Raw genomic sequence first — 169,420 nt, forward strand, 5'->3', positions numbered from 1 at the left:
GTAGCTCCTTGGCCTTCCGCTTCTCAGGCTTGGCCGCCTGTTCCGGCTCGCCCTGCTCCTGCTCGGCGGCGGGCTGCTCCTTGGCCTTCGGCTTTTCAGGCTTGGCCGTCTGTTCCGGCTCGGCCTGCTCCTGCTCGGCGGCGGGCTGCTCCTTGGCCTTCGGCTTCTCAGGCTTGGCCGTCTCTTCCGGCTCGGCCTGCTGCTGCTCGGCGGCCGGTTGCTCCTCGGTCGTCGGCTTCTCAGGCTTGGCGGTCTCTTCCGGCCCAACCTCTTCGTCGGTCGCCGGCGCCTGTTCGGTCGTTGCTGCGCCTTCGGTCGGCTTCGATTTCCGGCCTGCCTGAACCTGCTTCACCTCCTCGATGTCTTTGAGCTCAGCTGGTTTGGCATCGGGATCGGCTTTCACTTCACCTTCAAAGACCGTGACCGTATTGTTTTCCAATTTGCCGGCCTGCTCGGGCGCCTCCGTCTCACTGACCTCGACGACAGTCACCTGCTGGTTCGTCTCCTTCTCGATCACATCAACGTCAATGACTTTGTTGATCACCACGTTGTTCTGGATCGTCACGTCGCCGGCCGGCTCGGCCGCCTCGACAATGCGCACAAACTCCGGCTCATCACGGATAACGACGACAGAAATGTCATCAGCAAGGAATTCGCGGGTCGGGACCACGACCCAGTAAAAATCCGGCGTGGTGTCGACGGTCACCTCGATTGAAATCAAATCGGGATCGCGGCGCGGCGGCAGCGGAGCCCAGATGATGTGCTCCCTTTCGCGCCGCCAACTCACCCATGCTGGCGCCCAACGAGTGCCGGGAACCCAGTACCAGCCGATGTCGTCGGCATAGCCCCAGCGGCCGTAATGGTAGGTCGCCCAGCCGAACGGCTCGTCGGACACCCAGAGCCAGCCATACTGCTCGGTATAGACCCAATGTCCAATTGTATACGGACGCCAATCGTCAGGTACATCAACCGGGACGAAAACGGTCGCTCCCCGGTACGAAACCCAATCACCGTGGGAAGACAGCTCATCGTAGAATGTGCTGATCGAAATGGAAACGTCGGTGGCAGCCCTCGCCTCGGACACAAGCGACAATGGCGCCACCGGGTTGGGTATCTCAACGACCGTAAGCAGACAGGCAGTTACGCCGCCCAGCATCAGCCGTACAGCGTTTTGGGCAAGGACGCGTTTCATCCCAGTTTCCTCCGAAACAGATCGCCCTTCATCCTGAAAACTCACCGGCTGTCGAATTGTTCCGGCTTGGCATCACACGATGGTACCGGGATCAGCATCAGAGTTGCTTCATGAGGTCGGCGAACCAGATCACGACCGCCGTCGGGCATGAACTTCGAGGGCATCTGCCGAAGAAGGCTGAAGGCCGCGCCTTGCTACCAGGGTCGTCTTGACTTCCCCGATCTCGTCACCAGTTATGGTTATATGAACGCCACAGAAAAGATCCGTCGCGATTTTCTTTTCCGGGTTTGCCCCATCGCGGGATCGTAACCCCCGGCTCGGCTGCCATGCGCCCCGGGCCGAGGGGCAAGCACATGAAATCGACATCGAACGTATGCAGGCCAGCACCGGCTCTGGAGCATGAGCTTTGAGCAAGATCTGTCTCTAATCGGCCGGTCCACCATGCTTGAGGCAGCCCGCTCAACTGAGAATACGAGTATTCGAAAATGCAAGATAACATGAAGGCTCGGCGCAAGCCGACCATCCGCATCTCACAATCGGACCATGCGCGTTTATCGGCGCTTGCGAGCACCGTGGCAGCACGAAATCCGAAGGCTTCCGATGAACTGCTCGCCGAACTCGAGCGAGCGCGCATCGTTTCCGATGGTTTGATCTCCGCGGGCGCCGTCCAGATGGGTTCGACGGTGACGTTCAAGCCCGATACCGGTGACGCGAAAACGGTTACGCTGGTTTTTCCTGGCGATGCGGACATCTCCGAAGGCAAGGTTTCAATCCTTACGCCGATCGGCACGGCCCTGATCGGCCTCTCGGCCGGACAGTCGATCATGTGGACCGCGCGAGATGGGCGCCGGCATGAATTGTCGGTGCTTGCCGTGAACCGGCCTGCTCGGGAAGGCGATGCAGCCGATCAGCGTGCACCAGCACCTTCGACGAAGGCGGGCGTCTAAAGCGCGTCGCGTTTGACCGGCCCCATGCGGCGCGCTTTAGGTTGTTGTTTGTTTCCGCGAAAACTGCGGGCATCAACGCGTCGAGGACCTCAAGCGCCTTCTCCACGAACACCTCGTGATATGGACAACCGGTGCTGAAGCAAACGGCCCGGCCCTACGCCGACCCGCCCTTACCAACCGGCGGTTGGAGGGATCGACTCGGGTTAGGTGGGCCTGCCGCGTGGCAAAAAAGTAAGGTTGGCTGTCGGGAGGCGCGCCACCTGTTCGTCCTCGGGACAGGAAGCAACGAAACCAGCAGGTGAAATACCCGTGAGAGAGTTTAGATCATCGAACACATCTGCGGACGGTGTGATCCAGGCCGACCTTATGATGGCGCTCATCGGTCCCGTTCTAGCCGGCGAGGCGCGCCCAAGGGCTTGTTCGACTGAGGTCTGGCAGACGCTGCGCGAAACAAATACCCCCCAAGAACCGAGGAGATTAGATATGACGAAACTCGTGACCTGCCTGTGGTTCGACCACGGCGAAGCACGCAAGGCGGCAGAATTCTATGCCGCCACCTTTCCCCACAGCCATTTGGATCGGCTGAATGCGGCCGCGTCGGACTATCCCGGCGGCAAAGAAGGCAATGAACTGACGGTCGAGTTCACGGTGCTCGGCCAGTCATTTCTAGGCCTGAACGGCGGCCCGAATTTCAAGGCGAACGAATCCGTCAGCCTAATGGTGCTGACCGAAGATCAGGAAGAGACCGACCGCTACTGGAAGGCGATCATTGGAAACGGCGGCAGCGAGAGCGCCTGCGGATGGTGCAAGGACCGGTGGGGCTTCTCCTGGCAGATCACGCCGAAGCGGCTGATGGAACTGACGACCAGTCCCGACCGCGCCAAGGCCAAGCGCGCGATGGAGGCGATGATGACGATGAAGAAAATCGATATCGCGGCGCTGGAAGCCGCAGCAGCAGGCTAACCCGATCCACGGCAACAACGCCCTGGGGAACTCAACGAATGGAGATGATCATGCCCAACACCGTTAAACTGCACCGGGTTCTCGCCACGAAACCCGAAAAGGTCTACCGCGCATTTCTGGAACCTGACGCGGTCGCGAGTTGGCTCCCGCCCTTCGGCTTTACCTGTACGGTCCATGAGCTTGAGGCGAAGGAAGGCGGCAAGCACAGAATGTCCTTTCGAAACTTCACGACCGGGCACAGCCATTCCTTCGGCGGCACCTATCTGAAACTCGTCCCCGGCGAGACGCTCGTCTACACCGATGTGTTCGATGATCCGAACCTTCCGGGCGAGATGAAAGTGACCGTCACGCTGACGGCCGTTTCAGTCGGAACGGAAATGACGGTGGTTCAGGAGAACGTGCCCGATCTGATCCCCGTGGAGGCATGCTATCTCGGTTGGCAAGAGTCGCTGCGCAAGCTTGCTAACCTCGTCGAGCCCGAAATTACGCAATAAACCGTCTGCGTGATCTCATCCGACTGCGACGACAAGGAAACCAAAAATGACCAACCAGCAGATCACCATTGCCACCACGATCGCCGCGCCAATCGAACGCGTCTGGGAGGCCTACACGACGCCCGGCGATATCACGCGGTGGAACTTCGCTTCCGACGACTGGTGCTGCCCAAGCGCGGAAGCCGATCTAAAGGTGGGCGGCGGCTACAAGGCGCGCATGGAAGCCAAGGACGGCAGTTTCGGCTTCGATTTCGAGGCGGTGTACGAAGAGGTTGAGCCGTACAAGGCGATCGCATTCGCCATGAGCGACGGGCGCAAGGCGCGTACGACCTTCGAAGCCGCAGGGAACGGTACGAAGGTGACGACCATATTCGATGCCGAGACGCAGAACTCCATCGACATGCAGCGTGACGGCTGGCAGGCGATCCTGAACAACTTCGGGCGTTATGTTGAATCCAGCGCAGGACATGAGCAAGTTCAAGGAGGTCGTTGAACTCCGCCGGAAGTAGTTTTCCAAGCCCTATCGGCTGAGACGATCGTCGAGATCAAGGCGCTCTAAACGCCCGAGGCGATGATCGAGATCGAAGCCATGGCAGCCGTGGCTGCAGACGACGGTCTATTCGCCTCGGGGACCTTCAACGACCATCCACTGCTGACCGGTCGCGCTATGCACTCAAGCGAAACCGTGTGACGTCGATGGCCGCGGCCATCAGTGTCTGCGTGTAGGTAGCCTGCGGATTGCTGAAGATCGCCTCGGTCGGCCCTTCCTCTACGATCTTGCCCTGCTTCATGACGATGATGTAGTCGGCCATGGCACGCACGACGGCGAGATCGTGGCTGATGAACAGATAGGACAGTTCATGGTCGGCCTGCAGCTTGCGCAGCAATTCGACGATCTGCTTCTGGACGGAGCGATCGAGCGCCGACGTCGGCTCGTCGAGGACGACCACCTTGGGCTTGAGGATCATCGCCCGCGCGATGGCGATGCGCTGGCGCTGGCCGCCGGAGAATTCGTGCGGGTAGCGATTGCGCGCATTCGGATCGAGCCCGACCTCACGCAAGGCCTCGACGGCGCGCAGGTCGCGTTGCCTGCCCGACAGGATCGGCTCATGCACCAGAAGCCCTTCGGTGATGACCTGGCCGACGGTCATGCGCGGCGACAGCGAACCGAATGGGTCCTGGAAGACCAGCTGCAATTCGCGCCGCAGCGGCCGCATGGCCTGGCGGTCGGCGGCGGAAATATCGCGATCGCCAAAGCGGATGAGGCCATCGCTTGGCAGGAGCCGCAGCAGGGCTCGGCCGAGCGTCGATTTCCCTGAACCGGATTCGCCGACGATGCCGATGGTTTGGTTGCGTTTGAGCCGGATCGAAATGTGATCGACTGCGCGCAGGATCAGCGGCTCTCCGGCAAGAAAGCCGCCGCCGATCTTGAAGGTCACCTCGACATTCCTGCCTTCGAGCAGGACGGGCGCATTTGGCGGTGGCGGCGCCTTGATTCCGGTCGGCTCGGCGGCCAACAGCATCTTGGTATAGGCATGCTGAGGATTGACGAAGATCGCTTCCGCCTCGCCCTCCTCGACGACTTCGCCATAGCGCATGACATAAACGCGGTCGGCAAGACGCCGGACAATGCCGAGATCGTGGGTGATGAAGACGATCGCCATGCCTAGTTTGCGCTGCAGTTCGGCGAGCAGCATGAGGATCTGCGCCTGGATGGTCAGGTCGAGCGCGGTCGTCGGTTCGTCTGCGATCAGTATGTCGGGGTCGTTGGCCAGCGCCATGGCGATCATGACCCGCTGTCGCTGGCCACCCGACAATTCGTGCGGATAGGATTTCATCCGCCGCTCGGGATCGGGAATATAGACCAGCCGCAAGAGCTTGAGCGCCTCTTCGCGTGCTTGCGCCGCGCCAAGCCCACGATGCCGGCGGATCGGTTCGATCAGCTGGTTGCCGATCGAATAGAGCGGATCGAGCGAGGTCATCGGCTCCTGGAAGATCATGCTGATCCTGCGGCCGCGGACCTGGTTGAGCTCGGACTTGCTCAGTGTCAAAAGGTTGCGGCCGCGATAGTCGACGACGCCCGTCGCCTCGCCGTTCGAGGCCAGCAGGCTCATCGCCGCCATCATCGTCTGGCTTTTGCCGGAACCGGATTCGCCGACCACGGCAACGGTTTCGCCTGCATTGACGTGGATGTTGATGCCCTTGACCGCCTCGACCACACCGTCAAGCGTGCGGAAGCGGACGCGAAGGTCCTTGACGCTGAGGATCGTTTCGGAAGCGTCCATCTCAACGATCCCTGGGGTCGAGCGCGTCGCGCAGGCCGTCGCCGACGAAATTCAGCGCGAACAGCGTCGAGACAAGGAAAAAGGCTGGGAACAAAAGCAGCCAGTTGGCGGTGCCGATGTTCTTGGAGCCGGTCGAGATCAGCACGCCCCAGCTGGTCATCGGTTCCTGCACGCCGAGCCCGAGGAAGGACAGGAAACTCTCCAGGATGATGACCTGCGGCACCAGCAGCGTCATATAGATAACCACTGGGCCAAGCAGGTTGGGAATGACGTGGCGGATCAGAATGCCGCGCTGGCCGACGCCCATCGCCTCCGCCGCCTGGACATATTCCTGCCGCCGGATCGACAGCGCCTGGCCGCGCACGATGCGCGCCATGTCGAGCCACAGCACGGCGCCGACCGCCAGGAACATCAGCACGAAGTTCCGGCCGAAGAACACCACCAGCATAATGACGAAGAAAATGAACGGCAGCGAATAGAGCACATCGACAATGCGCATCATCACCTCGTCGACCTTGCCGCCGGCAAGGCCGGCCGCAGCGCCGTAGAGCACGCCGATGACGCCCGCCACGACCCCGGCGAGCAGGCCGATGGCCAGCGAGATGCGCCCGGCCATCAGCGTCCGCGACAGGAGATCGCGGCCGGTATTGTCGGTGCCGAACAGGAAATACTGCTGCCTGATTGAAGCGCTCATTACCGCTTCAAGGCCGTCAGCCGATTTGCTCTCTATCTTGGTGTTGTCGAAGGCGTCGGAACGATCGAGGTAGCGGACATTGCGGTCGTCAATCGGCTTGTGCGATGTGACGGTGACGAAGATGCGATTGTCTTCCTGCCGCCACTGCTTGATGTCGACACGCATGCGCTTGATCGCCTCGTTGAGCGCGGTTTCTATCTTGTCGGGCTTCGGATAGGCCGACAAGCTCGGCGGCATGCGCACATAGTCGGCGTAGATGGTGGTGTATCGATGCGGCACCAAAGAGGGTCCGAACACGCTGAGTATCGCGATGAAGGCAAGATAGTACAGGCTGAACATGGCGGCGCGGTTGGCCTTGAGGCGCGCCCAGGCATCGCCCCACAGGGAACGGCCAACGACAGCCGGAGCGGTGGCTACGATGTCAGTCATAGCGCACCCTCGGATCGACGAAGGCATACATGACGTCGACGATCAGGTTGAAGACGATGGTGAACAGCGCGATGACCACCACGGTGCCCATGACCAGCGTGTAGTCACGGTTGAGCGCGGCCTCGACGAAATAGCGGCCGATGCCGGGAATGGAAAAGATCGTCTCGACGATGATCGAGCCGGTGAGCAGTGCCGCCGCCGCCGGGCCGGTGAAGGAGACGATCGGCAATATGGCACCGCGCAGCGCATGCTTGACGACCACCGACCAGTCCGACAGGCCGAGCGCACGTGCGGTGCGAATGTGGTGCGAGCGCAATGATTCGATCATCGAGCCACGCATCAGGCGGGCGACGATGGCGATTTGCGGCAAGGCGAGGGTCAGCACAGGACCGATCTTGTTGAGCAGGGCGCCATCGCCCCAGCCGCCGATCGGCAGCAGTTTCCAGGTCAGACCGAACAGAAGCTGGATAACCGGCGCAATGACGAAGGTCGGAATGGTACTGCCGGCGGTCGCCAGAGCGATCACTGAATAGTCGGCAAGCTTGTTCTGGTTGAGCGCGGCAATGGTGCCGAGGAGGCAGCCGAGCAGCAGCGCCAGGATCAGGGCCGAGGCGCCGATCTGGATCGAAACGGGCAGGCCCCTGGCAAACAATTCGCCGACGGTGAAATCCGGCATGTTGTAGCTCGGACCGAAATTGCCGCGCAGCAGATTGCCGAGATAGTGGACATATTGCAGCCAGAGCGGGTCGTTGAGGCCGAACTGCGCTTCGAGATTGGCCTTGATCTCGGGGCTCAGGCCCCGCTCCTGATTGAACGGGCCGCCAGGCGCGACGCGTATCAGGAAGAACGCCATGGTCACGATGACCAAAAGCGTCGGGATGGCGGTCAGGAGCCGCCGGAATACGTAACGCAGCATCGGTTCCCCGCTTTGCTTGCAAACCGGGACCGCCGCCCCTAACGCATAACCCCGAACCGAAGTTCGGAAAACGATCAGGCGTAAATCAAAGCGTCCTTTGCGCGTCCCAAAGGACGCGCGGCGCTGTAAAGGAGCGGCAGTCCGGCCAAGGAGATCAGTCCTTGGAGATGAAGCGGGACGGATGCACATCCATGACGTTATCCTCGAAGCCATGAAGCTTCGGAGAAACGATATCCTTGTAGCTATAGTAGAGAAGCGGGATGTTGCCGACATCATCGACGAGGATGCGCTCGGCCTCGGCGAGTTCTTTCATGCGCTCTTCAGGCTTGCCGCCGGCGGCGGCCGCCTCGTCCATGGCCTTCTCGAATTTCGGGCTGTTGTAGCCCGAATAGTTGTTGCCGCTTGCCTTGCGGGAGATGCCGAGGAAGGTTTCCGGATCCTTGTAATCCGCAATCCAGCCGGCACGCGCCACGTCGTAGTCGCCCTTCTGCTCAAGGAAGGAGTAGTGGGTCTTGGTGTCGGTGTTGAGCAGCGTGATTTCGACGCCGAGCGGCTTCAACTGCTCCTGGATGGCGACTGCAGTGTTCTTGTGGTTTTCCGACGTGTTGTAGCGGATTTCCATCTTCAGCGGTTTCTCGGGCGTATAGCCAAGCTTCTCGAGTACCTTCTTGGCCTCATCCTCGCGGTCGATCTGCGACATGTCGGCGTATTTGGCCATTGCCGGCGTATAGCCCTCAATGCCTGGAGGCACCATCGAATAGCCGGGCAGCATTGAGTTCTGCCAGACCTTTTCGGCAAGGAAATCGCGGTCGACTGCCATGGAGATGGCATTGCGCAGTTCGACGTTGTCCCACGGAGCCTTGTCGGTCTTGATCGCAAAATAGTAGGTGCCGAGGTAAGGCCCAACGCGAATCTGATCGCCAAACTTGGCCTTGAGGTCGGCGAGCTGCTCGGTCGGGAGGTCGTCATAGCTGTCGAGTTCGCCGGCCTCGAAGCGCTTTATCGCCGACGAACGATCTTCGGTCGGGATGTAGTTGACGACGTCGAGCTTGACGCTCGCAGCATCCCAGAATTTCGGATTCTTGACCAGTTTGATGTGGTCGTTGGGAACCCACTCCGCCAAGGTAAAGGCGCCGTTGGAGACCAAATTGCCCGGCTTGATCCAATCGGCGCCGAGCTTGTCAATAGACGCCTTGCTGACCGGATAGGTCGCCTGGTGGGTCAGCATTTCAAGGAAATAGGGCGTCGGCGCCTTCAGCGTCACTTCCAGAGTATTTGCGTCGATTGCCTTGACGCCCATCTCCTCCGGCTTCGCCTTCTTGGTGTTCACCTCCTCGGCATTCTTCACGGGATAGAGCATCGAGGCGTATTCGGCGCCGGTGGCCGGATCTTCCAGCCGATGGAAAGCGTAGACGAAGTCATCTGCCGTCACCGGGCTACCATCCGACCAGACACCGTCCTTGCGCAGCTTGAAGGTGTAGACGGTGCCGTCGTCCGATACCGTCCAGCTTTCGGCGGCGCCCGGAATGACGTTCGCCTTCTGGTCTTGCATGACCAGCCCCTGGAACAGGTCACGCAAAACAGCGGCTTCGTATATCGTCGAGGTCTTGTGCGGGTCGAGTGACTCCGATTCGGCAGCGGTGCCTCTGTTGTAGACGACCTCGGCGAAGGCTGGTGTGTAGAACGTGCCGGCGGCCAAAGCCATGGTTGTGGCGAACACCGTCGCCTTCAGCATGTTTTTCAGCATGAAGTTCTCCCTGTCGAGGCGGCCCTTGCGCTACGCCTCTTGAGTGTTGACGCCCCGAAACCGATTAGATGGCCCCTTTGAGCGCGCCGCCGGTTCCCTTTCCGGCAGCTGGTGGCCAAACAGTAACGTGGCGATTTTTTTGTTTCAACAGACTCGTGAGGTCACCCTAAGTAAGGCGCAGCGACAGCCACTGCGCGATCGGCAGAACAGCAGTCGAAACCATGGGTTCGGCTCCTTTTCTCCGCTTCAAGCACTCGTTTTCGGCAAGAATCTGTCGTCGATTCCACTTTGTCGAAATGTCTTAAGCCGCCTTTAAGCAACCACGGGTTACATCTTGCGAGGGCTCCGGTATGTCCCGATGGGCGAAGGACATGAACAGCATAGAAACTAAGACAATCTCTATACCACGGCGTAAAATGCGCCAGTTAAGACGCAAATTGTGCCAGTTTAGAGAGCAGTCCGGAACTTCCGCGATTGAGTTCGCGATGCTTTCGCCGATTTTCATCTTATTATTACTCGGAATGGTTGCATATGGAATCTATTTTGGTGCGAGCCATTCGGTGCAGCAAATCGCAGCGGACGCCGCCCGCACGGCAATTGCCGGGCTGAACGAAGGCGAGCGCCAGGCGCTGGTGACCAGTTTCGTCACCACCAATGCCGCGGGATATCCCTTCGTCGATTCCGACAAGCTGACTTACCAGGCCAAGGACAGCACGGCCGACGGAAACCAGTTCGTCGTGTCCATCCAATATGATGCCCGCAACTTGCCGGTCTGGAATCTGTTCCCGGCGCTGCCAATGCCTGGCACCACGATCTCACGCCAGTCGACAATCCGGGTCGGAGGCATCTGAATGTCGCAAACTTTGGCGGGCAGGATCGGCCGGGCCGCCCGCTCGATGCTTGGCGACCTGAAGGCGAACTTCGCCGTCATGACGGCGCTGTGCGCACCTTTCGCGCTGGCGCTGGCTGCTTTCGCCATCGATGAAGGTTCGATCTATGTGGAGCGCCGGGAAGCCCAGGCAATGACCGATCTGGCGGCAATCACCGCCGCCTCCAACATCAACAACATTGAGGCCGCGGTGGTGACCACGCTCGGCGACAACGGAATGCCGGGTATCGTTGTTCAGAAGGCAGGGCAGACGATCACCCCTGCCCTCGGAAAGACTATCGTGTCGGTCACCCCCGGCCGATATTCAGCAGAGTCGTCGCTCGGCGTCGACAAGCGCTTCGAGGCCGGCAATACGCCCTACAACGCCGTCCATGTCACGCTGAAAAAGGTTCCTGCCCGCTATTTCGCGAGTTCGCTTATCCCTACGCCGGTGATCGGCACCCAAGCCGTGGCCAGCATAGCGCCGCAGGCGATGTTCTCGGTCGGATCCAGGCTTCTCAGCGTCAATGGCGGCATCTTGAACTCGCTTCTCAGCGGCCTCCTGGGCGGCAACATCTCGCTCAGCGTCATGGACTACAACGCTCTGATCGCTGCCGACATCAACCTGCTTTCGTTCTTCGACGCGCTAGCCGTTCAGTTGCAACTGACAGGTGTCAGCTATTCGGAGGTGCTGGCTTCGAAGGCGACTGTGGGCCAGATAGCGACCGCCATGGCTAATGTTTCACCCGTTGGCAGCACCAGCAAGCTTGCTTTGCAGACAATCGCGTCAAGGACCACCAGAACGGTCAAGATACCGCTCAATCATCTTGTCGATCTTGGATCAATTGGCCAGTTGGGCCTCGGGCAAAAGTCGCCCGGTTTTTCGGTCGACGCCAGCGCCATGGGCATGCTGACCACCGCTGCTGCACTGGCCAACGGCTCGAAGCAGGTCGAGCTCAATCTCGGAGCCACCATTCCGGGGCTTCCCTCCACCACGCTTGCCATTGCAATCGGCGAACCTGCACAATTCTCGCCCTGGCTGACAATCGGCGAGAAAGGTGCCGTGGTGCGTACGGCGCAGACGCGGATCAAGCTGGTGGCGTCCGTCGGCGGCAGCAATGCGACTCTCGGTGGCGGCATCAGCCTGCTGGCCGTCAAACTGCCGCTGCATGTCGAGGTGGCCTCTGCCGAAGCCAAGCTGACCGACATCAGCTGCCCGACGGGGCACCCCGACAGTTTGAAAGTTACCATTGCCGCACGTCCGGGCCTTGCCTCGCTGCACCTTGGCGCCAGCGATGCCGACAACAGCCCCTCCGCCTTCGCCGATTTCAGCAATCCACAGTCGTTTCAAAATGCCGAAATCGCGCAGGTCAGCGTGAAGCTTCTGTTTCTCACCCTCAATCTGATCGGCGTGAATGGTTCTGCAGCCGTTGAGATCGCCAACAACGATCCGACGATCTTGACCTTCAACAGCACCGACATCGCAAGCAAGACGATAAAGAACGCCTCGACGAAGAACCTGACGCAATCTCTCACCACTTCGCTGGTCAACAATTTGTCGCTTTCGGTCAGTGCGCTGGGCCTCGGGCTTGATGTAACCGCCTTGCTTGGAACCGTGAAGCCGGCAGTGGTGGCGGCTCTGAACACAGTGACGGCGCCTGTCGACGACTTGGTTTACAACGTGCTTGCGGCGCTGGGCGTGCGCGTCGGCGAGGCCGATGTCCGGGTCATGGGCGCGACTTGCGGGCGCTCCGTGCTTGTTCAATGAGCTAGAGAGATCAGCCGGCTCGTCCGAGAAAGCAGCCCAAGGGCGGCAGCGACAGAATTTTTTCCTGCAAGGCGGCACCAGCGCCAAGGTCGACCGTCTCTGCGACACCGACCCCCTGCGGCAACAGCCAGCTGGCCGGCTCCTCGGCGAAATTGAAGACGCACAGCAGCTTCTCGCCGCCGCCTTCGCGAATGAAAGCAAGCACATCGCCTTCGGCATCGAGAAAGCGGATCGAACCCTGTACCAATGCGGCATGCTGCTTGCGCAAGGCCAGTGTAGCCCGGTAACTGGCCAGAACTGACTTTTCCTCGCCGTTCTGGATATCGACCGCGCGGGCGCGATGGCTTTCCGGGATTGGAAGCCACGGCCTGCCGATTGAAAAACCGGCATTGTTGGCGCCTTTCTCCCACACCATCGGCGTGCGGCAGCCATCCCTGCCCTTGAACCCCGGCCAGAAGCGGATGCCATAGGGATCGCGCAGATCCTCGAACGCCAATTCCGCCTCCTCCAGCCCGAGTTCCTCACCCTGATAGAGGCAGATCGATCCACGCAGGCATGACAGCAGCGCGACGGAGAACTTCGCCGTCCTTTCGGGATCGCCGCCGGGCCTTGTCCATCGCGTCACATGGCGAACGACATCGTGGTTGGAAAACGCCCAGCAGACCCAGCCGTCGGAGACAGCACTCTCGAATGCTTCCACGCATCCACGCACATGCGCCGCCGAGAATTGCGGGCCGAGCAGGTCGAAAGTGTAGCACATGTCGAGCTTGTCGCCGCCGCCGGTGTAGGCGGCGAGCGTCTGCAACGAGCGGGCTTCGTCGCCGACCTCGCCGACAGCGGCGCGGCCCTCATATTCGTCGAGCAGCGCCCGAAAACGTTTGAGGAAAGCCAGGTTTTCGGGCTGCGTCTTGTCAAAAAAATGCTCCTGATAGAGGTAGGGATTGGTTTCGGTGTTGGTGCCTGCGACACTTGACGCCAGGGGCGGGTTGCTGCGCAGCCAGCGGTCATGGACATAGTAGTTGACTGTATCCAGGCGAAACCCGTCGACGCCGCGCTCCAGCCAAAACCGCACCGTTTCCAGCAAGGCGTCCTGAACCTCCGGATTGTGGAAATTGAGGTCCGGCTGCGAGGCGAGAAAATTGTGCATGTAATACTGCCTGCGGGTCGCGTCCCACTCCCAGGCGGGGCCGCCGAAGACCGACAGCCAGTTGTTGGGCGCGGTGCCGTCGGGCCTCGGATCGGCCCAGACATACCAATCCGCCCTGGGGTTATCGCGGCTCGTACGGCTTTCGATGAACCATTCGTGCCGGTCGGACGAATGCGACAGGACCTGGTCGATAATGACTTTCAGGCCGAGACGGTGCGCCTCGGCGACCACCGCGTCGAAATCCTCTGATGTGCCGAACATCGGATCGATGGCTGTGTAGTCGGACACGTCGTAGCCCATATCGGCCATCGGCGACTTGAAGAAGGGCGACAGCCAGACGGCGTCGGCGCCCAGCGATGCGACATGCGCCAGCCTCGATGTGATACCACGCAGATCGCCACTGCCGTCCCCCGTCGTGTCCTGGAAGGAGCGCGGGTAGATCTGGTAGATGACGCAGCCGCGCCACCACTCGGCGTGGTCACTTGCCACTCGGGTTCTCCTTTATCTGAGCCTGCCCGGCTTCGTGTTCGATCATGAAAATCACCGTTCGCCCCGGCACCGGCCGTGAAATTCCGGCTGCGCCGCCCGGTGTTTCGATGGCTGGCTCCCAGCGAAATCCGTCGCGCTCCGGCAACGTGAACATACACGCCCGGCGATCGCCATTGATGACCGCGGCAAGGCGGCGATCATCGCCGCCGAGCATCAAGACCAGGCGGCGCCGCGCCGGATCGTGCCAGCCTGCCTCGTCGAGCGGCGTGCCGGTTTCAGTGAGCCAGACCGCGTCCGCTTTTTCTGATCCGGGCGGCGGCTCTCCAGTCAGGAAGCGCGTGTCGGAAAGCGCCGGCACGGAACGACGCATCGCGGCGAGCAAAACAGCGTATTGTTCCAGCGCCTGATCGCGCCCGGCCCAGTCGAGCCAGGTGATCTCGTTATCCTGCGCATAGGCGTTGTTGTTGCCCTTCTGGGTGCGGCCGAATTCGTCGCCGGCGGTCAGCATGATCGTGCCGCGCGAGGCAAACAGCGTGGCCAGCAGCGCACATCGGTCATCGAAACGTGCCGTAACGATCGCCCGGTCGCCGGTCTCGCCCTCGACGCCATTGTTCCAGGACAGATTGTCGTCGTGGCCATCGCGGTTCTGCTCGCCATTGGCCTCATTGTGCTTGCGCTCATAGGCAACCATGTCGGCCAGCGTCATGCCGTCATGCGCGGCGATGAAATTGACGCTGCGGCTCGTCTGCTGGCCCGGCTTGGCAAACACGTCGGACGAGCCGGCAAGCCGGGTGGCGAGCGCGCCGACCATGCCGCTATCGCCGCGCCAGAACCGGCGGATGTCGTCGCGATATCTGTCGTTCCATTCGAGGAAGGGCGGCGGAAAATTGCCAAGCTGATAGCCGTCCGGGCCGATATCCCAAGGCTCGGCGATCAGCGCCCTGTCACCAACGGCTGGGTCGTTCCGAATAGCCATGAGCAGTGGCGCAGCGGCGTCGAACGCGCCATCGACCCGCCCCAGAATGGGCGCCAGATCGAAGCGGAAACCATCGACGCCGGCATGGCAGACAAAGTGACGAAGTGTGTCAAGGACCATTTCCCGGACAACCGGATGATCACAAGCGACGGTGTTGCCGGTGCCGGTGTCGTTGATCAGACTGCCGTCCGGCCGATGCCGGTAGTAGGTGCGGCTGTCGAGGCCGCGCAGCGACAGCGTCGGTCCAAGCCTGTCGCTTTCGCCGGTGTGGTTGAAGACAAGATCGAGGATGACGCCGATGCCGGCCTCACGCAGCGCGGCAACCGTCTGCCGCAATTCCGCGAGACCGCCGGGCGCCAGGCGCGGATCGAGCGCCATGAAGGTCACGGGATTGTAGCCCCAGGCATTGCGCAGCCCGAGCGGCGGCAAATGCCGCTCGTCGATCGATGCCGTCACCGGCATCAGTTCGACCGCCCCGACGCCGAGTTTTTTCAGATGCTCGACGATAGCCGGATGGGCAAGCGCTGCAAGCGTCCCGCGCTGGGGCTTCGCGATGGCCGGATGCAGCATGGTGAAGGCGCGCACCGGCACTTCATAGATCAGGCCGCCGGGCTGGAACAGCGGCGGCAAGGCAGGCACCGGCTGCGGCAGGGTGGCGGCAATTGCCTTCGGCAGCAGCGGCGCAGTGTCCGTGCCCTCGCCCCGGCGCGCGGCGAGCCTGATGTCATAGACATAGGGCCTGTCTATTTCGACGGCATAGGGGTCGATCAGCAGCTTGTCGGGATCGAACCAAAGCCCAATCTCTGGCGCATAGTCGCCATCGGCGCGAAACCCGTATCGGGTGCCGGCGGCGAGGCCGGCAACGAAAAGCGCGTGAACGCCCTCGCCTTCCGGCTGGAGTTCGAGCCGGTCGATCTCCCGGGTTCCTTCATCGTCGAAGATCGAGACCCAGATGCGCCGAGCCGACGAGGACCATGCGGCAAAGCGAATGCCTTCGCGGGTGACGGTGGCGCCGAGCGAGGTCACGCGCACTCACAGCAACAGATCGTAAACAATTTGAGGGGTTGGCGGGTTGGCTCCCCCTTCTCCCCTTGTGGGAGAAGGTGTCGCCGAAGGCGACGGATGAGGGGTGCTCCAGCCTGGCACCTACGGCGATCCGTCCAACACCCCTCAACCGTCTCGGCGCTACGCGCCGATCCACCTTCTCCCACAAGGGGAGAAGGAAAGGCGCGCCGCGCCAGCTTCATGTAATCACGCTCGGCTTGGCGCGGCCGGTATGGCTGCGAATCCCGGCAATGTCGTCGGCTGCCGCAATCAGATCGGCAAGCGCCGCCTGCGTGTCGAGATCGTGCCTGGACTGGTCCGGCTCGTAGCGCTCGATATACACGCGCAGCGTCGCCCCCGAGGTACCGGTGCCGGAGAGACGGAAGACGACCCGGGATCCGCCTTCGAACAGCACCCTGATACCCTGGTTCCTCGCGATCGAGCCGTCGACCGGGTCGTGATAGGCGAAATCGTCGGCGCTGGCGATCTTCATGCCGCGCACGCTGGTGCCGGGCAAGGAAGCGAGCTTGGCCCGCAATTCGTCGACCAGCGCATTGGCCCGGTCGGTCTCGACCTCCTCGTAGTCATGGCGTGAGTAGTAATTGCGGCCATAGGCGGCCCAGTGCTCGGTGACGATCTGCTTGGCGCTTTCGCCGCGGGCAGCGAGGATATTGAGCCACAAAAGCACGGCCCACAGCCCGTCCTTTTCGCGGACATGGTTGGAGCCGGTTCCGGCACTTTCCTCACCGCAGATCGTTGCCATGTCGGCATCGAGCAGATTGCCGAAGAATTTCCAGCCGGTCGGCGTTTCATAGATGCCGATGCCGAGCTTTTCGGCGACGCGGTCGGCTGCACCGCTGGTCGGCATCGAGCGGGCGATGCCTTTCAGGCCGGCCTTGTAGCCCGGCGCCAGATGAGCATTGGCGGCGAGGATGGCCACCGAATCCGACGGGGTGACGAAAATGTCCTTGCCGATGATCAGGTTGCGGTCGCCGTCGCCGTCGGAAGCGGCGCCGAAATCCGGCGCGTTCGGTCGCATCATCTCGTCATAGAGGTGCTTTGCGTGGACTAGGTTCGGGTCCGGGTGGTGGCCGCCAAAATCCGGCAGGGGAACGAAGTTGCGGGCGGTGCCTTTCGACGCGCCGAGCCGGTTTTCCAGGATTTCCTTGGCATAGGGACCGGTCACGGCATGCATGGCGTCGAAGCGCATGCGGAAACCCGATTTGAACAGTGCGCGTAAGGCATCGAAATCGAACAGGCTTTCCATCAGCTCGGCATAATCGGCGACCGGGTCGACCACCTCGACCGTCATGCCGCCCGCCTCGACCGTGCCGATCGTGTCGAGATCGACCGTGCCGATGTCGGCGATCTTGAAGCTCGAAATCATCTTGGTCTTGACGAAGATCGCGTCGGTCAGCTTTTCCGGTGCCGGGCCGCCATTGCCGGCATTGTATTTGATGCCGAAATCCTCGCGCGGGCCGCCCGGATTGTGGCTGGCCGACAGGATGATGCCGCCGAAGGTATTGTATTTGCGAATGATGTTGGAAGCGGCCGGCGTCGACAGGATGCCGCCCTGCCCGACCATCACCTTGCCGAAACCGTTGGCCGCCGCCATGGCGATGGCCTTTTGGATGACCTCGCGGTTATAAAAGCGGCCGTCGCCGCCGATCACCAGGGTCTTGCCCTCAAACCCGTCCAGCGCATCGAAGATCGACTGGATGAAGTTTTCGGCATAGTGCTCCTGCTGGAACACCGGCACTTTCTTGCGCAACCCGGACGTGCCGGGCTTCTGGTCCAGGTAGGGTTTGGTGGCGACGGTGCGTATCATGCGTCAGACAGCCCTTTTTGAAAGCAGCAAGCGATAGAGTTCAAGATATTTTTGCGCGCTTTTGTCCCACGACACATCGGCCTTCATGCCTTGCCGCTGCATCGACGTCCAGATCGTGGGGTTGGCGTGCGCTTCCACCAGCCGGCGGATGGCGTGCAGCAAGGCGCCGGAATCGGCGGGCGCGAACTGGAAGCCGGTCGCCACACCTGCCGAAACGGCCGCTTCATTGGCGTCGATGATGGTGTCGGCAAGACCGCCGGTGCGGGCGACGACCGGCACGCAGCCATAGCGCAGGCCGTAAAGCTGCGTCAGTCCGCAAGGCTCGAAGCGCGACGGGATGACGATGGCGTCACAGCCGCCCTGCATGGTGTGGGAAAGCGCCTCGTCATAACCGACGACGACGCCGATGCGACCGCGATGGCGGGCGGCGGCGGCCAGCATCGCGCCTTCGAGGCCGGCGTCGCCGGACCCCAGGATCGCCAGGCGGGCACCCCTCGCAACGATCCCGTCGACGACCGCTGCCAGTATGTCCATTCCCTTCTGCCAGGTGAGCCGGCTGATGACGCAGACGATCGGACTGTCGTCGCGGTCAAGGTTGAAACGATCCTCGACGGCGGTCCGGTTGGGATGCCGCGCCTTCAATGTCTTGGCCGTGTAGTTGGAGACCAGATGCTTGTCGGTTTCAGGGTTCCATATCTCGGTATCGATGCCGTTGACGATGCCATAAAGATCGACGGACCGCATGTTGATGAGGCCATCGAGCCCCATGCCGAATTCCGGCGAGCGGATCTCCTGCGCATAGGTCGGGCTGACTGTGGTGATGGCCCAGGCGGCCTGCAGGCCAGCCTTGAGGAAACCGACGCCGCCATAATATTCGACGCCGTCGAGTGCCATGGCCGCCGCCGGCAAGCCGAGTTCGCCAAAGATGCCGGCGCCGAACTGGCCCTGGAAAGCGAGATTGTGGACGGTGATCATCGACGGAGTGCCGACCGCCTTGCCGTAGCGCGTATAGGCCAGCGTCATCGCCGATTGCCAGTCATGGGCATGGACGATGTCCGGCTGATAGCCCGAAACGGCGCCGCCGGCGATGTCACCGCCAACCTGGCTCAGGGCCGCGAAACGCCGCCAATTGTCCGGCCAGTCGGCGCCGATGGCATTGCCATAGGGGCCGCCGGGGCGATCGAACAGATGCGGCGCGTCGAGCACGAACAGGTCGAGCCCGGCGATTTGGACGGCATGGACCGAAGCCTTGCCGCCTTGCAGCAGCGGATAGTGGTGAACGGGTTTTTTCTTCTTGAAGGCATCCATGACCTGGGGATAGCCGGGAATAAGTGTTCGCATCGCCACGCCCTTGCCGGCGAGCGCGACGGGTAATGCGCCGGTCACGTCGGCAAGCCCGCCAGTCTTGATCAGAGGGAATATTTCGGGCGTGACCGACAGGACCTGCATTCACGACAATCCCAGTTTGTCGATCATGGCCTGCGTGACGAGGCAGATGCCCTTTTCGGAAACGCGGAAGCGCTTGGCGTCGAGAGCAGGATCCTCGCCGACCACGAGCCCTTCCGGTATCCTGACGCCATGATCGATCACCACGCGCTTCAATCTCGCGCTGCGGCCGACCTGGCAGTCGGGCAGCATGACGACGTCCTCGAGAGTAGAATAGGAGTTGATGCGCGCGCCGGTGAAGATCAGGCTTCGCTTCAGCGACGCGCCTGAGACGATGCAATCGCCCGAGACGAGTGACGACACCGCCGAGCCACGGCGACCATCCTCGTCATGCACAAACTTCGCCGGCGGCTTCAGCTCGGCATAGGTCCAGATCGGCCAGTCGCGGTCGTAGAGGTCGAGCTCCGGCGTGATGTCGGTGAGGTCGATATTGGCTTCCCAATAGGCGTCGACTGTCCCGACATCGCGCCAGTAGGCTTCGTTCTCTGCGGTCGAGCGCACGCAGGATTTGGCGAAGCGATGGGCGATCGCCTTCCCGTGCTCGACGACATAGGGAATGATGTCCTTGCCGAAGTCACGGCTTGAGCCCGGTTCGGCCGCGTCGCGGCGCAGTTGCTCCATCAGGAACTTGGTTTTGAATACGTAGATGCCCATCGAAGCCAGGGCAAAATCCGGCTTGTCGGGAATGCCGGGCGGATCGGCGGGTTTCTCGATGAAGGAGATGATGGTGTCCTTGTTATCGACATGCATGACGCCGAAGCCGGTCGCCTCCATGCGCGGCACTTCGAGGCAGCCGACGGTGACGTCGGCGCCGGCGTCGACATGCTGGCGAAGCATCAGCTCATAGTCCATCTTGTAGACGTGATCGCCGGCCAGGATGACCATGTATTCGGGCCCGTAGGCCTCGATGATGTCGATGTTCTGGTAGACGGCATCGGCCGTGCCCTCATACCATTGCGTTTCCGATACGCGTTGGCTGGCCGGCAGGATATCGAAGCTCTCATTACGCTCGGGCCGCAGGAAGTTCCAGCCGCGCTGCAGGTGGCGGATCAGCGAATGCGCCTTGTACTGGGTGGCGACGCCGAGGCGGCGAATACCGGAATTGAGCGCATTGGAGAGCGCAAAATCGATGATGCGCGTCTTGCCGCCGAAATAGACCGCGGGCTTGGCGCGCCGGTCGGTCAATTCCTTGAGGCGGCTGCCACGACCGCCGGCCAGAACATAGGCCATGGCATCGCGCGCCAGCGGCTGGGTCCGTTTTATCTCTGCCATTTTTATCCTCCCAAGTTACGCGCTGCGAGACATTGCTTAGTCCGGAGCAAATTCGAGCATGATCGTCGACAGCGGCGGCAACAGCATCGTCGCCGAGATGCCTCCTCCTTCCGCCCGAGCCTCGACGGCGCCGCCATTGCCCTTACCGGAACCGCCATAGTCGGTGGCGTCCGTGTTGATGATCTCGCGCCATCTTCCAGCCATTGGCAACGGCACGCGATAATCGTCACGCGGCACCGGTGTGAAATTGGAGATGACGGCGACCGGGTTTCCGCCCGGCGCGCTGCGCAGCCAGGCAAAGACAGAGTTGGCGCTGTCGTCGACGATCAGCCAGGAAAAGCCCTCCGGCTCGCAATCGCGCGCATGCAACGCCGGCCGCGAGCGGTAGAGATAGTTGAGATCGCGCACCGTCTGCCAGACGCCGCGGTGGGGCCCGAAATCGAGCAGGTTCCAGTCGAGTGCGCGCGCCTCGCTCCACTCGCGGCGCTGGGCGAATTCCTGCCCCATGAACAACAGCTTCTTGCCGGGGTAGCCCCACATGAAGGCGTAGTAGGCGCGCAGCGTCGCGAATTTCTGCCAGTCGTCGCCGGCCATCTTGCTAAGCAGCGTCCCCTTGCCGTGCACGACCTCGTCATGGGAGAGCGGCAGCACGAAATTCTCTGAGAAGGCGTAGACCAGACCGAATGTGATGTCGCCGTGGTGATGCTTGCGAAAAATCGGCTCCTTGGAGAAATACTCCAGCGTGTCGTGCATGAAGCCCATGTTCCACTTGAAGCCGAAACCCAGCCCGCCCTCATGCACCGGCTGCGAAACTTTTGGCCATGAGGTCGATTCCTCGGCGATCGTCATCACGCCGGGATGATGGCCGTAGACCTCTTTATTCATCCTCTGGAGGAAGCTGACGGCCTCGAGGTTTTCGCGCCCACCTTTTTCGTTGGGAATCCATTCGCCGGCCTTGCGCGAATAGTCGAGGTAGAGCATCGAGGCGACGGCATCGACCCGCAATCCGTCGACATGGTATTTTTCGGCCCAAAACAGTGCGTTGTTGACCAGGAACGAGACCACCTCGCGCCGGCCGAAATTGTAGATCGCGGTGTTCCAGTCGGGATGGAAGCCCTTGCGCGGGTCGGCATGCTCATAGAGCGCGGTGCCGTCAAAATTGGCCAGGCCATGCGCGTCCACCGGAAAGTGCGCCGGCACCCAGTCGACGATGACGCCGATGCCGGCGCGGTGGGCGCCGTCGACGAATCGGGCAAAACCGTCCGGATCGCCGAAGCGGGCCGACGGCGCGTAGAGGCCGGTTGTCTGGTAGCCCCAGGACGGGTCATAGGGATGTTCGGAGATCGGCATGAATTCGATATGGGTGAAGCCCGTGTCGACGACGTAGGGGATCAGGCGGCCGGCAAGCTCGTCCCATGACAGGAAACTGCCGTCGTCGTGAAGCTGCCAGGAGCCGGCGTGGACCTCATAGATCGACACCGCCTCGCGCCTGGGATCGGCGTTGCGCCAGAAATTGCGGTGCGCCTCGTCACCCCATTGGTGCGCCGGCGGAAGCGCCGTCACCGAGGCGGTGGCCGGACGCAGTTCGGACTTGAAAGCGAACGGATCGGCCTTCAGCGGGAGTCTGACGCCATCGGGTCCGATGATCTCGTATTTGTAGGGCCGGCCGGCGCCGATGTCGGGAATGAACAATTCCCAGATGCCGGTGTCGCGGCGGACGCGCATCGTATGCCTGCGGCCGTCCCATTCATTGAAGTCGCCGACCACCGAAACGCGCCTTGCATTGGGCGCCCAGACGGCGAAATGCACGCCGGACGCACCCTCGTGATCGATGAGATGCGCACCGAGCTTGTCGAACAGCCTGAGATGAGAGCCTTCGGCGATGTAATAGTCGTCCAGCGGACCGAGCACCGGACCGAACGAATAGGGATCGGTCAGCCACCAGTCACCGCTGGCATTGCGCGCGTGATAGCGCAGCGGCTGACGCTTTTTGAGCGACAGGCTGCCCTCGAAGAAGCCGCCTTCGTCGCGCCTGGAGAGTTCGCCGGCTTTCTTGCCGGTCAGCGTATAGGCAGTGACGAACTCGGCATGGGGGACGAAACAGCGGGCGACAAAGCCCTTGTCAACCTCGTGCACACCGAGAACAGCGAAAGGATCACCATGCGTGCCGGCGACAATTGCCGCGACATCACCGGCTGACGCCAGTTCATCCGGCCCGCTTGTCGCAGCGGTCGCGCGCGGCTTCCTCATCAGGCAGTGACCCTCCCCGGACCACGTTGTTCGTGGCCTCATGCAATCATATCAGACGGGCACGTTCCAGATTTCTTTCGCATATTGGCGGATCGTGCGATCGGACGAGAACCAGCCGACGCGGGCGACATTGCGGATTGCCTTGGCGTACCAGTCCGGGCTGTTGCGCCAGACGGCGTCGACATCGCGCTGGGTTGAGGCGTAGGCATCGAAATCGGCGGCGACCATGAACCAGTCGCTCTGATAGAGGCCGTTCATCAGGCCGCGATAGCGTTCCGGATCGTCAGGCGAAAAGACGCCCGACGAAACGGCAGCCACGGCCTGCGCCAGTTCGGGAGAGGATTCGATCACCGATCGCGGGTCGTAGCCGTTGCTGCGCCGCTCGGCGACCTCTTCGGTGGTCAGGCCGAAAATGAAGATGTTGTCGTCGCCGACGCACTCCTTGATCTCGACATTGGCGCCGTCGAGTGTGCCGATGGTCAGCGCACCGTTCAGCGCGAATTTCATGTTGCCGGTGCCGGAGGCTTCCATCCCGGCGGTCGATATCTGCTCCGAAAGATCGGCGGCCGGCATCATGATCTCGGCCAGGCTGACATTGTAGTTCGGCAAGAACACCACTTTGAGAAGGCTGCGAACGGCCGGGTCGCGGTTGATGACCTTGGCGACGTCGTTGGCGAGTTTGATGATCAGCTTGGCGTTGTGATAGCTGGGCGCCGCCTTGCCGCCGAAGAGCTTGACGCGTGGCATCCAGTTGCGCTCGGGATGGGAGCGGATCTGGTCGTAGAGCGCGACTGTTTCGAGGATGTTCAAGAGCTGGCGCTTGTATTCGTGGATGCGCTTGATCTGGATGTCGAACAGCGCCGAGGGATCGACCTTGATGCCGAGGCGGTCGGCGACGAGATTGGCAAGCTTGACCTTGTTTGCCCGCTTGACTGCCGCGAACTTGTCGCGGAAGGCGGCGTCGTCGGCAAAGGCATCTAGCTCCTTGATCGCGTCTATATCGTCGAGAAAGCGGTCGCCGATCGCCTCGCGGGTAAGCGCGGTGAGACCGGGATTGCACTGGATCAGCCAGCGCCGCGGCGTGATGCCGTTGGTCTTGTTGTTGATGCGGTCGGGGTAGAGCCGGTGGAGCTCGGCAAACACCGTTTCCTTCATCAGCTCGGTGTGAAGGGCAGAGACGCCGTTGATCGAGTGCGAGCCGACAAAGGCCAGATTGCCCATGCGCACCCGGCGCTCGCCGTTTTCCTGTATCAGCGAGATCTGGCTGATCTGCTCGTCAGAAAACTGGTCGGAGGCGCGCGCCTCCAGCAGCACTTCTGCGTTGATGGCGTAGACGATCTGCATATGGCGCGGCAACAGCCGCTCGAACAGCGGCACCGGCCAGCTTTCGAGCGCTTCTGGAAGCAGCGTATGATTGGTATAGCCGAAGGTGCGCTTGGTGATGCTCCAGGCCTGGTCGAAATCCATGCCGTGGACATCCATCAACAGGCGCATCAGCTCGGGCACAGCGATGGCCGGATGGGTGTCGTTCAGATGGATCGCCGCCTTGTCGGGCAGCGACTGCAGGTCGCCATACTGGCTGAGATGACGCTGAATGATGTCCTGCAACGATGCGGTGGAAAAGAAATACTCTTGCCTGAGCCGCAGCTCCTGACCGGCCTTGTGGGAATCAGCAGGGTAAAGGACGCGCGACAAGGCGTCGGCCTTGTTGCTTTCGGCGAGCGCACCGATGTGGTCGCCGGCGTTGAACTTGTCGAGCAGTATCGGATCGATCGGCATGCCGGACCAGAGCCGCAGCGTGTTGACGCGGTTGGCCCGCCAGCCAACCACCGGCGTATCGTAGGCAACCGCCAGAACATGTTCGATCGGCTTCCAGACGTGGCGCTCAAGCCTGCCGTCCTTCGAGGTGATCGATTCCACCGAGCCGCCGAAACCGACCTCGAATGAGCGTTCGCGCCGCTCGAACTCCCAGGGGTTGCCGTGATCGAGCCAGGTCTCGGGCAGCTCAACCTGCCAGCCGCCATGGATTTCCTGCCGGAACATGCCGTTGGCGTAGCGAATGCCATAGCCATGCGCGGGAATGTCGACGGTTGCCATGCTTTCCATGAAGCAGGCGGCGAGGCGGCCGAGACCGCCATTGCCAAGCGCTGCATCTGGTTCGAGGGCGGCGATGAGGTCAAGGTCGACGCCCAGAGACCGCAGCGCTTCGCGCATATTGTCCATCAGGCCGAGATTGGAGAAGGCGTCGCGCATCAGGCGGCCGATGAGGAATTCCAGTGATAGATAATAAACGCGCTTTTCCTGATGGGCGTAGGCCTCTTGCGTCGCCTGCATCCAATGATCGACGATATGGTCGCGCACGACCTTGATCGAGGCGGTGAGCCAGTCGTATTGCGTCGCGACACTGGTGCCCTTGCCGAGCCTGTATTTGAGGGCCTTCAAGACTTCGTCGGCAAGCGCCTTGGGATCGGAGTTTTCGAGAATGGGAGCTTCGGATGTCATCGCGCGCGTCATGCTGCCTCTCGTGCGGTTGCCATGATCATACCGGCTTTCACCATTCCTCCCAGCCCATGCTATCGCATATTGTTAAGCGTTCAATCGAGTTAGATTGCCGCGGGGAAGCTTACTCACGGCATAGAAACTTAAAGCGCATCGCGTTTGGGCGGCCTGTGCGACGCGCCTTAAGTTCTTGCTTATGTGCATGTCGTCATCCCAAAACCGCTGCGCACCCTCGGTTCACGCCCGAGGGCATGCTTTTGGGGACATGCATCAGGCCGCCAGTGCCGCCTCCGGCGGAAGCTTCGCTCCGGTCATGAAGGCGACGGCGTCGGACATCGTATATTGCTTGGGATCGATGACACAGAGGCGACGGCCGAGCCGATGGATATGAATGCGGTCGGCCACCTCGAAGACATGTGGCATGTTGTGCGAAATCAGCACGATCGGCAGGCCTCGCTTCTTAACATCGAGGATCAGTTCGAGCACGCGGCGGCTTTCCTTGACGCCCAACGCCGCCGTCGGCTCATCCATGATGACCATCTTCGAGCCGAAGGCGGCGGCGCGGGCCACCGCCACGCCCTGGCGTTGGCCGCCCGACAGCGTTTCCACGGCCTGGCTGATGTTCTGGATGGTCATCAGGCCAAGTTCGGTAAGTTTGTCGCGGGCGCGCTTTTCCATTGCCGGCCGGTCGAGCATGCGCAGCCAGTCGCCCAGAAAACCCGGTTTGCGGATCTCCCGACCGAGGAACATATTGTCTGCGATCGACAGCGCTGGCGACAGCGCCAGGTTCTGGTAGACGGTTTCGATGCCGGCTTCGCGCGCCTCGATGGGCGACTTGAAGAGCACCTGCTTGCCGTCCAATTCGATGATCCCCTCGTCCGGGACAACGGCGCCCGAGATCGCCTTGATCAGCGTCGACTTGCCGGCGCCGTTGTCGCCGATCACGGCCAGGATTTCTCCCGGATAGAGATCGAAGTCGCAGCTGTTCAGTGCGGTAACGCGACCATAGCGCTTGACGAGGCCGCGCGCGGTGAGGATGGGCTCCTGGGTCATGGTTACACCGAAACCTTTCTGATCCACTGGTCGATCGCCACGGCGCCGATGATCAGCACACCGGTGAGCAGCACTTTCCATTGCGGATCGGCGCCCAGCATGTTGAGCCCCATCGACACGACGCCGACGATCATCGCGCCAAACAGCGTGCCAAGAATCGAGCCGCGCCCGCCGAAGAGGGAAATACCGCCGATCACCGTCGCGGTGATCGCCTGCAAATTGTAGTCGGTGACGGCGGCGGACGGCGAGATCGAGCCGTTGCGGCCGATAGAGACCCAGGCAGCGAAAGCGGCGATCAGCCCGGCAAGCGCGTAGACCGAGATCAGCACCTTCTTGGTCTGGATGCCCGACAGCTTCGCCGCCTCCGGATCGTCGCCGACTGCGTAGACATGACGGCCCCATGCCGTGTGATTGAGCACGTACCACAAGAACAGCACCAGCACGACCATGGCAATGACACCGAACGTCAGCACCGCCGTGCCGACCTTGAAGTTCAGGCCGAACAGATGCAGCAGCGGCGCCTGGACGTCGACGTCGGCGTCACGGATCGTCTCATTGGCCGAATAGATGAAGTTCGTGGCCATGACGATGTTCCAGGTGCCGAGCGTGACGATGAAGGGCGGCAGCTTCATGTAGGCGACCAGCAGCCCGTTGAGCAGCCCGCAGGCCCCGCCGGCGGCAAGCCCGATCACCACGGCAAGCAAGGTCGGCAGACCATAGGTGACCGCGCAATTGCCCATGATCACGGCCGAAATGACCATGATCACGCCGATTGACAGGTCGATGCCGGCTGTAAGGATGACCAGCGTCTGCGCGGCTCCTAGAATACCAACGATGGCGATCTGCTGCAGGATCAGCGTCAGCGTGTAAGACGAAAAGAACCGTCCTCCGATGGTGACGCCGAAGACAGCGATTGACAGAACCAGCACGATCAGCGGCACCGCAGCCGGAGTGGAATGCAGAAAATGCTGGATGCGCTTGACGAGCGACGTGCCATGCTCGTCAAAAGCAGCAACGCTTGTCTCGCTGTTCGCGAGAGCCTTTTCGAATTCCTGAACCTGAGACATGTTTCCTCCCATGAGGCTTCAGCCACGCGCCGACGCCCGTCCAACCATTCCCGATCTGCCGTCGGTATTGTTCGCGCATGCGATTACCGCATCGTCCACCCGAAGCGGCCGGGGATCAAGCCCCGGCCGATCAGTCCTGTTGCCTGTCAGACCGGCATCAGCCCCAGCACTTGGCGAGGCCTTCCTTGGTGTCGATGGACTTCACGCCCTCTGCGGGCTTGTCGGTCACGAGGTTAACGCCCGTGTCGAAGAAATCCTTGCCTTCGGTCGGCTTGGGTTTTGTCCCGTCCTTGGCGTAAGCGGCGATCGCTTCAATGCCGAGCGCCGCCATCTGCAGCGGATATTGCTGTGAGGTCGCACCGATCACACCTTCGGCGACCGACTTCACGCCGGGGCAGCCGCCGTCAACCGATACGATCAGCACGTTGCCTTCGAGGCCAACGGCCTTGAGTGCCTGGTAGGCGCCGACCGCCGCCGGCTCGTTGATGGTGTGGATGACGTTGATTCCGGGATCCTTCTGCAGAAGGTTCTCCATGGCCTTGCGACCACCCTCTTCATTGCCGTTGGTGACATCGTGCCCGACGATGCGAGGATCATCCTCGTCGCCGATCTTGTTGGGGTCCTTTACGTCGATGCCGTAGCCCATCATGAAGCCTTGGTCGCGCAGCACGTCGACCGTCGGCTGCGAGGGCGTCAGATCGAGGAAGCCGATCTTGGCATCCTTCGCCTTGTCGCCGAGCGTCGCTGCGGCCCAGGCGCCGATCAGCTTTCCGGCCTCCAGATTGTCGGTCGCGAAGGTCGCGTCGGCAGCGTCGAGCGGATCAAGCGGCGTGTCCAGCGCGATCACGAGCAGACCGGCGTCACGTGCCTTCTTCACCGCCGGGACGATGCCCTTGGTGTCCGACGCGGTGATCAGGATGCCCTTGGCGCCGTCGGCTATGCAGCTTTCGATCGCCGCCACCTGGCTTTCGCTGTCGCCGTCGATCTTGCCGGCGTAGGCTTTAAGCTCGACGCCAAGTTCTTTAGCCTTGGCAGACGCGCCTTCTTTCATTTTGACGAAGAACGGGTTGGTGTCGGTCTTGGTGATCAGGCAGGCGCCGACATCGGCGGCGGACGCGGCCGAGGTGAACGCCATGAGGCCCAGTCCGGCCGCCGCAAAAACGGTGGATCTTAGCAGTGCTGTTTTGGTCACGATTTTCCTCCCAGTGGAACCAGTTCGGATGCCGGCCAACCGGCATCGCATGAGCATCCAGCGACTTCTCCCAGCGTGGACGCTTGCCCCAAGAGAATACCAGACTGAGGTTTCTGTCAATAATTAAATCACTCTTATTTATTATTGACAGTGTGGCGCCGGTCACTCATTCTGGCCAAAAGCATTGAGGAAAACGACGGGAGGAGAAGGGGTGGAGACCGGCATCACGAGGCACGGTTCGCCCGAGGCAGCCAAAAGCCGCATTCACCGCGGCACCAACCAGAGCGGCATGCGGGACCACAATGAGCGGCTGGTGCTGTCGCTGGTGCGTCAGCACGGCAGCCTGGCCAAGTCCGACATTGCGCGCATGACCGGACTTTCGGCCCAGACGGTTTCGGTCATCATGCGCGAGCTCGAGGAGGACAACCTTCTTGTCCGCCAGGCGCCGCTGCGCGGCAAGATCGGCCAACCTTCCATTCCGATGGCGCTCAATCCCGATGGCGCCTATTTCATCGGCCTGAAGATCGGCCGTCGCAGCGCCGAACTCGTGCTGATCGATTTTCTCGGCAATGTGCGCTCGATGCTGCAGCATTCCTACCGCTATCCGGCACCGCGCGAGACGGTCGAATTCGTCACCTCCGGCATGAAGACGATGCGCGGCGAACTCACCCCGGCGCAGGACAAGCGCATTGCCGGACTTGGCATCGCCATGCCGTTCGAATTGTGGAGCTGGGCCGATACGGCAGGTGCGCCGCGCGACGTCATGGACGAATGGCGCCACCGAGACATCCGCGCCGACATCCAGGCACAGTGCGAATTCCCGGTCTACCTGCAAAATGACGCCACCTCTGCCTGCGGCGCCGAACTGGTGTTCGGCAAAGCGGGCACGGCACGCGACTTCGTCTATTTCTATATCGGTGCCTTCGCCGGCGGCGGTATCGTGCTGAACGGTCACCTTTTCGGCGGACCGACCGGCAATGCCGGCGCGCTGGGTTCGATGCCGGTGCCTGGACCGGACGGCAAGCCGACCCAATTGATCGACGTGGCGTCGATCGCCATGCTCGAAAAGGCACTCAACGCGCGCGGCGTCGAAGCCTCACATCTGTGGACGTCACCGGAGGATTGGGGCGAAATCGGCGTCGAGCTCGACGATTGGATCGCCTGCGCCTCGCAGGCGCTCGCCTATGCCATCGTGGCGGCGTCATCGGTTATCGATTTCGAGGCGGCGGTGATCGACGGATGGATGCCGAAGGCCGTGCGGCGCCGGCTCGTCGATGCCGTTATCGATGCTATCGGCAAGATTGACGGTGAAGGCCTGAAGCTTCCGGCCGTGCGCGAGGGGACTGTCGGCATTCATGCACGTGCCTTGGGCGGTGCCAGCCTGCCGCTTTCCGAGCGCTTCCTCATCGGCTCGACCACGATTTCCAGGAGTGCCTGAGCTATGCTGATCGGAATCCCGGTGCTGCTCGGTCCGGAGCTGCTGGCGACGCTGCGTGCCATGGGTCATGGCGACGAGATCGCCCTTGTCGACGGAAACTACCCGGCGAAAGAGCAGGCACACCGGCTCATCCGTGCCGACGGTCATCATCTTGTTCCGATGCTCGACGCCATCCTCAGCGTATTGCCTGTCGACGACGCAGTGCCAGAGGCGCTGTTTCGCGCCTCGGTCAAGGGTGATCCCCTGCTTGCCGATCCCGTTCATCACGAGATGGAGGCGATCTGCGCCAAGCGTGCTCCGGGCCGCAAGGTGGTTGCGCTTGCTGGCGCCGACTTCTATCAACGGGTCAGGTCCGCGCACGCGATCGTCGCGACAAGCGAGCCGCGGCTCTACGCCAACATCATCATCCGCAAGGGTGTGATCTATCCGCCGGAGAACAGGAAACCATGATCCTCTGTTGCGGCGAAGCCCTGATCGACATGCTGCCACGCACCACGACGGAGGGCGAGCCGGCCTTTGCGCCCTATGTCGGCGGCGCGGTGTTCAACACCGCAATAGCGCTCGGCCGGCTGGGAGCGCCCGCCGGTTTCTTTTCCGGCCTGTCGACGGATCTGTTCGGCAGCCAGTTCAAGGACGCGCTGGGGGCAAGCCAAGTCAGTTCCACCTATGCGCACACATCGCCCCGGCCGACCACGCTCGCCTTCGTGCGGCTGGACAACGGCCAAGCGACCTACACGTTTTACGACGAAAACACAGCCGGACGCATGCTGACAATCGACGATCTGCCGAAACTCGGCAGCGAGATCGAAGCCATGCTGTTCGGCGCCATCAGCCTGATCTCTGAGCCGGCCGGATCAGCCTACGAGGAATTCATGCGGCGCGAGCACAGCCGCCGCGTCATGATGCTCGACCCCAACATCCGGCCGAACTTCATACCGGACAAGGCCAAGCATCTCAGGCGCATCCGCTCGATGATGGCCGTGGCCGACATTGTGAAACTGTCGGACGAGGACCTCAACTGGTTCGGCGAGGCCGGCTCGCACGAGGACGTCGTCCGCAACTGGCTGGAGCGCGGCCCGACACTGATCGTTGTTACCCATGGCAGCGAAGGTGCCGTCGGCTATACCAGGGATCACAAGGTCACGGTCGTGCCGGACAAAGTCGAGGTGGTCGATACGGTCGGCGCCGGCGACACGTTCAACGCCGGAATCCTGGCCTCGCTGCACGAGCAAGGGCTGCTGTCGAAGGAGGCGATCGCCAATCTGTCGGAAGACGCCATCCACAGGGCGCTGGCGCTTGGCGCCAAGGCTGCGGCGGTAACCGTATCGCGGGCCGGCGCCAATCCGCCCTGGCGGCATGAAGTCGCCTGATTGGAGGGCGATGCGCTGAAGACGCGCAGGACGTCAATCACTTTGTGTTTCGCCCAGCCGAGCGCGTGCGACACGAAGGCCGTGTCGTGCGCAGCAAAGCCCCGGATTTCCGGCGTCTGATGCGGACCTGTCGAACTGAGAGGTAACAGGCTGCGACATTTGAGCAATTCGTGGTTTTGTTCTTGCAGCTTTCTCGGCTGGCGCAACTCTGCTACCAGCGGCCGGTTATCAGGCTAATACCGTTTTGAGGCCGACATGCAGTTCATCGATCTAGGCGCGCAGCGCGAACGAATCCGCGACAGGCTGAAAGCCGCCATCGACCGCGTCGTCGACGAGGGTCGCTACATTCTCGGACCTGAGGTCACCGAATTCGAAAACAAGCTCGCCGCCTATGTCGGCACCAAGCATGTCGTCGCCTGCGCCAACGGCACTGACGCACTGCTGTTGCCGCTGTTTGCGGCCGGCATCGGCCCAGGTGACGCGGTGTTCGTGCCGAGCTTCACCTTCGCCGCCACGGCGGAAGTGGTGGCGCTGGCCAAGGCCAAGCCGGTTTTCGTCGATGTCGACCCCCAGACCTACAATATCGACATCGCCAGCCTCGAGGCGGCCATCGCCATGATCAAGGCGGAAGGCCGGCTGAAGCCAAAGGCGATCATTCCCGTCGACCTGTTCGGGCTCGCCGCCGACTACGAGGCGATCATGGCCATCGCCAATCGCGAAGGGCTGATGGTGATCGAAGATGCCGCGCAGGCGATCGGCGGCTCGACCGACGGCAAGATGCTGGGTTCGTTCGGAGCGGTCGGCTCGACCAGCTTCTACCCGGCAAAGCCGCTCGGCTGCTATGGTGATGGCGGCGCGATGTTCACCAACGACGATGCGCTGGCCGAACAGCTCCGCTCGTTCGCCTTCCACGGCAAGGGCGAAACCCAATATGACAATGTCCGCGTCGGCATCAATTCGCGGCTCGACACTCTGCAGGCGGCGATCCTGATCGAGAAGCTGGCCATTCTTGAAGACGAGATGGTTGCCCGGCAAGCGGTCGCCAAGCGGTATGCCGAAGGCCTCGGCGACATCGTCAAGGCGGCGCGCAACCTGGACGGCGGCCGTTCGGCCTGGGCGCAATATGCCATCGAGACGCCGAAGCGCGACGGGCTGAAGTCGCATCTCGGGGAAAAAGGCATCCCGTCGGTGATCTATTACGTGAAGCCCTTGCACAGTCAGATCGCCTACCGCGATTATCCGCGCACGCCGACAGGCCTTGCCGTTTCGGAGGAACTGCCGAAGCGTATCCTGTGCCTGCCCATGCATCCCTATCTGAGCGAGGCCGACCAGGACCGAATCATCGAGACGATCCGCAACTATATCGGCTCGAATTCGGCGCAAATCGCCGCCGCGTAGAGCCTCGCGCGCGGCCACGGTCTAGCCGGTATGCCCTCCCCCGTATTATATCAGGTTTTGGCACGCACAGTCGCGACATCGGTAAGCGCAAATCCCGCATCTATGGTCAGGATCGGCGCCCGGTAGGATTTCGCGGTGGCATAATGGAAGCAGTCGGCGAGATTGAGCGCACTATTCCGTTCAGCGTCCGGATAGCGGTGCCGTCCATAACGATCGAAGGCTTGCAGCGCGGCGGTCAACTCACGGCTCGAAATCGCCAGAACCTGGACCCCAGCCGCTTCAAGGAACTCCTGCACTCGCGCTTCAGCTTCCGCCATGGGAATGCGCTTTTTGCGAAAAAGTCCAACTGTCGCCTCCCATGCAGCCACGACCGATGTGACCGGTCGGGGCGAGCGCGCGGCATCGAGCGCCGCCGCGAGATCCTCGGCCTCAGGCTCTTCCGTCATAGTGGCGATGATTGCCGACGCATCGACGAACATCAGTAGCCACCGCTGAGGTCATCGAAAAACGCCCTGTCCGCCGCAAGGCCGGTGTCCGGATAGGCCGCGATCTTCGCGCGCAAAGGCTTCAGCCGCTCCCATAGAGGGATCGCCTCCTCGGCACGGCGCAATTCGTTCTCCAGGGCCAGCTTCACGGCAGCCGTCTTGCTCAAGCGCGTGCGCGCTGCCAGCTTTTCGGCAAGCGTGTTTACCTCTTCACTGCGAATGTTGAGCGGCACAGCGAATTCTCCCGCGTGTAGACGTACATATAACAATGCCAACACGTGATGGCAGCTGCAGTCAGCCATCGCGCAGGCCGGCCACTTTGCCGCTGGCGATGAAATGCGGATTGGCAAAATCCTCGTCATCGATCTGGTTGCGCTTGCCGTAGGTGAGCGGCTCACCGTCGAGCGTGCACGTTATCCCGCCTGCCGCGCGCAGCACCGCATCGCCGGCCGCGGTGTCCCATTCCATGGTGCGGCCGAAGCGCGGGTAGACGTCGGCCTCAGCGCTGGCGACAAGACAGAATTTCAGCGACGAGCCGACCGAGACGATCTCGGCAGCGCCGACCGTGCGGATATAGGCTTCAGTCTCGGGCGTATTGTGGGACCGGCTGGCGACGACGGTCAGTGGCGTCACACCCGTTCTGACCGAAATCGGCCGGCGGCCGATGATCTGGTAGTCACCACTGACCTCAATCGTTTCCGCCCTGCCCGGCCGGCCGGAAAAAAAGCGTCCGGTGCATGGCGCGAAGACGACACCGATCTCCGGCACGCCGTGGCGAACGAGCGCGATGTTGACGGTGAAGTCGGTCCTGCGGTTGACGAATTCCTTGGTGCCGTCGAGTGGATCCACCAGGAAGAAGGCGTCGTCGAGATCGGGCGGCACGATGCCGGCCGATGCCTCTTCCTCAGCCACGCAAGGGATATAGGGGAACGCAGCGCGCAGCCCGTCGAGAATGATCTTTTCGCTCTGGCGATCGGCTGCGGTCACCGGCGAGCTGTCTGATTTCTGGTCGACAGCGCAGCCGGCATCGAAGACGCGCATCACCTCTCGCCCGGCCGCCAAGGCAAGGCGCTCAAACACGCCGAGCATCAATTCGTTGTCAGATGCCGCCGCCGCTATCGTATTGGTTTTCGGCAATGTCGCGCTCGTTCAGCCAGAGTTCCAGGGCCTCTACCATCTCCTCGGCAGACTTGCCGAGTGTCTTGAGATGGATTTCCGGATTTTCCGGGGCTTCATACGGTGAATCGACGCCGGTGAAATTCTTGATTTCGCCATTCAACGCCCGCGCATAGAGGCCCTTCGGATCGCGTCTGGCGCATTCCTCAAAGGGTGTGTCGACAAACACCTCGACGAATTCACCGCTGGCCATCAATTCCCTGGCCATGCGCCGCTCGGCGCTGAATGGCGAAATGAAGGAAACAATGACGATCAGCCCGGCATCGGCCATCAGGCGCGCCACTTCGGCCACGCGGCGAATGTTCTCGACGCGGTCGGCGTCGGTGAAGCCAAGATCGCGATTGAGCCCGTGGCGGACATTATCGCCATCCAGGATGTAGGTGTGGCGGCCGGTGGCGAACAGCTTCTTCTCGAAAAGATTGGCGATGGTCGACTTGCCCGAGCCAGAGAGCCCGGTGAACCAGAACACTGCGGGCCGCTGGTTCTTCAGATCGGCGCGGCCGTTCTTGCCGACATCGAGCGATTGCCAGTGGATGTTTTCGGCGCGGCGCAGCGAATGCAGGATCATGCCGGCGCCGACCGTGGCGTTGGTGATGCGGTCGATCAGGATAAAGGCGCCGGTCGTGCGGTTCTCGGCGAACGTATCGAAGGCGATCGGCGCCCGCGTCGAGATGTTGCAAATGCCGACCTCGTTCATTTCGAGCGACTTGGCCGCCTCATGGGCAAAATCGTTGACGTTGACGCGGTATTTCAGGTCGGTGACAGTAGCGCTGGTCTGATCGGTCTCCGTCCGCAGGATATAGGAGCGACCCGGCAGCAGCGCGTGCTCGTCGAACCAGACAATGTTGGCGGCGAACTGGTCGGCGACCTGCGGCCGCGCCGCAGGTGACACCAGCATGTTACCGCGCGAGACCTCGACCTCGTCGTCGAGAACAAGGGTGATGGCCTGGCCCGCCACCGCCTGGCTCAGATCGCCGCCATGCGAGACGATGCGCCTGACATGAGCGGACTTGCCGGATTTGGCGACAACGACCTCATCGCCTGGTGAGACCGAGCCGGACGCAATCGTGCCGGCAAAACCGCGAAAATCGAGATTGGGGCGATTCACATACTGCACCGGAAAACGGAACGGCAGTTCGACAACGGCTTCATCGACTGACACGGTTTCCAGGTGTTCGATCAGCGTCGGGCCGGAATACCATTCTGTCTGTGCCGAGCGACTGGAGACGTTGTCGCCGTAACGGGCAGACATCGGGATGGGCACGATCGTTTCGAAGCCGAGTTTGTGCGAAAATTGCCGATAGTCCTCGACGATCCGTTCGAACACCGCCTTGTCGAAGCCGACGAGATCGATCTTGTTGACGGCGAGCACAATTTGCCGGATGCCCAGCAGCGAGGCGATGATAGAGTGGCGCCTTGTCTGGCGCAGCACGCCTTGCCGGGCGTCGATCAGAACGATGGCCAGATCAGCGGTCGACGCGCCCGTCGCCATGTTGCGCGTGTATTGTTCGTGGCCAGGCGTATCGGCAACGATGAATTTGCGTTTTGGCGTGGCGAAAAAGCGATAGGCGACGTCGATGGTGATGCCCTGCTCGCGCTCGGCCTCGAGGCCATCGACCAGCAGCGCGAAATCGACGTCGTCGCCCGTCGTCCCGTGCTTGCGCGAATCACGCTCGAGCGCAGAAAGCTGGTCCTCGAAAATCTGCTTGGTGTCCGAAAGCAGGCGCCCGATCAACGTCGACTTGCCGTCGTCGACGGAACCGCAGGTCAGGAAGCGCAGAAGCGATTTTTGTTCCTGCACCGCCAGATAGTCACGAATGCCGTCGGTGGGGGCCAGGCTCTCGGCCGTGATGTGGCGCATGCTCAGAAATACCCCTCGCGCTTCTTCTTTTCCATCGAGCCTGCTTCATCACGGTCGATCAGGCGGCCCTGCCGTTCGGAGGTGCGCGCCGTCAGCATTTCGCCGACAATGGCCTCCAGCGTGTCGGCGTCGGATTCGATCGCGCCGGTCAGCGGATAGCAGCCGAGCGTGCGGAACCGCACCAGCCGGTTCTCAACCATCTCGCCGGGACGCAGTTCCATACGGTCGTCATCCTTCAGAATGAGCATGCCGTCGCGTTCGACGACCGGTCGCTCCTTGGCGAAATAGAGCGGCACGATCGGGATGTCGTCCTGGAGAATATACTGCCAGATATCGAGTTCGGTCCAGTTCGACAACGGAAACACCCGGATCGATTCACCGGTCGCGATGCGGGTGTTGAATATCTTCCACATCTCCGGCCGCTGGTTCTTCGGATCCCAGACGTGCTGGGCGTTGCGGAAAGAGAAGATCCGCTCCTTGGCGCGCGATTTCTCCTCGTCGCGCCGCGCCCCGCCGAAGGCTGCATCGAAGCCGTATTTGTCGAGCGCCTGCCGCAGCGCCACGGTCTTCATCACATGGGTATGGGTGTTCGAGCCGTGGTCGAAGGGATTGATGTTGTCGCGCACACCATCCTCGTTGACATGGACCAGGAGATCGAAGCCGAGCTTTTGCGCCATCTGATCGCGAAAGGCGATCATCTCGCGGAATTTCCAGGTCGTGTCGACGTGGAGAAAGGGAAAGGGCGGCTTGGCCGGATAAAACGCCTTCATCGCAAGATGCATCAGCACGGAGGAATCCTTGCCGACCGAATAGAGCATGACCGGCTTGGCGAAGGCCGCCGCTACCTCGCGAAAGATATGGATGGATTCAGCCTCAAGCCGCTGAAGGTGCGTAAGCGCGATATTCATGGACTGTAAGCGTTCTCTCGTGCCAATCCAGAGCTTGCATCGATGCATCAGGCGCAATTTTCAGAGGCCCGGTTCAAGCTTCACTTCTGGACGATGTTATTTTCGTGCAGGCGTTCTAGCAGATCGCCATGGTTTATAACAATGCGGGACAGGCCGGCGCTGGAGTGGTTCGGGAATGAATTTTCCACGCAGGAACCAAAACCCGGAAATTCCTGCTCAGCGGGCGATGGGCTTGGCGGCCCAAGAAAAATACTCCTGAAGGGCCGAGATCAGCCTGTGCGGGGACAATCGCAATCCTCTTCTGGACGCAGTCCTGATGATCTTCCTGATTTCCGCGACATATCCTGGGTCAGGACGCTACCTACCTGCCGCTGATGAAAGAGCGGAGCCGTCGCCAGGAGGCGCTACGACGAAGCTCCGATCGGAACAAACAACTTGTCACCGTTGTGGTCGATCTCGATCAATTCATTCTTCTGGGCCGAACGGGCCGCAAATCCTTTGTGGAAGATAATGGCGTTCATAAAGGCAAACGTCATTGCAAGCGCCTCGGTCCGCAAGGGATAATCGACGAGTGAATGGATGAGAAGAAACGACACGGAGAGAAACGCCGCCTTTTGAAGGGGATCGCGACGAACTCTGGCAAGCGCCATAAAAAGCATCACGAAATAAAGCGCCATCAACAGAACAGCAAGAGCTCCGCCTTCGAAAGCTATTTCAAGATATTCATTGTGAGCATGATTTACATATTGCTTGAAAATCATCTCCTCCTTTTCATATATCTGGTAGGCCTTTTGAAAATTTCCAAACCCAACGCCGGTTGCCCAATTCTCTTTGATCCCCTCAATGGTGGTGCGAGCAAACTCTCCTCGCCCGAAAGCTGGATCGATCGCGTCGGCATCGATTTTCGTCCAAGCGCCTATCGTATAGACGGAAAGGCCTATGAAAACGGCAAGGATGCTGAGCCCACTCACCCTAGAACGCGCTGAAAGAAAGACTATGGACAGTACGGTGATCGCCAACCCGATCAGAACGCCGGCACGCGAACCGGCGGCCAAAAGGAGCAGCAAAAGCGTGGCCAGCCCGAGCGATCCGGACAAAAGATGTCCTCGGAACAAACCGTAATAAGCGACAAAGGGGATAGACACAAAAAGTAATGCCGCAAAATGATTCTCGTTGGCAAAAAGCCCGGCATTGATCGTGAAAGGCAACAATCCCTCTATGGCGATGTCATCCGAGAGCGAATATTGAATCGCGCCTGCCAGGCCGTTGCATATGACACCCATAAAAAAGAACGGCAGAAGTGCATGGACCTGCCCGGCGCGCAAACGCAATACGCTCAAAAAAAACGCCGCCCACGCCACCAGATACAAAAGACATTCGATCGTCCGTCCAACGCCGACACTGACGAAACGAAATCGGGTTTCTCCAACCAGCCCGGAATCTGCGAGCAACAGCTCCGGTCGCAATCCGCTGAATATCGCCGCAGGCAACGGAACAATTTGCAAGGCCACCAGCGCCACGGCCAAGGCCAGCAGCCGCAGAATAGAATGGGGGACTCTTTGGCCAGAGGTCTGTGAGAAGACCGCCGCTGCCGAGACAATTGCCGCGACCTCAATCAGCGTGTCCGTGTAAAGGCCGCTTGCAGTGCCACCGCCGATCAGCAGCGATATAAACAGGACCGATCCGAGGAGATATTTATCCCATTCCGATGGCCGGTCGCTCAAGATGAAAGTCTCTCGATGCTCAATTCGTGCATTACCAACGTGCCGACATATCGAAAGCGCCAGCTCTCGGCAATGGCGGCAGTTTCCAGCTTCAATAATTGCATGGGGCACCCAGCCGGTCCAACGGAAAACTCCAGACTGAGCGCCTGACGATTATATGTGCCCTCCGGAATATTGAACCGCGCTATTTCGCCGGCCGACCCCACGCACCTGATCGACCAGAACAACTCCTTTGGAAGCTTCAGGTTTCTTGCAGACGCAGCCAGAGAAATCTTGTAGGAGCCTGGAGGCAGTTGGATATACTGCTGAAGAGCTGTGTCCTTGACGGGCGTATTCAGGAAACGGACCGTCGCCCCCCGCTCACCTTCGACCGCGTCTTTGGATGCTGCAAACGTAACTTCCAGGCCCGACCGATCGCCGACGTGCCAATCAAAAGGCTTGCCGCTGGACACAGGCTCAAACGTGCTGTTGAAAATGTATCCGCCTAATTTCCGTTCCTGATCGGACAGGCTGAAAAGAAACAAGCGGTACGCTTGTTCATATTCTTTGTGACGAATATTGCCGTGCATCACATAGATCAATTCGCTCGAGTTTGGTGGCGCCCTTGACCCGGTCAAATCGAGCAGCAGCCGATTTGCGAAATCGAGCCCGTCGGGGGTTTTGCTCAGCGCGACCAACAGTTTGGCCCTCCAGGGCGCCGCGGCTCTGATGGCTGCCAGCACAGCCTGGTATCCGTCGGGGTTCGAGAGGATTGGCGGGAGCCCCTCGGCAATCGCGGGAAATTGATCTGGCCATCGCCGCAGCAAAATATCGATCTCGCCGACAGCCCCGGACAGATCGCCCGTTTCTATCGAGCGGCCTATCGACCTCTGCAGCGCGTGGATCTCGGTCTTCGATAAATTTCGAGCCTGGTCGAAAAATCCATAGGCTTGACCTTTTTCACCCTGTCGGTACTTGATCTCGCCGATCAGGCTGTAGAGACGTGCGTCCGCAAGGTCAAAACGAAGAGCGCTTTCGGCCTTGGCAAGCAATGCGTCGAGATCGGGAGCATTGCTTGTATCGTTCAGTTCGTGGGTAATTTCGCCTATCAAGGCATTGACGTTCAACGGATCCAGCGCGAGGGAAACGGTTGGCGTTTCGGTTTCAAGAAACCGACTTAGCCCGATCGACGAAGCCGCCAACGCTAGAACGGATGCGACGAACCAAACGCCTGAGCGCCGGAGATTTTGCATAAGCGGGCTGGTCTGCTCCGTCATCGACTTTGCCCTCAATTTTCGGGGTGCCGTAGTTATAATACTGGTAGTCCATGTATTTGTAGGCGTAGTTGTAGTCGAACTTGTTCACAGCGAACTTCGACATCGCGGCTCCGACCACATTCGCTCCGGCAGCTCGCAGGCGCTTCAACGCCGTCTTCGCCGACTTGCGCGTCACCTGATTGGTAGAGATGACCATCAATGTGCCCTCGGCAAGCCGGCTGAGAATGGGGGCATCTGAAAGGCCGACGATCGGCGGGGCATCGATTATAACAAGATCGAAGCGCTTGCCGAGATTGGTGACGATCAGTGCCATCTTCGGCGAAGAGAGCAGGTCGGCAGGGTTCGGTGGGATCGTTCCGGAGGTCAGAACGGTCACGTTGGGATATTTCGTCGCCCTGAAGATGCTTGCCAGATCCTCTTTGCGGACGGTATTCGTCAGCAGATTGCTCAGCCCGATTGTGTTGTCGAGACCAAACAGCCGATGAAGGTTGGGCTTTCGCAGATCGCCGTCGACAATGAGAACCCTCGCACCGAGCGCGGCAAAATCCTGCCCGAGCTTGAACGACGTGGTCGACTTGCCTTCCGAGGGTTCCGAACTCGTGACCAGCAGCGATCGCGGCGCCCCTTCGGCGCCGGAGAACTGCAATGACGTTCGAAGCGAACGGTAGGCTTCGGACAGTCCTGATTTCTGATCGGCGATGCTGGCTATGAGTTCCCGGTCATCGACAAGCGGCAGGATGCCGAGCATCGCCAATCCCAATTCCTTTTCGATCTGCTCAGGATTGGTGAAGGTGTTGTTCAACAACTCGATGACATAAATAATTGATGCGCTCAAAGCCATGAAAAGAAACAGAGCGATCGCAAGATTAATGGTCAATCGCGGAGAATAAGGGCCATTGGGCGGCGTGGCGAAATCAACGATTGCGGCACTTTGTGACCTGAGCTCTGAGCTGACGCCAACCTCGTTCAGCTTGGCAATAAGGCTGTCATACTGCGACCTATTGGAATCAACCTCGCGCTTCAGGATCGTGTATTTGATGTTTTTGTCGTTGAAGATGACCTGCTGCATCTCCATCTCGGCGAGCTTTGACTTGAGGTCGGCTTCCTTGTTCTGAGCTTCCTGGTATTTCTGTCGCAGCGAATCGGTTATAGTCAAAACGCCATTGTTATAAAGCCGTTGCAGTTCCTTGATCTGCGCTTGAAGCTGCTGCATCTCTGGAAAGCCAGGCTTCAATATGCCCAATTTTTGTTGATACTGGCTGGTTAAATTGGCCAGTGTGTCGCTGAGCTTCTGCAGACCTTCGCTTTCCAGGACCGGGCCAAGGCTCGCGCCGCGACCTTTGTCGATTTGTTCCACCACCCGGCCGGCATCGAGACGTTCCTGGATTGCCGTCGCGAGCGCGGTGTTCAAAGCCTCTATGTTCGATCCAATCAGCGACTTTTCGTCGCCGGTTATCGTGATGCCCGCATCCTTTGCGTAGGCGACGAGTTCCTCCTCCGACTTCTGCAGCTTTTGCTTTACCTGCAAAACCTGTTCCTGGATGAATTGCCGTGCCAGGTCTGAGGTTTCACTGGTCTGATCGAGGCGCTGGTCGATAAAACTCTGCGCAACCTGATTGGCTATATCGCCTGCATACTTCGGTTTCTGGTCGGCAAACGTAATCGACAGCAGGCTGGTGTTGGGGACCAAATTGACTGTGAGGTCACCTCGAACGCGACCGATTGCAATCGCCTCACGTTCCTCCGGGGTTGTCTCTTCAATGGAAGGCGATTTGGAAATTCCGAACGCACGATAGAAAATATTGCTAAGCGAGAAATCCGGCGTTGGAAACAGGAAATCCGGCTTTTCGCTAAGCCCTAGTTGGAACACCACGCGCTGCGCCAAAGCCCGGCTTTTCAGCTTTTCCCGGGCGGTTTCAAAGACCAGATAGTCGTCGCTGGCTTCAGAGACCACTTCGATGTCCTTGAAGACCTTGGCCGAAGGAACAAGCACTTCCAATTGCGCTGTTGCCCGATATTTTGGCGTCTGCATCATGGTAATGACGATGCCGGCGACAAGCCCGCCCGCCGCCATCATGACAATCAGCCATCGATACTGGACAACGTAAAACAACAGCCTGAGTGGATTAAAGCCCTCGTCCTGCTCCGCGTAATCGCGACCGTAGGGGCTATAGTTTTGCGCACCGTCATAATACAGGTCGGCAGACAAGGCTTGGCCATGCCCTGGACCTGCAATTTGGTGCTGTCTGTTACGATCGAGCATTACGTGACAACCTTGGGTTTGTCTCTGGGCTTTATTTTGACCGGCCGTGCTTTACAATCCCGGTACTACCGCAAGTCTCGCTGCACTTGATGCAACCCCAAGAGCGTCCTTGAGATTGTTCATAGCAATTTTCGATTTCGAGGCGAAGACGACAATCTTGTCGCCACCATAGATGCGTGGATTGCGGCTCTTGCCGGCGCGAATCTGCTCCACATCGTAATTTGCGACCAATGTGTTTGTGCCGATATTGCGGTAAACAAACACCTTTTTTGCATCGCCAACGGCATTGAACCCTCCAGCAAGGGCGACTGCGTCGATAAGAGACGAATTGCTCGACACCGGAAAGATACCGGCCTTGGTGACTTCGCCGTCGACGGTAATGCGCTGTCCGATCGACTCCTTGATGTAGACCGACACATCGGGCGACTGCAGATAGTTGACGCCATAGGCCGTTTCGATTTCCTGCTCAAGCTGACGAACGGTCTTCCCTGCCGCGGTGACGGTCCCGATGAGTGGAAGCGAAATTTGCCCGCCGGCGTCGACTTGGACGGTTCTGTTCAGATTGTCGACCTGGAACACATTCACCTCGAGCACATCGTTCGGCGACAAAGGCTGCTCATTGCCGTTCTGGGTGTCCTGCGGCGCAGGCAGTTCCTTTACGACCTGCAGGGCGCCGCCGCCCGAGAGTGGCGCTGACGATGACGTCAGTTGCAGCGCATCGACCGGCGAAGATGATGTCGTCGACGAGGTGCTAGTGCAGGCAGATATCGAGAGCGAAGCGAGCAAGACACATGTCGTGCAGCTTTTTGCGAAAACACCCATTACGCGGTCCCACCCTTCAACAAGCGACCCAATCCTGCAAAGCGACCGACGTTGCCGGGGCCTGGGTTTTTCGAGCGTGCCTTTCCGACCGGCTCGAGAGGCCGGTTCGCCAATATTTCGCCTGGACGTTTCAACACCATGTTGCGGGCCTCGTCTTCCCCACATCGCTTCGCCGCCGCTGCGACGGCCTGCGCAAGCCCAGGCCGTCGGCGGGTGGCGCCATGGGTGTCTGATGCGATAATATCTACCCTGCCTTCGTCAATCAGCTTTTCCGAATAGTAAAGCGCTGTACGTCCAAAAGCACCAACAATCGAGTCTGCCGTAAGCTGAACAAGGCAGCCGATTGCATTTAACCTTTCGACAATATCGTAATTTGCTTTGATCCAAGTTAACCGCTCAGGATGGGTAAGAATCGGAATGAACCCGGCGTTTATGAGGCGCAGAGCCAGATCTTCGAGCCTTGGCGGCAAAACGTGATGCGGCGGTTCGAATAGAAAATAACGAGATCTGTTCAAGGTCGGCACGCTACCTAGCGCCAATTGCTCCGGAAGATCCGGCGCTATATGCACGTCGGCGCCAACGTAAAGCGCAAGCGGTATTGCCGCGCTATGGAGCGCCTGCTCCAACCGTTGAACCGCTCGGGCAATATTTGCCGATCCGTTTTCATACATACCCGGCACAATATGCGGCGTACACGCCATATGGGTCGTTCCATCTGCCACCGCCAGCCGCGCCATTTCCAGCGATTCGGCAAGACTGGACGAGCCGTCATCAAGACCGGGCAGGATATGGGAATGCAGGTCGATCATTGACGTTTGTGGCCACACCCAAGCAACGTGACGATTTCTCCCGGATAACAGGCAGATGCGCCACCCGCACGATAGCGAATGACGCATTCATCAAGTTCATGCAATGCGGTAGAACCCAAGCTATTCGCTAACAGCGTGCAAGCTAATGATCATCGTTGCCGCGCCACCGGTCACAGCGCCACCCGGCCGGGCTATACGAACCCGCCCAAGACGAAGTACATCCAACTTCAACTCAAGTGATAGGGCGGTATGGTTGACGAATTCGATCAATATCCCGACTCCAGCCGGCGCGCCAAGGCACAGAGGCACCGACAATACAATTCGGCAGAGGCACAGTCACATGTCTCTGCCGCATTGCCCTTAACTGGGCTTAACGGCTGACAGCACCGCCGTCGCCGTCATCCTGCGTTGCAGAAAGAATACCAGCCGTGCCGGCCATGCCCCCAAAAATAAAGAGCGGAAGGCGAGAGTTGGCGCGCGCGCCCGCGGCAATCTGACCGGTATGCTCGGAGCTAACGGCGCCAGCCGTCTGCTCGGAGCCCACAACTTTCAGGCAGATATTGTTCTCGACACGGGAAATGTCGAGGCTTGAATCCGCAGGCACCTCCAGGTTGCAGCCACCAACCTTGACGGAAGCCGAGCCCTTGGCACCGACCACTATGCGGCTGCCGAAATCCAGAACATTTCCTGCCTTGGCAGGGCCATAGCCAGCGGCCTGCGAAACCATCACGTCACCATTTGCGCGCCCGATGGAACCAATCGAACCCGCCGCTCCCTGATAGGGAGTCGTACAGGTGCAAGACGCATCCTGAGCGAAAGACGAAACCGGGCCGAAACCGATCGAGGCGACAAATCCGGCCAACGCAACTTTTACAGTGAGGTTCATTCGTTTCGATCCTTTTTGTCCCGCCGCACCTCGGCCCCGCCCAGGCACCGAGGTATTGAACAAGCGCGTAACAGCTTTTTGCGTTGATTCCAACCTGCTGCGCACGTGCGAGATGATTTTCGGTTTCTCATGTGTTTCATTGGACACACTTGCTTGCATCTACCATTTTCGTGCCGGCCCCTGTGGAAATTGTCGGAAAGGCAAGTTTATTTCGTGGCGTTTGAGGGCCATCGCGCCGATGCTTGTGATCGACTCTGTTTAACGTGGGCGTTATCGCACATTCTGTCTTTTGTTTTACGACAGGCAGTTGGCGAGAACTACGAACCTGATAAGCAAGATTTGTAGATCGAACCTGCCTGCGCGGGCTGTCCGCACAAAATGCCATTCTCGGCAAGTTTCGCGGCCAAATCCGTGCCATCGGACGTGAGGCATTGCACAACGATGGCATCACCAAACTTTGAGGCGACATTGCCATCGCAAGGCGTCCCCATGCCGACCGGCTTGCAAGTCAGGGCGAGCCCTTGGTAGTCCCGGCGCGCCGCGTCCGTTACAATGGCACGCAGAGATTTAGGCTTGGTAAACGCCACGCCGCATAGCACAATTTTGCGGTTGCCGACGCGAAGATCATCGACCGCCTGGATGAAAAGCTTGCCATCAAATGGCTCTATCGCCGCTTGTGGTTTTGGGGGTGGGGAACGACGAGGCGTCCCTTTTTCCACGATGATGGCAAAGAAGCCAACCGCAAACGCCAGGGCAAGGAGTGCCAGCAAGCTTAGTTTCTTGAACGACAAAAATCCTCACTCCGCTGCGGCCAAGCGTGTGTCTCTATCACCTCCGACAGCGACGCGCGGAAGCCTCACCGTCGCCTGGCATCCATTCAATCGAAGAAACTTCCATTCCGTCAACTGCTCTATCGAGATTCACCGACGGTGCTGTCGAGATATTGGGTCAGCGCACAAACCAGATGATAAAAGATGCTTGCCGGCACATCGGTTGCCAGCGAGCGGCCGCGCTCGTCGATCCGGTCGATCCATAGGCCGAGCGGTGCCGGATTGATGTGCCAACGGAACAGGCGGCCGACACGCGCTTCGATCTCGGGCTTGAGGTCGGGGCCGCCCGAACCGTCCAGTGCAATCGCCGCCTTGATTGCTTCGGCCTGCGGCCAACTGCGCGAGACAAGGTCGAGCGGCAAGCCTTGCCGCGAGACGGCGCCATAGGCGAGGCCGGTGGCGCGATTGAGGCCGTTGGCGATGGCCGAGGCATAGAGCTTTCTGGCAAAGCCGGTCAGGTCACTCTGGCCGCTGCGCCCGGCGAAGTCGACCAGCAGCGAGGCCCATTCGAAATGGTGGCCGGGTTCCGTCCAGGCACCTTTCTCGCCCTCCGCCGGCCTCCACTCGGCATCGAAATATTCGCCCAGCGTCCAGCTCTCCGGATCAAAGAAATGGCTGCGAAACAGATCGACGATGCGGGCGGCGCGGCGAAGATAGGCGAGTTCGCCGGTCGCTTGATGCCAGGCCAGAAAAGCCTCGAGCAGATGCATGTGCGGGTTGGAACGGCGTTCGCCCACGCCGCTCGACGTTTCGAGAAAGCCGGTCATGCGGTGATCCTCGAGATGCGCGTCGAGAAACGCAAACGTTTCTTCGGCAAGCCGCAGTGCATCAGGACTGCCGACCATGTGGGCATGCGCCAGCGCCAGCAGCACGCAGGAATGATCATAGGCATCCTCGGCTGCGTCGGCGACGGTGCCGTCGACATTGAGCGTGCGCACCCAGCCGCCATTGTCGGTGCGGCCGTTCCTGGCCATGAATTCGAGGCCGTGGCCGACCAGCCGGTCGGCAGGCCCGTCCCAGCCGCGCGCCTTGGCGACAGCGAAGGCGTAGACTTGCCTGGCCATGGTGCGCATGCGCTTGGGCTTCTTCAGCGGTGTGGCGTCAAAGCCGAGCGCCTCGTGAAAACCGCCATGGCGCTCATCGACCCCGACCGTGGACCACAGCGGCACCGTCTCTTCAAATAGCCAGTGATGCACACGGCGCCGCCAGGCGCCGCTTTCGATCACGCGGTCACCAGCGGGCGTGAACCTGGTTTCCAGCCGGCCGCTCTTTTCGAGTTGCTCGACGATCTTCTTGACGTTCTGGCTGCGGCTGACCGGGGCGACGAAGGTGGCATCGGCGGTCGAGACGATGGCAACGTCCTTCAAGCCGATGGCAGAGAGCAGGCGACTGTCGCTGCGGATATAGGAATTCTCGCAGTCGATGGCGACGACATCGCCGACGATGACATTGCCGTCATTGTCGGAGGGACCGACATCGAGCAGCGACTGCCAGGAACCGAGATCGTTCCAGCGGAAGCCGGCCGGCACCATGGCGATATGGCTGGCGCGCTCCATGATGGCATAGTCGATCGACGTCGAAGGAATCGCGGCGTAAAGCTCCAGAGGCATATAGAGACCGGAAAGATCTGACGTCGCCGCCTGGTAGGCAATCTCGGTGGCCTTCCAAATCTCAGGCGCAAAAGCCGTGAAGGCGTCGCGCATGGCGCTGGCGCGAAACAGGAAGATGCCGGTGTTCCAGTAGAAGTTGCCGGCTGCCAGGTAATTCTGTGCGGTCGCGAGGTCCGGTTTCTCGACGAAACGCGAGACATCGCAGATGCCATCCTTCTCGCCGGCGATCTCAATATAGCCGTAACCGGTTTCGGGGTGGCCGGGCTTGATGCCGAATACCACCAAGCGGCCCGCACGCGCCGCCGCGGCGCCGTTTTCCACACTTTGCCAGAATTGCCGCGCGGTTGCGATCTCATGATCTGACGGCACCACCAGAACCAGGCTGTCGCCAAATTCGGAGAGGGTGCGCAGCGTCGCCAGGGCGACGGCGGCGGCGGTGTTGCGTCCGGTCGGCTCGAACAAGGGGCCGCCCCCGGAAAGGTCGATGCCGGCGAGATCGGCGTGAACGCGGTCGGCGTGCCGTTCCGAGGCAATCAGGAAGACCGGCGTTTCGCCGTCCGGCCGCGCCGTCAGCCGCCGCAACGTCTTGACCAGCATCGAGCCATCGCCAGAAAAATCATGGAACTGCTTGGGATTGTCCTCGCGCGACAGCGGCCACAGCCGTGAGCCAACGCCGCCGCTCATAACAAAACTGACGATCCGCTCGGTCATGGGGTGACACCTCTGGCATTTTCGAACAAAGCAAGGAGCGCTGCGGCATAGTCTCGGCGGCGCATTTGTTGCCGACCTTGCAGCACAGCGACACTGTCGCGGGCTAAGCGTGGTCGCTGCCCGGCCTTCAGGAGTCGCTGCGCCAGCGCTTCCGCACTATTGGGTGCGAAGAAGAGCGATTCCGGCGCCTGCTCGCGATGCAGTGGAATGTCGGACAGCAGCATCGGCGTGCCCAGCGACTTCGCTTCCTCGACCGTGGTCGACCACCCCTCGAAGTGCGAAGGATTCAGAAGGTAGTCAGCAGCGCCGATCAGGGCGACGACATCGTCATAGGGAATCAAGCCGAGGTGTCGAAAATGGCTTCCGAGCCGGTGTGCTTCCGCAAGCTCCATCATGCGCTTGAACAACGTCGGATCGCGCGGATCGGTGATGCGCCCCGTGAGGATTATCGGCGGCAAGGAGCCTAGCGCCCCGATTTGCTCTATATGCTTTAACGCCTCTATGACCAGCCTGTGGTTCTTATGGATCCAAAACTGGTTGGGGAGAAAAAAGAACCGCGCGGGCAGACCATGTGCCTGGCGCGCCTCATCGGCACGCGCCAGGATGGCGCCTGGATCGAGATCGATAGCGAAGCGTACGACGGCGGTCTTGTTGCGCGAGGCTGGATAGAATGTTTCGCAGTCCGCCAGCGCATCCCCACTCGAGAGCATTATGGTGCGATTTCCGGACGTCTGCAGGCGATAGCCGAGATCCCTGCGCCACCAGGCGCTACGCGGAAAGAGGTGCGGCAGGCGACGGTGCTGGAAATCCGGAATCCAGGAAACGACCGGTACTGGAAACCGGTTGCCGAACCACTGGGCGACTTCAAAGACAATATCGATGCCTTGCGAAGCGACAAGGTCCGCGAAGGCACGATCACTTCCGCCAGCGAGTGCGATCAGCCCTCGCCTGCCGAGGCCGGCGCCCGTGACCCGGTTATCAACAACAGCGGGTGCGGCCAACATATGATCGAAGGACGCGCCAATGCTTGAATGCTGCTCGGGTGTGAGAAACAGTTTCGCCTGCACCTTGCCACGCAGCTCGGAGGCGATGACGCTCAACATGTTGCGTAGATAGGACTCACCGCCTGACCAAGTTCCGCGGCCGATGAGAGTGAAGCCGACGATAATCAAGGCGCGGAGCGTCGCAAATGGCCGACCGGCTCGGCGAGAATTTCAGCCCGATACCAATCGACATAGCCGGCAATGCCCCTGCTGAGCGGCACCTGCAACTGAAGCCCTTCAGGGACGCCGGACGGATCCGAGATCAGATTGACAGGGTCGCCCCGACGGGATTTTCCAGAAAACGAGAGGCGATGGTTCCCTCCCCAGGCCTCCAAGACCATGCGGGAAATTGTGCTGACGGATGCAGGAGCGCCCGCACCGCCATTATAGACGGTGAAGCGTGGTTCCCCCGCAGGCAAAATGCGATGGATCAACCGCACAACATCCGAGACATGGTGCCAATCCCTCATTTCCGTACCCGTGCCGCCAAGCACAATATCGGTTTCGCCTGCCGCGAGCATTCCGCAGAGATCCCAGAGCAGTTGCTTGCGCAACCCTTCGCCATAGACCGAAAAGAGGCGTGCCACCGAGACTAACTGGCCGTATGCGGCACAATATGACCGGCCAAGCTCCTCAACCATGCGTTTGTGATAGCCATAGGGAGAATAGGGATCGAGCGCGGCATCGACCCTGATGGGGCCGAAGTGGCCGCCGCCATAGACGGCGGCGGAGGACGCCAGGACGACTGAGGCATCGGGTGCGTGGCGACGCAAGAAATCGAGGACACAAGCCGCGGAAACGACGCTTTGTTCAAAATCCTTCAGCGGATCGGCAATCGACTGCCCGACGGTAGCGCCGCCTGCCAGATGGTAAACGGCTGCCGGGCGGCCGTGTGAGGCCAGAGCCGCGTCCATCGTTCGCGCGGTCACTCCGCCGGAAAAGAATGCGCCGCCGGTCGCCGCCGCGAATCCCGGGGCTTCGCTTCGGCCGAAGCCGAGGACATGATGGCCTACTCCGGCAAGAAATCGCGATAAATGCAGGCCAATGAAGCCGCCGGCTCCAGTCACCCAGACGGGCTTCGCCTCTTTCAGCTGCGCCACCAGATCAGCCCTTCCCTTGCTTGTGGCAAAGGAAAGAGACCAGGCGCCCAGGCCGGCGGTCCAGCAATGCCGCTGCTCGGGCAACGGCACCGAAAGGCAGTGGGAACAGGGCCGTGCGGACGAGCCCTGACACCGGGCGGAAGACTGCCGCGAGCCTTTCGCGAATTTCGGAAGCCGTCATCGGGTCATAGTTCACAACCGATTGGAAAGAGTTCATTTCGCGATCGATCGTAAGCCCCGCCCCCTGCAACGCAGCGCGGTAGGCCGCCAGCGTGAAAGCGTTCTCCCCGCCGTAAAGGTGATGCAGCGGATGCGAGCGCAGAAACGGTTCCAGCTGTTGCGGCCCGGATATCACATGGTCGCGCAATGACAGGAACGTCGCGCCCTCGCGAGAGAGGCGCGAAACCTCACAGCAGAACGCCGGAAGGTCATGCGCGTGATGCAGCACTTGCCTGGCGACGACCAGGTCATAGCCGGCGGCGCTCAACGGGATAGCCTCGCCGAACGCTTCGATCACATTGATGCGCGTGCCTGTTTTGTCGGCAAGCGTCCGGATTGCGGCGGCACCGACAAGGGCGCTGGGATCCGGCTCGACGGCGGTTACCGACCAGCCCTCGCGCGCCAGGGCATAGGAGAGGATGCCATTGCCGGCGCCAAGGTCGAGAGCGCGGCCGACCTTGCGCGGGATCATGCTGCGAATCGCATCGAACTCCGCGCTTTCGTGATAGCGCTGCGCGGCCACGACCGGATCGTCGAAATAGGCGGCGCGGGCGAGTTCTTTCATCGAAGGCTCGCTCATGCACCAGCGGACGGCGTCCTCCCAAGTCATAGCCGCTTCACGCAGAGACGAACCGTGTGCTGGATCAATCCCCGCGGTTTTCCGGCAACAACTGCGTGAGGCGGCACATTCTTGGTCACATCGATCTCGATCTTCCGTCGATATCTCGGATACGCCCACAACAGCCGCCATCAATGCTCAGCTTGACGAGCGCGACAACGCTTTCGCGTCACAGGCTTACATGCTTTCCCGTCCGTCATTCAAGGCAGGTTGTTTCCGGCGCTCGTGAGACGTAGTACGCTGCCCATCGCCTCAAAGCGGCATCGTCGATCACACTTCGGCCAGGACATTATTCTAACGAACAGCTACGCTACCGTCTGTTGCCTCGTCAAGTTCAGATCACGAGAATTCGAACCGCACGAATTTCGTCCGCGCAAAACGCTCTTGCACCCTTACCTGCATTGAGTTTCCGCCGAGCGCCTGCCGCGAGGATTGCCTCTGGCCGGCGTATAAACCAGCCCCTTCGAATATCGGGACGGTTGGAGAACAACGCAGGAACGATTTTTGTTCCAGCCGGCGCCGGGTTCGATCAAGGGACGGCCGATGTCGCTGTGGACGGCGAGTGTTTGACGCTGGGTTGCTTTATCCGTGCTATCAAAAACCGGTCGAGGCCCGGCTAGGTTGAAATTGACAAATCATCACTTGCAAATCGGTCGCGGCTGTCTTTTGCTCGCGCGACAGTTGTCCCATGACTGTTGAATGGTTGGCGAACGGATGAACAAAATCGATCGGCGACGGCCGGAGTCCGAAGCGGACGCCACCGTAAATGCCGCGCGGCTTGGAACGCGATTGCGCCTCGCCCGCCAGACGCGGGGCATGACGCTGAAGGCGCTGGCGACAGCTGCGAACTGCTCTGAAAGCCTTTTGTCCAAGATCGAGAATGGCAAGGCTTCGCCATCCCTGCCCATGCTTCACCGCCTGGTCGAAGTTCTGGAGACCAATATCGGCTGGATGTTCGAACAGGTCGACGACGACGAGGCGATCGTGTTCCGCGCAGGCGCGCGGCCACTGATCTCGCTCGACGCGCTGAGGCGCGGCGAAGGCATTTCGCTTGAGCGCATTATTCCGTATTCGCCCGGCCACCTGCTGCAGTGCAATATCCATCATATCGAGGCGGACGGCGAGAGCGAAGGTCCCATCCAGCATGCCGGCGAGGAAGTCGGCTATGTGCTCGCCGGCCGGATCAAGCTGATCGTCGATGGCAAGAGCCATGATCTCGCCACTGGAGATGCGTTCGTGTTCAGGTCGGAGCTGCCGCACCATTACCGCAACATCGGCAAGGAGAGAGCCAGCATTTTCTGGGTCAACACGCCGGCGACCTTCTGACGGGCGCTCAGGGATCAAATCCGTTGACAAGTATTCAAGTCTCTTGAATGTTTGCCTCGCGCCTGTAGCACCAATGGGTCCAGCCGAGCAGGTTTGGGCCGCAAGCAAGGGGAACCGTAAATGCGTCCGTTCAAACTTCTCTTCCGTTGTGCCGCCGTCATCGCCATTTGCGCGACAGCGATGGGATCGGCGTTTGCCGATACGTTCGCTCTCGTCAACATCAACCAGCAGGCCCTGTTCTTCAACCAGATCAATGAGGGCGCGCAGAAGGCAGCCGACGCCGCAGGCGCCAAGCTGGTCATCTTCAATGCCAACAACGTGCCGAGCGCGCAAAATGACGCGATCGAGAACTACATCACTCAGAAAGTCGACGGCATCATTCTAGTCGCCATCGACGTGAACGGCGTCAAGCCTGCAATCACCGCCGCGAAGGCGGCCGGCATCCCCGTGATCGCCATCGACGCGCAGATTCCCGACGGCGACAACGTTGCGTTCATCGGCGTCGACAACGCCAAGGCCGGCGAGGATATCGGCAAATTCTACGCCGACTATGTGAAGTCGGAGATGGGCGGCACTGCCAAGATCGGTATCGTTGGCGCGCTCAATTCGTTCATCCAGAACCAGCGGCTCGACGGTTTCAAGAAGGCGGTCACCGACAGCGGCCTGGCGGTCACCTTCCTCGACACGGTCGACGGCCAGAATGTCCAGGAGACCGCGATGAGCGCTTCGGAGAATTTGATGACCGCCAATCCGGACATGACGACGCTATATGCGACCGGCGAGCCGGCATTGCTCGGCGCTGTTTCGGCCGTAACCAGCCAAGGCCGCACCGGCGACGTCAAGGTGTTCGGCTGGGACCTGACCAAGCAGGTCATTCAGGGCATTGACGATGGTTGGGTGGTTGCGGTCGTCCAGCAGGATCCGGCCGGTGAAGGCAAGGCCGCTGTCGAAGCATTGACCAAGCTCAAGAAGGGCGAAACGGTCGAGCCGATCATCAATATTCCGGTGACGATCGTGACCAAGGACAACGTCGACAAATATCGCGCGATGTTCCAGTAGACTGTGTCGATGACCAGTCCGCGGCGCCGCCTGAGGCTACGCCGCGGACGCTTCGCAAACCCCGTGGATCGAAGATGAGCAATAGCGAGACCTATCGGGTGCGGATGAGCGGTATCTCGAAGCGCTACAATGCCATTCAGACGCTCGATGACGTGTCGCTGGTGCTGAGGCCGGGCGAGGTCCTCGGGCTGGTCGGCGACAATGGCGCAGGAAAGTCGACGTTGAGCAAGGTGCTGTCGGGGGCGGTGGTTCCCGATGCCGGCACGATCGAAATCGATGGCATGCCGGTGACCTTCACTTCGCCGGCGGAGGCGCGGGCCGCGCGCGTCGAGATGGTCTATCAGGATCTGTCGCTCTGCGACACGGTCGACGTCGCCGGCAATCTCTTTCTCGGCCGCGAGCCGCGCCGCCGCATCGCCGGCATTTCCTTTCTCGACAAGAAGCGCATGCACGAGCAAACGCGCCAGATGCTCGATCGTCTCGGCATCGTTATCGCCGACACGCGGCTCAAGGTCGAAAACCTGTCCGGCGGACAGCGACAGTCGATCGCGATCGGCCGCGCCGCCTCATTCGAGCCGTCCGTGCTGATTATGGATGAGCCGACGGCAGCGCTTGCCGTCGCCGAGGTCGAGGCTGTGCTGGACCTGATCCGCGCCGTGAGCGCGCGCGGCGTCAGCGTCATTCTGATCACCCACCGCCTTCAGGATCTGTTCCTCGTATGCGACCGCATCCAGGTCATGTACGAAGGACGCAACGTCGCCGAGCGGCTGATCGGCGAAACCAATATCGAAGATGTCGTCAACCTGATCGTGGGCCGCAAATTCAACGCTCGTTCGGCCACCAACGCCTATCGCGATGGAGCGCCAGCATGAGCGACGTGACTTCGACCCACTCCGCTCAGTCTCAAAGGGTCCGCGCAGGCACCTGGCGAGATGCGGTGCTTGCCAATGGCAGCGTCGTGTCGATCGCGCTGTTCTTTCTTATCGTTAGCGTCATCTTTTCGGTGGCGACGGACGCCTTTCTGACGTCGCCCAACCTGCTGAACATCCTGCGTCAGTCGGCACCGCTGCTGATCGTCGCCGCGGCGATGACCTTCGTCATCACCACCGGCGGCATCGACCTTTCGGTCGGCTCCGTGCTGGCACTGGTGGCAACGTTGTCGGCGACATTGCTGCAGCTGGGCCTGCCATGGCCGCTGGTCATCCTCGCCATGCTTGCGCTGGGCGCCTTGCTTGGCGCGGTTCAGGGTTACTTCGTCGCTTATGAGGGCATTCCGGCCTTCATCGTCACGCTTGCCGGGCTTTCGGTGATCCGTGGCGTGGCGCTGCTGATCACCGGCGGCTACTCGATCCCCATCGAGCCGGGAAGCCCTTTCACGGTGCTAGGCCGCGCCTGGCTGCTTGGCGTGCCGGCGCCGGCGCTCATCGCGCTGGCGATCCTCGCGATCGCCTATATCGCCTTCAACGAGACGCCGTTCGGCCGCTACGTGACCGGCATCGGCGCCAACGCCGAAGCGGTTAGGCGCGCCGGCGTCAACACGCGGCTGACGACGCTTTTCGTCTACGTGATTTCCGCCGCCGCGGCAGCACTTGCGGGGATCATCATTGCGGCCCGGCTCGGATCCGGATCCTCGAATGCCGGGCAAGGGTTTGAGCTCGAAGTGATCGCTGCCGTTGTGCTTGGCGGCACCAGTCTGTTCGGCGGCCGCGGAACGATCGTCGGCACGGTACTCGGGGCGCTTACCGTTGCAGTCATCGGCAACGGTCTGATCCTGGCGCATCTGTCGCCTTTCCTGACGCCGATCGTGACCGGAACGATCATCCTGATCGCCATTTGGCTGAACTTCCGCCTGTTCCGCGGCGCCGTACGGAGCCGTTGAGCCTATGAGTGATGATCTCTTCGATGACGCAGCGCCCGGGCAGCGGCTGGCGATCGGAGTCGAAACCGGTCATGTGATGACCGTGCTCGGCCCCGTTCCGGTCGAAGAGATGGGCGTCACGCTGATGCACGAGCACATCTTGCTCGACGGCGCGCGCAGCTGGAAATGTCCCTGTCATCCCGACGACATGGCTCTCGCCGAGCAGCCGGTGAACATCGAGATCATCGGCGAATTGCGCATGAACCCGTACGTCAACCGCGACAATGTTTCGCTCGATGACAGTGACCTGGCGCTGTCGGAATTGCAACGCTATCGCGCGCTGGGTGGCCATACCGTCGTCGACGCGACCAATATCGGCATCGGCCGCGAGCCGGAAAAGCTCGCCCGCATCAGCCGCATGTCCGGCCTGAAGATCGTCATGGGCACTGGCTTCTATCTTGAGCACACCCATCCCGAATGGCTGAAGGCGATGGATGTCGACGCAGTGACCGAGTTCATCGTCAATGACGTCGGCGGCGGCGAGACGCAGCCGCCGATCCTGGCCGGCCTGATCGGCGAGATCGGCGTTAGCAAGGACTTTACTTCAGAGGAACGAAAGTCGCTGCGAGCTTCCGCAAGAGCCTCGCGCATCACCGGCGTGCCGCTGTCGATCCATTTGCCGGGTTGGAAGCGGTTGGCTCACGAGGTGCTCGATGCCGTGGAGGCCGAGGGCGCCGATCTTCGCCACACGGTGCTCTGCCACATGAATCCCAGCCACAATGATCTCGACTACCAGACAAGCCTCGCCCGGCGCGGCGCTTTCCTGGAATACGACATGATCGGCATGGACTATTATTATGCCGATCAGGACGCGCAGTCGCCCTCCGACGAAGAGAATGCGCGAGCAATCGCGGCACTTATCGAGGCCGGCTTCGGCGACCGCCTGCTGCTGTCGCAGGATGTTTTCCTCAAGATCATGCTGACCCGCTTCGGCGGTTTCGGCTACGGCTACATCCTCAAGCATTTCATACCGCGCCTGAAACGCCATGGCGTCGAGCAACCAGCTATCGACCGCATGCTGATCGCCAATCCGAAAGCCGTGTTCTCGCGGCAGAATTAAGCCCGGACTTACGGCTGAGACTTACGACGGAGTTCAAATGACCAAGAAAAAGATCTTGCTTGCTGGTGAATCCTGGGTGTCGACCGCTACCCATATCAAGGGCTTCGACCAGTTTCCTACAGTCACCTACCACACCGGCGCCGACGAATTGCTGACGGCCCTGAAAGCGACCGACTTCGACGTGACCTTCATGCCGGCGCATGAGGCACAGCGCAGCTTTCCGCAAACAATGGGGGCGCTTTCGGCCTATGACGCGGTGGTGCTCTCCGACATCGGCGCCAACACGCTGCTTCTACATCCCGACACCTGGGTTCACTCAAAGCCGACGCCGAACCGCCTGCGGCTGCTGCGCGATTATGTGCGTGACGGCGGCGGGCTTTTGATGTTCGGCGGCTACTATAGCTTCCAAGGCATCAATGGCGGCGCGCGCTATCGCAAGACGCCGGTCGAGGAGGTGCTGCCGGTGACCTGCCTCGCGTTCGACGACCGAGTCGAGGTGCCGGAAGGGTTTGGGCCTGTCCTGAACGGCTCCTCGGACCATCCGATCCTCAGGGGTCTCGGTTCGGATTGGCCAGTCCTGCTCGGCTTCAACGAGGTGACGCTGAAAGACGGGGCGGAAGTTCTGGCGAGTGTTTCATCGGACTATGGCTCGCTGCCGCTGCTCGTCACCGGCCACTACGGCAAGGGCCGCACCGTGGCCTGGACATCCGATGTCGGGCCGCATTGGCTGCCGCCGGAGTTCATCGCCTGGAAAGGCTACAAAACCCTGTTCGAACAGATGCTGAGCTGGGCGACCGGTGAGAACTGAGCGATGCATGTCCATGTCGTCGGCAATGCCTGCATCGACACGGTGTTTCGCGTCGGCCGCTTCCCTGCCGCCGGCGAGACTTTGAACGCCAGCTGGTACGCCGACGGCCTCGGCGGCAAGGGAGCAAACCAGGCGGTTGCGGCCGCGCGCACGGGTGCTGCGGTAACGTTTTGGACGGCGCTCGGCAAGGACCGCGCAGGCGCATGGATCAGGAGCCGCCTCGACAGGGAGTTGTCTGACCTCGAGGCGATTGAATTCGACCTGCCAAGCGACCGCTCGACCATCGTGATTGAGGCCGGCGGCGAAAACTTCATCGTCAGCGGTGTCGCCTGCAGCGCGGCGTTCGATCCGATTGCGCAAACCGCATTTGCGAGCCGGATCGCTTCTGGCGACATCGTTGTCTGCCAAGGAAACCTGCGAGGCGCCGCGATAGATGCCTGCCTGCGGGCAGCACAGGAAAATGGCGCGCGCACCGTTCTCAACGCCAGCCCTATCGATGCGGCGGCTCTGCCTGACTTCGGTCTGGCAGAGGTTTTGATGGTCAATCAATCCGAGGCGAAAGCGCTGACCGGCCAGGATGACATGTCAGCCGCGGCCGAGGCGCTAGCGGCCAAAGGCGCCGGGACAGTGGTGATCACCCTTGGCGCGGAAGGTTGTCTTGTCCTTGGCCCCGGCCGGGCAGGATCGCTTCGTTTGCCGGCGCCACGCGTCGAGGCGTTCGATACCAGCGGCGCCGGCGATGTGTTTTGCGGCTGCCTGGCCGGCGGGCTTGCCAAGGGCATGTCGGTTACCTCAGCGCTGAAATTCGCGCTCGCCGCCGCGGCAATTGCAGTGACTCGCCCGGGCACCTTGATATCCTGTCCTTCCGCGTCTGAAATGGCGTCGCTCATCGATGAAACGGAGCTCTCATGACCCAATTCGGCCAATCAGGCGGCGACGCGCTCGTAGAACTTTTCGGCCGCACCAAGGTGGTGATCGGTGTCGTTCATCTTGCGCCGCTTCCGGGCGCGCCGCGCTATGACGGCGAGGCGGTCGAGGCGATCTATCAGCGGGGTCTGGATGATGCGAGATCCTATCTCGACGGTGGATGCGATGGCGTGATCGTCGAGAATCATGGCGACATCCCCTTTGCCAAACCTGACGATATCGGACCGGAGACAGCGGCCTATATGGCGGTCGTTTCCGACCGTATCCGTCGCGAACTCGGCAAGCCGGTCGGCATCAATGTGCTCGCAAACGCCGCGATCCCTGCCCTTGCGATCGCCAGTGCCGCTGGCGCGGGCTTCATCCGCGTCAATCAGTGGGCGAATGCCTATGTCGCCAACGAGGGTTTCGTCGAGGGGGAGTCGGGTCGCGCGGCACGCTATCGCGCCAGGCTGCGCGCCAACGGCATCCGCGTTTTCGCCGATGCTCATGTCAAGCATGGAGCACATGCGATCGTTGCCGACCGCCCGATGGAGGAACTGGTCAAGGATCTGGTTTTCTTCGACGCCGACGCCATCATTGCGACCGGTCAGCGCACCGGGCACGCTGCGGATCTGAGCTATATCCGGATGATCAAAGAGGCTGCCGGCCTACCGACGCTGGTCGGCAGCGGGGTGACGCCCGATAATGCAAACGATATTCTTGGCGTCGTCGATGGCGTCATCATCGCCAGCGCACTGAAGCACGACGGCGTCTGGTGGAACCAGGTCGACCCCGCCCGAGTAAAAACGTTCATGGCCGGGCTGAGGCGATGATCGAGCGGCGACTGAAGCGAAGTTGCGACCTTGGGCCGCAAACACGGAGACCCGCAGGCGACGACACTCAGGCCGCAGTCATGTTGTCGGCGATCCCGCAGCCCATTCCGACCGGTACCAGTCGACAAATTTCTTCAGCCCATCGTCGATCGAAACGCTCGGCTTGAAGCCGAAATCGCGCTCCAGCGCTGTCATGTCGGCAAAGGTCCGCTCGACGTCGCTGCTCTGCATCGGCTCGCTTTGTCGGATAGCCTTTACACCGAGCAGTCTTTCCAGAGTGTCGATGAAATCGCCCAGCCGCACCGGCCGGTTATTGCCGACATTGTAGAGCCTGCTGGGCGGGACCTCGGCCGTGGGCGGCTTGTCGAGCACGGCAACGACCGCCCTCACCACATCGTCCACATAGGTGAAGTCCCGCCACATCTCACCATTGTTGAACACCCGGATTGGCTTGCCCTCGAGCATCGCCTTGGTGAATATCCAATAGGCCATATCAGGCCGGCCCCAGGGGCCGTAGACGGTGAAAAACCGCAAGCCGGTCTGCGGCACCCCGAAGAGATGGGCGTAGGTATGGCTCATCAATTCATCTGACTTCTTGGTGGCGGCGTAGAGAGAGACGGGCCTGTCGACCTGATCGGTCTCGCTGAACGGCACCTTGCGGTTGCCGCCATAGACCGAACTCGACGAGGCATAGACCAGATGCTCGAATGCGGGCTGCGCGCGACAGAATTCGAGCATCTCGAGATGGCCGACAACATTGGATCGGACATAGAGCCTCGGATTGTCGAGTGAATGGCGCACACCCGCCTGAGCGGCGAGATGGACAATCCTGGTTATGCCTTGCCCGGCCAAAGCGTTAGCGAGCGCCCCCTCTTTGGCGATCTCGATCTGATGAAACGAAAAGTCCTTGTGGGGTTGAAGGCGGGCGAGACGCCCCTTTTTTAGCCCCAGGTCGTAATAGTCGTTCATATTGTCGACGCCGACGACCGCTTCACCCCTGCTCAGAAGATGATTGCAAACATGGCTGCCGATGAATCCCGCGGCTCCGGTGACGAGTACAGGCAACAAGGTTCTCCATGCATATGCAGATTGGTCATCCGATCGGACGGGGGGCCGACCGTTTCGGCTGGTGCTATAGCCGAAAGCCCCTACAGGCGCTACCGACAAGCAGTGGATCGACGCGTCAGCTCGCCTCGCGCAGGGCCTCGGCCGCCTGCAGGTCGACCGACACGAGCTGGCTGACGCCCTGCTCGGCCATGGTGACCCCGAACAGCCGGTTCATGCGCGCCATGGTGATAGGGTTGTGCGTGATGATGACGAAGCGCGTCTCGGTGGTGGCCGCCATTTCATCCATCAGATTGCAGAAACGCTCGACATTGTGATCGTCGAGCGGTGCGTCGACTTCATCGAGGACGCAGATCGGCGCGGGATTGGTCAGGAACACGGCAAAGATCAGCGACATCGCCGTCAAGGCCTGCTCGCCGCCGGAAAGCAGCGTCATCGTCTGCGGCTTCTTGCCGGGCGGCCGCGCAAGGATTTCGAGACCGGCCTCGAGCGGGTCGTCGGACTCGATCAGTTGCAGTTCCGCCGTGCCGCCGCCGAACAGATGCGAAAACAGCCGCTGGAAATGGCCATTGACCACGTCGAAGGCAGCCAGAAGCCGTTCGCGGCCTTCGCGGTTCAGGCTCTGGATCGCCTGCCGCAGCTTGCGGATGGCCTCGATGATGTCCTCGCGTTCGGAAACGATGGTCTCCAGCCGGTCAGACAGTTCCTTCTGCTCTTCCTCGGCGCGCAGATTGACGGCGCCGAGCCGCTCGCGCTCGACCTTCAGCCGGTCGAGCTGACGCTCGATCTCAGTCATCTCCGGCATCGGGCTGTCGGCCTCCAGGCCGGTGTGGCGGATGACCAGATGCGGCGGCGTGTTCAGCGTCTCCTGGATGCGCGCCTCGACCTCCAGCCGTCTTTCGTCGGCAGCCGTCAGCCGCTCTTCGGCGCGGACGCGAGTTTCCCGCGCCTCGGCCAACGACTGGATTGCTGATGTCGCGGCTTTGTCCAGTTCGGACTGCTTGTTCTCCGCCTCTTGCAACCGGTCGCCGGCTGCCTGGCGCAGGCTTTCGGCCTCGGCAAGCTGCGACAGCAAGGCGCGCCGCTTGGCGTCGATCTCGTCGGGTGCATCGGCGAGCCTTTCGCGTTCGGCTTCGGCCTCGGCCTTGCGTTCGCCGAGTGCGGCGATCTGCGTCGAGGCGTTTTCGGCGCGCTCCAGCCAGTTGCGGCGTTCCGCGCCGATGGCGTCGAGGCGGCGCGTGCGCGCTTCGGCTTCCCGCCTCAGGCCTTCATGGACGGCGCGGGCATCGGCAAGGGTGGCGCGGTCGCGAGCGACGTTGGCCGCCGACTGATCGAGCTGCAACTGCAGATCACCGAGATCGGGAGCGCTTTGCAGCAGCATCTCCGCCTCGGCGAAAGCCGCCGCCGTCTCTTCATGGCTGTCGACGATGCGCGCGCGCGCCTCGTCAAGCGCGGCGCGACGGCTCGACAACTCACCGCTGGCCTTCTCGGCCTCGGCCAGCGCGTTGCGGGCGGCGTCCAGCCCATGCTGGGCATCACGCCCGGCTTGACGAGCGTTGCGCTCGGCCTCGCTCGCCTGGGCAAGCGCCTGCTCGGCATGGGCAAGGGCTTCTTCGGCCCGGCGTAGGATGCGCGTTGCGAGGACCGCCTCGGCGTCGAGCTCGGCCAGCCGGTTTTTCTGCGCCAGCCGCTGCGCGGCGGCGGTCGGCGCGTCGGCGCTGGCGGTGAATCCGTCCCAGCGCCACAGCGCCCCTTCGCGGCTGACCAGCCGCTGCCCTGGAGCAAGCTGCGCCTGCTGCCGTCTTCCCTCGGCAGCGTCGACGATGCCGATCTGCGCCAATCGGCGGGCCAGTTGCGCCGGCGCGCGGACGACGCTGACAAGGCTCTTGATACCTTCGGGCAGAGCGGCGTCGCCGGGCTGAACCTCGCTTTGGCCCCAATGCACCGGCGCACTTCTGTCGAGCGGCACGTCGAGATCTTCGCCAAGGGCGGCGCCCAGCGCCGTCTCGTAGCCGCGCTCGACGCTGATCTGCTCCAGCACGGACGGGAAGAGGTCGCCGCTCGCGGCATTCAGGATCTTGGCCAGCGTGCGGGCCTCGGTTTCTATGCGCGCCAGCTCGGCCTTTGCATCCTGAACCGGCGGGCGGGCGGCACTCTCCGCCGCGCGCGCCTCGGCGACAGCCTGTTCGGCGGCAATCGCCGCGGCTTCGGTTTCCTCCAGCAGCGCCAGCGCCTGTTCAACCAGAAGTTGCTTCTCGGCGGGATCAGCCAGGCCGGCGACCCTTGAGGCGATGTCGGACAATTCCCGGTCGACATCGGCGAGCTGGCGGGCGAAACGGTCGCGGCGCTCCGCGGTGTCGCGCAGCGTCCGTTCGATCTGGTTGCGGGAGGCGGCGGCCTCCGCCCGTTCGGCGGTCAGACCGGCGAGTTTGGCTTCACTGGTGGCGAGCGTCGACGCCGCCTGTTCAACCGCCGCGCGGGTGCTGGCCTCGCGGTCGGCGGCGCCGGCGTTCTCGGCATTGAGCGCGGCCTCTTCGGCGGCGAGGCGTTCAAGAATATCCGCATTGTCGCGGACCATCCGCTCCTCGCGGACGATGTCGCCGTCGAGCTGCTGGAGCCGGCGGTCGAGTTCCGCTTGGCGGGCGCGGATGCGGCCCGCCTCCTCTTCGATCTGTGTCTTGGCGATCGACAGGCGCTGGAAGGCGGCAGCGGCGGCGGCTTCCGCATCGCGCAGGTCCGGCAACCGATGGGCGCCGATCCCTTGCTCCCTGGCGGCAGCCATCTGAGCGGCGGCGCGGTCGCCCACCAGTGCCGTGGCGATCGCCAGCGCCGACCGCGCCTCGCCTTCCTGCGTCTTGGCCAGCGTCCAGCGCAGATGCAGCAGCGTCGCTTCAGCCTTGCGGATATCGGCCGACAGGTTCTTGAAGCGCGAGGCCTGGCGAGCCTGGCGCTTCAGGCTTTCGATCTGGCTTTCCAGCTCGCCGACGACGTCGTCCAGCCGTTCCAGATTCTGTTCGGCCGCCTTCAGACGCAGTTCCGCCTCGTGGCGACGTGTGTGCAGACCCGAAATGCCGGCCGCCTCTTCCAGCAGCGCGCGGCGCGCCTGCGGCTTTGCCTGGATCAGCTCGCCGATGCGGCCTTGCCCGACCATCGAGGGCGAGCGCGCGCCGGTCGACTGGTCGGCGAAAAGCAGCTGCACGTCCTTGGCGCGGGCTTCCTTGCCGTTGATGCGGTAGAGCGAACCCGCCTCGCGCTCGATGCGACGCGAAACCTGCAACTCGTCCGCGTCGTTAAAGGCCGAGGGCGCGCTACGGTCGCTGTTGTCGAGGAAAAGCGTGACTTCGGCGGTGTTGCGGGCCGGACGCGTTCCGGAACCGGAAAAGATGACGTCGTCCATGCCGGACGCGCGCATGTTCTTGTACGAGCTTTCGCCCATTACCCAGCGCAGCGCCTCGACAAGGTTAGACTTGCCGCAGCCGTTCGGCCCGACGATGCCCGTGAGGCCGCGTTCGATGACGAACTCGCCGGGTTCGACGAAGGACTTGAAACCGAGCAGGCGAAGGCGCGAGAATTTCATTCGCGCAGCCCCGGGTTCCGTAAAAGTGTTCCGCGGTTTGGCGACAAGAACTCGCGGCGCAACAAAAAGTCGCGCACGCCGAAGCGCAGCCGCTTCGGCGCTGCCGAAACGTCAAAGCAGAGGGTCGATAATGGCCGAGATTTCCTCAATCGACAGCGCCCCCTTGTAGGTCTTCCCGTTGATAAAGAAGGTCGGCGTCGAGTCGACCTTGAATTCATCGGCGCCGCGCTTCTGGACCGACCTCACATCGTCCAGAAGTTTCTGGTCCGTCAAGCAGGCCTCGAACGACTCCTGTGTAAAACCGGCCATCTTGGAGATTTGCAGCAGGGCGTCCTTGGTATTGGCGACACCTGCCCAGTTTGCCTGCTGCTTGAACAGAACATCCACCATTGGGAAATAATTGTCCTTGGAGCAGCGCGCCAGCATGAAACCGGCCTCGGCGCTGGGGTCGAAGGGGAATTCGCGCAGGATAAGGCGGGCCTTGCCGGCATCGATGTATTTCGTCTTCAGCGCCGGGAGAGTGGTTTCATGGAAATGCGCGCAGTGCGGGCAGGTCATCGAGGCATATTCGACGATGGTGACCTTCGCGTCGTCCTTGCCGAGTTGCATGTCGGGCAGTGTGCCGGGCTTCAGCAAGGCAGCCATGTCCACCGTGCCCTGGGCCTCAGGGGCCTTGGCCGCGGCCGGAGCGGCCGGCTTCGCCGGATCGGCCGGCTTCATCGCACCGGCGGGGGCCGCAGGCTTCACATCCTCCGCCACGGCTTTCTCGCCCGAGTCGCTGCAGGCGGCGAGCAGAGCCACCGCCGGAATGGCGGCCAGCGACGACAGGAGGTTTCTGCGGGACAAAAGACGGGGCATACGAATCACCTGACAATGGTTGGATTTTGCAATGCAAAGGCTAGAAAAGGCGAGAGTTGGCGCGAATTAAGGCATCGCGGTCCCCATTCCAATCGCCAAACCTGGGGTACGTGATCACGAAAGCGCGAGATTATAATTTCTTTTGACCGAGAATGGTGGCGCCGAGCCGCTCCAGCGAGGCGCGCAGCCCATCATCCTCGATCATTCCGACAGTGCCTGACAGCTTCACCTTCTCGGCCGCGGTCAGCGGCCGGAGGCTTGCTTTAAGCCGCCCTTTGTCAACCGTGACCGGCTTTTGCACGATTCTGATCCGGCCGATAGCGTTGAAGCCGAGGAAGGCGTTGACCCGGTTGACGATCTCGCCGGTCTCGTGCTGCAGATGGAGCGCCGCCATGCCTTCGCAGGCGACGACCAGCACCGCCGGCTCGAACGGATCATCTTCATGCATGCGGCGCGGCCACTGGATCTTTTCAGGGCGCGAACGGCTGGCAAGCCGCGGCCCGGCAATCTCCTCCCATGACTGGACGAGCCCGATCGACATGCCGGCTCGCTTGCGCAGCACCGGATCTAGGATCTGGGTTGCGAGATCACTCACCGGAACGGGATTGCCGAAGGGCCTTTTCCCTGCCATGTGCGTTCTCCAGTCACGACCTTCACCATGCATCGGCTAGGCCAGTCCTCGATCAATGGCACTGCACGACCAGTCCCGCAAGACCGCATCCGGAGACAGCGGCAAAGCCGCATCCGGAGACAGCGGCGAGATCGCGTCCCGCCTGCTCGCCTGGTACGACGCGCATCACCGCGACTTGCCGTGGCGCATTGCGCCGCGCGAGTTGGCACGCGGCATACGGCCCGATCCCTACCGGGTCTGGCTTTCCGAAGTCATGCTGCAGCAGACCACGGTCGAAGCGGTAAAATCCTATTTCCGGGCCTTTGTCGAGAAATGGCCTGATATCGAGGCGTTGGCCGCTTCACCGACCGAAGATGTCATGAAGGCCTGGGCCGGACTCGGCTATTATTCCCGCGCGCGCAATCTCAAGGCCTGCGCCGATCTCGTCGCACGGCAGGGCGGCAGGTTCCCGGACACGCAAGCTGGCTTGAGAGAGCTGCCCGGCATTGGCGCCTACACGGCGGCGGCGATCGCGGCGATCGCCTTCGACCAGCCCGCCGCGGTCGTCGACGGCAATGTCGAGCGGGTGGTTTCCCGGCTGTTTTCGATCGTCACGCCGCTGAGCGAGGCCAAGTGCGACATACGCACCTATGTCGAGCGCATGGTTCCAGCGACCAGACCGGGCGATTTCGCCCAGGCGATGATGGATCTTGGCGCGACGATCTGCACGCCGCGACGGCCGCGCTGCATGCTGTGCCCACTGCGCGAGGATTGCAGCGCCATTACTTCCGGCGATGCCGAACGCTTCCCTATCCGCCTGCCGAAGGGCGAGAAACCATTGCGGCGCGGGGCTGCCTTCGTTGCCGTACGTGGCGATGGCGCCATCCTGTTGCGCAAACGTGGGGATAAGGGCCTGCTCGGCGGCATGACCGAAGTCCCGACGACCGGCTGGACCGCGCGGATCGACGGCGCCACCACGGACGCGGCGGCGCCCTTCCCCGGCAATTGGAGGCCAGCCGGCCGGATTGGTCATGTCTTCACCCATTTCGCGCTCGAACTCGACGTCTTCAAAACGATGACCGATGGCGCAGCCCCTGCGGGGCATTTCTGGTCGCTGGCTCATGAAATTTCCGGCGAAGCGCTGCCCACTGTCATGAAAAAGGTAATCGAAGCGGCGATACCGGGCGCGACGAAGAAGCAGCGCGCACATTGAATCGCCTACATCGCCCCGCATTGAATTGCGTTGAACGAGGACAGGAATGACCGAAATCCGCCACATCGTTTTCGACATCGGCAGAGTGCTGATCCATTACGATCCGAACCTGCCGTTCAGCCGTATCATTCCGGATGCCGAGGAGAGAAAGTGGTTTTTCGACAATGTCTGCACGCATGACTGGAACATCGAGCAGGACCGCGGCCGCACCTGGGAAGAGGCCGAGGCGCTGCTGATCGCCGAACACCCGGACCACGCCGAAAACATCCGCAACTTCCGCCGCCTCTGGCACGAGATGGTGCCGCACGCCTATGACGACAGCGTCCAGATCATGGACAAGCTGATCGAGAGCGGCCACGACGTCACCATGCTGACCAATTTCGCCGCCGACACGCTTGCCGAAGCCCGGCAGCGTTTCGACTTTCTCAACCGCCCGCGCGGTGTGACCATTTCGGGCGAGATCGGCATGATCAAGCCGGAGCGCGGCATTTACGACCATCACGCGACTGCTTTCGGCCTCGAGCCCGCGGCCACGCTGTTCATCGACGACAGCCAAAAGAATGTCGACGGCGCCAAGGCCGCCGGCTGGCAGTCGGTGCTGTTCACCGACGCAAAGACGCTCGAGGCGGACCTCGATCGCCGGGGGATCAGAGTGTGACCACGGCGACTGGCCCGACCGACAACCCGCTTCAACACGGCGGATTGCAAAGGATCCGTAGTCAGGCCCAGGACATGACGGCGTGTTATGGTGGTGCAGTCGCTGAGACGCGCGGTCCACGGAACTGCCATTGGATCCGTCTCGGGCGCTACTTGATGTGAGAAGCGTAGATGCGATCGAACTCACCCGTCGCCTTGGCAAGATGCAGCCACTGGTCGACATAGGCCTTGAAGACGACGGCACCCTCAGGAAGCATATAGCCCATTTCGCCATATTGGAGCGGTTTCTCGGGGTTGATCGCGCAAAGGCCGGGGTGAAGTTTCTCCTGCAGCTCGGTTTCGACCGATTCGGCGATCATGACATCGGCTTTGCCATCAAGAATTTGGCGAAAGATCGTGACGTTGTCCGGATAGATCTCGATTTTAGCGTCACTGAATTTTTCACGCACGAATTTCTCGTTGGTCCCGCCGGGATTGACAATCACAGTCACATCCGGCTTGTCGATGTCGGCAATCGATTGGAATTTCGCCTCGTCCTCGCAGCGCGCAATCGGTGCCTTGCCGTTGACGAGATAGGGTTCGCTGAAGAACACCTGCTTCTGGCGTTCCAGAGTCACCGAAATGCCGCCCATCGCGATGTCACACTTGCCGGTTGTAAAATCCGCAAGCAATTTTTTCCAGGTAGTCGCCACGAATTCCGCCTCGACCCCTAGTGAACTTGCCAGAGATTTTGCGAGATCGATATCGATGCCCTGGTAATTGTCCGCGGGCTTGTCATGAAAGGTGAAGGGCTTGTAATCGCCGGTCGTACAAACGCGCAGCTTGCCGTTCTTGATAACTGCATCAAGCTGGTTTTCGGCGTCGGTGTTCTGCGCAATCGCCGGAGGGGCCAACAACCCCATGACGAGGGCGGCGGCGACAAACGGCGAGGCAAGAGCTTTCATGGAATCGGTCTCCGTTGGATAAGCGAATCAAGCATTCGAGAACGGTGGGCAAAGGTCAATAATTCTTCTTGGGGAATCGCTCACCGTGATCCCTCCGACGGGGCGGCTTTCGTTGTCACGGCTTGTTGGTCACGAGCAGAATGTGTATATTTACTCTAATCTATACACATCGAGCATCACCATGCGAACCAATATCGAACTCGACGACAAACTGATGGCGGAAGCCATGGCCGCCTCCGGTCTCAAGACCAAGAAAGCGACGATTGAGGCGGCGCTGCGCACTCTGGTGCGCCGGCACAGGCAGGATATGGCTATCGCCGCCCTTGCTGGCGCCGGCTGGGAGGGCGATCTTGACGCCATGCGGGAAGGCCGTTCGCCCGATCGGCATCGATGATCGTCGTCGACAGTTCCGTGTGGATCGCCCATCTCCGCAATACGGACATCGTCTCGGTCGGTAAGCTCAGGCATCTCGATGACACTCAGGAGATTCTGGTCGGAGACTTGATCCTGCTGGAAGTGCTACAAGGCGCGCTCAACGAACCGCATGCCCAACTGATTGAGCGGAACCTCCGACAATTCGCCATTGTGCCGATGCTGGATCCGGCGACGGCAGTCGAAGCTGCCCGAAACTATTGCATGCTCCGGCAGCGGGGCATCACCATCCGCAAGACAATCGATATGATTATCGGCACATTCTGCATCCTGGGCGGACACGCGCTGTTGCATGATGACCGAGACTTCGACCCGATGGTTCGCTACCTCGGTCTGCGACTCGCATGATCGGGAGATTCCAACCGGCAAGCGCTGGTCTTCCCTCCACAGGCGTGTGCGCGGCCCAAGGTGTAACCCGGTGAAAAGACGCCCAAAATGCCTGACAGCCCATTCATAGATCTTTACAGCGATTACGAAAACCAAACCGATCGAGGCGATGCGACGAGCGGAATGCCGCAGACTCGACGGCGGCATTGGCGGAGCGCGTCGCGACACTTTTCGGTCGACAAAGCGCGACCCTGCTTCCTTCGGGAACGATGTGCAACGAGACCGCTGTAGCGGTTATCGTCAGGCCCCTGCCCGCTCCATGCCGAGGCGGGCGATGCGGCGAAGCTCGTCGATCGGGGTCAGGCCGCCGCTGCGCTCATAGTGCCAGAAGGTCCAGCCGTTGCAGGCATCCAGCCCCTGCACTTCCGCGCCGATCTTGTGGATCGATCCGGCGCTGTCGCCGACCGCCACAGTGCCGTCGGCGCGCACCCTGGCCGCCCAGCGCTTCTTGGCGTCGTAGAGCATGGCGCCCGGCAGCATCAGCCCGGTGTCGATGAGGCTGACGAACGCAACGCGCGGCTCGGCGCGCTTGCCGGTAAGCACGGTAAGAGCAGCGCCGTCCAGCGGCCGGACTGCATCGATGCGCTCGTTGGCGGCGTCGATATAGGCCTGCTCGCGCTCGATGCCGACGAAATGGCGGCCGAGGCGCTTGGCCACCGCGCCGGTGGTGCCGGAGCCGAAGAAGGGATCGAGCACGATATCGCCGGGCTTCGTCGAGGCCATCATGATGCGGGCGAGCAGCGCTTCCGGCTTCTGCGTCGGATGCAGCTTGTCGCCATTTTCGTTCTTGAGGCGCTCAGAGCCGGTGCAGATCGGAAACAGCCAGTCGGAACGCATCTGGATGTCGTCGTTCGACGCCTTCAGCGCTTCGTAGTTGAAGGTGTAACCCTTGCCCTTCTGATCGCGCGAGGCCCAGATCATCGTTTCATGGGCGTTCTGAAAGCGGCGGCCACGGAAATTCGGCATCGGATTGGTCTTGCGCCAGACGACATCGTTGAGGATCCAGTACCCCAGATCCTGCATCTTGGCGCCGACCCTGAAAATGTTGTGATAGGAGCCAATGACCCAGATGGTGCCGTTGGGCTTCAGCACGCGGCGCGCCGCCAGCAGCCAGGCCCGGGTGAAGGCGTCGTAGACCTCAAAACTCGCGAACTGGTCCCAGTCGTCGTCGACGGCATCAACCTTGGACTGGTCGGGTCGGTGCAGATCGCCGTCGAGCTGCAGATTGTAGGGCGGATCGGCAAAGATCACGTCGATGGATTTTTCGGGCAGCCGGTCGAGTGCGGCGACGCAATCGCCCTTCAGGATCGTATCCAGCCATTCGGATTGCTGGGGAGCATGGGAAAGCTCGTCGAGAAGACGCACGGCAGACATTGTTACACCCAAAGCACGCGTTACTGTTTACTCCCTGTTATGGTTACCGATCAGCGTAAATATTCGGTGAAGGCCGAGGGTCCGGACCGCGGTAGTTTGCGAAGATCGGCCTGTTGGTGTATGCCGCGCCGCCTGAACCGTCCCAGCCTCCTCCCTCCCGCTTTCCGGATCGCTATGCCCCAGCCAGACCTTGTCATCTTCGATTGCGACGGCGTGCTCGTCGATTCTGAAATCATCGCCGCGCGCATCGAGGCCGAGCTTTTGACGTCGGCCGGTTACGAGATATCGGCTGAGGAGATTTCCGAAACCTATGCCGGGCTGACCTTCAAGGACATCATGATGCGGGTCGAGGAGAAATCCCGCGTCCCATTCCAGGCCTCGCTGATCGATCGCGCCGAAGACCTCGTCGACCGCCGGCTGCGGAGCGACGTGCGCGCCGTCGACGGGGTGCACGAGGCGGTCGCCGCGGTGACGGCGCCGCGCTGCATCTGCTCGAATTCGCGCACCGAGCGGATCGAATTCATGCTGGAGAAGGTGCATCTGCTGCCGTTTTTCAGCGGCCGGATTTTTTCCTCGCTGGAAACACCAAGCGGAAAATCCAAGCCGGCGCCCGACGTGTTTCTCTTTGCCGCGGCAAAGCTCCAGGCCGATCCGGCGAACACCTTCGTCATCGAGGATTCCGTCCATGGCGTGACCGGCGCCAGGACAGCCGGCATGCGTGTGATCGGCTTCACCGGAGCGGCGCACAGCTATCCCGGGCATGCCGACGCGCTGACCGAGGCCGGCGCCGAAACGGTCATCCGCCGCTGGGCGGAACTGAAAAGCGTGATCTCCGCCCTGTCGGAGTGGTCGGCGGATGCGTGAAGCAGGCGTCCAAATGGACGCGCAGTTCCAAAGCCGCGGCTATTCGGCCGCGGCAACCTTCTTATCGGTCTTCTTCGGCGGGCCTTCGTCATAGCCGGCGAACACCTGATAGTCCCGCGCGGTGGGCTCGGGAACGACAACGTTCGAATCGGTGAAGACGAACTGGGTGGCACTCGAAGGGTTGGTAACCTGGACCTGATGTTTGTGAAGCTGCGAGTAAAGGACCTCCTTGCCATGCATCACAGCGATACGGATCGGCATGGTGATGGTGCCAGGGCTGAACATCGGTCCCGGAACGACCTTGCCGGCGACGGCAATCTTCATCGTCAGCGAGCCGTTGGCACGGTTGCAGTCGCGGGTCACATCGGTGATCGAAGCCTGGTAGATGATCTTCGCGGAATCGTCCTGCTGGTCGCTGCTCGCGTCAAGCGCAGCAGCTTCTGCATCCTGGGCGGCGGTTTTTTTCTTGGGCTTTTGGCTGCCCTTGGCATAGGTGTTGAAGTAGGCGGTGCCGTCGCGCAGCGTCACTTTCGGACAATAGGCCAGCAATTGGCTGGCGAGAACCTTGGGGTCCGGCGGTGGTGGCGGTGTCGTGTCCTTCTTTCCGAAGCCCAGCATGCTACTGCCGCCTGATTGGCAGCCGGCGGCGGTAAGCATAAAGCCGGTGAGCGCCAGACCCGCGACAAAACGCCCGTTAAATCTATGAAACGCCATGAACTGCACTTCCCTCTCGCAAAGCGGGTGACGTATATCAACCGCGCGGCAAAAATGCGACTGAGCAAGTACGGAAATTAACCACTTTGCCGCGGACAATACCGCCCGGCAGCAATGGAACATGACGATGCGATATGTGAGTACCCGCGGGGAAGCGCCCGTGCTTGGATTTTCCGATGCTGTGCTGACGGGTCTGGCGCGCGATGGCGGGCTTTATGTCCCTGAGACCTGGCCGCAGTTTTCGGCAACTGAGATCCGCGCCATGCGCGGCCTTGCCTATCCCGACCTCGCCATCCGCGTGCTGTCGCCATTTCTCGGCGGCGAAATCGCGATGCCGGTGTTCGAACACCTGGTGCGCGAAGCCTATGCGACGTTCCGTCACGAGGCGGTCTGCCCGCTGGTGCAGACCGGCTCGAACATGTTCGTTCTGGAACTCTTCCATGGCCCGACGCTTGCCTTCAAGGACGTCGCCATGCAGCTTCTCGCCCGGCTGATGGACCATGTGCTTGCCGAACGCGACCAGCGCGCCAGCATTGTCGGCGCCACCTCCGGCGATACAGGCGGGGCCGCCATCGATGCCTTCGCCGGGCGCAACCGCACCGACATCTTCGTTCTTTTCCCGCACGGCCGGGTCTCGCCGGTGCAGCAGCGGCAGATGACGACGTCCATCGCCGCAAATGTCCATGCGCTGGCGATCGAAGGCAATTTCGACGATTGTCAGGGCCTGGTGAAGGACATGTTCAATGATCACGGTTTTCGCGACCGAGTATCGCTGTCCGGCGTCAATTCGATCAACTGGGCCCGCATCATGGCCCAGATCGTCTATTACTTCTCATCGGCGCTGTCGCTCGGCGCGCCCGACCGGCCGATTTCGTTCACGGTGCCGACCGGCAATTTCGGCGACATCTTCGCCGGCTACGCCGCCAAGAAGATGGGGCTGCCGATCGAGCGGCTGATCATCGCAACCAACGACAACGACATTCTAGCGCGCACGCTGTCGAGCGGCGAGTACAGCACGAAAGGCGTCTTTTCGACCACGTCGCCGTCGATGGACATCCAGGTTTCTTCGAATTTCGAGCGCTTGCTGTTCGAAGCGGCCGGCCGCGACGCCTCGACCGTGCGGCGCTACATGAGCGGCCTCAAGCAGTCCGGCGCCTTCACCATCGAAGCGGGCGAGATCGCCAGGATCCGCTCCGAATTCGACGCCGGCCGCTCGACGATGGACGAAGTAGCTGCCACGATCCGCTCGACGCTCGCAGCCAGCAACTATCTGCTCGACCCGCACACGGCGGCGGCCATGCACGTTGCGGTTGCGAAGGCCACCAATCCGGTGCCGATGGTGGTGCTGGGCACCGCCCATCCGGCAAAGTTCCCGGCCGCCGTCGAAGCGTCCAGCGGCGTGTCGCCTGCCCTGCCCGCATGGCTAGGCGGGTTGATGACGTCAGAGGAAAAATACACGGTACTTCCATCCGACCTGAAAATGGTGGAAGATTATGTTAGCCGCCACACGCGGGCGGCAAGTTAGGGAGTATCAGCTATATGGGTGTTGAGGTAAGCCGTCTGTCGAACGGCCTGACAGTCGCCACCGAAACCCTTCCAAGCCTCGAATCCGTCGCTCTTGGCGCCTGGATAAAATCAGGCGCCCGCAATGAGCGTAGCGAAGAGCACGGAATGGCCCACCTGCTTGAACACATGGCGTTCAAGGGAACCAGAAGGCGCAGCGCCTTCGAGATCGCCTCCGAAATCGAGGATGTCGGCGGCGAGATCAATGCCGCCACCAGTGTCGAGACCACCTCCTATTATGCCAGGGTGCTGAGCGACGACGTGCCCCTGGCCGTCGATATCCTGTCCGACATCCTGCAGGATTCCGAGTTCGACCCGCAGGAACTGGAGCGCGAGCAGCATGTGATCCTGCAGGAGATCGGCGCCGCACACGATACACCCGACGACGTCGTCTTCGACCACTTCACCGAGACGGCGTTCCGCCACCAGACGATCGGCCGCTCCATCCTCGGCACGCCGGAAACCGTCAAATCCTTCACCTCGAAGCAATTGCACAAATTCATCGAACGGCAATATGGCGCCGAGCGCATGGTGGTCGTTGCCGCCGGCGACATCAAGCACGACAACTTCGTGCGCGAGGTCGAGAAGCATCTCGGCGGTTTCCGCAGCAAGTCCGACAACACCATGCCGCAATATGCGCAATATGTCGGCGGCGATTTCCGCGAGGACCGCGACCTGATGGACGCGCAGATCGTGCTGGGGTTCGAGGGCCGCGCCTATCATGTACGCGACTTCTACGCCTCGCAGGTTCTGTCGATGATCCTTGGCGGCGGCATGTCATCGCGTCTTTTCCAGGAGGTCCGCGAAAGGCGCGGGCTGTGCTATTCGGTCTATGCCTTCCACTGGGGCTTTTCCGATACCGGCATATTCGGCGTCCATGCCGCGACCGGGCAGAGCGACATCGCCGAATTGGTGCCGGTAGTCATCGGCGAGTTGCAGAAAGTCGGAGAGAACATCCTGCAGGAGGAACTCGACCGGGCACGCGCCCAGTACCGTGCAGGCTTGATCATGTCTGCCGAAAGCCCAGCCAGCCGGGCCTCGCAGATCGCCCGGCAAATGCTTCTGTTCGGCCGGCCGATCGCCAAGGAAGAGCTGATGGAACGGCTGTCGGCGCTGACGGTCGAGCGGTTGACGGACCTGTCGTCACGGCTGTTTTCGACCAAGCCAACGCTGACAGCCGTCGGACCGGTGGGCACGCTCGCTCCCTATGAGGCGGTTCTCGAGTCGCTTTCGGGCACGCAGACCACGGCCCGAAAGCTCGCCGGCTAAGTCCATCAAACCGTCATGTTCGCGCTCCCTTTCTTTCGCCGTGACCTGCCGGCACTGAAGGGTGACCGGGTCACGCTGCGCGTGCCGCTGACCAACGACTACCGCGAATGGTCGGTGCTGCGCGGGGAAAGCCGCGCCTTCCTGGAGCCGTGGGAGCCGCGCTGGAACCCCGACGAGCTCGACCGCACGGCCTGGCGGCATCGCCTCAGCCGCTATCGCGAAGACTATGCGCAGGGAACGGCCATAGCCTTCTTCATCTTCAACAAAAGCAACGGCAAGCTTGTTGGTGGAATCACCCTCGGCAATATCCGCCACGGCGTCGCGCAAAGCGGCCATATCGGCTACTGGATCGGCGAGCGCTACAGCGGCCGTGGCCTGATGACCGACGCGGTCAAGGTGGTGACGCGCTTCGCCTTCGATACGCTGAGGTTGCACCGGATCGAAGCTGCCTGTATTCCCGACAACGCTCGGTCGATCCGCGTGCTTGAAAAAGCCGGATTCCGGCGCGAAGGACTTCTCCGATCCTATCTCAGGATCAACGGCATCTGGCAGGACCACTACCTCTACGCCCGGATCGAGGACGATCCGCCGGGCGCGGAAACGAAGGACTGATTTTGACGAATTTCCTGCGAATCGGGTCGTTGTTCGCCTTTGTGCTGACGGCAATCGTCGTGCTCTGCGCGGCGTCCTCGGCCTTCGCCGTCGAACCGATCAAGATTGCCCGCGACGATGTGGCGCTCGACCTTTCGGGCGCCGTCGAAATCTACCGCAACCAGGGCGAGAATTTTCAGGTGTCGACTGCTCCAGGACCGGACGGCATCGTGCGGCGCATCGAGGTCGAGGCCAATGATGCGCGCTCGACCGGCGACTGGGCGGTGTTCGCGCTTGCCAACACCACCGACCAGCAGCTCGACAGGCTGATCGTCGCACCGCATTTCCGGCTGGTGAATTCCGGGATCTTCTGGCCGGATCTCGGCTCGACCCGCATTGCCGCGATCACCCCCAGCGAGGGCTTCGCGCTCGACCGCCAGAGCAGCCCCGACGCTGATGTGTTCCGGGTGACGCTGAACCCCGGAACGGTGATCACCTTCATTGCCGAACTCGCGTCGCCCAAACTGCCGCAGGTCTATCTTTGGGAGCCGGAATCCTACAAGGATTCGGTCAATTCCTACACGCTGTTTCGCGGCATCGTCATCGGCATCGCCGGCCTCCTGGCGCTGTTCCTGACCATCCTTTTCGTCGTCAAGGGCACCTCGATGTTCCCAGCAACCGCAGCACTCGCCTGGGCGGTGCTCGCCTATATCTGCATCGATTTCGGCTTTCTCAACAAGGTCCTGGAAATATCGCCCGGCAACGAGCAGATGTGGCGGGCCGGAACGGAGGTGGCGCTTGCGGCGACCTTCGTGGTGTTCCTGTTCGCCTATCTCAACCTTAACCGATGGCACGGCCATTTCAGCTACGGCGCGCTGGTCTGGATTCTGGGCCTGCTGCTGATCGCCGGCGTTGCAATCGTCGACCCGGCGGTCGCCGCCGGCATCGCCAGGCTGTCCTTTGCCGCCACCGCGCTGACCGGCCTCGGCCTGATCATCTTCCTCGGCATACGCGGCTACGACCGCGCGATCATGCTGGTGCCCAGTTGGGTCATGGTCCTGTTGTGGCTATGCGGGTCGTGGATGGCGATCACCGGCATGCTCGACAACGACATCGCCCAGCCGGCACTGGGCGGCGGGCTGATCCTCATCATCCTGCTGATCGGCTTCACCGTCATGCAGCACGCCTTTTCCGGCGGCGCGCTGCATCAGGGCCTGTTCTCCGATCTCGAACGGCAGGCGCTGGCCGTAGCCGGATCGGGCGACACGGTGTGGGACTGGGACGTGATGCGCGACCGCGTCGTCACCAGGCCAGATGTCAGCATCCAGCTTGGCCTTGCGCCCGACAGCCTAGGCGGCGCTGCCCGCAACTGGCTGCCGGTGCTGCATGCCGACGACCGCGACACGTTCCGTACGACGCTCGACGTGGTGCTCGAGCACCGGCGCGGCCGGGTGTCGCAGGATTTCCGCCTGCGCGGCGCCGACGGGCACTATCACTGGTTTTCGCTACGCGCGCGGCCGGTGATCGGATCGGACGGCGAGGTCATCCGCTGCGTGGGCACCATGGTCGACGTGACGGAGCAGAAGAAGTCCGAGGAGAGGCTGTTGCACGATGCCGTGCACGACAATCTGACCGGCCTGCCGAACCGGGAATTGCTTATGAACCGGCTGGAGGCGATCATCTCGATTGCGCGCACGGAAGAGAAGGTACGTCCCACCGTCTTCGTCATCGACATCGACCGGTTCAAGCAGGTCAATGACGGGCTCGGCATCTCGGCCGGCGATACCATCCTGCTCACTGTTGCGCGCCGGCTGCACCGGCTGCTCAAGCCGAAGGATTCGCTGTCGCGCTTTGCCGGCGACCAGTTCGCGCTGATGCTGCTTTCCGAGCAGGACCCGGCCCGCATCGCAGCCGTTGCCGATGCCATCAAGCATGCGATCAACAATCCGATCACCTTTGCCAAGCGCGAGATCGTGCTGACCGCCTCGATCGGCCTGGTCACCTGGACCTCGGCGCAGAGTTCGGCCGAGGACATGGTCAAGGACGCCGAGCTTGCCATGCACCAGGCCAAGCGTTTTGGCGGCGACAGGATCGAGCCGTTCCGACCCGCCTTCCGCACCGTCGGCACCGACCGGCTGCAGTTCGAGTCCGATCTGCGCCGCGCCATCGAACGGCGCGAATTCACACTCGCCTACCAGCCCATCGTCCGGCTGGAAGACGGCAGCGTTGCCGGCTTCGAGGCGCTTTTGCGCTGGGACCATCCGCGTCGCGGCATGATCCCGCCAGGCGATTTCATTCCGGTCGCCGAGAGCTGCGGCCTGATCGTGCAGCTTGGTCTGTTCGCCATGCAACAGGCCGCCGAAGACCTGGCGGGATGGCAAAAGCAGATCGGCGACGCGCCGCTGTCGGTTTCGGTCAACCTGTCCAGCCGACAGCTCATCCGCCGTGACCTGGTCAGCGACGTCCGCTCGGTGATCGCGCGGGCCAATCTGAAGCCGCGCTGCTTCCGGCTCGAGCTCACCGAATCGCTGGTAATGGACAATCCCGAGCAGACGGCCCATGTGCTGAACAAGCTGAAGAAGCTTGGCATCGGCCTGTCGCTGGACGATTTCGGCACCGGCTATTCATCGCTGGCCTATCTGACGCGCTTTCCCTTCGACACGATCAAAATCGACAAGAGCTTTGTCGACGACACGACACCGAAGCGCGCGGTGCTGCTCAAATCGATGGTCAACATGGCGCATGAACTCGGGCTTTCGGTCGTGGCCGAGGGCATTTCGGACGAAAGCGATGCGCTCGAACTGCGCCAGATGGGCTGCGAATATGTGCAGAGCTTCATGTTCGGCGCGCCGATGCCCGGCGATCAGGTGCTGAAAACGCTGAAGGAACAGTATCCGCTCGCTCGGGCTTGATCTTGTTCATGTCCCAAAACCGCTGCCGATTTTGGGCGGCATGAGCCTGGCGATTGGCACCCGCTGGAGCGCATCGGCAGGGTCTCGGTTCCCGCGGCTCGGCACTCCATCAATAATACGACCTGATGTCACGCGACTGTGAACTGGGAGTATTGGTTTACGGCTCGCGCTGTGCATCATATCCCTCTTCGCGAAATCGGTGCGAAGAGCAGATCCGGCGATATCCGGCCTGCTGGCCGCAATCACCGGGTCATGATGGAGGCCAAACGATGAATTTCGACAAGATTTCTGCCTGGGCTCCGGTGTGGTTAAGCGTCGTGAGGATCATGTCGGCGCTGCTGTTTCTGGAGCACGGAACTCAAAAGCTCTTCAATTTTCCGCCCGCTCCCGAGCCGATGCAACTGTCGGGGCTTATTGTGATCCAGGCATTGATCGAGCTGATCGGAGGCGCGCTGCTTGTCCTCGGACTCTTCACCCGGCCCGTCGCGTTCATTCTGTCCGGCAACATGGCGGTCGCCTATTTCATGGCGCATGCGCCGCAAAACTTTTTTCCGGTAGTCAACCAGGGCGACTCGTCGATCCTCTACTGCTTCATTTTCCTGTACTTCTTTTTCGCGGGAGGCGGCGCGTGGAGCGTCGATGCGGCCCGTCGCGGGACCGGCCTCGCGACGCCCTGAACAGGATCGCGAGGGAACTTGCTGGGCGGCTACCAGCGGAGCATGTCCGACAGCCTGCCAGGTCGAAATGATAGGAAGTTCCGGCTCCGCTGATCGTCGCTTTCGGGCCCTTCGCTGGACATTCCCCAACACGGGATACGCGCCCTTAGGGCGGCCATTGCCGCACTTTCAACCCGTCGCTTTCCCTTATGCGGGCATCAAATCCCGCATGATCGCGACCGTACTGCCCGTGTCTGGGTGCCTTCTGTCGGCGATAGAGATAGTTCTCGGGAAGACCGAGGCGACGGCACGACTGGACGGCCGGAGATGAAGGGAGCACCATGCTCTCGCAGATTGCAGCCGTCGTCTTAACAAAAGCGCGCTCCCACGGCTTCAACGTCCAGTGGTCGCCGAGTGCCAACCGCTTGCGGACCCAGCGGGGCAGGATCTCGACAGCTGCCTTCAGAAATGGACGCTGAAGCGGTTGAGCCACCCCCGGCAAGACGGGAACGTCTTCCATGATCTGCAGGAATTCCAGGACGATCGGCGATGCGACGAGTCTTTGCCTCATCACGTCGAACAGCGCGTAAAGCTCGGCCTGCGACGTGGGCGCGCCAACCGCACCATAGAGAAGCGCGACGGGGCGAGCCTCGGCAAACATCGTATCCCGTTCGAAAAAATGCAGTCGATGCACATAGACGTGATAGGCCTCCATGAAACCAAACCCGGCCGTCGCTTGCACCCAGTCCAGCAACTCCGGGTCGGTGGCGTGGTATGGCTCACCTTCGCTGGTTCGGCCTGAAACGCGCCCATGCATCCTGACCACACCTTCAATCATGGCCTCGGCCTTGGTCCGGGGACCGTAGACCGTGACCAAGGCGGCGAGGCCGGTACGCTGTAATCGTCGGAGCGCGTCGGAGCTGAATGTGCTGTGCTGCCAAATGGCGTCGCGAACCCGCGGCTCTGCCAATTCGAGCAGCACCGCCGCAACCCCGCCGATGAACAGCGCAACCGGGTTCTTGAAAATACGCCACGACACCGAGTTGGGCGGCAACAGCGCCGGCTCCCCCTGCGGGGTCGAGAAGTCCATCTGAGATCCGAGCCGCTGGCGCATGAACAACTGCGCAAGAGTATCCACACGACGCCCAAGCGGGCGAGGCAGAGGAATGGTGCCCGAATTGCCAAACATGCTCCGACTCTCCTGGCAACGCGTGTGGCTGGCGGATGCAGCTCGAACGTCTTGGCATTTCCGTCGTTCCAAAGATTCAAACTGGCGCGTTGCATAACTCCGCAAGAACACCGGGTCCGGATAGCCATCGCGAGCCCGGTCGCGCCGGCCCTATGGGGTAAGATCAAGCGCCGGCACGATTCTGTGATACGGCAGCCCCGCATCGTCGTTTAGGCGCTTCACGTCGACATCGGAGGCAGCGTCAAACAGGCACATGCAGCGCCCGTCCTCCGGTGCGAAGGTCGAGCGCAGGTAGCTGATGTCGGTGCCGTTGGAGGTCATCTCGGCGGCTTTGCTGATCGCCGCCTTCTGCGCATCTCCCAGAGCTTCCATGCTGATGCCCTTGAGGCCGCGTTCCACCATGTAGACAGTCATTTCCAGATCTCCTCCTGTGAACAGTGACCACAGGAGTTGAATGCAGCGGCGGGCAAAAGAGAACGACATTTTTTCTATCGATCGATAGCCGACAGTTATCGATGAAAGGATTACAATGTCGTTTCATGGAACCGCCTCGGGAGGGCTCGCCATGGAGATGTTTCAGGTCCGCTACGTGCTTGCCGCCGCGAAGATGCTGAACTTCACCAAGGCCGCCACCGATTGCAATGTGTCTCAACCGGCGCTCACCAAAGCGGTCAAGACGCTCGAGGATGAGCTTGGCGCGCCCTTGTTCCACCGCGAGGGAAAGCGCGTCCTCCTGAGTGAGTTCGGTCGCTCAATTCTGCCGCATCTTCAGCAGATCATGCAGGAGGCCCACGCAACCAGGACGCTTGCCGACAATTTCAGGCTGCTCAACCAGGTGCCGATCCGCCTCGGCGTCATGTCGACGATCGGGCATGTGAAGCTCGCCAGGTTCCTCGCAAAGTTCCAGCGCGACTATCACGGCGTCGAGCTTGAAGTTAGCGAGGCGAGTGTTCAGGAACTGAAAAACAGGCTTGAGCAAGGCGATCTCGATCTGGCCGTTCTCAATCCGCTGGAGGGATTGGGAGCGGCTTTCCGCGTCCATGATCTCTACACTGAGCGCTACGTCGTCGTATTCGCGCCGGATCACCGGCTTGCGGGCCTCAATGCAATCAAGTTGGTCGATCTCTCTCAAGAACCCTATGTCGATCGTCTGTCCTGCGAAATGCGGGACCTGGTGATGGGTGCGTGCCGGGAAAGAAACGTTAGCCTTTACGCCCGCTTTCGTTCCGAGCGCGAGGATTGGGTCCAATCGATGGTGCTGGCGCGGATCGGCTTCGCCTTCATGCCTGAATATTCGGTGACATCGCCTGAACTTTTGCAGCGTCCGCTGATCGAACCCGCGGTGGCACGCACGGTGTCCCTGGCTAGCGTTCCGGGCCGGCCCTATAGCCCGGCGACGGCGGCAATGGTCCGAGCTGCCCAAACGTTCGATTGGCCGGGCTAGGTGTTTATTGCTGAGGCGTGAGCTATGCTGATTTGAGATGCCTTCTGCCGCCTGGTGTCCTCGGACCGGTACCGACCCCATTCAGGAAGAAGGCGGCGCAATCGGCCTAGCCCATGGCTGACTGCCGAAGGCGTCAGATTCAACTTTTCGGCCGCCCGGTCTACGTGGCGCTCGTCGTGCACGATCTCAAGCAGAACGACCAGTGCATGTCGCCCAAAATGCGCAGCGATTGAGTGTCGCTAGGTAGGAGGTTGAGGTCTGCGCGGGGTAGGTCAATTCTGTTCAGCATATCGATGAAATCATATCACTGGATTCAACACCATTGAAGTGCGATCTCCTGAGCAAGCGGAGCAGCGCAAGGCGCGCTTCGCATCGGAAACAGATGCCGGAGCACCCGCATGCCAGTATCACGACGTTCCCTTCTCGCCGCAGCAAGCGCTGGCGTGGCATTGTCACAAACTGCAAGATTAACGAAAGCCTCGGCACAGGCTCTTGGGGAGCCTGCGATAGACCAGACGGTTGCCGATCTCGTCGAGCGGTCTGCGGAAGCAAATTCAGCGCTGATGCGCGGGGAGATAACGAAGTACTACGAGGTGATCCCACATACCGAGGACTTCCTGCTGATGTCTCCATTCGGAGGAAAGCCGACGCGGGCTTCTGAACTGACTGCAGAGCGGATCGAGGCGATGGGCCGCTTTTTCAAGAACGGCACCTTCGAGCACGAACTTCTTCAAGCCTATGGTTCCGCCGACATGGTGGTCCTCGCGATCATTGAACGCCCACACGTCGAGGTCGGCGGTCTGCCAGCCCAGGATTGGCCGCTGCGGGTTACCTTGGTCTATCGCCGCGAAGAGGCGGAATGGCGCTTGGTGCATCGGCACGCTGACCCCCTGGTCAAGGGCGTGAGTCTGGAGCAGGCGGCGGCCCTTGCACGCGGCGAAGCCGCGTGATGCGAAGAGTGTTGCCATCCCGACGGAGCGCTCTGGCTGCTGGTCCAAAGCCCGCTGAAGGGTTTTCGCTTCTCGTCGATGCAAAACGTCATTTTATGGCGCCAAATGTGGCCCGACGCGCCTTACGAGCACCCTGCTGGTGCCGGTGGAGTAGATCTGCCATAGTCATGCGCCCTGCTCGCTACAGACGGTTGAAAACGGCTGAGAGCAACGCCTGAAGTCAGGGCCACGTTGCCGAGCCTGATCGCGCCTTGCGGATCCTCGAAGCGCGAGGCGCGTACCCTCATTCTTCGGCCACTTCGCCTATGCGAGCCTGACTGCCCGAAAGCCGCATAGATTGTTCAGGTGCGATGGGTAGTTGTCCCGTTGGATCTAGCGCGGGCGAAGGCTCACAATGGTCGGATGGAAATTTGAGGGAGGACGATCATGACCTTGCCCAGCTACGCAATGAACCAGGCAAGTTTCCCGCAGATGTACGAGCGGTGGCTGGTCGGCCCCCTCTTCCGTCCATGGGCCGAGATGGCTCTTGACGAGCTGGAATTGTCTTCGAGCGATCGCGTACTCGATATCGCGTGCGGAACAGGAATACTGGCGCGCGTTGCAAGAGAGCGGCTCGGTGAAGCCGGATATATCGTCGGCGTCGACATCAGCCCGGACATGCTTGCCGTGGCGCGGGCTTTAGAACCAGCCATTGACTGGCGCCAGGGCAATGCCGGCGAGCTGCCTCTGCGTAACGGTGAGACGTTCGACGTGGTCGTCTGCCAGCAAGGACTGCAGTTCTTTCCTGACAAACCAGCGGCGGCGGCACAGATGCGTCGCGCGCTGACGAAGGGTGGTAGGCTGGCAATCGCCACGTGGCGCCCGGACGAAATCCCGTTCTTTCGCGAACTGCGCCGCGTCGCGGAGCGCCATCTTGGCGCCATCGCCGATCAACGGTACAGCTTCGGGGAAGCGGCTCCACTTGAGGCGCTGCTGCGAGACGCCGGCTTCCACGAGGTCCGATCGAGGATTGTTTCGCGCACCATCCATTTCGGGGAAGGCGTACCTTTCCTGCATTTGAATACGATGGCGCTGGTCGGGATGAGTTCCTCAGCCAAGGAATTGGGTGATCAGGAACGCAAGCGCGTCGTGGAGGCGATCGTGAGCGAGAGTGCGCCCGTGCTGCAGCCATACACCATCGGGTCCGGACTGGCCTTCGAGCTGAGCACCAATCTGGCGACAGCCAAAGGCTAAATGATCTCTCTTCACAAGCAACGCATCGCCTACGCAACGCTTGATAAAATCATCTTATTGTACATTACGAACTGTCCTCGCCGCATTGCGGCCATTGTACCGCCACGATCCATGACTAGCTAGAGCAAGCACTGACCGTTCTTCTTGTCTTTTTCGACGTTGACGGCTCAACGTTGGAAATAGACCTGCCTCAAAGTTTCTGGGCGGCTAGACAAGGAACGGAGGGGGACCTGGCGTCACTCCAAAGAACATTTGAATTCTTTGCTTGCGGAGCCGTAATCCTTTCGGGTGGCCGGCCTTTGTCGAAAAGGATCGCGGGGGTTGGCCTGGCGGCGACAGTGGCAGCCATGCCATGGCCGGTCTATTCGGGAGTCTTGGTCAACGGCGTGACCGAAGCCGCGGTTGCCACTGCTGTTCCGTTCTCCGCTCTGAGTTTCCCCTCGGCCGCGCCCGAGTTCGACATCATCGATCCGGGCACCACGTCGACCTCCCGACGCAAGGAAGAAGGCACACTGGCCGACGCATTGAAGGGCACCGTCTCCATCCTTTCCGAAGGCGCGGAACAGATCGTCATCGGCATGTCGATGCACGAGTTCGGCGAGTACAAGGTGTCGCAGCACATCGCCAGCGAAATCCTTCGTGCAGCCAAGGACACCCAATTTCCTGCCGATACGCTTTTTGCGATCGCCGAGAAGGAATCCTCCTTCGACATCAACAATCGCCCGTCTAAAGGGTCGGCGCTTGGTCTTATGCAATTCCTCGACCAGACATGGCTCGAGGCGGTGAAGAAGTACGGTGCAGAATTCGGCTTGGGCGACGAAGCGGAACTGATCCGGACCCGCCCCGAGGGCAAACGCGAATACCATTTCGTCGAGGACAAGGCCGAAGAACAGCGCATCCTTGAATTCAGGCGCGATCCCTATCTGTCGGCGGCACTTGCGGCCAAGAACCTTCTCGCGGCCAAGCAACGCATCGAAGCTCGTCTTGAGAAGGCCATGGATGAAAAGGATCTCTACCTCCCCCATTTCCTTGGCACCAACGGGGCAGCAACGCTCCTGTCGAATGCCGATGAGAAGCCCAATGCCACGGCCAGCAAAATCTTCCCCAAGGCGGCACGCTTCAATACTGCGATCTTCAAGGTCGAGGGAAAACAGCTCACCGTCGGTCAGTTTCACCAGCGCCTGCGCTCCTTCCTAGAAGCCCGCATCGGCAAATACAGCGATGTCGAAACGCGCGTGAAAGAGGCTGACCTGTCCTGGACGTCAGGTTTCGAGAATCTCGTCTACGATCTGGGCAAACGGCTGGCGATGGCAATGCGGCGATAACCAGCCAGGTATCGGGTTTTCACCTCTAAAGCGCGTCGCGTTTGATCGGCCTCACGCGACGCGCTTTAGGTTGTTGTTTTATGCATGTCGCTATCGCAAAACCGCTGCACACTTTTGCGCGACATGCATTAGGCGTGACCGGCGGCCAGGCTGAGATGCGCGAGGTCGATGCCGATCGAAGCGAGTATCCGGTCGTATTTGCGCTCGATGTCGGTATCGAACAGAAGCTCCGCATTTGCCGGGCAGGTCAGCCAACCGTTCTCGGCGATCTCGCTTTCCAGCTGACCGGCGCCCCAGCCCGAATAGCCGAGCGCCATCAGCGCGTGCCGAGGCCCGCGGCCCGACGAAATGGCGCGCAATATGTCGACGGTCGCGGTCAGGCAAATGTCGTCGGAGACGGCCAGCGACGATTCCACCCGGTAGTCGCCCGAATGCAGGACGAAGCCGCGGCTGCGGTCCACCGGTCCGCCGTTGCGAACGACGAAGTCGCGGGCCTGCGCGGGCAAGCGGATCGCCTCCTGTTCGTTCATGATGCCGAGTTGCACGAGCAGATCCGGAAACAGCATCTGCTGTGTCTGGTTGATGACCAGGCCCATCGCGCCTTCGTCGCTGTGCGCGCATATATAGATGACGGAGCGCGTAAAGCGGTCGTCCTTCATGCCGGGCATGGCAATTAGGAACTGGTCGTCGAGAAAGCCGCGTCCCGCAGCCATCTTCTTGTGGCGCAACAAGTCCATGAGGGGGAGCGTAACGCGTTTCTGAAGCGCCGAAAAGATGCGCGGCGCGCGATTTGGTCGCAGATGTGCATCTAAGGCACGCAAAGCTATGCCCGAGGTCACGCAAGGCTGTGCCCGAGGTCACGCAAATATGATAACAGCGACGCCATGAAGTCATTGCGCAGCCATGAACAGACGCTCAAATCACCGCCATGCAAAGCTTGAAAGTCCTGCTGCTCAGCGCCGCTGTTGGATGTGGAAGCGGTCTTCCCGCCGCAGCATCCTCGTCGATCTGGTACGATAGCGAAGGCGGCAAAGTGCGCCTTGTGACCAGCGGCAAGCCCGACAAAGCCGGGCGCATCCATGGCGTCCTCGAAATATCGCTCAAGCCTGGCTGGAAAACCTACTGGCGCGATCCGGGCGACGCGGGCGTGCCGCCGCAAATCGATATCTCGGCCAGCACCAACATTGCCAGCGCGACGTTTTCGTTTCCGCCACCCCAGCGCCACAACGACGGCTCCGGCAAATGGGCCGGCTATGACCATCCGGTTTCGCTGCCGGTAACGTTCACGCTGTCGGCGCCGATCGAGCCGGCCGTCATCGAAGCCGATGTCTTTGTCGGCATTTGTGAGACGATCTGCATCCCGGTGCAAACGAAGCTGACCATCGATCCGGGCTCCGATCCGGACAATGTCGAGGACGCCGCTTTGGTGAAGGCGGCCCTTGCAACGCTGCCTGCTCCCGCAACACCCGAATTCGGCGTCAATATCCTGCCCGGCGACCGCGAGACACTGATTGTCGAGGCGAGCTTTCCGGGCAATCCCGAAGCAGCGGATTTCTTCGTCGCCGGTGAGCGGGACTACATGTTCGGCGTGCCGGCCCGCAGCGAAAAGGACGGCCAGCTGGTGTTTACCGTGCCGATCCTCGACAGGCCGACGAAGACGCCGACGGATGGCGGACTTTACTACACGCTGACAACTGCGGCCGGCGCCGTCGAAGGCCTGCTGCCGTTCCCTTGAACCCGAGCAAAGGATTGTTCAGGTCGAACATCCTTGCTCCAGCCTCCCCGACGGTTGCGGGCAACGGCTGAATTCGCTATCGCAGGGATACTCCCTTCCATTTGTCAAGCGAGGACCACGATGATGATTGCCGTTGGCGACAAGCTGCCCCAAGCAACCTTCAAGACGATGACTGCCGACGGCGCAAAAGCGATCACGACGGCCGAGATTTTCTCGGGAAAGAAGGTGGTGCTGTTCGCCGTTCCCGGCGCTTTCACGCCGACCTGCTCCAACAACCATCTGCCCGGCTATCTGGACAATTACGACGCCATCCTGGCGCGCGGCGTCGACACCATCGCCGTCGTCGCCGTCAACGATGTTCACGTGATGGGCGCCTGGGCCCGCTTCAGCGGTGGTGAAGGCAAGATCCTCTATCTTGCCGACGGCAATGGCGGTTTCGTCAAGTCGATCGGTCTTGACGCCGACCTTTCCGGCGGTGGCATGGGGCTGCGTTCGAAGCGGTTTTCGATGATCGTCGACGACGGCAAGGTCACCGCGCTCAATGTCGAGACAAAACCTGGCGTCGATGAATCCGGTGCGGCTCACATTCTCGGACAGCTTTCCGTTTTGGCGACAGCATAGGCCAAGGTTTTCGCTCCTTTGGCCTGACGATCACGCTTGTTTTGGCAGCTGCGCGTCCAATTGGGCGTGCAAGAACGATCCAAAACTTCTGAGCCCCAACAAAACCGTTTCCGGTTTCGGGCTCATGCGCTGGCCTATTGGAATTGCCTGCTTTTAGGGGACCGCAATGATGTTTGACCACTTCTGGCGCGCTGTGGCGATCGGCATCGGCGCCACGGCGCTCATGGACCTCTGGGCGATTTTCCTGAATACGGTGTTTGCTCAGCCACGACCGAACTGGGGACTGGTTGGTCGCTGGGTCTGGCACCTGAGGGACGGCAAGGTCTTCCATGACGATATCGGCGAGGCAGCACCCTATGCGCATGAATCGGCGCTGGGCTGGGCCTTCCACTATTTTGTCGGCATCGTCTACGGCATCATTCTGGCCGTTTTGGCGGGAGCGGCGTGGCTGGCCGCGCCGACTTTCCTGCCGGCCTTCATCCTCGGCATCGTCACCCTAGGCGCCGGATGGTTCCTGCTAGCGCCCGGCATGGGCGCCGGCTGGGCCGCGTCAAAGCGCCCCAACCCTATGCAGATCCGCGCCCTCAACCTCGTCTCGCATACGGTGTTCGCGCTCGGCCTTTTCGGCACGGCGCTACTGATCCGTTAGCCAAGTTAATCGTCGCGGTGCTGCGCCAGCCTGTCGATCGGCCGCCATCCGTGGACAACGCGACGCGCGCGGATATCGTACGCGAAATAGTTCCCGCCGCCCGCTGGCTGATCCGCCTCGCGGCTGATCTCCCGCCCGCCGAGAGAAAGCAGCAGAAGCGTTCCGACACCTCCGTGGCCCACGAAAGCAACGTCGGCGGCGTCATCTGTGCCGAGCACAGTGTCTAACTCGCTCAGAATACGATGCTGAGCATCGATAGCCCGCTCCCACCCGCGAATGCTGCTGTATGGATTGGCGAAGAATTGGTCCGCGACCGCTTCGAACTCCGCAGGCGGTAGGAAACCGGTTGCCGATCGGTCATTCTCATGCATCCGTTCCCTCACCTCGACCTCAAGGCGGAGATGCCTTCCGAGTATCTCGGCGGTTTCTATCGCCTTGCGTTCACTCGATGACACGATACGCCGGATCGACCGAACCCACGGCTGATCGAGCATTGCAGACGTTCTCGCTCGCCCGATGTCGGATAGCCCCCACTCTGGCACTGGAACATTGGCATCGATCCGAACCTGGGGATGCGTGATGTAGTATGCGATCGGCATGATAGGGTCTTCCTGCCAGAGAGCGGACCCGCAGCGGAAATTCAATAACTCTGGGTCGAGCGCCGTGGCTTTGCGATCGCTGGCTGCTTCGACTGCGGACCTGGCTTCGGCGTCGCGGTCTTGACGGGGCCTTTCTTGAACGGCGCCATGCCGAGCCGCGCCAGCTCGTCGGCACGCTCGTTCTCCGGATGGCCGGCATGGCCCTTGACCCAATGCCATATGACCTGATGACGGTTGCGCGCCTCGTCGAGGGCCTGCCACAGTTCGGCATTCTTCACCGGTTGCCTGGCGGCGGTTTTCCAACCGTTGCGCTTCCAGCCGTCGATCCAGCTGAAAATGCCGTCCTTGACATAGTTGCTGTCGGTATAAAGATCGACGGCACAGGGTTCTTTCAGCGCATTAAGCGCCGAGATGGCGGCCAAAAGTTCCATGCGGTTGTTGGTGGTAGCAGCCTCGCCGCCCGACAGTTCCTTCGTGACGCCGTTGAAGCGCAGGACCGCCCCCCAGCCGCCAGGCCCCGGATTGCCCGAACAGGCACCATCGGTGAAGATTTCAACGCGCTTGGTCATGTCAATCCATATTCGGAAGGAGATTTGATCGCCCGGTGGAAGCGCATCCGCCTGATATATTCGGTCGGGTCGCGTTTCATGACCAGCCCGCCATTGGCAACAGTCAGCCAGTCGTAAAGCCGCGTCAGCATGAAACGCAGCGCCGAGCCGCGTGCCAGGATAGGCAGCGCGGCTTTCTCGTCGCCGCTCAAGGGCCGCACGCTCTGGTAGCCGGCAAGCAGCGCCGTGCCCTTGGTAAGGTTGAAGGAAAAATCCTTCTCGAAGCACCAGGCGTTGAGGCAGGTCGCGACATCGTAGGCGTAGTGATCGTTGCAGGCGAAATAGAAGTCGATCAGCCCGGACAGATTTTCGCCGAGGAAGAAGACATTGTCGGGGAAAAGATCGGCATGGATGATGCCCTCCGGCAGGTCTTTGGGCCAGTTCCGCTCGAAATCGGCGAAGTCGGCATCGACCTCGGCCGCCAGTCCCGGCTCGACCTCGTCGGCGCGAAAGCGAGCGGCGCTCCACAGCTTGCGCCAGCCATCGATGGCAAGAGCATTCGGACGGGTCATCGGAAAGTCGGCGCCGGCAAGATGCAGTGCCGCCAGCGCCTTGCCGACCTCGCCGATATGCGCTGATGTCGGCCGCCGCAGCGAAAGGCCTTCGAGGAAAGTGATGATGACCGCCGGCCGGCCAGCAAGTGTTCCGATGACGTCGCCATCATGCGCGGTCACCGGAAGCGGGCAGGAAATGCCCTTCCTGGCGAGATGGCCCATGAGGCCGAGGAAGAACGGCAGGTCGGCCTTGTCGACGCGCTTTTCGTAGAGCGTCAGGATGTAGGAGCCGCTGGTCGTGTGCAGCAGGAAATTCGAGTTCTCGGTGCCTTCGGCGATGCCCTTGTAGGATAGGAGATCGCCGACCGGATAGGCCTTCAGGAACGCGCCGAGCTCGCCTTCGTTGACGTCGGTGTAGACCGCCATGGGCTCTTCACGCGGCTCCGTTGACGAAGGCCATGTCGGCCGCCGTCAGTTCGACGTCGCGCAGGACCCGCATCACCGGAAAATCCTCCGTTTCTGTCGCCGTCACCGCCAGCTCGATGGTCACGTCGAAGCGCTGCCGGAACGCATCGATGATCTCGTCGACGATGATTTCCGGCGCCGAGGCACCAGCCGACAGACCGAGCGTCGAGATTCCGGCGATGTCGGTCCATGGAATTTCGGAGGCGCGCTGCACCAGAAGCGACATCGAGGCGCCGGCGCGTTCGGCCACTTCGACAAGACGCCGCGAATTTGAGGAGTTAGGAGCGCCGACGATCAGGAAGAGATCGGCACCCGCGGCAGTCTCCTTTACCGCTTCCTGGCGATTGGTGGTGGCGTAGCAGATCGATTCCGCTGCCGCCGCATGCAAATGGGGAAAACGATCCTTAAGCACCCGAATGATGCCGGCGGTGTCCTCGACCGACAGAGTCGTCTGGGTGACGAAACCGAGCGCCTGCGGGTCGGCGGGCACCAAATTCGCGGCGTCGGCTTCGGTCTCGATCAAGGTGACAGCGCCGTCCGGCAACTGCCCCATCGTGCCGATGACTTCCGGATGGCCGGCATGGCCGATCAGAAGCACATGGCGGCCGAGCCGCTGATGGCGCATTGCCTGCTTGTGGACCTTCGACACCAGCGGGCAGGTGGCGTCGAGATAGAAGAGGTTGCGCGCCTGGGCGTCCGCCGGCACCGACTTCGGCACGCCATGCGCCGAAAAGACGACCGGACTCTGACGATGCTCAGCCGGTATCTCGGAGAGCTCCTCGATGAACACCGCACCGAGGCTTTGCAGCCCCTCGACGACGTAGCGGTTATGTACGATCTCGTGGCGAACATAGACCGGCGCGCCGTATTTCTTCAGCGCCAGCACGACGATCTGGATGGCGCGGTCGACGCCGGCGCAGAAGCCCCGCGGCTGGCAGAGCCTTATCGTCAGCGGTGGCTTTGTGGTCGTGTGAAGCATGATTCCCGGCCGGTTGGTCGCAGCGTGAACTCAAGTCTTGAACTCAAGGCGCGAAATGAGGTGCGCGCCCCTGCCCTGTCAAGGGCGCCGGTGCCGATCATTCTTCTTTCGCCGGGCGGCGAAGCGTGAAGATGAGGACGCCGGCAAGGGCAGCGGCAAGGCCGTACCAGGTTACGGCATATTGCAAATGGCTGTTCGGCAGGTCGATGATTGTCACGCCGCCGACCGGCAGCCCACCCGGGTTCGGGGTGGCGTCCGCGTCGATGAAGAATGGCACCAACCCCGCGCCGGCCGGCAGACCGGCGCTGGCCGCCATGGCATCGCGATCCTTCCAGTAGAAGATATTCTTTTGCGGATCATTGTCGGGAAGCATCATCGAGGGCTTTGCCGGCAGCGGATTGCGGGCGAGCCCCGTCACCGTCACCTGGCCCGCACCCTGGCTTTGCGGGCGCTTGGCCGCGTCCTTGAGATCGTAGGGCACGAAGCCGCGATTGATCAGAACGAAGCGGCCGTCCTCCAGATGCAAGGGCGTGAAGACATCGAAACCGGACTGGCCTTCCCAGGTCGCGAAGAAATGTCGCTCGCCTTGATGCAGGAACGTGCCTGATGCCGTCACCGGCGTGTAATCCACATCGCCGCTGGCGGCGAACCGCTTTTCGACCTCGGCCAACGGCACAGGTGCGGAATACGTGCGCTGGCCGATGGTCTGGAGAAGACCCTCTTTCCAGTACAGGCGCTGGACCTGCCAGGTGCCGAGCGCCAGCAGGATCAAGAACAGCACGAGGCCGAGGCCAAGCAGCAATGCCGTCTTCGGCCGCGAACGGCTGACTGAATCCGATGTCGTGCTCATTCGCCGAGGTCCAGCCTGCCCTCTGCCGCCTTGTTGCGGTATTGCAGCGTCAGGAGCACACCCTTGATCAGCCTGAGCGCGCCCAGGCAAAGCACCAGCGTCAGCGGTATCCACAGCAGGAAATGCAGCCAGAGCGGCGGATTCAGCGTCACCTCCATCCACAGCGCCAGCCCGACGACGATGAAGCCGATGATCAGGATGACGAACACAGCTGGACCGTCGCCGGCGTCGGCGTAGGAATAGTCGAGGCCGCAATTGGCGCAGCGTTTGCCGAGGGTGAGAAAGCCGGAAAACAGCTGTCCCTCGCCGCAGCGCGGGCAGCGGCCGTGCAGGCCAGCCGAAATTGGATCGATTGGTGGCCAGATCGCCTTATCGTCACTCATTCCGATACTTTAGTGCCCTTCACCCCAAAAGATAAGGCGGCCACGTCGCCGCAGCCGCCTCATCGATTTCCTCAGGAAGATTTCAGTGACCTTCGATCACCGCACCGCTCGAGGCCCAGACATAGATCGACGCGAACAGGAACAGCCAGACCACGTCGACGAAGTGCCAGTACCAGGCGGCCGCCTCGAAGCCGAAATGCTGCTTGGGCGTGAAGTCGCCCTTCATCGCGCGGACCAGGCATACCAGCAGGAAGATGGTGCCGATGATGACGTGGAAGCCGTGGAAGCCGGTCGCCATGAAGAAAGTGGCGCCGTAGATCGAATCCCTGAAGCCGAACGGCGCGTGCATGTATTCGTAAGCCTGCACCATGGTGAACAGGATGCCGAGACCGACAGTCAACACCAGGCCGTTGATCAGCCCCTTGCGATCGCCATGAAGCAGCGCGTGATGCGCCCAGGTCACCGTGGTGCCCGACAGAAGCAGGATGACGGTGTTGTAGAGCGGCAGGTGGAAGGGGTCGAGGACCTCGATACCCTTCGGCGGCCAGACACCGCCGGTGAAGGCGGCGCGGGCATATTGCTGTGCCTCGCCGGGAAACAGGCTGGCGTCGAAGAAAGCCCAGAACCAGGCGACGAAGAACATCACCTCGGAAGCGATGAACATGATCATGCCATAGCGCAGATGCAGCGACACGACACGCGTGTGGTGGCCTTCATGCGCTTCCTTGATGGTGTCCGACCACCACGCGTACATGGTGTAGATGACGATCAAAAGGCCAATGTAGAACAGCCACGGATTAGCGATGTTGAAGCCGAAGATCGGGAAATCGCTGCCCTTGAGATACTGCATGTAACAGACGCCGCCGATTGCGGTGACCAACGCACCGACCGAGCCGAGGAAAGGCCACGGGCTAGGGTCGACGAGATGGTAGTCATGTTGTGGTTTTGCGTGCGCGTCTGCCATATCAACCCCCGAGGCTTCGTTCGGTATGTGAAACTTTGTTGCTTGTGCCTTCGGCCGGCACTGTCGACGCCACCGGCTTGGTCTTCTCGCTCTTCTCGACCGGGAACATCGTGTAGGACAGGGTAATCGTCTTCAGGTCCTTCAGCTCCGGCGCGTTGACGAGGTCGGGATCCACATAGAACACGACCGGCATGTCCACCGTCTCGCCAGGCTTCAACGTCGTGTCGGTAAAGCAGAAACACTCGACCTTGTTGAAGTAAGATCCTGCCAGTTCCGGCTGCACATTAAAGGTCGAGCGGGCCGTGGTGGCGCGGACGAACTTGTTGGTGGCGCTATAATGCGCCTGCGCCGTCTCGCCTATCTTGATGGTGACCGATCGTGCGACCGGCTGGAACTGCCAGGGCACGCCGGCTGTGTTGGCGTCGAAACGGATGGTGATATCGCGGTCGAGCACGCGGTCGGCATATTGCTGCGTTGTGCGTTTCACGGTGCCGCCGTAACCGGTCGCCTGGCAGAACATCGCGTAGAGCGGCACCGCAGCATAGGCCATGCCGATCATGCCTCCGAAAAAGGCAATGCAGATCCCGGCGACGATGCGGTTGGTGTTCTTGTTTTGAGGATGGGTCACCGTTCGGCGGTTCATCTGAGCCTCACATCGTTCCGGTGAGGTTGTGACCGAATTTCACGACGGTCGCGATATAGAAGATGACGACAAGCACCGCCAGTGCCAGGCCGATGGCTACCGAGCGGTTGCGCCGGGCCTTCTGCTGGCGCTCCGTCAGCGTGACGAGTTCAAGCTTCTTGTCGGCCATGGTCATGCTCCGCCCATGGTCAGCACGCGCCCGACAACGCAGTCGGCAAGGTAGACGGCGAAAATGGCAAAGAGGTAGAGCAGCGAATAGCCGAACAATGCCTTGGCCGGCTTCATCACATGGTCGTCGTCCGCCATCCGCAGCACCTGCCATGCATACCAGACGAAGCCGGCGCCCAGCAGCACCGCAAAGACGCCGTAGGCGGGCGTGGTGAAACCGAGCAGCCATGGCAGCACGCCAACCGGGGCAAGGATCAGCGCGTAGGCAAAGATCTGGCGTCGGGTCGAACCCTGGCCGGCGACATTCGGCATCATCGGTATGCCGGCCCTGGCATAGTCCTCCGACTTAAAGAGGGCGAGTGCCCAGAAATGCGGCGGCGTCCACAAAAAGATGATGAGGAACAGGACGACGCTTTCCAGGCTGACGGTTCCGGTCACCGCGGCCCAGCCGATCACCGGCGGAATGGCGCCGGCAGCACCGCCGATGACAATGTTCTGCGGCGTCCAGCGCTTCAGCCACATCGTGTAGACGACGGCATAGAAGAAGATGGTGAAGGCCAAGAGTGTGGCTGACAACCAATTGACCAGCACGCCGAGCGTCATCACCGACAGCACCGACAGCACCAGGCCGAAACTCAGCGCCTCGCCTGGCCGGACGCGGCCGGCCGGCACCGGACGGCTGGCGGTCCTGGTCATCACCGCATCGATATCGGCGTCATACCACATGTTGAGCGCGCCGGACGCGCCAGCACCAATGGCAATGGCCAGGATCGCGATCACCGCCAGAAGCGGATTGATGGCCACAGGTGCCGCGACCAGGCCGACAAAGGCGGTGAACACCACCAGCGACATGACGCGCGGCTTCAACAGGGCAAAGAAATCGCCCGCCGTCGCTTCCGACATGCGAAAGCCCGGTTCGTCAGTCAATGTGTCGTCGACAAGGGCCATGCGTACTTAACGTCCATCATTCCGTTGGCCAAAACCGCCGGCGCACCGGCGGTTCCGTATTCCCAGCAGAAGCCTACTTGATCTTCGGCAGCTGTTCCCACTGGTGGAAGGGCGGCGGCGAAGGCAGCTGCCATTCGAGCGTCGTCGCACCCTCGCCCCATGGGTTGGCGCCGGCCACCCGCTTCTTCTGGAAGGCCTCGAACACGCCATAAAGGAAGATCACCACGCCGACGGCCGATATATACGAGCCGTAGGACGACACCATGTTCCAGCCGGCAAACGCATCCGGATAGTCGATGTAGCGGCGCGGCATGCCGGAGAGGCCGAGGAAATGCTGCGGGAAGAAGACCAGGTTGACGCCGACGAAGGTGACCCAGAAGTGGGTGTTGGCGATGACAGGCGAATACATGTAGCCGGTCATCTTCGGGAACCAGTAGTACCAGCCGGCGAAGATGGCAAAGACCGCCCCTAGCGACAGCACATAATGGAAATGCGCGACCACGTAATAGGTGTCGTGCAGCGGACGGTCGAGACCGGCATTGGCAAGCTGGACGCCGGTAACGCCGCCGACGGTGAACAGGAAGATGAAGCCAATCGCCCACAGCATCGGGGTCTTGAGCGAAATCGACCCGCCCCACATGGTGGCGATCCACGAGAATATCTTCACGCCCGTCGGCACCGCGATGACCATGGTGGCGAAGACGAAATAGCGCTGCGTGTCGAGCGACAGGCCGGTCGTGTACATGTGGTGCGCCCAGACGATGAAGCCGACCGCACCGATCGCGACCATGGCATAGGCCATGCCGAGATAGCCGAAGATAGGCTTCTTGGAGAAGGTCGAGACGATGTGGCTGACGATGCCGAAGCCCGGCAGGATCAGGATGTAGACTTCCGGGTGCCCGAAAAACCAGAACAGGTGCTGGAATAGAATCGGGTCGCCGCCGCCATCGGGCGCGAAGAAGGTAGTGCCGAAGTTGCGATCGGTCAAAAGCATGGTGATGCCGCCGGCCAGGACCGGAAGCGACAACAGCAGCAGAAAAGCGGTGATCAGCACCGACCAGGCGAACAGCGGCATCTTGTGCAGCGTCATGCCAGGCGCGCGCATGTTGAAGATGGTGGTGATGAAATTGATGGCGCCGAGGATCGACGAGGCGCCGGCGATGTGCAGCGACAGGATCGCAAGATCCATCGCCGGTCCCGGTTGGCCCGAGGTCGATAGCGGCGGATAGATCGTCCAGCCGCCGCCGACGCCGTAGGCGCCAGGCGCGCTCGGCACGAAGGCCGAGATGATCAGCAGGATGAAAGCCGGCGGCAGCAACCAGAACGAAACGTTGTTCATGCGCGGGAACGCCATGTCGGGCGCGCCGATCATGATCGGCACCATCCAGTTGGCGAAGCCGCCGATCAGCGCCGGCATGACCATGAAGAAGATCATGATCAGCGCATGGGCGGTGGTGAAGGCATTGTACATGCTCTTGCCGCCGTCGAGTGCGGCGTCGGCGTTCAAGCCGTAGACCATCTGCGCCAGGCCGGTGAAAATCTGGATCCCAGGCTCTTGCAGTTCCATGCGCATGACGACCGAAAGGGCACCGCCGACGCAGCCCGCCATGATCGCGAAGATCAGGTAGAGCGTGCCAATATCCTTGTGGTTGGTCGAATACACCCACCGGACCCAGCCATGATACGGCTTGTGGTCGTGGTCGTGAGCTGCAGCGTCTGCCATGTTCGGCTCCGTTCCCTGATCTTTTTTGGTCGCGGCATCAGTTGCCGGCGGCCGCTACCTTGTCTTTGCCGTCGACCTCGGCCATCAGCGCCTTGTTGGCGCCGGGAAGGTCGGTGCCGGCTGCTGCCAGCCAGGTCTTGTACTGGGCGTCGGAGACGACGCGGATCGCGATCGGCATGAAGGCGTGGTCCTTGCCGCAGAGCTCCGAACACTGGCCGTAATACAGGCCTTCCTTTTCCGCCTTGAACCAGACCTCGTTGATGCGACCCGGAACCGCGTCGGTCTTGATGCCGAAGGACGGCATGGCAAAGGCGTGGATCACGTCCGCCGCCGTCACCAGAACCCGGGTCATGGTGTTGACCGGCACCACCATCTCGTTGTCGACGGCAAGCAGGCGCGGATAGACGGCCCGATCTTCCTTGCCAGCCGCGGCGCGGTCAGTATCCGCCAGGATCGCCGAGTTGAAGGAAAGCGTGTTTTCGGTCTGGTATTCGTAGTCCCAGTTCCACTGGTTTCCCGTCGCTTTGACGGTCAGCTTGGCTTCCTCCGGCGGTGTGTATTGCGCGGTCAGGAGCTGGAACGAGGGGATAGCGAGCAAGAGCAGGACGACGACCGGCCCAACCGTCCAGATCACCTCGATCAGCGTGTTATGGCTGGTGCGCGACGGGATCGGGTTGACGCTCGCGCGAAACTTCAGGATGCAATAGGCGATAAGAAAGAGCACGAAGAGGGTGATCGGCACGATGAACCACAGCGTATAGTGCTCGAACCAGGCGATCTGCCGCATCATGTCGGTGGCGGCGGGCTGGAAGCTCACCTCCCACGGCGCAGGCTGGGCCGCATGGGCGGACGCCCCGGTGAACAGTGTGGCGGCAGCCCAAGCGCTTGTCAGGAATTTGGCGCCTGCTAGGAATTTTCTCATTGCCGTCATTATCTCCCAGTTCCTCGCGATCGGCCCGCAAGAATATCGAACAACGCCGGGACGGGAATCCCGGACAGTCCCGAGGCTGGTTCAAACCATACTCTATTTGCCTCTGCAAGAAAGGAGCGGGGGAAACCGTGCGGCATTTTTGCGCGCAAGCGCGGCTGCGCCTTGTGGCGGCGGCCGCGGCGGTGGCGGACTCGCGAAAGTCCGAGCGGCGGAGTCCCTTGGCAAAATGCGCCGGTCGGTCGCAATTCGGGCGAATTTGGCACGGAAAAGCGCACAATTGCCTTGGTCGAGGCAGGCCGGCAGTGGTCTCATCCTTTACTTGCCCTTGGCGCGGCTTAAAGTGCCGTGATTCGCAATGGAGCCGTCATGAACTCTTGGCTTTGGGGACTTGGGCATTCGACACTTGGGCATTCGAGACTTGGGCTTTCGAGACTTGGGGTTTCGCTATTGGGGCTTTCGAGAAGCTTGGCGAAGGTCATCCTTCTTGCTGCCGTGTCTGGCGTTGGCTTGTCTGGGATCGGCCTGTCCTATGTTGGCTCGTTTGGCGTCAGCAAGGCCAATGCCGCGCAGCCAAGCGGCAAGGTGCGGACGACGCATGGCGCATGGTCGATCATCTGCGACACGCCGGCTGGCGCCACATCGGAACAATGCGTGATGATGCAGAACGTCGTCGCCGAAGACCGTCCCGAGATGGGGCTTTCCGTCGTCGTGCTGCGCACTGCCGACAACAAGGCCGAAATCCTGCGCGTGCTGGCGCCGCTCGGCGTGCTGTTGCCCAACGGGCTCGGCCTCAATGTCGACGGCAAGGACATCGGCCGGGCCTATTTCGTGCGCTGCTTCCAGGACGGCTGCTATGCCGAGGTCATTCTCGAAAAGCCACTGCTCGATACGCTGAAGACCGGAACGTCAGCCACCTTCATCGTCTTCCAGACGCCGGAGGAAGGCATTGGCATCCCGGTCGAGCTCAAGGGTTTCGCCGACGGTTTCGCCGCCCTGCCTTGAGACGGGGCGAGAGGCCCAAAACCCTGCTGACGAAAATGAGATTGTGACCGCCTTTGGCTACAGCGCCGCGCGTCCAAGGACGCGCAAAGGACGCTGTAGCGCTTTGATTTTGCGCATGATCCTTTCCGAAAATCGATTCCGATTTTCGGGGTCATGCACAGACAATGGTCATTGCCGATTGTCTGGACGCGCCTTCGCGCCTACATCGTGAGGACAATCTCTTTCCACGGACGGACCTGCCATGAACAGCCTCATCGGCCAATTCGACATTTCCGACGATCGCATCAAGCAGATTGTCGCCGAGACCATCAACGGCGCCGACGACGGCGAGTTGTTCCTCGAATACAGCGAGAGCGAAGCGCTGATGTTCGACAATGGCCGGCTGAAGACCGCCAATTTCAACACAGACCAAGGCTTTGGCCTGCGCGCCGTCGCCGGCGAAGCGAGTGGCTACGCGCATTCCAGCGATCTTTCGGAAGCATCGCTGCTGCGCGCGGCCGACGCCGTATCAACCGTCAAGAGCGGCTATTCCGGCACGCTTGCTGCGGCTCCCGCCCGTATCAACCGCCATCTCTATGGCGACGAGAACCCGATCCCCTCGCCCTCCTTTGAGGCCAAGGCCAAGCTCCTTCAGGAAATCGATGCGTGGCTGCGAGCCGAGGATCCGTGCGTGCGGCAGGTGACGGCGTCGCTCGCCGCCTCCTGGCAGCATGTCGAGATCGTGCGTGCCGACGGCCAGATGGTGCGCGACATCCGCCCGCTGGTCAGGATCAATGTGTCGGTGGTGGTCGGCGACGGCGACCGCCAGGAGAGCGGCTCCTACGGCATGGGCGGACGCAAAGGGTTTGGCGAATTCCTGGTCGAGGAGAGCTGGAAGCACGCCGCCAAGGAAGCGCTGCGGCAAGCGCTGGTCAACCTCGAGGCCATCCCGGCACCGGCCGGCACGTTCGATATCGTGCTGTCCAGCGGCTGGCCGGGCGTCATGCTGCACGAGGCCGTCGGCCACGGGCTGGAAGGCGACTTCAACCGCAAGAAGACATCGGCCTTCGCCGGACTGATGGGCCAGCAGGTGGCCGCCAAGGGCGTCACAGTCGTGGACGACGGCACCATGGCCGAGCGGCGCGGCTCGCTGACCGTCGACGATGAAGGCACGCCGTCGGCCCGCAATGTGCTGATCGACGACGGCAAGCTTGTCGGCTATATGCAGGATCGCCAGAACGCCCGGCTGATGGGCATGAACGCCACCGGCAACGGACGGCGCGAAGGCTATGCGCACCAGCCGATGCCGCGTATGACCAACACCTATATGACTTCCGGCGACATGGAGCCGGACGAAATCATTGCCTCGGTCAGGAACGGCATCTATGCCGTCTCCTTCGGCGGCGGCCAGGTCGACATCACCTCGGGAAAATTCGTGTTCGGCTGCACCGAGGCCTACATGATCGAGAACGGCAAGGTGACGCAGCCGATCAAGGGCGCGATGCTGATCGGCAATGGGCCGGATGCCATGCATCGAGTTTCGATGATCGGCAACGACATGACGCTCGACACCGGCATCGGCATGTGCGGCAAGGCCGGCCAGGGCGTGCCGGTCGGCGTCGGCCAGCCGCACCTCAGGATGAACCAGATGACGGTCGGCGGAACGCGGGTTTGATAGAACCTGCGTTTTCGTCTTACATCATAGGATGCACCGCGATGGCTAACCCGGAAAGGCTCGCAACCACTGTCTCGACCAAGGGGCAGGTCACCCTGCCCAGCGCGATCCGCAAGCGGAGGCAATGGGGGGCGGCACACGCCTTCTGGTCGAGGACACCCCGGAAGGCGTCCTGCTGAGGTCTGCGCCGGCCCTTGCCGCAACGCGGTTCGAGGACGTCTTCGCGTCGCTGCCTCATAGCGGCAGGCCGAAGACGTTGGAAGAAATGGATGCGGGTGTGCTGGCCGAAGCGCGGCGGCGCCATGCTCGCGATTGATCCCAATCTTGTCGAACGCTACCTGACAGTCGAGCATCCGACACAGTCTTCCCGCGCCCGGGCGCTGATCGATAGCCACGCCCAGTTTCGAACTGCTACAGCCACGAAGCCGGGGTTTTCGGCAAGCGATGGTCGGGATCGATGACCTTCAGACGGGGTGCGTCTCTCTCGTTCCATCGCCAGAGGGCGACGCATGTGCCACCCGGCGACATGAAGGACGGGTAGATCACGCCATGCTGCCCATCGGCAATCAGGCGATCCCTCAGCGTGTGCGTCTCAGGCACCAGGGCTTGATCCATGATGTCGCGCCATTCACATCGGTGAATTTTTGCCGTGACGCCGAGCTTGGTCAGCACATCAGCGTCCGTCAGGTCGGCCAGCCGCGCGCCTGAAAGCGCGAGTTGCGCAATCAGCGCCGGATGTTGGACAAAGCCCTGATTGTACTCCGCCCAGGCAGTGGACAATTCGCCTGCGGCATAGATCGTCGGGGCGCCTACCGGATTCCAGCGACCGCCAAAGCGGGCCGCCCCTTCGCCAGAAAGCGGCAGATGCGCCCAACGCGGCACGAAGGCGCGCCATAGGCTCAGTCTGTTTTCAGGCATAGATGCCGGAGCGGACTGCCTCCAGATAGGCAAGCACCTTGTCCGTCTTGCCCTCTCGAACGAGATCGTAGGCGGTCTTTCCCGCCCAGCCGGGGATCGGCTGATGCTTGAACCAGATCGCCGCACGCTGTTCATCGCCGGCCATCTCGCCTGCCATCGCCAGGATACGGACGATCGGACTCAGGGCGGCGTCGACCTTGCGCGCGCCGGTCTTGGCGGCAAGCGTGTTGCGCGCGACGCCGATCAGGCCCGCCAGTTCGGTCAGATTGACCCCCAGCAGTTCAGCCACCCGTCTTGCCGAAAGAAATGGCGTCCGCTCGTCGCCAAAGCGCGATGCTCTGATATCGAGAGCTGCGGTATTCATAACAGGTTCCTGGCACATTTTGAACAGAACACGCTCAAAATATGCTCATTCTACGCGAAATTCAAGCTCAACAAATGCGGATCAGCTACCGCCTTCGCTTCGGCTTCTCCAGAAGCGCGACGGCCTCGACATGCGGCGACCACAGGAACTGGTCGATCGGCGTCACGCTTTTGAGGGCGTAGCCGCCTTCGACAAGGATGCGCAAGTCGCGCGCCAGCGTCACCGGATTGCAGGAAACCGCGGCGACAAGCGGCACGTCGGAACGGGCGATCTGCCTGGACTGGTCCTCAGCGCCGGCACGGGGCGGGTCGAAGACAACGCCATCGAAGGTATTCAACTCCTTAAATGTAAGCGGCCGCCGGAACAGGTCGCGGCGTTCGCTGGTCACCCGCTTGAGACCGCTGGCGAAACGGAACGCCCGGTCGAGCGCCAGAAGCGCTGCCGCATCGCCTTCCACCGCATGGACCTCCGCCTTGGCGGCGAGGCGCAGCGCAAAGCTGCCGCAGCCGGCGAAGAGATCGGCAACCTTTTTGGCGCGCGCGAGGTGCCGGCCGACGGCGTCCACCATCGTCTGCTCGGCGGCCTCGGTGGCCTGCAGGAAGGCGCCCGGCGGCACCGCTACAGCGACGCCGCCGAATGTGACCACCGGTTTTTTGGGCTCGATGATGATCTCGCCATCGATCGAAAGCCTGGCCAACCCCTGAGCGATGACGAAATTGGAGGCGACGCGGCGCTGGTTCTCGCCGAGCTTGCCGGACTCGTGAACCGCGACATCGAGGCCGGAACCGGTCGCCGTGACCGTCATTCGGAACGATTTCGTCGTTGCGCAAACCAGTTCGGCGAGTGCCCTCAGCCGGTCGAGCATTGCGACGATCTCGGGCAGCGAGATCGGGCATTCCTCAATGGAAATGATTTCGGACGACAGCGCCCGAACGAAGCCGAGCAGCATGCCGGCCTCGCTCCGCCGTGCGGTGAACACGACGCGCCGACGCGTCTGCGGCGCGCATGGCACCAGCGCGTCAATGTCGCAAGTGATGCCCTTGCTGTTGAGCGCATGCGCAACCTTGTCGCGCTTCCACCGATGATAAGCTTCGGCCTCGAGATGCTGGATGGCGCAGCCGCCGCATTCGGTGAAATGCCGACAGGCAGGGTCGATGCGAAGCGGCGAAGCCTCCAGCACCGACATCAGCGTGGCACGGTCCTTTTCGCGCGCGGCGGTGACGGTTTCACCGGGCAGCGTGAACGGAATGAAAAGCTCGCCGGTTTTGGTCTCGGCGACGCCGTCGCCCTGGGAGCCCAGCCGTGTGATCGTGAAGCGCGCCGTCATCGGCCTCCGATCCCCTTGCTCTCGACTCCGGCGTCCTTGATCCCGGCGAGCAGGAACTCGCGATTGCCGTCGCCGCCTTCGATCGGCGACAGATGCAGTCCGAGCGAGCGCCAGCCGGGGACGCCGTCCAGCCAATCCTGCAGCAGGCCGGCAACCCGCGCGGCATCGTATGGGTCTTTCAGCAAGCCGCCCTTGCCGATCGCCTCGCGGCCCGCCTCGAATTGCGGCTTGACCAGAAATATTGCTTTGGCGCCGATCCTGGCAATCGCGAGCGCCGGCGGCAGCGCCAGTTTCAACGAGATGAAGCTGACGTCGGAGACGATAAAATCTGGAATGCGATCGGCAAGATCGGCGGCCGAAAGATCACGGGCGTTCAATCCCTCGATGACGGTCACACGCGGATCGCCAGCGATATCCGGATGTATCTGGCCATGCCCAACATCGATAGCCGTGACATGCGCCGCGTCGCGTCCGAGCAGCACTTGAGTGAAGCCTCCGGTCGAGGCGCCGACGTCGAGCGCTTCGCTGCCGGCTGGATCGAAGCCGAAATAGTCGAGTCCGGCGATCAGCTTCAGCGCAGCACGCGACACATAGCCCTGCGCCGGATCATCGACGGTTATGAGGCAATCAGCCCGGACGATCTGGCCGGGCTTGCGGGCGATGACGCCGTCAACCGTCACGGTGCCGCGCTCGATCGCGTCGCGGGCGCGAGAGCGGCTGGGGAACAGGCCGCGCGCGACGAGGAGTTCGTCGAGCCGCTGGCGTGTGCTGGCTGGCAAAGCGGAGCTCATCGGCCTTCATGGCGAAAGCCTGTCACGAAGGCAAGGATATTGGGGAAGACAACGAACATCTTGCGAAAGCGGCGAGCGCATCAGGCCGCGCCACAATCTGTTGAATATCGCACCAGGTCCGGCACAATGTTGGGAACGATATGCTCGTGTTTCTGCCAGAACGTGAGGAGGACGGATGCTGACCGGAACCTGCCATTGTGGCGCGGCCCACTGGACTTTGGAGGGCGATCCCGGCTCGATCACAGCCTGCAGCTGCACGCTTTGCCGCCGCTATGGCGCGCTGTGGGCCTACGATTATGTCGACGAACGCATCCGCGTTGCGGGACCGACAAGTGCTTATAGGCGCTCCGGAAAGGATGCCCCGTCGCTCGAGATTCTGTTCTGTCCGACATGCGCCTGTGTGCTGGCCTGGCGTGGCTTGCGCGCCAGTGCCGCCGGTCGCACTCGGATCGCCGTCAATGTGAGGCTTGCGCCGCCTGACACCGTCGCCGACTTGCCAATCGACCATTTCGATGGTCTCCACACGTTCGAGGACCTGCCGCGCGATGGTCGCTGCGTGCGCGATATGTGGTTCTAGTGGAAAAATCTGACACTCAGTACCGGTGCGGAAGGGCGGAAGATGACCCCTTGCGGTGGTTTGTTCGTGACCGGCCGAATTCACGCCCATGACCCTAACCCGTCCTTTTTCAGCCTTATCATGAATGTCGCGCATGCTTGTAAATCAGGACATTGCGCTGGCGCGGTTCGAGCGCTCCAGTTAATTCAAGCATCTGATAGCCGGCCAAGAGTGTGATCAGAGATCCGACAACCCGCAAGAGCGTCCTTTCCCGCGATGCCTTGACCATCTATCCCGACAGCGGTGCCGCAAAACGCCTCCAGCGATCAGGCCGGCAGCTGAAGTTAGGTAGTCGCGGAATCCGCTGGCGTGCTCCCAACGGCCGGTAAGAATCGTGGCGAGGAATCTCAACGAGACCGAAAGGGCAATCAGGAACTCGCTCGCATTGACGGTTCCGACGACGTACCGAGGCTATCCACTTGTGCCAAGCAGGCCGATGGCGACGAGATATCTCTCGCCGGAAGCGGTCGAGCAGCAACTTCCAACGCTTCTATTGGTTTTCGGCCCGCCGCAAACTCTATCGTGCAAGTTGAATATCGTTGTTGAACAGAACGCATTGGTTTCAAGGGCGTCCATGGCCACTTCCCCAAGATTGCTCCCAGCGGTTGTCGGTGCTAAATTTGGTAGAAGCTGCCGCACTGATGTGTCCGAGTGCGCCGCCTGCCGCCGCCGATGCGTTCTTAGAGTGGCCTAAAGAGGTGGCAGGGTTTGGAGACCGGGACGATGAGTTTGACGCGCCGCGATGTGTTGATCGCCGGGAGTGTGGGGCTTGCCGGGGTCGCGCTCTTCTCGCCGCGGAGCGCGCGTGCGAACGATGAAGCGCTGGATCTCGTCCAGCAGCTCACCGGACGGACGGCCACGGTGTCGGATCGCCTTCACCTGATAATGCCAACGGACTTCCCGACCGGCTACACCGTGCCCATGAGTCTCGACATCGACAGCCCCATGACCGAGGCCGACCATGTGAGGCAGATGCGCGTGTTCGCGCCGCGGAACCCGCTCATCGAAGTGGCCAGTTTCCACTTCGTCCCGCAACGCAGTCTGCCCCGCGTGTCGACACGCATCCGGCTTGCCAAACCGCAACACGTCGTCGCTGTCGCTGAAATGAATGACGGCATCTTGCTGATGACCACGACGTGGGTCCGTGTCGCCACGGATGGCTGTGCCTGAGATCGGAGAGAGACAGTGACCACCCCGACACCACGCGTGATCGTGCCAAACACTGCGGCGAAGGGGGAGATTTTTCAGGTCAAGACCATTATCAGCCATGAGATGGAAACGGGGCTGCGCCATGATGATCAAGGCAATGTAATCCCGCGCAAGATCATCAACAAGTTTGTCTGCAGCTACAACGAAACCGTGGTGTTCAGTGTCGATCTTCACGAGGCGATTTCGGCCAACCCATTCTTCGAATTTTCCTTGCGCGCGACGGAGAGCGGCCGGCTCGATTTTGTCTGGGAAGAAGACGGCGGTGCCGTCTATATGTTGTCGCACCAGTTCACGGTCGGTTGAGGTGGCGACGCAATCGAGCTGCGCGAATTAAAGCGTGACAAGTTGAGTGGGAGCGTGACCGGAAAACTGCGAAACAGACGGGTATTCAGCATGCGCCCCGTCGCGAGATCTGCGATTGCCACGGGCCTCGTGCTGCTCTTCAGCCAATCCGGCGCGGCGGCGGGGCCCGATCAAGGCGCTCAACTCGCCGCGACCTGTGCGTCCTGCCATCGTCTCGATGGCGGCGGCACAGGCATTCCCAGCATCATCGGGCTTGGTGAGGAGAGGCTCACCAACGCCCTGCTTGCCTACCGCGCGAGCGAGAGTCCAAATCACATCATGCACGTTATCGCGCTGTCGCTCAGCGACGAGGAGATCGCGAGTGTCGCGCGCTATGTCGCAGCGCAGGGAAGTAACCCGCGATGAAATCCTGGACTCGTCGCGAGTTCGGCCGCCTCACCGGAGCAGCGTTGCTAACGGCGCTTAACCAGCCGAAGGCGCGGGGCCAGGCCAAGGCGCGTGTCGTCGTGATCGGCGGCGGCATCGGCGGCGCAACCGTCGCCAGATATCTCGCCGCCAGCGCCACGGCTATCGAGGTGACCCTGGTCGAACCGCGGCAGACCTACGCGACCTGTTTCTTCAGCAATCTCTATCTCACCGGGCTGCGCTCGTTCGAATCGCTCAGTCATGGTTATGAAGCGCTGGCAAAACAATATGGTATCATCGTCATTCATGAGTCCGCCGTGGCGATTCACCCGGCGGCGAAAACCGTTGCACTCAACAACGGTTCAAAGCTCAGCTACGACCGTCTCGTTGTTGCGCCAGGCATCGCATTCAGGGATCGGGCGATTAAGGGCTATGACGAAGCGGCGATGGAGATCATGCCGCACGCCTGGAATGCAGGGCAGCAAACCAGGCTATTGCGCCAGCAACTGGAAAGCATGGAGGACGGCGGGCTGTTCGTGCTCGTTGCTCCGCCGAATCCGTTTCGCTGCCCGCCCGCCCCCTACGAGCGCGCTTCGCTCGTCGCCTCCTATTTCCAGCGCCGCAAACCCAAGGCCAAGATTCTGATCCTCGATGCGAAAGACAGCTTCAACGCGCAGGACCTGTTCCAGGACGCTTGGAACCGCCACTATCCGGGAATGATCGAATGGCTACCGGCTCAGTTCACCGGCGGGGTCACGGCAATCGACGCGAAGACCCGGTCGGTGATCACCGCGGGAGCAACATTCAAGGCCGCGGTGGCCAATGTCATCCCGGCGCAAATGGCCGGGCGCTTGGCGCAGCTGGCGGGGCTCGCCAACCGGTCGGGCTGGTGTCCGGTCGATCCGGTCACCTTCGAATCGGCGCTGCAGCCCGGCGTCCATCTGGTCGGTGACGCGATCATCGGTGGAGATATGCCGAAATCCGCCTTCTGCGCCAACAGCCAGGCCAAAGCCTGCGCCTTTGCCATCGCGGCCGATCTCACCGGATCAGCGCGTTTCCCCGCGCATTTGTTCAACACCTGCTACACCTATCTCGCCCCCGACGATGCGTTCAGCAACGCCATCAGCTTCAAGCCCGTCGACGGGAAGCTCAAGAGCGTCATCAGCTTCGTCAGCAAGGTCGAGGAAAGCTCCGAGGTCCGCCGGCAGGCTGCGCGCGCGGCGGAAGGCTGGTATGACGCCTTCACGCACGACGTGTTTGGCTGATCGCCGTTGCCAAGTGAGGCCAACCGCCGAGGCGGTCCAGGCACGACGACACGGGGCAAGGCGGGCCATGGACAAGATGATGGAATCCACACCGAGTCATGCTCAACCCGCGCCGCAACGTGTCCCGCTGTTCGTGTCGTGACGGACGTACTGCGGCCCTGTCGGAAAGGGTAAGGTTATGCGTGGGCCTGCCCAGCGATGCGGCATCCCTCGTCATCACATCCGGCATTCGGTTTTGCTTCGCCCGCGCGCCTCGGCGTCAGCGTATCCCCGATGAGTGTCGCGATCGCAGCACCGAGACGCATGTCATCAAGATGGCCGAACTTGTGAATGTGCAAATATCCGCGCCGGTCGATTAGTCTAGAAGCGTTGTCGGCGTGCCCTGCATGCCACAGGCGCGCATGGTCTGTGGACCCTCGCTGCCCGGATCCTGCGCATCGATGCCCATGGGGAAGGTGATGCGACACTCATGCAGGGCCGCGAGCGCAGCGCGCGTTCCTTGCGCTTCGTGATGCTCGAACACGGTGTACACGCCGATCACGGCGAGATCGTTCTCGGGGAACGCGTCGCGCGCCTGGACAGCTTGCGGCAGGCCGTGACTAACGCAAACCGGAACACAGTATCTGGAACGCCACCGCGAACACAACCTTGCCGCGAAGTTCTGCCAGCGGCGAGGGAGCATTGAGCCAATGGGCGATCTGCCAGTCCGGCGCCGGACGGAATTCCGCCATCAAAAGTCTCCCTCCCTCGCATAGGGCCTCGACCACAGAATGGCCTGCAGCAACACGGCCTTGCTCCAGGCGGCGTGCATCGCTTCGACCTCGGCGGACGCATGCCCCTTCTTGGCGAGGAACGGCTTCATGGTGACCGAGATCGGAACGGCGAGTGCGAGCACGTAGCGCATGGGGATATGGGGCGCTGCCGAGACCCCGTCCGTCCTGTTCTTGCCGGAGCGGTGATGGCGGCGGCCGATCTCGTCCTGCCAGGCAAGCCATGCCTCGTCGTAGTCAGCCCGGCAGGTGTCGAGGATCCATTGGCCGAAGCGCTTGCGCACCGCATCGAGATAGGCGTCCAACGGCTGATGCGTCTTGGCGTCGCTGAAATAGGCGAGGAGGTGCGGCGTGCTGCCGACGAACCCGTACCAGACGTCGAGGATGGCTTCGACTTGATCCTCGACGACGCCGTGCGCCTGGCGCAGCGCGGCGACGTCCGCGTCTCCGAAGAGCAGCGTTGTCTTGAGCGTCGCGAGATCGTCTTTCGTGAGCGGCGACTTGGGCAGCGTCGTATCGCCGAGCCGGTAACCCGGAATGGAACTGGTCGTCATGGAATGTCCTCCTTGGGCTTGCCGAGATAATTGCTACTTGCAGCGCGAATCCAAGCCGGTCAACACTGATTAGGAGCAATCATGCCTGTTTCGCCAGAGGCTCTCGAAGCCGCCCATCTGATCGACCGGCTGGAGCGCCTCGCCCGCTCGGGCGAGCAGTCCGGGCGGCTCAATCCCGCTCAGTGGGACGCGCTCAGGTATCTCGCGCGCGCCAACCGTTTCTCGCGCACGCCAGCGGCGCTTGCTAACTATCTTGCTTCGACGCGGGGGCACGGTGTCGCGGACGCTGGCCTCACTTGAGTACAAGGGCTATGTGTCGCGGGGTCCAAGCGCGCGCGACGGGCGTTCGGTCGAGTTCGCACTCACTCCGAAGGCGGAACATGCACTGGCGCGCGATCCCCTGCGCATCGTCGCCACAGACATCGAGCAGGCAACCGACGGCAATGTGGCGAAGCTGCTTGACGGACTCAGGCGCACCCTTAGGAACTCAATCGCCCGCAACAATGGCCGCGCGTTCGGCGCCTGTCTCTCATGCTGGCATTTTCGCGTCCGCGTCCGGCTATCGTCCCGGACGCCGCACCATTGCAGCCTGCTCGACGAACCCCTTTCCGAAGCCGACAGCCGCACCATCTGCGTCGAGCAAGAGCCGGCAGCCGCTGCATAGCTGGATTGAGCGATTGTCCGTGCCATGAAGCCGCTGTCGACGGCAAGGCCGAGGAAAGCTCCGGGGTCCGCCGCCAGGCGGCGCGCGGGGGAAGGCTGGTACGACGCCTTCACGCGACGTGTTTGGTTGAAGGCGAGGCTCAGCTCCGCTCGACGGCCGAGCCAGCCATGACCGAAGCGCCGACAGTATGGCGGGCACGCTCCACCTCGGCGCCGGATCGTTGCTCCGGGATCAGCGCTGGAACAGGATCCGGCAGCCGCTCCAGCCGCAGCGAATTCACCACCACGAGGATGCTCGAGCCGGCCATGACCGCCGCCGCAAGGATTGGCTGCAGAAGGCCGAATGCTGCGAACGTCAGGGCGACGAGGTTGTAGCCGAACGCCCACATAAGGTTGGTCAAGATTGTCCTGCGGACCGCGCGGGCGACGTCGACGATCCAGGGCAGCATCCACAATCCGTCCGCAGGCAGCACGAGCGCCGCAGTCTCGCGGGCGAGATCGGTGGCGGAGCCGACGGCAATACCGACATCTGCGGCGGCCAGGACCGGCCCGTCATTCAGTCCATCGCCGACCATCGCCACCGAACTGTGGTCATGGCGGAGCCGATCCAGGGCCAGCCGTTTGGCCTCCGGCGAAAGGCCCGCGCGGACGTCCTTGATCCCGACCAGGGCCGCGATCCGCTCCGCAGCTTGCGCCAAGTCGCCGGTCAACAGCGTGGCGTCGAGCCCGCGCTCACGCAGGGCCGCGATCGCGGCCTGCGCCTCAGGAAGCGGTGAATCATCGAGCGACAGCACGGCGTGAACCTGCTCGCCCCAACCGACATAGACCACCGAATGACCGCTCGCCTCCAGCGACCGCGCACGCTCGGTCAGCGACGGGGGAAGCGGCCAGCCCAGATCATTCATCAATCTGCCGTTCCCTGCCGCTACGGGCCTGCCTTCGGCGCTGCCGCGGATGCCACGGCCGGGAACCGTCCGGATATCGCGGGTGACGAGCGGCGTGATGCAGCGCTGCGCGGCGGCTGCCGCGATGGCCCGCGCCAGACCATGCTCGGAAAGGCGCTCCAGACCGGCGGCGCGCGCCAGTACTTCGTCGATGCCGACCTCCTGGCAGTCGACGCCGACGAGCCGCGCTTTGCCCGCCGTCAGAGTGCCGGTCTTGTCGAAGGCGAGCAACCGGACACGCGCGAGGGTCTCGAGCACGCCGGGGTCGCGGACCAGACAGCCGTGCCGTGCCAACCGGCCGATGCCGAGTGATGTCGCCATCGGAGCAGCGAGGCCGACGGCACAAGGACAGGCAACCACCAGTACCGAGAGGCCAATCAGCAACGCCCGATCGAACGGCAATGACTGCGCCCAGTAAACGATCGTCAGCCCGCCGAGGGCGAGGACGAGCGGCACGGACACGCCAACGACGCGATCGGCAAGGCGCTGGGTTGGACTGCGACGGCCCAGCGCTTCGCGCACCGACCGGCAAATCCGCGCCCAGCGGGTTGCAGTCCCGTCACCGCTGCTTTGGATCAGGAGCGGGCCGTCGATATTGATACTGCCGGCAATCACGTTGGAGCCGGCGCCCTTTGTCACTTGCCGGCTTTCTCCGGTAATCACGGCTTCATCGGTGTTCGATTCCCCCTCGACAACCACGCCGTCGACCGGAATGCGCTCGCCTGGCCGGACCCGCACCAGCATGCCGGCCGATACCTCCCGCACCGGACGGCGGATCTCTGTCGCGCCATCGACCACGGTCGCGCTCTCGCTTTCTGCGGCCAGAAGAGGTTCGAGGTCGCGCGCCGCCCTGGCGCGGCCAACAGCCTCGAGATAGCGGCCAACGGTGAATAGCATCAGCACCATCACGGCGGTGTCGAAATAGACATGCGTGCTGCCCTCGAACACGGCAAATGCCGAATAGAGGTAAGCGGCAGCGACGCCAAGCACGATGAGTGCCGACGACGTCACTCGTCCCTGAATGCCATTGAGCCACATTTCGCGCAGATAGGGTCCGCCGAGAATCACCACCGCCGGCGTCGCGAAGATCCAGAGCAAAAGGTGGATCCACGGCAGCACGCCCGCATCGACGCCGGTGAACGCGTCCGAATAGAGGAGGAGGCTGAACATCATGATATTCATGGAGAGAAAGCCTCCCACGCCGAGTTGGATCAGAAGCCAGGCGGCTTCCCACTCTTCGTGTCTGCCGCTCTTCACCTGAAAGGCGATGCAACAGCCGTAGCAGCAGAAAGCGCAAGCCTCACCGTTGAGCCTGCGCTCCATCGGGCGCAGGCCGATGGGCAGCGAACAATGGCTACAGAGGATATCGCCATGCGCAGTCATGCGGGATGTCCGCCCAGCCAGGCAAGGCCGATATGCGCGTCGGAAGGCAGGAGACCACGGCCGAGCGTGATGAGACCGAGCAAAAGAATAAAGCCACCAGCCAGCCGCACGCCGCGCCGCCGCCAGGCTGGCCCAAGTATCCGGCCAACGCCGCCCATCATCAACATCGCGGGGAAGGTTCCCAGTCCGAACCATGCCATGACGAGAAACCCGGGAAGCGCTCCGGCGGTGCTCGCCGCCTGGGCGGCGAAGGCATAGACCAGGGGACATGGCAGGAAGCCGTTGAAAACGCCAAAGGCAAGCGGTGCGGCGCTGCTCCGGGCAGTCAACAGACCACGCAGGGACAGTGCAAATGTGCTGCCGCCAAATCCGATCGCAAGGCGATGAAAAACCTGCAGCAAGCCGAAGAACTGCAACGCCATGGCAATCATGAGCAGGCCAGCGACGGTCGCGAGAATTCGTTGGGCGATGTCGAGGGAGCCGTTCAAGAGCGGCGCCGCCGTTAGACCTTGCGTGGTGCAGATAACCTGACCGATCGCACCCGCGAGCCCGCCCAGAAAGCAATAGGTTGTCAATCGGCCGGTATTATAGAGCAGGTGGCGAAGGACGGTTGCGCCTCCGCCTCGCTGATCGCGGCCCAGCGCGCAGGCAAAGCCGCCGCACATTCCGATGCAATGAAAGCTGCCTGCAAATCCAGCGGCGAAGATCACGAGGTAGTAGATCATTGGCGTTTTCGAAGCGCCGCGTCCGCGTCGCTATTGCCGCACAAGATAGACAAGAAAGATGATAAAGCCGACGGTGCAGCCGCCATAGATGAGGAAGCCGAGCATCTGTGGCAAGCCGGCGTCAGCGAGCTTGAAAACCGTGTCCTGTAGCATCCGTTGCTCCTATGTCAGCCGAAATAAAGACGAAGCACGTTTACCGCCACCTCGAATGCCAGGAAAAGGAGGTTCAATGCGGCGACCCCAAGGAGAATTTTGGCTACCAACATCTCCATCACTCCTGCCTTATCAGTTCTTGCGACAGTCTTCTTAGAACAGACGGCCGGGGCCGAGCCCGCCCCAATAAACATACATGTAATACAGGCCCCAGGCGAACAGCAGCACGTAGACGACGAGAAGCCATAGCGGAATGAAGCCCACACGCGCCTGTATCAGGCCGCCGGCATAGTCCTCTAGTTCAGGGTGCGAGCTTTGACGTACATCCAGTTCCGGGTGCCTCGGGCTCTCCGGATCGCTGCTCTGCAGATCGCTCATTCTCCATCTCCCTTTCAAAAAAGCCGTTGGCGGCTTTGTCGGTGCCGCTCAACGCGCCGGATAGGACGCCCCAGATGAACAAGAACAGGGCCGCCAGGCTCATCATCATGGCGCCCGCATATGGTCCAGTGACTTCAAAACCGAGCATGCGCTAACCTCCGGCGGGTGCCTGTTTCTCGCCAGGCAGCGCTGGCGGGCCGGACGCCGGCACCGACGGATCGGGCACATAGGCTCGCTCAGGCTTGTCAGCGACCAGTTCCAGATCGTTCAGCGCCGCGCGGGCCTCCTGCTTGATCGACAGCGGCTGCAGCGAGAGCGGGTCTTTATAGGCTGAAAGCGCCACCACGAAATAGGAAAGTGCCCACCGGTCCTCGTCCGGAAAGGAATCCCGATAGGACGGCATCGGCGTGCCGCTGAGGCCGGTAGTTATCGTCCGGAAGATGTCTTCGACGGCCGGGCCAGACTTGAATTGGCCGCTGGTGAGGTCGGCCGGCGGGGTGGCGAACCCGATATCATCCTTGAGGCCGGCAGCCTTCTCGCCGTCGCCCTTGCCGCCTTGGCCGTGGCATTCCCAGCACTTCGCCACCTGCCAAACCTCCTTACCACGGTCCAGCATCGTCTGGGACGGGGTCGGCGGGCGCCCGATATACAACGGTGGGCCAGGCGGTTCCTCGACGAAGAAAGCGTAAGGGCTGGCGGGATCGGAACGGTCAACGGCTAGCTCATATTTGATGTATTGGATCACCGCCAGCCGATCGTTGAGCGGCAGTTCGTACCAAGGGGGCATTGCCGTGCCGCGGATGCCGCGAGTAATGGTGCGCAGCATGTCGCCGTCCGTGGGCAGGGGCTCCTTTGTCAACCTGAACTTGAAGACTGCGGACGTGAAGTCCCTGGGCCGCTGGTTAAACATAAAGGTGGCGGCTGGCCCGTTGCCGTCGCCTTTGGCACCGTGGCAACCGATGCAGCGGCGCTCATAGACTTCCTTGCCATAAGCAATCCATTCCTCGGAGCGCGGCATCGTCGCATCCATGACCTCCAGGCTTTGCGGCTCGAAAAGATCGCGCCATTTACCCCGGTTCGTGCCGAGCTTCTGGACGTAGGAAACGAGCGCCGCCACCGCTTCCGTCTCCGCCGCGATGCTGACGGTTTCTCCTGTGTATTCGTCATTCGGCGTCAGGATGATCGGCTTTCTTTCGCGCGCCTTCAGCGGCACGAACAGCAACCCGTACGCATTCGGCGTCAGCTGGATGGCTTGCTGGCTGTCGAAGTCGAACAGGCCTTCGGTGACCTCTGTCCTTTCCAGGGTGCGATTGCCAGCGCCGTCGTCAACGATACGGACAGCTGCATCGGGCTCGTGGAAAAGGCCGCGATACGGCGCCATTATCGAGTCCGGCACCAGCATCCGCGGATTGTAGAAGTGCGCCAGGTGCCACTCGTCGCTGTATTTCAGGCCGACGCGCGTCAGGTCCGGCCCGATCCGGCGTGTGCCTAACAGGTGCGGCACGTCATAGGCGTATTCGCCCGCCTCGCTGACCGGTCCCCAGCGGCGGATCTCGCCGGTCACCGGCCGCACGAATTGCGAATGGCAGTACCAGCAGCCTTCGCGCAGGTAAATGTTGCGGCCGCGACGCTGCTGCTCGGTGTAGTCCGTCGCCTCTGAAACCGTCCACTTCAGCTGGCCGAAATCCGTGCGCACCACCGAAGTCACGCGCGTAGTTCGTGAGGACGGCTCCACGAAGGGCAGCACGCCCTGCGTGATCACCGCAAGGGTGATGCAAAAGACGCCGGCGAACAGCGCGAAGAAGCGAACGTTCACTGCGCGGGCCCTCCCGCCGGGGCCGGGATAGGCGCCTCCACCGGCCCGCGGACGCGTCGCGCCTCAGCCGCCGGGCTGGTCAGTGCGGTCAGCATCAGATTCACCACCAGCAGCGACATACCGATATCCATGCTGATGCCTGCCAGGGTCCGCGCCAGCCAGTAGGGCTTCACCCAGACGAGCGAGTCGAGCCATTCGACACCATTCATCCATTGATAACCCTGCTGCAGCCCGCCCGCTGTGAGAACCAGGCCCATGGTCGTGATGCCGACGGTGATCAGCCAGAACGACCAGTTGCCGAGCTTGAAGGACCAGAGTTCGCGCCCGAACAGCCGCGGCCAAGTATAGACGAGGCCCCCCATCGCCCAGACGACGAAGGTGCCGAACACGGTGAGATGCGAATGCGAGATGACGAAATCGGTGAAATGGGTCGGCTGCTGCAGCTGCCGCAGCGCCTCGGTCGAGCCCTGGAAGCAGCCGACGAGATACATGAGCGAGCCCATGATCAGGAACTTCGCCGGCAAGTTCCTGCCGAACTCATGCCACTTGCCCATCATGGTGCCGAAGAAGTTCACCAGCACCGTCCACACCGGTATGATCAGCAGCATCGACGTGACGACGGCCAAGGTCTCGGCCCAGTCCGCGATCGGGCTGTAGAGGTAATGGTGGATGCCGACGAACGGGTAAAACAATGCCAGGGACCAGAAGCCTACCAGCGAGAGCTTATGGGCATAGAGCGGATTTCGCGCGCTGATCGGCAGGAAATAGTAGATGATCACGTAGCCCGCGGGCGTTAGCCACAGCCCGACGATGTAGTGGAGATAGAGGCCATGGAAGGCGGCGCTGTTGATGCCCGAGATCGTGTACGGCAGGATGAAGCTTCCAAGCACGAAGTTCATCGTCGTCCACACGAAAGTGGCGATCAAGTACCATAGCGCGACATAGATCGCCGGCTCGAGCCTTCGACTGATCGTGATCAGGAATTGCGCGGTAGCAACAGCCACTACGATGAAGAATGCGACCTTCGCATAGAGCGGAAACTCTCCGGCTTCCAAACCGTCACTGTCGCCGAACAGCAAGCCGACCAAACCGGCAAGCGTTGCGATGTTCCAGACCCATGCGAGGAGAACCGACCACTCCGACCATATCACCCGCACCCCCGACAGACGCGGCACGAGATAGTAGCAAAGGCCGATGAAAAGCGTCGAGAAGGCGCCGAAGATAACACCGTTGACGTGGACCGGGCGCAGCCGGCCGAAGGTGAGCTCGAGGTTTCCCGATCCAAGATAGTCGGGGTAGTTGAAGGTGCTCGAGATCAGGACGCCGACGGATGGCGTCACCATCAGCCAGAACATGCCGAAATAAAGCCAGGTCCGCACGACCCGATTGTCGACCAGCGCATCCAGGTCCACATTCGCGAACTTGCCGCGCAGCTCCATCCCAGTCTCTGCCAACGCATAGACCTCCCCGCGCGGTTCCCGGGCCGCACCACTGCTTCAACCCCACCCTTCCCGATGGGACTCCCTTCGCGCTCCCGTGAAGTCGGTGCCCGGCTATCGCCGAGACTAGTACTTGCCTGGCACCAACACCGAACCGGTGTTGGACCAGGTGATGTACGCCTCGAGCGCCTTCATCGCCTCCGATTCGGGATCGATCTTCTCGCCCTGGTTCGGTTTCTCGATGCACCAGTTGATCATGTCGCGCAGTGTCGCGAATTTGGCCATCGACTGCTGGAACTTCGGGAACGCATGCGGGTGGGTATCGGAGGCCATCGGATGGCACATGGCGCAGGCCCACCCGGTGGTCGACAGCTTGACCCCCAACTGCTCCGCCATCGCCGCATCACCGTGGAACAGGAGGTCTCCCTTCCTGACCTCCTCCATGAACGCCTCTTGATAGAGTTTCAGCTGCTTTGGCGTCACCGGATCCTTGTTGGCACTGGCCGGCCCGACGACGACGGCAGCTGCGACGACCGCTCCTGCGACGGTGGAACGCCTCAGAATGCAGAGGAATGTCGATGTGTTTATCATAGCCACCACCCTTTATGGATTTTCCCACGGGTACTGATTGTCGGCGATGCGTGGCCGTATGACCTCCTCAATGCTCTTGTCGTGGTCCTCCGGCGACTGGACGAACACCTCCTTGCGCCCCCACATGATGTACTCGACATCGACCTTGTCGTCGGCGTTGACGTTCACGGTTCCCCAACCGACCCCGTCGAAGGGATCGCCAGGATCGACACGGATCATCGGCTTGGTCAGCTTGGGCACGCCTTCCGGCGCATACGGCCACGGCCAGGAGGTCGCCAGCATGCCGATCGAGCGCATGCTGCCGATCTCGTTGTAGAGCACCTGGTGCACGTGACCGTGGATGTTGGTGACCTTAGTATAAGGCTTCAGCACGTCATTCACTTCGCGCCAGTCGCGCACCCAGAAATTCCAGGGCGGGTAGTACTCGTACAGCGGATTGTGGCTGAAGATGACGATCGGCTTGGACTTATCCCAGTCCGCGAGTGTCTTCTGCATCCAGTCGAGTTGCTCGCGGCCGACGCCGGCCCACGCGCCGGCAACGGTGCCGTCAAGGGTAGCCATGTGGCCCATGCGCTCCTCTGGCGTCATCTTCTTCGCTGTCCAGTAGTCCGGTCCCCGGCTGACCGTATCGAGCCCGATGAAGCGCACGCCTTTGTGATCGAAGGTCCAGTTGGGTTGGCCGAACAACTCGCCCCACTTCTTGCCCATATCCAGATACCAGTCGTGCTCGCCCGGGATGTAGTACTTCTTGATCTTCAGATCCTTGAGGAGCTCAACGCCAAGCTCAAGTTCCTCGATCTTTCCGAGCTGGGCCAGGTCGCCGCCGAAGATCAGGAAGTCGGCCGGCGGATCCATGGCCTGGACCTCTTGCACGGCGCGCACCACTTTGTCGACGAAGCGCGTGTTCAGCGATCGCGGATAGAGATGGGTGTCCGAAATCCAGGCAAACTTGAAGGGCGCTTCGGCGGCGTGAGCGACGTCGATGGTGTTGAGCAGCGGCCACCACGCGAAGGTCTGGCCGACGGAAGCAGCGCCGAACAGCAGCGATCTGTGAATGAAGGTGCGGCGGGTGATTTGGAGCGAGTCGTCGGGGCGTACTCCCGGCTGCTGCAGCACCGCATGCATTTCGCGCCGAATGCGGTCAAGCTCGTCAGACATCAGGGTTCCTCCTCAGTGCAGACCGTTTCTTAAAGCGTCGGTCTTCTCGCAGGAACGCGACCCTGTTGAATGAGTGGGTCGCCCATTTTCTTATTTTTTCAGTTCAATCGTCAGACTGGTGGCCTTATTCTCCTCTACCGTTACGGGCTGCTCGATGGGCCCGGTGAAGGGGTGGATCGCCACAAGTTTGTAGTTCCCAGGCGGAACATCGGTTATGCTGAACTTGCCATCGGCGCCGGTGACAGCGTAGTAGGGATTGTCCACCACATAGACCCAGCCTTCCATCCAGCCATGCGCGTCGCAGTCGATGCGGACAGTGCCGGCCCGATTCAGTTCGACGGGTATGCGCTGGCCCTTATTGGGCAGCGCCAGGTTGAAGGCAGTGCGCTTGCCATAATACCCGTGGGTGTTGTGGAGGATTGAGTCGCTGTTGACCACCTCCAGCGAACCGGCGGGTATCATCTGAACCGCGGGCTCAAAGCGACATTTGAGGTTGTTAAGCTCAGGCGGCTTTCCGGGCTCCGGCCAGGCCTTTCCCTGTGCCACGTCGACCAGTTGCACCGCCGCGTTCAGCACGGCCTGATCGCTGCCGACTTCGATCAGCGGCTCCTCGCGGGGGTCGCCGCACACCTCGATATCCTTGGTGGGGATGATCTTTGTTGTCGGCACGTCGCCGCGGTAGACGATCGTACCCTCGATCGTTCCGCCTCCCGTGACCGGACCCACTTCGTAGGCTTGCGCAGGCGCGGACATCGTCGCAACGAAAGCGATCGCCGCCAGCCCGCTCATCAATTCGCGAATGGTCATAGAGGCCACCTCCTTCATTAGGATGAGGGGCAACTTTTAAAAATAGGGCCAAACCAGCACCATGTCTAGCCATTCAGCAAAAAATATGATAAGGTTCGGCAGTTTAGGCGAGTTTGCTAGTTGCAAACGTTGCGGGGTTTTTGGAGCGTCTTTCTCGAGGTACCGGAGGTACTTGATGAGCCGACGGCATGAACTCCTCGCTCCGGGCCTACGGTCCCCCATATCCCGCTTCTGCATCATATTCGCAGCGGCCCTGTCGATCTGCCAACCGCTCGCGCGGAGTGACACACCCGTGACGGTCGGCGGCTCATTCACGCTTACGGCGCCGGACGGAACGACGGTCACCGATGAGACTTATCGCGGCAAATGGCTGCTGGTTTTCTTCGGCTATACTTCTTGTCCCGACATCTGTCCGACCACGCTGTCATCAATCGCCGCGGCGATTGAGGAACTCGGCCCCGACGCCGCAAAACTGCAACCGCTCTTCATCACTGTCGATCCCGAACGCGACACGCCTGAGGTGATGGGAAGCTTCACCGCGGCATTCGATCCGCGCATCGTGGGATTGACGGGCAGCCCGCAACAGATCGCTGCGGTTTCGGAGGCATATGGCGCCTACGGTGTGGCGCGCCAGGGCGAGGCGGGCGGTGACGACTACCTAATGGATCACGGCACCCACATCTACATCATGAACCCACAGGGGCAATTCGTGGAGGGGCTAGACTCTGACACACCAAGCAGCGGCATTGCCGCTACGTTGGGTGAATTGGTGCGATGATACGAGCCCTGGGATGACGGAGATCACGATTATGCAGTTGATCGATCCATAGAAAGTTGTCATCCGGAAGGAGAGCGGCCATGCAAAGACATACAAAGGAAGCTTCTGAGCTTAAGGCATTGATCCTCGCGGATCTTCATAAGGAGCCGGGATGCGAGCACGTCACTGATTTTGTGATTCAGCGGCTCGAAACCAAGGAGAACGGGGCAAACTGGACTGTCAAATATCTGGATCCTAATCAAGATAAGGTCTGCGAGACTATTCTGATAAACATAGCGCGAATGTTGCAGCTCAACTTCGACCTTCCTGAACGCGGGTCGTGAGGAACGATGCGAGCGGGATCGGCGCGCATCGCGCTTCGAAGTAATTCGTATGCAAGCAGGGGAATCGGGCGATGGCGGAACCCACAGCGTTGCACACCGGCAAACCTGGCGTCGTAAAGAACGTCATTGCGCCGCGGCGATTTGGACCTCCGATGACCGGAGATGCGGGCGATATGGCCGATGGCAAGGCCGTATCTTGGAGCCAGGCAATATGAGTTATGACGGTTTCTTTGCAGATGCGATCGCGCGTCTGCAAGAGGAACGGCGCTACCGTGTGTTCGCAGACCTTGAGCGCATCGCCGGACGCTTTCCCAACGCCGTGTGGCATTCCCCGCATGGACCGAAGGACGTCGTGATTTGGTGCTCCAACGACTATCTCGGGATGGGACAACATCCAAAAGTGGTCGCCGCCATGGTGGAGACTGCTACCCGCCTGGGAACGGGGGCCGGCGGGACGCGCAATATCTCCGGCACCAGCCATCCGCTCCTAGAGCTCGAGAGCGAGCTTGCCGATCTCCACGGCAAGGAGGCGGCACTGGTCTTTACGTCCGGCTATGTTTCGAACCAGACTGGCATCTCGACCATCGCCAAGCTGATCCCCGGTTGTTTGATCCTGTCCGATGCGCTCAACCACAATTCGATGATCGAGGGCATCCGCCAGTCCGGTACGGAGAAGAGCATCTTCCGCCACAACGACGTCGATCATCTCGAGGAATTGTTGAAGGCGGCGGGTCAGGATCGGCCAAAACTCATCGTCTTCGAAAGTCTCTATTCGATGGGCGGCGACGTCGCGCCAATCAATCGCATTTGCGAAATCGCCGATCGTTACGGCGCAATGACCTATCTCGACGAGGTCCATGCTGTGGGCATGTACGGCCCTCGCGGCGCCGGCATCGCCGCGCGCGACGGCACCATGAACCGGATCGATGTGATCGAAGGCACGCTCGCCAAGGCCTTCGGCTGCCTCGGCGGCTATATCACGGGAAGTGCTGTGCTGATCGATGCGGTTCGTTCCTATGCTCCGGGTTTCATCTTCACCACCGCGTTGCCGCCGGCGATTTGCGCCGCGGCCACAGCGGCGATCCGGCATCTGAAAACGTCGCAGTGGGAGCGCAATCGCCAACAGGACCGCGTCCGGCGGGTCAAGGCGGCGCTGGGTGCCGCTGCGCTGCCGGTCATCCTGAGCGACACCCATATCGTTCCGGTGGCAGTCGGCGATCCGGCGCATTGCAAAGCAGCGAGCGACCTGCTGCTGAGCGATCACGACATCTATATCCAGCCGATCAATTATCCGACCGTGGCGAAGGGAACTGAGCGGCTGCGCATCACGCCGACACCCTGTCATGAGGACATCATGATTGATCGGCTCGCGGCAGCTTTGTTCGATATCTGGAATCGGCTCGGGCTGCCACGGGGCAATCTCGCCTGAGCGGCCGAATGAAGCTTCGCCGTTCCCCGACGATTAGGTCTTAAGGATCAAGGAAATGGCTGCCAAGGAGATCATGTTTTCGTTCGAGGCTCGCGACAGTATGCTGCGCGGCATTGACACCCTGGCGAATGCGGTGAGCGTCACGCTTGGCCCGCGGGGGCGCAACGTCGCGATCGGCAGGGAGCACGGCGCGCCGCGGGTCACGAAGGACGGCGTGACCGTCGCCAGGGAAATCGAACTCGACAACAAGTTCGAGAACATGGGCGCCCAGATGGTGCGCGAGATAGCAACAAAAACCTCCTATCAGGCCGGCGACGGCACGACCACCGCCGTCGTGCTCGCGCATGCGATCGCCCGGGAGGGCGCCAAGGCGGTGGCCGCCGGCATGAATCCCATGGACCTGAAGCGCGGCATCGATCTCGCGGTCGAAGCCGTCGTCGCGGAACTCAAAAACAACGCCACGAAGGTCACTTCGAACCTCGAGATTGCGCAAGTCGGCACCATCTCGGCCAACGGCGACAGGGAGATCGGCCGCTGCCTCGCCGACGCCATGAAGAGGGTCGGCAATGACGGCGTGATCACTCTCGAGGACGGGACGTCGCTCGAAACCGAACTCGAATTCGTCGAGGGCATGCGGTTCGACCGCGGCTATATCTCGCCCCATTTCATCACCAATCGCGCAAAGATGCGGGTCGAGATGCAGGATGCCTATGTCCTCATCAGCGAGAAGAAACTGTCCAGTCTGAAAGAAATACTGCCGCTGCTGGAGAAGGTGGTGCAGGCCGGCAAGCCGCTGCTCATCATCGCCGAGGATGTCGAGAGTGAGGTGATTGCGGCGCTGGTGGTCAACAAGTTGCGCGGCGCTCTCAAGGTTGCAGCCGTGAAGGCGCCGGCCTACGGAAACCGCCGCAAGGCGATGCTGCAGGATCTCGCGCTGATGACCGGCGGAACGGTGATCTCGGAGGATTTGGGCATCAAGCTCGAGCATGCTTCCCTCGATATGCTCGGACGCACCAAGAAGGTGATGATCGACAAGGCAAACACCACGATTGTCGGCGGCGCCGGCAAGCGAGAAACAATCGAGGCCCGCATCGCCGAGATCAAGCTCGAGCTTGCGGAAACCACCTCCGATTTCGACCGCGAGAAGCTTCAGGAGCGGCTGGCCAGGCTCGCCGGTGGCGTCGCCGTTATCCGGGTCGGCGGTGCAACCGAAGTCGAGGTCAGGGAGAAGAAGGATCGCATCGATGACGCGATGAACGCGACAAGAGCCGCGGTTGCAGAGGGCATTCTCCCCGGCGGTGGGGTCGCCTTGCTGCGCGCCGGCAGGGCGCTCAAGGAGCTCAAGGGCAGCAACGAGGACCAGCAGGTCGGCATCGCGATCGTCAGGAAGGCGATCACCTGGCCGGCTCGGCAAATCGCGATCAATGCCGGCCTGGAAGGCTCGGTCGTCATCGCCGGGATCCTCGAAAACGACGACAACGCCTATGGCTACGATGCCCAATCGGGCGTGTACGGGAATCTGGTGTCAAAGGGCATCATCGACCCGGCCAAGGTGGTGCGAACGGCGCTCCAGGGCGCAGCCTCGGTGGCAGGCCTCCTCATCATGACGGAGGCCATGGTGGCCGAAGTGCCTGGCCCGCCGCCGCCGGAGCTTCCCGGCCACGAGCATCATCATCACGATATGGATTTGGATTTTTGACCGCTTCGCGGTCGTAATCCGGGTTCGCGGCTATCAACAATGATCTCGTCCGCTATCGAGGTGAGACAAATCGTCGAGGATCGCGGTATCCAAGGTCGGCTCATGGCGCTGTTTGCTCATTTCCAGTCGACAATCGAACGGCACGAAACTACCCATTTCTGCCCTTCACACGCGGTAGCTAGCGCCAAGATTTCACTCTGCCTCTGAGAAGATTGGCCGCGAGACCGGTGCCAAGAGACACCGTAGGCGAATGCCAAATGACAACGCAAACAGTCAGTTACGACTGCCCGCCGTGAAGCTATTCAAGCCGTTGAGATTTTGATTCAGGCGCTTTGCGCGCTGGCGGTGCGTCCCAGCGCCACGAAGACGGTGCGCACGATACCGGCGGCATCAAGCCCGGCGTCGGCATACATCTTTTCGGGCTTGGCGTGATCGACAAAGCTGTCGGGCAACACAAGCGGGCGTACCTTCAGGCCGTTTTCCAGCAGCCCTTCATGGGCCAGGAATTGCAGCACATGGCTGGCGAAGCCGCCGACCGCACCCTCTTCGACTGTCACCAGCACTTCGTGCGAACGGGCCAGGCGCCGGATCAAATCTTCGTCGAGCGGCTTGGCGAAACGTGCATCGGCGACGGTGGTGGAAAGCCCTGCCGCGCCGAGTTCCTCGGCCGCAGCCAGGCAATCCTGCAGCCGCGTGCCGAAGGAAAGCAGCGCCACCTTGGTGCCCTCCCTGACGATACGGCCCTTGCCGATTTCGAGAACCGAGCCACGCTCCGGCAGGTCGACGCCGACGCCGTTGCCGCGCGGGTAGCGGAAGGCGATGGGGCCTTCATCGTAGCTTGCCGCCGTGCGCACCATGTGGCGCAGTTCCGCCTCATCCGCCGCCGCCATGACGACGAAACCGGGCAGCGTCGCCAAAAAAGTCGTGTCGAAGGCCCCGCAATGGGTCGCCCCGTCGGCCCCGACGAAGCCGGCGCGATCGATCGGGAAGCGCACCGGCAGTTTCTGGATCGCCACGTCGTGGACGACCTGGTCGTAGGCGCGCTGCAGGAAGGTCGAATAGATCGCCGCGAAAGGCTTGAAGCCTTCGGTGGCAAGGCCGGCGGCAAAAGTCACCGCGTGTTGCTCGGCGATACCGACGTCGAAGGTCCTCGACGGGAACGCCTCGCCGAAGAGGTCGAGGCCGGTGCCGTTCGGCATGGCGGCTGTGATGGCGACGATGCGATCATCTTCGCGGCCTTCCTGAACCAGGCTTTCCGCAAAGACTTTCGTGTAGCTCGGCGCGTTGGCCGGCGCCTTGGCCTGCGCGCCGGTGATGACGTCGAATTTGTTGACGCCGTGATATTTATCGGCGGCCGCCTCGGCCGGTCCATAGCCTTTGCCCTTCTGGGTCACGACGTGGATCAGCACCGGACCGTCGGCATTGTCGCGGACGTTCTTCAGCACCGGGATCAGGTGCTCGAGATTGTGGCCGTCGATCGGGCCGATGTGATAGAAACCCATTTCCTCGAACAGCGTGCCGCCGGTGACGTAGCCGCGCGCATGCTCGACCGCCCGCTTGATGGCGCGATCGGCGCGCTCGCCGAGATAGGAGGTCAGCTTCTTGCCGAAATCGCGCAAGCCCAGATAGGCCTTGCCCGATGCAAGGCGGGCCAGATAGGCGCTCATCGCGCCGGTCGGCGGAGCGATCGACATGTCGTTGTCGTTAAGGATGACGATCAGCCGGGCATCGAGCGCGCCGGCATTGTTCATCGCCTCATAGGCCATGCCGGCCGACATGGCGCCGTCGCCGATAATGGCAATGACATTGTTGCGGCCCCCGGAGAGATCGCGTGCCATTGCCATGCCGAGGCCGGCGGAAATCGAGGTCGAGGAGTGGGCGGCGCCGAACGGATCGTATTCGCTCTCGGCGCGCTGGGTGAAACCGGAGAGGCCGCCCTCTTGCCGCAGGGTGCGGATACGGTCGCGGCGGCCGGTCAGAATCTTGTGCGGATAGGCCTGATGACCGACATCCCAGATCAGCCGGTCGTCTGGCGTGTTGAAGACATAGTGCAATGCCACCGTCAGTTCGACCACGCCAAGGCCGGCACCGAGATGTCCGCCGGTGTGGGACACAGCGTCGATCAACTCGGTGCGAAGCTCCGATGCCAATTGCGGCAGAGCCCCTGCGTCAAGCGTCCTGAGGTCGGCCGGGATGCGGACCTTGTCGAGAAGTGGCGTATGGAGCTTTGCGTTCACTGGTGCTGGGGCCTGCTTTTTATTCATGTGCGAAATAGGCTGCTGGCCGGCGAATGTAAATGCGTGCGAGTGACGCGGCGTAGATTCAAACTGTTAGGGTTTCTTTTACGTGTCCTAAGGGACGCGCGGCGCTCTAATTGTCCGGCAGCGGAATGAACTCTTCTTCATCCCCCGGAACGATATCGAAACGGCCTGTCTTCCATTCTTCTTTCGCCTGTTCGATGCGTTCCTTCGACGATGACACGAAATTCCACCAGATGTAGCGCTTGGAGCCGAGCGAGGCGCCGCCGAACAGCATGAAATGCGCTCCAGCCTGCGACGACACGACGATCTCATCGCCGGGCCGGAACACCAGCAGCCGCTCTGCCGGAAAGCGGTCACCGGCGATCGAAACCTCGCCTTCCAACGTATAGATGGCGCGCTCCTCGGCGTTGGCAGGGATTTTCACGCTGGCGCCGGGCGCCAGGCTGAGGTCTGCATAGAGCGTGTCCGAAGCGGTCACGACCGGTGACCGCAGCCCGGAAAACGCGCCAATGACAACGCGTCCGCTGACGCCTTCAGCGTCGATTTCGGGCAGACGCATGGCCGCCGTATTCTCGAAGACCGGGTCGACCTCCTCTTTATCGTCCGGCAGCGCCAGCCATGTCTGCAGGCCGGAAACCGACATCGGCGCACCGCGCATTTCCTGCGGTGTACGCTCGGAATGGACGATGCCGCGACCGGCGGTCATCAAATTTACGTCGCCGGGCTGGATGACCATTTCGGTGCCGAGCGAATCGCGATGCCTGATCTTGCCGTCGAACAGGTAAGTGACCGTCGACAGGCCGATATGGGGATGCGGACGGACATCAAGCGCCTGGCCGGCCCGCAAAATCGCCGGCCCCATGCGATCGAAGAAGATGAAGGGACCGACCAGCCGACGCTTGGCGGTCGGCAAGGCACGGCGAACCTGAAAGCCGCCAATGTCCTTGGCGTTAGGAATAACCATCAGCTCGATCTGGTCGCTGGCGAAGGCGTCACCGGGCAGAGGGTCGTTTCCGGGGAAGAAGCTCATACGGTCTTCCTCAGGCGAAGCGGAGTGCAGACCTGGCTTTCGCCTTGGCCGCCACCTCTTCGCGATTGCGCGGATGCTGTGTCGTCTCGAGGCTGTCCAGCAATTCGCGCGCCGATGCGGCTATGGCCTCGACGGCGTGGTCGAACGCATGCTGGTTCTGTTTCGACGGCCGCGTCGTTCCGCTCAGCTTGCGGACAAACTGGAGCGCGGCATCGCGGACCTCGTCATTGGTTGCCGGCGGATCGAAATTGAACAGTGTCTTGATGTTTCTGCACATTGTTCGCAATCTCCTCTCGTCCTGGAGCCGTTTCAACGGGATGAGTATTATCCTCAATTATGATCATGTCCAAAAGCCGGTAAGGGGAAATTCGTTCGAGGCCGCGCCTCAATCCGCATCCAGCGGCTCTGCCCCTACCGGCTTGCCGTCGCGAGAAAGCCTGATCTTTTCCACCTTGTCCTCGGCCGCCTTGAGCAGCCGGTCGCAATGGAGCTTCAGCGCCTCGCCGCGCTCATAGATGCGGATCGACTGGTCGAGCGGCACGTCGCCGCGTTCCAGATCATCGACGATTTTCTCCAGCGCGTCGAGCGCCTGCTCGAAGCTCATCGCCTTGACGTCTTCGTTGCTCTCACCAGCCATCGTCTATCCTTTCATCAGTCGCCCGACATGGGCGACGACCGAAAATGCCAATCCCTGCAGATCGTAGCCGCCCTCGAGCAGGCTGACGAGCCGGTTGTCGCTGTGGCGACCGGCGCGCTGCATCAACTGGCCGGTTGCCCAGTCGAAATCGTTCTCGGTCAGGTTGATCTCGGCCAGCGGATCGCGGTGGTGCGCGTCGAAGCCGGCCGAAATGATGATGAGGTCGGGCGCGAAATTGTCGAGCGCCGGCAAGATCCGCGACAGGAAAGCGTCGCGGAAAACTTCGCTGCCGGTCTGCGGCGCCAGCGGCGCGTTGACGATGTTGCCGGCGCCGGTTTCGCTCACCGCCCCGGTCCCTGGGTAAAGCGGCATCTGGTGCGTCGAGCAATAGAGCACCGACGGATCGTCCCAGAAAATGTCCTGCGTGCCATTGCCGTGGTGCACGTCCCAGTCGACGATGGCAACACGCTCGGCCTGGTGCTGCCTTTGCGCGTAGCGCGCCGCGATCGCCGCGGTGTTGAACAGGCAGAAGCCCATGGACGTGGTCTTTTCGGCGTGGTGGCCGGGCGGCCGGGCGGCGACAAAGACATTTTCGGCGTTGCCCCGAAAGACGTCGTCGACGGCAGCGTTGGCAGCGCCGATCGCCGTGACCGCCGCCTGCCAGCTTTTCGGGCTGGCGGTGGTGTCGGCGTCGACACGAGCGATACCGGTGGCCGGTATCATAGCGCGGACCCGCTCGACGAATTCCTGCGGGTGTGCGTAGAGGATGGTGGCCTCGTCGCCTTCCGGCGCCTCGGCACGATCAAGGGCCGCAAAGGCCTCGTCGTCGAGCGCGCGTTCAATGGCGCGCAGGCGGTCTGGCCGCTCCGGATGACCGGGCGGCGTTATATGCTCGAGAAAGATCGGGTGGGTATAAAGCCTTGTGACCATGCCCCCGATATAGGCGCGCGCGGCGGCTTTGACCATGTTTTGGAATCGCCAAAGGCAGACGTTCAACAGGGTTTAGAAATTGGGTGCTGGTTGGGTCCGGCGCGAGCCACCGACCGAGACCAGCGCCTTCTCCTGAACTGCCCGAACTTTGAGACGCGCTTCAGCCGCCGCATTCGAGGTCGCGCCTTGGCTTTGGTGGTCTTGTTACAGGCTCAGGCCGGCGATTTGTCCATCTCAGCCGGTGCTTGTGGACGGCCAATCCTGCGGCCTTGCTTGAGCAGTCCCTCCAAAAGCAAGTTGAACGCCTTCACCGCCTTTTTCGACGTCGCCTCGGGATCGTCCGAATTTGCGATCCACTGTGCGGCATGCAGCGAGGCGCCGCTGACCACCCTTGCTGCGGCTTCGGGATCAACGGCAACGATGGTTCCCTCGTCCCTCAGCTTTTGAAGGTTCTCGCTCATCGAGCGGATGCATTCGTTCTGGCTCGGCCATTGCGAAGGATCGCCGAGCACCGCCGGTCCGTCGCGAAGGACAATACGCTGGATCTCCGGCTCCAGCGCCATCTCGATATAGGCAGTGCATTCGTCGACAAAGCCCTGCCAGAGCGTGTCCGCCCTGGCCGAAACGATCTTCAACCGGGCCAGCATCTCGGCGTCGATCTCGGCGATGACCGCCTGGAGAAGGCCCTTCTTGTCGCCGAAGTGATGATAAAGCGCGCCGCGCGTCAGCCCGGCTGATGCGGTGAAGTCGTCCATCGAGGCCTCAGCATAGCCAACACTGCCAAAGGCATGGCGCGCCGCCGCGACCAGTTTGGCGCGGGTCTCGGCGATCATCTCCTTGCGTGGTTTGTGCCCCATTCGCCTATTCCTTCACATACGTCTCGTATATAGTTTGACATACGCTCCGTATGTCATTATTTGATTTGCATACGCCACGTATATAAGTGGCTTGGCCTTAAAAATCCAGGAGTGTTCTCATGCCCAATCCCTATCGCGAAATCTTCAAGGCAAGGGGAGCCAAGGGCTTCGCCGCAGCCGGCTTCGTCGCCCGGATGCCGATGGCCATGGCCCCGATCGGAATCGTCGCGATGCTGTCGCAGACGCATGGCGAGTACTGGCTGGCCGGCGCCGCCTCCGCGACATATGCGCTGGCCAATGCTTTCGTCGCGCCCCAGATATCGCGACTGGTGGACCGCCTCGGTCAGGCGCGGGTTGTGGTGCCCACCACCGTCATTTCCGTGCTCGCTTTCGTGGTGCTGATTGCGGCGGCCAATCAGGACTGGCCGATATGGACATTGTTCGTGTCAGCCCTGCTGGCCGCCGCGATGCCCAGCATCCCAGCGATGGTGCGCGCGCGCTGGACAGAGCTCTTCCGGGATCGCCCCGAGCTGAACACAGCGTTCGCCTTCGAGTCGGCGGCGGACGAACTGGTCTACATCGCCGGGGCCTCGCTATCGGTGGGCCTGAGCGTCGCGCTTTTCCCGGAAGCGGGAATGTTGGCGAGCACATTGTTCCTCGCCTTCGGCTCGACAGCCCTTATCCTGCAGCGCTCGACCGAGCCGCGCGTGCGACGGGTCGACCAAGGTTCGCGCGGATCGGCAATCCGCCTGCGGCCGGTCCAAATCATCACCTTCGCCCTGATCTTCATCGGCGCGACCTTCGCGACCACCGAAGTGAGCACCGTGGCGATCACCAAGGAGCTCGGCCAGCCGGGCGCTGCCAGCCTCGTTATCGGCGTCTACGCTCTCGGATCGTTCGTCGTCGGCATCGTCCTCGGCGCTCTGAACCTGAAAACACCACTGCAAATTCAGCTTGCCATCGCGGTCGCCGTCATCGCGCTCACCACGCTGCCGGCGCTTGTCGCAGACACGGTGCCGCTTCTGGCACTGGCTGTCTTCGTTAGCGGTGTGGCGATCTCGCCGACCTTCATCACGGCATTCGGCCTGATCGAGCGGCGCGTGCCGGAGGCGATGCTGACCGAGGGCGTGACCTGGGTCATGACCGGCATAGGCATCGGCATGGCGCTCGGCTCCTTCGCCGCCGGATGGGTGGTGGACGCCTTCGGTGCACAGAGCGGGTTCCTGGTGTCGGTGGCGGCGGGCGCAATCGCGCTGGTCACCGTGCTCGCCGGCCAGCGCAGCCTTGCCGCGGCGGATCGCGACATCTCCGCGCGCGACGCTGCCGCGGTTCCTGCCGAATAGTCTCCATGCGTCCGGTCCCAAGCGGGACCGGACGCGTGTCGGCGATCCGCTAAGCCAGCCCTAGAGAATCTCGGTCCTAGCGATGTGGATGCCGAAACCTTCGAGGCCGACATAGTGGCGTTCGCGCGAGGCGATCAGGTTGATCGAGGAAATGCCCAGATCCTTCAAGATTTGCGCGCCGAGGCCGATCTCGCGCCATTCGTTTTCGCGGCGGCGCGCCTCTTCATGGTCCTCGCGGTCGCCGGCGGCCGGCCGGTTGCGCTCCTGATGGGCGACGCCGACGGAGCCTTCGCGCAGATAGACGATGACGCCGCGCCGGCGCTCGCCCATCGATTTCATGATGCCGTCCAGCCTGTGGCCGGTACCGAAGACGTCCGTCACGACGTCCTCGGAATGCAGCCGCACCGGCACCTCCTCGCCGTCGCGGATGTCGCCGAAGACGATCGCCACATGGTGCATCGAATCCCAGGGCAGCGTGTAGGTGAACACCTGCGCCTTGCCGCCCGGCGTGTCGATCTCCGAACAGGCGACACGCTCGACCAGCGTTTCCTTGCGCTGGCGATAGGCGATGAGGTCGGCGACCGAAATCTGCTTCAAACCGTTCTTTTCGGCGAAGGCCTGCACCTGCGGGCCGCGCATCACGGTGCCGTCATCATTGACCAGCTCGGAAATGACACCGACCGGCGGCAGGCCGGCAAGCTTGCACAAATCGACGGCGGCTTCGGTATGGCCCGAACGCATCAGCACGCCGCCTTCGCGCGCAATCAGCGGAAAGATGTGGCCGGGGCGGACGAAATCGGAGGCGCCGACATTGCCGTTGGCAAGGTTGCGCACGGTCAATGTGCGGTCGTCGGCCGAAATGCCCGTCGTGGTGCCGTGCTTGAAATCGACGCTGACGGTGAAGGCGGTGGTGTGGGCCGAGTCATTGTCGGCGACCATCGGCGACAGGTTGAGGCGCTTGGCCTCGTCGCGCGGCATCGGCGTGCAGACGATGCCAGAGGTGTTGCGGACGATAAACGCCATCTTTTCCGGCGTGCAATGGACGGCCGCGACGATCAGGTCGCCCTCGTTCTCGCGCCCGTCATCGTCCATGACGACGACAATCTCGCCGCGTTCGAAGGCGCGCAGGGCTTCGACGATCTTCTTCTGGTCGTAAGGCATAAGGTTGCTCGCTTTGCTCGCGGGAGTAGGGGAGTAGGGGAGTAGGGGAGTAGGGAAAGGAAAAATTGGCTGTCTCGGCGGGCAGCGTAACATACTCCCCTACTCCCCTACTCCCTTCCCCGTCTGTCCCCGATGACGCAAATAGTGATCGGCGATCGCGCAGGCAACCATCGCCTCGCCGATCGGCACGGCGCGGATGCCGACGCACGGATCGTGGCGGCCCTTGGTCATGATCTCGACGTCATTGCCGTCCTTGTCGATCGACTTTCGCGGGGTCAGGATCGACGAGGTCGGCTTGACGGCGAAGCGCGCGACAATCGCCTGGCCGGTCGAGATTCCGCCGAGGATGCCACCCGCATTGTTGGACAGGAAGACCGGTTTGCCGTCATTGCCCATTCGCATCTCGTCGGCATTTTCTTCGCCGGTGATGCGGGCGGCCTCGAAGCCGTTGCCGATCTCGACACCCTTGACGGCATTGATCGACATCAAGCCCGAGGCAATGTCCTGGTCGAGCTTGGCGTAAATTGGCGCGCCCAGGCCTGCCGGAACGCCGTCGGCGACGATCTCAATTACCGCGCCGACCGAGGAACCCGCCTTGCGGATGCCGTCAAGATACGCAGCGAAGACGCCGACCGATGCCGGATCGGGCGTGAAGAATGGATTTTCGGCGTCGCCAACGAAATTCCAGTTCCAGTTGGCGCGGTCGATCGACTTTTCCCCCATCGACACCAGCGCGCCACGCACGATCATGCCGGGCACGACCTTGCGGGCCAAGGCTCCGGCCGCCACCCGCGCCGCCGTCTCGCGGGCCGAAGAACGGCCGCCACCGCGATGATCGCGCAGGCCGTATTTGGTGTCGTAGGTATAATCGGCATGTCCCGGCCGGTACTGGCGGGCGATCTCGCCATAGTCCTTGGAGCGCTGGTCGACGTTCTCGATCACCATCGACACCGGCGTGCCGGTGGTGATCATGGTTTCGCCGTCCTCATCCAGGATGAAGCCTGACAGGATCTTGACCTCGTCGGGTTCGCGACGCTGCGTCACAAAACGCGATTGACCCGGGCGGCGCTTGTCGAGCTCGGCCTGGATTTCGGCGCGCGTGAAGCGGATGCCGGGCGGACAGCCGTCGACCACGCAGCCGAGCGCTACGCCATGGCTTTCGCCCCAGGTGGTGACGCGGAAAAGATGGCCAAACGTATTGTGAGACATGAAAGCCAGCCCTGCCGGCATTCGAGCCGGCTTAGCGCATGACCCCGAAAACCGGAGCGATTTTCGGGAAGGATCATGCGCAAAAATCAAACGTGCCACAACGTCGTTTCTGTGTCAGGACGCGCGGCACCGTAACTGCGTTCTATTGGCGTTTTCCGCAGTGGTCAAACTGTGATCTGGCGGATTTAGTTTTGACACATTCGGTTGGTTTCTGCTTCCCTCGACCCGTCTGTTGAACACCGTCTGTTGAACACCCGCCGCCACTGAGCCGGCGCAATGATAAGAGGACGATGATGCGTATCCTGATCGGCGCCGTTGCCGCGACTTTGCTGATTTCCACCGCCGCTTTTGCCGGCCAAACCGAAGGCCTGATCAAGGAGATCGACAAGGACACATTGACGCTGACACTCGACGACGGCAAATCCTACAAGCTGAACGCCGAAACCGATCTCGAAGCGCTGAAACCCGGCATGGACATCGTGATCGCTTACGACGAGGCAAACGGCGAGAACATCATCACCGACATGCAATTGCCGGACAGCGATTCAACCGAATAGAGTCATGCAGTTTGGGCGGTGCTGGCTATTCTCGCGAGCAACGCGACCAGTTCGGGCTGGCGATGGGTCTCGGTTTTGGCGAAGACGGCTTTCAGGTGATTCCTGGCGGTTTCGTAAGTGACTCCCAAGTCATCCGCGACGGCCTTCAACTCTGCGCCCAATGAAACCCGGCGAGCCAGTCTCGCCTCGGCAGCGGTCAGCCCGCTCACCTCAGAGCCACTCCAGGCGTCGGCCCTCCAGTCTGAGCAAGCGATCGTGCGGCACATTCAGGTTTGCGGCTTCTTTCTCGGGCATTCCCAGCACCATGCGGAACAGGGCGCGCACGACGCCGCCATGGGTCACGCAGACTGTCTGGCGGTCCAGCGCGTCGAACCACGGCTTTACCCGTTCGAGCAGCATTTGATAGCTTTCGGCGCCCTCACCGGGCGGCAGGAAATTCCACTTGTCGAGGCGCCGCTCCCTGGCCGAGCCGAGATGCCGGGCCTCGAGTTCGGGAAAGGTGAAACCCTGCCAGTCGCCGAAACTCATTTCGACGAGACGCGGATCGGTGCGGTAAGCCTGGGGATCGAGCCCCATCGCCATGCGAATGCATTCCATGGTCTCACGCGTTCGCCGCATCGGGCTGGCGACAAAATCGAAGTCTTCGGGGTTATGAACGAATTCGGCCAGCCGATGGCCATTGCGGGTCGCCTGCTCGCGGCCGAGCGGGTTGAGATCGGTGTCGGCCTGTCCTTGCAGCCGGGACTCGGCGTTCCACACCGTCTGGCCATGGCGCGCGATGTAGACGAGCGGATACATTAGGTCATCCGGAGAGCGGTCGAGGGCAGGCTGGAGGCGGGAGAGTATATTCGAGGCGGGTCTATTCCTTGACGGTCGAAATATCAGGCGCGTCGACCGCCTTCATGCCGACGACATGGTAGCCGGAATCGACATGGTGGATCTCGCCGGTGACGCCGCGTGAAAGGTTTGAAAGGAAATAGACCGCTGAATCGCCGACCTCCTCTTGCGTCACCGTCTGCTTTAGCGGCGAATTGTATTCGTTCCACTTCAAGATGTAGCGAAAATCGCCGATGCCGGAGGCTGCCAGCGTCTTAATCGGACCGGCGGAGATGGCGTTGACGCGGATTTTCTTGGCGCCAAGGTCGACGGCCAGATAGCGCACGCTGGCTTCGAGCGCTGCCTTGGCAACACCCATGACGTTGTAGTGCGGCATCACTTTTTCCGCACCGTAATAAGTCAACGTCAGCAGCGAGCCGCCATCGGTCATCAGCGCCTCGGCGCGCTTGGCGATGGTGGTGAAGGAAAACACCGAAATGTCCATCGTGCGCAGGAAATTGTCGCGCGTCGTCTCGACATAGCGGCCTGTCAGCTCGTCCTTGTCGGAAAAGGCAATGGCGTGGACGAGGAAATCGAGCTTGCCCCAATGCTTGGCGACGTCGTCGAAGACCGCATCGAGCGTTGTCGGATCGGTCACATCGCAATGGCCGGCGACATGGGCGTTGAGTTCCGCCGCCAGCGGCTCGACGCGCTTCTTGAACGCCTCGCCCTGATAGGTCAGCGCGATCTCGGCGCCGTGGTCGACGCAGGCCTTGGCTATGCCATAGGCGATCGACCGATTGTTCGCGACGCCCAGGACAAGCCCGCGCTTGCCGGCCATAATGCCTTGTCCACCCGCCATGTGAGCGCTCTCCGCAAGATTTGCTGCTTCGTGAAGTGGCTATCGCACAGGCACAGGGCCCCTTCAAGCGTTCAAAACGGACGGGTGAGAGACAAGAGCGTTTGCGCGCGGCGCGCTTTGACGCGCCAAGCTGAGAAATCCGGGCTAGCGTCTGCGGTTGCGCATCAACGCTTCGAGATCGCTGTCGCCACTCTCAGGCAGCATCAGCCGCACATGCGCGTAGAGATCGCCGTGACCGCCGACTTTTTCCGGCAGGCCCCTGCCCTTCAGCCGCAGGACCTTGTCCGAGCTGGACCAGGCGGGAACATTGACTGCAACCTTGCCGGTCGGCGTTTCGACCGCCACCTTGGCACCCAGCACCGCATCCGCCAGCGCAACCGGCAGGTCGGCATGGAGGTCGCGGCCTTCGACACGGTAGCGCGGATGCCGCCGGAAGCGGATCTTGACCAGCGCATCGCCCGGTTGACCCGGCCCTTGCTCGCCCTGGCCTTTCAGTCGGATGGTCTGGCCATCCTCGACATAGGCTGGCAGCTTGACGGCGACCTTGCGCCCGTCTGGGAACATCGCCGTTACCTTCTCAGCAGTCGCCGCTTCCTCGATGGTGATGTCGAGCGCCACGTTCAGGTCGGCGCCGGACGGCGCCTGCCGGCCGGCGCCCATGCCGGCGCCGCGAGAGAAGGTCTCGCCGAAAATCTGGCTGAAGATGTCGCTGCTGCCGTCGAACGGATCGCCGCTCGGAAGGCTTGAGCGAAATTCAAAACGCGAGCCGCCCGGCCCTTGCTGCCTGCGAAAACCGGCGAACGGATCGCCGCCGCCAGCGGCGCCCTCAAAGCCTTGAAAGCGCGGCTTGCCCTCGGCATCGATCTCGCCGCGATCGAAAGCCGCACGGTTCTTCTCGTCGCCGACGATCTCGTAAGCCTGGTTGGCCGCGGCAAACCGCTCCTTCGCTTTGGGATCCGGATTCTGGTCCGGATGATACTCCTTGGCGAGTTTGCGGTATGCCGTTTTTATATCCTTGGCCGATGCGTTCTTGGCAACGCCCAGCACCTCATAGGGGTCGCGCATGCTTCCTGTCCTGGGGAAGGAGTGAGTCCACGATTGCCATCTATATGCGCTCGCATAGGAAGAAATTCCAGTAGCTTACGGTCATATGATGGCGGAAAATCAGAGCGCTTTGAAGTCCTGCATCCGCCAGGCGCCGGCGCCGGCCAGGCACACCTCGCCCTTGAACAGGGCGACGCCGTCGAAGCTTTCGCGTGAGGCGGTGAAGCGGCGGCAAAGCTGGCCGTTGTCCCTGGACTCCGCCAGTTCGGTGATCGAGCCGCGCGAACCGGTATCGGAATTCGCCCAGGGAACGGCCTGCCCGCCAAGTTCCTGGACATCGGCTGAAGACACCGCGTTGCGGATCGTCGCCTGGTCCGAGGCGCGATCCTGGTCGATCGGCAAGGCAGAGGCAGGCGTGCTGCTGGTGAGGATCGTACGGTCGACCTCCGCCTGCTCCAAACTGAAGCCGCCGGCACCGCAGGCGGCAAGCGGCAAGGCGACCAGCACGATCGCTGCGGCCTTGACCGCAACCTGCGCGTTGGCCGAAGCAATAAGGCTCCATTGCCTGCTGTCAAAAAGTTGCGCGATGCGCGACAATCGGCAATCTCCCCCGGCCGGCAATAGAATTTGGAAAAACTATGAGCGAAACTGGGTTAACAAGCGGTGACTTTGCCGAGGCTGCCGAGCCATTCCGCCTGTTTGCCGCATGGCTCGAGGACGCGATCAAGAGTGAGATCAACGATCCCAACAGCGTGGCGCTGGCGACCGTCGATGCCGAGGGCATGCCGAACGTGCGGATGGTGCTGCTCAAGGGGTTCGATGAAAGCGGATTTGTGTTCTATACGAATTTCGAGAGCGCCAAAGGCCGCGAGATTCTTGGCAGCATGAAGGCGGCGATGTGCTTTCACTGGAAATCGCTGCGCCGGCAGGTGCGCGCGCGCGGGCCGGTGGAGATCGTAACCGAGGCGGAAGCGGACGCCTACTACGCGACGCGTCCGCGCGGCAGCCGCATCGGCGCTTGGGCGTCGAAACAATCGCGGCCGCTGGAGAGCCGCTTTGCACTGGAAAAAGCCGTCGCCGAATACACGGCGCGCCATGCGATCGGCGAGATCCCACGGCCGAAACACTGGTCGGGTTTCCGCATCGTGCCGCAGACGATCGAGTTCTGGCACGACCGGCCTTTCCGGCTGCACGACCGCATTGTTTTCTCGCGCAACGCTGAGGGCGGCTGGGACAAGACAAGGCTTTATCCCTGAGCGGGGGGTCCCTTAAGCAGCTTCACCAAGGAGCCTGAGCAATCCTTGCCGAACCACCTTGGTTCACCAATAATCATAGTGAACCCCAAATCATAGTGAACCCCAAATGAAGGTTATATTCATGACGGCCTTTACCGTGCGCTTCCCGGACCGTTGGGACAGGGAGACGAAGCGATGATTTGGGGACGCGGCTAGGCGTGCGGTAGCGCCAGCTATCCCTTCTTCCTGGTCATGAAGGCCGTCAGCGCAGCGCGGGCTTCGTCGGATTTGAGCCGCGCGCGGAAATACTCGCTTTCCTGGCTGATGCGGTCAACGAGGTCTTCACGCGAGCCGCGCATCAGGTTACGCGCGATCTTCAGCGCTTGCGGCGGCTTGGCTGCAACCTGCCCGGCAACGGCGAGCACGGCGGATTCGAGTTCGTTCTCCTCGACCACCGCGTAGATCAGTCCGGCGGACTTCGCCCGCTCGGCCGACAATCCTTCGCCGAGGCCAAGCAGCGCGAAGGCGCCCTGCCGGCCGAGAATCTGCGGCGCAAGCAGGCTCGACCCCGCCTCGGGGACCAGGCCGAGATCGACGAAGGGCGTGCGGAACACTGTGCGCGGCGTGGCGAAGGTCAGGTCGCAATGCAGGTTGAGCGTGGTGCCGATGCCGACCGCAATGCCGTCGACGCCGGAAACCATCGGTTTTTCCGCCCTGGCCAGCGCCATCAGGAAATCCCAGACTTCGGTGCCGCCCTCGCCGCCGGTGGCGACGACCATGAAATCGGCGAGGTCGTTGCCCGACGAGAAGGCGCCTGAAACACCGAGGAAGACATGGACGCGGATCGCCGGATCGGCGTCGCCCTCGGCAAGGGCTTTGGACATTTTCGCATACATGGCGCGCGTCAAGGCGTTCTTCTTGTCCGGACGGTTCATGCGGATGATCTGGATGGCGCCCTGGCGCTCGACGAGGATGTGGTCTGTCACGGGTGATCCTTTGTGAACGTCGTGAAACGTCAACCTGGTGGCTGTCAGGCAGAAATCAGTGTCTTGCCGGCAGCGGCAAGGCTGTCGGCGCCGCCAATGACGCGCTCCTTCAGCGCGCCCGCCTCGCCAAGCAGGTTTTCGGCGAAGAAGCGGCAAACGGCGATGCGGCTTTGGTCGGCAAGCGCGCCGCGCGCCAGATAGGTTCCGCCCGCCGCAAGCGAGATCAGCCTCAGGTAAGGCGTCGCGCCGGCCAGCGCCGCGTCCGAGCGGCCGTCGGCGAGCAGCCTTTGCAGGAAGCGCGTCGCCTGGCTGAGATCGTCGAGCGCCTGGTCGAGGCCGTCGGCGGTGCGGCCAAAACCTTGAAGGTTCGAGGTCCGCGCTTGATTGGCGACGGCTTTCAGTTCGGCGATGTAACCATGCACATGCTCGCCGCCGCCAAGCGGCAGCTTGCGCGCCACCAGGTCTATCGCCTGGATGCCATTGGTGCCTTCGTAGATCGGCGCGATGCGCGCGTCGCGATAAAGTGCTGCCGCACCCGTCTCCTCGATGTATCCCATGCCGCCATGAACCTGCAGCCCGAGCGAGGCGACCTCGACACCGACATCGGTGGAGAAGGCCTTGGCCAGCGGCGTCAGCAGATTGGCGCGCTCCTGCCAATGGATGGCTTCATCGCCGACGGATACGCGCGCGTGGTCAATGGCATGCGCGCAGGAGTAGCTGATGGCGCGCGCAATCTGGGTCAGCGCCTTCATGGTCAGGAGATTGCGCTGCACGTCGGGGTGATGGACGATCAGCGCCATGCCGTTGCCATTATAGCTCGCGGCGTTGCCTTGCCGGCGGTCATTGGCGTAGGCGAGCGCCTTCTGCGTGGCCGTTTCGGCGACCGCAACGCCCTGCATGCCGACGGCGAGCCGCGCATTGTTCATCATGGTGAACATGCAGGCGAGGCCCTTGTTTTCCTCGCCGATCAGCCAGCCGATCGCGCCGGGGGCGGTCCCTTCGAAACCGTCGCCATAGATCATGGTGCAGGTCGGCGAGGCGTGGATGCCCAATTTGTGCTCCAGCCCGAAGCAGAAGACGTCGTTGCGGGCGCCAAGCGCGCCATCGTCGCCGACAAGGAATTTCGGCACCAGGAACAGCGAAAGGCCACGCGTGCCGGCCGGCGCGTCCGGCAGCCGCGCCAGCACCAGGTGGATGATGTTGTCGGTGAAATCGTGCTCGCCATAGGTTATGAAAATCTTCTGGCCGAAAATGCGATAGGTGCCGTCCCCGGCCGGCTCGGCGCGGGCGCGCAAGGCATTCAGATCCGAGCCCGCCTGCGGCTCGGTCAGGTTCATCGTGCCCATCCATTCGCCTGAGACGAGCTTTTCCAGGTATTTGGCCTTCAGCGCCGGTGAGGCATGCTTGTCGAGCGCTTCGACCGCGCCCATGGTCAGCGTCGGGCCGATACCGAAGGCCATGGCGGCGGAGTTCCACATTTCGAGCGCGGCGACGCCCAGCATGGTCGGCAGCGCCTGGCCGCCGAACTCCTCCGGCGCTGACAGCGCGTTCCAGCCGCCGTCGATCCAGCGGCGATAAAGTTCCTTCCAGCCGGGCGGCGTGGTGACGTCAGCGCCGCTCAGCACCGCGCCTTGTTCATCGCCGATCTTGTAGAGCGGCGCGACCTCTTCGCTGGCAAAGCGGCCGGCTTCCGCCAGAATTGCGTCGACGAGGTCTTCGCCAAGGTCGCCAAAGGTGCCGGCGTCAAGCGCCGGCTTCAGGCCCGCCACATGCTTCAGTGTGAAGGTGATGTCCTCGACTGGTGCCCGGTACATGCCGCTCGCTCCTCCTCTGTTCGGCAGGCCAACTTAAGATCCGTGCCGGCACAAAACCATCCGCTTTCGGGCCGCCTCTCCCGCCTTCTTTTTACGTAAACGTCAAATTTTGTCACGCGGATTTTGCAATTGGAGCTGTTCACGCTAAAATCCGCAAACAGCCGGACAAGTTGACCGGCGACAGATCAAGAATACCGGATCGGACCGCCCGTGCTCGCCAGACCTGACGCCTATCGCTGCATCGAATGCGGCCTGCCCTACCGAGCGGCAGGTTTTTGGCACCATCGCGGCAAGATCGAGGATGGCGCCGCCTATTGGTCGGATCGCGGCATTCTGTGTTCGCCGCAATGCTCGCTGGCCTATCACCGCAAGCGCCAGGCTGAGGGAACGCTGCCGCAAGCGCCGGCGCCCGACCCGTTCCAGCCGCTCGCCCTGCGTTGATGACCAGCAAAGCCATCTCCGGGACGATTGCGGCGGTCGCCGCGGGCCGCCGAAAGCATTTCCTTAACCATGGCGGTTCAGGATCAGGCTTTGGCCAGCAAGGATATGCTGTTTGAAGCTGCCGGCGCACCCTCTTCGCCGCCCAGGACTCCTCGCCGTCGCGACCGCGATGACAATGGCGTTGGCGCCGGCACAAGCCTCGGACTTCTCCGAGCCCTGGAAGAATACCGACCGGGCGCTGGTGATCGACGCCTACGAATACAATCCCATCGATTGGACGGAGCTTGCCACCGACAAGCGCATCGTCGGCTTCATCAACAAGGCGTCCGACGGGATGCCGCCAGCATATTTCTGTTTCGGCGACGAGACCGCGACGCGACTCTGCAAGGCGCTGTGGAAGCGCCATGCGGTGGCACAGGAACTGTTTCAGACGCGCAAGGTGGTGGCCAAGGCGCTCGGCCTGAAATGGGGCGCTTATCACCTCGCCCGACCCGGCAACCCAGTGGGACAGGCCAATAATTTCATCAATTTCGCGAAACCTGGTCCGGACGACCTGCTTGCCCTCGACATCGAGGATGACGACCCGACGAAATGGATGTCGCTCGAGGATGCAGAGGAATTCGTCCGCCATGTGCATCGGCGGATTGGCCGTTTTCCGGTGCTTTATACTAACGGCAAGACTGCCAAGCACATCGCCGACAACAAGTACAAGTACCGGCTGCTGTCGCGGCTGCCGCTCTGGTATGCGCGCTACAAGCCCGACATCGGCGTGCATTTTCCGATGGGCAACTGGCAAGCCTACGCACTCTGGCAGTTTTCGGCAAAAGCCAATTGCGGCCGGTTCCGCTGCCCCTACCGGGTCGCAGGTACGCCAAACGACATCGATGTCAATGTCGCACCGATGGATGCCGCCGCGTTGCGCGCGCAATGGCCGTTCGGCGGCCTGATCGACGCGCAGCCGGACTACCTCGCCTCGATACCGCTGCCTCTCTCGCGGGCAGCCGGCCTTGCGGGCAATGTCACCCTTACCTATGCGACCGTGGCGCCGCCGCCGAGCTTCACCGAAATGGTCGCTATGTTCAGCGCGGGCTGGTCCAAGTTCCGCGGCAGCTTGCAAATGCCTGCCGTAGGGACAGTGCTGCGTCGCCGGATCGCCGACTATGTGGCGTGGCTGCGAAAGGAAAAGCCCTCCGCATCGGCCGTTGAAGCCGCGCCCACCGATCCGGTCAGCACTGCGTCGACCGAGTTGGATCGTAGCCCCCGCTAATCTTGCCCCCGCTAATCTTGTACGTCAGCGCGCCTGCTCGCGGGACACGGCCTGCCAGCCGATGTCGCGGCGGCAAAAACCTTGCGGCCAATCGATCCGGTCGAGCGCCGCGTAGGCTCGTCGCTGCGCCTCGCCGACCGTGCCGCCGGTCGCCGTGACACCGAGCACACGGCCGCCATTGGCGACCAGCGCGCCGCTGTCGATGGCGGTGCCGGCATGAAAGATCTCGACGCCATCGCCCGCGGCCTGTTCGACGCCGCGGATGACCGAGCCCTTTTCCGGCGTGCCGGGGTAACCCTTGGCCGCCATCACCACGGTGAGCGCCGCCTCGTTGCGCCAGCGCACTGAGGTATGCGCAAGCTGGCCGTCGGCGGCAGCGTTGAGCAGGACCAGGAGATCGTCCTTCAGCCGCATCATCAGCACCTGGCATTCCGGATCGCCGAAACGGGTGTTGTACTCGATCAGCTTCGGCCCCTCGCCTGATATCATCAGCCCGGCAAACAGCACGCCCGAGAACGGCGCTCCAAGTTCGGCCATGCCGCGCATGGTCGGCTCGACGATCTCGCGCATGGTGCGGTCGATCATCTCCGGCGTCATCACCGGGGCCGGCGAATAGGCCCCCATGCCGCCGGTGTTCGGGCCGACGTCGCCGTCACTGAGGCGCTTGTGGTCCTGCGCGGTGCCGAATGGCAACGCGGTGACGCCGTCGCACAGGCAAAAGAAGCTCGCCTCCTCGCCGGTGAGAAACTCCTCGACCACCACCTCCGCGCCGGCCTGTCCGAAGGACCCGTCGAAACAGGCATCGAGTGCTGCAAGCGCCTCGGCCAAATTCATGGCGACGGTAACGCCCTTGCCGGCGGCGAGGCCGTCGGCCTTGATGACGATCGGCGCGCCCGTCTTTTCGACATAGGCCCTGGCAGACGCCAGATCGCCGAAACGACCATAGGCGGCGGTCGGGATGGCATAATTCGCGCAGAGATCCTTGGTGAAGCCTTTCGAGCCTTCCAGCCGCGCCGCCGCCCTGGACGGGCCGAAGACGCGAATGTTTTCAGCGCGAAGGTCGTTGGCAATGCCGGCGACCAGCGGCCCTTCCGGCCCGACCACGACGAGGTCGATCTTTTTCTCCGTGCAGAACCGGGCCACCGCCGCATGATCGGCAATGTCGAGCGTCACCAGCTCGGCTTCGCGGCCGATGCCCGGATTGCCGGGAGCCGCGTAAAGCTTCGTCAGCAGCGGCGAGGCCGCGATCTTCCAGGCCAAGGCATGTTCGCGGCCGCCGGAGCCGATCAACAAAACACGCATGCCCAGATTCCTTGCCAATCCACGATCAGGACTGCGCTATTGCGCCCCGTACGATGGGTCAAGACATTTGGAAGACTTTGAGCGCAATTCCACACGGGAACGGGGAATGGTTCGGCCCGCTTGACGCTTGACGGCGTCGGCCGCTGCTGCCACTTCAGCACGATGGAACCCATCCAGTCGAAAGCAGCCCAGGGCCGCGTCGCCGATGCGCCGAGCGGCCACTGGGTCTACCGCATTCTGCCACGCCTGACATGGCCCTATGCGCAGCTTGCCCGGTGGGACCGGCCGATCGGCTGGCAGTTGCTGCTGTGGCCGTGCTGGTGGTCGGCAGCCCTTGCCGCGAGTGCCTATCCACGCCCTACTGATCCCCTGCTCACGCTACTGCCGGCGCCATGGTATCTCGTGCTGTTCCTGATCGGCGCCGTCGTCATGCGCGGCGCCGGCTGCACCTACAACGACTTGGTCGACCAGGACATCGACAACCAGGTGGAACGCACGCGCTCGCGGCCGCTGCCGGCGGGAAAGGTCACGCGCCGGCAGGCTTGGGCGTTTCTCGTGATCCAGGCACTGGTTGGACTCGCTGTGCTTGTGCAGTTCAACAGCTTTGCCGTCCTGCTCGGCATCTGCTCGCTCGCCGTCGTCGCCATCTACCCGTTCATGAAGCGGTACACCAACTGGCCGCAACTGGTTCTCGGCCTTGCTTTTTCCTGGGGTGCGCTGATGGGATGGGCGGTCGAGTTCGGCAATCTCGATGGCCCGCCTGTCATGCTCTATCTCGGCTCGATCCTGTGGGTGATCGGCTACGACACGATCTATGCGCATCAGGACAAGGAAGACGACGCCATCGTCGGCGTGCGCTCGACCGCACGCTTGTTCGGCGACAGCACCAAGACCTGGCTCGTCGGGCTTTATGGCGGAGCGCTGGTCTGCTTCGCCATCGCCTTCGCGGCAGCCCAGGCGCCGGTGCCGGCGCTGGCCGGGCTGGTCGCCGCCGGCGCCCATATGGCGCGCCAGGTCACCGTGCTCGACATCGACGACCCGGACCAGTGCATGCTTCTGTTCAGGTCGAACAACCAGGTCGGCTGGCTGATCTTCCTCGGCCTGATCGGCGGTGCGTTATGGGTGGCGCTGAAGCCGCTGGTATAGGGTATGTCGATATTCAGGTGATGCCGGCCTGCAAACGGCGGCTTCCTGCGCTTCCGGTGCTCACGTACGAAAAGTACGCTCCGCTCCGGTTCTCGGAAGCCACCATTTTCGGCTCGGCCTGACCTGGATCTCAACACACCCTAAGCGCGTCACGTTTCAACGGATTTTTGCGCGACATGCACTATTCGCGCGAAATGATTTCCTGGCCGCCGATCACCAGCCTGAGGCCGAGGTCGCCGGCCCTGCGGCGGACGAGGAAGCGCGGACGACGCTTGGTCGAAAGCCGACCCCTGCGGCGGTCCTGCGCCGGCAATGTCTTGATGGCGGCGCCAAGCGATTCCTCCAGGCTGCGGGCGATGCCGTCGGATTCGATCAGAAGCATCGGCAGACGGTAGGCATCAGCCCAGGCGCGCCAGTCGGCGGCGACATCCTCGAGATCGTCGGCCACCAGCAGCGGCACCGACAGCATCGGATCGTTGTGCAGAAGCTCCAGCGTCACCGTGACATTGCCGTCCGGATCCTCCATTGCGCGGGCTGCCACCCCACGAAACGCATTGGCGGGCAGAGCGATAAACGCCGGCAGGCCGCTCATCTCCAGCACGCGGCGAATGACGGCGCCACGATGGTCGATGGTGAAGGTAACGTCGCCATAGTCGTCGCGCGTCGCGTAGCTCACCACCTGCGGCAGGCGGAATGGGTCGAGGCGCATATTGCGCCCGGCCCAGACTGGCTTCAGTCCAGTGTTCATATCGTGCCTTTCCTGTCTCTCCTGAGAGCCGGTTTTCCGGTTCTCCGGGCCGGTTTTTCCAGCCTCGTTGTGGGGAAACATTAGCGCGGGCTTCTTGTCGCGGCGCTTAAGAAAGTCGGTTAAATTTTGCTGATCTCGAGAGGATGGTTATCGGAATGCGACCATTCACAAGACGGCGAAAGGATCAGATAACCTTACCGGGATTCATGATGCCGGCCGGATCGAAGGCCGTCTTCACCCTGCGCATCAGCTCGATCGCCATCGGCGGCGCTGTCGCGATCAATTCATCCCGCTTCAGCTGGCCAATGCCGTGCTCAGCCGAGATCGAGCCGTGAAGGCGGCGCACCACATCGTGCACGGCCTTGTTCATGACGTGATAGAGCCCGAGAAACGCTTCGTCATCGCCGCCGATCGGCCGGGAGATGTTGTAGTGGAGATTGCCGTCGCCCATGTGGCCGAAACACACCTCGCGCGCACCGGGGCTGACCGATTGAATGGCGCCGGCTGCCTTTTCGATGAATTGCGGGATGGCCGCCACCGGCACAGAGATGTCGTGCTTGATCGAGGCGCCTTCGGGCTTCTGCGCCTCGGGCAGCAGCTCGCGGAAATTCCAGAACGCATCGCCCTGCGCGATGCTCGCCGCAATCACTGCATCGCCGACGATCTCCTGCTCGAGGCAGACTGAGAGCACCTCCTCGATCAGGGCCCTCGCATCCTCCACCGAGCGGCCCGAAGAGATCTGCATCAGCACATACCATGGCCAATCCCCGGACAGCGGCCGCACGACGCCAGGCGCGTGCAAAAGCGTAAAATCGTAGGGCCTCTGGCCGATCAGCTCGAAAGCAGTGAGCGCAGCACCGGCGCGATCCATCGCCAGGCTGAACAGGGACAGTGCCGCCTCAGGTGACGACAGGCCGGCAAAGGCCACCTCGCGCCCCTTGGGCTTTGGGAAAAGCTTGAGCACGGCGGCGGTGATGACGCCGAGCGTGCCTTCCGCGCCGATGAACAGGTTCTTCAGATCGTAACCGGTGTTGTCCTTCTTCAGCTTGCGCAGATCGTCGAACACCTCGCCGGTCGGCAGCACCACCTCGACGCCGAGGCACAGCTCACGCGCATTGCCATAGGCGAGTACGCCGGTGCCGCCGGCATTGGAAGAGAGATTGCCGCCGATCTGGCAGGAGCCTTGCGCGGCAAGCGACAGCGGAAACAGCCGGTCGGCGGCATCGGCCGCTTCCTGCAGCGTCTGCAGGATGACACCGGCCTCGACGGTGACCGTGTTGGACAGGACGTCGATCTCGCGGATGCGGTTCAGCCGCGACAGCGACAGCACGATCTGGCGGCCGGACGTGTCCGGCACCTGCGCACCGACCAGCCCGGTGTTGCCGCTTTGCGGCACGATCGGCGTTCCCGTCTCGGTCGCCAGCCGCATGATGCGGCTGACCTCGTCGACGCTGCCGGGCCTCAGCACCAGCGCCGTCCGGCCATGCCACAGGCCGCGTCTCTCCGTGAGGTAAGGCGCGATATCCTGCTGGTCGCGAAGCGCATATTTGTCGCCGACGATTGCCGCAAAGCGGTCGATGAGGGCGGGGTCGATATCCCCTGAGATGTCGTTCATGGATGGAAACTATGGTGCTCAATCGATCTTGTCACGAGGGGCAGCGGCGCGCGAAAGTCGGTCGTTGATCGCCTCGCCCAGTCCGTCGGAGGGGATCGGCTCGACGGCTATCGTCTTGGCGCCGCTGCGATCGAGATCCTGCATATGGGCAAAGAGGTTGCTTGCTGCCTCGCGCAGGTCGCCGGTCTCTGACAGGTTGCGCAAGGCGGCAGCGCCTTGCCAGCCTCCGGCGCGGCGCGGGCCGAATGCCAGCAAGGCTTCGCCCTTTGCGACTTTTGCGGCGTTGACCCGCACCGCAGCACCAGGCGCGTAATGCGAGGCGAGCATGCCCGGCGCCTCGATGCCCGCCGCACCGCGCGACAGCTTCACGCCGGCGGCCGCTTCGATCTCTTCGGCGGCAATGCCGCCCGGCCGCAGCAGCCGCAGCTTTCCGCCCTCTATCTTCACGATTGTCGATTCGAGCCCGACCGACGTCGCGCCGCCATCGATCACCAGCTTGATTTTTGAACCGAGATCGGCGACCACTGCCTCGGCCGTCGTTGCGCTGATCCTGCCTGAGGAATTGGCGCTGGGCGCTGCAAGCGGGCGTCCGAGCCTGGCGATCAGTTGGCCGCCAAAGCCTTTTGGCATGCGCAGCGCGATCGTATCGAGCCCGGCCGTGACCAGCGGATGAATGCCGTTGCCGGGCCGCTGCGGCAGCACCAGCGTCAGCGGTCCCGGCCAGAATGTCTGCGCCAGCCTTTTCGATACGGGATCGAACAGCGCGATGCGCTCAGCCATCGCCAGATCGGCGACATGGGCGATCAGCGGATTGAAGCGCGGCCGGCCCTTGACCTCGAAGATGCGCGCCACGCCAACGCCATTGGTGGCATCGGCCGCCAGCCCGTAGACGGTTTCGGTCGGAATGGCGACGACATCGCCGCCTTCGAGCAGCGCCAGCGCCCGCTCCATCGCCTCGCCGGCGGCAAGTATCTCAGCCACTCTCATCACCTTACAGATGCGGGACCATACAGATGTGGGTGCGTAATACGGTGACGCTCACGGGGCAAGTCCGGGCGGAAGCGAATTGCCAATCGATAAAATGCTGGCTTTCCTGGCAAGCCCGCATCAATTTCCGGACGGTATGGTGCCGGCTTATTGGGGCAACGGGAGCTATCATGGTCTGGGTGCGTATCCTGGGAGCGCTTGGTCTTACTCTGGCGGCGGGCACAGCACAGGCTTCGTCCTTCGTTGTTCCCGGTGCGCCATCCTCGACGCCGTCCGTCGTCAGGCTCGGCGCGCCTGAACCGGTGAAGGTGGCTTGGAGTTCCTCGACGCCATCGATCGTGGCGCTCGGCGAACCAGTGCCCGATGTCACCTATGAAAAAGTTTCTGCGATCCCGACCCAGACCAAGCCCAAGCATGATGTCATGCAAAGCCCGATGATCATTCGCGGCGGCATCGTCGGTGACGCCTTCACAAAGCCGGCTCCCAGCGCGGCATCTGCTGCCGCAGCGCCCGGGGCGGCCACCAAATCCGACAAAAAAATAACGGCAACGAACAGCCCGCCTGAGCCCGCAACACCGCAACCGACGCCCATCCCCGAGATCGACCAGGCCAGATAGAAGTTCGCGGCCAGGACGACGCTCGCCTAAATTGCCAAGCCTCAGCCGGCGATTTTCGAGAAATCCGCGACCTGGTCGGTCGCTGCCCGGATGCGCGCCAACAGTGCCAGGCGGTTGGCACGAACGGCCTGGTCCTCATCATTCACGAGAACGCGTTCAAAGAATGAATCAGCCGGTTCACGCAACGCGCTAAGCGCCAGCATGGCGGCGGAAAAGTCTTCGTTTTCAATCGCTTCGCCGGCTTCCTTCTCGGCCTGATTCACCGCGGCAAACAGCGATTTCTCGGCCTCTTCTCGGAATAGAGCCGGCTCAACATTTTCGGCGATCGTCGTTTTCTTCTTCTCTTCGGCGGCCAGAATGTTGGCCGCGCGCTTGGTGCCGGCAAGCAGGTTGCTGCCGTCCTCGGTGTCGAGGAAGGTGCCAAGGGCCAGGACGCGGCGGACGATTTGAAGGAGGTCGTCGTTGGATGATTGGCCGATCTCCCCCCTCGTGGGGGAGATGCCCGGCAGGGCAGAGGGGGGCGCCGTGCGTGGGTCGGCGACCCCCTCTGTCGCCTGCGGCGACATCTCCCCCTCAAGGGGGGAGATCGGGCGCGAGCCTGCCGCCAACACCGCATCGATCAAATCATGCCGCGCGCCCTGGTCGCGCAAATAGACTTTTAGGCGGTCGTGGAAGAAGGCGAGGAGATCGGAGCGGGTGGCGGTCATCCGGCCAAAACTGTGACGCACCTCGTCTCGTTGCGCCTGCTCATTTCTCTCGAACCATTCGTCAAGCGACGCCCGATCCGAAAGCGCACTCAGCTTAGCTATCTCACGAAGGGCGGCTCTCAAGTTTTCTTGTCTTTGAAAAAACAGGTCGTTCGCAACCCAAATCCAAGCCTCAGCTAGGGCATTGCTGAGCGAGAGTTTAATGGAGTTTTCGAGAAGGAGCCTTATCACCCCCAGCGCTGCCCTTCGAAGCGCGAACGGATCTTTGCTGCCTGTGGGCTTCTCATCAATAATCCAGAAGCCGACGAGAGTATCAAGCTTGTCAGCAAGCGCGGCGGTTATCGAAACCAAATTGGTCGGCACGCGATCGGATGGGCCTTGCGGCTTGTAATGCTCCTCGATAGCCGCAGCGACGCTGACGTGCTCGCCCTGTAGCAGCGCATATTTATAACCCATAGCCCCCTGCAACTCAGGGAATTCGCCGACCACTTCGGTCGTAAGATCGGCTTTCGCCAGAACTACGGCGCGATCAACCAATTCTCTGTCTGCCGAAATCAGCCCTGATAAATGATGCGCGAGCAATCTGATCCGCTCCACCCGCTCGCCTTGCGTGCCGAGCTTCGCGTGGAAGGTGACGCCGAGATGATCGAGGCGGGCCATGCGCTGGTCGAGCGGCTTCTTCAGATCGAGCCCGAACTTTTCCGCCGATGCCTGCAACTGGTCGAGATCAGGCAGGTCGCCCTGGTCGGTCTTCCAGAAATAGAGCGCGTCGGAGAGGCGGGCGCGCACCACTTTGCCGTTGCCGTGGGCGATCTCCTTACCACCGTCGCTTGCTTCGATGTTGGCGGTCAGGATGAAGCGGTTGGAAAGCTCTTCACCGATGCCCTGCGGCCGCGTCACAAAACACTTCTGGTTGGCGCGGATGGTCAGCCGGATCACCTCGGACGGAATGGCGAGAAAGTCCTGCTCGAATTCGCCCATCAGCACGACAGGCCATTCAACCAGGCCCGACACTTCCTCGAGCAATCCCTCGTCGTCGACAAGGTCGAGCCCGTTGGCGAAGGCGAGATTCCTAGCGTCGGAAAGGATGATCTCCTTTCGCCGGTCGGCGTCGAGCACGACCTTCGCCGCCTCCAGCTTGGCGGCATAGTCGTCGAAACGGCGCACGGTGATCGCGCCCGGCGCGTGAAAACGGTGGCCGTAGGTGACGTTGCCCGATCGGATGCCGTCGATCTCGAAATCGACGACCACCGGCTCCTCGGTCTCAGGGCCGAAGGTGCAGAGGATGGATTGCAGGGGTCGCACCCAGCGCAAGGATCCCGGTTTCGCCGAGGCAAGCCCCCAGCGCATCGATTTCGGCCATGGAAAGCCGCGGATGATGCCCGGCACCAGTTCTGCGATGATTTCTTCCGCCGCCCGGCCCGGCTTCGCAATATGGGCGACATAGAAATCGCCCTTCTTCGGATCGGCATGGACATGCGCCTCGGCGATCGAAGAGAGACCGGCCTTGCGCAGAAAACCCTGGACCGCCTGTTCGGGCGCCTTGGTCGAGGGTCCCTTGATCTCCTCGCTAATGTCCTTCGAGCGCGCGGTCACGCCGCGAATGTCGAGCGCCAACCGGCGCGGCGTCCAATGTTCGCGCGCCGCCTCATAGGTTAGCCCAGCCTCGACCAAACCGTCCGTCATCATCTTCTTCAGGTCGCCCGCCGCCTTGCGCTGCATGCGCGCGGGAATCTCTTCCGAACGTAGTTCTAAAAGCAGGTCGGGCATAAATTGTGCTCACACGGCAAAATGGTCCAGGCGGCATAGCAACTCGGCTGGCCGCTGTCACCCTTCCCCTATGCAATCGGCCCCATCCAATCGGCCCCCATGCAATCGGCGCATCTCCCAATGATTTCCAGAAATATTCCGCTGCCTGTCGGCCCGAAGCGGGGTCATCCGTCCTTGGGTCAAAGATTTCCATGAACCGAACGCAGCGCTGAAGCGACCAACGCTCAGGCAGGGAACTATTGGCTGAACGACCATGAAGACGGCATCGACATTTCTCCAGATCCTCGCGCTCAGCGCCTGTTTCGCGGCGCAGGCTCATGGCACGTTCGCGATGCCTGGCGTTAGACAAGCGCTGCGGACAATGGCTGGCTCCAGCGGCCAAGGCGTATTGCCAATCAGCGCTTCAGTCGAAATCGCAAATAGCCTCTGGAGCTAAGCCGCCAGCCCGCCCGCCTGCGTCAGCAGAAACGCCTCGCCGCAGGCTTTCGCCAGGTTACGCACCCGCAAGATGTAGCTCTGCCGCTCAGTGACTGAAATCACGCCACGCGCGTCGAGCAGGTTGAAGACGTGGCTGGCCTTGATGCACTGGTCGTAGGCGGGAAACACCATCCGGTGCATCGCCAGATTGTCGTTTGAAGCTGGCGCGCCGGCGTCGAGCAGCGCCTTGCACTCGGCTTCGGCGTCCTCGAAATGCCGAAGCAGCATCGTGGTGTTGGCGAACTCGAAATTGTGCCGTGAATATTCCTGCTCGGCTTGCAGGAAGACTTCGCCATAGGTCACCTTGTCGGCGCCCTCGCGGCCGTTGAAGTTGAGGTCGTAGACATTGTCAACGCCCTGCACATACATGGCCAGCCGCTCCAGCCCGTAGGTGAGCTCGCCCGCCACCGGCGCGCATTCAATGCCGCAGACCTGCTGGAAATAGGTGAACTGCGACACTTCCATGCCGTCGCACCAGCACTCCCAGCCCAGCCCCCAGGCGCCGAGAGTCGGGCTTTCCCAGTCGTCCTCGACGAAGCGGATGTCATGCAGAAGCGGATCGACGCCGATGGCCGCCAGCGAGCCGAGATAAAGCTCCTGCAGATTAGGCGGGTTGGGCTTCAGGATCACCTGATACTGGTAATAGTGCTGCAGCCGGTTCGGATTCTCGCCGTAGCGCCCGTCCTTGGGCCGGCGCGAAGGCTGCACATAGGCCGCGTTCCAGCGCTTTGGCCCGAGCGCGCGCAGCGTCGTCGCCGGATGGAACGTGCCGGCGCCGACTTCCATGTCATAGGGCTGGAGAACGACGCAGCCATAGTCCGCCCAGTAATTATGCAAAGTCAGGATCAGCCCCTGGAACGAGCGGCTGGGATGCATATGGGCTGGGATGTCAATGGTCACGGCGGCCTCGACGGGAAAGGCGGGGATGCGGCCCTCCCTAGAGCGCCCACCGGCAAGCGTCAAGGCAAGGGGCCGGCCGCAGCCAGGGCAATCGGGTGAGTTAACGCGTGACATACGGCGCACGAGCTGAATCTGCGGGTCCCCAATTGATTCGGTAGGGAGATTCGGGGAATGGCTGCAGCGGACGAGGCGATCATTTTGCTGATTTGCCGGATCCACGGCAATGTAAAGGTCATTTATCCGCTGGACGAAATCCTGCTGCTCTCCTTGCTTGCGGTTGTGGCCGGGGCCGAAACCTTCACGGCAAACCTGGGCTGGCTCTTCATTGATCTGGACGTACGTTGCATTCACATGGGCGACATCACCGAACTCGGCGACATCGTGGCCGGTGCATTCGGACACCCGGATGAGGCAGGAAACGGCGAGCATCTGCCTTTGGTCGGTGATTTCATGTGCTTCAACGAAATCACCGAAACGTTGAATCGACAGGGACATAAGATTTCATTCAAACAAGTCCCCAAGGACGTCTTCGCTACGCTCTTTCCCGGGGCCGCCGAGGTGGCAGAGACGTTTAGCTACTTCGAAGCTCATACGTACCTGGTTCGAATTCGTTCGACGAAATTGCGCTCGCAAACAAAATAGCAGGCAGGCAGCGAGCAGGTTCGCGATGTGGGCTCAAGTGAATTTCCCGGCCCAAAAGACGGACGCCGAGAGCGGCGTGGCGGCCTGATCGTGGCCCTTCCTGGGAGCCAGAGATGAGAGCGCCCAGCGATCAGTCCCGCGCCTCAGCCGTTCGGCGGCTCATGTGTGGTATCATTCGGCAAGGCGTCCAGCACCCTCGAGGAGACAAAGTCATGGATTCCCAAGGGATGGCTCAGATGTCCTCCGTCGATTCTCTTGCAGCGAGTTTATTGTCGGCAACATTGATGTTCGATCGGGCGTCGTTGCTGGCGCTCGAGGCTTTAGCTGCCGAATCCGACCGTCGGGTCCTGAGACGCGGTGAGGTTCTGGTTCGCGAAGGCGATGCGTCGGACAGGTTTTTCATCGTGCTGTCTGGACGCTTTACGGTACACAAAGGAGATTCGACTGGCTTGGTCGCCGAGATCGCACAGGGTGAACTCATCGGTGAAATCGGTTTCTTCGCGGGACTACCCCGCACGGCCACTGTCCTTGCAGCGCGCGATTCGATCGTCCTTGAAATCGGTCGCAATCATTTCGAGAAGGCTGCCGAGACATTGCCGAGCCTGAGAGAGGCGGTCACAGTATTTCTGGCGCGCCGGTTTGCCACCCAATCTCCGAGTTCGTCGCGTCTCAAGGAACCTGCCAAGATCCGAACGCTTGCGATCATTGCAGCCGGCGGAAGTCGCATCTCACCGGTGCTCATCCAGCACCTGCGGCAAGCGTTCGACGCGGCCACGCGCGCTCGGTTCGTTTCCCGGCTTGACATCCAAGCGAAATTCCCAGGTCTTCCAATCGATGACCAGCCGATCCTTAACTGGTTGAACGAACTGGAGGCGGAAGCCCAATTCATCGTCTATGTTGCCGATGAGGAACCTAATGAATGGACCCAAGTCTGCATTCGCCAGGCCGATACCGTCCTGTTGCTGGCCAACGCGTCCTGCTCGCCTCGCCTGAACCCGTCTGAGCAACTGACGCTATCGGTCCATCCGCCATCGACCAGTCGGCTTGTCCTAATTCACGACAATCGCTCGGCTGCGGTCTCCGGTACCTCTGCATGGCTCGATGAGCGACCCTATGTTGACCAGCATCATCATGTTGCGCTGGACGACAGGTCTGATTTCCAGCGCCTGGTCCGATTTATTTCGGGCAAGGCATTGGGCTTCGTGGCGGCAGGGGGTGGGTCCCTCGGCAGCGCTCATTTAGGCGTCTACAAGGCTTTCGTTGAGGCGGGCGCTTGCTTCGACTATCTCGGCGGGACAAGTTCCGGAGCGGCGATGATGGCCGGCTTCGCAAGAGGCTTGGATGCCGACCAGATCGACCGAGGCACCCACAACATATTTATCAAGAGCCGGGCGTTTCGCCGTCCCACCTTGCCGCATTTCGCGCTTCTGGATCACAAAGCGTTTGATCGGGCCCTTCGGCTGGAATACGGCGACGTTCTGATCGAGGATCTTTGGCTTCCGTTCTTTGCGCTTTCGACCAATCTGAGCAGCCGTCAGCCCCATGTCCACCGTCGTGGAAAGCTCTGGCACGCCGTTCGGGCGTCCGGCTCCATCCCGGGCGTCCTGCCGCCGTTCTTTACAGATAACGGCGATATGCTGGTGGACGGCGCTATCATGAACAATTTGCCGCTGGAGCAGATGACGGAGCTCAAGACCGGACCCAATGTCATCGTTACCTTCGGGTCGAGTGCACCGCAGAAATACGACATAGACTATAACCGCATCCCCGGAGCTTCCGAACTGGCATTGGCCTTGCTGAACCCTTTCGGTCGTGCCCGCTTGCCTCGGGTTCCCAGCATGCTTCAGGTCATTGCCTCGAGCATGCTGGCACACCGGCCGCAGGACATTGCCGTCGGCGAAGAGGATATCCTGGTCTGTCCGGAGGTTCCGAACACGATCAGCTTCATGGATTGGAGTCGGCATTCCGAGTTGTTTTCGGATGCCTACGACCGGACGACCCGATGGATCGAGGAACATCTCCGCCAGAACGACTCAGGGCTCCGAGCGGTGCTCGGCACCGCGCACGATTAGCATGGCTTATAGTCCAGACCCTTAGCGGCAGCTGCGACGAGCCCCGCATAATCGAATTCAGAAGTATTCAACCCTTGGGCGCAGTCGCCGGACCGGGCTTGACCTTCGGGGTTTCCTGCGCCGTGTTGGATTCGATCGGCGGCAGGCCCTTCAGCAGTTTCTGCTGCAAGGCGGCGAGCACGCCGGGATCCGGCCTCAGGTCGCGGGCCTGGTTCCACTGGAAGGTGGCTTCCAATTTGCGGCCGACCCGCCAATAGGCATCGCCGAGGTGATCGTTGAGCACTGGATCTTCCGGCTTCAACGAAACGGCACGTTCCAATTCGCGCACCGCATCGTCGAACCGGCCAAGGCGGAAATAGGCCCAGCCCAGCGAATCGACGATGTAGCCGTCGCTTGGCCTGAGATCGACGGCCTTCTGGATCATCTCAAGGCCTTCGCTGAGGTTGATGTTCATGTCCACCCAGGAATAGCCAAGATAGTTCAGAACCTGCGGCTGGTCGGGGAACAGTTCCAGCGCCTTGCGGAAATTCGGCTCGGCCTTCGGCCACTCCTTCAGTCGCTCATAGGCGATGCCGCGCTGGTAGAAAATGTTCCAGTCGGTGCGGGTCGGGGCCTTCAACATCGCCACCGCCCTGTCGTAGAGATCGGCCGCGGAGCGGAAATCCTCCTTCGAGGCATAGACGCCACCGAGCGCCTGATAGGCGCGCATGTCGTCGGGACGCGCTTCGACGAGTGCCTTGAGATGGGCGATGGCCTCGTCATAGCGGTCGAGATCGGCAAGGTTGAGGCCGAGCTGCAGTTCCGACAGCGTCTTCAGCGGCGAACTGGCCGGGATGCGGCGATAGAAGGCGATGGCGCCCTCGCCGTCCTTCAACTGCTCCGAAACGGCGGCGAGCTGGACGAGGGCCGCGTCGCTGTCGGGCCTCAGTGCCAGGGCGTATTGCAGATAGAGGCGGACGAACGGCTCGCCGCCGCCGCGATTGAGCGCGGTGGCGAGATTGAGCAGGATTTCCGAGGCGCCGTCGGACGGGCCGGCAACGAAGGGCTCGATCTTCTCGCCCTTGGTGATCCTGTCGCGGAGCGCTGATATCTCGACCTTGCCGGGTGCAAATGCCTCGGCCTGATCGAGCACGGACAGCGCCTTGTCCTTGTCGCCCTTGCGGGCAAGGAAGGAGGCATAGGCCTGCGCATTGCGCATCCAGGTTTCGGGCGCGGCGGCGCCGGTCGCGGTGTCCTGCAAGGTGGCGGCGTAGATCGCATCCGCCTTTTCGGGCAGGCCCGAGGCATCGGCGATAAGCGCGCGATGGAAGGATTTGAAGAGGCCGAACCAGTCCGGGCCCTGCAGCTTGTCGATGGAGCCCATGGCCTCGCCGGGGTCGCCGGCGCCCTGCTTGGCCCAGCCGGTCATGACGCCGGAGATCAGCCGGTCGAGATCCGATTCGAGCGAAAGCTTGAGCCAATATTCGGCCTTGGAAAAGTCCTTCTTGTGAAAGGAGCCGACGGCTAGCGCCAGGCGCGAGAACCGCTCGACGTCGGGAACCGTCTTGAGCTTGTCGGCATAGACCAGGGATTCTTCGAATCGCCCTTGCGCGATCAGCGACAGCATCAGGCTTTGCTGCAACGAGGTATCACCGGGAGCGAAGGCGAGCGCCTGCTTGTAGTAGGCGATGGCGCTGTCGAGATCATTGTCGCCTTCGGCGACCCGTGCGGCAAGATAGGCTCCCGAGAACGACGTGATATTGACTGGCTCGGTGGTCTCCTTGGCATAGGCAGGCAGACCGGAGACCGCCATGCCCGTCACAATTGCCAGCCCTGTCAGCCAGCGCGCACATCCTTGCCGCATCGTATCCCTTTCAGTCGAAGCCATGCCCGCGTCAGCGGGATCGCCGTTGACTCGATCTTTCCAGGCAAAGCATGGCCTTTTTGGGGTGACGCTTCAACCCGGCCCGAATTCACAATCGGGTAATGCTATCAAAAACCACGCGGGAAGGCGCCCAGCTGCGACCGTCGACCGCGCTTTGCCGGCCAGGCGGGCTGCCGGCCCGTCCCGCTGCAGCACCGGCGCCGCGATGCCGTAAGCGATCCGTAAGCGGCGGGCGGCGAAAGTTTCCGCAGCGGAATGATGCGTGGAACCGTGCAGATGGATGCCGTTGCTTCGCCCAGGAAGATGCCGATGCTGGATATGCCGCAGGACCAGCAGGCCTTCGCCATTGTCGATCTTATCTACGAAGCGGCGTTCGCGGCCGAGCTGTGGCCGGAGGTATTGGCCGCGGCAAGCGCGATCTCCCGCTCGGCAAACGGCGCGATCTTTGTAGTCAGCGATCATTCGCCGGTCCGCGCCATCACCGAAACGCATGTCCAGCCCTTGCTCGATGAGTTCATGAAGGGGGAGACTTGGCGGTTTTCCGATAGCGTGAGGCGCATGTGCGCCACGCAGCCAGCAAGCTTCGTGCGGGTCGATAATTTCATCACCTGCGAGGAGATCGAGCGCGAGCCCGTTCGCAAAAGTGCCACCGCGTTTGGCATCGGGCCGCATCTATCCACAGCCATCCCCATGCCTGGCGGCGAACTTGTCCTTTTTGTCTTCCAGCGCTGGCTGAAGGACGGGAGTTATGACCAGGCCGCAATCGATCTGTTGAACGGACTGCGTCCGCACCTCGCACGGGCCAGCCTTGTCGCCGGGCGCCTGGGTCTGGAACGGGTAAGGACCGCCGTATCCATTCTCGGCGAAATCGGGCTGCCAGCTGCAATCATGAGTGGATCGGGCCGCGCGCTGACGGCCAATCCCTCTTTCGAAGACATGGCCGATGTCTTCCTTCCCACAGCTCATGGCGGCATGGCGATTGCCGATCAAACTGCAAACGCGCTTTTCCAGCGGGCCATCGCACAGAACCGGGACCGCGTCGTGCGGTCCATCCCCGTTGCGGCCACCAAGGGGCGGCCCGCGCTGGTCGTTCAACTGTTGCCGCTGCGCCGCGCCGCGCACGATATCTTTTCGGGTGCGGATGTACTCGTTGTCGCAACCACGGTCGGTACCGGCGCCACTGTTCCGTCGCCCAATGTCCTTTCAGGCCTGTTCGACCTGACGCCGGCGGAAGCCCGGCTCGCCGTCGAACTGGCCTCCGGCCATTCGGTGCAGGAGGCGGCCATGGAAATCGGCATCGCCGTCAAATCGGCGCGCACCTACCTCGAGCGGATCTTCCGGAAAACCGAAACCAGCCGTCAGAGCGAGCTCGTGGCGCTGCTGAAGAGCGCGTGGTCATTTTCATGACTTCGACAGTTTGCCGGGCGCGCTGGCAGTCACGGAGCCCTGCCCTACTTGCTGACCATGCTGCTGCGGAACGTGGATGATTTCACCGCCGCAATTTCGGGAAGACCAAAATCACGGGCCGGCGCGTTACCGGCCAAATGTCGGCGATGTCTTTCAGTTCACCCGGCTGATGCAGAAATCGATGACGTCGATCAGCGCCGATTTCTGCGGCGTCGCTTCAAGCGGCGCCAGCGCGTCGCGGGCGATCTCGCCGAAATGGCCGGCGCGCCCGATGGTGTCGGCGATAGCGCCGTGGCGGGTCATCAATCCGATCGCCTTTTCCAGCCCCGCGTCATCGGTGACATTGTCCTCGATGGCGCGCTTCCAGAAGGTGCGTTCGGCCTTGGTGCCGCGCCGGTAGGCGAGGATCACCGGCAGCGTCACCTTGCCTTCGCGAAAGTCGTCGCCGACATTCTTGCCGAGATCCTTGCTGGTGCCGCCATAGTCCAGTGCATCGTCGATCAGCTGGAAGGCAAGGCCGAGATTCATGCCATAGGAGCGCAACGCCGCGCGATCGTTTCGCGTCGCCTGGGCGATGACCGGACCGACCTCGGCGGCGGCCGAGAACAGGGCAGCGGTCTTGGCCTTGATCACCGCGAAATGCTCATCCTCCGTGGTTTCGAGGTTCTTGGCGGCCGCGAGCTGCATCACCTCGCCCTCGGCAATGATCGAGGCGGCGCTGGACAGGATGTCGAGCGCTTCCAGCGAACCGACATCGACCATCATGCGGAAAGCCTGCCCAAGCAGGAAATCGCCGACCAGCACACTCGCCTGGTTGCCCCAGATCATGCGGGCGGTCTTCTTGCCGCGCCGCATGCCGCTCTCGTCGACGACATCGTCGTGGAGGAGCGTGGCAGTGTGCATGAACTCGACTGATGTGGCGAGCTTGACATGGCCCTCGCCGGAATAGCCGAACATCTGCGCTGAGGCGAGCGTCAGCATCGGCCTCAGCCGCTTGCCACCCGAAGAGATCAGGTGGTTGGCAATCTCCGGGATCATCTCGACGTCGGAACCGGCCTTCGACAAGATCAATTTGTTGACGCGCCCCATATCGGCCGAAGTCAGGTCGATGAGATCCTTAATGGAGGCGGCTTCCCGCTTCCCGTTTTCGATGTTGAGAACGACACCCACGACAAACTCCCGTCTTATGTCACGCGCACGACGGCACCCCGATACCGCGGCAGACTCTAGGGCGCTACCCACAGGCACGGCAAGAGGCGATTTGGCGCGGTCGAGGTGGCGACGGAAGCCACCCACGTTTACATAGACGCTACAACCTGCGAGTTTCTGCCTATGATAGAGCTTATCCGTACCAACGACGCCGTGATCATCTCCTTTGTCGAATCGCTGATGCGCGATGCCGGCATCGGCTGTTTCGTCGCCGACCAGAACATGAGCGTACTCGACGGTTCGATCGGCATCCTGCCCAGGCGCATCATGGTCGAAGCCGACCAGGCCGATGCGGCGCGGCGCATCCTGACGGATGCCGGCATCGCCAACGAGATGCGCCAGAAGTAATGTCCGCGGCGCGCGCCACCGTTGTCCAGGACACGCCGGCGCATACGGTCGATGCTTTCCATCGCGGGCGGTTCTGGCTGGTGCAGCCGAAACAGGCAGGCCATCGCGCCGGCATGGACGCCATGATGCTGGCAGCTGCCGTGCCGTCCTCCTTCGCCGGGCGCCTTGCCGATTTCGGCGCGGGTGCTGGCGCCGCAGGCCTGGCCGTGCTGTCGCGCTGTCCTGATGCCGAGGCCGTGCTCATCGAACGGTCTCCGGAAATGGCGGCCTTCGCCGCGACGACGCTTGCCCACCCCGGTAATGCGCATCTCAACGACCGCGCCTCGGTGCTCGCCGCCGACGTCGCGCTGTCGGGCCAGGCGCGCACCGCCACTGGGCTTGCCGACAATTCCTTCGATTTCGTCATCATGAACCCGCCCTTCAACGCCGCCGAGGATCGCGCCACGCCCGACCCGCTCAGGAAGGCGGCGCATGTGATGGAGGACGGGCTGTTCGACAGCTGGATCCGAAGCGCGGCTGCTGTGGTCAGGCCGCGCGGCGGTCTTGCCGTGATTGCCAGGCCCGATCAGCTCGGCGCCATCCTCGATGCGATATCGGGCCGCTTCGGCGACGCCGAGATGCTGGCCGTCCATCCCCGCCCCGAGGCAGCGGCGATCCGCATCGTCGTCAGGGCAATCCTCGGCGCACGCGGAAAACTGTCCATCCGCCCGCCGCTGATGCTGCACGCGCAATCCGGTGACGGCCCAACGGAGCGGACCGAGATGATCAACAACGGGATGGCTTCGCTGTTCGGCGACTGACCCTTTTTGGCCGGCCCGGCGTGGCGGCATTGCCATTGGCCGGCGAATCCCTACATGCCATCAAGCCAATTTGACCGGAGACCCCGTGAAACGCTTTCTCAACCGCCTGCTGCCGAAATCCTGGCGCTCCGACATCGTCACCATTCCCGTCATCCGGCTGCATGGCACCATCATGCCCGGCGGCGGCCCGTTGCGGCCGAGCCTGTCGCTGGCGTCCACCGCCGGCCCCATCGAGAAGGCGTTTTCCTTCGACGCGCCCGCGGTCGCCATTTCGATCAATTCGCCGGGCGGCTCGCCGGTGCAGTCGCGGCTGATCTTCAGACGCATCCGCGACCTGGCGACGGAGAAGAACAAAAAGGTTCTGGTCTTCGTCGAGGACGTGGCGGCGTCGGGCGGCTACATGATCGCGGTCGCCGGCGACGAGATCTTTGCCGATCCGTCGTCTATCGTCGGTTCGATCGGCGTTGTGTCTGCCTCGTTCGGCTTTCCCGAATTGTTGAAGAAGATCGGCGTCGAGCGCCGCGTCCACACGGCCGGCCAGAACAAGGCGGTGCTCGATCCGTTCAGGCCAGAGAAGAAGGAAGATATTGAGCGGCTGAAGGCGCTGCAGCTCGAGGTCCACGAGACCTTCATCGACCTCGTCAGGGACCGGCGCGGGCCCAATCTCAAGGACGACCCGGACCTGTTCACCGGCCTGTTCTGGACAGGCAAGAAGGGGCTGGAACTCGGCCTTGTCGATGCGCTCGGCGATATGCGCAGCGTGCTGAGGGCCCGTTTCGGGCCAAAAACCCAGCTCAAGCTGATCACGGCGCCGCGCGGCCTGTTCGGCCGATTCGGCTGGTTCGGCTCAAGCAGAGAGGGCTTTTCGGCGCCCGAGATCGCCGCTGCTGCCGCAAGCGGCGTGATCGATGCGGCGGAAGAGCGCGCACTATGGGCGCGCTTCGGGCTTTGAAAACCCGGCGAAAGCGTTTAACTTAAAAGCTTGACCGGCCCGACCGGCGCCGCAGTCGGCCTTGCGAGGGAGGAGTTTGACATGCCACAGATCATTTTCTTTATCGCAGTCGGCCTGCTCGCCTATTTCGGCTATCGCTCCTTCGTCAGGGAAGCCGAGCGCGTGACGGCCAAGATACGGCGCACCGAAAAGCAGGCTACCAACGGCACAATGGGCACGCTGGTCAGGGACCCGAAGACCGGCGAATACCGCCTGGCCAAGGACTGACATTATCCCCTTCGTGACTGACACAGTGGCTTCCGGCAATAGGGTCCGGGCATTGCATGCGCATGCCAAGATAAATCTCGCGCTGCACGTCACCGGCAGGCGCGCCGACGGCTATCACACCATCGAGAGCCTGGCGGTGTTCACGCGCTTTGGCGACAGGGTCGAGGTCGAACTCGCCGACAGCGACGGGTTCTCAGCCTCCGGCCGATACGCGTCCGCGGTCCCGCTCGACGACGGCAACCTGGTCGTGAAAGCACGCGATGCGCTGCGAAAACAGGCTGGTCCGCGGCATACGCCGCCGGTTGCAATCAGGCTCGAAAAGAACCTGCCGGTCGCATCCGGCGTCGGCGGCGGGTCGAGCGACGCGGCAACGGCGCTGCGCGGGCTGGTTGAGGCATGGAGACTGGGCCTCGACGATGCCGACCTGGCGCGGGTCGGCCTCTCGCTGGGCGCCGACGTTCCCATGTGCCTTATGGCAAAGCCGCTGATCGCGCGCGGCGTCGGTGACGAACTGTCGACCGTGCCGGGCTTTCCCGCACTCGGGCTGGTTCTCGTCAATCCTGGCACTGCCATCTCCACGGCCGATGCGTTCAATGCGCTTTCGGATCGCGACAATGAGGGACTGCCGCCGCTGCCGCGCGACCTCCACTTCCACAGCATCCGCAACTGGCTGGAGATCACCCGCAACGATCTCGAGCCTGCCGCGCGCGCCATCCAACCGATCATCGGCAAGGCGCTGTCGGTGCTCAACAAGGCCGGAGCGGGGTTCGCGCGAATGTCCGGTTCCGGTGCGACCTGTTTTGGGCTGTTCGAGACCGGCAATGTCGCGAAGCGCGCCGCCGTCGACATCCGCAGCCGCCATCCTGGCTGGTTCGTCGCCGCGACGCGAAGCATGACATCGGAGCCTGACGCACATGGCCAGGATTGACGAAAGCCGTTCCTTCATTCCCGTGCGCATCGCGGTGCTGACCGTTTCCGATACGCGCAACCCTGCCGACGACAAATCCGGCCAGGCGCTGGCCGACCGCATCGTAGAGGCCGGCCATATTCTCGCCGCCCGCGACATCGTCACCGACGACCGCGAGAAAATCCGCGACAAGGTTCTGGGCTGGTCGAGGGACGAAGCGATCGATGTCGTCATCACCACCGGCGGCACCGGCTTTACCGGCCGCGACGTAACGCCGGAGGCGCTGGAGCCGATCTTCGAAAAGCGCATGGACGGCTTTTCCGAAGTGTTCCACCGCATTTCCTACGACAAGATCGGCACGTCGACGATCCAGAGCCGGGCGACTGGCGGCGTCGTCAACGCGACCTTCGTCTTCGTGCTGCCCGGTTCGCCCGGCGCCTGCAAGGACGCCTGGGACGGCATTTTGAAGCCGCAACTCGACTACCGGCACATGCCCTGCAACTTCGTCGAGATCATGCCGCGCCTAGACGAGCATCTGCGGCGCGGCGGCACCAAGACAAGTTAGACCAGTTCGCAAAAGGCTGTTTCGGGACCAGAATCAGCGCCAAAATCAGCGAATAACCGGCTCGCCGTGGAACCGCCGGCGCGAGGGCGGCGATACGCCGAAGCCGACTTCCATCATCAACCGCGGCTTGCGCGTCGGCACGGTGCCCATGTGGAAGCCGAAGGGATCCTCGACGAAGCCCGAACCCGCCTCGCCGGTCAGCGTAATCGGGCTCTGCGCGCCGTAGACATTCAGGACCTCTTCCGCGGGATGGCCGACGAGGAGCGTCAACTGGTGCTTGAGGGTGCGGCGGTTGTGGCTGCCGCGCACATAAACATGGGGACCAGTCTCGGCATCGACCGGATTGAGATAGAAGAAGAATTTCAGCATCCGCCAATCGTCCAGATCGAAGTGGTACTTGCCAAGCGACGCCAGGTTCTTCTCGGCGTCGGAGACGGAGCTCGTCGGAAAGCTCCACCAGACGCGCGTTGTAATCAGCTTCGCCTGGCTGCCGAGATAATGGGCTGCGATGTCAAGGAGCAGCGGGTCGCGCTGCACGGTAAGCGCGGCGTTGCAGTCGAGAACCCGCTCGAAAAAGTGGCCGCTGAGCAAGGGACGGCCGAAGTGCTTTTCGGCCTTCGCATGCTTGGCCGGCAGGAACTCCAGGCGACGATTGAAATTGCCGAAGCAGGGCGTGCGCTGGGCAAAACTGGCGATCTCTTCGTGGACCGACGACGGCAGCGCAAGCCCGGAAAAGAGGCCGTCCGAGCGGAGCGCGCTGACCACCGCATCACGATCGACGCCGGCGAACATCGTTTCCCCGGCTTTGTGGGCCGGTCGAACCGGTTTTGCACCACGCCAATGCAACCGTCGCGCCGGCATGGTGCGCGCCAGCATGAACATCGGCAGCCATGCCGGATTTTCACGAAGGTCCGACAGATAGGTCGGAATCCGCACGGCAATGCGGCGCAGCAGGCTGCCGTTTCGAGCGATCGACTCGAGGCTTGCAGCACCGGATTGGTCAGGGGTCATCAGGATCCTCAGCTATGAAGGCAGCGTCGACGAAACCTCGGCCGCTCACCGCTCCGGCGACACCCGGAACCGTCCGCCACATCAAAGGAATGGTAAGCCCGGGCCAGGTTTTGTGCAACGCACCATGAATGGATATGTCAGAATCCTTCTGGCAGGCTTGACGGAACATTAAGGCCCGTTGAGTTCGCGACAGCGTGTGATTTGGGCGAGGTGGAACGGTGAGGCCGCGCTCGGCGGAGAAGGCCGGAACGAAGCGATCAAACCCCTTCGAGGATGATGATCGTCGGCCGGTCTGGCAACGTCTTCAGCGAGACCGTCAGCGATCGGCCGGAGAGGAACTCCACCGCGAAATCGTCGCCCATCCTGCCAGTGAATTCGCTGATCGGGGTCGAATGGCGATGCATCGGCAGGATCATCGAGGAATAGAGCCGCGCGGTGATTTCGGTCATCCGGTCGAGCGACAGCGTCATGCCGCCGTCGATAGGCACCATAAGGATGTCGAGCCGGCCGATGGCGCCGTAATGCGCATCCTCCAGCCGGTGGTGCAGATGGCCGAGATGGCCGATGCAGAGTCCCGCCACTTCGAAGATGAAGATGGAATTGCCGTCCTTGCCGAGATCGCCGCCATTGCGGATATCCGTAGGCACGTTGCGGATATAGACATCGTCGACGACAAGCGCGTGACGCGCCGGACCGCCGTTCGGATTCCAGCCGCGCAGCACATATTCGATGCCGGGATCCGGACGGTCCGAATAATGGGTGCTGTGAGCCCTGTTCATGGTGACCACGCGCGGCAGCGGGTCGGCGCCGTGGACGCCGGAGAAGTCTGTGGCGATCCTGACGCCGGCGGGTGTCTCGATGACGTAGGTCGAATGGCCGGCATAGGTGATCGTAACGTCACCGTCGACGAAAGCCTGGGCCAGCCGAAACGTCTGCGCCTTTGGCGCTGTGAAGCTGGCATAGGTGGCCGACGGCAGCGCTTCAGCGATCGCAACGCATCTCGACGGCGGCGGCTGTTCCTGGGCCGAAGCGGCGAACGGCCAGAAAGCCACAGTCAGCAGAACGGCGGCGGACAGGCGGATCAAGGCTGTCTCCCGTGGCAGGATTGGCGCGCTCCTGCCACGATAGCGCTAGCAATCGTGGTGGCTATCGTCGGGACAGTCACGTTTTCGCGAGCGCCAGAGGGACTGGTCGTCTGGACCTTGTCCCGGCTTGCCGACAAATCGCGTGGAAAGGGACCCGCCACACCCCAGGCCGCCCCCGATGATATTGCCAGTGATCAGGGCGTTGGACGGAAGACGCCGTTCTCGTCGCGCTTGAGCGGCGCGGCTTGCCGGGAAAGCGGCACACCAGGCGCTTCGGTGACCGAGACGCCCTGTGTCCAGTCGGCGGGTGCAATCGCGACGTAGCGCGCATATCCGCCTGACCCGCCGAGCGGCTTGGCAAAGCCGATTGTGACCAACGCACCGGCCTCTGGCACCTTGTCAAGATTTGCAACGCCTTCTGCCTGCGTGAAATCGTTGTGAAGCAGCCAATGTTCGCCTTCGAGGTTGGGCGTGGTGTCGGTGTCGAGCGGCTCGTGGCCATGAAACAGAATCTTCCGCTCCAGATGCAGGAATTTCAGTGCGTCCAAACCAACGCCTGGAAACGGTTTTTGGTTGAAGCGGGCGGCATCGGACCATTTCTTGTACCAATCCGAACGCACGAAGACGACGGAGCCTTCCGGTATGCGGCCGTACTGCTTTTCCCACGCCTCGATGTCCGCGACCTGGAGGTGATAGCCTTCGTCAGTCTGCACCTTGTCGCTGATGTCGATGACGACGAGCGGCCGCACGGCATAGGTGGCCGGCAGGTCGCTGATCGTTGCGCCGAGCGGGTTCCAGTGGGAGGGCGGATCGAGCTGCGTGCCATATTGGTCCGTCGTCAGCTCGTAGGCGCTAGCGACGAACCCATGCTTGTCGTAGGTGAACTCTTCGCCGGCCTTGACGTAGCCCTCGATATCCTTCCCGGCGACAGCCGGTTTGAACTTGGCATTGGCGAAGCCCGGCCATACAGGCTGCACCGGCTCGAAGGCATGGGTCAGATCGATGTACTTGGCCGATTTGAGCGTGTTCTCATAAACCGACCAAAGCGACGATTCCTGCGCCACCGCGATCGTCGGCACTGACCAGGCGGCTGCCAGCAAGGCGATACGAACGAATTTAGAAACATTCATCTGCAATCTCCCGAACTGTTGCCGAGTATCGCGAGTTTCCCGCAGGACGACAAGCATATGCATTCTGCCTAGGAGTGTCGCGTCAATACGGATTCCACGGGGGCTGCCTAAACCGCGATCGCATGCAGAGCCCATCGGCACATTCAATTGCTTCAGGCACTCCGGATAAATGCACTGCGCCACGGCGAAGAAGTCATCATTTCGCGCGGCAACGATCCGATCGCGAAACTGAGCCGCATCCCCAAAACCAACGACCTGGGCTCCCTGATCGAAGAAGTCCGCGCCGCGCGGGCCAGGGCCAAGCCCGTCACGACCGAGGAGATACTGGCCTGGAAGCATGAAGGCCATCGCCACTGATGGCCTTCGTCCTTGATGCGTCCGTTGCGGCCGCATGGCTACTTTGGAGGAGCACAGTGTGGCGGCTCCCGGCGAAGGACGCGACGTTCACTCGCCCGCTCACCGGCAAGAGACGACCGTCACTTCGCCGGCGCCACCCAGATCTCGGCGTCGAGCTTCTTGGTGGCAAGGCCGCGGGCGATGGCCTCGGCGCTACGGGCGTTTTTCGACAAAGCCGCGGCCTGACGCTTGCTGATCACCAGCCCCTCGGCCAGTGCCCGGCTTCCCGAAAGCACCCGCGACAGGAACGGCACGCGGCTACCGCGCGCCCGCGAGAACCGCGCCGGCATGGTTTGCCTGGCGGTGTGGGCGACGACCTCGTCGATCCAGCCCTCGCCCAACCGCGCGCCCGGCTCCAGCAGCAAAAGCCAGTCGCCCTTGGCCTGCCTGATGCCGGCAGCAATGCCGCCGCTCGCGACATAAAGGCAGCCGGCATGCTCGGCAACACGGTGCGTCTGGTCGGTCGAGCCGTTGTCGCAGACGATGACCTCGCGCACCACGCCCTCGACCGCGCCGCCGATCAGCGAGGCGAGCGTGCGGGCAAGTCTTTCCTCGTCATTCAGGGTCTGGATGAGAACGCTGAGCATCGTTAGCCGAATAGCGGAAAGCCGGGCGCAGCGCCAGTTTTCGCGTCGCCCCATCAAAATGTTCTTGCTTTGTTCCATGAGATGGAATAGGATTATTTTCATGAACAGAGCGATTCGACAGCCAGCCGACAGTCCCTGGGAGAGGGCAAAGATGGAACAGATCGTGCGTGCCGACATTGCTGCCTTCGGGGCTGGAAGAGCCGAGATGGCCAATGCAATGATCGAGCAGAGCGGCGTCCGTATCCGCCCGGAGCGCAATCGCGGCCGGTCCGCCGGCATCAACCCATCCGGCCGGTTCGAATCGGTCAGCAGGCATGTGTTCGACGATGGCTGGAATTCGCTTGAGGAACTGCCGCCGTTCAAGACCGAGGTGCAGGTCGAGAAGCCGCGCACCATCGTCACCCGCAACGAATCGCCCGACATTTCCTTCGACCGCTCGATCAACCCGTATCGCGGCTGCGAACATGGCTGCGTCTATTGCTTCGCGCGGCCGACGCACAGCTTCATGGGCCTGTCGCCGGGACTGGATTTCGAATCGAAGCTGTTCGCCAAGCCGGATGCGGCGCGGCTGCTCGACAAGGAATTGTCGAAGGACGGCTACCAGCCGCGCACCATTGCCATCGGCACCAACACCGATCCCTACCAGCCGATCGAGAAGCAGTACCGGATCATGCGCGAGATCCTCGAAGTGCTGGAGGCGCGCGGCCACCCGGTCGGCATCGTCACCAAATCCGCGCTGGTGACGCGCGACATCGACATTCTGTCGCGCATGGCCGAACGCGGGCTGGCCAAGGTGGCGCTGTCGGTGACAACGCTCGACCGTATGCTGGCCAGAACGATGGAGCCGCGCGCGTCGACGCCGACAAAGCGGCTGGAGGCGATCAGGCAGCTTTCGGATGCCGGTATTCCGGCCTCGGTGATGGTCGCTCCTATCATCCCCGGGCTGACCGATCAGGAGATGGAACGCATCCTCGATTCGGCACGTGCGGCAGGAGCGCGCGAGGCCGGCTACGTCCTGCTGCGCCTGCCGCTGGAGGTCGCGCCGATCTTCAAGGATTGGCTGCTGCGCCATTATCCGGACCGCTACCGCCACGTCATGTCGCTGATCCGCTCGATGCGCGACGGCAAGGATTACGATTCGGAATGGGGCAAGCGCATGAAAGGCTCCGGCCCCTATGCCTGGCAGATCGGCCGGCGCTTCGAGATCGCTGCCAAACGGCTTGGCCTTAACGCCGAGCGGCGGTCGCTCAGGACCGACCAATTCGTCGTCGCAGCCAAGGCAACCGAGCAACTGATGCTGCTTTGAAGACATCGTCTGCCGCCGCTGCCGGCGGCAGGCGAAAAAAAAATCCCGTCCAGCCTGTCCTGTCCCCTGGCTTGCAGACGGTGCCCTCCGGGTCCGGTGCCTCAGCCGACCCGGAGGGGCTTGCGGAGAATCGGAGCCGATGCGAACCTCGCCGCAACATGGCTCGCGCGCGTTCTGATTCTCCGCTTCTCTTCGAAATCGTCGAGAGACCCGATTTCTCCTTCGAGACGAAGGCGATGGCCGAAGGCCTGTGGCCAGTGGCGGGAATGGACGAGGCCGGGCGCGGCCCGCTCGCCGGGCCGGTCGTCGCGGCAGCGGTAGTGCTCGATCCCGCCAACATTCCAGACGGCCTGGACGATTCCAAGCGCCTCAGCCACCTGCAGCGCGAGGCGCTGTTCCTGAAAATCCTCGGCTCCGCTCTTGCCGTGTCGATGGCCTCGGTCAGCGCGGAAGGCATCGATGGCAGCAATATTCTCAAGGCCAGCCTCGAGGCGATGCGCCGCGCCTTGGTCGGGCTCTCGGTGCAGCCAAAGCTGGCCCTGGCCGACGGCCGCGACGTGCCGCCCGGACTGCCATGCGAAGGCAGAGCGCTGATCAAGGGCGACCAGCGCTCGCAGTCGATCGCCGCCGCCTCGATCGTCGCCAAGGTGATGCGCGACCGGATGATGTGCGGCTGCGGCAACCGTCACGCGCATTACGGTTTCGAGCTCCATATGGGCTACGCCACGGTCCGCCACCGCACGGCGATCGAGGTGCATGGACCGGTGGCGCGGCTGCACCGCGCGTCCTTCGCACCGTTCCGGCTCGGCGGCACCGAGGTGCCGGACGAAGAGAGTTTTTCCGGTCTGGATTGAGGCGAGCGCCGTCGATTTTCGTGCCGGGTGGTGGAGATTGGCGAAAGCGGCGATGAGCTAATCTCCCCCCTTGCGGGTCCCTTGAGGGGGAGATGGCCGGCAGGCCAGAGGGGGTCGCCGCGCGTGAAGCGCCAACCTCCTCTTTCACAACGAATTGTCCGATAAGGCGTCGCGACGCCGAGGCGACCCCCTCTGTCGCCTTCGGCGACATCTCCCCCTTGCGGGCAGGGCTATCGCATATGAG

Annotated in this window: 162 protein-coding genes and 3 pseudogenes; 67 read left to right on the forward strand and 98 right to left on the reverse strand. The window is 61.9% G+C overall.

Annotated elements, in window-relative coordinates; all coding sequences use genetic code 11:
* Positions 1–1,192 (reverse strand): DUF6600 domain-containing protein (locus NMG70_RS32805; protein ID WP_367185483.1); only part of this gene is annotated, 1,192 nt, incomplete at its 3' end.
* A 485-nt stretch (positions 1,193–1,677) separates the two neighbouring features.
* Between NMG70_RS32805 and rnk the strand changes: the two genes are divergently transcribed.
* The 4 genes from rnk to NMG70_RS02855 all read left to right on the forward strand — a co-directional run bounded on the left by rnk (position 1,678) and on the right by NMG70_RS02855 (position 4,089).
* Complete coding sequence (gene rnk, locus NMG70_RS02840) at positions 1,678–2,139, forward strand: nucleoside diphosphate kinase regulator (protein ID WP_254023118.1); 462 nt, start codon at positions 1,678–1,680, stop codon at positions 2,137–2,139.
* A 483-nt stretch (positions 2,140–2,622) separates the two neighbouring features.
* Positions 2,623–3,102 (forward strand): VOC family protein, encoded by a 480-nt coding sequence (locus tag NMG70_RS02845; RefSeq protein WP_254023254.1) that lies wholly within the window; start codon positions 2,623–2,625, stop codon positions 3,100–3,102.
* A gap of 50 nt (positions 3,103–3,152) precedes the next feature.
* Positions 3,153–3,596, forward strand: coding sequence for an SRPBCC family protein (locus NMG70_RS02850; RefSeq protein ID WP_254023119.1), 444 nt, complete (start codon positions 3,153–3,155; stop codon positions 3,594–3,596).
* A 46-nt stretch (positions 3,597–3,642) separates the two neighbouring features.
* Positions 3,643–4,089 carry an SRPBCC family protein gene (locus NMG70_RS02855; protein ID WP_254023120.1) on the forward strand — a complete coding sequence of 149 codons (447 nt, stop codon included), beginning with the start codon at positions 3,643–3,645 and terminating at the stop codon, positions 4,087–4,089.
* Positions 4,090–4,261: 172 nt separating this feature from the next.
* Here the strand turns inward: NMG70_RS02855 and NMG70_RS02860 are convergent, their stop codons facing one another.
* From NMG70_RS02860 to NMG70_RS02875, 4 genes are all read right to left on the reverse strand, one after another.
* Positions 4,262–5,881, reverse strand: coding sequence for an ABC transporter ATP-binding protein (locus NMG70_RS02860; RefSeq protein WP_254023121.1), 1,620 nt, complete (start codon positions 5,879–5,881; stop codon positions 4,262–4,264).
* Position 5,882: 1 nt separating this feature from the next.
* Complete coding sequence (locus NMG70_RS02865) at positions 5,883–7,004, reverse strand: ABC transporter permease (protein WP_254023122.1); 1,122 nt, start codon at positions 7,002–7,004, stop codon at positions 5,883–5,885.
* On the reverse strand, positions 6,997–7,920 hold the full coding sequence (locus NMG70_RS02870) for an ABC transporter permease subunit (RefSeq protein ID WP_254023123.1): 924 nt from the start codon (positions 7,918–7,920) through the stop codon (positions 6,997–6,999). Before NMG70_RS02870 ends, NMG70_RS02865 begins: the two co-directional genes overlap by 8 nt.
* A 154-nt stretch (positions 7,921–8,074) precedes the next feature.
* The gene (locus NMG70_RS02875; RefSeq protein ID WP_254023124.1) at positions 8,075–9,667 is read right to left on the reverse strand and encodes a peptide ABC transporter substrate-binding protein; all 1,593 of its coding nucleotides are present in this window, start codon (positions 9,665–9,667) and stop codon (positions 8,075–8,077) included.
* 416 nt (positions 9,668–10,083) lie between these two features.
* On the opposite strand from NMG70_RS02875, the gene NMG70_RS02880 reads away from it, so the two are divergent.
* Complete coding sequence (locus NMG70_RS02880) at positions 10,084–10,518, forward strand: TadE/TadG family type IV pilus assembly protein (protein WP_254023255.1); 435 nt, start codon at positions 10,084–10,086, stop codon at positions 10,516–10,518.
* On the forward strand, positions 10,519–12,303 hold the full coding sequence (locus NMG70_RS02885) for a pilus assembly protein TadG-related protein (protein WP_254023125.1): 1,785 nt from the start codon (positions 10,519–10,521) through the stop codon (positions 12,301–12,303).
* 10 nt (positions 12,304–12,313) lie between these two features.
* Here NMG70_RS02885 and bglA read toward each other — a convergent pair whose 3' ends face one another.
* From bglA to NMG70_RS02935, 10 genes are all read right to left on the reverse strand, one after another.
* Complete coding sequence (gene bglA, locus NMG70_RS02890) at positions 12,314–13,939, reverse strand: beta-galactosidase BglA (protein WP_254023126.1); 1,626 nt, start codon at positions 13,937–13,939, stop codon at positions 12,314–12,316.
* On the reverse strand, positions 13,929–15,941 hold the full coding sequence (gene glgX, locus NMG70_RS02895; protein WP_254023127.1) for a glycogen debranching protein GlgX: 2,013 nt from the start codon (positions 15,939–15,941) through the stop codon (positions 13,929–13,931). Before glgX ends, bglA begins: the two co-directional genes overlap by 11 nt.
* A gap of 217 nt (positions 15,942–16,158) precedes the next feature.
* Positions 16,159–17,787, reverse strand: coding sequence for an alpha-D-glucose phosphate-specific phosphoglucomutase (locus NMG70_RS02900; protein ID WP_254023128.1), 1,629 nt, complete (start codon positions 17,785–17,787; stop codon positions 16,159–16,161).
* Between the two features lie 3 nt (positions 17,788–17,790).
* Positions 17,791–19,236, reverse strand: coding sequence for a glycogen synthase GlgA (glgA, locus tag NMG70_RS02905; protein ID WP_254023129.1), 1,446 nt, complete (start codon positions 19,234–19,236; stop codon positions 17,791–17,793).
* Entirely contained in the window at positions 19,237–20,505 is a 1,269-nt protein-coding gene (gene glgC / locus NMG70_RS02910; RefSeq protein WP_254023130.1) for a glucose-1-phosphate adenylyltransferase, read from the reverse strand.
* A 36-nt stretch (positions 20,506–20,541) separates the two neighbouring features.
* Positions 20,542–22,755 (reverse strand): 1,4-alpha-glucan branching protein GlgB, encoded by a 2,214-nt coding sequence (gene glgB, locus NMG70_RS02915; protein WP_254023131.1) that lies wholly within the window; start codon positions 22,753–22,755, stop codon positions 20,542–20,544.
* A gap of 51 nt (positions 22,756–22,806) precedes the next feature.
* Positions 22,807–25,269, reverse strand: coding sequence for a glycogen/starch/alpha-glucan phosphorylase (locus NMG70_RS02920; protein ID WP_254023132.1), 2,463 nt, complete (start codon positions 25,267–25,269; stop codon positions 22,807–22,809).
* Positions 25,270–25,524: 255 nt separating this feature from the next.
* Positions 25,525–26,307, reverse strand: a complete 783-nt coding sequence (locus NMG70_RS02925) for an ATP-binding cassette domain-containing protein (RefSeq protein WP_023802796.1) — start codon at positions 26,305–26,307, stop codon at positions 25,525–25,527.
* Between the two features lie 2 nt (positions 26,308–26,309).
* Positions 26,310–27,374, reverse strand: coding sequence for an ABC transporter permease (locus NMG70_RS02930; RefSeq protein WP_254023133.1), 1,065 nt, complete (start codon positions 27,372–27,374; stop codon positions 26,310–26,312).
* Positions 27,375–27,531: 157 nt separating this feature from the next.
* On the reverse strand, positions 27,532–28,509 hold the full coding sequence (locus NMG70_RS02935) for a sugar ABC transporter substrate-binding protein (RefSeq protein ID WP_051505568.1): 978 nt from the start codon (positions 28,507–28,509) through the stop codon (positions 27,532–27,534).
* A gap of 268 nt (positions 28,510–28,777) precedes the next feature.
* Here NMG70_RS02935 and NMG70_RS02940 point away from each other — a divergent pair, with 268 nt between their 5' ends.
* The 4 genes from NMG70_RS02940 to NMG70_RS02955 all read left to right on the forward strand — a co-directional run bounded on the left by NMG70_RS02940 (position 28,778) and on the right by NMG70_RS02955 (position 32,772).
* Entirely contained in the window at positions 28,778–30,004 is a 1,227-nt protein-coding gene (locus NMG70_RS02940) for an ROK family transcriptional regulator (RefSeq protein WP_254023134.1), read from the forward strand.
* Positions 30,005–30,007: 3 nt separating this feature from the next.
* Entirely contained in the window at positions 30,008–30,454 is a 447-nt protein-coding gene (locus tag NMG70_RS02945; RefSeq protein WP_254023135.1) for an RbsD/FucU family protein, read from the forward strand.
* Complete coding sequence (locus NMG70_RS02950) at positions 30,451–31,374, forward strand: carbohydrate kinase family protein (RefSeq protein WP_254023136.1); 924 nt, start codon at positions 30,451–30,453, stop codon at positions 31,372–31,374. The genes NMG70_RS02945 and NMG70_RS02950 overlap by 4 nt, the downstream gene beginning before the upstream one ends.
* A gap of 255 nt (positions 31,375–31,629) precedes the next feature.
* Positions 31,630–32,772 (forward strand): DegT/DnrJ/EryC1/StrS family aminotransferase, encoded by a 1,143-nt coding sequence (locus tag NMG70_RS02955; protein WP_254023137.1) that lies wholly within the window; start codon positions 31,630–31,632, stop codon positions 32,770–32,772.
* A gap of 50 nt (positions 32,773–32,822) precedes the next feature.
* Here NMG70_RS02955 and NMG70_RS02960 read toward each other — a convergent pair whose 3' ends face one another.
* The 16 genes from NMG70_RS02960 to NMG70_RS03035 form a co-directional block, all read right to left on the reverse strand.
* Complete coding sequence (locus NMG70_RS02960; protein ID WP_254023138.1) at positions 32,823–33,251, reverse strand: type II toxin-antitoxin system VapC family toxin; 429 nt, start codon at positions 33,249–33,251, stop codon at positions 32,823–32,825.
* On the reverse strand, positions 33,251–33,490 hold the full coding sequence (locus NMG70_RS02965) for a type II toxin-antitoxin system VapB family antitoxin (RefSeq protein WP_254023139.1): 240 nt from the start codon (positions 33,488–33,490) through the stop codon (positions 33,251–33,253). The genes NMG70_RS02960 and NMG70_RS02965 overlap by 1 nt, the downstream gene beginning before the upstream one ends.
* A 61-nt stretch (positions 33,491–33,551) precedes the next feature.
* A complete protein-coding gene (gene cysQ, locus NMG70_RS02970) occupies positions 33,552–34,346 on the reverse strand; it encodes a 3'(2'),5'-bisphosphate nucleotidase CysQ (protein ID WP_254023256.1) in 795 nt (264 codons plus the stop codon).
* A gap of 10 nt (positions 34,347–34,356) precedes the next feature.
* Complete coding sequence (gene cysN, locus NMG70_RS02975; protein ID WP_254023140.1) at positions 34,357–36,294, reverse strand: sulfate adenylyltransferase subunit CysN; 1,938 nt, start codon at positions 36,292–36,294, stop codon at positions 34,357–34,359.
* A 2-nt stretch (positions 36,295–36,296) separates the two neighbouring features.
* Positions 36,297–37,202, reverse strand: coding sequence for a sulfate adenylyltransferase subunit CysD (gene cysD / locus NMG70_RS02980; RefSeq protein WP_254023141.1), 906 nt, complete (start codon positions 37,200–37,202; stop codon positions 36,297–36,299).
* Positions 37,203–37,606: 404 nt separating this feature from the next.
* Entirely contained in the window at positions 37,607–38,926 is a 1,320-nt protein-coding gene (locus NMG70_RS02985) for an O-antigen ligase family protein (protein ID WP_254023142.1), read from the reverse strand.
* Positions 38,923–40,182, reverse strand: coding sequence for a tetratricopeptide repeat protein (locus NMG70_RS02990; protein WP_254023143.1), 1,260 nt, complete (start codon positions 40,180–40,182; stop codon positions 38,923–38,925). Before NMG70_RS02990 ends, NMG70_RS02985 begins: the two co-directional genes overlap by 4 nt.
* Positions 40,070–42,445 (reverse strand): GumC family protein, encoded by a 2,376-nt coding sequence (locus NMG70_RS02995; RefSeq protein WP_254023144.1) that lies wholly within the window; start codon positions 42,443–42,445, stop codon positions 40,070–40,072. The genes NMG70_RS02990 and NMG70_RS02995 overlap by 113 nt, the downstream gene beginning before the upstream one ends.
* A gap of 51 nt (positions 42,446–42,496) precedes the next feature.
* Complete coding sequence (locus NMG70_RS03000) at positions 42,497–43,267, reverse strand: polysaccharide biosynthesis/export family protein (protein ID WP_436798332.1); 771 nt, start codon at positions 43,265–43,267, stop codon at positions 42,497–42,499.
* Positions 43,267–44,076: a tyrosine-protein phosphatase gene (locus NMG70_RS03005; protein WP_254023146.1), complete on the reverse strand. Its 810-nt coding sequence runs from the start codon at positions 44,074–44,076 to the stop codon at positions 43,267–43,269. The genes NMG70_RS03000 and NMG70_RS03005 overlap by 1 nt, the downstream gene beginning before the upstream one ends.
* A gap of 370 nt (positions 44,077–44,446) precedes the next feature.
* Positions 44,447–44,962, reverse strand: coding sequence for a hypothetical protein (locus NMG70_RS03010; RefSeq protein ID WP_254023147.1), 516 nt, complete (start codon positions 44,960–44,962; stop codon positions 44,447–44,449).
* Positions 44,963–45,279: 317 nt separating this feature from the next.
* On the reverse strand, positions 45,280–45,753 hold the full coding sequence (locus NMG70_RS03015) for a hypothetical protein (RefSeq protein ID WP_254023148.1): 474 nt from the start codon (positions 45,751–45,753) through the stop codon (positions 45,280–45,282).
* 119 nt (positions 45,754–45,872) lie between these two features.
* A complete protein-coding gene (locus NMG70_RS03020; RefSeq protein ID WP_254023149.1) occupies positions 45,873–48,113 on the reverse strand; it encodes an AGE family epimerase/isomerase in 2,241 nt (746 codons plus the stop codon).
* Positions 48,110–49,285 carry a glycosyltransferase family 4 protein gene (locus NMG70_RS03025; protein ID WP_254023150.1) on the reverse strand — a complete coding sequence of 392 codons (1,176 nt, stop codon included), beginning with the start codon at positions 49,283–49,285 and terminating at the stop codon, positions 48,110–48,112. The genes NMG70_RS03020 and NMG70_RS03025 overlap by 4 nt, the downstream gene beginning before the upstream one ends.
* Positions 49,282–50,256, reverse strand: a complete 975-nt coding sequence (locus NMG70_RS03030) for an NAD-dependent epimerase/dehydratase family protein (protein ID WP_254023151.1) — start codon at positions 50,254–50,256, stop codon at positions 49,282–49,284. The genes NMG70_RS03025 and NMG70_RS03030 overlap by 4 nt, the downstream gene beginning before the upstream one ends.
* Positions 50,257–50,260: 4 nt before the next feature.
* Positions 50,261–51,040: a class I SAM-dependent methyltransferase gene (locus NMG70_RS03035; protein WP_254023152.1), complete on the reverse strand. Its 780-nt coding sequence runs from the start codon at positions 51,038–51,040 to the stop codon at positions 50,261–50,263.
* A 768-nt stretch (positions 51,041–51,808) separates the two neighbouring features.
* Here NMG70_RS03035 and NMG70_RS03040 point away from each other — a divergent pair.
* The 8 genes from NMG70_RS03040 (at position 51,809) to NMG70_RS03075 (ending at position 59,004) form a co-directional block, all read left to right on the forward strand.
* Positions 51,809–52,420 carry a cupin domain-containing protein gene (locus tag NMG70_RS03040; RefSeq protein WP_254023153.1) on the forward strand — a complete coding sequence of 204 codons (612 nt, stop codon included), beginning with the start codon at positions 51,809–51,811 and terminating at the stop codon, positions 52,418–52,420.
* A gap of 120 nt (positions 52,421–52,540) precedes the next feature.
* A complete protein-coding gene (locus NMG70_RS03045) occupies positions 52,541–53,479 on the forward strand; it encodes an ABC transporter substrate-binding protein (RefSeq protein ID WP_254023154.1) in 939 nt (312 codons plus the stop codon).
* Between the two features lie 74 nt (positions 53,480–53,553).
* Positions 53,554–54,351 carry an ATP-binding cassette domain-containing protein gene (locus NMG70_RS03050; RefSeq protein WP_254023155.1) on the forward strand — a complete coding sequence of 266 codons (798 nt, stop codon included), beginning with the start codon at positions 53,554–53,556 and terminating at the stop codon, positions 54,349–54,351.
* A complete protein-coding gene (locus tag NMG70_RS03055; protein WP_192361844.1) occupies positions 54,348–55,358 on the forward strand; it encodes an ABC transporter permease in 1,011 nt (336 codons plus the stop codon). Before NMG70_RS03050 ends, NMG70_RS03055 begins: the two co-directional genes overlap by 4 nt.
* A 4-nt stretch (positions 55,359–55,362) precedes the next feature.
* Positions 55,363–56,457 carry a phosphotriesterase family protein gene (locus NMG70_RS03060; RefSeq protein ID WP_254023156.1) on the forward strand — a complete coding sequence of 365 codons (1,095 nt, stop codon included), beginning with the start codon at positions 55,363–55,365 and terminating at the stop codon, positions 56,455–56,457.
* 37 nt (positions 56,458–56,494) lie between these two features.
* Positions 56,495–57,265 carry a glutamine amidotransferase gene (locus NMG70_RS03065; RefSeq protein ID WP_254023157.1) on the forward strand — a complete coding sequence of 257 codons (771 nt, stop codon included), beginning with the start codon at positions 56,495–56,497 and terminating at the stop codon, positions 57,263–57,265.
* Between the two features lie 3 nt (positions 57,266–57,268).
* Entirely contained in the window at positions 57,269–58,177 is a 909-nt protein-coding gene (locus tag NMG70_RS03070) for a PfkB family carbohydrate kinase (RefSeq protein ID WP_254023158.1), read from the forward strand.
* On the forward strand, positions 58,174–59,004 hold the full coding sequence (locus tag NMG70_RS03075; protein WP_254023159.1) for a BtpA/SgcQ family protein: 831 nt from the start codon (positions 58,174–58,176) through the stop codon (positions 59,002–59,004). Before NMG70_RS03070 ends, NMG70_RS03075 begins: the two co-directional genes overlap by 4 nt.
* Positions 59,005–59,082: 78 nt before the next feature.
* Here the strand turns inward: NMG70_RS03075 and NMG70_RS03080 are convergent, their stop codons facing one another.
* The 4 genes from NMG70_RS03080 to NMG70_RS03095 all read right to left on the reverse strand — a co-directional run bounded on the left by NMG70_RS03080 (position 59,083) and on the right by NMG70_RS03095 (position 65,135).
* A complete protein-coding gene (locus NMG70_RS03080; RefSeq protein WP_254023160.1) occupies positions 59,083–60,069 on the reverse strand; it encodes an NAD-dependent epimerase/dehydratase family protein in 987 nt (328 codons plus the stop codon).
* Between the two features lie 118 nt (positions 60,070–60,187).
* A complete protein-coding gene (gene smc / locus NMG70_RS03085) occupies positions 60,188–63,646 on the reverse strand; it encodes a chromosome segregation protein SMC (RefSeq protein WP_254023161.1) in 3,459 nt (1,152 codons plus the stop codon).
* A gap of 111 nt (positions 63,647–63,757) precedes the next feature.
* Complete coding sequence (locus NMG70_RS03090; protein ID WP_254023162.1) at positions 63,758–64,504, reverse strand: DsbA family protein; 747 nt, start codon at positions 64,502–64,504, stop codon at positions 63,758–63,760.
* A 130-nt stretch (positions 64,505–64,634) separates the two neighbouring features.
* Positions 64,635–65,135, reverse strand: a complete 501-nt coding sequence (locus NMG70_RS03095) for a DUF721 domain-containing protein (RefSeq protein WP_254023163.1) — start codon at positions 65,133–65,135, stop codon at positions 64,635–64,637.
* Positions 65,136–65,190: 55 nt separating this feature from the next.
* Here NMG70_RS03095 and mutY point away from each other — a divergent pair, with 55 nt between their 5' ends.
* Positions 65,191–66,327: an A/G-specific adenine glycosylase gene (mutY, locus tag NMG70_RS03100; protein WP_254023164.1), complete on the forward strand. Its 1,137-nt coding sequence runs from the start codon at positions 65,191–65,193 to the stop codon at positions 66,325–66,327.
* Positions 66,328–66,373: 46 nt separating this feature from the next.
* Positions 66,374–66,985 (forward strand): HAD family hydrolase, encoded by a 612-nt coding sequence (locus NMG70_RS03105; RefSeq protein ID WP_254023165.1) that lies wholly within the window; start codon positions 66,374–66,376, stop codon positions 66,983–66,985.
* A 148-nt stretch (positions 66,986–67,133) separates the two neighbouring features.
* Here the strand turns inward: NMG70_RS03105 and NMG70_RS03110 are convergent, their stop codons facing one another.
* The gene (locus NMG70_RS03110; protein WP_254023166.1) at positions 67,134–67,928 is read right to left on the reverse strand and encodes a transporter substrate-binding domain-containing protein; all 795 of its coding nucleotides are present in this window, start codon (positions 67,926–67,928) and stop codon (positions 67,134–67,136) included.
* Positions 67,929–68,109: 181 nt separating this feature from the next.
* Between NMG70_RS03110 and NMG70_RS03115 the strand changes: the two genes are divergently transcribed.
* Positions 68,110–68,322, forward strand: a complete 213-nt coding sequence (locus NMG70_RS03115) for a type II toxin-antitoxin system VapB family antitoxin (RefSeq protein ID WP_254023167.1) — start codon at positions 68,110–68,112, stop codon at positions 68,320–68,322.
* Positions 68,319–68,708, forward strand: coding sequence for a type II toxin-antitoxin system VapC family toxin (gene vapC, locus NMG70_RS03120; RefSeq protein ID WP_254023168.1), 390 nt, complete (start codon positions 68,319–68,321; stop codon positions 68,706–68,708). The genes NMG70_RS03115 and vapC overlap by 4 nt, the downstream gene beginning before the upstream one ends.
* Positions 68,709–68,987: 279 nt before the next feature.
* Here the strand turns inward: vapC and NMG70_RS03125 are convergent, their stop codons facing one another.
* The gene (locus tag NMG70_RS03125) at positions 68,988–70,121 is read right to left on the reverse strand and encodes a site-specific DNA-methyltransferase (protein ID WP_254023169.1); all 1,134 of its coding nucleotides are present in this window, start codon (positions 70,119–70,121) and stop codon (positions 68,988–68,990) included.
* A gap of 174 nt (positions 70,122–70,295) precedes the next feature.
* Between NMG70_RS03125 and NMG70_RS03130 the strand changes: the two genes are divergently transcribed.
* On the forward strand, positions 70,296–70,985 hold the full coding sequence (locus NMG70_RS03130; RefSeq protein ID WP_027152381.1) for an HAD family hydrolase: 690 nt from the start codon (positions 70,296–70,298) through the stop codon (positions 70,983–70,985).
* 39 nt (positions 70,986–71,024) lie between these two features.
* Here the strand turns inward: NMG70_RS03130 and NMG70_RS03135 are convergent, their stop codons facing one another.
* Complete coding sequence (locus NMG70_RS03135) at positions 71,025–71,699, reverse strand: hypothetical protein (protein WP_254023257.1); 675 nt, start codon at positions 71,697–71,699, stop codon at positions 71,025–71,027.
* Positions 71,700–71,826: 127 nt separating this feature from the next.
* Between NMG70_RS03135 and thrC the strand changes: the two genes are divergently transcribed.
* From thrC to NMG70_RS03160, 5 genes are all read left to right on the forward strand, one after another.
* Entirely contained in the window at positions 71,827–73,224 is a 1,398-nt protein-coding gene (gene thrC / locus NMG70_RS03140; protein ID WP_254023170.1) for a threonine synthase, read from the forward strand.
* A gap of 14 nt (positions 73,225–73,238) precedes the next feature.
* Entirely contained in the window at positions 73,239–74,531 is a 1,293-nt protein-coding gene (locus NMG70_RS03145) for a M16 family metallopeptidase (RefSeq protein ID WP_254023171.1), read from the forward strand.
* Positions 74,532–74,546: 15 nt separating this feature from the next.
* On the forward strand, positions 74,547–75,143 hold the full coding sequence (locus tag NMG70_RS03150) for a GNAT family N-acetyltransferase (protein WP_254023172.1): 597 nt from the start codon (positions 74,547–74,549) through the stop codon (positions 75,141–75,143).
* 2 nt (positions 75,144–75,145) lie between these two features.
* Positions 75,146–78,034, forward strand: coding sequence for an EAL domain-containing protein (locus NMG70_RS03155; protein ID WP_292407464.1), 2,889 nt, complete (start codon positions 75,146–75,148; stop codon positions 78,032–78,034).
* A 269-nt stretch (positions 78,035–78,303) separates the two neighbouring features.
* Positions 78,304–78,711, forward strand: a complete 408-nt coding sequence (locus tag NMG70_RS03160; protein WP_254023174.1) for a DoxX family protein — start codon at positions 78,304–78,306, stop codon at positions 78,709–78,711.
* Positions 78,712–78,856: 145 nt separating this feature from the next.
* Here NMG70_RS03160 and NMG70_RS03165 read toward each other — a convergent pair whose 3' ends face one another.
* Together NMG70_RS03165 and NMG70_RS03170 are read right to left on the reverse strand one after the other, a co-directional pair.
* Positions 78,857–79,879, reverse strand: coding sequence for an oxygenase MpaB family protein (locus tag NMG70_RS03165; RefSeq protein WP_254023175.1), 1,023 nt, complete (start codon positions 79,877–79,879; stop codon positions 78,857–78,859).
* 150 nt (positions 79,880–80,029) lie between these two features.
* Positions 80,030–80,362: a DUF4242 domain-containing protein gene (locus NMG70_RS03170; protein ID WP_254023176.1), complete on the reverse strand. Its 333-nt coding sequence runs from the start codon at positions 80,360–80,362 to the stop codon at positions 80,030–80,032.
* Positions 80,363–80,444: 82 nt separating this feature from the next.
* Here NMG70_RS03170 and NMG70_RS03175 point away from each other — a divergent pair, with 82 nt between their 5' ends.
* Positions 80,445–81,323, forward strand: coding sequence for a LysR family transcriptional regulator (locus NMG70_RS03175; protein WP_254023177.1), 879 nt, complete (start codon positions 80,445–80,447; stop codon positions 81,321–81,323).
* Positions 81,324–81,409: 86 nt separating this feature from the next.
* On the opposite strand, the pseudogene NMG70_RS03180 reads toward NMG70_RS03175, so the two are convergent.
* Positions 81,410–81,612, reverse strand: a pseudogene (locus tag NMG70_RS03180) (helix-turn-helix domain-containing protein); the annotation flags it as partial.
* Positions 81,613–81,721: 109 nt separating this feature from the next.
* On the opposite strand from NMG70_RS03180, the gene NMG70_RS03185 reads away from it, so the two are divergent.
* The 3 genes from NMG70_RS03185 (at position 81,722) to NMG70_RS03195 (ending at position 84,831) form a co-directional block, all read left to right on the forward strand.
* Entirely contained in the window at positions 81,722–82,273 is a 552-nt protein-coding gene (locus tag NMG70_RS03185) for a YybH family protein (RefSeq protein WP_254023178.1), read from the forward strand.
* Between the two features lie 426 nt (positions 82,274–82,699).
* A complete protein-coding gene (locus tag NMG70_RS03190) occupies positions 82,700–83,506 on the forward strand; it encodes a class I SAM-dependent methyltransferase (protein ID WP_254023179.1) in 807 nt (268 codons plus the stop codon).
* Positions 83,507–83,805: 299 nt separating this feature from the next.
* Positions 83,806–84,831 carry a transglycosylase SLT domain-containing protein gene (locus NMG70_RS03195; protein WP_254023180.1) on the forward strand — a complete coding sequence of 342 codons (1,026 nt, stop codon included), beginning with the start codon at positions 83,806–83,808 and terminating at the stop codon, positions 84,829–84,831.
* A 128-nt stretch (positions 84,832–84,959) separates the two neighbouring features.
* On the opposite strand, the gene NMG70_RS03200 is transcribed toward NMG70_RS03195, so the two are convergent.
* A complete protein-coding gene (locus tag NMG70_RS03200; RefSeq protein ID WP_023799312.1) occupies positions 84,960–85,568 on the reverse strand; it encodes a YqgE/AlgH family protein in 609 nt (202 codons plus the stop codon).
* A 191-nt stretch (positions 85,569–85,759) separates the two neighbouring features.
* Between NMG70_RS03200 and NMG70_RS03205 the strand changes: the two genes are divergently transcribed.
* From NMG70_RS03205 to NMG70_RS03215, 3 genes are all read left to right on the forward strand, one after another.
* The gene (locus tag NMG70_RS03205) at positions 85,760–86,566 is read left to right on the forward strand and encodes a protein-disulfide reductase DsbD domain-containing protein (protein ID WP_254023181.1); all 807 of its coding nucleotides are present in this window, start codon (positions 85,760–85,762) and stop codon (positions 86,564–86,566) included.
* Between the two features lie 120 nt (positions 86,567–86,686).
* Positions 86,687–87,187, forward strand: a complete 501-nt coding sequence (locus NMG70_RS03210) for a peroxiredoxin (protein WP_254023182.1) — start codon at positions 86,687–86,689, stop codon at positions 87,185–87,187.
* A gap of 169 nt (positions 87,188–87,356) precedes the next feature.
* Complete coding sequence (locus NMG70_RS03215) at positions 87,357–87,836, forward strand: DUF2938 domain-containing protein (protein ID WP_254023258.1); 480 nt, start codon at positions 87,357–87,359, stop codon at positions 87,834–87,836.
* 5 nt (positions 87,837–87,841) lie between these two features.
* Here NMG70_RS03215 and NMG70_RS03220 read toward each other — a convergent pair whose 3' ends face one another.
* The 12 genes from NMG70_RS03220 to coxB all read right to left on the reverse strand — a co-directional run bounded on the left by NMG70_RS03220 (position 87,842) and on the right by coxB (position 97,582).
* Positions 87,842–88,435 carry a histidine phosphatase family protein gene (locus NMG70_RS03220; RefSeq protein WP_254023183.1) on the reverse strand — a complete coding sequence of 198 codons (594 nt, stop codon included), beginning with the start codon at positions 88,433–88,435 and terminating at the stop codon, positions 87,842–87,844.
* A 41-nt stretch (positions 88,436–88,476) separates the two neighbouring features.
* On the reverse strand, positions 88,477–89,004 hold the full coding sequence (rnhA, locus tag NMG70_RS03225) for a ribonuclease HI (RefSeq protein ID WP_254023184.1): 528 nt from the start codon (positions 89,002–89,004) through the stop codon (positions 88,477–88,479).
* Positions 89,001–89,963, reverse strand: coding sequence for a homoserine kinase (locus NMG70_RS03230; RefSeq protein ID WP_254023185.1), 963 nt, complete (start codon positions 89,961–89,963; stop codon positions 89,001–89,003). The genes rnhA and NMG70_RS03230 overlap by 4 nt, the downstream gene beginning before the upstream one ends.
* A 7-nt stretch (positions 89,964–89,970) precedes the next feature.
* Positions 89,971–90,981, reverse strand: a complete 1,011-nt coding sequence (ispH, locus tag NMG70_RS03235; RefSeq protein WP_254023186.1) for a 4-hydroxy-3-methylbut-2-enyl diphosphate reductase — start codon at positions 90,979–90,981, stop codon at positions 89,971–89,973.
* Between the two features lie 97 nt (positions 90,982–91,078).
* Entirely contained in the window at positions 91,079–91,831 is a 753-nt protein-coding gene (locus NMG70_RS03240; protein ID WP_254023187.1) for an SURF1 family protein, read from the reverse strand.
* A complete protein-coding gene (locus NMG70_RS03245) occupies positions 91,828–92,214 on the reverse strand; it encodes a DUF983 domain-containing protein (RefSeq protein ID WP_254023188.1) in 387 nt (128 codons plus the stop codon). Before NMG70_RS03245 ends, NMG70_RS03240 begins: the two co-directional genes overlap by 4 nt.
* A gap of 82 nt (positions 92,215–92,296) precedes the next feature.
* On the reverse strand, positions 92,297–93,178 hold the full coding sequence (locus NMG70_RS03250; RefSeq protein WP_254023189.1) for a cytochrome c oxidase subunit 3: 882 nt from the start codon (positions 93,176–93,178) through the stop codon (positions 92,297–92,299).
* A 1-nt stretch (position 93,179) separates the two neighbouring features.
* The gene (locus NMG70_RS03255) at positions 93,180–93,821 is read right to left on the reverse strand and encodes a cytochrome c oxidase assembly protein (protein WP_254023190.1); all 642 of its coding nucleotides are present in this window, start codon (positions 93,819–93,821) and stop codon (positions 93,180–93,182) included.
* Between the two features lie 7 nt (positions 93,822–93,828).
* A complete protein-coding gene (locus NMG70_RS03260; protein ID WP_023799323.1) occupies positions 93,829–93,996 on the reverse strand; it encodes a cytochrome c oxidase system small membrane protein in 168 nt (55 codons plus the stop codon).
* Positions 93,993–94,937, reverse strand: coding sequence for a heme o synthase (locus NMG70_RS03265; RefSeq protein ID WP_254023191.1), 945 nt, complete (start codon positions 94,935–94,937; stop codon positions 93,993–93,995). Before NMG70_RS03265 ends, NMG70_RS03260 begins: the two co-directional genes overlap by 4 nt.
* A gap of 73 nt (positions 94,938–95,010) precedes the next feature.
* A complete protein-coding gene (gene ctaD / locus NMG70_RS03270) occupies positions 95,011–96,660 on the reverse strand; it encodes a cytochrome c oxidase subunit I (RefSeq protein ID WP_254018901.1) in 1,650 nt (549 codons plus the stop codon).
* Between the two features lie 37 nt (positions 96,661–96,697).
* The gene (gene coxB / locus NMG70_RS03275) at positions 96,698–97,582 is read right to left on the reverse strand and encodes a cytochrome c oxidase subunit II (protein WP_254023192.1); all 885 of its coding nucleotides are present in this window, start codon (positions 97,580–97,582) and stop codon (positions 96,698–96,700) included.
* A 375-nt stretch (positions 97,583–97,957) separates the two neighbouring features.
* Between coxB and NMG70_RS03280 the strand changes: the two genes are divergently transcribed.
* The 3 genes and pseudogenes from NMG70_RS03280 (at position 97,958) to NMG70_RS03290 (ending at position 100,563) form a co-directional block, all read left to right on the forward strand.
* The gene (locus NMG70_RS03280; RefSeq protein WP_436798333.1) at positions 97,958–98,593 is read left to right on the forward strand and encodes an invasion associated locus B family protein; all 636 of its coding nucleotides are present in this window, start codon (positions 97,958–97,960) and stop codon (positions 98,591–98,593) included.
* A 241-nt stretch (positions 98,594–98,834) separates the two neighbouring features.
* Positions 98,835–100,247 carry a metalloprotease TldD gene (gene tldD, locus NMG70_RS03285; RefSeq protein ID WP_254023194.1) on the forward strand — a complete coding sequence of 471 codons (1,413 nt, stop codon included), beginning with the start codon at positions 98,835–98,837 and terminating at the stop codon, positions 100,245–100,247.
* A 41-nt stretch (positions 100,248–100,288) separates the two neighbouring features.
* Positions 100,289–100,563: pseudogene (locus NMG70_RS03290) on the forward strand (AbrB/MazE/SpoVT family DNA-binding domain-containing protein).
* A gap of 95 nt (positions 100,564–100,658) precedes the next feature.
* On the opposite strand, the gene NMG70_RS03295 reads toward NMG70_RS03290, so the two are convergent.
* The 4 genes from NMG70_RS03295 to NMG70_RS03310 form a co-directional block, all read right to left on the reverse strand.
* Positions 100,659–101,192, reverse strand: a complete 534-nt coding sequence (locus NMG70_RS03295; RefSeq protein WP_436798342.1) for an RES family NAD+ phosphorylase — start codon at positions 101,190–101,192, stop codon at positions 100,659–100,661.
* On the reverse strand, positions 101,158–101,529 hold the full coding sequence (locus NMG70_RS03300; protein ID WP_027152353.1) for an antitoxin Xre/MbcA/ParS toxin-binding domain-containing protein: 372 nt from the start codon (positions 101,527–101,529) through the stop codon (positions 101,158–101,160). Before NMG70_RS03300 ends, NMG70_RS03295 begins: the two co-directional genes overlap by 35 nt.
* An 85-nt stretch (positions 101,530–101,614) precedes the next feature.
* The gene (locus NMG70_RS03305) at positions 101,615–102,856 is read right to left on the reverse strand and encodes a class I SAM-dependent RNA methyltransferase (protein WP_254023196.1); all 1,242 of its coding nucleotides are present in this window, start codon (positions 102,854–102,856) and stop codon (positions 101,615–101,617) included.
* Complete coding sequence (locus NMG70_RS03310) at positions 102,853–103,647, reverse strand: TlyA family RNA methyltransferase (protein WP_254023197.1); 795 nt, start codon at positions 103,645–103,647, stop codon at positions 102,853–102,855. The genes NMG70_RS03305 and NMG70_RS03310 overlap by 4 nt, the downstream gene beginning before the upstream one ends.
* A gap of 175 nt (positions 103,648–103,822) precedes the next feature.
* Between NMG70_RS03310 and NMG70_RS03315 the strand changes: the two genes are divergently transcribed.
* The gene (locus NMG70_RS03315) at positions 103,823–104,224 is read left to right on the forward strand and encodes a GFA family protein (RefSeq protein WP_254023198.1); all 402 of its coding nucleotides are present in this window, start codon (positions 103,823–103,825) and stop codon (positions 104,222–104,224) included.
* Positions 104,225–104,342: 118 nt separating this feature from the next.
* On the opposite strand, the pseudogene NMG70_RS03320 reads toward NMG70_RS03315, so the two are convergent.
* A pseudogene (locus NMG70_RS03320) lies at positions 104,343–104,698 on the reverse strand (hypothetical protein); the annotation flags it as partial.
* 288 nt (positions 104,699–104,986) lie between these two features.
* Here NMG70_RS03320 and NMG70_RS03325 point away from each other — a divergent pair.
* The 4 genes from NMG70_RS03325 to NMG70_RS03340 are packed head-to-tail and all read left to right on the forward strand — an operon-like array spanning position 104,987 to position 107,445.
* Positions 104,987–105,433 (forward strand): thiosulfate oxidation carrier protein SoxY, encoded by a 447-nt coding sequence (locus NMG70_RS03325; protein WP_254023199.1) that lies wholly within the window; start codon positions 104,987–104,989, stop codon positions 105,431–105,433.
* Between the two features lie 15 nt (positions 105,434–105,448).
* On the forward strand, positions 105,449–105,775 hold the full coding sequence (soxZ, locus tag NMG70_RS03330; RefSeq protein WP_254023200.1) for a thiosulfate oxidation carrier complex protein SoxZ: 327 nt from the start codon (positions 105,449–105,451) through the stop codon (positions 105,773–105,775).
* Positions 105,776–105,829: 54 nt separating this feature from the next.
* Positions 105,830–106,180 carry a c-type cytochrome gene (locus NMG70_RS03335; RefSeq protein ID WP_244602777.1) on the forward strand — a complete coding sequence of 117 codons (351 nt, stop codon included), beginning with the start codon at positions 105,830–105,832 and terminating at the stop codon, positions 106,178–106,180.
* Entirely contained in the window at positions 106,177–107,445 is a 1,269-nt protein-coding gene (locus NMG70_RS03340) for an NAD(P)/FAD-dependent oxidoreductase (protein ID WP_436798334.1), read from the forward strand. Before NMG70_RS03335 ends, NMG70_RS03340 begins: the two co-directional genes overlap by 4 nt.
* A 355-nt stretch (positions 107,446–107,800) precedes the next feature.
* Here the strand turns inward: NMG70_RS03340 and NMG70_RS32810 are convergent, their stop codons facing one another.
* Genes NMG70_RS32810 through NMG70_RS03350 form a run of 3 tightly spaced genes read right to left on the reverse strand, consistent with a single transcriptional unit; the run spans position 107,801 to position 108,769 of the window.
* Positions 107,801–107,986, reverse strand: a complete 186-nt coding sequence (locus NMG70_RS32810; RefSeq protein WP_367185484.1) for a hypothetical protein — start codon at positions 107,984–107,986, stop codon at positions 107,801–107,803.
* A 58-nt stretch (positions 107,987–108,044) separates the two neighbouring features.
* Positions 108,045–108,176 (reverse strand): hypothetical protein, encoded by a 132-nt coding sequence (locus NMG70_RS32815; RefSeq protein ID WP_367185485.1) that lies wholly within the window; start codon positions 108,174–108,176, stop codon positions 108,045–108,047.
* A complete protein-coding gene (locus NMG70_RS03350; RefSeq protein WP_202363990.1) occupies positions 108,176–108,769 on the reverse strand; it encodes a protoglobin domain-containing protein in 594 nt (197 codons plus the stop codon). Before NMG70_RS03350 ends, NMG70_RS32815 begins: the two co-directional genes overlap by 1 nt.
* Before the next feature lie 81 nt (positions 108,770–108,850).
* On the opposite strand from NMG70_RS03350, the gene NMG70_RS03355 reads away from it, so the two are divergent.
* Positions 108,851–109,069 (forward strand): hypothetical protein, encoded by a 219-nt coding sequence (locus NMG70_RS03355; protein ID WP_254023202.1) that lies wholly within the window; start codon positions 108,851–108,853, stop codon positions 109,067–109,069.
* Entirely contained in the window at positions 109,044–109,433 is a 390-nt protein-coding gene (locus NMG70_RS03360) for a winged helix DNA-binding protein (protein ID WP_254023203.1), read from the forward strand. The genes NMG70_RS03355 and NMG70_RS03360 overlap by 26 nt, the downstream gene beginning before the upstream one ends.
* A 139-nt stretch (positions 109,434–109,572) precedes the next feature.
* Here NMG70_RS03360 and NMG70_RS03365 read toward each other — a convergent pair whose 3' ends face one another.
* The 9 genes from NMG70_RS03365 to NMG70_RS03400 form a co-directional block, all read right to left on the reverse strand.
* Positions 109,573–111,699 carry a heavy metal translocating P-type ATPase gene (locus NMG70_RS03365; protein WP_367185487.1) on the reverse strand — a complete coding sequence of 709 codons (2,127 nt, stop codon included), beginning with the start codon at positions 111,697–111,699 and terminating at the stop codon, positions 109,573–109,575.
* Positions 111,700–111,755: 56 nt separating this feature from the next.
* Complete coding sequence (locus tag NMG70_RS03370; protein WP_254023205.1) at positions 111,756–112,484, reverse strand: sulfite exporter TauE/SafE family protein; 729 nt, start codon at positions 112,482–112,484, stop codon at positions 111,756–111,758.
* A gap of 30 nt (positions 112,485–112,514) precedes the next feature.
* A complete protein-coding gene (locus NMG70_RS32610) occupies positions 112,515–112,637 on the reverse strand; it encodes a hypothetical protein (RefSeq protein WP_023798301.1) in 123 nt (40 codons plus the stop codon).
* Between the two features lie 153 nt (positions 112,638–112,790).
* Positions 112,791–113,015: a hypothetical protein gene (locus tag NMG70_RS03375; protein ID WP_014766281.1), complete on the reverse strand. Its 225-nt coding sequence runs from the start codon at positions 113,013–113,015 to the stop codon at positions 112,791–112,793.
* Positions 113,016–113,166: 151 nt separating this feature from the next.
* Positions 113,167–114,831, reverse strand: coding sequence for a cbb3-type cytochrome c oxidase subunit II (locus tag NMG70_RS03380; protein WP_254023206.1), 1,665 nt, complete (start codon positions 114,829–114,831; stop codon positions 113,167–113,169).
* The gene (locus NMG70_RS03385; protein WP_091591435.1) at positions 114,828–116,270 is read right to left on the reverse strand and encodes a cbb3-type cytochrome c oxidase subunit I; all 1,443 of its coding nucleotides are present in this window, start codon (positions 116,268–116,270) and stop codon (positions 114,828–114,830) included. Before NMG70_RS03385 ends, NMG70_RS03380 begins: the two co-directional genes overlap by 4 nt.
* Positions 116,271–116,396: 126 nt before the next feature.
* Positions 116,397–116,861 carry a c-type cytochrome gene (locus NMG70_RS03390; protein WP_023798298.1) on the reverse strand — a complete coding sequence of 155 codons (465 nt, stop codon included), beginning with the start codon at positions 116,859–116,861 and terminating at the stop codon, positions 116,397–116,399.
* Between the two features lie 12 nt (positions 116,862–116,873).
* The gene (locus tag NMG70_RS03395) at positions 116,874–118,019 is read right to left on the reverse strand and encodes a metallophosphoesterase family protein (protein ID WP_254023207.1); all 1,146 of its coding nucleotides are present in this window, start codon (positions 118,017–118,019) and stop codon (positions 116,874–116,876) included.
* Positions 118,020–118,109: 90 nt separating this feature from the next.
* Positions 118,110–118,808 (reverse strand): carboxypeptidase regulatory-like domain-containing protein, encoded by a 699-nt coding sequence (locus NMG70_RS03400; protein WP_436798343.1) that lies wholly within the window; start codon positions 118,806–118,808, stop codon positions 118,110–118,112.
* 310 nt (positions 118,809–119,118) lie between these two features.
* Between NMG70_RS03400 and NMG70_RS03405 the strand changes: the two genes are divergently transcribed.
* The 4 genes from NMG70_RS03405 (at position 119,119) to groL (ending at position 123,055) form a co-directional block, all read left to right on the forward strand.
* Entirely contained in the window at positions 119,119–119,604 is a 486-nt protein-coding gene (locus NMG70_RS03405; protein ID WP_244602780.1) for an SCO family protein, read from the forward strand.
* A gap of 80 nt (positions 119,605–119,684) precedes the next feature.
* Complete coding sequence (locus tag NMG70_RS03410) at positions 119,685–119,927, forward strand: hypothetical protein (protein ID WP_027154144.1); 243 nt, start codon at positions 119,685–119,687, stop codon at positions 119,925–119,927.
* A 211-nt stretch (positions 119,928–120,138) separates the two neighbouring features.
* Positions 120,139–121,356 carry a 5-aminolevulinate synthase gene (gene hemA / locus NMG70_RS03415; protein WP_254023209.1) on the forward strand — a complete coding sequence of 406 codons (1,218 nt, stop codon included), beginning with the start codon at positions 120,139–120,141 and terminating at the stop codon, positions 121,354–121,356.
* A 55-nt stretch (positions 121,357–121,411) separates the two neighbouring features.
* Positions 121,412–123,055: a chaperonin GroEL gene (gene groL, locus NMG70_RS03420; protein ID WP_254023210.1), complete on the forward strand. Its 1,644-nt coding sequence runs from the start codon at positions 121,412–121,414 to the stop codon at positions 123,053–123,055.
* Between the two features lie 323 nt (positions 123,056–123,378).
* Here the strand turns inward: groL and dxs are convergent, their stop codons facing one another.
* From dxs to NMG70_RS03450, 6 genes are all read right to left on the reverse strand, one after another.
* Positions 123,379–125,319 carry a 1-deoxy-D-xylulose-5-phosphate synthase gene (gene dxs / locus NMG70_RS03425; protein WP_254023211.1) on the reverse strand — a complete coding sequence of 647 codons (1,941 nt, stop codon included), beginning with the start codon at positions 125,317–125,319 and terminating at the stop codon, positions 123,379–123,381.
* Positions 125,320–125,425: 106 nt separating this feature from the next.
* Positions 125,426–126,346 carry a pirin family protein gene (locus NMG70_RS03430; protein ID WP_254023212.1) on the reverse strand — a complete coding sequence of 307 codons (921 nt, stop codon included), beginning with the start codon at positions 126,344–126,346 and terminating at the stop codon, positions 125,426–125,428.
* 10 nt (positions 126,347–126,356) lie between these two features.
* The gene (locus NMG70_RS03435) at positions 126,357–126,623 is read right to left on the reverse strand and encodes a DUF2277 domain-containing protein (protein WP_126039692.1); all 267 of its coding nucleotides are present in this window, start codon (positions 126,621–126,623) and stop codon (positions 126,357–126,359) included.
* 108 nt (positions 126,624–126,731) lie between these two features.
* On the reverse strand, positions 126,732–126,983 hold the full coding sequence (locus NMG70_RS03440) for an exodeoxyribonuclease VII small subunit (protein ID WP_254018891.1): 252 nt from the start codon (positions 126,981–126,983) through the stop codon (positions 126,732–126,734).
* Between the two features lie 3 nt (positions 126,984–126,986).
* A complete protein-coding gene (locus NMG70_RS03445; protein WP_254023259.1) occupies positions 126,987–127,913 on the reverse strand; it encodes a histone deacetylase family protein in 927 nt (308 codons plus the stop codon).
* A 212-nt stretch (positions 127,914–128,125) separates the two neighbouring features.
* Entirely contained in the window at positions 128,126–128,770 is a 645-nt protein-coding gene (locus NMG70_RS03450; RefSeq protein WP_254023213.1) for a TetR/AcrR family transcriptional regulator, read from the reverse strand.
* A gap of 119 nt (positions 128,771–128,889) precedes the next feature.
* Here NMG70_RS03450 and NMG70_RS03455 point away from each other — a divergent pair, with 119 nt between their 5' ends.
* Positions 128,890–130,113: an MFS transporter gene (locus tag NMG70_RS03455; protein WP_254023214.1), complete on the forward strand. Its 1,224-nt coding sequence runs from the start codon at positions 128,890–128,892 to the stop codon at positions 130,111–130,113.
* 60 nt (positions 130,114–130,173) lie between these two features.
* On the opposite strand, the gene ribB is transcribed toward NMG70_RS03455, so the two are convergent.
* A complete protein-coding gene (gene ribB, locus NMG70_RS03460; RefSeq protein WP_254023215.1) occupies positions 130,174–131,274 on the reverse strand; it encodes a 3,4-dihydroxy-2-butanone-4-phosphate synthase in 1,101 nt (366 codons plus the stop codon).
* A gap of 99 nt (positions 131,275–131,373) precedes the next feature.
* Complete coding sequence (gene aroC, locus NMG70_RS03465) at positions 131,374–132,483, reverse strand: chorismate synthase (RefSeq protein ID WP_254023216.1); 1,110 nt, start codon at positions 132,481–132,483, stop codon at positions 131,374–131,376.
* Between the two features lie 293 nt (positions 132,484–132,776).
* Between aroC and NMG70_RS03470 the strand changes: the two genes are divergently transcribed.
* Positions 132,777–133,040 carry a DUF1344 domain-containing protein gene (locus tag NMG70_RS03470; protein WP_254018887.1) on the forward strand — a complete coding sequence of 88 codons (264 nt, stop codon included), beginning with the start codon at positions 132,777–132,779 and terminating at the stop codon, positions 133,038–133,040.
* A 2-nt stretch (positions 133,041–133,042) separates the two neighbouring features.
* Here the strand turns inward: NMG70_RS03470 and NMG70_RS03475 are convergent, their stop codons facing one another.
* The 5 genes from NMG70_RS03475 to NMG70_RS03495 all read right to left on the reverse strand — a co-directional run bounded on the left by NMG70_RS03475 (position 133,043) and on the right by NMG70_RS03495 (position 136,359).
* Entirely contained in the window at positions 133,043–133,249 is a 207-nt protein-coding gene (locus tag NMG70_RS03475) for a helix-turn-helix transcriptional regulator (protein ID WP_254023217.1), read from the reverse strand.
* Between the two features lies 1 nt (position 133,250).
* Positions 133,251–133,838 (reverse strand): histidine phosphatase family protein, encoded by a 588-nt coding sequence (locus tag NMG70_RS03480; protein WP_254023218.1) that lies wholly within the window; start codon positions 133,836–133,838, stop codon positions 133,251–133,253.
* 61 nt (positions 133,839–133,899) lie between these two features.
* Complete coding sequence (gene fabI / locus NMG70_RS03485; protein ID WP_254023219.1) at positions 133,900–134,718, reverse strand: enoyl-ACP reductase FabI; 819 nt, start codon at positions 134,716–134,718, stop codon at positions 133,900–133,902.
* 144 nt (positions 134,719–134,862) lie between these two features.
* Positions 134,863–135,783 (reverse strand): DnaJ C-terminal domain-containing protein, encoded by a 921-nt coding sequence (locus NMG70_RS03490; RefSeq protein WP_254023220.1) that lies wholly within the window; start codon positions 135,781–135,783, stop codon positions 134,863–134,865.
* A gap of 99 nt (positions 135,784–135,882) precedes the next feature.
* On the reverse strand, positions 135,883–136,359 hold the full coding sequence (locus tag NMG70_RS03495) for an RT0821/Lpp0805 family surface protein (protein ID WP_254023221.1): 477 nt from the start codon (positions 136,357–136,359) through the stop codon (positions 135,883–135,885).
* Between the two features lie 41 nt (positions 136,360–136,400).
* Here NMG70_RS03495 and pdxH point away from each other — a divergent pair, with 41 nt between their 5' ends.
* The gene (gene pdxH, locus NMG70_RS03500; protein WP_254023222.1) at positions 136,401–137,018 is read left to right on the forward strand and encodes a pyridoxamine 5'-phosphate oxidase; all 618 of its coding nucleotides are present in this window, start codon (positions 136,401–136,403) and stop codon (positions 137,016–137,018) included.
* 212 nt (positions 137,019–137,230) lie between these two features.
* On the opposite strand, the gene NMG70_RS03505 is transcribed toward pdxH, so the two are convergent.
* The gene (locus tag NMG70_RS03505; protein ID WP_254023223.1) at positions 137,231–137,983 is read right to left on the reverse strand and encodes a crotonase/enoyl-CoA hydratase family protein; all 753 of its coding nucleotides are present in this window, start codon (positions 137,981–137,983) and stop codon (positions 137,231–137,233) included.
* Positions 137,984–138,027: 44 nt separating this feature from the next.
* Positions 138,028–139,797, reverse strand: coding sequence for an acyl-CoA dehydrogenase family protein (locus NMG70_RS03510; RefSeq protein ID WP_254023224.1), 1,770 nt, complete (start codon positions 139,795–139,797; stop codon positions 138,028–138,030).
* A gap of 210 nt (positions 139,798–140,007) precedes the next feature.
* Between NMG70_RS03510 and NMG70_RS03515 the strand changes: the two genes are divergently transcribed.
* Positions 140,008–140,238, forward strand: a complete 231-nt coding sequence (locus NMG70_RS03515) for a hypothetical protein (RefSeq protein WP_254023225.1) — start codon at positions 140,008–140,010, stop codon at positions 140,236–140,238.
* A gap of 175 nt (positions 140,239–140,413) precedes the next feature.
* The gene (locus NMG70_RS03520; protein WP_436798344.1) at positions 140,414–141,505 is read left to right on the forward strand and encodes a glycoside hydrolase family 25 protein; all 1,092 of its coding nucleotides are present in this window, start codon (positions 140,414–140,416) and stop codon (positions 141,503–141,505) included.
* Positions 141,506–141,529: 24 nt separating this feature from the next.
* Here NMG70_RS03520 and purD read toward each other — a convergent pair whose 3' ends face one another.
* Positions 141,530–142,807, reverse strand: coding sequence for a phosphoribosylamine--glycine ligase (gene purD, locus NMG70_RS03525; RefSeq protein ID WP_254023227.1), 1,278 nt, complete (start codon positions 142,805–142,807; stop codon positions 141,530–141,532).
* Between the two features lie 162 nt (positions 142,808–142,969).
* Between purD and ubiA the strand changes: the two genes are divergently transcribed.
* Positions 142,970–143,953 carry a 4-hydroxybenzoate octaprenyltransferase gene (gene ubiA, locus NMG70_RS03530; RefSeq protein ID WP_254023260.1) on the forward strand — a complete coding sequence of 328 codons (984 nt, stop codon included), beginning with the start codon at positions 142,970–142,972 and terminating at the stop codon, positions 143,951–143,953.
* Positions 143,954–144,134: 181 nt separating this feature from the next.
* On the opposite strand, the gene NMG70_RS03535 is transcribed toward ubiA, so the two are convergent.
* From NMG70_RS03535 to NMG70_RS03545, 3 genes are all read right to left on the reverse strand, one after another.
* Positions 144,135–144,701 (reverse strand): DUF6101 family protein, encoded by a 567-nt coding sequence (locus NMG70_RS03535; protein ID WP_254023228.1) that lies wholly within the window; start codon positions 144,699–144,701, stop codon positions 144,135–144,137.
* A 184-nt stretch (positions 144,702–144,885) separates the two neighbouring features.
* On the reverse strand, positions 144,886–146,316 hold the full coding sequence (locus tag NMG70_RS03540; protein WP_254023229.1) for an FAD-binding oxidoreductase: 1,431 nt from the start codon (positions 146,314–146,316) through the stop codon (positions 144,886–144,888).
* A gap of 18 nt (positions 146,317–146,334) precedes the next feature.
* Positions 146,335–147,297: an L-threonylcarbamoyladenylate synthase gene (locus tag NMG70_RS03545; RefSeq protein ID WP_254023230.1), complete on the reverse strand. Its 963-nt coding sequence runs from the start codon at positions 147,295–147,297 to the stop codon at positions 146,335–146,337.
* A 176-nt stretch (positions 147,298–147,473) separates the two neighbouring features.
* On the opposite strand from NMG70_RS03545, the gene NMG70_RS03550 reads away from it, so the two are divergent.
* A complete protein-coding gene (locus NMG70_RS03550; RefSeq protein WP_254023231.1) occupies positions 147,474–147,920 on the forward strand; it encodes a hypothetical protein in 447 nt (148 codons plus the stop codon).
* A 41-nt stretch (positions 147,921–147,961) separates the two neighbouring features.
* Here the strand turns inward: NMG70_RS03550 and glyS are convergent, their stop codons facing one another.
* Positions 147,962–150,397: a glycine--tRNA ligase subunit beta gene (glyS, locus tag NMG70_RS03555; protein WP_254023232.1), complete on the reverse strand. Its 2,436-nt coding sequence runs from the start codon at positions 150,395–150,397 to the stop codon at positions 147,962–147,964.
* Between the two features lie 432 nt (positions 150,398–150,829).
* The gene (locus NMG70_RS03560) at positions 150,830–151,750 is read right to left on the reverse strand and encodes a glycine--tRNA ligase subunit alpha (protein WP_254023261.1); all 921 of its coding nucleotides are present in this window, start codon (positions 151,748–151,750) and stop codon (positions 150,830–150,832) included.
* A 195-nt stretch (positions 151,751–151,945) separates the two neighbouring features.
* Between NMG70_RS03560 and NMG70_RS03565 the strand changes: the two genes are divergently transcribed.
* Both NMG70_RS03565 and NMG70_RS03570 read left to right on the forward strand, forming a co-directional pair.
* Positions 151,946–152,416 carry an NmrA family NAD(P)-binding protein gene (locus tag NMG70_RS03565; RefSeq protein ID WP_254023233.1) on the forward strand — a complete coding sequence of 157 codons (471 nt, stop codon included), beginning with the start codon at positions 151,946–151,948 and terminating at the stop codon, positions 152,414–152,416.
* Positions 152,417–152,628: 212 nt separating this feature from the next.
* Positions 152,629–154,488, forward strand: a complete 1,860-nt coding sequence (locus NMG70_RS03570) for a patatin-like phospholipase family protein (protein WP_436798335.1) — start codon at positions 152,629–152,631, stop codon at positions 154,486–154,488.
* 67 nt (positions 154,489–154,555) lie between these two features.
* Here the strand turns inward: NMG70_RS03570 and NMG70_RS03575 are convergent, their stop codons facing one another.
* On the reverse strand, positions 154,556–156,331 hold the full coding sequence (locus tag NMG70_RS03575; RefSeq protein ID WP_254023262.1) for a tetratricopeptide repeat protein: 1,776 nt from the start codon (positions 156,329–156,331) through the stop codon (positions 154,556–154,558).
* 330 nt (positions 156,332–156,661) lie between these two features.
* Between NMG70_RS03575 and NMG70_RS03580 the strand changes: the two genes are divergently transcribed.
* Positions 156,662–157,759, forward strand: coding sequence for a helix-turn-helix transcriptional regulator (locus tag NMG70_RS03580; protein WP_254023235.1), 1,098 nt, complete (start codon positions 156,662–156,664; stop codon positions 157,757–157,759).
* Positions 157,760–157,912: 153 nt separating this feature from the next.
* Here the strand turns inward: NMG70_RS03580 and NMG70_RS03585 are convergent, their stop codons facing one another.
* Positions 157,913–158,929: a polyprenyl synthetase family protein gene (locus tag NMG70_RS03585; RefSeq protein ID WP_254023236.1), complete on the reverse strand. Its 1,017-nt coding sequence runs from the start codon at positions 158,927–158,929 to the stop codon at positions 157,913–157,915.
* A gap of 162 nt (positions 158,930–159,091) precedes the next feature.
* On the opposite strand from NMG70_RS03585, the gene NMG70_RS03590 reads away from it, so the two are divergent.
* The 6 genes from NMG70_RS03590 (at position 159,092) to moaB (ending at position 162,807) form a co-directional block, all read left to right on the forward strand.
* Positions 159,092–159,316: a putative signal transducing protein gene (locus NMG70_RS03590; RefSeq protein WP_023799382.1), complete on the forward strand. Its 225-nt coding sequence runs from the start codon at positions 159,092–159,094 to the stop codon at positions 159,314–159,316.
* A complete protein-coding gene (locus tag NMG70_RS03595) occupies positions 159,316–160,116 on the forward strand; it encodes a tRNA1(Val) (adenine(37)-N6)-methyltransferase (protein WP_254023237.1) in 801 nt (266 codons plus the stop codon). Before NMG70_RS03590 ends, NMG70_RS03595 begins: the two co-directional genes overlap by 1 nt.
* Before the next feature lie 85 nt (positions 160,117–160,201).
* The gene (locus NMG70_RS03600; RefSeq protein ID WP_254023238.1) at positions 160,202–161,068 is read left to right on the forward strand and encodes a S49 family peptidase; all 867 of its coding nucleotides are present in this window, start codon (positions 160,202–160,204) and stop codon (positions 161,066–161,068) included.
* A gap of 81 nt (positions 161,069–161,149) precedes the next feature.
* Positions 161,150–161,335: a hypothetical protein gene (locus tag NMG70_RS03605; protein ID WP_077381693.1), complete on the forward strand. Its 186-nt coding sequence runs from the start codon at positions 161,150–161,152 to the stop codon at positions 161,333–161,335.
* Between the two features lie 25 nt (positions 161,336–161,360).
* Complete coding sequence (locus NMG70_RS03610; RefSeq protein WP_436798345.1) at positions 161,361–162,263, forward strand: 4-(cytidine 5'-diphospho)-2-C-methyl-D-erythritol kinase; 903 nt, start codon at positions 161,361–161,363, stop codon at positions 162,261–162,263.
* Positions 162,250–162,807 (forward strand): molybdenum cofactor biosynthesis protein B, encoded by a 558-nt coding sequence (moaB, locus tag NMG70_RS03615; RefSeq protein WP_254023240.1) that lies wholly within the window; start codon positions 162,250–162,252, stop codon positions 162,805–162,807. The genes NMG70_RS03610 and moaB overlap by 14 nt, the downstream gene beginning before the upstream one ends.
* 45 nt (positions 162,808–162,852) lie before the next feature.
* Here moaB and NMG70_RS03620 read toward each other — a convergent pair whose 3' ends face one another.
* The 4 genes from NMG70_RS03620 to NMG70_RS03635 form a co-directional block, all read right to left on the reverse strand.
* Entirely contained in the window at positions 162,853–163,818 is a 966-nt protein-coding gene (locus NMG70_RS03620; protein WP_254023241.1) for a phytanoyl-CoA dioxygenase family protein, read from the reverse strand.
* A 257-nt stretch (positions 163,819–164,075) separates the two neighbouring features.
* Positions 164,076–164,900: an MBL fold metallo-hydrolase gene (locus tag NMG70_RS03625; RefSeq protein ID WP_436798346.1), complete on the reverse strand. Its 825-nt coding sequence runs from the start codon at positions 164,898–164,900 to the stop codon at positions 164,076–164,078.
* Positions 164,901–165,097: 197 nt separating this feature from the next.
* Positions 165,098–166,381, reverse strand: a complete 1,284-nt coding sequence (locus NMG70_RS03630; RefSeq protein ID WP_367185488.1) for a cyclase family protein — start codon at positions 166,379–166,381, stop codon at positions 165,098–165,100.
* 128 nt (positions 166,382–166,509) lie between these two features.
* On the reverse strand, positions 166,510–167,016 hold the full coding sequence (locus NMG70_RS03635; RefSeq protein ID WP_254023264.1) for a glycosyltransferase: 507 nt from the start codon (positions 167,014–167,016) through the stop codon (positions 166,510–166,512).
* Between the two features lie 151 nt (positions 167,017–167,167).
* Here NMG70_RS03635 and NMG70_RS03640 point away from each other — a divergent pair, with 151 nt between their 5' ends.
* On the forward strand, positions 167,168–168,322 hold the full coding sequence (locus tag NMG70_RS03640; RefSeq protein ID WP_254023265.1) for a PA0069 family radical SAM protein: 1,155 nt from the start codon (positions 167,168–167,170) through the stop codon (positions 168,320–168,322).
* A 158-nt stretch (positions 168,323–168,480) separates the two neighbouring features.
* Positions 168,481–169,176, forward strand: a complete 696-nt coding sequence (gene rnhB / locus NMG70_RS03645) for a ribonuclease HII (RefSeq protein ID WP_254023243.1) — start codon at positions 168,481–168,483, stop codon at positions 169,174–169,176.
* The last annotated feature ends 244 nt before the right edge of the window (positions 169,177–169,420 follow it).

Origin of the sequence: Mesorhizobium ventifaucium (assembly GCF_935822925.1) — a bacterium.
Taxonomy (GTDB): domain Bacteria; phylum Pseudomonadota; class Alphaproteobacteria; order Rhizobiales; family Rhizobiaceae; genus Mesorhizobium; species Mesorhizobium ventifaucium.

Excerpts from the sequence above, each read along its gene's own strand:
- rnk (WP_254023118.1), top strand. The coding sequence starts at position 1,678 with ATGCAAGATAACATGAAGGCTCGGCGCAAGCCGACCATCCGCATCTCA.
- NMG70_RS02845 (WP_254023254.1), top strand. The coding sequence starts at position 2,623 with ATGACGAAACTCGTGACCTGCCTGTGGTTCGACCACGGCGAAGCACGC.
- NMG70_RS02850 (WP_254023119.1), top strand. The coding sequence starts at position 3,153 with ATGCCCAACACCGTTAAACTGCACCGGGTTCTCGCCACGAAACCCGAA.
- NMG70_RS02855 (WP_254023120.1), top strand. The coding sequence starts at position 3,643 with ATGACCAACCAGCAGATCACCATTGCCACCACGATCGCCGCGCCAATC.
- NMG70_RS02860 (WP_254023121.1), bottom strand. The coding sequence starts at position 5,881 with ATGGACGCTTCCGAAACGATCCTCAGCGTCAAGGACCTTCGCGTCCGC.
- NMG70_RS02865 (WP_254023122.1), bottom strand. The coding sequence starts at position 7,004 with ATGACTGACATCGTAGCCACCGCTCCGGCTGTCGTTGGCCGTTCCCTG.
- NMG70_RS02870 (WP_254023123.1), bottom strand. The coding sequence starts at position 7,920 with ATGCTGCGTTACGTATTCCGGCGGCTCCTGACCGCCATCCCGACGCTT.
- NMG70_RS02875 (WP_254023124.1), bottom strand. The coding sequence starts at position 9,667 with ATGCTGAAAAACATGCTGAAGGCGACGGTGTTCGCCACAACCATGGCT.
- NMG70_RS02880 (WP_254023255.1), top strand. The coding sequence starts at position 10,084 with ATGCGCCAGTTAAGACGCAAATTGTGCCAGTTTAGAGAGCAGTCCGGA.
- NMG70_RS02885 (WP_254023125.1), top strand. The coding sequence starts at position 10,519 with ATGTCGCAAACTTTGGCGGGCAGGATCGGCCGGGCCGCCCGCTCGATG.
- NMG70_RS02900 (WP_254023128.1), bottom strand. The coding sequence starts at position 17,787 with ATGATACGCACCGTCGCCACCAAACCCTACCTGGACCAGAAGCCCGGC.
- glgA (WP_254023129.1), bottom strand. The coding sequence starts at position 19,236 with ATGCAGGTCCTGTCGGTCACGCCCGAAATATTCCCTCTGATCAAGACT.
- glgC (WP_254023130.1), bottom strand. The coding sequence starts at position 20,505 with ATGGCAGAGATAAAACGGACCCAGCCGCTGGCGCGCGATGCCATGGCC.
- glgB (WP_254023131.1), bottom strand. The coding sequence starts at position 22,755 with ATGAGGAAGCCGCGCGCGACCGCTGCGACAAGCGGGCCGGATGAACTG.
- NMG70_RS02920 (WP_254023132.1), bottom strand. The coding sequence starts at position 25,269 with ATGACGCGCGCGATGACATCCGAAGCTCCCATTCTCGAAAACTCCGAT.
- NMG70_RS02925 (WP_023802796.1), bottom strand. The coding sequence starts at position 26,307 with ATGACCCAGGAGCCCATCCTCACCGCGCGCGGCCTCGTCAAGCGCTAT.
- NMG70_RS02930 (WP_254023133.1), bottom strand. The coding sequence starts at position 27,374 with ATGTCTCAGGTTCAGGAATTCGAAAAGGCTCTCGCGAACAGCGAGACA.
- NMG70_RS02935 (WP_051505568.1), bottom strand. The coding sequence starts at position 28,509 with ATGGCGTTCACCTCGGCCGCGTCCGCCGCCGATGTCGGCGCCTGCCTG.
- NMG70_RS02945 (WP_254023135.1), top strand. The coding sequence starts at position 30,008 with ATGCTGATCGGAATCCCGGTGCTGCTCGGTCCGGAGCTGCTGGCGACG.
- NMG70_RS02950 (WP_254023136.1), top strand. The coding sequence starts at position 30,451 with ATGATCCTCTGTTGCGGCGAAGCCCTGATCGACATGCTGCCACGCACC.
- NMG70_RS02955 (WP_254023137.1), top strand. The coding sequence starts at position 31,630 with ATGCAGTTCATCGATCTAGGCGCGCAGCGCGAACGAATCCGCGACAGG.
- NMG70_RS02960 (WP_254023138.1), bottom strand. The coding sequence starts at position 33,251 with ATGTTCGTCGATGCGTCGGCAATCATCGCCACTATGACGGAAGAGCCT.
- cysQ (WP_254023256.1), bottom strand. The coding sequence starts at position 34,346 with ATGCTCGGCGTGTTTGAGCGCCTTGCCTTGGCGGCCGGGCGAGAGGTG.
- cysN (WP_254023140.1), bottom strand. The coding sequence starts at position 36,294 with ATGCGCCACATCACGGCCGAGAGCCTGGCCCCCACCGACGGCATTCGT.
- cysD (WP_254023141.1), bottom strand. The coding sequence starts at position 37,202 with ATGAATATCGCGCTTACGCACCTTCAGCGGCTTGAGGCTGAATCCATC.
- NMG70_RS02990 (WP_254023143.1), bottom strand. The coding sequence starts at position 40,182 with ATGACGGAGCAGACCAGCCCGCTTATGCAAAATCTCCGGCGCTCAGGC.
- NMG70_RS02995 (WP_254023144.1), bottom strand. The coding sequence starts at position 42,445 with ATGCTCGATCGTAACAGACAGCACCAAATTGCAGGTCCAGGGCATGGC.
- NMG70_RS03000 (WP_436798332.1), bottom strand. The coding sequence starts at position 43,267 with ATGGGTGTTTTCGCAAAAAGCTGCACGACATGTGTCTTGCTCGCTTCG.
- NMG70_RS03005 (WP_254023146.1), bottom strand. The coding sequence starts at position 44,076 with ATGATCGACCTGCATTCCCATATCCTGCCCGGTCTTGATGACGGCTCG.
- NMG70_RS03010 (WP_254023147.1), bottom strand. The coding sequence starts at position 44,962 with ATGAACCTCACTGTAAAAGTTGCGTTGGCCGGATTTGTCGCCTCGATC.
- NMG70_RS03020 (WP_254023149.1), bottom strand. The coding sequence starts at position 48,113 with ATGACCGAGCGGATCGTCAGTTTTGTTATGAGCGGCGGCGTTGGCTCA.
- NMG70_RS03035 (WP_254023152.1), bottom strand. The coding sequence starts at position 51,040 with ATGAAAGAACTCGCCCGCGCCGCCTATTTCGACGATCCGGTCGTGGCC.
- NMG70_RS03040 (WP_254023153.1), top strand. The coding sequence starts at position 51,809 with ATGAACAAAATCGATCGGCGACGGCCGGAGTCCGAAGCGGACGCCACC.
- NMG70_RS03045 (WP_254023154.1), top strand. The coding sequence starts at position 52,541 with ATGCGTCCGTTCAAACTTCTCTTCCGTTGTGCCGCCGTCATCGCCATT.
- NMG70_RS03050 (WP_254023155.1), top strand. The coding sequence starts at position 53,554 with ATGAGCAATAGCGAGACCTATCGGGTGCGGATGAGCGGTATCTCGAAG.
- NMG70_RS03055 (WP_192361844.1), top strand. The coding sequence starts at position 54,348 with ATGAGCGACGTGACTTCGACCCACTCCGCTCAGTCTCAAAGGGTCCGC.
- NMG70_RS03060 (WP_254023156.1), top strand. The coding sequence starts at position 55,363 with ATGAGTGATGATCTCTTCGATGACGCAGCGCCCGGGCAGCGGCTGGCG.
- NMG70_RS03065 (WP_254023157.1), top strand. The coding sequence starts at position 56,495 with ATGACCAAGAAAAAGATCTTGCTTGCTGGTGAATCCTGGGTGTCGACC.
- NMG70_RS03070 (WP_254023158.1), top strand. The coding sequence starts at position 57,269 with ATGCATGTCCATGTCGTCGGCAATGCCTGCATCGACACGGTGTTTCGC.
- NMG70_RS03075 (WP_254023159.1), top strand. The coding sequence starts at position 58,174 with ATGACCCAATTCGGCCAATCAGGCGGCGACGCGCTCGTAGAACTTTTC.
- smc (WP_254023161.1), bottom strand. The coding sequence starts at position 63,646 with ATGAAATTCTCGCGCCTTCGCCTGCTCGGTTTCAAGTCCTTCGTCGAA.
- NMG70_RS03090 (WP_254023162.1), bottom strand. The coding sequence starts at position 64,504 with ATGCCCCGTCTTTTGTCCCGCAGAAACCTCCTGTCGTCGCTGGCCGCC.
- NMG70_RS03095 (WP_254023163.1), bottom strand. The coding sequence starts at position 65,135 with ATGGCAGGGAAAAGGCCCTTCGGCAATCCCGTTCCGGTGAGTGATCTC.
- mutY (WP_254023164.1), top strand. The coding sequence starts at position 65,191 with ATGGCACTGCACGACCAGTCCCGCAAGACCGCATCCGGAGACAGCGGC.
- NMG70_RS03105 (WP_254023165.1), top strand. The coding sequence starts at position 66,374 with ATGACCGAAATCCGCCACATCGTTTTCGACATCGGCAGAGTGCTGATC.
- NMG70_RS03110 (WP_254023166.1), bottom strand. The coding sequence starts at position 67,928 with ATGAAAGCTCTTGCCTCGCCGTTTGTCGCCGCCGCCCTCGTCATGGGG.
- NMG70_RS03115 (WP_254023167.1), top strand. The coding sequence starts at position 68,110 with ATGCGAACCAATATCGAACTCGACGACAAACTGATGGCGGAAGCCATG.
- vapC (WP_254023168.1), top strand. The coding sequence starts at position 68,319 with ATGATCGTCGTCGACAGTTCCGTGTGGATCGCCCATCTCCGCAATACG.
- NMG70_RS03125 (WP_254023169.1), bottom strand. The coding sequence starts at position 70,121 with ATGTCTGCCGTGCGTCTTCTCGACGAGCTTTCCCATGCTCCCCAGCAA.
- NMG70_RS03130 (WP_027152381.1), top strand. The coding sequence starts at position 70,296 with ATGCCCCAGCCAGACCTTGTCATCTTCGATTGCGACGGCGTGCTCGTC.
- NMG70_RS03135 (WP_254023257.1), bottom strand. The coding sequence starts at position 71,699 with ATGGCGTTTCATAGATTTAACGGGCGTTTTGTCGCGGGTCTGGCGCTC.
- thrC (WP_254023170.1), top strand. The coding sequence starts at position 71,827 with ATGCGATATGTGAGTACCCGCGGGGAAGCGCCCGTGCTTGGATTTTCC.
- NMG70_RS03145 (WP_254023171.1), top strand. The coding sequence starts at position 73,239 with ATGGGTGTTGAGGTAAGCCGTCTGTCGAACGGCCTGACAGTCGCCACC.
- NMG70_RS03150 (WP_254023172.1), top strand. The coding sequence starts at position 74,547 with ATGTTCGCGCTCCCTTTCTTTCGCCGTGACCTGCCGGCACTGAAGGGT.
- NMG70_RS03160 (WP_254023174.1), top strand. The coding sequence starts at position 78,304 with ATGAATTTCGACAAGATTTCTGCCTGGGCTCCGGTGTGGTTAAGCGTC.
- NMG70_RS03165 (WP_254023175.1), bottom strand. The coding sequence starts at position 79,879 with ATGTTTGGCAATTCGGGCACCATTCCTCTGCCTCGCCCGCTTGGGCGT.
- NMG70_RS03170 (WP_254023176.1), bottom strand. The coding sequence starts at position 80,362 with ATGTCGTTCTCTTTTGCCCGCCGCTGCATTCAACTCCTGTGGTCACTG.
- NMG70_RS03175 (WP_254023177.1), top strand. The coding sequence starts at position 80,445 with ATGGAGATGTTTCAGGTCCGCTACGTGCTTGCCGCCGCGAAGATGCTG.
- NMG70_RS03185 (WP_254023178.1), top strand. The coding sequence starts at position 81,722 with ATGCCAGTATCACGACGTTCCCTTCTCGCCGCAGCAAGCGCTGGCGTG.
- NMG70_RS03190 (WP_254023179.1), top strand. The coding sequence starts at position 82,700 with ATGACCTTGCCCAGCTACGCAATGAACCAGGCAAGTTTCCCGCAGATG.
- NMG70_RS03200 (WP_023799312.1), bottom strand. The coding sequence starts at position 85,568 with ATGGACTTGTTGCGCCACAAGAAGATGGCTGCGGGACGCGGCTTTCTC.
- NMG70_RS03205 (WP_254023181.1), top strand. The coding sequence starts at position 85,760 with ATGCAAAGCTTGAAAGTCCTGCTGCTCAGCGCCGCTGTTGGATGTGGA.
- NMG70_RS03210 (WP_254023182.1), top strand. The coding sequence starts at position 86,687 with ATGATGATTGCCGTTGGCGACAAGCTGCCCCAAGCAACCTTCAAGACG.
- NMG70_RS03215 (WP_254023258.1), top strand. The coding sequence starts at position 87,357 with ATGTTTGACCACTTCTGGCGCGCTGTGGCGATCGGCATCGGCGCCACG.
- NMG70_RS03220 (WP_254023183.1), bottom strand. The coding sequence starts at position 88,435 with ATGCCGATCGCATACTACATCACGCATCCCCAGGTTCGGATCGATGCC.
- rnhA (WP_254023184.1), bottom strand. The coding sequence starts at position 89,004 with ATGACCAAGCGCGTTGAAATCTTCACCGATGGTGCCTGTTCGGGCAAT.
- NMG70_RS03230 (WP_254023185.1), bottom strand. The coding sequence starts at position 89,963 with ATGGCGGTCTACACCGACGTCAACGAAGGCGAGCTCGGCGCGTTCCTG.
- ispH (WP_254023186.1), bottom strand. The coding sequence starts at position 90,981 with ATGCTTCACACGACCACAAAGCCACCGCTGACGATAAGGCTCTGCCAG.
- NMG70_RS03240 (WP_254023187.1), bottom strand. The coding sequence starts at position 91,831 with ATGAGCACGACATCGGATTCAGTCAGCCGTTCGCGGCCGAAGACGGCA.
- NMG70_RS03245 (WP_254023188.1), bottom strand. The coding sequence starts at position 92,214 with ATGAGTGACGATAAGGCGATCTGGCCACCAATCGATCCAATTTCGGCT.
- NMG70_RS03250 (WP_254023189.1), bottom strand. The coding sequence starts at position 93,178 with ATGGCAGACGCGCACGCAAAACCACAACATGACTACCATCTCGTCGAC.
- NMG70_RS03255 (WP_254023190.1), bottom strand. The coding sequence starts at position 93,821 with ATGAACCGCCGAACGGTGACCCATCCTCAAAACAAGAACACCAACCGC.
- NMG70_RS03260 (WP_023799323.1), bottom strand. The coding sequence starts at position 93,996 with ATGACCATGGCCGACAAGAAGCTTGAACTCGTCACGCTGACGGAGCGC.
- NMG70_RS03265 (WP_254023191.1), bottom strand. The coding sequence starts at position 94,937 with ATGGCCCTTGTCGACGACACATTGACTGACGAACCGGGCTTTCGCATG.
- ctaD (WP_254018901.1), bottom strand. The coding sequence starts at position 96,660 with ATGGCAGACGCTGCAGCTCACGACCACGACCACAAGCCGTATCATGGC.
- coxB (WP_254023192.1), bottom strand. The coding sequence starts at position 97,582 with ATGAGAAAATTCCTAGCAGGCGCCAAATTCCTGACAAGCGCTTGGGCT.
- NMG70_RS03280 (WP_436798333.1), top strand. The coding sequence starts at position 97,958 with ATGAACTCTTGGCTTTGGGGACTTGGGCATTCGACACTTGGGCATTCG.
- tldD (WP_254023194.1), top strand. The coding sequence starts at position 98,835 with ATGAACAGCCTCATCGGCCAATTCGACATTTCCGACGATCGCATCAAG.
- NMG70_RS03300 (WP_027152353.1), bottom strand. The coding sequence starts at position 101,529 with ATGAATACCGCAGCTCTCGATATCAGAGCATCGCGCTTTGGCGACGAG.
- NMG70_RS03305 (WP_254023196.1), bottom strand. The coding sequence starts at position 102,856 with ATGACGGCGCGCTTCACGATCACACGGCTGGGCTCCCAGGGCGACGGC.
- NMG70_RS03310 (WP_254023197.1), bottom strand. The coding sequence starts at position 103,647 with ATGAGCTCCGCTTTGCCAGCCAGCACACGCCAGCGGCTCGACGAACTC.
- NMG70_RS03315 (WP_254023198.1), top strand. The coding sequence starts at position 103,823 with ATGCTGACCGGAACCTGCCATTGTGGCGCGGCCCACTGGACTTTGGAG.
- NMG70_RS03325 (WP_254023199.1), top strand. The coding sequence starts at position 104,987 with ATGAGTTTGACGCGCCGCGATGTGTTGATCGCCGGGAGTGTGGGGCTT.
- NMG70_RS03340 (WP_436798334.1), top strand. The coding sequence starts at position 106,177 with ATGAAATCCTGGACTCGTCGCGAGTTCGGCCGCCTCACCGGAGCAGCG.
- NMG70_RS32815 (WP_367185485.1), bottom strand. The coding sequence starts at position 108,176 with ATGGCGGAATTCCGTCCGGCGCCGGACTGGCAGATCGCCCATTGGCTC.
- NMG70_RS03350 (WP_202363990.1), bottom strand. The coding sequence starts at position 108,769 with ATGACGACCAGTTCCATTCCGGGTTACCGGCTCGGCGATACGACGCTG.
- NMG70_RS03355 (WP_254023202.1), top strand. The coding sequence starts at position 108,851 with ATGCCTGTTTCGCCAGAGGCTCTCGAAGCCGCCCATCTGATCGACCGG.
- NMG70_RS03365 (WP_367185487.1), bottom strand. The coding sequence starts at position 111,699 with ATGGAGCGCAGGCTCAACGGTGAGGCTTGCGCTTTCTGCTGCTACGGC.
- NMG70_RS03370 (WP_254023205.1), bottom strand. The coding sequence starts at position 112,484 with ATGATCTACTACCTCGTGATCTTCGCCGCTGGATTTGCAGGCAGCTTT.
- NMG70_RS32610 (WP_023798301.1), bottom strand. The coding sequence starts at position 112,637 with ATGCTACAGGACACGGTTTTCAAGCTCGCTGACGCCGGCTTGCCACAG.
- NMG70_RS03375 (WP_014766281.1), bottom strand. The coding sequence starts at position 113,015 with ATGAGCGATCTGCAGAGCAGCGATCCGGAGAGCCCGAGGCACCCGGAA.
- NMG70_RS03385 (WP_091591435.1), bottom strand. The coding sequence starts at position 116,270 with ATGGAGCTGCGCGGCAAGTTCGCGAATGTGGACCTGGATGCGCTGGTC.
- NMG70_RS03390 (WP_023798298.1), bottom strand. The coding sequence starts at position 116,861 with ATGATAAACACATCGACATTCCTCTGCATTCTGAGGCGTTCCACCGTC.
- NMG70_RS03395 (WP_254023207.1), bottom strand. The coding sequence starts at position 118,019 with ATGTCTGACGAGCTTGACCGCATTCGGCGCGAAATGCATGCGGTGCTG.
- NMG70_RS03400 (WP_436798343.1), bottom strand. The coding sequence starts at position 118,808 with ATGAGCGGGCTGGCGGCGATCGCTTTCGTTGCGACGATGTCCGCGCCT.
- NMG70_RS03410 (WP_027154144.1), top strand. The coding sequence starts at position 119,685 with ATGCAAAGACATACAAAGGAAGCTTCTGAGCTTAAGGCATTGATCCTC.
- hemA (WP_254023209.1), top strand. The coding sequence starts at position 120,139 with ATGAGTTATGACGGTTTCTTTGCAGATGCGATCGCGCGTCTGCAAGAG.
- groL (WP_254023210.1), top strand. The coding sequence starts at position 121,412 with ATGGCTGCCAAGGAGATCATGTTTTCGTTCGAGGCTCGCGACAGTATG.
- dxs (WP_254023211.1), bottom strand. The coding sequence starts at position 125,319 with ATGAATAAAAAGCAGGCCCCAGCACCAGTGAACGCAAAGCTCCATACG.
- NMG70_RS03430 (WP_254023212.1), bottom strand. The coding sequence starts at position 126,346 with ATGAGCTTCTTCCCCGGAAACGACCCTCTGCCCGGTGACGCCTTCGCC.
- NMG70_RS03435 (WP_126039692.1), bottom strand. The coding sequence starts at position 126,623 with ATGTGCAGAAACATCAAGACACTGTTCAATTTCGATCCGCCGGCAACC.
- NMG70_RS03440 (WP_254018891.1), bottom strand. The coding sequence starts at position 126,983 with ATGGCTGGTGAGAGCAACGAAGACGTCAAGGCGATGAGCTTCGAGCAG.
- NMG70_RS03445 (WP_254023259.1), bottom strand. The coding sequence starts at position 127,913 with ATGGTCACAAGGCTTTATACCCACCCGATCTTTCTCGAGCATATAACG.
- NMG70_RS03450 (WP_254023213.1), bottom strand. The coding sequence starts at position 128,770 with ATGGGGCACAAACCACGCAAGGAGATGATCGCCGAGACCCGCGCCAAA.
- NMG70_RS03455 (WP_254023214.1), top strand. The coding sequence starts at position 128,890 with ATGCCCAATCCCTATCGCGAAATCTTCAAGGCAAGGGGAGCCAAGGGC.
- ribB (WP_254023215.1), bottom strand. The coding sequence starts at position 131,274 with ATGCCTTACGACCAGAAGAAGATCGTCGAAGCCCTGCGCGCCTTCGAA.
- aroC (WP_254023216.1), bottom strand. The coding sequence starts at position 132,483 with ATGTCTCACAATACGTTTGGCCATCTTTTCCGCGTCACCACCTGGGGC.
- NMG70_RS03470 (WP_254018887.1), top strand. The coding sequence starts at position 132,777 with ATGCGTATCCTGATCGGCGCCGTTGCCGCGACTTTGCTGATTTCCACC.
- NMG70_RS03480 (WP_254023218.1), bottom strand. The coding sequence starts at position 133,838 with ATGTATCCGCTCGTCTACATCGCGCGCCATGGCCAGACGGTGTGGAAC.
- fabI (WP_254023219.1), bottom strand. The coding sequence starts at position 134,718 with ATGGCGGGTGGACAAGGCATTATGGCCGGCAAGCGCGGGCTTGTCCTG.
- NMG70_RS03490 (WP_254023220.1), bottom strand. The coding sequence starts at position 135,783 with ATGCGCGACCCCTATGAGGTGCTGGGCGTTGCCAAGAACGCATCGGCC.
- pdxH (WP_254023222.1), top strand. The coding sequence starts at position 136,401 with ATGAGCGAAACTGGGTTAACAAGCGGTGACTTTGCCGAGGCTGCCGAG.
- NMG70_RS03510 (WP_254023224.1), bottom strand. The coding sequence starts at position 139,797 with ATGTACCGGGCACCAGTCGAGGACATCACCTTCACACTGAAGCATGTG.
- NMG70_RS03520 (WP_436798344.1), top strand. The coding sequence starts at position 140,414 with ATGGCGTTGGCGCCGGCACAAGCCTCGGACTTCTCCGAGCCCTGGAAG.
- purD (WP_254023227.1), bottom strand. The coding sequence starts at position 142,807 with ATGCGTGTTTTGTTGATCGGCTCCGGCGGCCGCGAACATGCCTTGGCC.
- ubiA (WP_254023260.1), top strand. The coding sequence starts at position 142,970 with ATGGAACCCATCCAGTCGAAAGCAGCCCAGGGCCGCGTCGCCGATGCG.
- NMG70_RS03535 (WP_254023228.1), bottom strand. The coding sequence starts at position 144,701 with ATGAACACTGGACTGAAGCCAGTCTGGGCCGGGCGCAATATGCGCCTC.
- NMG70_RS03540 (WP_254023229.1), bottom strand. The coding sequence starts at position 146,316 with ATGAACGACATCTCAGGGGATATCGACCCCGCCCTCATCGACCGCTTT.
- NMG70_RS03550 (WP_254023231.1), top strand. The coding sequence starts at position 147,474 with ATGGTCTGGGTGCGTATCCTGGGAGCGCTTGGTCTTACTCTGGCGGCG.
- glyS (WP_254023232.1), bottom strand. The coding sequence starts at position 150,397 with ATGCCCGACCTGCTTTTAGAACTACGTTCGGAAGAGATTCCCGCGCGC.
- NMG70_RS03560 (WP_254023261.1), bottom strand. The coding sequence starts at position 151,750 with ATGCATCCCAGCCGCTCGTTCCAGGGGCTGATCCTGACTTTGCATAAT.
- NMG70_RS03565 (WP_254023233.1), top strand. The coding sequence starts at position 151,946 with ATGGCTGCAGCGGACGAGGCGATCATTTTGCTGATTTGCCGGATCCAC.
- NMG70_RS03570 (WP_436798335.1), top strand. The coding sequence starts at position 152,629 with ATGGATTCCCAAGGGATGGCTCAGATGTCCTCCGTCGATTCTCTTGCA.
- NMG70_RS03575 (WP_254023262.1), bottom strand. The coding sequence starts at position 156,331 with ATGCGGCAAGGATGTGCGCGCTGGCTGACAGGGCTGGCAATTGTGACG.
- NMG70_RS03580 (WP_254023235.1), top strand. The coding sequence starts at position 156,662 with ATGCTGGATATGCCGCAGGACCAGCAGGCCTTCGCCATTGTCGATCTT.
- NMG70_RS03590 (WP_023799382.1), top strand. The coding sequence starts at position 159,092 with ATGATAGAGCTTATCCGTACCAACGACGCCGTGATCATCTCCTTTGTC.
- NMG70_RS03595 (WP_254023237.1), top strand. The coding sequence starts at position 159,316 with ATGTCCGCGGCGCGCGCCACCGTTGTCCAGGACACGCCGGCGCATACG.
- NMG70_RS03605 (WP_077381693.1), top strand. The coding sequence starts at position 161,150 with ATGCCACAGATCATTTTCTTTATCGCAGTCGGCCTGCTCGCCTATTTC.
- moaB (WP_254023240.1), top strand. The coding sequence starts at position 162,250 with ATGGCCAGGATTGACGAAAGCCGTTCCTTCATTCCCGTGCGCATCGCG.
- NMG70_RS03620 (WP_254023241.1), bottom strand. The coding sequence starts at position 163,818 with ATGACCCCTGACCAATCCGGTGCTGCAAGCCTCGAGTCGATCGCTCGA.
- NMG70_RS03630 (WP_367185488.1), bottom strand. The coding sequence starts at position 166,381 with ATGGCCTTCATGCTTCCAGGCCAGTATCTCCTCGGTCGTGACGGGCTT.
- NMG70_RS03635 (WP_254023264.1), bottom strand. The coding sequence starts at position 167,016 with ATGCTCAGCGTTCTCATCCAGACCCTGAATGACGAGGAAAGACTTGCC.
- NMG70_RS03640 (WP_254023265.1), top strand. The coding sequence starts at position 167,168 with ATGGAACAGATCGTGCGTGCCGACATTGCTGCCTTCGGGGCTGGAAGA.
- rnhB (WP_254023243.1), top strand. The coding sequence starts at position 168,481 with ATGGCTCGCGCGCGTTCTGATTCTCCGCTTCTCTTCGAAATCGTCGAG.